171 protein-coding genes, 2 pseudogenes and 1 riboswitch (1 of these 174 running past the window's edge) are annotated in these 230,686 nt (G+C 34.9%); of the genes and pseudogenes, 95 read left to right on the forward strand and 78 right to left on the reverse strand.

Annotated features, from left to right (window positions below):
- The first annotated feature begins 32 nt into the window (after nt 1-32).
- The gene (locus QYS49_RS09685) at nt 33-1,322 is read left to right on the forward strand and encodes an aminopeptidase P family protein (RefSeq protein WP_308347024.1); all 1,290 of its coding nucleotides are present in this window, start codon (nt 33-35) and stop codon (nt 1,320-1,322) included.
- A 25-nt stretch (nt 1,323-1,347) separates the two neighbouring features.
- On the opposite strand, the gene QYS49_RS09690 is transcribed toward QYS49_RS09685, so the two are convergent.
- The 5 genes from QYS49_RS09690 to QYS49_RS09710 form a co-directional block, all read right to left on the reverse strand.
- Nucleotides 1,348-2,433 (reverse strand): hypothetical protein, encoded by a 1,086-nt coding sequence (locus QYS49_RS09690; RefSeq protein ID WP_308347025.1) that lies wholly within the window; start codon nt 2,431-2,433, stop codon nt 1,348-1,350.
- 28 nt (nt 2,434-2,461) lie between these two features.
- Nucleotides 2,462-3,145: a DUF6624 domain-containing protein gene (locus tag QYS49_RS09695; protein WP_308347026.1), complete on the reverse strand. Its 684-nt coding sequence runs from the start codon at nt 3,143-3,145 to the stop codon at nt 2,462-2,464.
- A 152-nt stretch (nt 3,146-3,297) separates the two neighbouring features.
- Complete coding sequence (locus tag QYS49_RS09700) at nt 3,298-3,990, reverse strand: cyclase family protein (protein WP_308347027.1); 693 nt, start codon at nt 3,988-3,990, stop codon at nt 3,298-3,300.
- Nucleotides 3,991-4,087: 97 nt separating this feature from the next.
- Nucleotides 4,088-4,612, reverse strand: a complete 525-nt coding sequence (locus QYS49_RS09705) for a hypothetical protein (RefSeq protein WP_308347028.1) — start codon at nt 4,610-4,612, stop codon at nt 4,088-4,090.
- A 12-nt stretch (nt 4,613-4,624) separates the two neighbouring features.
- Nucleotides 4,625-6,418 carry a fibronectin type III domain-containing protein gene (locus tag QYS49_RS09710; protein ID WP_308347029.1) on the reverse strand — a complete coding sequence of 598 codons (1,794 nt, stop codon included), beginning with the start codon at nt 6,416-6,418 and terminating at the stop codon, nt 4,625-4,627.
- Between the two features lie 431 nt (nt 6,419-6,849).
- On the opposite strand from QYS49_RS09710, the gene QYS49_RS09715 reads away from it, so the two are divergent.
- From QYS49_RS09715 to QYS49_RS09730, 4 genes are read left to right on the forward strand one after another with little or no spacing between them, the layout of a single operon-like run.
- Nucleotides 6,850-7,668, forward strand: a complete 819-nt coding sequence (locus tag QYS49_RS09715; RefSeq protein WP_308347030.1) for an alpha/beta hydrolase — start codon at nt 6,850-6,852, stop codon at nt 7,666-7,668.
- A gap of 57 nt (nt 7,669-7,725) precedes the next feature.
- Complete coding sequence (locus tag QYS49_RS09720) at nt 7,726-8,286, forward strand: DinB family protein (RefSeq protein WP_308347031.1); 561 nt, start codon at nt 7,726-7,728, stop codon at nt 8,284-8,286.
- On the forward strand, nt 8,286-8,708 hold the full coding sequence (locus QYS49_RS09725) for a RidA family protein (RefSeq protein WP_308347032.1): 423 nt from the start codon (nt 8,286-8,288) through the stop codon (nt 8,706-8,708). Before QYS49_RS09720 ends, QYS49_RS09725 begins: the two co-directional genes overlap by 1 nt.
- A gap of 60 nt (nt 8,709-8,768) precedes the next feature.
- On the forward strand, nt 8,769-11,135 hold the full coding sequence (locus QYS49_RS09730) for a TonB-dependent receptor (RefSeq protein WP_308347033.1): 2,367 nt from the start codon (nt 8,769-8,771) through the stop codon (nt 11,133-11,135).
- Nucleotides 11,136-11,199: 64 nt separating this feature from the next.
- Here the strand turns inward: QYS49_RS09730 and ald are convergent, their stop codons facing one another.
- Nucleotides 11,200-12,339, reverse strand: coding sequence for an alanine dehydrogenase (ald, locus tag QYS49_RS09735; RefSeq protein ID WP_308347035.1), 1,140 nt, complete (start codon nt 12,337-12,339; stop codon nt 11,200-11,202).
- A gap of 330 nt (nt 12,340-12,669) precedes the next feature.
- Here ald and QYS49_RS09740 point away from each other — a divergent pair, with 330 nt between their 5' ends.
- Nucleotides 12,670-15,084 (forward strand): alpha-ketoacid dehydrogenase subunit alpha/beta, encoded by a 2,415-nt coding sequence (locus QYS49_RS09740; RefSeq protein WP_308347037.1) that lies wholly within the window; start codon nt 12,670-12,672, stop codon nt 15,082-15,084.
- Nucleotides 15,085-15,143: 59 nt separating this feature from the next.
- Here the strand turns inward: QYS49_RS09740 and metF are convergent, their stop codons facing one another.
- The 3 genes from metF to metH form a co-directional block, all read right to left on the reverse strand.
- Nucleotides 15,144-16,097, reverse strand: a complete 954-nt coding sequence (metF, locus tag QYS49_RS09745; protein WP_308347039.1) for a methylenetetrahydrofolate reductase [NAD(P)H] — start codon at nt 16,095-16,097, stop codon at nt 15,144-15,146.
- 66 nt (nt 16,098-16,163) lie between these two features.
- On the reverse strand, nt 16,164-16,535 hold the full coding sequence (locus QYS49_RS09750; protein ID WP_308347040.1) for a four helix bundle protein: 372 nt from the start codon (nt 16,533-16,535) through the stop codon (nt 16,164-16,166).
- Between the two features lie 101 nt (nt 16,536-16,636).
- On the reverse strand, nt 16,637-20,722 hold the full coding sequence (gene metH, locus QYS49_RS09755) for a methionine synthase (protein ID WP_308347041.1): 4,086 nt from the start codon (nt 20,720-20,722) through the stop codon (nt 16,637-16,639).
- A 49-nt stretch (nt 20,723-20,771) separates the two neighbouring features.
- A riboswitch (SAM riboswitch) is annotated at nt 20,772-20,897 on the reverse strand.
- Nucleotides 20,898-21,270: 373 nt separating this feature from the next.
- Here metH and QYS49_RS09760 point away from each other — a divergent pair.
- From QYS49_RS09760 to QYS49_RS09810, 11 genes are all read left to right on the forward strand, one after another.
- Complete coding sequence (locus tag QYS49_RS09760) at nt 21,271-23,784, forward strand: T9SS type A sorting domain-containing protein (protein WP_308347042.1); 2,514 nt, start codon at nt 21,271-21,273, stop codon at nt 23,782-23,784.
- Nucleotides 23,785-23,872: 88 nt separating this feature from the next.
- Nucleotides 23,873-24,289, forward strand: coding sequence for a hypothetical protein (locus QYS49_RS09765; RefSeq protein ID WP_308347043.1), 417 nt, complete (start codon nt 23,873-23,875; stop codon nt 24,287-24,289).
- A 155-nt stretch (nt 24,290-24,444) separates the two neighbouring features.
- Nucleotides 24,445-25,263, forward strand: coding sequence for an AraC family transcriptional regulator (locus tag QYS49_RS09770; RefSeq protein WP_308347044.1), 819 nt, complete (start codon nt 24,445-24,447; stop codon nt 25,261-25,263).
- A gap of 64 nt (nt 25,264-25,327) precedes the next feature.
- Nucleotides 25,328-27,382 (forward strand): ATP-binding protein, encoded by a 2,055-nt coding sequence (locus tag QYS49_RS09775; protein ID WP_308347045.1) that lies wholly within the window; start codon nt 25,328-25,330, stop codon nt 27,380-27,382.
- Nucleotides 27,379-28,035, forward strand: coding sequence for a response regulator transcription factor (locus QYS49_RS09780; RefSeq protein WP_308347046.1), 657 nt, complete (start codon nt 27,379-27,381; stop codon nt 28,033-28,035). The genes QYS49_RS09775 and QYS49_RS09780 overlap by 4 nt, the downstream gene beginning before the upstream one ends.
- A gap of 126 nt (nt 28,036-28,161) precedes the next feature.
- Nucleotides 28,162-34,494 (forward strand): BspA family leucine-rich repeat surface protein, encoded by a 6,333-nt coding sequence (locus tag QYS49_RS09785; RefSeq protein ID WP_308347047.1) that lies wholly within the window; start codon nt 28,162-28,164, stop codon nt 34,492-34,494.
- Nucleotides 34,495-34,586: 92 nt separating this feature from the next.
- On the forward strand, nt 34,587-35,003 hold the full coding sequence (locus QYS49_RS09790; protein WP_308347048.1) for a hypothetical protein: 417 nt from the start codon (nt 34,587-34,589) through the stop codon (nt 35,001-35,003).
- A 318-nt stretch (nt 35,004-35,321) separates the two neighbouring features.
- Nucleotides 35,322-38,249, forward strand: a complete 2,928-nt coding sequence (locus tag QYS49_RS09795; protein ID WP_308347049.1) for a sensor histidine kinase — start codon at nt 35,322-35,324, stop codon at nt 38,247-38,249.
- A 12-nt stretch (nt 38,250-38,261) separates the two neighbouring features.
- Nucleotides 38,262-38,996, forward strand: a complete 735-nt coding sequence (locus QYS49_RS09800; protein ID WP_308347051.1) for a LytR/AlgR family response regulator transcription factor — start codon at nt 38,262-38,264, stop codon at nt 38,994-38,996.
- Between the two features lie 123 nt (nt 38,997-39,119).
- Nucleotides 39,120-44,231 (forward strand): InlB B-repeat-containing protein, encoded by a 5,112-nt coding sequence (locus tag QYS49_RS09805; RefSeq protein WP_308347052.1) that lies wholly within the window; start codon nt 39,120-39,122, stop codon nt 44,229-44,231.
- A gap of 96 nt (nt 44,232-44,327) precedes the next feature.
- The gene (locus QYS49_RS09810; RefSeq protein WP_308347053.1) at nt 44,328-44,747 is read left to right on the forward strand and encodes a hypothetical protein; all 420 of its coding nucleotides are present in this window, start codon (nt 44,328-44,330) and stop codon (nt 44,745-44,747) included.
- Between the two features lie 228 nt (nt 44,748-44,975).
- On the opposite strand, the gene QYS49_RS09815 is transcribed toward QYS49_RS09810, so the two are convergent.
- Nucleotides 44,976-45,692 carry a TIGR04283 family arsenosugar biosynthesis glycosyltransferase gene (locus QYS49_RS09815; protein WP_308347054.1) on the reverse strand — a complete coding sequence of 239 codons (717 nt, stop codon included), beginning with the start codon at nt 45,690-45,692 and terminating at the stop codon, nt 44,976-44,978.
- Between the two features lie 54 nt (nt 45,693-45,746).
- On the opposite strand from QYS49_RS09815, the gene QYS49_RS09820 reads away from it, so the two are divergent.
- Nucleotides 45,747-46,535 (forward strand): DUF547 domain-containing protein, encoded by a 789-nt coding sequence (locus QYS49_RS09820; protein ID WP_308347055.1) that lies wholly within the window; start codon nt 45,747-45,749, stop codon nt 46,533-46,535.
- Between the two features lie 495 nt (nt 46,536-47,030).
- The gene (locus QYS49_RS09825) at nt 47,031-49,037 is read left to right on the forward strand and encodes an OmpA family protein (RefSeq protein ID WP_308347056.1); all 2,007 of its coding nucleotides are present in this window, start codon (nt 47,031-47,033) and stop codon (nt 49,035-49,037) included.
- A gap of 119 nt (nt 49,038-49,156) precedes the next feature.
- On the opposite strand, the gene QYS49_RS09830 is transcribed toward QYS49_RS09825, so the two are convergent.
- The gene (locus QYS49_RS09830; RefSeq protein ID WP_308347057.1) at nt 49,157-50,293 is read right to left on the reverse strand and encodes a BamA/TamA family outer membrane protein; all 1,137 of its coding nucleotides are present in this window, start codon (nt 50,291-50,293) and stop codon (nt 49,157-49,159) included.
- Between the two features lie 151 nt (nt 50,294-50,444).
- Between QYS49_RS09830 and QYS49_RS09835 the strand changes: the two genes are divergently transcribed.
- The 6 genes from QYS49_RS09835 to QYS49_RS09860 all read left to right on the forward strand — a co-directional run bounded on the left by QYS49_RS09835 (nt 50,445) and on the right by QYS49_RS09860 (nt 60,044).
- Nucleotides 50,445-52,487: a tetratricopeptide repeat protein gene (locus QYS49_RS09835; protein ID WP_308347058.1), complete on the forward strand. Its 2,043-nt coding sequence runs from the start codon at nt 50,445-50,447 to the stop codon at nt 52,485-52,487.
- Nucleotides 52,488-52,641: 154 nt separating this feature from the next.
- Nucleotides 52,642-54,171: a glutamine-hydrolyzing GMP synthase gene (gene guaA, locus QYS49_RS09840; protein ID WP_308347059.1), complete on the forward strand. Its 1,530-nt coding sequence runs from the start codon at nt 52,642-52,644 to the stop codon at nt 54,169-54,171.
- A 45-nt stretch (nt 54,172-54,216) separates the two neighbouring features.
- Entirely contained in the window at nt 54,217-56,028 is a 1,812-nt protein-coding gene (locus QYS49_RS09845; RefSeq protein WP_308347060.1) for an ABC transporter substrate-binding protein, read from the forward strand.
- 126 nt (nt 56,029-56,154) lie between these two features.
- On the forward strand, nt 56,155-57,450 hold the full coding sequence (gene hemL / locus QYS49_RS09850) for a glutamate-1-semialdehyde 2,1-aminomutase (protein WP_372587662.1): 1,296 nt from the start codon (nt 56,155-56,157) through the stop codon (nt 57,448-57,450).
- A 124-nt stretch (nt 57,451-57,574) separates the two neighbouring features.
- Nucleotides 57,575-58,624: a hypothetical protein gene (locus QYS49_RS09855; RefSeq protein WP_308347061.1), complete on the forward strand. Its 1,050-nt coding sequence runs from the start codon at nt 57,575-57,577 to the stop codon at nt 58,622-58,624.
- Nucleotides 58,625-58,799: 175 nt separating this feature from the next.
- Nucleotides 58,800-60,044: a cation:proton antiporter gene (locus QYS49_RS09860; protein WP_308347062.1), complete on the forward strand. Its 1,245-nt coding sequence runs from the start codon at nt 58,800-58,802 to the stop codon at nt 60,042-60,044.
- A gap of 36 nt (nt 60,045-60,080) precedes the next feature.
- On the opposite strand, the gene QYS49_RS09865 is transcribed toward QYS49_RS09860, so the two are convergent.
- Nucleotides 60,081-60,653, reverse strand: coding sequence for a pentapeptide repeat-containing protein (locus QYS49_RS09865; protein ID WP_308347063.1), 573 nt, complete (start codon nt 60,651-60,653; stop codon nt 60,081-60,083).
- A gap of 239 nt (nt 60,654-60,892) precedes the next feature.
- Between QYS49_RS09865 and QYS49_RS09870 the strand changes: the two genes are divergently transcribed.
- From QYS49_RS09870 to QYS49_RS09965, 20 genes are all read left to right on the forward strand, one after another.
- Entirely contained in the window at nt 60,893-61,468 is a 576-nt protein-coding gene (locus tag QYS49_RS09870; RefSeq protein WP_308347064.1) for a YeeE/YedE family protein, read from the forward strand.
- 119 nt (nt 61,469-61,587) lie between these two features.
- Nucleotides 61,588-62,001, forward strand: coding sequence for a YeeE/YedE family protein (locus QYS49_RS09875; protein ID WP_308347065.1), 414 nt, complete (start codon nt 61,588-61,590; stop codon nt 61,999-62,001).
- 76 nt (nt 62,002-62,077) lie between these two features.
- Nucleotides 62,078-63,085: a c-type cytochrome gene (locus QYS49_RS09880; protein ID WP_308347066.1), complete on the forward strand. Its 1,008-nt coding sequence runs from the start codon at nt 62,078-62,080 to the stop codon at nt 63,083-63,085.
- Complete coding sequence (locus QYS49_RS09885) at nt 63,086-64,426, forward strand: OprD family outer membrane porin (RefSeq protein WP_308347067.1); 1,341 nt, start codon at nt 63,086-63,088, stop codon at nt 64,424-64,426.
- 754 nt (nt 64,427-65,180) lie between these two features.
- A complete protein-coding gene (locus tag QYS49_RS09890; RefSeq protein ID WP_308347068.1) occupies nt 65,181-66,470 on the forward strand; it encodes a c-type cytochrome in 1,290 nt (429 codons plus the stop codon).
- A gap of 33 nt (nt 66,471-66,503) precedes the next feature.
- On the forward strand, nt 66,504-69,605 hold the full coding sequence (locus QYS49_RS09895) for a TAT-variant-translocated molybdopterin oxidoreductase (RefSeq protein WP_308347069.1): 3,102 nt from the start codon (nt 66,504-66,506) through the stop codon (nt 69,603-69,605).
- An 18-nt stretch (nt 69,606-69,623) separates the two neighbouring features.
- Complete coding sequence (nrfD, locus tag QYS49_RS09900; RefSeq protein ID WP_308347070.1) at nt 69,624-70,997, forward strand: NrfD/PsrC family molybdoenzyme membrane anchor subunit; 1,374 nt, start codon at nt 69,624-69,626, stop codon at nt 70,995-70,997.
- A gap of 2 nt (nt 70,998-70,999) precedes the next feature.
- The gene (locus QYS49_RS09905) at nt 71,000-71,524 is read left to right on the forward strand and encodes a DUF3341 domain-containing protein (RefSeq protein WP_308347071.1); all 525 of its coding nucleotides are present in this window, start codon (nt 71,000-71,002) and stop codon (nt 71,522-71,524) included.
- 13 nt (nt 71,525-71,537) lie between these two features.
- Complete coding sequence (locus tag QYS49_RS09910) at nt 71,538-72,182, forward strand: c-type cytochrome (protein ID WP_372587663.1); 645 nt, start codon at nt 71,538-71,540, stop codon at nt 72,180-72,182.
- 25 nt (nt 72,183-72,207) lie between these two features.
- The gene (locus QYS49_RS09915; RefSeq protein WP_308347073.1) at nt 72,208-73,527 is read left to right on the forward strand and encodes a quinol:cytochrome C oxidoreductase; all 1,320 of its coding nucleotides are present in this window, start codon (nt 72,208-72,210) and stop codon (nt 73,525-73,527) included.
- A 24-nt stretch (nt 73,528-73,551) separates the two neighbouring features.
- A complete protein-coding gene (locus tag QYS49_RS09920; RefSeq protein ID WP_308347074.1) occupies nt 73,552-74,598 on the forward strand; it encodes a cytochrome c oxidase subunit II in 1,047 nt (348 codons plus the stop codon).
- An 18-nt stretch (nt 74,599-74,616) separates the two neighbouring features.
- A complete protein-coding gene (locus QYS49_RS09925; protein ID WP_308347075.1) occupies nt 74,617-76,485 on the forward strand; it encodes a cytochrome c oxidase subunit I in 1,869 nt (622 codons plus the stop codon).
- Entirely contained in the window at nt 76,466-77,566 is a 1,101-nt protein-coding gene (locus QYS49_RS09930) for a COX15/CtaA family protein (RefSeq protein WP_308347076.1), read from the forward strand. Before QYS49_RS09925 ends, QYS49_RS09930 begins: the two co-directional genes overlap by 20 nt.
- Complete coding sequence (gene cyoE, locus QYS49_RS09935; RefSeq protein ID WP_308347077.1) at nt 77,553-78,455, forward strand: heme o synthase; 903 nt, start codon at nt 77,553-77,555, stop codon at nt 78,453-78,455. The genes QYS49_RS09930 and cyoE overlap by 14 nt, the downstream gene beginning before the upstream one ends.
- Nucleotides 78,456-78,457: 2 nt before the next feature.
- A complete protein-coding gene (locus QYS49_RS09940; protein ID WP_308347078.1) occupies nt 78,458-79,048 on the forward strand; it encodes a cytochrome c oxidase subunit 3 in 591 nt (196 codons plus the stop codon).
- A 23-nt stretch (nt 79,049-79,071) separates the two neighbouring features.
- A complete protein-coding gene (locus QYS49_RS09945; RefSeq protein ID WP_308347079.1) occupies nt 79,072-79,818 on the forward strand; it encodes a cytochrome c oxidase subunit 3 in 747 nt (248 codons plus the stop codon).
- A gap of 112 nt (nt 79,819-79,930) precedes the next feature.
- Nucleotides 79,931-80,257, forward strand: a complete 327-nt coding sequence (locus tag QYS49_RS09950; protein ID WP_308347080.1) for a cytochrome C oxidase subunit IV family protein — start codon at nt 79,931-79,933, stop codon at nt 80,255-80,257.
- A gap of 62 nt (nt 80,258-80,319) precedes the next feature.
- A complete protein-coding gene (locus QYS49_RS09955; RefSeq protein ID WP_308347081.1) occupies nt 80,320-80,955 on the forward strand; it encodes a hypothetical protein in 636 nt (211 codons plus the stop codon).
- On the forward strand, nt 80,956-81,543 hold the full coding sequence (locus tag QYS49_RS09960) for a DUF420 domain-containing protein (RefSeq protein WP_308347082.1): 588 nt from the start codon (nt 80,956-80,958) through the stop codon (nt 81,541-81,543).
- 46 nt (nt 81,544-81,589) lie between these two features.
- The gene (locus tag QYS49_RS09965; RefSeq protein ID WP_308347083.1) at nt 81,590-81,859 is read left to right on the forward strand and encodes a CAMCR motif-containing small membrane protein; all 270 of its coding nucleotides are present in this window, start codon (nt 81,590-81,592) and stop codon (nt 81,857-81,859) included.
- 21 nt (nt 81,860-81,880) lie between these two features.
- Here the strand turns inward: QYS49_RS09965 and QYS49_RS09970 are convergent, their stop codons facing one another.
- Together QYS49_RS09970 and QYS49_RS09975 are read right to left on the reverse strand one after the other, a co-directional pair.
- A complete protein-coding gene (locus tag QYS49_RS09970; protein ID WP_308347084.1) occupies nt 81,881-83,689 on the reverse strand; it encodes a tetratricopeptide repeat-containing sensor histidine kinase in 1,809 nt (602 codons plus the stop codon).
- A 39-nt stretch (nt 83,690-83,728) separates the two neighbouring features.
- Entirely contained in the window at nt 83,729-83,872 is a 144-nt protein-coding gene (locus QYS49_RS09975; protein ID WP_308347085.1) for a hypothetical protein, read from the reverse strand.
- Between the two features lie 751 nt (nt 83,873-84,623).
- Here QYS49_RS09975 and QYS49_RS09980 point away from each other — a divergent pair.
- Nucleotides 84,624-85,616 carry a hypothetical protein gene (locus QYS49_RS09980; protein WP_308347086.1) on the forward strand — a complete coding sequence of 331 codons (993 nt, stop codon included), beginning with the start codon at nt 84,624-84,626 and terminating at the stop codon, nt 85,614-85,616.
- Nucleotides 85,617-85,673: 57 nt separating this feature from the next.
- On the opposite strand, the gene kbl is transcribed toward QYS49_RS09980, so the two are convergent.
- Complete coding sequence (gene kbl / locus QYS49_RS09985) at nt 85,674-86,861, reverse strand: glycine C-acetyltransferase (RefSeq protein ID WP_308351581.1); 1,188 nt, start codon at nt 86,859-86,861, stop codon at nt 85,674-85,676.
- A gap of 320 nt (nt 86,862-87,181) precedes the next feature.
- On the opposite strand from kbl, the gene QYS49_RS09990 reads away from it, so the two are divergent.
- Nucleotides 87,182-88,642 (forward strand): sensor histidine kinase, encoded by a 1,461-nt coding sequence (locus QYS49_RS09990; RefSeq protein ID WP_308347087.1) that lies wholly within the window; start codon nt 87,182-87,184, stop codon nt 88,640-88,642.
- A gap of 50 nt (nt 88,643-88,692) precedes the next feature.
- On the opposite strand, the gene QYS49_RS09995 is transcribed toward QYS49_RS09990, so the two are convergent.
- The 7 genes from QYS49_RS09995 to proS all read right to left on the reverse strand — a co-directional run bounded on the left by QYS49_RS09995 (nt 88,693) and on the right by proS (nt 95,593).
- The gene (locus QYS49_RS09995) at nt 88,693-89,289 is read right to left on the reverse strand and encodes an outer membrane beta-barrel protein (protein WP_308347088.1); all 597 of its coding nucleotides are present in this window, start codon (nt 89,287-89,289) and stop codon (nt 88,693-88,695) included.
- A 140-nt stretch (nt 89,290-89,429) separates the two neighbouring features.
- Nucleotides 89,430-90,437, reverse strand: a complete 1,008-nt coding sequence (locus tag QYS49_RS10000) for a DUF6588 family protein (protein WP_308347089.1) — start codon at nt 90,435-90,437, stop codon at nt 89,430-89,432.
- Nucleotides 90,438-90,510: 73 nt separating this feature from the next.
- Nucleotides 90,511-91,581 (reverse strand): glycosyltransferase, encoded by a 1,071-nt coding sequence (locus QYS49_RS10005; protein ID WP_308347090.1) that lies wholly within the window; start codon nt 91,579-91,581, stop codon nt 90,511-90,513.
- The gene (locus QYS49_RS10010) at nt 91,582-92,487 is read right to left on the reverse strand and encodes a PhzF family phenazine biosynthesis protein (RefSeq protein ID WP_308347091.1); all 906 of its coding nucleotides are present in this window, start codon (nt 92,485-92,487) and stop codon (nt 91,582-91,584) included.
- Nucleotides 92,488-92,612: 125 nt separating this feature from the next.
- Nucleotides 92,613-93,623 (reverse strand): flotillin-like protein FloA, encoded by a 1,011-nt coding sequence (floA, locus tag QYS49_RS10015; protein ID WP_308347092.1) that lies wholly within the window; start codon nt 93,621-93,623, stop codon nt 92,613-92,615.
- A 1-nt stretch (nt 93,624) separates the two neighbouring features.
- The gene (locus tag QYS49_RS10020; protein ID WP_308347093.1) at nt 93,625-94,086 is read right to left on the reverse strand and encodes an NfeD family protein; all 462 of its coding nucleotides are present in this window, start codon (nt 94,084-94,086) and stop codon (nt 93,625-93,627) included.
- 31 nt (nt 94,087-94,117) lie between these two features.
- Entirely contained in the window at nt 94,118-95,593 is a 1,476-nt protein-coding gene (gene proS / locus QYS49_RS10025; RefSeq protein WP_308347094.1) for a proline--tRNA ligase, read from the reverse strand.
- 125 nt (nt 95,594-95,718) lie between these two features.
- On the opposite strand from proS, the gene QYS49_RS10030 reads away from it, so the two are divergent.
- The gene (locus QYS49_RS10030; protein ID WP_308347095.1) at nt 95,719-97,158 is read left to right on the forward strand and encodes a hypothetical protein; all 1,440 of its coding nucleotides are present in this window, start codon (nt 95,719-95,721) and stop codon (nt 97,156-97,158) included.
- 236 nt (nt 97,159-97,394) lie between these two features.
- Nucleotides 97,395-98,924, forward strand: a complete 1,530-nt coding sequence (locus tag QYS49_RS10035) for an OmpP1/FadL family transporter (RefSeq protein ID WP_308347096.1) — start codon at nt 97,395-97,397, stop codon at nt 98,922-98,924.
- A 42-nt stretch (nt 98,925-98,966) separates the two neighbouring features.
- On the opposite strand, the gene QYS49_RS10040 is transcribed toward QYS49_RS10035, so the two are convergent.
- From QYS49_RS10040 to QYS49_RS10050, 3 genes are read right to left on the reverse strand one after another with little or no spacing between them, the layout of a single operon-like run.
- Nucleotides 98,967-99,467 carry a shikimate kinase gene (locus tag QYS49_RS10040; RefSeq protein WP_308347097.1) on the reverse strand — a complete coding sequence of 167 codons (501 nt, stop codon included), beginning with the start codon at nt 99,465-99,467 and terminating at the stop codon, nt 98,967-98,969.
- On the reverse strand, nt 99,467-100,561 hold the full coding sequence (locus QYS49_RS10045) for a BT_3928 family protein (RefSeq protein ID WP_308347098.1): 1,095 nt from the start codon (nt 100,559-100,561) through the stop codon (nt 99,467-99,469). Before QYS49_RS10045 ends, QYS49_RS10040 begins: the two co-directional genes overlap by 1 nt.
- Before the next feature lie 7 nt (nt 100,562-100,568).
- A complete protein-coding gene (locus QYS49_RS10050) occupies nt 100,569-101,114 on the reverse strand; it encodes a DUF1599 domain-containing protein (protein ID WP_308347099.1) in 546 nt (181 codons plus the stop codon).
- 36 nt (nt 101,115-101,150) lie between these two features.
- Between QYS49_RS10050 and folP the strand changes: the two genes are divergently transcribed.
- The 7 genes from folP (at nt 101,151) to QYS49_RS10085 (ending at nt 106,543) form a co-directional block, all read left to right on the forward strand.
- Nucleotides 101,151-102,008, forward strand: a complete 858-nt coding sequence (gene folP / locus QYS49_RS10055) for a dihydropteroate synthase (RefSeq protein WP_308347100.1) — start codon at nt 101,151-101,153, stop codon at nt 102,006-102,008.
- Complete coding sequence (gene cdaA / locus QYS49_RS10060) at nt 102,005-102,859, forward strand: diadenylate cyclase CdaA (RefSeq protein WP_308347101.1); 855 nt, start codon at nt 102,005-102,007, stop codon at nt 102,857-102,859. Before folP ends, cdaA begins: the two co-directional genes overlap by 4 nt.
- Before the next feature lie 256 nt (nt 102,860-103,115).
- A complete protein-coding gene (locus QYS49_RS10065) occupies nt 103,116-103,889 on the forward strand; it encodes an enoyl-CoA hydratase-related protein (RefSeq protein ID WP_308347102.1) in 774 nt (257 codons plus the stop codon).
- A gap of 5 nt (nt 103,890-103,894) precedes the next feature.
- Nucleotides 103,895-104,956, forward strand: a complete 1,062-nt coding sequence (locus QYS49_RS10070; RefSeq protein WP_308347103.1) for an aminotransferase class V-fold PLP-dependent enzyme — start codon at nt 103,895-103,897, stop codon at nt 104,954-104,956.
- Nucleotides 104,957-104,998: 42 nt separating this feature from the next.
- Nucleotides 104,999-105,562 carry a MarC family protein gene (locus QYS49_RS10075; protein ID WP_308347104.1) on the forward strand — a complete coding sequence of 188 codons (564 nt, stop codon included), beginning with the start codon at nt 104,999-105,001 and terminating at the stop codon, nt 105,560-105,562.
- Entirely contained in the window at nt 105,562-106,011 is a 450-nt protein-coding gene (gene rnhA, locus QYS49_RS10080) for a ribonuclease HI (RefSeq protein WP_308347105.1), read from the forward strand. Before QYS49_RS10075 ends, rnhA begins: the two co-directional genes overlap by 1 nt.
- 52 nt (nt 106,012-106,063) lie before the next feature.
- A complete protein-coding gene (locus tag QYS49_RS10085) occupies nt 106,064-106,543 on the forward strand; it encodes a hypothetical protein (RefSeq protein WP_308347106.1) in 480 nt (159 codons plus the stop codon).
- A gap of 13 nt (nt 106,544-106,556) precedes the next feature.
- Here QYS49_RS10085 and QYS49_RS10090 read toward each other — a convergent pair whose 3' ends face one another.
- Entirely contained in the window at nt 106,557-107,279 is a 723-nt protein-coding gene (locus QYS49_RS10090; protein ID WP_308347107.1) for a tetratricopeptide repeat protein, read from the reverse strand.
- A 1-nt stretch (nt 107,280) separates the two neighbouring features.
- Nucleotides 107,281-107,862: an RNA polymerase sigma factor gene (locus tag QYS49_RS10095; RefSeq protein WP_308347108.1), complete on the reverse strand. Its 582-nt coding sequence runs from the start codon at nt 107,860-107,862 to the stop codon at nt 107,281-107,283.
- 100 nt (nt 107,863-107,962) lie between these two features.
- Between QYS49_RS10095 and QYS49_RS10100 the strand changes: the two genes are divergently transcribed.
- From QYS49_RS10100 to QYS49_RS10115, 4 genes are all read left to right on the forward strand, one after another.
- The gene (locus QYS49_RS10100; protein WP_308347109.1) at nt 107,963-108,949 is read left to right on the forward strand and encodes a hypothetical protein; all 987 of its coding nucleotides are present in this window, start codon (nt 107,963-107,965) and stop codon (nt 108,947-108,949) included.
- 225 nt (nt 108,950-109,174) lie between these two features.
- A complete protein-coding gene (locus tag QYS49_RS10105; RefSeq protein ID WP_308347110.1) occupies nt 109,175-111,196 on the forward strand; it encodes a DUF7849 domain-containing protein in 2,022 nt (673 codons plus the stop codon).
- 48 nt (nt 111,197-111,244) lie between these two features.
- Nucleotides 111,245-113,809, forward strand: a complete 2,565-nt coding sequence (locus QYS49_RS10110; RefSeq protein ID WP_308347111.1) for a CHAT domain-containing protein — start codon at nt 111,245-111,247, stop codon at nt 113,807-113,809.
- On the forward strand, nt 113,809-114,522 hold the full coding sequence (locus tag QYS49_RS10115; RefSeq protein WP_308347112.1) for a tRNA1(Val) (adenine(37)-N6)-methyltransferase: 714 nt from the start codon (nt 113,809-113,811) through the stop codon (nt 114,520-114,522). Before QYS49_RS10110 ends, QYS49_RS10115 begins: the two co-directional genes overlap by 1 nt.
- Here the strand turns inward: QYS49_RS10115 and QYS49_RS10120 are convergent.
- Nucleotides 114,519-115,859, reverse strand: coding sequence for a saccharopine dehydrogenase family protein (locus QYS49_RS10120; RefSeq protein ID WP_308347113.1), 1,341 nt, complete (start codon nt 115,857-115,859; stop codon nt 114,519-114,521). The two genes, QYS49_RS10115 and QYS49_RS10120, sit on opposite strands and share 4 nt — an antisense overlap.
- Before the next feature lie 306 nt (nt 115,860-116,165).
- Here QYS49_RS10120 and QYS49_RS10125 point away from each other — a divergent pair, with 306 nt between their 5' ends.
- The 10 genes from QYS49_RS10125 to QYS49_RS10170 all read left to right on the forward strand — a co-directional run bounded on the left by QYS49_RS10125 (nt 116,166) and on the right by QYS49_RS10170 (nt 128,665).
- Nucleotides 116,166-116,996 carry a CheR family methyltransferase gene (locus QYS49_RS10125; RefSeq protein ID WP_308347114.1) on the forward strand — a complete coding sequence of 277 codons (831 nt, stop codon included), beginning with the start codon at nt 116,166-116,168 and terminating at the stop codon, nt 116,994-116,996.
- A gap of 22 nt (nt 116,997-117,018) precedes the next feature.
- Nucleotides 117,019-117,612 (forward strand): chemotaxis protein CheB, encoded by a 594-nt coding sequence (locus QYS49_RS10130; protein ID WP_308347115.1) that lies wholly within the window; start codon nt 117,019-117,021, stop codon nt 117,610-117,612.
- Nucleotides 117,613-117,968: 356 nt separating this feature from the next.
- Entirely contained in the window at nt 117,969-118,793 is an 825-nt protein-coding gene (locus QYS49_RS10135; RefSeq protein WP_308347116.1) for a GAF domain-containing protein, read from the forward strand.
- Nucleotides 118,794-118,821: 28 nt separating this feature from the next.
- The gene (locus tag QYS49_RS10140) at nt 118,822-122,271 is read left to right on the forward strand and encodes a PAS domain S-box protein (RefSeq protein WP_308347117.1); all 3,450 of its coding nucleotides are present in this window, start codon (nt 118,822-118,824) and stop codon (nt 122,269-122,271) included.
- A 93-nt stretch (nt 122,272-122,364) separates the two neighbouring features.
- Nucleotides 122,365-122,907: a SiaB family protein kinase gene (locus tag QYS49_RS10145; protein ID WP_308347118.1), complete on the forward strand. Its 543-nt coding sequence runs from the start codon at nt 122,365-122,367 to the stop codon at nt 122,905-122,907.
- Nucleotides 122,908-122,958: 51 nt separating this feature from the next.
- A complete protein-coding gene (locus QYS49_RS10150) occupies nt 122,959-123,321 on the forward strand; it encodes a DUF1987 domain-containing protein (protein ID WP_308347119.1) in 363 nt (120 codons plus the stop codon).
- Nucleotides 123,322-123,406: 85 nt separating this feature from the next.
- Nucleotides 123,407-126,493, forward strand: coding sequence for an ATP-binding cassette domain-containing protein (locus QYS49_RS10155; RefSeq protein WP_308347120.1), 3,087 nt, complete (start codon nt 123,407-123,409; stop codon nt 126,491-126,493).
- 133 nt (nt 126,494-126,626) lie between these two features.
- Nucleotides 126,627-127,529 carry a hypothetical protein gene (locus QYS49_RS10160; protein ID WP_308347121.1) on the forward strand — a complete coding sequence of 301 codons (903 nt, stop codon included), beginning with the start codon at nt 126,627-126,629 and terminating at the stop codon, nt 127,527-127,529.
- An 8-nt stretch (nt 127,530-127,537) separates the two neighbouring features.
- Complete coding sequence (locus QYS49_RS10165; protein WP_308347122.1) at nt 127,538-127,966, forward strand: hypothetical protein; 429 nt, start codon at nt 127,538-127,540, stop codon at nt 127,964-127,966.
- Between the two features lie 57 nt (nt 127,967-128,023).
- Entirely contained in the window at nt 128,024-128,665 is a 642-nt protein-coding gene (locus QYS49_RS10170; protein ID WP_308347123.1) for an alpha/beta hydrolase, read from the forward strand.
- On the opposite strand, the gene QYS49_RS10175 is transcribed toward QYS49_RS10170, so the two are convergent.
- Nucleotides 128,652-129,422: a polyprenol monophosphomannose synthase gene (locus QYS49_RS10175; RefSeq protein ID WP_308347124.1), complete on the reverse strand. Its 771-nt coding sequence runs from the start codon at nt 129,420-129,422 to the stop codon at nt 128,652-128,654. The genes QYS49_RS10170 and QYS49_RS10175 overlap by 14 nt on opposite strands.
- 68 nt (nt 129,423-129,490) lie before the next feature.
- Here QYS49_RS10175 and QYS49_RS10180 point away from each other — a divergent pair, with 68 nt between their 5' ends.
- Entirely contained in the window at nt 129,491-130,006 is a 516-nt protein-coding gene (locus QYS49_RS10180; RefSeq protein ID WP_308347125.1) for a D-glycero-alpha-D-manno-heptose-1,7-bisphosphate 7-phosphatase, read from the forward strand.
- On the opposite strand, the gene purB is transcribed toward QYS49_RS10180, so the two are convergent.
- On the reverse strand, nt 130,003-131,346 hold the full coding sequence (gene purB / locus QYS49_RS10185; RefSeq protein ID WP_308347126.1) for an adenylosuccinate lyase: 1,344 nt from the start codon (nt 131,344-131,346) through the stop codon (nt 130,003-130,005). The two genes, QYS49_RS10180 and purB, sit on opposite strands and share 4 nt — an antisense overlap.
- 70 nt (nt 131,347-131,416) lie before the next feature.
- Nucleotides 131,417-131,698, reverse strand: coding sequence for a DUF3817 domain-containing protein (locus QYS49_RS10190; protein WP_308347127.1), 282 nt, complete (start codon nt 131,696-131,698; stop codon nt 131,417-131,419).
- Nucleotides 131,699-131,841: 143 nt separating this feature from the next.
- On the opposite strand from QYS49_RS10190, the gene QYS49_RS10195 reads away from it, so the two are divergent.
- Complete coding sequence (locus tag QYS49_RS10195; protein WP_308347128.1) at nt 131,842-132,228, forward strand: DUF3127 domain-containing protein; 387 nt, start codon at nt 131,842-131,844, stop codon at nt 132,226-132,228.
- Between the two features lie 85 nt (nt 132,229-132,313).
- Here the strand turns inward: QYS49_RS10195 and QYS49_RS10200 are convergent, their stop codons facing one another.
- From QYS49_RS10200 to QYS49_RS10260, 14 genes and pseudogenes are all read right to left on the reverse strand, one after another.
- On the reverse strand, nt 132,314-133,246 hold the full coding sequence (locus QYS49_RS10200; RefSeq protein WP_308347129.1) for a D-2-hydroxyacid dehydrogenase: 933 nt from the start codon (nt 133,244-133,246) through the stop codon (nt 132,314-132,316).
- Nucleotides 133,247-133,255: 9 nt separating this feature from the next.
- Nucleotides 133,256-134,158: an RluA family pseudouridine synthase gene (locus QYS49_RS10205; protein ID WP_308347130.1), complete on the reverse strand. Its 903-nt coding sequence runs from the start codon at nt 134,156-134,158 to the stop codon at nt 133,256-133,258.
- A gap of 144 nt (nt 134,159-134,302) precedes the next feature.
- Nucleotides 134,303-135,424, reverse strand: a complete 1,122-nt coding sequence (gene lepB / locus QYS49_RS10210; protein ID WP_308347131.1) for a signal peptidase I — start codon at nt 135,422-135,424, stop codon at nt 134,303-134,305.
- 3 nt (nt 135,425-135,427) lie between these two features.
- Nucleotides 135,428-136,138, reverse strand: a complete 711-nt coding sequence (gene dapB / locus QYS49_RS10215; RefSeq protein WP_308347132.1) for a 4-hydroxy-tetrahydrodipicolinate reductase — start codon at nt 136,136-136,138, stop codon at nt 135,428-135,430.
- 101 nt (nt 136,139-136,239) lie between these two features.
- Nucleotides 136,240-136,635: pseudogene (locus tag QYS49_RS19050) on the reverse strand (DUF5683 domain-containing protein); the annotation flags it as partial.
- Nucleotides 136,636-136,647: 12 nt separating this feature from the next.
- On the reverse strand, nt 136,648-136,845 hold the full coding sequence (locus QYS49_RS10220; RefSeq protein WP_308347133.1) for a hypothetical protein: 198 nt from the start codon (nt 136,843-136,845) through the stop codon (nt 136,648-136,650).
- 1 nt (nt 136,846) lies between these two features.
- Nucleotides 136,847-137,761 carry a ParB/RepB/Spo0J family partition protein gene (locus QYS49_RS10225; protein WP_308347134.1) on the reverse strand — a complete coding sequence of 305 codons (915 nt, stop codon included), beginning with the start codon at nt 137,759-137,761 and terminating at the stop codon, nt 136,847-136,849.
- A 3-nt stretch (nt 137,762-137,764) separates the two neighbouring features.
- Nucleotides 137,765-138,538 carry a ParA family protein gene (locus QYS49_RS10230; RefSeq protein ID WP_308347135.1) on the reverse strand — a complete coding sequence of 258 codons (774 nt, stop codon included), beginning with the start codon at nt 138,536-138,538 and terminating at the stop codon, nt 137,765-137,767.
- 180 nt (nt 138,539-138,718) lie between these two features.
- Nucleotides 138,719-139,774: an NAD(P)H-dependent glycerol-3-phosphate dehydrogenase gene (locus tag QYS49_RS10235; protein WP_308347136.1), complete on the reverse strand. Its 1,056-nt coding sequence runs from the start codon at nt 139,772-139,774 to the stop codon at nt 138,719-138,721.
- Nucleotides 139,752-141,438, reverse strand: a pseudogene (locus QYS49_RS10240) (1-acyl-sn-glycerol-3-phosphate acyltransferase). Before QYS49_RS10240 ends, QYS49_RS10235 begins: the two are co-directional and overlap by 23 nt.
- A gap of 6 nt (nt 141,439-141,444) precedes the next feature.
- Nucleotides 141,445-142,602, reverse strand: coding sequence for a cystathionine gamma-synthase (locus tag QYS49_RS10245; RefSeq protein ID WP_308347137.1), 1,158 nt, complete (start codon nt 142,600-142,602; stop codon nt 141,445-141,447).
- Between the two features lie 36 nt (nt 142,603-142,638).
- Nucleotides 142,639-144,252 (reverse strand): mechanosensitive ion channel family protein, encoded by a 1,614-nt coding sequence (locus QYS49_RS10250; RefSeq protein WP_308347138.1) that lies wholly within the window; start codon nt 144,250-144,252, stop codon nt 142,639-142,641.
- 2 nt (nt 144,253-144,254) lie between these two features.
- The gene (locus QYS49_RS10255; RefSeq protein WP_308347139.1) at nt 144,255-146,996 is read right to left on the reverse strand and encodes a hypothetical protein; all 2,742 of its coding nucleotides are present in this window, start codon (nt 146,994-146,996) and stop codon (nt 144,255-144,257) included.
- 100 nt (nt 146,997-147,096) lie between these two features.
- Nucleotides 147,097-147,858: a DeoR/GlpR family DNA-binding transcription regulator gene (locus tag QYS49_RS10260; RefSeq protein WP_308347140.1), complete on the reverse strand. Its 762-nt coding sequence runs from the start codon at nt 147,856-147,858 to the stop codon at nt 147,097-147,099.
- A 134-nt stretch (nt 147,859-147,992) separates the two neighbouring features.
- On the opposite strand from QYS49_RS10260, the gene QYS49_RS10265 reads away from it, so the two are divergent.
- From QYS49_RS10265 to QYS49_RS10300, 8 genes are all read left to right on the forward strand, one after another.
- Nucleotides 147,993-149,558 carry a glycerol-3-phosphate dehydrogenase/oxidase gene (locus QYS49_RS10265; RefSeq protein ID WP_308347141.1) on the forward strand — a complete coding sequence of 522 codons (1,566 nt, stop codon included), beginning with the start codon at nt 147,993-147,995 and terminating at the stop codon, nt 149,556-149,558.
- Nucleotides 149,559-149,912: 354 nt separating this feature from the next.
- Nucleotides 149,913-151,412, forward strand: coding sequence for a glycerol kinase GlpK (glpK, locus tag QYS49_RS10270; protein ID WP_308347142.1), 1,500 nt, complete (start codon nt 149,913-149,915; stop codon nt 151,410-151,412).
- A 6-nt stretch (nt 151,413-151,418) separates the two neighbouring features.
- Nucleotides 151,419-152,150 carry an MIP/aquaporin family protein gene (locus tag QYS49_RS10275; protein WP_308347143.1) on the forward strand — a complete coding sequence of 244 codons (732 nt, stop codon included), beginning with the start codon at nt 151,419-151,421 and terminating at the stop codon, nt 152,148-152,150.
- A 13-nt stretch (nt 152,151-152,163) separates the two neighbouring features.
- Complete coding sequence (locus QYS49_RS10280; RefSeq protein WP_308347144.1) at nt 152,164-152,997, forward strand: alpha/beta hydrolase; 834 nt, start codon at nt 152,164-152,166, stop codon at nt 152,995-152,997.
- Between the two features lie 917 nt (nt 152,998-153,914).
- Nucleotides 153,915-154,634 (forward strand): hypothetical protein, encoded by a 720-nt coding sequence (locus tag QYS49_RS10285; RefSeq protein WP_308347145.1) that lies wholly within the window; start codon nt 153,915-153,917, stop codon nt 154,632-154,634.
- Between the two features lie 162 nt (nt 154,635-154,796).
- The gene (locus tag QYS49_RS10290; protein ID WP_308347146.1) at nt 154,797-154,961 is read left to right on the forward strand and encodes a hypothetical protein; all 165 of its coding nucleotides are present in this window, start codon (nt 154,797-154,799) and stop codon (nt 154,959-154,961) included.
- A 213-nt stretch (nt 154,962-155,174) separates the two neighbouring features.
- Nucleotides 155,175-155,585, forward strand: a complete 411-nt coding sequence (locus QYS49_RS10295; RefSeq protein WP_308347147.1) for a response regulator — start codon at nt 155,175-155,177, stop codon at nt 155,583-155,585.
- A 289-nt stretch (nt 155,586-155,874) separates the two neighbouring features.
- Nucleotides 155,875-156,510: a DUF998 domain-containing protein gene (locus QYS49_RS10300; RefSeq protein ID WP_308347148.1), complete on the forward strand. Its 636-nt coding sequence runs from the start codon at nt 155,875-155,877 to the stop codon at nt 156,508-156,510.
- Nucleotides 156,511-156,899: 389 nt separating this feature from the next.
- On the opposite strand, the gene QYS49_RS10305 is transcribed toward QYS49_RS10300, so the two are convergent.
- From QYS49_RS10305 to QYS49_RS10325, 5 genes are all read right to left on the reverse strand, one after another.
- The gene (locus QYS49_RS10305) at nt 156,900-158,075 is read right to left on the reverse strand and encodes an outer membrane protein assembly factor BamB family protein (RefSeq protein ID WP_308347149.1); all 1,176 of its coding nucleotides are present in this window, start codon (nt 158,073-158,075) and stop codon (nt 156,900-156,902) included.
- Between the two features lie 98 nt (nt 158,076-158,173).
- The gene (locus QYS49_RS10310; RefSeq protein WP_308347150.1) at nt 158,174-158,824 is read right to left on the reverse strand and encodes a Rossmann-fold NAD(P)-binding domain-containing protein; all 651 of its coding nucleotides are present in this window, start codon (nt 158,822-158,824) and stop codon (nt 158,174-158,176) included.
- A complete protein-coding gene (locus QYS49_RS10315; RefSeq protein ID WP_308347151.1) occupies nt 158,821-162,141 on the reverse strand; it encodes a hypothetical protein in 3,321 nt (1,106 codons plus the stop codon). The genes QYS49_RS10310 and QYS49_RS10315 overlap by 4 nt, the downstream gene beginning before the upstream one ends.
- Before the next feature lie 446 nt (nt 162,142-162,587).
- On the reverse strand, nt 162,588-163,124 hold the full coding sequence (locus QYS49_RS10320) for a ferritin (protein ID WP_308347152.1): 537 nt from the start codon (nt 163,122-163,124) through the stop codon (nt 162,588-162,590).
- Nucleotides 163,125-163,301: 177 nt separating this feature from the next.
- Complete coding sequence (locus QYS49_RS10325) at nt 163,302-165,575, reverse strand: aconitate hydratase (RefSeq protein ID WP_308347153.1); 2,274 nt, start codon at nt 165,573-165,575, stop codon at nt 163,302-163,304.
- Nucleotides 165,576-165,947: 372 nt separating this feature from the next.
- Here QYS49_RS10325 and QYS49_RS10330 point away from each other — a divergent pair, with 372 nt between their 5' ends.
- From QYS49_RS10330 to QYS49_RS10340, 3 genes are all read left to right on the forward strand, one after another.
- Nucleotides 165,948-166,313 (forward strand): hypothetical protein, encoded by a 366-nt coding sequence (locus QYS49_RS10330; RefSeq protein WP_308347154.1) that lies wholly within the window; start codon nt 165,948-165,950, stop codon nt 166,311-166,313.
- A 2-nt stretch (nt 166,314-166,315) separates the two neighbouring features.
- Nucleotides 166,316-178,603, forward strand: a complete 12,288-nt coding sequence (locus tag QYS49_RS10335; protein WP_308347155.1) for a T9SS type B sorting domain-containing protein — start codon at nt 166,316-166,318, stop codon at nt 178,601-178,603.
- 129 nt (nt 178,604-178,732) lie between these two features.
- Nucleotides 178,733-179,281, forward strand: a complete 549-nt coding sequence (locus tag QYS49_RS10340; protein ID WP_308347156.1) for a hypothetical protein — start codon at nt 178,733-178,735, stop codon at nt 179,279-179,281.
- Between the two features lie 154 nt (nt 179,282-179,435).
- Here the strand turns inward: QYS49_RS10340 and QYS49_RS10345 are convergent, their stop codons facing one another.
- The 6 genes from QYS49_RS10345 to QYS49_RS10370 all read right to left on the reverse strand — a co-directional run bounded on the left by QYS49_RS10345 (nt 179,436) and on the right by QYS49_RS10370 (nt 189,088).
- Nucleotides 179,436-180,503, reverse strand: coding sequence for a hypothetical protein (locus tag QYS49_RS10345; RefSeq protein ID WP_308347157.1), 1,068 nt, complete (start codon nt 180,501-180,503; stop codon nt 179,436-179,438).
- Between the two features lie 82 nt (nt 180,504-180,585).
- Nucleotides 180,586-182,088, reverse strand: coding sequence for an Ig-like domain-containing domain (locus tag QYS49_RS10350; RefSeq protein ID WP_308347158.1), 1,503 nt, complete (start codon nt 182,086-182,088; stop codon nt 180,586-180,588).
- Nucleotides 182,089-182,139: 51 nt separating this feature from the next.
- Nucleotides 182,140-183,618: an SLC13 family permease gene (locus tag QYS49_RS10355; RefSeq protein ID WP_308347159.1), complete on the reverse strand. Its 1,479-nt coding sequence runs from the start codon at nt 183,616-183,618 to the stop codon at nt 182,140-182,142.
- Nucleotides 183,608-184,378 carry a hypothetical protein gene (locus QYS49_RS10360; protein WP_308347160.1) on the reverse strand — a complete coding sequence of 257 codons (771 nt, stop codon included), beginning with the start codon at nt 184,376-184,378 and terminating at the stop codon, nt 183,608-183,610. The genes QYS49_RS10355 and QYS49_RS10360 overlap by 11 nt, the downstream gene beginning before the upstream one ends.
- 31 nt (nt 184,379-184,409) lie before the next feature.
- Complete coding sequence (locus QYS49_RS10365) at nt 184,410-185,825, reverse strand: SusD/RagB family nutrient-binding outer membrane lipoprotein (protein WP_308347161.1); 1,416 nt, start codon at nt 185,823-185,825, stop codon at nt 184,410-184,412.
- Between the two features lie 11 nt (nt 185,826-185,836).
- Nucleotides 185,837-189,088, reverse strand: coding sequence for a SusC/RagA family TonB-linked outer membrane protein (locus QYS49_RS10370; protein WP_308347162.1), 3,252 nt, complete (start codon nt 189,086-189,088; stop codon nt 185,837-185,839).
- A 212-nt stretch (nt 189,089-189,300) separates the two neighbouring features.
- Between QYS49_RS10370 and QYS49_RS10375 the strand changes: the two genes are divergently transcribed.
- The 4 genes from QYS49_RS10375 to creD all read left to right on the forward strand — a co-directional run bounded on the left by QYS49_RS10375 (nt 189,301) and on the right by creD (nt 192,878).
- Nucleotides 189,301-190,470: a hypothetical protein gene (locus tag QYS49_RS10375; RefSeq protein ID WP_308347163.1), complete on the forward strand. Its 1,170-nt coding sequence runs from the start codon at nt 189,301-189,303 to the stop codon at nt 190,468-190,470.
- A 76-nt stretch (nt 190,471-190,546) separates the two neighbouring features.
- The gene (locus QYS49_RS10380) at nt 190,547-191,164 is read left to right on the forward strand and encodes a hypothetical protein (protein WP_308347164.1); all 618 of its coding nucleotides are present in this window, start codon (nt 190,547-190,549) and stop codon (nt 191,162-191,164) included.
- Nucleotides 191,161-191,457 (forward strand): winged helix-turn-helix domain-containing protein, encoded by a 297-nt coding sequence (locus QYS49_RS10385; RefSeq protein ID WP_308347165.1) that lies wholly within the window; start codon nt 191,161-191,163, stop codon nt 191,455-191,457. The genes QYS49_RS10380 and QYS49_RS10385 overlap by 4 nt, the downstream gene beginning before the upstream one ends.
- A gap of 53 nt (nt 191,458-191,510) precedes the next feature.
- Nucleotides 191,511-192,878 carry a cell envelope integrity protein CreD gene (creD, locus tag QYS49_RS10390; protein WP_308347166.1) on the forward strand — a complete coding sequence of 456 codons (1,368 nt, stop codon included), beginning with the start codon at nt 191,511-191,513 and terminating at the stop codon, nt 192,876-192,878.
- A 122-nt stretch (nt 192,879-193,000) separates the two neighbouring features.
- Here the strand turns inward: creD and QYS49_RS10395 are convergent, their stop codons facing one another.
- From QYS49_RS10395 to QYS49_RS10435, 9 genes are all read right to left on the reverse strand, one after another.
- Nucleotides 193,001-193,846 (reverse strand): 1,4-dihydroxy-2-naphthoyl-CoA synthase, encoded by an 846-nt coding sequence (locus QYS49_RS10395; protein WP_308347167.1) that lies wholly within the window; start codon nt 193,844-193,846, stop codon nt 193,001-193,003.
- Between the two features lie 95 nt (nt 193,847-193,941).
- On the reverse strand, nt 193,942-195,624 hold the full coding sequence (gene menD / locus QYS49_RS10400; RefSeq protein WP_308347168.1) for a 2-succinyl-5-enolpyruvyl-6-hydroxy-3-cyclohexene-1-carboxylic-acid synthase: 1,683 nt from the start codon (nt 195,622-195,624) through the stop codon (nt 193,942-193,944).
- 14 nt (nt 195,625-195,638) lie between these two features.
- Nucleotides 195,639-196,460, reverse strand: a complete 822-nt coding sequence (locus QYS49_RS10405; protein ID WP_308347169.1) for a DUF3108 domain-containing protein — start codon at nt 196,458-196,460, stop codon at nt 195,639-195,641.
- Nucleotides 196,461-196,495: 35 nt separating this feature from the next.
- Nucleotides 196,496-197,206, reverse strand: coding sequence for a DUF7255 family protein (locus tag QYS49_RS10410; RefSeq protein WP_308347170.1), 711 nt, complete (start codon nt 197,204-197,206; stop codon nt 196,496-196,498).
- Nucleotides 197,207-197,275: 69 nt separating this feature from the next.
- A complete protein-coding gene (locus QYS49_RS10415; RefSeq protein WP_308347171.1) occupies nt 197,276-197,692 on the reverse strand; it encodes a response regulator in 417 nt (138 codons plus the stop codon).
- Nucleotides 197,689-198,870: a PAS domain-containing sensor histidine kinase gene (locus QYS49_RS10420; protein WP_308347172.1), complete on the reverse strand. Its 1,182-nt coding sequence runs from the start codon at nt 198,868-198,870 to the stop codon at nt 197,689-197,691. The genes QYS49_RS10415 and QYS49_RS10420 overlap by 4 nt, the downstream gene beginning before the upstream one ends.
- A 223-nt stretch (nt 198,871-199,093) precedes the next feature.
- Nucleotides 199,094-199,420 (reverse strand): DUF7255 family protein, encoded by a 327-nt coding sequence (locus QYS49_RS10425; protein ID WP_308347173.1) that lies wholly within the window; start codon nt 199,418-199,420, stop codon nt 199,094-199,096.
- 207 nt (nt 199,421-199,627) lie between these two features.
- Entirely contained in the window at nt 199,628-200,767 is a 1,140-nt protein-coding gene (locus tag QYS49_RS10430) for a PepSY-associated TM helix domain-containing protein (RefSeq protein ID WP_308347174.1), read from the reverse strand.
- Nucleotides 200,768-200,862: 95 nt separating this feature from the next.
- A complete protein-coding gene (locus QYS49_RS10435) occupies nt 200,863-203,238 on the reverse strand; it encodes a TonB-dependent siderophore receptor (protein WP_308347175.1) in 2,376 nt (791 codons plus the stop codon).
- A 257-nt stretch (nt 203,239-203,495) separates the two neighbouring features.
- Between QYS49_RS10435 and QYS49_RS10440 the strand changes: the two genes are divergently transcribed.
- Nucleotides 203,496-203,786 (forward strand): hypothetical protein, encoded by a 291-nt coding sequence (locus tag QYS49_RS10440; RefSeq protein ID WP_308347176.1) that lies wholly within the window; start codon nt 203,496-203,498, stop codon nt 203,784-203,786.
- 72 nt (nt 203,787-203,858) lie between these two features.
- Nucleotides 203,859-206,042 (forward strand): TonB-dependent receptor, encoded by a 2,184-nt coding sequence (locus QYS49_RS10445; protein ID WP_308347177.1) that lies wholly within the window; start codon nt 203,859-203,861, stop codon nt 206,040-206,042.
- 119 nt (nt 206,043-206,161) lie between these two features.
- Here QYS49_RS10445 and QYS49_RS10450 read toward each other — a convergent pair whose 3' ends face one another.
- A complete protein-coding gene (locus tag QYS49_RS10450; RefSeq protein WP_308347178.1) occupies nt 206,162-206,914 on the reverse strand; it encodes a carboxypeptidase-like regulatory domain-containing protein in 753 nt (250 codons plus the stop codon).
- A 197-nt stretch (nt 206,915-207,111) separates the two neighbouring features.
- Here QYS49_RS10450 and QYS49_RS10455 point away from each other — a divergent pair, with 197 nt between their 5' ends.
- Nucleotides 207,112-208,467, forward strand: a complete 1,356-nt coding sequence (locus QYS49_RS10455; protein WP_308347179.1) for an alanine/glycine:cation symporter family protein — start codon at nt 207,112-207,114, stop codon at nt 208,465-208,467.
- 11 nt (nt 208,468-208,478) lie between these two features.
- Here the strand turns inward: QYS49_RS10455 and QYS49_RS10460 are convergent, their stop codons facing one another.
- From QYS49_RS10460 to QYS49_RS10485, 6 genes are all read right to left on the reverse strand, one after another.
- Complete coding sequence (locus QYS49_RS10460) at nt 208,479-210,494, reverse strand: polysaccharide pyruvyl transferase family protein (RefSeq protein WP_308347180.1); 2,016 nt, start codon at nt 210,492-210,494, stop codon at nt 208,479-208,481.
- The gene (locus tag QYS49_RS10465; RefSeq protein ID WP_308347181.1) at nt 210,491-211,651 is read right to left on the reverse strand and encodes a cytidylyltransferase domain-containing protein; all 1,161 of its coding nucleotides are present in this window, start codon (nt 211,649-211,651) and stop codon (nt 210,491-210,493) included. Before QYS49_RS10465 ends, QYS49_RS10460 begins: the two co-directional genes overlap by 4 nt.
- Complete coding sequence (locus QYS49_RS10470; RefSeq protein ID WP_308347182.1) at nt 211,648-212,535, reverse strand: N-acetylneuraminate synthase family protein; 888 nt, start codon at nt 212,533-212,535, stop codon at nt 211,648-211,650. The genes QYS49_RS10465 and QYS49_RS10470 overlap by 4 nt, the downstream gene beginning before the upstream one ends.
- A 3-nt stretch (nt 212,536-212,538) precedes the next feature.
- Nucleotides 212,539-213,438 (reverse strand): hypothetical protein, encoded by a 900-nt coding sequence (locus tag QYS49_RS10475; RefSeq protein ID WP_308347183.1) that lies wholly within the window; start codon nt 213,436-213,438, stop codon nt 212,539-212,541.
- Nucleotides 213,439-213,442: 4 nt separating this feature from the next.
- Nucleotides 213,443-214,363, reverse strand: a complete 921-nt coding sequence (locus QYS49_RS10480; protein ID WP_308347184.1) for a glycosyltransferase — start codon at nt 214,361-214,363, stop codon at nt 213,443-213,445.
- A gap of 80 nt (nt 214,364-214,443) precedes the next feature.
- Complete coding sequence (locus QYS49_RS10485; protein WP_308347185.1) at nt 214,444-216,873, reverse strand: YfhO family protein; 2,430 nt, start codon at nt 216,871-216,873, stop codon at nt 214,444-214,446.
- Nucleotides 216,874-217,032: 159 nt separating this feature from the next.
- On the opposite strand from QYS49_RS10485, the gene QYS49_RS10490 reads away from it, so the two are divergent.
- A complete protein-coding gene (locus QYS49_RS10490) occupies nt 217,033-217,617 on the forward strand; it encodes a hypothetical protein (RefSeq protein ID WP_308347186.1) in 585 nt (194 codons plus the stop codon).
- A gap of 62 nt (nt 217,618-217,679) precedes the next feature.
- Here QYS49_RS10490 and QYS49_RS10495 read toward each other — a convergent pair whose 3' ends face one another.
- The 3 genes from QYS49_RS10495 to QYS49_RS10505 form a co-directional block, all read right to left on the reverse strand.
- Nucleotides 217,680-218,852: a PQQ-dependent sugar dehydrogenase gene (locus tag QYS49_RS10495; RefSeq protein WP_308347187.1), complete on the reverse strand. Its 1,173-nt coding sequence runs from the start codon at nt 218,850-218,852 to the stop codon at nt 217,680-217,682.
- 84 nt (nt 218,853-218,936) lie between these two features.
- Nucleotides 218,937-221,078 carry a methylmalonyl-CoA mutase gene (scpA, locus tag QYS49_RS10500; protein ID WP_308347188.1) on the reverse strand — a complete coding sequence of 714 codons (2,142 nt, stop codon included), beginning with the start codon at nt 221,076-221,078 and terminating at the stop codon, nt 218,937-218,939.
- The gene (locus tag QYS49_RS10505) at nt 221,075-222,880 is read right to left on the reverse strand and encodes a methylmalonyl-CoA mutase family protein (RefSeq protein WP_308347189.1); all 1,806 of its coding nucleotides are present in this window, start codon (nt 222,878-222,880) and stop codon (nt 221,075-221,077) included. The genes scpA and QYS49_RS10505 overlap by 4 nt, the downstream gene beginning before the upstream one ends.
- A gap of 317 nt (nt 222,881-223,197) precedes the next feature.
- On the opposite strand from QYS49_RS10505, the gene dnaA reads away from it, so the two are divergent.
- On the forward strand, nt 223,198-224,613 hold the full coding sequence (gene dnaA / locus QYS49_RS10510) for a chromosomal replication initiator protein DnaA (protein ID WP_308347190.1): 1,416 nt from the start codon (nt 223,198-223,200) through the stop codon (nt 224,611-224,613).
- A 144-nt stretch (nt 224,614-224,757) separates the two neighbouring features.
- Here the strand turns inward: dnaA and QYS49_RS10515 are convergent, their stop codons facing one another.
- The 3 genes from QYS49_RS10515 to QYS49_RS10525 form a co-directional block, all read right to left on the reverse strand.
- Nucleotides 224,758-226,155 (reverse strand): exonuclease domain-containing protein, encoded by a 1,398-nt coding sequence (locus QYS49_RS10515; RefSeq protein WP_308347191.1) that lies wholly within the window; start codon nt 226,153-226,155, stop codon nt 224,758-224,760.
- 150 nt (nt 226,156-226,305) lie between these two features.
- Nucleotides 226,306-227,466 carry a homogentisate 1,2-dioxygenase gene (locus QYS49_RS10520; RefSeq protein WP_308347192.1) on the reverse strand — a complete coding sequence of 387 codons (1,161 nt, stop codon included), beginning with the start codon at nt 227,464-227,466 and terminating at the stop codon, nt 226,306-226,308.
- A gap of 21 nt (nt 227,467-227,487) precedes the next feature.
- Nucleotides 227,488-229,113: a S41 family peptidase gene (locus QYS49_RS10525; RefSeq protein WP_308347193.1), complete on the reverse strand. Its 1,626-nt coding sequence runs from the start codon at nt 229,111-229,113 to the stop codon at nt 227,488-227,490.
- A 105-nt stretch (nt 229,114-229,218) separates the two neighbouring features.
- On the opposite strand from QYS49_RS10525, the gene QYS49_RS10530 reads away from it, so the two are divergent.
- The 3 genes in view from QYS49_RS10530 to def are tightly spaced (at most 3 nt apart) and all read left to right on the forward strand, a layout consistent with a single transcriptional unit that may run on beyond the window.
- Nucleotides 229,219-229,968: a hemerythrin domain-containing protein gene (locus tag QYS49_RS10530; RefSeq protein WP_308347194.1), complete on the forward strand. Its 750-nt coding sequence runs from the start codon at nt 229,219-229,221 to the stop codon at nt 229,966-229,968.
- A 2-nt stretch (nt 229,969-229,970) separates the two neighbouring features.
- Complete coding sequence (ruvX, locus tag QYS49_RS10535) at nt 229,971-230,384, forward strand: Holliday junction resolvase RuvX (protein ID WP_308347195.1); 414 nt, start codon at nt 229,971-229,973, stop codon at nt 230,382-230,384.
- 3 nt (nt 230,385-230,387) lie between these two features.
- Nucleotides 230,388-230,686: the 5' portion of a peptide deformylase gene (gene def / locus QYS49_RS10540; RefSeq protein WP_308347196.1), read on the forward strand. The gene runs 259 nt beyond the window's last position; the window shows 299 of its 558 coding nt (coding positions 1-299); the start codon lies at nt 230,388-230,390; the stop codon falls past the right edge of the window.

Here is a 230,686-nt window from a genome sequence, read left to right on the forward strand (position 1 = left end):
AAACGATTAATTTGAAATAAATAGTAATTTTTATGAGATACAAAACTTTAGATTCATCCCTTTATATAAAGAACCGCAAAAATTTCATGAAGCAAATGCCTGCTCGTTCTTTGGCAGTATTCAATTCCAATGATGTGATGCCTATGAATGCAGATGGCACCATGACTTTCTGGCAAAATAGTGATTTGTTTTATTTGACGGGTATTGATCAGGAAGAAAGTATTTTGGTTTTATTCCCTGATTTTGATAATGATGGCTGGAGAGAGATTTTATTTGTAACCGAAACCAATGAGCATATAGCCGTTTGGGAAGGGCATAAATACACCAAAGAAGAAGCTACTGCTGCATCAGGTATTCCTACCGTAATGTGGTTATCACAATTTGAAACTGTTTTCAATACCTTGATGGCGGAAGCTGAGCAAGTTTTCATCAACACCAATGAACACATTAGAAATGCTACTCCTGTTGAAACAAGAGATATGCGTTTTATCAAATGGTTACAAGATAGATATCCTGCTCATCAATATAGAAAAGCAGCTCCAATTTTGTATGATTTAAGAGCGATTAAAGATCCTCAGGAAATCACGCAAATGGAAAGGGCTTGTAAAATTACGGAAGATGCATTTAGAAGAAGCTTAAAATTTGTTAAGCCTGGTGTTAAGGAATACGAAGTGGAAGCAGAAGTTTTACATGAGTTCATAAGACAAGGTTCAAAAGGTTTTGCTTATACCCCGATTGTGGCTTCTGGTGCAAATGCTTGTGTTTTACATTATATTGAAAACAAGGATGTTTGTAAAGATGGTGAGTTACTATTGATGGATGTAGGAGCAGAGTATGGTAATTACAATGCGGATATGACTCGCGCAATTCCTGTTAACGGAAGGTATACCCAGCGTCAAAAAGATGTTTATAATGCTGTTTTAAGGGTAATGAAGGAATGTTATAAAATCTTAACACCTGGAAACAGAATTCCAGAATATCATAAAGAAGTTGGGAAGTTGATGGAAAGTGAGTTATTAGGCTTAGGCTTATTAGATAAAACTGATATCAAAAATCAAGATCCTACAAATCCTGCATATAAAAAGTATTTTATGCACGGCACTTCTCACCATATCGGATTGGATGTTCATGATGTTGGGAATATTTATAGAAAATTTGAGCCGGGCATGGTATTTACTATCGAGCCTGGAATTTATATCCAAAATGAGGGCTTAGGCATTCGTTTGGAAAATGATGTAGTCATCACTAAAGATGGTCATCATGACATGATGGGCAATATTCCGATTGAAATCGATGAGATTGAAGATATAATGAATAGCTAAAAAAAGGAAAGCGATGACTGAGAGGTCATCGCTTTTTTATTTTCATCTCTGGTGAGTAGCTTGTATAAATTGTTTCCATGCCTTTTGTCATTGCTTCATATTTTTCAAGCAATTCATCCTCTGGAATAAGAAAAGTAAAGTCTATGGTATTCATGTTTTGGGTTACACTAGAAAATATGAAGGGTAGCTTAGTTTTCTTCAAGAAGTGGAGTTTTTCTTTCCTTTCGGTTAAGGTAGTTGCGTACCATTTTTCTCTTAGTTCATTATGGGCTTTCACTTCTTCTGGACTTCCAGGATCTCTCATAATTTTTCTTTTAAGACTGTCTGGTAAAGCGTCATGCGTATAGACCCAGTATTGACTCAAATGCATATAATCTGCACTGTCACTTTCATCTTTTTGATAATAAATATATGTTACAGCTGCTTCAGGATCCATTCTACCAGCATCCACAGCATTTCTCATTAGATTCTTAAGGTTCATAATACTCTTATCTTTAGCTCTTCTCCGATTAACATGAATTAACACAATGTTGTGATCTTGACCATTCAAATTTTCTCGATATCCTAACTCTATTTGTGAAGGGAAGCCATATTGTTCTGTGAAAGTTAAGATTTGTTGAAGGTTAGATTTTTCGTTTTTATAAATAATCTCATCAAATTCATCATAGTGTGGACGGTATAATTGATCTTTTTTCATTATTCCAGCAAATTCAGCTCTTTGCACAAGATCATATGCAGGAACTTTATTATTTAAAAGATTATCCCACTGTTCCTGAGTCAAGAAAGTTCCTACGAATACAGATTTAGTCTTTTCGGCATTTTCAGAGTTGTTAATAATGATTTGTAGATACTTATCTCTTTCATTAGGCATATTGGCTAATTGACTTGCTAGCGCTGCATTGAACACATCCTTTCCGAAAGGCTTTTCAATTAGTGGGAATGCACTTTGGTAGAGATTGACTGCTTCTTTGTATTCTTCTCTCACAATCTGCATCTCGGCATCTTTTACTAATTCAAAATAGCGAGGGATGTTGATTTCTTGGGGTTGGTTGCAAGATGATATTGATAACAGTAAGGCTAAGATAAAAAATATTAAATAGCATGATTTCATTGGTTTTGAATTAGTATTAAAGATATTTTTATTGAGGAACTTGATAAACATATGGTTCAGTAACCCCTCTTTTTATCATGTTTTCTTTATTCATTTCAAAATGCATTTGGGACATCATGTTTAAGTATTCTTCAATAGGGGGTAATCCAACTTCAGCTCTCCTTTTATTGACATTCGCGCTATCTTCCAATGGCTTCGGTATTGCTTGACATTTTTCTGAAATGTAGGTGACTTGGGTGCCATAAATCTGTTTTTGTCCCGTATTAATTTTTACTCTATCTGTTAGCAATCCAAAATTTCTAGAATTTGCATTTTCTTTTTGAACTTGTTTTTCTAGTTCTAAGAGTACCTTTTTCTGAAACTCAGGATCAAAATCGCTATGTTGAACCATCAGCCAATATGCTTGTTCTGCTTTTTCCCCAACTAAATCATAGCCGGGATAACCATATTGTTTTAAAATTTCTTCTAGTCTAATTTTATGAGTTCTAAATATGCTATCTTTTTTTGTATCCCATTGATCAGGAGTTAAGTGGTCATATTCTTTTGGAGGTCGGGCGTTTTTTGCAGCAAGTTGATCAATTTCTTTTAGCGCAATCAGTTCATTAGACAATTCTTCATTGAAGCTGACTTTTTGCTCTTTGTCACTTTTCTTTTCAGAAGTACAATTGGACAATAATATTCCTAGTGAAATTATTAAAATTAATTTTCTCATTGATTAAAGGTTTAAATAGTTTGATTTTTAATGTGATTTATGAAGTATTTAATTAAGATTATTTTATAATAATCTACTAAGGTAAGGATTTAATAATTTACGCAAAGGGTTGTATTGATTTATTTCGGAAAACCTAAATTATATATAAGATACTATTCAAAAACAGCTACAGCCCTAACAGGAGAACCCGTTCCACCTCTTATTTTTAAAGGAAATGCGATAAATCGAAATCTTCCTCTTCCGATTAGTTGATGCAAATTGATCATGTTTTCATAATGCGTGAAGCCTAATTCACCACAAATATGATGTACTTCTTTATTGGAGACTTTTCTTACGCCTGGAGACATAGTTTCCACTCCAAAAGCTGAAATCTTTTGTTCTCCTAGCCAGCGAGCGGTTTCGGCAGAAATTCCAGGGCCATTTCCCCAATCTTTTTTATTGAAATGTTTTCTGTAATGATCAGTATAAAGTAGTACCGTATCACCTTTTTTTATTTCAATATTAGCTTTTTTACACGTCAATTCAACTTCATGAGGTTCTATTAATTCTGCTAGCTTTTTGTGAGAAAAATCTAAACAAATCCCTTCGGTATAAAACATAGACAAGGGCATTTTGTCTATAGATTGCCCTTCATATTGCTGTGCCATGTGATTAATGGCATCTACATGAGTGCCCGTATGTTCTCCTAACTCTAGTTTATGAACAGCCGGAGTTCGTTTTTCAGGATTTTGAATACCAGCCCATTCTTCATGCGAATTATGGATTTTCATTTTGACTTGTGGAAGATCTTTAAAAACAGGCATCCCCTCATAAATTTCTTGGCTTAGGTCGATGATTTCGGGCATTTTATTTTTTGAGCATATTTTATCAGCAAATTACTAAAAAAAAGTCTGCATAATGGTTATGCAGACTTTCCTGTGACTTTATATTCAAAAATGACTTCTAATAAAACTTATCTTCATAATTTGAGAATTCAAAGGCTCCATCACTTAAAGTATAAGTGACTGAAGGGTCTTGCTCTGAACTAACTTTTATAAAAAATTCACCTTTTATTATATCCTTGTTGACTGTAGTGTATTTTAACCAAAGGCTATCAATCACAGTATAGGCATACGATAAATTAGTAGGGTGCTCATCGTATTCATCATGATGCACAAATCTAATTCCAATATTATCTTCTTTACTATACTCGCCTTCGCCACGAAAAGAGTCGTCCAAATGAGCAATACTTAGATCATATTCTCTGTCTCCTTCAACACCACGAAGTCCATTTTGAGCCCTGAAAGCTGTTGATTGTGATTCTGGACTGCTTCCAATACTCACCGCATTTAAAACTATCGGGCCTTTGTTAACATCCGCACTGTCAAGTTCAAATGTGGTTAGTGCATAATAACTCTCTTTTTTTTCACAGGCTGAGATTGATAAAATTATTATAATTAATGATATTCCTAAGATTAAGTTTTTCATGATTTTTCTTGTTTAGTATGACTCTGTGAATTTGACATCTATTTCTCCTTTAGAATGGTTTCGTTCAGAAAAGGTATAAGTTTTCTCTGGGTCTTCCCAGTGATACATATAATTTGGATCCCATACTTCATCTTCAATATTACTAAATTTAATTGTGCCTGCCCAATCAGCAGTAACAGTTCCTTCTGCACTACCCCACTTCGTATCTTTAGTACCTGTTAATTTGACTTTTGCAGCTAGATTTAGTTCTGAATTACCTTCGCTAGCCTTATAATCGTATTCTACTATACCAAATACACATATGTAACCATCATCTTCGGCCTTCCATTGAAAAAACTTTTTATTTACTTCCGCTGTTACAATATCGTTATTATCACCAAATCCCCAATCGTTATAATTCGTTGTTTTAAATTCAAACTGTTCATCATAAGTACGTGTATCTGGATTGTTTTCGGATTGAAGCACTAAGTGAATACGCCAATCTAAATCTCCTAAGTACCATGGCTCTACTTTATTTTTATACTTAATATGGTCAAGAGTAAAAAATTTATCAGAGCTTCTCTTTGAGTAATAAGTACCAATTAATTTAGATGATTCTAGTCGCCCACATTGATTGAAAGCACTCAATTTAATATTAATGTGTTGACCAGAAGAATAACCTGTGATTGTTCCGCTTAAAGTATTGCCTGAGTTAATGGTTTTTCTTCTGCGATTTGCTTCTCCATCGGCCCAGTAATCTAAGTGATATCCTGAAGCATTATCCACTTTATTCCATTGCACCTCTATACCAGTAGGTTTAGGAGTTACAGCAGTTGCCATTGGAATTTCAGGTAAACAATGGTCGGTTGAAATACCTATAAAAGAAATGCCTTTGCAATTATAGGCTTCAATTTTATAGTAAGATACTGCATCATTTATTGAGGGCGAATAATTGAAGTAGGTAGATTCTGTATTTCCAATGAAACTATAGCTAGCTGTATAATCTGAATATTTATAAATTCTATACGATACTGCATTGCTTGCCGCAGTCCAATTTAATTGCAGGTAGTTTCCAGAAAGTGTCGCAGATCCAGATTCAATTTTCCCAGGTACACTTTCGTATTCGCATTCTATTGGGTCTAAAAGAATTGGTTCTTTTGTAATGCTTCTACTAGAAATTTCGGTTCTCAAAGCATCGTTTGTTTTTTGTCCTTTATAATCAAAATCATCTGGTACGCTTTCAGATTTTCTCAAGACTATAACAGGGTCCTGTGGTGGATCATTTGCATCTATTTTTATTTTTTTTCCTTGATTATCATAACCTTTTAAGAATTTTAATTCCTTTTCATCAAATTTGTTTGGAAGATAATAGACATTAGGTATTTGAGTATCTGGATTCCATTTGTCAAAATTGATTGGAATACTAATTGTTAAATTTGGATCATCTTTTTCAATTTGAGCTAAATCTTTATTAGGATTCTTTTTTGAAATCAACAATATGGATTCAACTTCCTCTTTAAATTGAAAATTTTCATTTTTATAATCTTCAAATATCTTTCGAAGATAGACATTAAAATCACCATCAATTTGCTTCTGTGCTTCTTCATATAGGTAATTTCTAAAATCACCATTATTCAAAGCTTCAGCTAAGTTTTTTGTTATTTTATTTCGGTTTTTATTATTGTTGTCTTCTTTATTGTAATATTCAAACTGATTAGATTTTATGTTTACGTTTTCGGTAAATTTATCGAATTCTTTATTTTCTTGACAAGAGATTGTTAGAACTATAAGAATTATTAATGTAGTGTTTTTTATTAATTGGTTCATTTTATAAAAAAAAAATGTATAGGTTTTACTTTGACTTATTTTAAAATTTCTATAAATGAATATCATGGGGGAGGACGGGGCATAAGGTTTTGGTTTTATTACTTTAAAAATGTTTGTTGATAAATGTAATATATATTAATTTTTATAAAGGTAATTTAATGTCGAAAAAAATCAAACTTTCAGTAAGTTTATTCTAAAGGTTATTGAAATTATTGCAAATAGGCACAAAGCCCTGAAATTGTCTGTAGTCAAACTACCTGTCTTTAAAAACGGAATTGCCAAAATAAAATTCTTGGCTTAGGTAGATGATTACGACACTATTGTTCAGATTTATTCAGGTTCAAATTATTTGAATAATATTTAAATATATTCTAGATTTAATAGTTTACTGTCAAAATAAAAGTCAATTTTCAATTAGACATAATTAACCCATGAGTAAATTCCTAATCCTTCTTTTCCTCCCATTAAACCTAATAGCCATTGACCCTGACAGGGAATATACTATGACTCCCGATTCCATTGGTTGGGAATATGAAGAATTAATAATTACTACAGAAGATGGTTATGATTTGAATACTTGGATTTATGCCGCTAATCCTGAAAACCAAAAAGATGAGGTTCTGATTTTGGCTTATCCTGACGCAGGAAATATGTCCTATTTCGTTTATCATGCTTCCATTATGGCAAATTTAGGATATACAGTGGTCACTTTTGACTATAGAGGATTTGGCAAAAGTTCTGATTTTAAAATCAAATCTGAATATTTGTTTCATACTGAGTTTTCCAATGATTTAAAAGCGATTGTAGATTTCACTGAAAGTAGATTTAAAGATCAAAAACTAGGTATTTGGGCGTTGTCAATGGGCACTATGGTCACCACTTATACTTTTGAAGATATTAAGGATAAAATAGATTTTCTGATTTACGATGCATTCGTTTATAATCCTGAAGATCATATCCGAAGAATAAAATCTCTAAAGGGAAATGAGACCTTTTCACCAATTAAATCTGATGAATATTTCTTAAAATGGAAAGCAATCGATATTCCCATTTTGCTTTTTGCAGGAACAGAGGATAAAGTCACTACAGCTCAGGATGCTAAATCAAATAGACATAAATTTACTGTAGAACCAGAAGTTAAAATTTATGATGGAGGGCATTTAATGGGATTTCAGCATGAAATTGAGACTGGTGGATTTGGTAAATGGTATTCGACCCAGATGGATGAGTTTATTCAAAGTAATTTATAAGGCAATGGAAACTACATAATTTCCCTAACCTTTCTCCCTGAAATCCGATAAGCAAATATGATTTGGCTAAAAGACGTAATTAAAGACTTAAAAGAAATAGAAGAAACTACTACCTATGAGTTTCAAGATTTAAGCGAAGAAGAGTTAGTTTGGAAACCTGCACCTGATAAATGGTCGATTGCGGAATGTCTGCAACATATCATCATTGCTAATTCAATTTATATAAAGGATATAGAAAAGCGACTGCAAAAAGCAGAAGTCAAAACCATCGAATACCCTATCAATTTCTCAATCACAGGAAAATTATTTCTATATGCAGTTGATCCAAAATATAAATGGAAAGTCCCTGCGCCTAAGATTTTCAAGCCTGTAAAAGAAAATAAAGTAGAGAAAGGTCATGAAACCCTTGAAGAATTTTTAAAATTGCAGGAAGAAATCATTGGTGTATCATTGAAAGCCTGTGCTTACGATCATCAGCATGTTCATACTTACAGTCCATTAAGTAAATTATTGAAATTCAATGTAGGCGAACAATTGTATATCATGATGCGGCATACTAAGCGGCATATCAATCAGGCAAAAAAAGTAAAAGAACAATTACCGAAAACAGTAGCATAATGGAAGATAATATCAGAAACTCAGATCGTGCACCATTACCCGTTGGCTTATATCCACATGCTCGAAAAGTGGGTGGTTTGCTATTTCTTTCAGGAGTTGGTCCCAGAAAAAAGGATAGTAAAAATATTCCAGGTGTGGAGCTGAATGATAAAGGAGAGATAGTTTCTTATGATATTGAAACTCAATGCAAATCAGTTTTTGAGAATGTTCGTATGATTTTAGAAGATTGTGGTAGCAGTTGGGATAAGTTAGTGGATGTGCAAGTCTTCCTTACTAATATGAAAGATGATTTTTCTACTTTTAATAAGGTGTATGCCGATTATTTCAAGGATATTCAGCCTTGCAGAACTACAGTGGAGATAAATGCCTTGCCAACACCCATAGCCATTGAATTAAAATGTGTGGCTGAGGTTTCTTCTTAAAATTTAAACTTTTATAGCTTTCAGCAGTTCAATTAAGTGTATCGACATTGAAAAAAACTAATGAAATACACTCTAATTTTATTCTTATCATTTCTTATTTTAAATCCAGTTTTTGCTCAAAATGCAATTGTAGAAGGAATAATTTCTGATCCTGATTCAGGTAAAGTAATTCCTTTTGCTCAAGTCGCATTTTATCAAAGTGATAGCCAATCGCCTGTTACAGGAGCTACTACTGATGAAAGCGGAAGTTTTAATATTTCAATTGAGCCTGGTGATTATAGAATGATAGTTTCATTTGTTGGGTACCAAGATTTTGAACAAAAAATTACCGTTCACGAAGGTGGTGTGAATTTGGGTGATATAGAACTTTCAGTTGAAGAGGAAATTATGGACGAAGTAGTAGTGGAAGGAAACGAAGTAAGACGACCTGTAATGACTACTATGGAAGGAATGGAAATTAAACCTGATGAAACAATAGCAAATGTAGGAGGTACGCTTTTAGATATTTTAAGAAATACGCCTTCCGTAAATGTATCAGATGACGGAAGTGTATCTTTAAGAGGTAGTGGAAGTACAAATGTGTTAATTGATGGAAGAAACTCAGCTTTAGCTACTGATTTAGAGCAAATTCCAGCAAGTGCAATTGAAACGGTAGAAATTATAAATAATCCCAATGCAAAATATGATGCATCTGCAGATGGTGGGGTAATTAATATCAAATTGAAAAGAGGTGAAGAGTTAGGGACTAATGCGCGAGCTGAATTGACAATGGGAACTCGAATGCGTACAAATGCCAGTGTGAATTTATCTCAAAGAACTGCTAGATATGCCATTTATGGAGGATACAGCTATAGAAAGTGGCCTAGAGTAGGAAGTAGGGAAACAGAAAGAAGAAGTACATTTAACGGAGAAAACGAATTATTTCGTCAAGAGCAAGAAGGTAGAAATGAAGACTCAGAACATACAGTTAACTATGGCGGAGATTATTTCTGGGGACAGAATAAATTAAGTATTGAAGGAGTATTTAATACTGAAGATGAAAGTGATTATGAGTCGAGCAAGGCTTTTATTCAAAATCTAGATAATGATGAATTTTCGACTAGATACGTGAGAAACAATAATGAAACAGAGCAGAATTACACTTATGATAATGCTTTAATATATGAAAGAGATTTTGATGATAAGGATAAATTTTTTAGAGCATTAGCTAGCGTTTCCATCAGAGATCAAGTTGAGAATCAAAAAATCGATATTTATAATAATACATTAGAAGATGAAGGAAGAGATCCTAATAGAATTGAGGGAAGTACAACGGATGAGTTTAGAAATACTTCTGTCATCCAATTAGATTATGCAACACCTGTTTTAGGTGGATTGATAGAAACTGGTTATAAGTCTATTTTTAGAAAATTTGATAACGATTATAAATATGGATTAGGGAATCCGCAATCAGAAAATTTTCAATCATACGACAGTATTAGTAATCGCTTTATTTATCAAGATCAGATACATGCCCTTTATGCTATATATTCTGACAGTATACCAAATTTCAATTATGCTGTTGGTTTAAGAGCCGAGCAAACATTACTGGAAAATGAATTGTTGAATGTGGAAAATTCATTAGTCGCAGTAGAAGACTTAAATAACAATCAACGTTATCTTGATTTCTTTCCAAGTGTGCAGTTAGCATATCACCTGAATGATCATCATATTTTAAAATCAACTTACTCCAGAAGGATAGATAGACCGAATGGATGGAGTTTAAATCCATTTCCAGATTTTGCAGATTCATTGAATGTGAGGGTAGGAGCGCCTAATCTTCAACCTGAATATATAAATTCTTTTGAATTGGGTCATATGTATCAAAAGGGAGGATTTACCTTGACTACTAATGCTTTTTATAGAAGAATCAATGGGCAGGTAGATTGGATTGTGAGGGTTGAAGATGGTATTTCCTATAGAGGCCCACAAAATTTAAATACTGCAGATTTATATGGAGTTGAATTTATAAATACTACTGAATTAGCAGACTGGTGGAATTTGAATGCCAGTTACTCAATATTTGAATCAAGAATTGATGGTACTAATTTAGATGAAAGCTTTACAAATAGAGGTTTATCTTGGTATGCTAAAGTTACCACAGATATCAGTTTGCCATTAGGTATAAACCTTCAATTTACTGGAAATTATTTTGCTCCTGAAATTGAGGCTCAAGGTAGAGATTTAGCTCGATATTATGTGGATGGAAGCTTGCAAAGATATTTCCTTAATAAGCAATTAAGCATAAGTGCTAGTTTCAGAGATTTATTTGATACTCGAAATTTCAGAGGAGAAAATTTTGGTCCTGAATTTGAGCAAACATTTACACGAAAAAGAGAAACTCAAATTATATTATTAACAGCTTCTTATAATTTAAAGGCTGATTAAGACTAAAAAAAAAGCCTTTTTGTAGTAATACAAAAAGGCTTTCTATTATTTGAATTAATAATTTTTAATCTTTTAATTTTCCCCAAACATCTCCCAAATATTTCTCAAATGGAACGTGCTCTAAATCGTAAGCTTCAGCAACAGCATCATAAACCACATCTCCTTTGATAACATTTAATCCTAAAGCTAATTCTCTATTTTCCTGACAAGCTTTTACCCATCCTTTGTTTGCTAATTGAATAGCATAAGGAAGTGTAGCATTTGTTAGTGCCAATGTAGAAGTATAAGGAACTGCTCCTGGCATGTTAGCTACACAGTAGTGTACTACATCATCAATAATATAAGTAGGATCTTCGTGAGTCGTAGGCTTACATGTTTCAATACATCCACCTTGATCCACAGCAACATCAACAAGTACCGTTCCTGGTCTCATTTCTTTTAACATATCACGAGTGATTAAGTGTGGTGCTTTTCCACCTGGAATTAAAACTGCTCCAATAATTAAATCAACTCTATGTAACATCTCGCGAATGTTGTATTCATTAGACATAAAAGTGTTAACATTTGCAGGCATTACATCATCCAAATAACGTAAACGTTGTAGGTTTACATCCATGATGGTAACATCAGCGCCCATACCGGCAGCCATTTTAGCAGCATTTGTTCCAACAACACCACCGCCCATAATCATAACTTTAGCAGGGCGAACACCAGGTACACCACCTAATAAAATTCCTCTTCCTTTTAATGGTTTTTCTAAGTATTTCGCACCTTCCTGAATAGACATTCTTCCCGCTACCTCAGACATTGGTACCAAAAGGGGTAAGCTTTTATCTGTTTTCTCCACAGTTTCATAAGCCAAACAGATTGACTTATTTTTGATCATTGCCTTGGTTAAACCTTCATAAGCGGCAAAGTGGAAGTAAGTAAATACCAATTGATCTTCTTTGATCAATTCATATTCCTCTTCTATAGGCTCTTTTACCTTCATAATCATCTCAGCTTTCGCATAAGTGCTTTGAATGTCAGGTAAAATTTGAGCACCTGATTCTACATAATCTTCATCCAAAAAACCACTTCCTTCTCCGGCAGTAGCCTGTACAAATACTTGGTGGCCTCTTTTGACCAACTCTTGTGTACCGGCCGGTGTCAAGGCGACACGGTTTTCGTTGTTTTTGATTTCTTTTGGTACCCCAATGATCATAACAAAATAATTTTAATGTTTCCTAATGGGGGCAAATATAAAGCAAACAATAGAAATTACAGACTTTGTGTATACTTTTTTAAGACACTTTATTTATTAATTTCAAAATCAGATTAATATTTTATTTTGAATCTTTATAGTTCGTTAATGTTTGGTGAAATATTATTTTGACAGAATGATAAAAGCCAAAAATATAAACTGACTTGTGCTTTCCAAACGCTTGTTAGGCTTAACTGTCAAATTAGGATTTGAAAGCCTCATCATTTTGGTTATTTTTGTTGAACTTACTTAAAAAGTGAGCTTGTATTTTCTCAATAAAACACAAAGCTGATGACAACCACCAAAAGCAATAAGAATAAAAAATCCTCTTTTTCTAAGGAGGAGGTCTTAAACGATTTTCGTTTAGGATGGGAGAGTAGGCATGCCAGTTTGATGGGGCGTAAAGAAGTTTTCATGGGTAAAGCTAAATTCGGGATTTTCGGTGACGGAAAAGAATTAGCACAATTAGCTATGGCTAAATCTTTCCAAAATGGAGATTTTAGGTCTGGTTATTACCGTGACCAAACTTTCATGTTTGCCATTGGTGAGTTAGGCATACAAGAATATTTTGCTCAGCTTTATGCTCATACAGACGTTAATGCCGATCCTGCTTCTGCTGGTCGATTAATGAATGGACACTTCGCCACTAGAATGTTGGATGAAGCAGGGAAATACACAAAATTGACAGAAAGCAAAAATAGCTCTTCTGATGTTTCACCAACGGCAGCACAAATGCCCAGATTGGTAGGATTAGCTTTTGCTTCAAAATTATTCAGAAATAATAAAGAATTAAATAAAAAGGAATTCGAACAGTATTCCATTAATGGAAATGAAGTGGCTTTCGGAACCATAGGAAATGCTTCCACTTCGGAAGGGATGTTCTATGAATCGATAAATGCTGCTGGGGTTTTACAAATTCCTATGTTGGTCTCTGTTTGGGATGATCATTATGGAATAAGTGTCCCGCAGGAATTCCATACCACTAAAAGTAGTATCTCTGAGGCTTTGGCCGGTTTCCAAAGAACAAAAGATAAAAAGGGATATGAAATCTTAACAGTTAAAGGTTGGGATTATGAAGCTTTGGTAGAGACCTATCAAAAGGCTGCAAAAATTTCCCGCGAAGAACATGTTCCATCTTTGGTGCATGTTTATGATATGACACAGCCGCAAGGTCACTCTACCTCAGGTTCTCATGAACGTTATAAGTCAAAAGAAAGATTGGAATGGGAAGCAGAATATGATTGCTTAAACCAATTCAGGAAATATATTCTTGACAATAAAATTGCTTCTGTAAAGGAATTAGATGAGATAGAGAATGAAGCTAAAAAGACAGCAAAGGATGCTAAAGATGCAGCTTGGAAAGCCTTTATAGGTGAAATTAAAGAGCAGCAGAAAGAAGCTTTAGGATTGTTGAAAGCTTTGGCAGAGGAATCTGACCAAAATGAGATTTCCGAAATTGCACAGGAGTTGAAATCAGCAATGAATCCATTAAGATTGGATAATATCAAAGCCGTTAAAAAGGCGTTACGATTGGTTATCAATCACCAAGGTGAAGCTAAGCAAAAGCTTATTAATTGGTTGAAAGCTGTAAATGAAGAAGGGCATGATCGCTATAGTTCTCATTTATATAGCGAATCAGATGAATCTGCTTTAAAGGTTGAGGTAATAAATCCAGAGTATTCTAATGATCCTAAAAAAGTAGATGGTAGAGAAGTATTGCAAGCTTGTTTTGATGCAGCACTAGCTCGTGATCAAAGGGTATTTGCTTTTGGTGAGGATGTTGGTAAAATTGGTGATGTAAACCAAGCCTTCGCAGGGTTGCAGGAAAAGTATGGTGATTTGCGGGTGATGGATACTGGTATTCGCGAATGTACCATCTTAGGTCAAGGAATAGGAACAGCCTTGAGAGGTTTAAGACCAATAGCCGAAATTCAATATTTAGATTATTTATTGTATGCCATTCAAATTATGTCAGATGATTTGGCATCTCTTCAATACAGAACTAAAGGTGGGCAGAAAGCGCCATTAATTATACGGACGAGAGGTCACCGTTTAGAAGGTGTTTGGCATTCAGGATCTCCTATGGGCATGATTTTAAATGCTATCAGAGGGATTTATGTATTGGTTCCAAGAAATATGACTCAGGCAGCAGGATTTTACAACACTATGTTGCAGTCCGATGATACGGCACTAATTATTGAATGCTTGAATGGCTATAGATTAAAAGAATCTTTACCAGAAAATGTTGGTGAGTTCACTGTTCCTTTAGGTCAGCCAGAAGTAATCAGAGAAGGAAGTGATGTAACTATTGTAACATATGGTTCTATGTGCAGAGTGGTAATGGATGCAGCTAATCAGTTAGCAGATCAGGGGATTTCTTGTGAAGTGATAGATGTACAGACTTTATTGCCATTTGATATTGATCACAGCATAGTAGAATCGGTTAAGAAAACAAATCGAGTAGTTTTTGCAGACGAAGATGTTCCAGGTGGCGCTACAGGTTTTATGATGCAAAAAGTATTGGAAGAGCAGAAAGCTTATAAATACTTGGATGCTCAACCAATTACGATTACTTCAAACGAGCACAGACCTGCTTACGCATCAGATGGAGATTATTTCAGTAAGCCACAAATAGAGGATGTTTTTGAAAGAATTTATGCCATGATGCATGAATTTGATCCGGAGCAGTTTCCTGCTTTGTATTGATATAAATAAGATAGAATCAACTTTTCCAAAATATTGAACTTTGGAAAAGTTGATTGTTTTTAAAATACCCCTTCTGCAATTCTATAAATTGGATCAGATTTCCCCATAGAATAATAATGTAGACATGGTGCACCAAATTCAATCAGTTCTTTTGACTGTTGAATGCACCATTCAATCCCAACTTCTTTTGCAGCTGCATTATCTTTGCATTTTTCAAGTTCATCCACCAAATCATCTGGCAAGTCCAAGTAAAAGGTTCTTGGCAAGGCAGACATTTGTTTTAACGAGGTAATTGGTTTTAATCCGGGTATGATAGGTACATTAATTCCTTCCGCTCTACAAAGCTTTACAAAATCGAAATATTTTTGGTTATCGAAAAACATCTGGGTCACCACATATTCTGCACCCTTTTCTACCTTCTGCTTCAAAATTTTCAGATCGGATTTCATACTCGGAGCTTCGAAATGCTTTTCAGGATATCCAGCAACACCTATGCAAAAATCAGTGGGTGTAGCAGACTGTAGCTCTTCGTCTATGTATTTTCCCTGGTTCATGTCCACTACCTGCTCCATCAATTCAATGGCATAAGCATGGCCATTAGGATCGGGAACAAATTTATTTTCCGATTTTATAGGATCACCTCGCAAAACTAAAACAGAATCAATTCCTAAGAAGTCAAGATCTATTAAAGCATTTTCTGTTTCTTCTTTACTAAATCCGCCACAAATAATGTGAGGGACTGTGTCAATGTCAAATCTATTTTTTATGGCTGCGCAAATTCCAACGGTACCTGGTCGCTTTCGAGTTGTGCGCTTTTCCAATAAGCCATTGCCTTTATCTCTATAAATATATTCCTCCCTGTGATAAGTAACATCGATAAAAGGAGGCTTGAATTCCATTAGTGGCTCAATATTTTCGAATAAAGCTTTTATATTTTGTCCTTTCAATGGAGGTAAAATCTCAAATGAGAAAACTGTTTTTTTTGCGTTATTTATGTGTTCAGTTACTTTCATGATTCAAGTTTTCAGGTTGTCGAGTTGGCAGGTTGTCAAGTTGCCATGCATTTCTAATATTGATTTTTAATTCGATTTAGATCTTAAATATTTAATTAGTGCTAAAAGTTGATAATGAAGTTTCTCGTTTTGTTGAATAAGATTATCAAGTTTAGATTCTGGGATATATTCCAAATCAGATCCTAAATAAAGCATACTTTTTACCTCTAAATTTGATGCAGTTGCTATATCTAAAAATCTTCGAAAATCTTTATTACTATATCTTCCAAAACCCTCAGCTATATTATTCATAATAGATATTGAAGCTCTTCTGATTTGGTCTTTGAATGCATAATCCTTATTTAATCCTTCATTTGTAGTTATATGATAAATCACTTTTGTAAACTCTCTGGCATCTTTCCAAACTTCTAAATCTTCGAATCTTTTTATTGTCGCCATTTCAAATTATTATTTTTTAATTCAAGTTTTTTTTAATTGAAACTAAATCAGATTAACTGAGAACTTGACAACTTGTAAACCTGCCAACTTGCCAACCTAATTTAGTAATTCAAATTAGGCTTCAACCATCTCTCTATTTCTTTGAAATCCTGCTTTTTGCGTTTGGCAATATCTTCCACCTGATCTTTCCCGATTTTGCCAAGTCCGAAATAGCGACTTTCAGGATGTCCGAAATAGAAACCGCTTACTGAGGCGGTTGGTAACATGGCTAAGTTTTCGGTCAGTGTTATTCCCGTTTTCTTTTCTACATCCAGTAGTTCAAATAAGGTGATTTTTTCTGTATGGTCAGGGCATCCTGGATAACCAGGAGCTGGTCTGATGCCTTTATATTGTTCCTTAATTAATCCTTCATTGTCTATTGTTTCATTTTCTGCATAGCCCCAATATTCAATCCTTACTTTTTTGTGTAATAACTCAGCAAAAGCTTCCGCTAAACGGTCTGCCAATGCTTTTGCCATGATGCTATTATAGTCATCATGATCGGCTTCATATTTTGATGTTAACTTATCAAGTCCAATTCCTGTGGTAACTGCAAAGCAACCCATATAATCAGTATAATTTGCTTCTGAAGGAGCCAAGAAGTCAGAAAAAGCATAATTAGGATTTTTCTCGCCCTTTTTATTTTGCTGACGAAGCGTATGGAACTCAGTCAACTTTTGGGTTTTATTTGCATCAGAAAACACTTCTATGCTGTCATGGTTTTTAGTATGCGCAGGAAAAAGTCCGAAAATGGCATTTGCGCACAGTAATTTATTATCAATGATTTCTTGCAACATTTGCTGTGCATCAGCAAAGAGTTTTCTAGCCTCAACACCTTTTTCAGCATCATCTAAAATTTTAGGATAGCGTCCTTTCATTTCCCATGTTTGGAAAAATGGAGTCCAGTCAATGTATTCAGCTATTTCCTTAAGGTCATAATCCTTTAAAACTTCACTACCAATTTTCTTTGGAGCATGCGGTTGATAGCTATCCCAATCAACTTGATATTTATTGGCACGGGCTTCATCTATGCTTACATAATTCTTGCTTTCACCTCTTCTGCTGTGTCCAGCTTTTGCCTCTGCATATTCCCTTTCTATTTCTTTATAAAACTCTTCTTTATCCTTCCCCAATAGTTTACCAGCAACTGTTACAGATCGAGAAGCATCATTCACATGAATGACAGGCCCAGTATAATTTGGCTTAATTTTTACTGCTGTATGAATTCGAGAAGTAGTAGCTCCACCAATCATAACAGGAGTTTTTAAGCCTCTTTTTTCCATTTCCTCTACTACATAAATCATTTCATCCAGAGAAGGCGTAATCAATCCACTCAGACCAATGATATCTACTTGGTGCTTTTCGGCTTCTTCCAGTATTTTCTGCAAAGGAACCATCACGCCTAAGTCGATTATTTCATAATTGTTGCAGGCTAAAACCACGCTCACTATATTTTTTCCGATGTCGTGAACATCGCCTTTTACAGTAGCCATTAGAATTTTTCCATTGCCAGCCCCCCCCGCCCCCAAAGGGGGAGCTTTGGTCAGTGCTTTTAAAATTTTCTCTAGGACAACATCTAACTGAGATATTACTTCAGCGTTGGTGAAGCGAATTACTTTGAATCCTTGTTCTTCTAACCATTTTGTTCTTTCTTCATCATTGGCTTTGTTTTCAGGTAATTGATGGATAAGTCCATCTACTTCAATTATTAGATTTTCTTTTAAGCAAATGAAATCAGCGATATAGCCACCAACGATATGTTGTCTTCTAAATTTATATCCTTCAAGTTGTTTTCCTTTTAATGCATCCCACAGGATTTCTTCAGCTTGAGTAGGATGATCATGCCTCATTTCTTTAGCAAAATCCTTCATCAAACCATATAGAATCGGGTCTGCAGTCTGCCAGTGCTGGGCTTGTTCCCCCTTTGGGGGGTAGGGGGCTTTCGGGGCTTGGGCTTTTTTCTCTGCTTCAATATAGGGGAGGAGGATAGCCACCGCCTTTTTCATCACCCTAGCACTTTTTACCACCTGTGGCAAAAACATTTTACCAGCACCGAATAAATCTCCTACTATATTCATTCCATCCATCAATGGACCTTCAATGACATCCAGCGGACGTTCAGCTTGAAGCCTGGATTCTTCAGTGTCTTCTTCTATATGTTCTGTAATTCCTTTAATTAAAGCATGTTCTAATCGCTTATTGACCGGTTGATTTCTCCATTCTTGCGTGGCTTTTTCAGCTTTTTCTCCAGGTTTTAAGTTTTCAGCATAAGACATTAATCGTTCGGTGGCATCCGGTCTGCGGTTGAAGAGCAAGTCTTCTACATAATCGAGTAATTCTTTATCAATCTCATCATAGACTTCTAACATCCCAGGATTGACTATTCCCATGTCTAGTCCGGCTTTGATGGCATGATAAAGGAAAGCAGAATGCATAGCTTCTCGGACTACATTATTTCCTCTGAAGGAAAAAGAGATGTTACTAACTCCGCCACTTGTTTTAGCATAGGGTAGATTTTCTTTTATCCATTTTATGGAATTGATATAGTCCACCGCATAATTATCATGCTCCTCCATCCCTGTTCCAATGGTCAAGATATTAGGATCGAATATGATATCCTCTGCTGGGAATTTTGCCTCATTGACCAATAAATCATAACATTTTTTACAGACTTCTATTTTTCTTTCAAAAGTATCAGCCTGACCTTTTTCGTCAAAAGCCATCACCACTACGGCTGCTCCATAGCTTTTTATTTTCTTAGCGGATGCAAGGAACGCTTCTTCTCCTTCTTTTAAGCTGATAGAATTGACAATACCTTTGCCTTGCAAGCATTTTAATCCAGCTTCAATTACCTCCCATTTGGACGAATCAATCATAAAAGGAAGTCGCGCAATATCAGGCTCTGAGGAAATTAGATTGACGAAATTAGGCAGTACGTTTACAGCATCCAACATACCATCATCCATATTGATATCGATAATTTGAGCACCGCCTTCAACTTGGTCAATGGCAATATCAACTGCCTCTTCAAATTTCTCTTCTCTTATTAAGCGAGCAAATTTCTTTGAGCCGGATACATTGGTTCTTTCCCCAATATTTACAAAATTGATTTCAGGAGTAACCGATAAAGGTTCTAAACCGCTCAATCGCATAATTTTCTTTTGAGAGGATATTTGATGTGGTTTAGATTTTGCAGCGTAATCTGCAATGGCTTTGATGTGTTCGGGTTGAGTACCGCAACAACCTCCAATGATATTGACCAATCCTTCATCAAAATAGCTTTTGATAATGCCGCTCATTTCTGAAGGGCTTTCATCATATTCCCCAAATTCATTGGGCAATCCCGCATTCGGGTGGCAGGAAATGGCTACATCTGAAATCCTAGCTAATTGCTGTAAATAGGTTTTGAGCTGGTCAGCCCCTAAAGCACAATTGAATCCCACACTTAGCAAAGGAAAATGACGGATACTATTCCAAAATGCTTCAACGGTTTGACCGGATAGTGTTCTGCCGCTGGCATCTGTAATAGTACCAGAAACCATCACCGGAATATTGATTCCTTTTTCTTCTTTCAATTCCTGTATAGCCATTAAAGCGGCTTTGCAGTTCAGTGTATCAAAAACAGTTTCAACTAGAAATATATCTACTCCACCAGCAGCTAAAGCCTCTGCTTGTTCTTTATAAGCTATTTTTAATTCATCAAAGGAAGTAGCTCTAAATCCTGGTCTGTTTACATCAGGAGACAGGGAAGCAGTTCTATTGGTAGGGCCTATAGAACCTGCAACAAATCTAGGCTTATCCGAATATTCCTCTGTTACCTCACGCGCAATTCTGGCAGATTGTTCATTGAGTTCCCAAACCAAATCTTGCATATCATAATCCGCCATGGCAATGGTAGTGCCACTGAAGGTATTGGTTTCAATGATATCCGCTCCAGCATCGAGATATGCCCTATGGATATCTTTTATAATTTGAGGTTGGGTTAAGGATAATAAGTCATTATTACCTTTTAAATCGGAAGGATAATCGGCAAAACGTTCTCCACGGTAGTCAGTTTCCGAGAGTTTATAGTTTTGAATCATAGTGCCCATTGCACCATCGAGTACTAAAATTTTATCTTGAAGAATTGATTTAGAAAATCGGCTCATTCTGAATATTTATGATTTTGCATCCAGAAAGTGCCATGAGAAAGGCTGCTTCTTATCTTTTCCTGACCATTAAAAGTTGTCAAGATGGGAGTTAGCACCGTTTCCTTTTGCAATTGCATTGGAAGGGTTGCTAAGACTTCAAAGGGCCCATTCCCTCAGTCTTTCTGGATAAGTGTTTCAAAGTAAAGCATAAAAACCGAAACGTTAAAATTAAAGTTCAAAAATTTATTTTTCGGTTTTAAATAATTCATCTGCCTTGAAGGCAAAATGATAACCATCTTGATTAAAAATAAAGACTAAAAATTCTTATAAATTTTAAAGAGCAAAATGTATAGTCAAATCATCGCTTCTTACCATTGTTTAAGTGAAAAAATGGATTAAAATTAGAAATTTAGTAGGTTTTTGGTTTTAAACCTTTACTAGTTTTTAATTACTTATAAAATGTATGTTTCAACATTTAATTACTTCCGTAATTACATTCGAATTACTTTTGATTAGACTGTTAAGCGATCTAGTTTTGCGATTTAATCAACTAAAAATTTTTATAAATGAGAAAACTCTATCTATTATTAATTTTAATTTCTTATAGCTTTTTAAGCTATAGTCAAAGTGAATGTTCAACTGCAGTTACCGCTACAGTAGGAACGAATACCCAAGCAGCTGCACCAGATGATAATTACTACTGGTATGAATTTACTATGCCTGAAAGTGGTGGTAAATTGACAATCGATTTACCTAATTCCAATGTTGTAGGATTATATTCTGGTTGTGATGGATATACTGAATACTTAACCTCATCCTATGGAAAGGTTATTTATTATGATGCAGAACCTAGCCAAATTATAAAAATTAGAATAAATGCAGGTAATGCAGAACCTTTTGATTGGACTTTAGATGTTTCTGAATTTCAAACAGGAGATATATGTGATTTAGCAGTTGAAGCTAATGAAGGGACGAATACTATGCCTGCAGAAGAAGGTAAGTATTACTGGTATACCTTTACTATGCCTGATTTAGATGATACACGTATTTATTTTGACTGGCCTTTTATGGTTGATGCAACTATATTTAAAGGAACTTGTGACAATTTAACAGATGAAAGTAATGTTACAGGTGGTTCAGGATTTTATACTACAGGCTATCAAGCAAATGAAGAACTTTTTATTAGACTAAACCTTAGTGGGGAAACTAATTTCGAATGGACTATAGAAGTAGAAGTTCCTGAAGTAGGTCAAGATTGTAGTATTGCTAATACAGCTGCATTAGGTACAAATTCACTTCCTGCTACTGAGATGCAAGACTATTGGTATAAGTATACAACTCCTGCTGATGTTGCAGGAAAGAAGTTACAAGCCAACTCGAGGACTGGTGTGGAAATGTCCGTTTATATAAGTAATTGCTATAATAGTAGCGTGTTACAGACAAGAGATAGTGCTGTTTTTGCATTAGAGCCAGAGCCTGAAACAGATTATTATTTTAGATTTAATAATTTAACCGGTGGAGACTTTGATTGGTCCTTGTTATTAACTGACCCTGTAGCGGGTGATATTTGTGCTGATCCTATAGTAGTAGAAGAAGGACAGTATCAAGCTGACTTTACTCCTCAGTGGTATAGTTTTACTGCTAATGAAGCAGGCACCTATGAAATATCATCTACTGTTGAGTCAAGTGACAAAGACACTATCCTTAAAATTTACGATAGTTGTGGAGGAGCAATTCGAGCAGAAAATGATGATGCCTCAAATTCTACTTATCAATCTGAAATTAGTTTAGAATTACAAGCTGAGGAAACAGTTTTAATTCTTTGGGAATCTGGACAATTTGAAACTGAAGATGGGTTTACTTGGAATGTTTACAATGCTGCAAGGCAACAAATCACATTCAGTAGTTTACCTGAAAAAACTTTTGGTGATGAAACTTTTGAATTAGAAGCGTCTTCATCTGCAGGTTTAGAAATAAGTTATACTTCAAGTAATTTGGAAGTGGCTACAATTGATGGAAATCTTGTTACCATTATTGGTGCAGGTGAATCTATTATTACGGCATCTCAGTCGGGTAATGCTGAATTCGAAGCGGCTATACCTGTTGAACAAACTTTAACTGTATATAAAGCTGATCAAGAAGTCACTATTTCAGAAATCTCGGATAAGTTTAGTAATGATGATCCTTTTGAAGTAGAAGCATCTACTACTAGTGGTTTAGACTTAACTTATGAAGTAAGTGGACCAGCAACTATTGAAGGTACTACTCTAACTTTAAATGGAACTCTTGGGACAGTAGAAGTGATAGTGAGCCAAGCAGGAAATAGTAATTACAACTCGGCATCTGCTACTATTAGTTTTGAAGTACTAGAAGATCCTTGTTTGGATTTCAATGCTTCTGCTTCTGTGACAAATGTTAGTTGTTCAGGATCTAAGGACGGAACAATTACTATTGAAACTACAGAAGGAACGGCACCTTTTAGCTACAGTTTAGCTGGAGCAGAAGCTGTTGAAACCAATATATTTACAGAATTGGCAGCAGGTGAGTACACTGTGGAAGTTACAGATATAAATGGATGTACAGCCAGTACCACCATTACTATTGACAGTCCAGATGCGCTAGAAATAGAGGCAGAAGTTGTGAATAGTAATAGCATTACTGGAAACGGAAGCATCAGTCTTACCGTGACTGGAGGAACTGGCGATTATAGCTATAGCTGGAATACAGATGCTTCCACATCATCTATTAATGAATTGGAAATAGGTGAGTATACAGTAATAGTTACGGATGAAAACGGATGTAGCCTAGAAGAAAGTTATACTGTTGGAGGTGTGACTTCAAACGATAAATCATTATCGAATGCTACGCTTATTTATCCTAATCCAGCAAAAGATATCTTGCAAATGGAGCATAATCAAAGTTCAAAAGAATTGAGTATTTATGATGCAAGAGGTAAATTATTGAAGCAAGTTTCTACAGAAGGAACTCAAACAGAAATAAATGTAAGTGAATTGCCTTCAGGTCTATATTTTATCCGAGCGGATAGAGATTCACAATTACATAGATTTGTAAAACAATAAAATTTTATAAAGGCAGTAATTAGTATGAAAACTAGTTATTGCCTTTATAGAAATATAATTCAAACTAAAACATAAATTAATATTTAAGATGAAGAATATAATTAAATGCGTTGTTTTGATTCCATTGGTGATGGTATTGATAAATTCATGTACTCCGAAAGATCCACCACCGAATGAAAAGATGCAAAATGAAATTATTGAAAGTTTACAAGGTAAATGGACAGCTACCGAAGTGAGGAAAGATCAAACAGTCATTTCAGATTTTTCAAATTTCAGTTTGACCATTTCGGATAAAAGCTATACAACTGATAATGGATCGCCAGTATGGCCAAGTAGCGGTACTTATGATTTTGAGAGTGCTGAAACGGAAGACGAGTTTGTTCGCCAGGATGGAAGGTTGTTTACCGCCTCAGTTAATAATTCTAGCTTGAAAATTACAATAGTTTACCAAGAAGAAACCGCCAGAGGTGAATATGGAACATATGAGTTTGTTTTGAGTCAATAAAATATAGGAGTAGCTAGCAATAGTCCAGCTTTAATAAGAACATTACATTAACCGTAAGTAGTATTGATTATTTCATGAGCCTCTGTAGTGATACAGAGGTTTTTTTTATTGGCCAAAAGAATTTAATTTGAGTGGTCAAAATCATCAAACGGTAAGTGGATTCAATCAATTTCAAAAGCATTCAATACGAAGAGCCTACAAAGGCTTTAAGTCCTTATGTAAAATTCTATTTGAGTTTATCTTTTGAAGCACCGGATTCTCCACTTTGGATTCCAGCCGATAGAAGGAATCAAATTTTGATTTTAAAACGAGGTAAAGTGAAATTGAATACGGAAATTTCAACTTACGAACAGGCAAAAATTAGCGTTAGGCATTGTTTTGATACTCCTCTAGAAGTCAGGTTTTCATCAGGAATGGTGGAAGTGATAGCGATTGAATTCACTCCTGTTGGATTACATTATTTGTTTGATTTTGACATGAAAAAAAATCTCAATCAGATAGTTAGGTACAAATCTTCTAATCATGATATTCACTTTGATGAGGTGAATCGTACAAATTTTAAATCCGCCTTAGATCGCGCCTTACTGATGCAATTAAGCAATAGTAAAAAGAAATATAGTACAGAAATATTAGCAGCCATACAGTTGGCCGAAAAAAGCAAAGGGAAATATGAAATTGCTGTAGTGCCCCAATCAGTTGGAATGCATCCTAAAACATTTTACAGATTTTTCAAAAAGTATACTGGACTTACTCCAAAAAGATATTTCAGTATAACCCAATTCGAATCAGCCATATTGGAAATTATCAAAAACCAAAGTGTTGATAGAATGGATTTGGTGACGAAATCGGGCTATTATGATCAATCACATTTAATAAAAGCAATTCAAAAATTTAGTGGAAGTACGCCAGATCAAATAAATAATCTGGACAGTAATTGGATACAATTTCTATTACAAAATAATTTATATCATTAATTGTCTATTTTTTACAATCAATTAGAAAAATTCTCTTGTATTTTAGAGCTTTCACTATAGTTAAATGAAAGCAATCAAAATCCTTTTTTTTCTTCTATTATCTTATTCTAGCATTTCTGCCCAAGGAAGTACTAAGGATAAAAATGAGCTGCTGTTGCTTAAACACTACGAAAACGAAGATTTTAATAAGGTAGTAAAGATAGCTGATTCACTTTTGCAGCTAGAAAATTTACCCAAACGTGCTAGAATTTATCAGATTAAAGCGGATGCGCTCTATTTCTTAAATGACGTAAACGCGTCCTTAGAAAGCTATTTGTTAGCAATTGAGCACCTTGCTGAAGCAGAGATTGATACAGTCTATCTCATAGAAAACTATAGTCACGCAGGCTTCTGCTATTTATATTTAGGCCAATATGTAGAAGCTTTACCCTATTATGAGAAAGCCCTTAAAATTTCACGAAGTGCAAATGATTCTACAGAGATATCTACCCAACTGTCTCATTTAGGGAATATTCATACGCATCTTAATAATTTTGAATTAGCTGAAGAGTATTTCCAGCGTTCATATGAAATCAACTTCAAATTGCAGGATTCTGTTGCTTTAGCTTATGACTTGGTTGACCTAGGAAGTCTTTTTTTCAGAATGGGCGAATTTAAAAAAGCAGTTATTTACTATAAGAATGGCTTAAAGGTCGAAAAAACGAGGGCAGATAATCACAATACGCTCATCCTTAGGTTAGGAAAATTAGCCGATGCCTACATGGAAACAGGTGCTATCGATAGTGCCGTTTTCTTTATTGAAAAAGCGACCAGACAGGCTATCAGTATAAACGACTCTTTGTCTTTACATAAAAACTGGTTGGTCAAAGGCAAAATATTATTGAAGCAGGAACGATTTGATTCAGCTCGTGAATTAGGGTACCGTTTACAGCAATACTTTGAAAGCGAAACCATAAATCAGTATGATGTTGAGGCCTTAATGATCGTTGCAAAGGCCAATTATTTAATGGGTAATACCAATGATGCAATCCGCCATCTAACCGAAGTTATTGGTAGACTTAAAACGAAGGATCACAAAGCTGCATTAAGTGAGATTTACCAATTACGTTCGGAAATATTTGAAACCATAGGACAAAATAAAAAAGCCATTGAGGATTTAAGGTTATATCTATCCTATACTGATTCGTTGAATTTGGAAAAAAGGCAAAATACCATTTTATCTTTATCCAAAATATATGATACGCGCAGCAAAGAGCAAAAAATAGAATTATTAGAAAATAAAACAGCCCTGCAAAAAGTACAGGCAGAGAATGAAAGAAGGTTTAGGCTAATTCTAATTTTGGCAGTATCGTTCTTACTCGCCCTGGCGATATTATTTTACGTCAGATATAGAGAAAAACAAAAAAATGCCACTTTGTTAACTGATAAAAACACTGCGCTAAGAGAGCTAAATACTACAAAGGATAAATTGTTTGCCATCATCTCGCATGATTTAAGAAACCCAGTTTCTGCATTCAGAAATATGACAGAGGCGCTTGTTGAGAATCAAAGCCACTTGGATAAAGCTAAAATCAGTCATTATTTAAAGAAAATGCAAACTAATGCGGCAGAGGTGGAAACACAGCTGAACGATCTTTTGGCATGGGCTTCTAAGGAAATTGGAAAAGAAAGGCTTGAATTGCAAGATTTAGCCGTAGAGCCGATGATTGAACAAGTATTTAGATTGCTGTCCCCATTGGCAGAAAATAAATCAATCCGATTAGAGTATAAATTGGAAGATGATTTTGTTATTCATACGCACCCTGAATTATTCAAGACCGTCATCAGAAATTTAATAAATAATGCGATTAAATTTACCGAGGAGGGAGGGGAAGTCAACTTATATGCTACTCGTAAAAATGGTGCTATTATATTTACTATCCACGACAATGGGATAGGAATTGGAAAAGAGCAACAAGGCATTTTGTTTTCAGATGAGAAAATGAAAGCGAATGAAAATAGCGGAATGGGAATGGGGCTATCACTTACCAAAGATATAATGGATCGTCTGAAAGGAGAAATTTTGGTAGAGAGTAAAGAAAACGTTGGTACAACCTTTACTTTAAAATTTGTAGCATGAATGAGAGTAACACCATCAAGGTCATTATTGTGGATGATCACGAGTTAGTGCGTGATGGCCTGGAATTAGGGCTTATGGGCCAGAATGGAATAGAAGTAATTGCTACAGCAGGTGATTATCGCGGACTTGAAAAAGAAATGTCAGAAAAAATACCGGATGTCATCTTGCTTGATATAGACCTACCGCAGAAGTCAGGAATTGAAATCACTAAATCGATAAAATCAAATAGTATAGCACCTAAAATTGTAATGATTACAGGCAATGATCAAATCAATTATTTAGAAATGGCCTTGCGTGCTGGGGCGAATGGTTTTGTTTCGAAAAGCAGTCGGAAAGAAATAGTAGTGGAAGCGATTCAACAGGTGATGAGAGAGAATATTTATATTGATTATAATCTATCACAAGACGTTTACCAAAGCTTAAAAAACAAACTGGATCTACATCAAGATGAGAAGGAGCTAAGCGAAAGGGAAATTGAAATATTGAAAGGCTTTGCTAATGGACTCACCTACCAACAGATTTCCGATGAACTCCACATTTCCAAAAAAACAGTGGAATCACACAAAGCCTTGATTTCTAAAAAGTTGAATACCAAAAATAATGCAGATTTAATAAAATATGCAATCAAAAAAGGCTTCGTAAAACTAGATTGATTTAGTAGCAGATTGCAGGGTAGTATTTTCCACTAAGGGTTTTTCTCCAAAATAATCAGGAATATTCCTTATATCATTTTTCTGAGATTTATTTGAACTTTGTTTTACACAAATCAGAAAATCGATATGAAAAACTTTCTACCTATTTTATTTTGCTTATTGAGCTTGTTGGCTTTCAAAGCTCAAGGCCAAAACGAATTTATTACTACTTGGCAAACAACTGATACAGAGATAACTATTCCTACTACAGGTTCTGGTTATAACTATGATATCAGCTGGATCAACCTTGATAATTCAGGTGTGGGAGATGGATCTGCTTCCGGTATAACAGGCGATTACACCATCACAGGTTTGACAAATGATGAAACTTACGAGATAGTAATCTCTGGTACTTTTCCTCGCATTTACTTCAATGGCGGAGTGGAAAAGGATAAAATCCTCACCGTCAAACAGTGGGGTATCATTCAGTGGAGTTCGATGGAGAGAGCATTTCAAGGCTGTACAAACTTCAATATTACAGCCACTGACGCTCCAGATTTGAGTACTGTTACCAGTATGCGTAGTATGTTCCAATCATGTACAAGTCTTGATGCAGACTTAAGCAGCTGGGACGTGTCTAATGTTGAGGATTTTCTTGCTACTTTTTCCAGTACTCAGAATTACAGTCAAGATCTAACTTCTTGGGTGGTTTCCAGTGCTACTAATATGGCTTTAATGTTTTCAAATTCAAACTTCAATGGGAGCTTATTTGGTTGGGATGTCTCTGGAGTAACAAATTTTAGTTCCATGTTTTCAGCTTCTAGCTTTAATAATTCATCTATCGTCTCATGGACTACAACAAGCGCTACCAAGATGGACTATATGTTTTCTGCTAATACCACTTTTAACCAAGACATTTCGGGATGGAATACTTCACTGGTAGAGAATATGTCACATATGTTTAATAATGCCTCCAGTTTTAATCAATCTCTAAATAGTTGGAATGTAAGTAATGTTACAGACATGTCACGCATGTTTGCTTTTGCTACTAGTTTTAACGGTGATATCTCCAGTTGGAATACCACCAAGGTGACGGATTTAAGCGGAATCTTTTATGGAGCAACAAATTTTAATCAATCTATAGCTTACAATTCAGGAACGAATGCCTGGAACACTTCTAATGTTACCGATTTATCAAATACTTTCCACGATGCTACTGCCTTTAATCAGGATATCTCCGGTTGGGATGTGAGTAAAGTTACAAGCTTCAGCAGTACTTTTGAAGACGCAACGTCCTTTAATCAAGATATTTCCGGTTGGGATGTGTCAAGCGTAACCTCAATGAACTACACCTTTAATGGAGCATCTTCATTTGACCAAAATCTTGGAAGCTGGGATATTAGTAATTTGTTCGGTTCAAACGGCATGTACCGTGCATTCTACGGTTCTGCTTTAAGCACTGAGAATTATGATAATACCTTAAATGGCTGGACTGATGGATCGATAACTCCCCCAGGGTATATAAACATGTATGTATATGGTTTGACTTATTGTGATGCTAGCGGAAGAGATATTTTACAGAATACCTATAATTGGAATTTCAGTGGAGACCAACAAAGTTGTACTCCAACAGCTATATCATTAACATCTAATTCTATAGATGAGAATAATGCAATTGGAACTCAAATTGGTGAATTAGTTGCAACTGATAGCGATGCCGGTGAAAACTTCACCTTCACTTTTGTAGCGGGTGCTGGAGATACAGATAATGCAAGTTTTACAATTGATAAGGGAGCAATATCTCAAAGGAGTTTCTTAAGAGCTGGAGAAGTATTTGATTTCCAAACGCAGTCATCTTACTCTGTTAGAATTCAAGTAGAGGATAAGGATGGTAATACCTATCAACAACAATTAAGTATCACTATAAATGATGTTGCAGAAATTAATCCAGCCACAGCTTTTATTACGACTTGGGAAACCACTTCACCAAGTGAAAGTATTACCATTCCCACCAACTCAAGCGAGACTTATAATTATGCTGTAGATTGGGGAGATGGGAATATTGAGTCTGGTCTTACAGGTGATGCATCGCACACCTATGCTAATGCAGGAACTTATACTGTAAGTATTTCTGGTGATTTCCCGAGAATATACTTTAGGAAAATTCAAGATGGGGTTGAAGATAAGATTTTCACTATTCAACAGTGGGGAGATATTGAGTGGACTTCAATGCATGAAGCTTTCCAGGGATGTTCCAATTTAAATATAACTGCTTCGGATTCACCGAATTTGTCTAATGTAACAGATATGAGTAGTATGTTTGTTTTTTGCTTTAGCCTTGATGCCGATATAGGAGACTGGGATGTTTCAAATGTTGAAAATATGAACAATCTCTTTTTTAGAGCGGAATCTTTTAATGCCGATATAAGTGGTTGGGATGTTTCTAATGTGACAGATATGAGCAGTATGTTTTCTTCAGCAGAAATATTTAACCAAAATATAGGTTCATGGCAAGTGGGGAATGTTGTCGACATGAACTCAATGTTTTCTAGAGCACACAGCTTTAATCAAAATATTGAAGGATGGGATGTGAGGCAAGTTACAGATATGAGCTTCATGTTTCTCGATGCTTTTGCCTTCAATCAGCCATTGAATGCTTGGGAAGTAATGAATGTAACGGACATGAGAAGCATGTTTAAGAAAGATGACTTCTTTGCTAGTGAATCTTCGAGCTTCAATCAGCCTTTAAATAGTTGGGATGTGAGTCAAGTTAGCGATATGAATTCTATGTTTTCGGGTGCTGCAGTTTTTGATCAAAACATTGACAACTGGCAGGTTCAAAATGTAACCGATATGAGCCAGATGTTTTATAAAGCAAGCGCTTTTAATCAGGATATTAGTACTTGGGACTTTTCCAATGTTACGAATATGGATCAGATGTTTCAGTCTGCTACTTCTTTCGATCAGGCAATAGGAAGTTGGGTTATTACTAATGTTGTCAGTATGGATGATATGTTAGTAGGCAGTGGATTATCAATAGCAAATTATGATGCCACTCTTCAAGATTGGGCTTCACAAACTGTTCAGTCTGATGTAATATTTGGAGCAAATTTTTTAAACTATTGCACTGCGGAAACCGCCAGAAATACGCTGATAAACACCTACAACTGGACTATATCTGATGACGGGCTTCAATGTCCTTCACAATCTGCCCCTTTCATAACCACTTGGCAAACAGATGACACGGAAATAACTATTCCGACCACTGGAACTGGCTATAATTATGATATCACCTGGACCAACCTGACTAACCCTGGTGTGGGAGACGGTTCTGCTACAAATCAAGCAGGAAATTATACTGTCACAGGCTTATCTAATGGAGATACTTATCAGTTGGAGATTAATGGAGATTTTCCAAGGATTCTTTTTAATGAAAACAGTCAAGTCCTAAAAATTCAATCAATAGAGCAATGGGGAGATATACAATGGACATCAATGTCTCGTGCATTCAGCGGCTGTTCGAATTTGGTTTCTAATGCTACTGATAATCCGGATCTTTCGGGAGTGTCAAACTTTAGCCAAATGTTTAAGGGCTGTACCAATTTTACAGGAGATTTATCTGGCTGGAATACTGGTAATGCCACTTTCATGAGTGAAATGTTTCGAGGCTGTGCTAATTTTAATAGTGACTTATCTGGCTGGGATGTAACCAATGTAACTGATATGAGCTCACTATTTTACGGAGCAGAATCATTCAATGGGGATGTATCAAATTGGAATGTATCAAATGTGAACAACATGTATGCTATATTCTTAAATGCCAGTATTTTCAATCAAGATATCTCCAATTGGGACGTTTCCAATGTCCAAGACTTTGGTAGTGCATTTAATTTTGCTGAAAACTTTAATCAAGACTTAAGTGGATGGAACACTTCTTCAGCCACTAACATGTCCGGAATGTTTAGAAGAGCGTTTGATTTTGACCAGGATTTGTCAGCATGGGATATTCGAAACGTCACCGACTTATCTCAAGTTTTTGAAAATTCTTCAATGTCTGTAGATAATTATGATCTCACAATTCAAGGCTGGGCTACACAATCAGTGCAATCTGGTGTTACGCTAGGTGCAGATGGGTTAGCTTATTGCAATAGTGAGGATGCCAGGAATAGTTTAATTAATAGCCCTAATAATTGGACTATAATTGGGGATGTCAAAGATTGTACTGGGGTGAATTCCATACCGACTGATATTAGTTTGAGTTCTTCAACTATAGATGAAGGTAATTCAGTAGGAGATCTTGTGGGTTTATTTACTACCACCGATGCAGATGCAGGTGATACGCATTCCTACTCACTAGTAGCTGGAGCAGGTGATACTGACAATGTCAGCTTTTCTATCACCGATGACCAACTAAAAGCAGCCGAAGCATTTGATTTTGAAACCAAATCAAGCTACTCTATTAGAGTTCAAACTGATGATGGAAATGGCAGTACTTTTGATAAAGAATTTTCTATCACTATCAATGATGTGGTAGAAAAGCAAGATCAAACAATCACATTTGAAGCATTAGCAGACAAAGAATATGGAGATGCTTCCTTTAGCTTAACCGCCTCATCGGATAGCGAGTTGGCGGTAAGTTTTGAAGTAGTAGAGGGACCAGTGAGTTTGACGGGAAATGAAGTGACCATCACAGGAGTTGGAACAGCCACGATCCGCGCCACGCAAGGAGGGAATGATGGTTTTAATCCAGCAGAGCCGGTGGATCAAAGCTTTGCTATTACAAAAGCAGGCTTAACGGTCATTGCCGAAGATAAGGTGATGAGCTATGGTGAAGCCCTTCCAGCTTTGACTTATGAGATAACAGGCTTTGTTTATAACGATGATGAAAATGACTTAAGCACGCCAGTTGAGATCAACACTACAGCCGATCAAAATAGTAATGCAGGCCCTTATGCCATCAATGTTTCAGGAGCCACAGCAGCGAATTATGATGTCAGCTTTGAAGCGGGAAGCCTAACCATCGAAAAAGCAGCGCAAGAAATTACCTTTGATGCGCTGTCAGATGTGGATATCGATCAAAGCACAGAGGTGAGCCTTTCGGCAACAGCGAGTTCTGACTTGGCGGTGAGCTTTGAAGTAGTAAGCGGTCCAGCTACTTTGGATGGAACTACCTTGAGTCTAAGCGGTACGGGAACGGTAACGGTTAGGGCTAGTCAGGAAGGCAATGATAACTACCAGGCAGCAGAACCGGTGTCACAATCATTTGATGTGTTCTCTACCGCAAAAGAGAATCAAAGCATCACATTTGAGGCCCTTCCTGAAAAAACATTTGGGGATGAGTCTTTCGAACTAAGTGCCACGGCAAGCTCAGGATTGACATTGAACTATAGCAGTTCAGACGAAACAGTAGCTACAATAGAGGGAGCAATGGTGACGATAGTGGGAGCAGGAACAACGATCATTACAGCTAGCCAAGCGGGGAATGAGGAGTATAACCCAGCGCCAGCCATCAGTCAGACCTTGGTGGTCAACAAGGCAGATCAGGAGATCACGATAGAAGCTATCTCTAACAAAGTCATCGAAGCAGCAGATTTTGAGGTGGTTGCTTCCACTACAAGCGGATTAGCATTGAGCTACGTGGTATTGTCAGGCCCAGCTACCCTCAACGGAAATATCGTCACGCTAAGCGGTGAAGTAGGAACAGTAGAAATAGAAGTAAGTCAGGCGGGCAATGAGAATTACTTAGCTGCTTCTGCGACCATTAGCTTTGAAGTGGTAGATAATCCATGTGAAGGATTTGGCGCCACGGCCACTGCACTACAAAACGTAAGCTGCAATGGCGATGCAAGCGGTAGCTTTGAAGTAAATACAAGCAATGGAACAGCACCTTTTACCTACACCCTAGGAAATGAAAACCAGGATAATGGACTATTTGAGAATATGACGGCAGGTAGTTATGAAATCATAGTAACCGATACCAATGGCTGCAGTGCTACTGCTACAGTTGAAATTAGCGAAGCAGAAGCTTTACAAGTAACGGCCGAGACCACGGATAGCAATAGTATTTTCGGAAATGGTAGTATCAGCCTGACAGTAATTGGAGGAACCGGAAACTATAGCTATGATTGGAGTACTGGAGCTACCACTGCAGACCTTACAGACTTAGGTATAGGAGAATATACAGTAACTATAACAGATGAGGCAGGATGTAGCATTGAAGACAGCTATACTATAGGTGGAGTAACGGCTAATAGCGATGCTTTTGAGCTTAACATTTACCCTAATCCGGTCATCAACCAAATTACTATATCGCACGGAGAGAAGGTGAATCAGATCAGTTTGATGGATGCAAAAGGAAAGATAATCCTAGAGCAGAAAGCAATTGGAAGAGAAACCGAGCTAGAGATGACAGGACTACCAGCAGGCATATATTTCATCCGTCTGGACGATGGTAATATGAAAAGAATAATAAAGGAGTAAGAGTAGAAAGAGCGCAATAGGAATTAAAACCCTATTTGCGCTCTTAAAATTCAACCTTAAACAAATCACTCAATACATAAAATAGAAAACAAATGAAGACATTTAGATATATAACACTAATTAGCTTGATAGCACTGACTTCCATGATCGGCTGCAAAAATGAGGTAACGATCACACCCACCGAACAAGCCCAACAGGATTTAGTAGAATCACTGCAAGGAACTTGGACGGCTCAGGAGGTAAGAAAAGAAAACACGGTAATTAGTGATTTCAATGACTTTAGCTTGACCATCACGGATAAAAGCTACAGCACTGAAAACGGATCACCGGTATGGCCAAGCAGTGGCACCTTTGACTTTGAGAGCATAGAGACAGAAAATGAATTTGTGAGGCAAGATGGGCGACTGTTTACGGCAACAGTCAATAACGGCACTGTAACAATCACCATCGTCTATCAAGAAGAAACCGGTAGAGGAGAATATGGCACCTATGAGTTTGTCATGGAATAAAGAAAATAGAAGAAGCTAGCAATAGCCCACGTTTAGGTAGGCCCTAAGTGTTGTTGAAAGATAGGGTAGTGGTTTTTTCATGAGCCTCTGTAGTGATACAGAGGCTTTTTTATTTTTCTTCTTTTGAATAGAAAGATGGAATAACAGCAAACTGAAATGAGGAGAGAAAAATGCCTGACAGTTTGAGGAAAATGAAACAGCTAGTTTAGCTGCCTTGTGCGATCAGCTTTTTTTGTGACTTGAAATTTAATATACATGAAGTTTTCTGTAAATATTATGATAAAGTAGCTAATTTACGGCCTCTATCTTGCAAAGTTCATGAGGCAATTTATCATATTTTATCTTTTTGTTGGTCTTTTGCAGCCCTCAATTGCACAGGATTACGTTACTCAGTCATTTTCGGATGTTTACGATTTTGATGTACGCACAATTTATGATGTGATGCAAGCAAGTGACGAGAAACTATGGATAGGCACTGATCAAGGGGTGTTTTCCTTCAATCAACGAGAAGTTAAACGATATGCAGATAGCCGTTATCAGTCAGAATTTTCAAATCTTAAAGAAGATCCAGATGGTAGGATCTGGTTACAAAATTTTAGCGGTCAAATATTCTTCATAAAAGAGGATTCGCTTCGCTTGTTTAAAGATTTATCACCATACACCAGAGATGGCTTAATCAGTCTTGATATCAGCCGGTACCCTATCATGTTAGTAAGTTCTGAATATGGAATTTTTAAGTTTAATATTGAGGAGGAGTCGGAATACCAAGCTTTTGCCTTTGAAAATCAAAAGTTAGTGCCACAAAATTTTGATGAGCTGAAGGTCTCACCAATTGAGAATATTATAGCTACACAAGAGACACTTTATTTTATACATAGCTCTACTATTTACAGCTTTAGGCAGGGTGAAGTTATTCCCATCTCACAAACCAGAATGCCTTCTAGATCGAAAGTTAAACTACTAAAGGTGGCGGATAAAATTTTTGGGGTGCAATTACTGGGAGAAGGAGAAGTTGTACTTTATCAGATAGATGGTGATAAGGTGACCGAAAGAGTTTATAGGGGTCTGAATGGTGTAGTGACACAATCACTGCAGTACTTTGAAGAGAAACAGCAGTACTGGTTAGGTTCGCAGAAAGGTTTTTATGTGTTTGATGAAAACCTTGATCTATTAGAGCCGAAAGCCTCATTGCAGCAATTGTATGTCACCTCAATTATTCAAGATGTGGAGGGTAATTATTTACTGAGTACGCTCAATGAAGGCCTACAGATCATTTATAGTTTGGATGTTCAGGTTTATAGAAAGGATAACAGCGGATTAAGGGTTGATAATATAGTAGATATAATAGCAGGTCCGGAAGGAACCGCCTTTATTTTAGACGAACAAAATAATTTATTCCAAATGTCAGAAGGTGAGCTTTTGCCTCAATTTTTATATCAATGTGAGGAAAGGGTCTCCTCATTGTTTTTTAATTATCCTGAGGCGGTTATTCATTTATTTCCTGCGAGTACTCAATATAATTTATTGCGGAATGGGCCTGAACCAAATATCCTTACAAATATAAAATCATTAAATACTTTTGATTCAACCAATCTAATCGTCTCTCAATCTGGTAGTGCAATATTGATTAGCAGTAGAAATTCAAAATTGAGAAACAACTTAAGACCCTATTTAAGTGATTCCACTGGAAAGCATTTTGAAACTGGAATTACTCAGTATGTTATTCGTCAAAAGCGCTCCATTTCTAATTTGATTGTCAATGAAGCGGAATTTTACGTTGCTTATTCTGATGCTTTATATCATTATAAGAATGGTGATCATGTCGAGATAAAGTATAACAATCAACCTATTGTAGCTATAGATTTACTTAAAGATGGAAGTAAGATTTGGATTGCCGGTACGGATGGCTCTCTATTTCTTATTGAGAAGGAAGGGGAAATTCAGAAGATAAATAGTTTTTCTATGGCGATTAAAAATTTAGACCTTTACAAAGACAAATTGTTCATAGTAGCTAGTAAGGCTGTTTATACCTATTTACACCAAACAGCTGAGTTAGAAAAGATTGATTATACAAATGGATTAATCACGAGTGAAATTCATAAAGGATTAATCTTTAATGATAAAATTTATCTGGCCACCTACGATGGCTTATTTTATTATCCTGCAAACTTCAAAAGAAAGTATAATGAACATAAACCATCCATCAATTTAGATGAGTTTAAGGTAAATGGGGCAACGTTCTCCCAGGGAGAGATAAGTGATCTCACACACCTGCAAAATAACTTACTGTTTAATTTTTCCACCTATGCTTTGCGTAGTCAAAAGAGCTTCCAGCTAGCCTATAAATTTGAACAAGATCAGGAGTGGCAATTTACAGATGGTCTTAGCTTAAGTTTTAATGCCCTACAACCAGGCGATTATGAATTGAGTTGTAAGATTGTAAATGAAGCTGGAATAAGCAGCAATTTTGTCGAAAAGATATCTTTCAGTATAGCTTTTCCCTTTTATCAACAGGCTTGGTTTTATTTTGCAATTTCTCTATTTTCAGTACTTATAGTAGGAGGTTTTTTAAATTATCGATACAAAGTGAAGCGAACTAATGCCATACTGCATGAGCGCTTAGCCATGTCAACACTATCGTCCATAAAGGCGCAGATGAATCCGCATTTTATTTTTAATGCAATAAATGCTGTGCAAAACTCTATTCTAAAAGGGGATAAAAATGCTTCCTATCGTTATTTGAATAAGTTATCGGTAATTCTAAGGAATATATTGATTCATTCTGAAAAGGATTTTATTGATGCTGAAGAAGAACTTAAGATGATAGAGTCTTACCTGGATCTTGAAGAATTACGTTTCAATGGAGATTTGAATTATCATATTGAGGGCAAAGAGGTCTTAAGTACTATTGAAATGCCTGCTATGATTATTCAGCCATTTGTTGAAAATTCCGTTAAACATGGCTTGTTACATAAAAAAGGTTCTAAAGAGATTAAAATAAGCTTTGAGCTACAAGAATACTTGATCTGCACCATCATCGATAATGGTATAGGAAGAGATGCTTCTGAACAAATAAAGAAAGAGCAAGGCCTAAATAAGAAAGCCTTTTCAACCTCATCCATTCAAAAAAGATTTGCAATACTTCGAGAGTATTACCAGCTAGATCTTGGCTTTACTTATGAAGATCTTGCAGTTAATGATCAAGCTGTAGGAACGAAGGTTGTGCTTAGAATTCCATTTAAATAATTAATTTGACACATGGTAAAAACATTAATTGTTGATGATGAATTGAAAGCCAGAGAAAATTTGGCTATTCTGCTGGAAGCTTATGAGCCTACAACTTTTGATATTACATATGCAGAAAATGCAGACGAAGCTAAAAGGCTTATTACTAAAAATAAGCCTGAATTACTTTTTCTGGATATTGAAATGCCAAATAAGAATGGATTTCAACTGATCAATGAACTTGAGGTAATAGACTTTCCCATAATTTTTGTTACTGCCTATGACCACTATGCAATTAAAGCCTTTGAGGTGTCTGCTTTTGATTACCTATTGAAACCACTTGATATTGAGAGACTATACCTTAGCTTAGGACGAGTATTGAATCTTAGTGATAAAAATACAGTCTTCAAGCGCTTAAAAGCACTTCAGGAGAATGAAGCTGAAGGTAAGATAACTAAGATTGCCATTCCAGAGAGAGGCGATTATATTCTTTTAGATACCAAAGAAATTATTTGTATTGAGGCGAATAGGGCATATGTTGAGATTTACACCGAAAAAAGTAAATATATCTATGCGAAGCCGCTTAAATATTTTGAAGATGTGCTCACTGAAAACAGCCAGTTTATAAGGGTGCATAGGTCATGGATTATAAACACCAACTTCGTAGAAAAATATTCTAAGAGAGATGCTGAGATCTTAATGAAGAATCAGCTGAAAATTTCAGTAAGTAGGTCCTACAAAGAAGAATTGTTAAGATCAATTCAATAAAATCATACAATAGTACAAAAAGTTGTCATTCGGAAACTAGTTCTGTCCATTGGGAAGGTTTAGATAATTATTGAATTAATAATATACATAATTGCGGCTATTATTAATCTTAATATTTAAACCATGAAAAAATATTTACTGATTTCATTATTAGCAATTTCGTTACAATCTTTTTCTCAAACTATTTTGTATGTAGATAAAGATGCAACAGGGTTAAATGATGGTACCTCTTGGTCAAATGCTTTTACTGACTTGCAAAGTGCATTAGCATTGGATGCTTCTGGTGATCAGATCTGGATAGCTGACGGAACCTATATCCCTGGCAGTTCGAGGGCATCATCATATCAATTTGATGCTTCAAATGTCACAATATATGGTGGATTTAATGGAACAGAATCTTCACTATCTGAACGTGATTTGCAGGCAAATAAAACTATTTTGTCTGGTGATTTACTTGATAATGATCTCGGTTTGTTTGCCACTGCATCAAACACAAAATGGGATAATGCTTATCATGTGGTTACGATAAACGCTAATGACGTTAGTATTGATGGAGTAGTTATTACCAAAGGCGTAGCAACTGGTGGGACAAGTTCTCAAAAAGTTGGGGCTGGTATATATGTTTTTGATAATTCCGCAGGCTTTGTAATTAGAAATTGTGAGTTTACGCTTAACACTTCTTATTCAGGTTCTGGTATAAGAGCTAATATTAACGCTAACACTACTGTAAAGATTGAAAACTCTAAGTTTAATAATAATATTGCAAACAATGGAGTGGGGATTTTTATTTTAAGTAAAGTCGGTAGAACAATAAATGTTGAAATTACAAACTGTTTATTTGAAAATAATTACATAAATGACCAAATCGCAGCTGGTGGATCTGGAACTGCGATTTATATTTCACCAAATGAGAACAACTCTACAATAAATACAAATATTAGCAATTGTACTTTTGCAAATAATTTTGAAAATACTAGCTCATCCATAGCAGAAAAAGCTGTTGTTAATGTGGGTAAAAGATTTGCAGATCCAAATTACGTCCATAATATTACCGTGAGCAATTCAATCTTTTATAATAATGTTGACGCCTCAGGTTCTATCGTTGGATCGATTGGAAGAGGGAATTTACAAGCTCCAAATAGTATTACAGTCTACAATTCTATAGATCAGGATGTTTTCACATATGTTAATCCTGCTAATTTATTTAATACCTTAAATTCAAACCCCTTATTTGCTGATATGGCAAATAATGTTTTCACTTTACAAACAGGCTCACCAGCAATTGATGCTGGAGATAACTCTAAAATACCAGCAGGTGTTACAACAGATTTGGAAGGTAATCAACGTATACTTAATTCTACGGTGGATATCGGAGCTTATGAATTCGATCCATCAGCAGTTGTTCAAAGAACACTAACTTTAAACGCAACGAATGGAAGTATTACGCCAGATGTTGCTCCAACAAACGGAACTTATGATAACGGAACTGTAGTGGAACTAACCGCAGTGCCAGATGCAGGATATCAATTTAATGGTTGGTCTGGCGATGCTTCAGGAACTTCCAATCCTATTTCTGTAACAATGGATGCTGATAAAACAGTAACAGCAAACTTTATTTTAATTCAAAGAACGCTGAGCTTAAACGCAACGAATGGAAGCATTACGCCAGATGTTGCTCCAACAAACGGAACTTATGATGACGGAACTGTAGTGGAATTAACCGCAGTGCCAGATGCAGGATTTGTATTTGATGGTTGGTCTGGCGATGCCTCAGGAACTACCAATCCTATTTCTGTTACGCTGGATGCTGATAAAACAGTAACAGCAACCTTTAGCCCCATACAGAGAACGCTAAGCTTAAACGCAACGAATGGAAGTATTACGCCAGATGTTGCTCCAACAAACGGAACTTATGATAACGGAACTGTAGTGGAACTAACCGCAGTGCCAGATGCAGGATATCAATTTAATGGTTGGTCTGGCGATGCTTCAGGAACTTCCAATCCTATTTCTGTAACAATGGATGCTGATAAAACAGTAACAGCAAACTTTATTTTAATTCAAAGAACGCTGAGCTTAAACGCAACGAATGGAAGCATTACGCCAGATGTTGCTCCAACAAACGGAACTTATGATGACGGAACTGTAGTGGAATTAACCGCAGTGCCAGATGCAGGATTTGTATTTGATGGTTGGTCTGGCGATGCCTCAGGAACTACCAATCCTATTTCTGTTACGCTGGATGCTGATAAAACAGTAACAGCAACCTTTAGCCCCATACAGAGAACGCTAAGCTTAAACGCAACCAATGGAAGTATTACGCCAGATGTTGCTCCAACAAACGGAACTTACGATAACGGAACTGTAGTGGAACTGACCGCAGTACCAGATGCAGGATTTGTATTTGATGGTTGGTCTGGCGATGCTTCAGGAACTACCAATCCTATTTCTGTAACAATGGATGCTGATAAAACAGTAACAGCAAACTTTAGCCCACTACAAAGAACGCTAAGCTTAAATGCAACCAATGGAAGCATTACGCCAGATGTTGCTCCAACAAACGGAACTTACGATAACGGAACTGTAGTGGAATTAACCGCAGTACCAGATGCAGGATATCAATTTGATGGTTGGTCTGGCGATGCAACAGGAACTACCAATCCTATTTCTGTAACAATGGATGCTGATAAAACAGTAACAGCAACCTTTAGCCCCATACAGCGAACGCTGAGCTTAAACGCAACGAATGGAAGTATTACGCCAGATGTTGCTCCAACAAATGGAACTTATGATAACGGTACTGTAGTGGAATTAACCGCAGTACCAAATGCAGGATATCAATTTGATGGTTGGTCTGGCGATGCAACAGGAACTACCAATCCTATTTCTGTAACAATGGATGCTGATAAAACAGTAACAGCAAACTTTAGCCCACTACAAAGAACGCTAAGCTTAAATGCAACCAATGGAAGCATTACGCCAGATGTTGCTCCAACAAATGGAACTTATGATAACGGAACTGTAGTGGAATTAACCGCAGTACCAGATGCAGGATATCAATTTGATGGTTGGTCTGGCGATGCCTCAGGAACTACAAATCCTATTTCTGTTACGCTGGATGCTGATAAAACAGTAACAGCAAACTTTAGCCCACTACAAAGAACGCTAAGCTTAAACGCAACCAATGGAAGCATTACGCCAGATGTTGCTCCAACAAATGGAACTTATGATAACGGAACTGTAGTGGAATTAACCGCAGTACCAGATGCAGGATATCAATTTGATGGTTGGTCTGGCGATGTAACAGGAACTACGAATCCTATTTCTGTAACAATGGATGCTGATAAAACAGTAACGGCAAACTTTATTTTAATTCAAAGAACGCTAAGCTTAAACGCAACGAATGGAAGTATTTCGCCAGATGTTGCTCCAACAAACGGAACTTATGATAACGGAACTGTAGTGGAACTAACCGCAGTGCCAGATGCAGGATATCAATTTGATAGTTGGTCTGGCGATGTAACAGGAACTACGAATCCTATTTCTGTAACAATGGATGCTAATAAAACAGTAACAGCAACCTTTAGCCCCATACAGAGAACGCTAAGCTTAAACGCAACGAATGGAAGTATTACGCCAGATGTTGCTCCAACAAACGGAACTTACGATAACGGAACTGTAATTGAACTAACCGCAGTACCAGATGCAGGATATCAATTTGATGGTTGGTCTGGCGATGTAACAGGAACTACGAATCCTATTTCTTTAACGCTGGATGCTGATAAAACAGTAACAGCAAACTTTAGCCCACTACAGAGAACGTTGAGCTTAAACGCAACGAATGGAAGTATTACGCCAGATGTTGCTCCAACAAACGGAACTTATGATAACGGAACTGTAATTGAACTAACCGCAGTACCAGATGCAGGATATCAATTTGATGGTTGGTCTGGCGATGCTTCAGGAACTACCAATCCTATTTCTGTAACAATGGATGCTGATAAAACAGTAACGGCATTGATTACACTAATAGATAATAGTCTAAGCCAGACGATTACTTTTGATGCGATCCCTGAAAAAACATTTGGAGATGAACCATTTGAACTTACGGCAACAGCCAGTTCAGGATTAGCAGTAAGTTTCAATAGCTCCAATGAATCAGTCGCTACTATAAACGGAACTACTGTAACTATAATCGGAGCAGGAATTACTATAATTACAGCCAGTCAAGCAGGAAATGATGAATATAGCGCAGCAGCTGCTGTCAGCCAAGAATTAGTAGTGAATAAAGCGGATCAAAGCATCACAATAGATGAAATATCCGATAAAGATGTTGAGGCAGCTGATTTTGAGGTAATAGCCACTACTACTAGCGGACTGGAACTTTTTTATAGTGTTTTATCAGGTCCTGCCACTGTCAGCGGTAATTTAATAAACTTGACAGGCGAGCCGGGAACAGTTGAAATAGAAGTGAGCCAAGCTGGAAATAACAATTACAATGCAGCATCTGCTACCACAACTTTTGAGGTAGTGGAAGATCCTTGCATCGGTTTCGAGGCAACTGCCACAGTCATTCAAAATGTAAGTTGCAATGGCGATGCAAGCGGGAGCTTTGAAGTAAATACAAGCAGTGGAACAGCACCTTTTACCTACACCATAGGAAATGAAAACCAGGATAACGGATTATTCGAGAATATGATGGCAGGAAGTTATGAAATCATAGTAACCGATGCCAATGGCTGCAGTGCTACTGCTACAGTTGAAATTAGCGAAGCAGAAGCTTTAGAAATTACTGCTGAGACCACAGACAGCAACAGTATTTTCGGAAATGGAAGTATCAGCCTGACAGTAAATGGTGGAACCGGAAACTATAGCTATGAGTGGAGCAATAGCGCAACAACAGCTAGCCTTACTGACTTAGGAATAGGGGAATACACAGTAACTGTAACTGATGAAGCAGGCTGTAGCATTACCGAAAGTTATTCGATAGGTGGAGTAACGGCCAATACAGAAGCCTTTGAATTTAATATTTACCCTAATCCGGTCATCAATCAAATTACTATATCGCACGGAGAGAAGGTGAACGAGATCAGTTTGATGGATGCAAAGGGAAAGATAATCCTAGAGCAAAAAGCAAGTGGAAAAGAAACTCTGCTAGAGATGACAGGGCTACCAGCAGGCATGTACTTCATCCGTCTGGACGATGGTAAGATGAAAAGAATAATTAAGGAGTAAGAGAGAGTAGAAAGAGTGCAATAGGAATTAAAACCCTACTTGCCCTCTTAAAATTCAACCTTAAACAAATCACTCAATACATAAAATAGAAAACAAATGAAGACATTTAGATATATAACACTAATTAGCTTGATAGCACTGACTTCCATGATCGGCTGCAAAAATGAGGTAACGATCACACCCACCGAACAAGCCCAACAAGATTTAGTAGAATCGCTGCAAGGAACTTGGACGGCTCAGGAGGTAAGAAAAGAAAACACGGTAATTAGTGATTTCAATGACTTTAGCTTGATCATCACGGATAAAAGCTATAGCACTGAAAACGGATCACCAGTATGGCCAAGCAGCGGCACCTTTGATTTTGAGAATATTGAAACGGAGAATGAGTTTGTTCGACAGGACGGCAGGTTGTTCACTGCATCTATCAATAATAGTAATTTAACCATTACGATAGTTTATCAAGAAGAAACGGCTAGAGGAGAGTACGGTACTTATGAATTTTTGATGAGCCAGTAATTAACAGCATTATCGAGGTCAGTATCGAAGGTCAGACCGGTTTCATAGCGTAGTCCATAAAATAGCGGAATCCGGTCTGACTATCGTCTGACCTAAGCCTTTCAAATCGATTTTGATCACAAACATTAAAAAAGCTAGCAATAGCCCACGTTTAGGTAGACCCTATGTATTTTTAATTAATAGGGTAGTGGTTTATTTTATGAACCTCTGTAGTGATACAGGGGCTTCTTATTCTTTAGGATGTTTTATCAACTGAAAATACTTTTCCTTTAAGATTTGCGGGTGATACCCTTTCATAAACATTCGATAAATTTTAAGATTGGCTATATTCACTTGCCAATAGCTGTTATATTCATATTTTCTGGCAGACACTAAAACTGATTTAGGGATGATACCGAACTTATATTTTTTCCATAGTCTTTTTATAAGTTCGAAATCCTCCATTACGACAAATTCCTCATTGAAGCCATTATTCTGATCAAAAACAGATTTTTTGATAAATAAAGTCTGGTCTCCACCTCTACACCAAAGCACTTTGAAACGGGTGAAAAATGAATTTACGGCTAAAAAAAGATCTCTGGAGTCAAATTTGAAACGGTAGCAACCAAAGTCATATCCTTTATTGATGAAATTAATAATATCCATTGCAAAAGTTTCAGGTGGCTTTGCGTCAGCGTGGACAAAATATAAAATATCAGAAGTTGCATATTTTGCCCCCTCGTTCATTTGATGCGCTCTAGATGCTTGTTTGCAGCAGATTACTTGAGCTCCAATATCTTTAGCAATTGCAGTGGTTTCATCTTCACTTTTAGCATCGCAAACTATGATTTCCGCTATGTGATTTTTTCCGTTTTGCGTTAAACATTGAAGTAATTCTCCAATGTTTTCAGCTTCATTGAGTGTCGGAATAATGACACTTATTTTATTATTGTAGCTTTCTGGCATCTGTAATTTAAAATAATGCGTAATTATGTTCACATAACTTACGAAATAACAATAATGAAAAGATTTAGCTCTATACTCTTTAGTATTTATTTACTATTTGTCGGATTTAATAGTTTTGGACTAAGTAAAATTGAAAAAGAACCCAATGAATTTGTGCGTTTAAGTATGAATTTAATAACAGCCATAAAGGACAATGCTGATTATCATAAATATGTAAATGAATATAAAGCCTTGCCATTAGATAAATTAGCAAAGTCATTAGATACAGATAATAAAACAAAAGCATTCTGGATCAATACTTATAATGCTTATGTGCAGATACTTTTAACGGAAGATCCTTCGCTTTTTGAAGATAGAGGGGCTTTTTTTAAGGGCGATTTAATTAATGTAGGAGGGGAGTTGTTAAGTTTAGATTTTATAGAACATGGTATTATTAGAGGCTCTGTCGTAAAATTATCCATGGGCTTTATGAAAGATCCCTTCGCAAGCAAATTAGAAAAGCAGTTTAGAGTGGAGGAAACAGACGGTAGAATTCATTTCGCTGTAAATTGTGGGGCTACTTCATGTCCTTATGTGGCAGTTTATAGTGCCTATGAATTGGACAAAGAGCTAGATCAAATTACCCAACAGTTTTTAAATAGAACCACTGATTATAATGAAAATGAAGATCAGGTTTATGTTACTAGGCTGTTTAGTTGGTTCAAAGGAGATTTTTCAGATCGAGGAGGTGTAATTGGATATTTAAATAAATATGATTGTATCCCTGAAGATGCTGATCCTGATGTGAATTATAAAGAATATGATTGGACCCTGGATTTAGGAAATTTCACAGAGTTGGAATAAGTATTTTTTTGTAGATAGTAAAGTTTAATAGTTTATGGTTAAAAAATCCCTCAATCAGGTTTTTGTTGGGATTTTTTAGTTCTGGCATGTTCCTATTTGGAGTAATATTATAAAAACAATGAACTCTTTTATCTTTAGTTTAAATTAATTTTATACTTTTAGAATAATTAAGTTACACTTAGTTGTGGATATTAGGGAACTAAATAGGGCCTGCTTAAAAAGTCTCAAGCACCTCATCTACTTCTCGGGCTAAAGCCTGCCGGCAGGCAGGCCTGCCAAAAATTTAAGCTTTATTTATAAGCTAGTTTATTGTAATACAACAGGCACACAAAATAATGTAACAAAGCAGGCTCATAAAAAGTACCCTTGGGTATTCTATCAGAAGTCAATTAATTTTTAAGACCATTATCTTACCTTTAAAATCGTAATTTTCACTAAATTCGACACTTAATGCTCATGCTATCAATTATATCAAAAGATTAATGAGGTCAAATTATGCTACGGTTAAAAGTTTTTTTGTTAATTATCATTTGTAGTTCGGCTCTTCATGCGCAAAATTTTAGAAAAAGTGTTAGAAAGGGCGATCAATACCTAAACGAAAATAACTATAGCAAAGCCATAAGTTATTATAAAAAGGCGTTGAAATATAAGCCTGGGAATGCGGATGCCACTTACGGCTTGGGGCTAGCCTACTTATTCGATTTTAAGAATGATGAGGCACTCAAACAGCTGACATTAGTGAGGCAACTCGATCCCAAAATTGGAATTAACATAGACTATTATTTAGGACAGGCTCATCAATACGATTATAATTTTGACGAGGCTATCAGGTATTACGATCTTTTCGGTGACAAAAAAAGGAAAAACCGTTATACAGCCGACTTAAAAATTGAAGAATGCCTAATAGCTGATTCTTTGTACAGTAATCCTAAGCCTGTGGTTGTTGAAAACCTGGGTCAAACGGTAAATTCAGGACAGCATGATTACACACCCGCCTTAATGGCTAACGGCAAAACACTTTATTTTACATCAAACAGAGCGGGTTCTACCGGAGGCAGGAAATTACAGGACGGTAGTTTTTATGAAGATATTTACAGCTCTTCCCTACAAGACGGGCAATGGAGCAAACCCCAAAAACTTGGCAGAAACTTAAACGGTGATTATCATGATGCTGTAGCTTCTATCTCTCCTGATGGGAAAAGGCTTTTTTTATATTCAGAGAAGGGCAATGGAGATATTTATTTTTCAAATTTTCAAGATTCAACATGGACATATCCTCAACCGCTTAGCAATAAGATCAACTCCATTTTTTGGGAAACATCAGTCTCAATAACTGCTGACGGTCAAACCTTATATTTCTCAAGCAACCGTCCGGGTGGTTACGGAGGCTTGGATATTTACAGAACTACGAAAGGAGAAGATGGCGAATGGGGTACTGCCCAAAACCTTGGGCCTTCCGTTAACACTGAAGCCGCTGAAGACGCACCGATGATACACCCAGATGGACATACCTTATATTTTAGTTCTTCTGGTCATCAAGGAATGGGTGGATATGACATCTATTATAGTAAAATAGAGGGTCAGGAGTTTTTGGCACCCGTTAATTTAGGGTGCCCGATCAATACGGTTTATGATGATAATTATTTTGTGATCTCTGCCGATCTTAAGCATGCATATTATGCTTCCAGAAAACCAGGTGGTTCGGGAATGGTAGATATCTATCATGTAGATATGGAAGAAAAAATAGAAATTAAAGAAATCGTCCAGTCCGAGCCTGAACCTGTATTAGTAGAAAATAATGAAATACCTTCTGAAAATGACAAAGAAGTTGAAGTAGAGATGACGGAGCCTGATACTAAAGCTGTGATTACTGTATTTAAAGGTAAAGTGCTTGATGCCAGCACGGGCTTACCAGTTGGTGCTGTAATTAAGATGGTTGATAACAAGAAAAGTACGTTGACTGCAGAAGCATTTTCTGATCCACAATCAGGTGAATTTGAATTGATTGTTACAGAAGGAGGTGATTTTGGTGTATCAACGAGTAAAAAAGGCTATCTATTTAATTCAATCAATTTTAGGCTACCCGAATTTTCTGAGTATCAGGAAATAGATGTTTCAATATTGCTGGATAGGGCAGAAGTAGGTACTAAAATGGTACTTAAGAATATTTTCTTCGATAGTGGTAGCTCTGATTTAAGAACTGAGTCGCTAGGTGAGCTTAAAGTGATTAAAGACCTTTTAATGAATTCACCTGAACTTAGAGTGCAGATCAATGGACATACTGATGATGTAGGAAATTCAGTTTACAATAAGTTGCTTTCTAAAAAAAGAGCTCAATCTGTGGTAGATTACCTGATTGCTAATGGTATTAATACCGAACGTTTAGAGGCTAAAGGCTTTGGAGAAGAAAAGCCCCTAGTATCAAATGATGATGAAATAGGAGGAAGAGAGATTAATAGAAGAACCGAAATAGAGATCTTAGGGGAAAGTCAAAATGGTTAACTTAAGGAATTTAACTTTAATTTGTAGGTTTTGAGTTGATTACAGCACTAATTTTTTTAAACATGAAATGAAATTCAGCTATAAAGTGTAATCTTAGAGTTAACAAAATCATTATTGCCTTAAAAAGCCTCATTAAAAGCAATATAGAACCCATTGCTATCTTTACCTACAGCATAATCAAGCCTCACATTAATGTGTTTTTTAGTATCGAAAGTGAATCTTAAACCTGCTCCTCCGGCATAATTCCATCGGTTCATGCCGTAATCACCCCAAGTTTCTGCTGTTTGTCCAACTGAACCAAATGCAGCTACTCCAATTCTCCAGAAAAGCTCTTGTCTCACTTCTAATTGTCCTAACAATAAATTATTGTCTTGGAAATAGCCTTGAAAATAACCTCGCATTTTTTTATTACCACCTAACTGAGCTAATCTGTTAAATGGAACATCACCAACATTCGACCATGAAAAAGCATTGGCGGCCAAAACGGTTTTTTCTGCAGGGGAATAATAATAAGCATAATCAAAAGAGATGGCGGTGTAATTATGAGTGCTCCCTGTGTATTGGTGGTTAAATTCAATAAAGCTTTCTAAATAATGTCCTTCCCTTGGGTAGTAAACTGCATCACGAGTGTCATAAATCATAGCAGGCCCTAATCCACTAGTTCTATTATATGTTCCACCAGAAAAGTCTTCTTGCTGGAAATCTCCTGAATTGTCCCATTCGATGATATCATAATTCTCAAACCAATAACGTCCACCGACAAATAAATTCGGAGCGGTTTCTTTTAATAAAAACACACGTACTCTTGGGAAACTAGCTCTATAAGTGGAATAAACATCTTGCTGACCATTATTACCTATTCCATAAAATGGATATGCATAATTATAGTAACCTAATTCCCCTATACTTCTCCATTTATTCTGATTCCAGAATATCTGGAAAGGTAGAAATATCAAGGTTTGTTGTTTGGTAGTATAGCCCGCTGCTAATTGGATTTGACTAGCGTTAATTGGTTTTTTTCTATTCGTAAAGAAATTGTATAAGATACTGGCACCATAAAATAAACCTGATTCTGGAGTATAATAAACTACTGGAAGCGGGAAGAGCGAGTTTTTATCAGTTTCATAGAGAGCAGTGTCTAAATCAACTGTTTTCTTATCAATATTATCCTGTGAAAATGTAAATTCTGGTGCAGTTATGCTAATAGTTAACACTGCTAAAAATAAAAATATAAAGTTTTTAAAGGATTGTTTCATGAATATTGAAAATGATAAAATTATATTTTGTAATCATTTAAATTATAGATTATTTTCAGTTCTGTTTTGATTGACATTATTCGATTCGAAATATAATGAGAAATTATGGAAGGAAGTAACTACTTTCTATTCATTAATTTTTTTAGCTAAGATGAAAAACAACTTATTATTCATACTTCTACTGGCTTTTTGCTATAAAATTTCTGCCCAAAATTCAGAAGTAGATAGTCTGTTAAATGTTGCAGAAAAAGGTAGTGATAGCACAAAAGTAGAGATTTACCTTGATTTAGCTGTTGCTTATCGAACCTTAGAAACCGATTTGGCATTAAAATATGCAAATGATGCATTAAAGATTGCGGAGAAAAATGGCAATTATTCAGGAAAAGCTGGTGCATTACATGTTTTGGGAGCCGTTTATACGGTGTTAGGAGACTACGAAAAAGCCATCTCAAATTTATTAGAGTCATTAAGGAATTATGAGTTGTTGGGAGATTCTAAAGGTGTAGCAAACTCATCAAATAGTCTGGGGATTTTATATTTCAATCAAGAAGATTATGCAAATGCAAAAAAATTCTACTCCAAAGCATTAGGATTAATTGATTCAGCCCAATACCCCATGAGTACCGCTGTTTATAGGCTCAATATTGGTGAAGTATATCAGGCTACAGATGAAAATCAAGACGCTTTAAAATTAGAAAAGGAAGCTTATGAAATCTTTTATCAGTTGAATGATATTAATGGGATGGCCTATGCTTTAGGTATTCAAGCGAAAGTGAACCATCAATTGGGAGATCAAGAAAAAGCAATAGAACTTACTAATAAGTCATTGGAATATTTGATTGAAAGCCAAGATTACTTGGGAGCAGTAGAGTATTTAAATTTCTTAGTTGAGATTTATTTGGCAAATGGTAATTTGAATTCTGCCGAAGAAAATGCCAATACTGCCTTAAAAATTGCACAGCAAGTCAATTCATTAAAATGGAAGATCAATTCATTCGAAAATCTTTCAAGAGTCTTTTTTCAAAAAGGAGCTTTTAAAACTGCTTATCAATATAAAGACTCAGCCTATATTTATGAAAATCAACTAATGGATGAGGAAAAGCAAAAACAGATTGCTAACCTTAGAATCATTTATGAATCAGAACAAAAAGAGCAGGAAAATGAAATCTTAAGAATAGATAAAGAACTCAAGCAAAAACAAATTACCCAACAACGCATTTTGAATGTGGCAATTGGAAGTGTGTTAGTAATTATAATCGTATTTGCCATTATTACTTTTCGAGCTAAAAATCAAAAGCAAAAGGCAAACAACCAATTGAAAATCCAAAACGAAGAAATTCGCCAACAAAGAGAGGAGATAGAAACGCAGGCAGAAAGGTTAAAGACCATTAATACTGATGTAATCCGAAAAAATCAGTTGATAGAAGAGAAAAATAAGAATATTACAGATAGTATTAATTATGCCAAACGGATTCAAACTGCTTTGCTCCCTTTTTCTCAACGAATTGGAAAGGAATTAGAGGATTTTTTCATTTTTTACAAGCCCAAAGATATTGTAAGCGGTGATTTCTACTGGTTTAGTGAATCCGAAGAAAAGGTAGTGGTAGCTGTTGCAGATTGCACAGGACATGGAATCCCTGGAGCTTTCATGAGTTTTATTGGTCATGATATGCTCAACCATATTGTGAATTTTAAAGGAGTATCCAAAGCTTCTGAAATACTTAAACAGCTTAAATTGAGCATTATTCATATTTTAAGGCAAGAAGAAAGCGATAATAGAGATGGTATGGATATCTCAGTTTGTGTGTGGGATAAAAAGAAAAATAAAGTGCATTTTTCAGGTGCTAATCATTCTTTAATTTACATTCAAAATAAGCAACTTCACCAATTAAAAGGTAATAAAACTACAGTAGGGCTTGATGAGAAGAAAAATATAAAAAATTTTGACACACATGAAATCAACTTAGTAGGAGATACTTGCTTTTACTTATTTTCCGATGGGTATGTAGATCAATTTGGAGGTGAGAAGGACAAGAAGTTTATGATTAAAAATTTTAGGGAGTTACTATCAAGTATTCATATGAAAAAGATGGAAACTCAAGGAATTATTATCAGAGAAACCATTGATGAATGGATGGAAGAAAGTGAACAAGTTGATGATATGTTGGTGTGGGGATTTAGGATTTTTTCTTAATTATTTGAATACATAAAAGTTGAAATCTGTGTTAATTATGGAAAATCGTGTTTTTAAAGCTGAAATATCATTTGTAACATCCTGAAAACAAGTTATTTAAAAGCTATCTTACTTTTTTCTATGCTTAACTGATTCATCCTATTATTTTTGCAGCATGACAGAGCAAATTATTATTCTTGATTTTGGGTCACAGTACACCCAACTCATTGCCCGAAGAGTGCGAGAACTCAATGTTTATTGTGAAATTCATCCGTTTTATGATGCACCAGAATTAACTCCTGATGTAAAAGGAGTGATTCTTTCTGGAAGCCCATGTTCCGTAAGAGATGAGGATTCTCCCAAAATTGATTTAACCAAATATAGAGGTAAAGTTCCCCTTTTAGGCGTTTGCTATGGAGCACAATATCTTGCCCAAAATAATGGGGGAGAAGTATTGCCTTCTGAAATAAGAGAATACGGTCGAGCTAAACTTACAAGTTTTGATCAGGATAATGATTTGCTAAAGAATTTAACTAAAGGCTCTCAGGTTTGGATGTCACATGGTGACACTATCAAAACCTTGCCTGAAGGATTTAAAATTATAGCCAGTACACCTTCTGTTGAAGTTGCCGCTTTTGAATTGGAAAATGAACCAACTTTCGGTATTCAATTTCATCCAGAAGTAACACATACTTTGGAAGGAAAACAATTATTAGAGAATTTCTTAGTGAAAATTTGCGGTTGTGCTCAAGATTGGACCTCCGAGATTTTTGCAGACATTACCATTGCCGAATTAAAAGAGCAGTTAGGTGATGATAAAGTGGTTTTAGGGCTTTCAGGAGGAGTAGATTCTTCAGTGGCTGCCATGCTAATTCATCATGCTATTGGAAAAAACCTTTACTGCATTTTTGTGGATAATGGCTTGCTCAGAAAGAATGAATTTGAGGAGGTATTAGAGTCCTATAAGCACATGGGACTGAATGTAAAAGGAGTTGATGCTAAAGATCAGTTTTATAAAGCCCTAGCTGGTATTTCAGACCCTGAAGGAAAGCGAAAAGCTATTGGTAGAACTTTTATTGAAGTATTCGACCAAGAAGCAAAAGCTATTAAAGATGTTAAATGGTTAGCGCAAGGAACAATTTATCCGGATATTATTGAATCTGTATCAGTGAAAGGGCCTTCAGCTACCATTAAATCTCATCATAATGTAGGTGGTTTACCAGAAAAAATGAATTTGAAAGTAGTAGAGCCACTTAAAACACTTTTTAAAGATGGAGTACGTTCAGTAGGAAGAGCATTAGAAATAGATCATAAGATTTTAGGGAGACATCCATTTCCTGGTCCTGGTTTAGCGATTAGGATACTAGGAGATGTAACACCTGAAAAAGTCCATATTATTCAGGAAGTGGACTCAATATTTATCGGAATGATGAAAGAAAGAGGGCTTTATGACCAAGTTTGGCAAGCCGGTTCTATTCTTTTACCAATTCAATCCGTTGGTGTAATGGGAGATGAAAGAACCTATGAAAGAGTAGTAGCGCTAAGAGCAGTAGCAAGTGTAGATGGAATGACTGCAGATTGGGTGCATTTACCTTATGAGTTTTTAAGTGATGTTTCAAATGAAATTATTAATAAGGTAAAAGGAGTGAATAGAGTGGTTTATGATATCAGTTCAAAACCACCAGCTACTATTGAATGGGAATAATTGAATAAAATACTAAAGCTTAAATAATATTTTAATAAATATACCATGCGATTTAGACCAATTGTCATTTTTGGAGTGATTTTAATTTTAAGTGTATTTCAACTGAATGCACAAACAAATTATCAGTCAGATTATCTGTCAGGTAAGAATTACTTTAAGGCTGGAGAATATCAAAGAGCACAGAATCATTTCCAAAAGCTATTGGACATAAATGAAAGCAATCCATTTTATCTATACGCTTCTTATTACTATGCTTTATCGGCATATGAAACGGGTGATGTTGAATCAGCAATGGAGATATTAAGAGGAATTCGCTCCACACATCCTGATTGGGATAAAATAGCGGAAGTGGAGGTTTGGTATGGGAAAATGTTATTAGAAGAGGGCGATTTATTTAAAGGTATAGAAGTTCTGAATGCAATAGAAGCGAAGGATGTAAAGCCTATAGCTGAAGATCTTGAAAAAAGTTTGTTGCTGAGCTATGATAGTATTCCACTATTGCAGAAGGCCATTGAATTAAATCCGTACGATAAAATTTTGGCTCAACATTTGGCTAATAAAATTAGTCGCCAACCATTGGTGGAAAGAAAAGTTGAGTTAATGGAGTTCTTAATAGATTCATTTGATTTAAATAGAAGTGGATTTGATTTTGTAGATGAAAGTGTTTCGCAAATGAAAGATACATACAGGGTAGGTGTAATGCTCCCTTTTATGGCTGATGGATTAAGCACTTCCAAAGGAAATAAAGGCAATCAGTTTATACTAGATATATATCAAGGTATTTCGGAGGCAGTTGCAGAGTTAAATAAAGAAAAAGAGCAAATACAACTGTTTGCATATGATACTCAGCAAGATAGCGCAGCAACGGCAGAGCTTTTAGAAAGTGGAGATTTAGAACAGATGGATTTGATTATCGGGCCATTATATCCAGATCCAGCTCAATTGGTCAGAGAGTATTCAGCTAAGAATCGAATTAATATGGTAAATCCTCTTTCAACTAATTCTGTAACTATTGGAACAAATCCTTATTCGTTTTTGATGAAATCGACTTCAGAAACTAGAGCTAAAATAGCAGCGAACTATGCTAAACAGAACTTTAAAAATAAGAATGCTACCATTTTTTATGGAGATAAGGAGCAAGATTCTGTTTTCGCTTATAATTATAAGGAATACTTAGAGGCGGACTCTTTTAATATTACCTGGATGGCAGCTGCACGAGATCCACTGGCAAGTACTGAGATTTTAAGGACTTTAACAGAAGTTTTCGATACTGATACGCTCAAAAATCAAAATAAGGTTTATATAAGTAATACAGTAAAAGTGAGGGTAGGAGAAGAAGATTCTTTGATTTTAAGCAGAGATACAATAGGTCATGTAATGGTAGCTTCATCAGATAATTTATTAGTATCTAATGTTTTAAGTGCTTTGGATACCAGAAGAGATAGTATTCCTGTGATCGGTTTTGATGATTGGTTAGAAATGAATCAAATTTCTTTTGATCAGCTACAGAGGATGAAAGTAATAATGGTAGGGCAAAATTATTTTGATTTCAGCTCACCTGAAGTAGCAGAATTTAAAGAAGATTATAGAAAAACATATAACAAATTGCCTTCACATTTTAGTTATGATGGATATGAAACTATGCGATATTTTGGCGAAAAACTTATAGAGTATGGGAATTACTATCAATACGGAATTTATAAAGAAGGATTTCAACCAGGGTATTTATACTTTGGATTTGATTATACCAATGCTAATGATAATCAAGTAGTTCCGATTACTACTATGGAGTCTTTAGAATTGAAAATGCTGAATTATGAGGAGGTAGATGAAATGCCTTCTGATTTTAAAGAATAGAATTAAATCATTATATAAAGATTTTCAGGTGATTATAAATAATTATTTAAAGTAATTACCAGATTATAAAACTCAAATGAGATAATTTGTGTGATTAAATTTTAGAATCAATTAAATTAAAAATACATGCTGGATAAGTCCAAAAGCAAAGAATTATTTAGAAAAGCGCAGAACTTTATACCTGGTGGAGTAAACTCCCCCGTAAGAGCATTTAAAGCTGTAGGCGGAGACCCAATTTTTGTGAAAAGTGCAAAAGGAGCCTATATGTATGATGAGGATGAAAATCGATATATAGACCTTATCAATTCTTGGGGACCAATGATTTTAGGACATGGAAATGAAGCTATTGAAGCTGCCGTGGCCGATGCTTTGAAAAATTCACTTTCCTTTGGTGCACCAACTGCTAAAGAAATTGAAATAGCAGAATTAATTACACATATGGTGCCTTCTATCGAAAAAGTTAGAATGGTGAATTCTGGTACAGAAGCCACTATGTCCGCTGTGAGACTTGCTCGAGGATTTACAGGAAGAGATAAAGTCTTGAAATTTGAAGGTTGTTATCATGGTCATGGCGATAGTTTTTTGATAGCAGCAGGAAGTGGTGCGGCCACAATGGGAACCCCTAACTCTCCTGGAGTAACTACAGGCACTGCCAAAGATACTTTAACAGCTCCTTTTAATGATTTGGAAGCTGTTAAAAAGATAGTAGAACAAAATAAAGGAGAAATTGCAGCACTAATTGTGGAGCCAGTTGCGGGAAATATGGGATGCGTCATCCCAAAAGAAGGATATCTTCAAGGATTGAGAGACATTTGCGACCAAGAAGAAATTGTCTTGATTTTTGATGAAGTAATGACGGGCTTTAGATTATCAAAAGCTGGTGCTCAAGGAATTTATGGAATTAAACCTGATATTACCACGCTTGGTAAAATTATAGGCGGAGGTATGCCAGTTGGTGCATACGGAGGTAGAAAGGAAATCATGGATTTTGTTTCTCCTCAAGGCCCAGTTTATCAAGCCGGAACCCTTTCAGGTAATCCAATTGCAATGTCAGCGGGATTGACAATGCTACATTACCTCAATGACCACGATGAAGTTTATGATCAAATAGCAGCATCTGGAAAATATTTAGCAAAGGAGATTGCTAAAGTGAATACTGCCTTAGGTAAAAACTATACAATCAATCAATTAGGATCAATGATCAGTGTTTTCTTTACAGATCAGCCAGTAGATAATTTTGATGGGACAAAAGCTTGTGATACAGAGATGTTTGGGAAGTACTTCCAAGGTATGCTAAATGAGGGGGTGTATTTACCGCCAGCACAATATGAATCTTGGTTTTTATCTACTTCACTTTCCGCAGAAGATTTGGATCATATCGTGAAATCACATGAAAAAGTTTTGAAAAACCTTTTAACATAAGTGGTTTCTGAAAAAATAATTGCTATTTTTCCTTAATTTAATAGGAATTTTTCTCAATTAGGGACTACATTTATTGTAGTCCTAATTTATTATTATATTTACAGCTGTAAAAAAAAGAATTATAGTGAAAATAGTAAGACTCGCACTCATCATAGCAATTTCGTATAGTTTTGTCTTTTCCTCGGAAGCACAATTTAGACGCAGATCGGAAAACAAGACCGTTACATATGAAGAAATGTATAATGATCCTTATGACATTAATAAGTTGTTCATAGGAATTACTCCAGCCTACGGTGATATACATGTAACTAATATAACAACGGGTTTTGGTGTAGATGCCACTTATTATTTAAATGATTTCATGCATTTTAAAGCTCATGCAAGAACTCCTTATTTTATAGGAAGCGATTTTGCTAGAAATTCTGCTGATAAAAATGGGGCAGACTCTCAATCAAGGTTTCGAACATTCTTTTTTGCAGAAGCAAGTGCATCCTATCACATTTGGGATAAAGAGCAAGAATCTCAAAGTAAGATACCGCTCTATTCTAAAAATTATGAAGGTGCTGAATGGGCAGCTAAAGTTCCACAGAGAGCAGATATTCCTAATAAACGTAGAGAAATATTGTTTGCTCGTTTAGGTGGTGTTTATTATCAAACTACATCAGAATTAAGTAGAGCAATTGCTGCGCAAGACGTAACGGTTAATCCAGTTGGAGCAACAGAAGAAACTGCTAATTCCCTTTCTGGAGAATCAGAAGAGGCAGTTTTTGGTAATGTACTAGGTGCAGGTGTTTCAGTTGGTGGTGGCTTTACTTGGATTAAAAACTTTGCTGCAAAACCGGATAAAACATACGAAGAGTTAGTGGATGATCATGTTTTTTCAACTTTTATGGATTTATTTATCTTTCCAATGGTAATTGCACAAAACTTTTATCATAAACCCGCTGGAGCTACTGATTTTATTCATTATAATGCTTCAACTATTAATACTTTCAAGTTTGGTGGGAGAATCGGAATTGATGGTCACTTTAATAGAACATTAGGATGGGGCTACGGTGCTGAAATAGGCTTAAGACCTGGCCTCGCCAAAAGAGGTTTTTATGGGATGTTAAAAATCACCTTTCCAATGTATGGTACCAAGCTTGATTATAGCGTAGAAGCTTTTGGTAGATAATTTATTCTGCCAATCTTTCTGAATTTAATCAGTTATTTATATCCTACTAATATTACTTTAGTAAATTGTTTTTGTACTTTTTCGATGAATGCTCAATTATTATCGAGGCATTATTCTTTTTAATTACTATTTTGACGCTATAAAAATTGTTAAACTAAATAATCATTAAAGAATAATGGGAGTCTTAGACCTTATCACGCTTTTAATCTTTTTAGCTGCAGTTTTCACTTTTATTAATGTTAATTATTTAAAATTACCATCTACCATTGGTTTGATGATAATTGCATTAGTCCTTTCGGTTTTAATTCTATTATCTGGTTATATATTTCCTGAGATTACTGATTTGGCAATTTCCATAGTCTCAGAGTTTGACTTTAAAGAAGTTCTCCTCGATGTGATGCTGAGTTTCTTATTATTTGCAGGGGCATTATCCATTAACGTTAAAAGTCTTAAAGAAGAACGCTGGCCAATATTAATTTTTGCTACTCTTGGAGTTCTGATTTCTACTTTTGTAGTAGGTTTTTTAATGTTCTATGTTTTTGCTTTTTTTGGCTACGAGATTGATTTAATTTATTGTTTGCTATTTGGGGCTTTAATTTCACCCACAGATCCTATAGCTGTTTTAGCTTTACTATCTGATGCAAAAGTGTCCAAAAAATTGGAAATTAAAATTGCGGGTGAATCATTATTCAATGATGGTATAGGTGTTGTTACTTTTTTAACAATTTTGGGCTTGGCGCAATCAGGCGTTGAAAATTTCAGCATAGGTAGCACATTAGGTCTATTTGGAGTAGAAGTAGGTGGAGGAATTTTATTAGGTGCTGTTTTTGGTTTCTTTGGTTTAAAGTTGCTAGAAATCATTGATAATGCGCATGTTGAATTAGAGGTGTTAGTCACTTTATCTTTAGTGATGGTATCTTATCGTGCGGCTGAATTTTTACATATTTCAGGCCCACTGGCAGTCGTTGTTTTAGGTTTATTTCTAAGTAAGGAAGGTCATTCTGCCGAAACTGAAAAAGCTACAGGAGATTATGTTTACAAATTCTGGCACTTAGTAGATGAAGCACTTAATGCAATTTTGTTTATATTAATAGGGCTTGAAATCATTGTCATATCTAAAGAGTACCATCCTGATTATTTCTTAATTGGATTGTGCGCTATTGTGGTTGTATTATTTGCACGCTTAGTCGGAGTGGGAATTCCCGTTAAGATCATGGAGCGGCTCAGGTCTTTCGAGAAAAATACCTTAGCCATTCTCACCTGGGGTGGTTTACGTGGAGGTATCTCAGTGGCATTGGCCTTATCAATACCAGATGATTTTGAAGCAAAAAATATAATTCTTTCGGCAACTTATTCTGTAGTAGTGTTCTCAATTCTTGTACAAGGATTAACGATTAAGAAATTAGTACCCAAGAAATAAAAGTGTTTATATTTTTTTAAAGTAGAGCATTCAATTTTAATGCTCTACTTTTATTTTATACTTACCTAAAAGACCAGGAAGTCCATCCAAAGTAAATTTTGCATTCTTTAGTTTATTCATTTCTGGATCAAAACTGTAATTATTGGCATTTCTGAAATCTGCTTTTTGTAAATCACAATTTTCAAAGATTGCTCCTGATAAATCTGAATGTTGAAATTGTGAATCACGGAGGTCACATTCTGCAAAATCCACTTCAATAAGTTTTGAATCGATAAATTTAGTTTTAGGTATTTGAAGTTGAAAAAACACAGAATGATTAAGTTGGCAGCCTTCAAAACTCAAGGATAATCCAAAAGTATTACAATCATCAAAATGAACTCCTAATATTTTGCAGTCTCTAAATTCAACGGTTTGTAAAGACGTATTATTCATTTTCACTGAACTTAAATTACAATCTTCAAATACACAATCCATAAACTTTAAGCTTGAAAGGTCGCAGTTTTGAAAATTACAATTTTTGAATAGACAAACTTCGTATTCAGCAATTTCAATTCCATCTCTAGAAAAATCTTTGTTGGTAAAGGTCTCTTCTGTTATAATTTTTTCCACTTTCTTAAGTTGCTTTGTTTTAGCTGCAAATTATGATTTTAATTTCTTTTAAAGGAAATAGGCCTTGCTTTTTGCAAGCCACATGACAATTGTCATCTATTTCGTAACTTTTGTTACGCCTCAATGAATGTTACTACACTAATTTTGTTTTATCAATTTGGGAAAATGATGGGATGCATTATTTGAACAACTTGTTAAATGAATGTTTAAATAAGATTAAAACTTAAAAGAAATATTTTATGAGTCAATTATTAGATTGGATAAGTCAACCATGGCCTTGGTATGTAGCAGGTCCTTTGATCGCAATGGTTATGTTCTCCATGTTGTTTTTTGGAAAATCATTCGGGCTTTCAGCCAATTTAAGAACGATGTGCTCCATTTTGGGTGCTGGGAAATCTTGCGATTTTTTTGATTTTAATTGGAGAGACCAAATGTGGAATTTGGTTTTTGCTGCAGGCTTAGTTTTAGGTGGATTAATTTCCTATTTATATTTAGGTTATGAACCCGCTGCCAATATTTCTGAAACTACTATTACTGAATTAAAAGCTTTTGGAATTGAAAATCCAGGTGAGAATGTAGTGCCTACTGAAATTTTTAATTGGGAAAACTTACTATCTGTACAAGGCATCATTTTTATGGTCTTGGGTGGTTTTTTGGTAGGTTTTGGAACTCGATATGCCGGTGGATGTACTTCAGGCCATGCCATTTCTGGCTTGAGTGATTTGCAACCAGCGTCACTTTTAGCAGTAGTAGGCTTCTTTATTGGAGGGCTAGTGATGACCTACTTTATTTTACCACATTTATTAGTAATGTGATTATTCTTAATTTTTAAAAAGAAAACGGTCAATGACCGACTTATTATTGAGGCTATATAGTTCAAATAATAAACTGTAGTCTCACAACGATAGTAATTTAATTTAATCAAATAAAATAGATGAAATTTTTAAGATATTTATTAATAGGGACTGTATTTGGGATTACGCTCGCAAAAGCGGAAGTGATTTCATGGTTTAGAATTTACGAAATGTTCAAGTTCCAATCGTTCCATATGTATGGCGTGATTGGCTCAGCTATAGTAGTGGGAATTATTGTCATTCAGCTAATTAAAAGGAAAAAGCTAAAATCAATAGATGGTGAGAGAATTATCATTGCTCCAAAGCAATTTAGTTGGTCAAGATATATAATCGGTGGTACAATATTCGGTTTAGGCTGGGCTATGACAGGCGCTTGCCCTGGGCCTATGTTCATTTTATTAGGTAATGGTGTAGGTGTAATCTTAGTGGTGATAGCATCTGCTGTTTTAGGAACTTACGTTTATGGTAAAATAAGGCATAAATTACCCCACTAAATTTTTTAGGGAGGCTTAAAATTTGACCTGAATTTAATTTAATTATTGGGAAATGGACTTTTTAAAATTAATCAAAATGACAACGGCAATATTGTCAGTCATTTTGGCTATTGTATCAATACTTTTCATTGCGGTTATTTTTATAGATGAAGCCCCGCAATGGTTGGGGGTTTCATCAAAAACTGATCAGTTATGGCATTTGCCTAATATTGAGACTGATTTACCAGATGGTAAAAAGGGGAAACAAGTGAAATTTGGTTATTTATTGGCGACCGAATCCCCAAAATGGATGGGGCCTCAAGTCATTAATAAAGATAAAAGGCTCTATTCTGGAAATAATTTGACTTGTCAAAATTGCCATCTGGAAGCTGGTACCAAAGCTGGTTCAGGATCATGGGTAGGAGTAACCAATAGATTTCCGCAGTTTAGAGGCAGGGAAAATAAAATTGGAACTATTGAAGAACGCATCAATGGCTGCATGGAACGAAGTATGAATGGAAAAGCTTTGCCAGAAGATTCAGAGCAAATGGAAGCATTGGTTGCTTATATGGAATGGCTCAGTGAAGATGTTCCTGAAGATACAGCTAGTTGGTATAAAGGATTCATAAGTGTAAAAATTCCTGCAGTAAAAGCGGATACCATTTTCGGGAAACAGGTTTACATTAACGAATGTCAGGTTTGCCATGGCGAAAATGGACAAGGAACTAAGTTGGCAGATGAACGAAAAGGTTACCAATATCCACCACTTTGGGGAGATGATTCCTTCAATCATGGTGCTGGGATGCATAGGGTTTTGACAGCAGCTCAATTTATAAAAGCTAATATGCCTCATCTGATTGCTACTAAAGAAAATCCAAAATTAACGGATGAAGAAGCCTTTCATGTGGCAGCATATATCAATAGTTTTAATAGACCTCAGAAAGCAGAAACGGAAAAGGATTTTCCAGATTTGAAATTAAAGCCTGTTTCAACAGCTTATGGTCCATGGGATGATCCGTTTCCTGCTGAACAGCATAAATTCGGACCATTTCAGCCTATAGTTCAATATTATGATAGTGTTTATCAAATCAAGAAAACCAAATAAATGAAGTTTACTTCTTTAGTTAGCATATTTATTCTAATCCCTTTATTTCTTGTCGCACAAGCGGATGATACGGAAAAGAAAAAAGGGAATTTAAGTGGTCAGTGGCGTAATTACTATATGCATTCATTTAATGAAGGTGATTTGCAAGATTGGTATGCAGTGGCTACCGGACTAAAATTAAAATATACTTACGATTTCAATAAAAATTGGCAAATCGGTGGGGCGGTTTATAGTAGCTGGAATACGGGCATAAGCAATGTAGAAAGCCTTGATTCTACAACTGGCAGGGAGAGCAGATATGTTGCGGGTAATTTTAACGTTCAAGACCTCTCTCAACGATTTATAGCTTATCCTGGAGAACTGTATGTTCAATACAAAACTGGAAATCATCAAGTGAAAGTGGGGAGGCAAGGATTCTTTTCCCCTTTTATGAATGGGCAAGATGGCAGAATGATTCCAACGCTTTTTGAAGGGGCTTTTTATAAATATGAAGAAAAAGATAAGTTGAAATTTCAACTGGGAGCCATAAATAGAATTGCCCCAAGAAGTTATAATGGGTTTGAAAATATTGGGCAGACTTTGGGTATTTATCCTGTAGGAAGAAATATAGATGGACAAGGCAGCGAATATAGAGAGAACTCCCAATCGGATTATGTTGCATTACTTAATACTGATTACCAATTCAAAAATTTAAAGATTGAGCTTTGGGATTATTATGTGGACAATATTTTTAATGTATTGTATGTAAAGCCAGCTTTTCAAGTTAAAAACTCAGGTTTATCTGTAGCTTTTGAATGGCTTTTACAAAATAGAGTAGGGGATGGTGGAAATACTGATCGGAGTTTAAGGTATGTTCAAAGTGAAATAGCTCAGATTTTTGGTGCTCAAATTTCTCATTCCATACCGAATGGGAAAATCAGTTTAGGGTATGATCACATAACAGGACAAGGAAGATTTTTATTTCCTAGAGAGTGGGGAAGAGAGTTTTTATTTAGTTTTCAGAAAAGAGAAAGGAGCGAAGGTTTTGGAGATAATCATGCAGTAGTGATGTACTATCATCAGAATTTAAACTTTTCAAACCAAAAACTAAGGTCTATTTTAAGTGTTGGACATCAATGGAGACCATCAGTAACAGAACCTACACTAAATAAATATGCTATCCCTAATTATATGCATATAAACTTAGATTTATACTATGACAATGCTAAATGGAATGGCCTTAAACCAGAATTATTATTGACCTATAAACAGGGCACAGGAGAATATCCAGATAATCCAGCTTTTATTCTGAATAAGGTTAATTTGTTTTTAATTAATGCAATAGTGAACTATAATTTTTAACCAATTTTGTGATAAAATTGACCTTATGAAATATTTTTTTGGGATATGTAATCCATAAACTAAATGTCAAAAGGTATAAGATGATTTTTACTCAATAGTAACCTGAGTTTAATAGAAGCTCCGTCATACCAGAAAATTAATACTTAAATTTCAAAAAGTATTAATTTTCCGGTATCTCCTTCAAAATGCTATATTAAGATTTGGGATAATTTTTTTTGAAAAATATAATCTCGATTCACCAGGACTGATATGACGCTTTGAAGATGTTTTGCTTGGATTTAAACTTAGGCTAGTAGGAAATATCTTAGAGATATTGGAGCTTATATAAGCTATTTCGGATAGATAGTTTTTACTTTTTGAGTTAAAACCTGTCCAGAAATTATCGGGATCAAATTTATGGGCCTTACCAGCAAGGATAAATTTATTAAGTTGTCTTGTTTCAAAATTATAAATTCAAACCAACTTCATTCTTTTCAATACTTAGCAGTGAATTCATTGCATTATTCCGCTAATTTCCTCTAAATGCAGAAAAGTTCAAACGCAATCCTATTTATAATTTTTCTAAATTAGTATTGTTTTCAGTTATTAAAATACTATAAAGACCTTAATTTCAGTTGATTAAGCCCTTTTTTATGAATTGGGATATAAAAATACCAAATTTGTATCCGAAATGTATTTGAAATAATGGCTTTGGGCAGTAGATTTGTACCCAATTAATAATTGGTGTTCCCAGATGCTAAATGAACAAATAAATATGTCCTTGAAAACGTATATTACTCGCTTATCTTTTATAGCATTCCTATTAGTGAGTTTTTTATCATTACCTAACAATGCTTTTGCACAAGATGGCGAATTGCCTACAAGTGAAGAGGCAATAGCCAATGGTGAAAAACTATTTAAAAATAATTGTGCTGTTTGTCACCAAGTCCAAAATAAAATGATTGGACCTGCTCTTAAAAACGTTTACGAAAGAAGAGAGTTGCCATGGTTATTGAATTTTATTAAAAATTCTCAAAAAGTAATCCAGGGTGGAGATGAATATGCTGTTAACCTTTATAATGAATATGGAAAGGCAGTAATGCCTAGCTTTGATTACTTCGCAGATGAAGAAATCAAAAGTATTTTAGGTTATATTAAATATCAAACTGAAAATCCACCTCAGGAAGCAACTGCTGATACAGGAGGAACTTCTACTGAAGCAGGAGCTGGTGGAGGAGGTATTCCATCAGAATATCTAACCCTTATCATTGTTGGTTTTGTGGTTGTTTTGATCTTGATCTTAATCGTTTTGGTTTTAATCGTAACGGTATTGACCAAATTCATCAATCAAAAAGAGGATATTGATGAGAGAGATAGAGAATTTGTAAATCAAAAATTAAATCTTAACAAATTGGTGAGAAGCAATGGCTTCTTATTCTTTGTGATTTTAATATTTACAGCCGTTGTCGCAAAAACAGTAATTGATGGTCTTTATACTGTAGGGGTTCAGCAAGGTTACCAGCCTACGCAGCCGATTGCTTTCTCTCACGAGATTCATGCGGGCCAGTATGAAATTGAATGTCAGTATTGCCATACAGGCGTAATGAATAGCAAAAGTGCTAACATCCCATCAGCTAACATCTGTATGAACTGCCATTCTTCAATAAAGAATGTTGGCGGAGAAAGCGGTTTTTCTCCTGAAATCAAAAAAATATATGACGCCTTAGGTTACGATGAAGAGTCTGGTGACTTTATTGGCGAAAATGAGAAGCCAATTGAATGGGTAAGGGTACATAACCTTCCTGATTTGGCTTATTTCAACCACTCTCAGCACGTGAATGTAGGCGAAATTGAATGTCAAACTTGTCATGGTCCTATTGAGGAAATGGCAGTAGTAAAACAATGGAGCACATTGACTATGGGATGGTGTATTAACTGTCACAGAGAGACTAAAGTAAATGCAAAAGGTAATGCATATTACGATCAATTAGTCGAGGCACATGATGGTGGCGACTTGAAAGTAGTAGATATAGGCGGTTTAGAATGTGCAAAGTGTCATTATTAATAAAAAATATTTAAGACTTCATTAATCATAGATATGAGTAATCAAAAAACATATTGGAAAGGAACTGAACAATTAACAAATGATCCTTCATTTGTTAAAAACGCAGAAAAGGAATTTCCTGAATACTTACCAATCAATGAGAATAAAGAGTCCAATGGAAGTACTTCCAGAAGGGATTTCTTGAAATTGATGGGGTTCGGTGTGGCTGCAGCATCCCTTGCTGCTTGTGAAGCACCTGTTAGAAAAGCAATCCCTTATTTAAATAAACCTGTTGATGTTGATCCAGGGATTCCTAACTATTATGCTTCTACTTATTCGGTAGGTGGCGATTATGCCAGCATTGTAGTGAAGACTCGTGAAGGAAGACCTATTAAAATTGAAGGAAACAAAAACTCTTCAATTACTCAAGGTGGTGTAAATGCACAAGTGGAGGCTTCAGTTCTTTCTTTATATGATCAAGAAAGATTAAGAGGTCCTCTAAAAGAAGGAAAAAGCACAGATTGGAAAACAATCGATAAAGAAGTTACAGAGCAACTTCAATCTATAAGTGATGCTGGAGGGCAAATAAGAATTGTATCCAATACAATCAACTCACCTTCTACTTTAAAAGCTATTCAAGAAATGGCTGATAAATATGGCAACACAAAGCATATAATGTATGATGCTGTTTCTCAGCATGGCATTTTAGCGGCTAATGATAAAATGTTCGGAGTGAAAGCAGTTCCTGCTTACGATTTCAGCAAAGCAAACACTATTGTAAGTTTTGGTGCTGACTTCTTAGGAACTTGGGTTTCTCCAATCGAACATACAAAACAATACAGTAAGACAAGAAAGGTAAATAGCGAGAACAAAAATATGTCTCGTCATTATCAATTTGAAGCTAACCTTTCATTAACGGGTTCAAATGCTGATTATAGAACACCAGTTAAACCTTCTCAAGAAGGATTAGCGGTAGCTGCTTTATATAATGAAGTAGCTAAAATGACTGGTAATTCTCCTATTAATACTAATAAAGTTGAGATAGCGAATATTGGCAAAGCGGCAAAAGATTTAGTTTCTAATAAAGGCAAATCTTTAGTTGTTGCAGGTTCGAATGATACGGATATTCAATTATTGGTTAATGGTATCAACTCCATGTTGAATAACTACGGAGCAACTGTTGACTTAAATCACCACTCTAATGCAAGAAAAGGTGATGATGCTGCATTTACTCAGTTTATAAATGATGCTAAAGCGGGAGTTGTTAAAGCAGTTATTTTCTATAATGCCAACCCTGCTTATGATTCAGGAATGGGAGAGGAGTTAAAAGCAGCTTTAGGAAAAGCTTCCTTAACAGTTTCTACTTCTGATAGAAAAGATGAAACGGCAGAACTAGTAAAATATGTAGCACCAGATCATCACTTCTTAGAATCATGGAATGATGCAGAGCCTAAGAAAGGTCAGTTGAGCTTAACTCAGCCAACTATTTCTCCTTTGTTCAAAACTCGTCAAGCTCAAGATAGCTTCTTGACTTGGACAGGAAACAAGCAAGAATATTATAATTTCCTTAGAAAGAATTGGGAAGACAAACACTTCAGTGGTCAAGAACCAACATTCGATATTTTCTGGGATAAGACTTTACATAATGGTGTTTTCACTTATAATGTAGAAAGCAGTGAATTATCCGCTCAAGATGTAGATTTATCTGCAAGCGCGAATAGAATTAACAAAAACTATAAATCAAACAATACTGGTTTAGAAGTAGCTTTCTATCAAAAAGTATCCATCGGAAATGGTTATCATGCCAACAACCCGTGGTTACAAGAATTACCAGATCCAATTTCAAAAGCCACTTGGGATAACTATGCTACTATCTCACAAAAAATGGCGAATGAGTTAGGAATCAAAATATTTGAAGGTAAAACTTCATTAATCAACTTGACTATCAACGGTCAAGCAATGGAAGTTCCAGCTTTAGTTCAGCCAGGACAAGCTAACGGAACTATAGGTTTAGCCCTAGGTTACGGAAGAAAAATGGCTGGTAAAGTGGCCAATGGTGTTGGATTTGATGTATATCCATTCTTAGGTCAGTTGAATGGAACTAAAACTTATGCTTTAACATCAGGTGTTAAAGTTGATGGAACTGCTGGAAGCTACCAATTGGCACAGACTCAAACGCACCAAACTTTCATGGGACGTGAGACTGTAATCCAGGAAGCTTTATTAGAGGATTACCAAAAGAAAGGCTGGGAAAGAGATTTCCAACCGCATATTGCAACTAGCAAAGGAAAAGTAAAGCCTTCCAAATTAACTCTTTGGAATGGCCACAAATACAATAACCATCATTGGGGATTAGCAATTGACTTGAACTCATGTACAGGTTGTGCAGCTTGTACAATTGCTTGTCAATCTGAAAATAATATCCCAGTTGTAGGTAAAGAGGAAGTAGTAATGAGAAGAGATATGCAGTGGATGCGTGTTGACCGTTACTACAGCTCAGATGCAGCTCCAGACGATACAAATGGATTGGAAAAAGCAGCCGAGAATCCTGAAGTTACTTTCCAACCAATGATGTGTCAGCATTGTAATAATGCACCTTGTGAAACTGTTTGTCCGGTTGCGGCCACGACTCACAGTTCAGAGGGATTAAACCAAATGACTTATAACAGATGTGTGGGTACAAGATATTGTGCAAACAACTGTCCTTATAAAGTAAGAAGATTCAACTGGTTCAAATACCATGACAATACCAAGTTTGATAAGAACATGGCCATGAATAATGACCTGGGTAAAATGGTATTGAATCCGGATGTAACGGTTCGTTCTCGTGGAGTTATGGAAAAATGCTCTATGTGTGTTCAAAGAATTCAAGCTGGTAAATTGAAAGCTAAAAAGGAGAAAAGACAATTAGAAGATAAAGATGTAAACACTGCATGTGCTTCAGCTTGTCCTTCTGATGCGATTGTTTTCGGAGACTTGAATAATCAAGACTCAGCTATTTCAAAATACTTGAAATTGAAAGAGAAAACGGATGAACCGATTAAAGAGGTGAATGAAGAACGCGCTTACCATGTATTGGAAGAGTTGCGAGTAGCACCTAATGTTTGGTATATGACCAAAATCAGAAATAAAGATAAAGTAAATACTAAGGCTTAATTTAATAACTGTAGCAATATGGAAGTCACTTCACCTGTAAGAGAAGTATTAGTAACAGGAAATAAAACTTATCATGATGTATCTCATGATATCTGTAGGCACGTAGAAGCCAAACCAAATCCAAAATGGTTGGCAGCTATGGCTATTTCTTTAGGAGCACTATTTATCGGAGGCTATGCATTAGCCATCACCCTTTGGGACGGTATCGGTATGTGGGGCTTAAATAAAACCGTAGGATGGGCTTGGGATATCACCAACTTCGTATGGTGGGTAGGTATCGGTCACGCAGGAACTTTGATTTCGGCTGTGTTGCTTTTATTCCGTCAGAAATGGAGAACATCCATTAACAGAGCGGCTGAAGCAATGACGATTTTTGCCGTTATCTGTGCCTTGTTATTCCCATTAATTCATACAGGAAGACCTTGGTTAAGTTTCTATTGGTTCGTTCCGATTCCAAATACTTGGGGTTCATTATGGGTTAACTTCCATTCTCCATTATTGTGGGATTTCTTTGCGATCTCAACTTACTTCACCGTTTCCTTAGTATTCTGGTATATTGGATTAATTCCTGATTTTGCTACAATCAGAGATAGAGCAACTAACAAAATTTCAAAAGGTATTTATGGTGCTTTAAGTTTCGGCTGGGATGGAGCTGCAAAAACATGGCAACGTTACGAAACCGTTTCATTGGTTTTAGCCGGTCTAGCTACTCCTTTAGTACTTTCAGTACACACCATTGTATCTATGGACTTTGCAACTTCGGTTATTCCAGGATGGCACACTACCATTTTCCCTCCTTATTTCGTTGCAGGAGCTATTTTCTCAGGATTTGCAATGGTACTAACCTTGATGTTGGTAACCAGAAAAGTATACAACCTTGAAGATTATATAACCATCAACCATATTGAATTGATGAACATTATCATCATGATTACAGGTTCAATTGTGGGTGTTGCTTACATAACTGAGTTATTCATGGCATGGTATTCAGGTGTTCAGTATGAACAATATGCTTTCTTAAACAGAGCAACAGGACCTTACTGGTGGGCATATTGGGCAATGATGACATGTAATGTGATTTCTCCTCAGTTATTCTGGTTCAAGAAAATTAGAACAAGTTTATGGGCTACTTTCATTTTATCTATTGTGGTAAACATTGGAATGTGGTTCGAAAGATTTGTAATTATTGTAACTTCTCTGCATAGAGATTATCTACCATCAAGTTGGGCAATGTTTAGCCCTACTATTTATGATATGGGGATCTACCTATTCAGTTTTGGTTTATTCTTTACACTGTTCTTCTCTTTTGCAAAATTCTTCCCAGTGATTAATATGGCAGAGGTAAAAGCAGTATTGAAATCTAGTTCAGGTGAAATCGAAAACAAAAAATAATTATGGAAAGCGGTAAAAACTTTATCGTAGGGATTTTTGATGACGAGTCAGTGCTTTTAAGCGCAGTCAAAAAAGTCCGTGGAAGCGATGTAAAAATTCATGAATGTTATACTCCTTATCCAGTGCATGGGTTGGATGATGAATTGGGCTATAAGCGCTCCAGAATTTCCATAGCAGCTTTTATGTTTGGAATCACGGGTACTTGCTTGGCTTTCCTTATGATGATATACATGATGGGGATTGATTGGCCAATGATTATTGGTGGTAAAGATTATGTTGCCATTCCTTCATTCGTACCAGTTGGTTTTGAGGTAACGGTTTTACTTTCTGCTTTAGGAATGGTAGGTACTTTCTTCGTGATTAGTAACCTTAAGCCATACGGAAAGCCAAGAATTTATGATATTCGAAGTACAGATGATAAGCATGTAATGGCAATTGATTTGGCTAAGAATAAAAAGTCTACAGACGAATTAAGTTCAATCTTGAAAGATTCAGGTGCTGTGGAAATAAATGAAAAGAAATTTTAAGTTGAATTATCAAATGATGAATACAAATAAAATATTTCAAATCTTATTTTTCGGCTTAGTTACAGTATTAGTTGTGGCATGTAAGCCAGGTAAAGATGATCCAGGAACGGAATACGCACCTAATATGTATCATGCCGTTTCATATGAGCCTTTAACACAGATTACTGAAAAGGATGCTGGTGCTTGGGTATCATCTGATGAGGATGAATATGGTGAGTATTACAACTCGAATCCTAACAATCCTTTCGGGATGACCATGAGAAAGCCAGCTGAAAATACAGTTCCTAGAAGTGAAAATGGAATGTTACCTTATAGATTACCAAAGGATAGCGTAGAATTAGCTGCTAGAACTTTAAAAAATCCTTTACCTGACAATGATAAAATATTAGAAGAGGGTAAAGTATTATATACAAAATATTGTACGCACTGTCACGGTGAAAATGGTGGTGGATCTATGGATGAAACAGCAAAAGTAGGTGCAGTTTACCAAGGTGTTCCGTCTTACAGTGCAGGTGCTACTTCTCAATTATCTGAAGGTCACATTTTTCACGTGATCACACATGGTATCAGAAGAATGGGAGCTCATGGTTCTCAGGTGCAGCAAGAAGACAGATGGAAAATTGTACGTTATGTACAAACTTTACAAAAACAAGATTAATATAACAGTTTTAAGATAATTTATCATGGCTGAAGAACAATTTCAATTTACTGCAAAAGCAAAAAAGAGACTCTCTATTTTAGCTGTTGTAGGTGTCGTTTTACTTATATTAGGTATTTTTTCTGCGAGCTCTAATTCCCATCATGCTGATGAAGCAAGTCATGGAGAAGGAACTGAACAAGTAGCAGAGAGTCATGGCGAGGAAGCACATGCTGGTGAAGAGCATGCGGCCGAAGAAGGACATGGTTACCATTGGTCAAAAAGAATATTTGCTAATCTGTGGATCAACAATATGTACTTTGTTGGTTTAGCTTTATTAGGCGTGTTCTTTGTAGCTATTCAATACGTTTCTCAAGCAGGTTGGTCAGCTGCCTTAATCAGAATTCCTATGTCATTTGGTAATTGGTTACCAATAGGAGGTATTTTGACATTGTTGATTTTTTGGTTTGGTGGTCATGATATATTCCACTGGACACATGAATATCTATATGATGTAAACGACCCACGATATGATGCTATCATTGCTGGAAAAGAGGGATATTTAAACACTCCATTCTTTTTGGTGAGAATGGTAATTTATTTTGTGGTGTGGTTCTTAATGTTCCGTTGGATTCGTAAAAAATCATTGGAAGAGGATTTAAATGGTAGTTCAAAATACTACTATAAATTAAGAGGGATCTCTGCAGGATTCATTGTTTTCTTTGCTGTTACATCTTCAACTTCAGCTTGGGATTGGATTTTATCTATCGATACTCACTGGTTCTCTACTATGTTCGGATGGTATGTATTCGCATCATGGTGGGTAACGGCTTTAGCTGCAATCACTTTAATTACTGTGATTTTGAAAGAGCAAGGATACTTGAAGATTGTGAATATTGGTGTTTTGCATGACTTAGGTAAATTCGTTTTTGCATTCTCAATTTTCTGGACTTATATCTGGTTTTCTCAGTTCATGTTGATCTACTATTCTAACATTCCAGAGGAGACTGTTTACTTTATTGAGAGACTTTCAAGTGATCATTATAGCATTGTATTTTTTGTTAATCTAATATTAAACTTTTTCTTTCCATTCTTGGTTTTCATGCCAAGAGATTCGAAAAGACATACAGTTTTCTTAAAAATCGTTACTATTATCGTTTTAATCGGTCATTGGTTTGATTTTTATTTAATGATTACTCCTGGTGTCTTGAAAGAAAATGGTGGATTCGGATTACTAGAAATAGGTATGGCAATGATTTTTGGAGTTGCATTCTTATTTGTAGCCCTAACAGGTTTATCGAAATATCCATTGGTGGCTAAAAATCATCCAATGATTAAAGAAGCAGAACATCATCACGTATTTTAATTTAATTAAGTAACAATAACATATATGTTCAATTTAGCTATAGGTTTAGGAGTAGTACTTTTATTAGCAATTTTGTTCTTGATCTTTAGAATTTCCTCTTTGATAAGTGTAGCAAAGGGAAATGCTGATAAGTTAGAATCAAGTTCTAATAAAATAAATGGTGCCATGTTCTTGGTCTTTTTAATAGGAGGTGGTTTCTTATTTTTCTGGTATTCATTTAAAGAATTCGATAATTATAATTTGCCAGTTGCATCGGAACATGGTTCGGAATATGAATTTTTGTTTTGGATAACAATGGCGGTTACGGGAGTTGTATTCGTTCTAACTCAAATCTTATTATTCTACTTCTCTTGGAAATATCAGTATAAGGAAGATTCAAAAGCACTTTTCTATCCAGAGAATAACAAGTTAGAAGTTATTTGGACATTTGTGCCAGCTGTTGTTTTAGCAATTTTGGTTTTCACAGGATGGAGAGTATGGACTGATATTACAGCACCAGCCCCTGAAAACACTAATAATATTGAAATTATGGGTTACCAATTTGCTTGGGGTGTTCGTTACCCAGGCCTAGATGGTGAATTAGGTGATTCTGATTACAGAGAGATTGATGCAACCAACAACTTTGGAATTGATTTTAATGACAAGGCTGCTTATGATGATTTCATTCCTCGTGAAATGCATATCCCAAAAGGAGAGCCTGTAACATTTAACATTAGAGCTAGAGACGTATTGCATAGTGTATTTGCGCCTCACTTTCGATTGAAAATGGATGCAGTTCCTGGTATGCCAACATCATTTACCTTCACGGCTACTAAAACTACTGAGGAAATGAGAGAGGAATTGAATGATCCTGAATTCAACTATGAAATAGCTTGTACTGAGGTTTGTGGTAGAGGACACTATTCTATGAAATTAACTTTGATAGTGGATGAACCTGAAGATTATAGAGCATGGTATGCAGAGCAGGAGTCATTCTTGAAAAGGAATCCTGAGTATTTGTCAAAAGTTCCAACTGAATTAAAAGAAGTTGCACTTTTGAAAACAGGAATTGAAAACAAAGAGTTAGACTAAAAAATAAATCATAAAGTTATGTCAACAGCGGCAGAAGTAAATATAGATCAAGATGTTCACCATGATGAGCATCATGATCACGAACAAAGCTTTATTTCAAAATATATTTTCACTACCGATCATAAAATGATTGGTAAGCAATTCCTAGTTACGGGTATAATGTGGGGATTGATTGGTGTTGGAATGTCTGTAATCTTCCGTTTGCAATTAGGATTTCCTGATATGCAATTAGAGTGGTTAAGACCTTTATTAGGAGGTTGGATTACCGAGACTGGTCAATTAGATCCTGAATTTTATCTTGCACTTGTTACGATGCATGGTACCATTATGGTATTTTTTGTATTAACAGCAGGACTTAGTGGTACTTTTAGTAATTACTTAATCCCACTACAAATTGGTGCTCGTGATATGGCTTCAGGATTTATGAACATGTTATCATACTGGTTCTTCTTTTTATCAAGTGTGGTAATGATGACTTCAATTTTTATAGAATCAGGTCCTGCAGCTGGTGGATGGGTTGTTTATCCGCCATTAAGTGCATTACCACAAGCTATTCAAGGTTCCGGTTTAGGAATGACTTTATGGCTAGTTGCAATGGTATTCTTCATCGTTTCAATGTTATTAGGTGGTATTAACTATATCACTACAGTAATTAACTTGAGAACTGAAGGAATGTCATTTTCTAGATTGCCATTAACAATCTGGGCTTTCTTCTTAACTGCAGTTATTGGATTATTATCTTTCCCAGTTTTATTTGCTGCAGCATTATTATTAGTATTTGATAGAAGTTTTGGTACTTCTTTCTATTTATCTGATATCTACATTGGTGGGGAGGCCTTGCCAAATATGGGTGGTAGTCCTATTCTATATCAGCATTTGTTCTGGTTCTTAGGTCACCCTGAAGTATATATTGTATTGTTGCCTGCTTTGGGTATCACATCAGAAGTTATTGCAACCAACTCAAGAAAACCAATATTTGGTTATAGAGCGATGATTGGTTCTATGTTAGGTATTACTGTTCTGTCATTCGTTGTGTGGGCTCACCACATGTTCGTTTCAGGATTAAATCCTTTCTTAGGTTCAGTTTTTATGTTCTTAACATTAATTATCGCTATTCCATCAGCGGTTAAAGTGTTTAACTACTTAACAACGCTATGGAAAGGTAATATCATTTTCACACCAGCTACATTGTTCTCAATTGGTTTGGTTTCATTCTTTATATCAGGTGGTTTAACAGGTATTTTCTTAGGAAACTCTGTTATTGATATTCAATTGCACGATACATATTTCGTGGTTGCTCACTTCCACTTAGTTATGGGTAGTTTATCAATCTTCGGATTGTTAGCAGGTGTTTATCACTGGTTCCCTAAGATGTTTGGAAGAATGATGGACGAAAAATTAGGTCATATTCACTTCTGGATGACATTTATTGGTGTTTATATGATTTTCTTCCCAATGCACTACATCGGGATTGCTGGTTTCCCAAGAAGATATTACTCATGGACTAACTTTGACGCTTTCAGTGCTTATACTGACTTGAATATGTTTGTGTCTATTGCAGCTTTTGTTACTGTTGCGGCTCAATTCCTATTCTTGTTCAATTTCTTCTATTCAATGTATAGAGGAAAGAGAGCGCCTCAAAACCCATGGAGATCAAATACTTTAGAGTGGACAGCTCCAATTGAGCCTGGTCATGGTAACTGGCCTGGAGAAATTCCTAAAGTGTACAGATGGCCTTATGATTATAGTAAGCCAGGTGCTAAAGAGGATTTTATTCCGCAGCATATTCCATTGTCGCAAACTCCTGAGTCTAATTTAGATCATGAAGTTGAATTAGCGAAAAAAGAAGTTGTTGATAAAACAGCTGATGCAAAATCAGACGCCTAATAAATCATTTAAAGTAAACAGCTATTATCGTAACTTAGTAACAGTTACGGTGGTAGCTGTTTATCTTTTGATACTTGCAGGCGGTATCGTGAGAAGTACTGGTTCAGGCATGGGATGTCCAGATTGGCCTAAATGTTTTGGTCAATGGGTTCCGCCAACTTCTACAGAAGAACTGCCAGAAAATTATCAAGATTTTTATGCAGAATATAGACATCAAAAGAATATAAGATTTGCCAAATATTTAGATGTTTTTGGCTATTCTGAAATTGGAAAAGCCATTTTGGAAGATGAATCAATAAAAGAAGAAGCTGAATTTAATGCTTCTAAAACTTGGACAGAATACGTAAATAGACTTTTAGGTGCTCTAGTTGGTTTTTTGATTATTCTTTGTGTTGTGGGTTCTATTAAATATATAAAGCAGTCTAAGGCAGTATTTGTATTGGCCTTTGCTTCTTTGGTGCTAGTATTGATTCAAGGATGGATAGGTTCAATTGTAGTTTCTACCAATCTACTTTCCTGGTTAATAACCATACATATGGTTTTAGCACTTGTGATTCTAGCAGTTTTAACTGCTTTATATTTTGTAGTACATCGCAAAACTGATAAAAGGCAATTAGTGATTCAAGAGCAAAAAAAGCTTACTTATGTTTTGGTAATAGCTATGCTCATGATATTGGTGCAAATTATTTTGGGTACTCAGGTGAGAGAATCTTTAGATATAGTAGCAAGTAGGTTAGGAGATGCTCTTAGAGGCAGTTGGATTGAAGATTTGGGTGTTGAGTTTTATATTCATCGCTCTTTTTCTATCGCAATTGCAATTATTCACCTATATCTTTTGTTCAAATTATTTAAGGCGAAAGATGAGTTGAAAGACATTTATCGAAATGTAAAAATCTTAATGAGTCTTATAATATTAGAGATTTTATCAGGTACTATTATGGCTTATTTTGCTATACCATTTTGGGCTCAACCAATTCATTTGGTTTTAGGTAGTATGATTTTTGGAGCACAATTTTATATATTTTTGCAAGTAGTTTATACTACTCAAAAGACAAATAAAAAGGAGTATGCAATATCCTAATTCACAAAATATATCCATTACGGACTTTGTATTAAGTTACGCAAAGAATCTATTCATATTATTGAAGCCTAGGTTAAGCTTTTTGGTAGCTTTTTCTTCAGCTTTTGGCTATGTATTAGGCTTTAGCGGAAGTGGAATAAATTATGCAGTTCTTGCTTTTCTTTCCTTAGGTGGTTTTTTAGTATCAGGTTCCGCAGTTACCATCAATCAAATCTTAGAGATAGAGTTAGATAAAAAAATGGACAGGACTAAAAACCGTCCATTGCCTACTGGTAAAATATCAATTCAAGAGGCTACAATTTATGCTGTTATAACTGGTCTTGCTGGCTTAGGATTATTATTAATTTTTACGAATGTCTTAACCACAATCCTATCATTAGTATCTTTGATTTTATATAGCTTTGTTTACACTCCCTTAAAAAGAGTAGGGCCAATTGCTGTTTTTGCGGGTGCTATCCCTGGAGCTTTGCCTCCATTATTAGGATGGGTTGCTGCAACCAATGGATTTAGTATAGAAGCATGGATTATCTTTGGTATTCAGTTCATTTGGCAATTCCCACATTTCTGGGCTATTGCTTGGGTTGCAGATGAAGATTATAAGAAAGCAGGCTTTAAATTATTACCTTCAGGAGGGAAAAAGGATTTGAATACAGCTATTCAAATTATGATTTATACTTTATTCTTAATTCCATTAGGTTTATTGCCTACCTTGTTTGGAATAACTGGAATTTATTCAGCCTTAGTGGCTACTATTTGTGGTGTTCTATTTTTAAGTCAGACCTTCTATTTAATGAAGGAATGCAGCAAAGAGGCAGCTTTGAAAATAATGTTTGGTTCTTTTTTATACTTGCCAATAGTACAAGTAGCTTATTTATTAGATAAAATTTAATTATGGAAACTTCTTTAAATAAAGAACAACAATTACAACCGAGTATTAAAATACTCTCCATGCATCCTCTAAAGTTTGCATTGTGGTTATTTATAGTCACTGTTGTGATGATTTTCGCAGCTCTTACCAGCGCTTATATTGTTCGTCAATCAGAAGGGAATTGGTTGATATTTGAATTACCTAATATCTTTTTATACAATACAATAATATTAGTTGCTAGTAGTGTAACCATGCATTTGGCTTATTTAGCGGCTAAGAAAGATAATTTTAAGCAATTAAAGCTTTTCATGATAATAACGGCAGTCTTATCTGTAGCTTTTTTTATTGGGCAATATGAAGCTTGGGGCGCTTTGGTAGATAGAGATGTTTATTTTGTGGGTAATCCTTCAGGCTCATTTTTATATGTAATTTCAGGATTACATGCATTTCATTTGATTTCAGGGCTGATATTTATTTTAATTATGTTATTTTCGGCTTTTAAATATAAGGTTCATTCTAAAAATATGGTAAAAATGGAAATGTGTACAACATATTGGCACTTTTTAGATGGACTTTGGGTATATTTATTTATATTTTTGTTGTTAAATCATTAATCCTATATTGAACAGTTAAATTTATGGCAACTATTGTAGAAATTGATACTACTACCACAAGCAAATGGGGAGGTGGAGTAGCCCCCATGAATGCTAGTTATGGAAAACTGATGATGTGGTTCTTCCTTTTATCGGATGCATTTTCATTCTCAGCTTTACTAATAACTTATGGTCTAATCCGCTATTCACATCCTGCTTATCAGGGGCCAACTTCTGAATTTACTTTTAGTACAGAATATTGGCCAATTCCTGAAATGGTTTTTGAAGCACTTCCATTCTTACATGGAGTTCATGCGCCTTTGATTTTCGTAGGGATCATGACTTTTATATTGATCTTGAGTAGTGTTACTATGGTATTAGCTGTTGAGGCTGGTCATAGAATGGACCGAAGAGCTGTAATCAAATGGATGCTTTGGACTATCATTGGAGGATTAACTTTCTTAGCTTGTCAGGCATGGGAGTGGAGTCACTTCATTCACGGAACTGCTGAGGGCACTGTTAACGCAATGGGTGAAACTATTTATGGAGCTAACCTTACGGAAAATCAATATGGGCCTCCATTATTTGCTTCCTTATTCTTTTTTATTACAGGTTTCCACGGATTCCACGTATTTAGTGGGGTAGTGATCAATTTCATTATATTCTTCAACGCAGTAGTGGGTACTTATGAAAAAAGAGGTCATTACGAAATGGTTGAGAAAACCGGACTTTATTGGCACTTTGTTGATTTGGTTTGGGTATTCGTATTTACACTTTTTTACTTGATTTAACTTTATTTAAATAGAGCCTATTAGGCAATTAAATAAGTATATTCTATTTCTATTTGATGTTGAATCAAATAGAAAGAATTTGCAAAAATAATTATTAGAATCCATATAAGATATGTCACACGAAGAAACTAATAACGTTCAGGTAATTCCTGAAGATAAGGAGAAGACCAAAAAGATTTGGAAAGTAGCAGCGATTTTGGCAATTGTAACCATTATAGAATTTATTTTTGCTTTTACTTTGCCAAGAGGTATCATTCTGGTATCTATTTTCTTAGGTTTAACAGTAGTAAAAGCATTTTATATAGTTGCTGAATTTATGCACTTAAAGCATGAACAGAAAGCGTTAATATGGTCTATAATGATACCTACTATACTGATTTTATGGTTAGTTGTAGCCTTGATGGTAGAAGGTACTGCTATATTTAACATCAGACATTAAATTATTTCATTTGATATTTTTAATAAATCAGGTTGGTCTAAATCAACCTGATTTTTTTGTTTATGAAGAAGTCAAAAATTTTAATTCTACTGTTTACACTTACTTTTCCAGTAATTCTTTACTTGTTTTTGCGATCTTATGGGCAAAATGAATTTGCATTGCCTGTGTTTTTTGAGAATGCAGAGAAAAAGTTTTGTAATGATTCAACAGTAAAGAGTAACTCTGTTCAAGTATTTAGCTTGAATTTACAAGATTCATTTAAGCTGGAAGATATTTATAATGCTGATTTTAAAATAATCCATTTTCCTAATCCTCAAGATTCAGAGATTCAAACATTGAAAAATGAGTTGAATAGAGTCTTTAATACTTTTGATGAGTTGTCTATTAATCTTTTAAGCTTTGAAGCAATCACAAATAAAATGGGTGAGATGAAAGTAAGCAAAGCATTTTTACCAGGCCAAAGATCTGAAACGTATCTTTATCCAACAGCTGAAAAAGATGTTTTTGTAAACTGTATTTATGCATTTCCAACTCAAGATTGGGAGGGGGAACATCCAACTGAGGAAATTATAGCTTTTGATCATACTTTGGTTTTATTAGATGAAGAAAATAGAATCAGGGGCTATTATGATGGTTATGAAACAAAAGAAGTAGACAGATTGATATTAGAAATAAGAGTTTTATTAAGTAATAGATAAATGGAATCAGTAAACGGTAAGCAAAAATCATATATTAAATTAATTTGGGTTTTATCCATTGCAATTCCTGTAGTTGTTGCAATTCTTATATTCGCACCCGAAAAAATACAAGGTGCTGGTGATTGGGTTTATATTCTCCCACATCTGAATGCTACTTTTAATTCTATCACAACTGTTGTATTATTATTAGGATTGTATTTTATCAAGCAAAAAAACATTAAGGCTCATAAGAGTATGATGTCTATTGCTTTTACTTTTGGGAGTCTTTTTTTAGTAAGTTATGTGATATATCATTCTACAGCTGATTCTACTATTTACGGAGATATAAATGGAAATGGAGTTTTAGATGATGCTGAAAAAACTAAAGATCTAATGTGGTGGAGAGGATTGTATGTAGGTATTTTATTACCACATATAATTTTAGCAGCGGTTGTGGTTCCATTTGTTCTTTTTGCATTCTATTATGCATTGACTGATAAAATAGAAAAGCATAAAAAAATAGTTAAGTGGACTTTTCCTATTTGGTTGATTGTTTCCATTTCTGGAGTTATAGTTTATCTAATGATTAGTCCATATTATCTAAACTGAACAGAACTCATTAAAATGTTTTGTGGTTCTATTTAAAATTGACTAGATGAAAAAGTTTCTATTATTATTTGCATTTATTATTCTTAATCTAAGTGAAACTGTAGCTCAATGTGCCATGTGCAGAGCCACAGTAGAGAACAACGTAAATAATGGCGAAATCGGAATTGCTAGTTCATTGAACTTCGGTATTCTTTATCTATTTGCAGCCCCGTATTTAGTGGCTATGGTGATTGGAATTTTATGGTATAGAAATAGCAAAAAGCAGAATAAAAAAATTGATCTAAAATCTATTTTATCTAGGAATAAGGTGGAGTAAGCAGTAGATGTTCAATTTACCTTAAGCTAGTTTTGATTGTTTACCCTCAGGTTCTTCGCTCTCATAGTCAGTTATCACTGGAATGCTCATTACTACATTTATACCGCCACCAGGCTTTGAATTAAAATATACTGCTCCATTTATAGTATTCACTCTTGCATAAATACTTCTCATTCCCATGCCGGAATCTACTACATTCTGAACATCAAATCCGATTCCATCATCTTCATAGAATACACTAATTTCATTTTCTGCTTGACTTATTTGTAAATTGATATTGTTTGCTTCAGCATGCTTTATAGTATTGTTGATTAATTCCAATATTACATGATAGATATTTCGCTCTACTTCAAGAGGTAATCTTTTTTGTAGGCCATAAATAGCTAAATCAGCGTTTATTCTTTCTGCTTCATTAATTGTTCTAATAGTGTCTTTAATGGCTGTTTCTAATCCAAATCTGCTTAATAGGTCAGTAGAAAGATTATGAGATATTTCTCTTGTTTCTTTTATAGCCTCATTTATATTTTCCATTACCTTTTCAGCGGCTATCTGTTTATCACTTGATTGAAACAGAAGCTTAATAGAAGATAATCTAGCCCCTAATTTATCATGAAGGTCACTGGCTATTCGGTTTCTTTCTTCCTCTTGTCCATGCATCATAGCGTTGAGTTCTTTTAATTCTTGCTCAGCTTTCATATTGGTGATTTCTTCATTTTTTAATCGCTTCAAATATTTTTGTTTCTGAATGAAGAACCAAATGGTTGATATTATTAATATAATCAATAAAATACTTAAGCTCAGGAATAGATTTTTCTGAAAATTTTCACGTTCGATGGCAATTTGTTGTGCCCGGATCTCTTCTTCTTTCCTTTCAGTTTCATATTTGGTTTCTAAATCTTTTATTTCCTCCATTTTTTCATTGTCATAAAGGGAATCTCTAAGATTATTGTATTTTTGAAATAGGAGAGAGGCTTCATCAACAGCTCCGACTCCCATTTTTGCTTTTACCATATTGGAGTAAAGATTCATTTCTCGATGTGGGTTTCCAACAGATTTAGATAACTCTAGACTTTTTACATAACTCGCATAGCTTTCTTTAAATTTTTCTTGTTTAAGGTAGATATTTCCTATTCCCATTAATGTAGTTGCTATTCCATCTTTATCTTGAAGTGCTTTTTTTATAATTAGTGAACTTTTATAATTGCTTAAAGCAGCATCTAGGTTTTCATTTTCTTCATATAACAAGCCAAGATTGTGATATAACTTAGAAATATTGGAAGAGTCATTGATTGCTTTAGATACTTTTAAAGCATTTAGATAATAATATACTGCTGAATCATAGTTGAATCGCACAAAATCTTTTGAAGAGTAAAGAACACCAATGTTTTGGCTAAGGATTCCTGCTCTTTTGCCTTCATTTTTGTTGGGTAATAAATCAAAAGCCTTTTGGTAATATTTTAAAGCTAATTCTTTACGGTCTGCCAAATAGTAATTTGCTAGATTGTTATAATTGCTAACTAAACCAAGTAAGTTTCCAACTTCTTGGTTAACTTCTATTGACTTATAATAGTATTTTAAGGCATTTTCCTTGTTATCTCTGTTTTCATAAATTAATCCAAGATAATTTAGTGAACTTCCAGTTAAGTTAGATATGTTTTGGGATTCTGCTTCGCTTGAAATGATCTTTTTAAAGATAGAAATAGAGGAGTCAATCTTATTCTCTTTTCTAAGTTCTTTCGCTTTTTCAAAAAGCTTTTCCAAAGATTTTTGAGCAAATATTGAATTGCTTATTGTTATAAAAAGTAAAAAAAAGATTAGTAACCTTTTCATATTTAAAGTTACTAATCAAATGTATAATTTAAAAATGTATTACTCTCCCATTTCACTAGTTTCAGCTTCAGTTTTTCCAGTCTCAGTAGTATCAAAATCTGGTTCTTCAATTAATTCACATGCTGAAAAAGTGAACATAGCGGCTATTATTAATACGAATTTGATTGTTTTTAAAGCTTTCATAATTTTTCTTTTTTGTTTTCCCTAATTATAATATACAATATTAGAATGTTTTAATTTGTTCTAAAACACCTATTTAGGGGTTTTTTATACTTAATTGAGGGTTACTTCAATACCTATTTGGTGGTTTTGACAGCTGCTTTCACTATTGATCCTTACTAAAATAAAGACTTATACTGGGCGTTTGGAATACTGAAAAGATACTCAAATTTGTTTATGAGCCCTTTTTAGTGGTTTTACAGTTTTATTTTTGACGTATGTCAAAATTGTATTATTCTAATGTAGTGGTGTTAAATACCCCCATTTGGGTATATTTTATACCCCCAAAAAAGTTTTATTTTACCCCTAAAATGGTGTTTTTTATTAAGATTTCCCTTCTTACCTTTGAAATGTCGCCAGTGAAATAATAATAAAAAACAACCAAGACTTTTTATATATAGGCGACATTACCTGACTAGGTCGGGACAGCTAAAATGAAAGTATAACTTCTCCCCTATTGTTGTTATTCAGTCATTGTCCCGTCTTAGCAGGTTTTTTTAATACCTTTCAAAATTGATATTCCAGAATGTGGGATATATTGAATATCATTCATGAATTAGGTTCTCATCTTGGTCAGTTTAATTAAATATTAATTATGGATAACTGCTGATTTATTTAACCCCTTTTGCTCATGAGTTTACCTAAAATAAATACTAGCCAAATTTTTGAATCCCGCTTGCAGATATTGCACGAACAAATGGATTCGATTCTCAAAATGCTTTTTAAGCTCGTAAAAGCAGATCAAGTCTTTTTATCATTATGGAATGAGGATTTTAATCAAGTTTATAATCAAAATAATGGTTTTTATCAATCTGAAAATTTGGATGGACAACAACTAAAGCAAAAATTTGAATCTTTACATTCAGATGTAATTTATGTTTCCAATGCACGGCTACACACTTTAATTCGTGATATTCAATTTTTTACTGAGAATGATAAAAATACTCATGTTTATCTTCTTCCTTTAATAGATGATAACGATAATAGAATAGGGGTCTTGGGATTAAATATGTCATCTGATCAAACTTATGATTTTGAATCGATAGTTCATCAAATTGAAAGCATTGGTCAACATATAACAGATCTTTATGATAAACTAATTAGTGAAAATACATTTTCTCAAATCCATCAAATTAATTTTGACCAATTGCCCGCAGCTTTCTTTAATTTTAGTATTGATAAAAATGCTGAATTATTGGATTACCAATTCAGTAAATATTTAATTAGGAATCATCCAGCTTTTCTAAATTATGCAGGTAATTCATCTGAAATGATAGAGCCACTTTTACAGATGGATTTGGTCTCCTTTACTAAAATGATAGTACGTTCAAAAAATGATCAAAGTATTGAATATGTTTATCCCTATTTGGTAAATGGACAAGAGAAAAAATATTTTCTAATCAAGCTACATGTGTCACTTTCGGAAACTGGAATATATCAATGCTTGGCTGTCATAAATGACATCAGTATTCACCGCACTTATTGTGCTACTTTAGATCAAATCTTATTTGATATCTCCCATGTAATGAGAAGACCAGTTGTAAGCATGAAAGGATTAACTAATCTGATTGACTTAAATCAATTTGATAGAGGAGAGCTTTATGATATTGCTGGAAAGATAAAAGTAGTTTCTGATGAAATGGAAGATTATATAAAGGCAATGTTTAAAATATATGAAGCTAAACAGGCAACTGAGTATAATTTGTGATTTGTAGAAACTGTAAATCCGTAGCAAATTTGTAATACTTGCTACGGATTTCTTTTTTTAGATAATATTAAGCTCCTTTCCAACACTTGTAAATGCTTCAATTGCCTTATCTAAATGCTCTTTTTCATGAGCAGCAGATAATTGAACTCTTATTCTTGCTTGTTCTTTAGGCACAACCGGAAAGAAAAAACCAATCACATAGATTCCTTCTTCTAAAAGTCTATCAGCAAATTTTTGAGATAATGCCGCGTCATAAACCATTATAGGAACAATAGCTGAATCTCCGTCTTTTATGTCAAAGCCAGCTTTCTTAATATTTTCCTTAAAGTAATTAACATTGTTTTCAAGCTTATCTCTTAATTCAGTTGAGCTGCTTAATAAATCAAATACCGCAATTGATGCGCCCACAATTGATGGAGCCAAGGAATTAGAGAATAAATAAGGTCTTGATTTTTGACGTAGCATATCAATGATTTCTTTTCTACCTGTTGTGAAACCACCCATTGCGCCACCTAAAGCTTTACCTAGCGTGCCCGTAATGATGTCGACTCTACCCATTACATCATTTAACTCATGAGTTCCTCTTCCAGTTTTTCCAATAAATCCTGTAGCATGGCAGTCATCAACCATGACCAAAGCATCATATTTATCAGCTAAATCACAAATTTTATCCAATTGAGCAACATAACCATCCATGGAAAATACGCCATCAGTAACTATGATTTTGCTTTTAGCATCCTTAGCTTTTTTCAATTGTTCTTCCAAATCAGCCATATCATTATTCTGATATCGATATCTAGCAGCTTTACAAAGCCTCACTCCATCTATGATAGAAGCATGATTTAACGAGTCAGAAATAATGGCATCTTCTGGCCCTAAAATAGGTTCAAATACACCACCATTGGCATCAAATGCTGCTGCATAAAGAATGGTGTCTTCCATTCCCAAGAATTTAGCTATCTTTTGTTCTAATTCTTTGTGTATATCCTGTGTGCCACAAATAAATCTAACGGAGGACATGCCGAATCCATGGCTATCTAATGTGTTTTTTGCAGCTTCTAATACCTTAGGATGAGAAGAAAGCCCTAAATAATTATTTGAACAGAAGTTTAATACTTCTTTTCCTGTATCAGTTTTAATGGAAGCTCCCTGCGGAGTAGTAATGATTCTTTCTTTTTTATAAAGACCGTCTTTTTCTAATTGTTTAAGTTCGCCTTGTAATTTTTCTTGAAGATTTCCGTACATAATTCCTGAAATTTTTTCTTTACGCAAAGATAAGCTTCATTACAAGAACCACCATTAATTTGTAGTAATTTCGACCTTAAATCCTAATAATTATATGTAGAAACATACTGTATTATTTGATCTCATTTTGAAATATAATTAAATTGGTAATTAGGGTAAATACTTATGATATTCAAAAATCAGTAAGTGAAAATACCTATAAAAATGACGTAAGTACTTGGAAAACAATAGATATTGGCCTTTTTTATTATTAGATCAATTGTAATATTTTAAAGCTATGCTGTTTTTCTTTTAAGTTTAACCCCTATAATTTTGTCTTTATGATTCAAAATTTTCAAAAAGACTTGAAGGAAAATCTAAAAAGATATGTATCCGTTGATAATAAGATGGAAGCGAACTTTGAAGCTTTTAAAGAATTTTTTGAGAATGGATATGATCCTATGTTCATTATTGACTTGGGATCAAATCAATTTCTTAATGTAAATCAGCAATTTGTAAAAAAACATTCAGAATTCCAGAATGCATTGGCATTATTTGAAGTTAGCATTGAAGAGACTTTCTTTATCGAAGGCGTACAGTTTGAGCAGAATGATAAAGTCTTTCTATTTAATCCTATTTTTCGTAATGAAGGAAAAGCCTTGATTCAAATATTAGAATTAACGCCACACGTAAATTCCCATAAACTATATAGTGAATTAACCAGCGATCATTTTTTTGAAGAATTATTAATTAATAAAGATTTATTAAATAAACTACCAAGTGGGATAGTACACACTAATAGAAATTTTGAATCACTTTGGTATAATGAAAAATTCAATTCCTTATTTGGTCGAGAGATTGAAAAGAATTTTAATTTTATTGATGCGATTTATGTGAAAAATATTTCTCAATTCTGGGATAAAATTGCAAAATTGAATGAAGAGGGCGGGCAAGTTTCATTTTCATTTGTAATTCATAATGTAAAGCAGTCTGATGAAATTTTTATTAATGCTACTGCCTTTCCTGTAGGCCATAGACATAGTTTGGAAGAAGGGTTTATCTTTATTTTAGAAGATAAAACTGAAAATTTGAATTTCTCTGAGGAAATAACAAAACAAAATTTGGCTTTAAATCAAATCAATCATGAGTTAGATAAATTTCTTTATAGCGTCTCACATAACATTAGAGGACCAATTGCATCTTTAGAAGGCTTGTTAAAAGTGATAGAAATTTCTGATGTGCAAACTGTAAATGAATTAAAATATCACTTAAGATTAAATTTGAGGCTGTTAAATAGTTTTGTAAGTGATATTAGTAATGTTGCCACTAATATCCATACCCATGTTAATTTTGAAAAGGTAAACCTGCGAGATGTTATTGAGCAAATGGTATTGTTTGTAAATGATATTTACGATTTAGATCCAAAAATTCATTTTGAAATACCCACAACTTATACTATTAAAACTGATGCGGACCGCTTAGGAATTATCATAAAATGTTTGCTTAAAAATTGTTTTCAATACAGAGATACTCGAAAGGAGCAACTTGAAATTCAAATTAAGGTGACCCAAAATGAGGACTTCCATTTGATTGAAATAACAGATAATGGAATTGGCATTTCTGAAAAGGTAAAGCCTTATATTTTTGATATGTTTTATAGAGGAACTGAACTATCAAGCGGAAATGGCATGGGACTCTACAATAGTCGTGAGATTTTGAAGAAGCTAGGAGGTACTATGAATATTGAAAGCAACCAAAGGGAATGGACTAAGGCAAAGATATATTTGCCAGTGAATGTTTGAAATAAAACCTCATGGGCTTTTTCCCAATGAGGTTTTATTCAGTAAATGAATTAATTGCCTATTATGTAGTAGAGACCAAAAGTTGGTGTAAACGTATTTGTACCAAAAGTGAATCCGTTAAATACAGTACTTGTATTTGCTCCAGCTGGTGTACTCGAATTTCTGCCAAAAGAGATTAAATTTAGTTCGAAATTAAATCCAACTTTTGATCCTGGTGTAAAAAGAATTCCAGGATTTACCCCGAAATTTAATGTAGAGGTGTCCTCAGTATCAGTTCTATCATTTCCATCTATAAAAGTTGAACCACCAAAACCAAATCCAAGACTTGCTGCTCCATAGAAGTGAACATTTTCACCCAAATCTATGTAATATCTAGCTTCAGGACCAAAAACGAAAGTATTTGTTCTAGTGTAAGTATCTTGACCTAAATTGTTTCTTTCGGTAACAAAACCTAAATTTCCACCAATTGAAATATTATCACTAATGAAATACTGTACATTGGGTAAGAGTCTTAACTCTTGTGTATTAAATCTTTCCAAACTTTGGAATTGAAGGCTACCTCCAATAAGCGTACTGCCAGTTCCAATTTGTGAATAAGCTTGTTGTACAGATAATAAGATAAATAAAACTAATAATTTACTTTTCATAATATGCTTTTTGTTAGTTGAACCACAATATTAACTCAATTTTCCCAAATTTATTATGAAATGTATGGTATCCCCATAAAAAGCAAAAAAACACAGACCAATGGCTTGATCTGTGCTATAAATATATTAATCTACTTTTTTTAACGAACATTTATACCAAATCCAACAGATAAAGTATTGTACTTTTGTATAGTGTAATCAACATTTAGAGCTAGTGCCCAAAGAAATTTTAATCTAAAACCAACTGTAAATCTTGGTCCACCACTACCATCAAAATCAAAACCTAGTGGATCTGTCAATTCAATGGTCTCTCCGTTTTCCTCAACTACATAAGTGCCATTTAATGCAAAATTTGATCTTACAATGTTCACTCCAACACCCGCATAAGGGGTGAAAAACAATAGTTTTTTCGATATTATTGCCTGAACTGTTGTTGCGCTTGCATTAAATTCTGCAAACTGACCTGCAGTCTCATCTATTTGATAAGTGGTAGATATATTATTATACCCAGCTAAAGCTGATAAATCAAAAGGTAATAATTTCATACCTGGAATCCATTGTTTGAAATCGTGCTTTACACCAAAACCAAATGATTGGAAACTGAAATCTCCAGCCGTTATTTCGGGTGTATATCGGATAATAAGGTCAGTGTTTTTTATGATACCAATCCCTAATTGGATTGTTGGTGTTGGAATAGCTAGTGGGCCGGGATAGTCTCCTAGTTGCTCTTCAATACCCGAAGGTGCCACAATTGTTTGAGTAGTACCGTTTATTAATAATTCTGTTGTTGTCTCTCCTCCGGCAAAAGTAGGTAAAGACGCACTTGTGGCTGGGCCATCTATTTGAAGAGTTGAATAATCTGATTCTAAAAATTCAAAAGATTTAGCTACATCTGGAATGGTCGCCAAGTTGACATTAAAGCTTAAATCAAAGCCCAAAGTCTTATGGGGCTTTGCTGTATTATACCATCCATTTGCAAGGCCATTCCCAATTGAATAAGCAACTGGATTCATGAATTCTTTTAGATATAGATTGGCATCAGCTGTACCCCCGTTTAGTACGTTTTCAAAATTTTGATTTTGAGCATTAAGATTATTATTCGCAATAATTGCGAAAATCGTTAAAATTATAGTAAATATTCTTTTCATAATGTTATGTTTTGGTAAGACATATAGATAAAAGTATTGAAATTTAATTGAAATTTTTGATTTATAGTAAAGCTCAGCCAAATAAACTTAAAAATGTGTTTTTATTGGATTGAACAGAGTAATAATCTTTTATATAGGATCTCCCTTTATTCCCTAAATCATTCCTAAGTTCAGGATTAGCCAAAAGTTTACTAATTCCTGCAATCCATTCTTTTTCAGTTTCTGCTAAAAATCCCGCCTGGCTTTCATTTATTATCTTTGTATTGACACCCACAGGGGAAGCCACTACTGGTTTTTTGATGGCCATGTATTGTAATAATTTAAAACCGCATTTACCCTGACTCCAAATATCATCGCTTAATGGCATAACCCCAATATTAATTTGGTTCAAATCTTCAATCTCACTTGATTTGTCCCATTGTATAAAACGCATACAATTGACAGCAAAATCAGGCTTTTGGTTGGAAATCACCAATAGTTCAAAATCATATTCCAAGGAAAGCTTATCTAAAACAGGGATGAGAGGTTTCAAATAGGGTAGGGTAGAATGCGTCCCTGTCCAGCCAATTGAAATTTTACGGGTGTTTGAATTTTTTAATTCTTTGTGATAATCAGTATCGATTGTGGTTGGGTTGAGCACTACTTGTTTGCTAAAATTTCTTGCAAATTGAGCTAAATATTCATTTCCACAACTTACTTTATAGCTCCATTTGCAAATGCTTTTGACTTTAGATTTCCATTTCATACTTGCTTTTAAGCTTCCTATTTCACTTGGATCTTCCAACCAAATAGCATCATCAAAATCATAGATTATCTTTTTTTTCCAAATAAAGCGAACTGCCCACTCAAAGAATGGTGGGCCAATTGGGCTAGCTTCTCTGTGGATAAATATAAACTCATAGGATTGGAGCTGAAATAATAATAGAAAGCGTTTGATGAACGATATCATGATCCAAAATAGTTTTTGAATACTATTTCCAGATTTATATAAAATATTCCATGCTTTTAAATTTAAGAAGGGGGCTAGTTGATATTTATAACCAGCTTTTTCTAGAATGGAGAGATATTGTTCAAATCTGAATCTTTGACTAGGCGCTTCATCAAAAGGGTAGGGGCAAACAAAAAATATTTTCTTAATTCCCATTTATTCTGGTATCCTGATTTCTCCACTTCCCATTTGAACACAAGAACCACCGACCATTACTTTAGAGATTCTTCCGTCTTCTTGCACAATTTTCATTTTCACTTGACTGGGCCGTCCTAATTCATAACCTTGTTCGCCAATTGATAGCTTACTTAAATCAACCATATTGTAATTATGTAAATAACACGCTAATGGCCCATGTGCACTACCCGTTGCAGGATCTTCTGCCACTCCAATATGAGGGGCAAACATTCTACTATGTGTTATATGCTCTTGGTTTTGAGTTTCCATGGTAAAAGCCATAACTCCTGTGATAAATATTTCATCCAATATTTCACTAAATAATTCATTATTTAATTTAAGCTTTTGAACGGATGCTAAAGTTCTGACTGGCACCATTAAAAAGGGATTCCCACAATTCACTATCCTACAAGGGAAATCTTCCTCAATTTCATCTTCTTCTATCGATAAAAGTGACGCAACTAGTTTTTTATCCTTAAAAGTCTGTTCAAATTTGGGAAGGGGTTGCTCCATCAGAATTTTAGAAATTTCATTTCCATTCTTTTCATATTGTACTTTCAGATTTCCAATATTTTGTTCTAAGAGCAATTCATTTTCCTTTTTAGGGCTAATTCCTTTCTCTTTCAAAAGATAGTATGCAGTTCCTATAGTTGGATGTCCTGCTGTTGGCAATTCCATTCCTGGAGTAAAAATCCTCATTTTGACATCAGCTTCTTCACTAGCTTTATGTAAAAATACTGATTCTGACAGGTTTAATTCTTTTGCGATTTTAAGCATTTGTTCAGCAGATAAGTCATCCGCATTATCAAAAATAGCTAATGGATTACCACCAAAAGGTTCTGAAGTAAACACATCTATCAATTGAAATTTAATTGTATTTGCCATGCCCGAAAATAAGAAAAAAGATTGAAGAAATGTAAATAGAGATTATTTAGAAATGGTTTTTATTTAAAAAAAAATGGCTCTACTTAATGAAAAGAAGAGCCATTTTATAATATTATATTTTGTTATTATTTATCATCATTTTTCTTTCCGCCACTTGGTTTTTTACCTGAGCTTGATCCTTTATCACTTCCTGATATAGAATCTCTCATATCAGTGTCGGCTTGAATATTTTGCATTCTGTAGTAATCCATAACTCCTAAATTACCACTTCTGAATGATTCTGCTATGGCTTGTGGAACTTGTGCTTCAGCTTCAATTACTTTTGCTCTAGCTTCTTGAGCTTTAGCTTTCATTTCTTGCTCTTCTGCAACAGCCATGGCTCTTCTTTCTTCTGCTTTTGCTTCTGCAACTTTCAAGTCTGCAGAGGCTTGATCTGTCTGTAGTTTAGCACCAATGTTTGCTCCTACATCCACATCTGCAATGTCGATTGATAAAATCTCAAAAGCAGTTCCAGCATCTAAGCCTCTCTGCAATACTAATTTTGAAATCTTATCAGGGTTTTCTAATACATTTTTATGAGATGCAGCTGAACCGATTGAGGTTACGATACCCTCTCCAACTCTTGCTAGAATTGTATCTTCTCCTGCACCACCTACTAATTGCTGGATGTTGGCTCTTACTGTTACTCTTGCAATAGCAATTAGCTGAATTCCATCTGCTGCAACTGCTGCAACTTTTGGAGTAGTGATTACTTTCGGATTAACTGAAATTTGAACCGCTTCAAAAACATCTCTACCTGCTAAGTCAATAGCAGTAGCTTGCTTAAATCCTAATGTGATGTTGGCTTTATCTGCTGAAATTAATGCTTTAATCACGTTGGGGACATTTCCACCTGCCAGATAGTGGGTTTCGAGTTCATTGGTGGTGACTTCTAAACCTGCTTTGGTAGCGGTAATCATGGATTCCACTATTATGCGTGGTGGAACTTTTCTGATTCGCATAAAAACAAGTTCGAACAAACCTACTTTTACACCTGAGAAAATTGCAGTAATCCACAAGTTGATCGGTACAAAATACAGGAATACGAAAAATAAGACTATTCCTGCTATTACAATAAAAATTAACGATGTATCCATATTATTTAATTGGTTCTACAAATATTCTTTTAGAATCTATTCTGGTTATTTTAACCTCTTGTCCTGCACCTATCCATTCCCCTTTGCTTCTGACTTCGTAAATCTTGCCAAAAATTTCGGCTTTTCCAATAGGTTTTAAATCAGAAACTGTTTTTCCTTTTTCACCTACTTGAAATGTGAAAATATCTTCATCATTCACTTTGCTTTGAATACTAGATTTCAAGGAAAATCTGTCCCATGATTTCGATTTGAAACTGTAGACAATTCCAACTATAGTTACCAAGACTGTTCCAGCTGTAGTCCAGTAACCTGCAGTATTTCCATAGTCATCAAATACAATGAAAATACCCACAATAGTGAGTAATAGACCGATCACACCAACGAAAGTTGTACCTGGAACGAAAATTAACTCAGCAATAATCAGCAAAAGACCTGCGAGAATAAGAAATATAATACCTATCATAGATTGAAAATATGATTAAAAATAGTTAAAATCAGTAAGCTTTTGCAAAAAGCACTCTTTTATTTGACGGTTTACCAGAATAAATACATTTTCCGCTTTCTTCTTCGGCATCCAGAGGAATACAACGGATAGTTGCTTTAGTTTCCTCTTTTATTTTATCCTCTGTTTCAGATGTTCCATCCCAATGAGCACTAATAAAACCTCCTGTTTTCTCTAGTTGAGACTTGAAATCTTCATAAGTATCGACTTTGAAAGTGTTTTCAGTTCTGAAGTCTTTAGCTTTTTTGTAGATGTTATCTTGAATTAATTCTAATGTATCCTCAATTACAGATTCAATTCCCTCAATATTTACAGTCTGCTTTTCTTTAGTATCTCTTCGAGCTAATTCTACTGTTCCGTTTTCTAAATCTCTAGGGCCAATAGCAATTCTCAATGGAACTCCTTTTAATTCCCATTCTGCAAATTTAAATCCAGGCTTATGAGTATCCCTATCATCAAATTTTACAGTAATCCTTTTCTTTTTTAATGATTTTTTAAGGTTTTCAGCTACTTCAGCAATTTTCTGTTGGTCTTCATCAGTCTTATAAATAGGGACAATTACAACCTGAATAGGCGCTAAGCGCGGAGGTAATACTAAGCCCTCATCATCAGAATGCGCCATCACTAATGCGCCCATCAATCTGGTGCTTACACCCCATGAAGTTCCCCAAACGTATTCTTGCTTTCCTTCTTTTGTGGCAAATTTCACATCAAAAGCTTTTGCAAAATTCTGCCCTAAAAAGTGAGAAGTTCCAGCTTGTAAAGCTTTCCCATCTTGCATTAAACCTTCAATACAATAGGTTTCCAATGCACCTGCAAATCTTTCACTTTCAGATTTCAAGCCTTTAATAACTGGTAGAGCCATGAATTCTTCAGCAAATTCCGCATATATATTAATCATGGTCTCAGTTTCTTCTATGGCCTCTTGTTTTGTAGCATGAGCGGTATGCCCTTCTTGCCATAAGAATTCCGCTGTTCTTAAAAATAAACGCGTTCTCATTTCCCAGCGCACTACATTAGCCCATTGATTGATCAATAATGGCAGATCACGATATGATTGCACCCAATTTCTATATGTATTCCATATAATAGTTTCAGAAGTAGGTCTCACTATAAGTTCTTCTTCCAATTTAGCATCTGGATCAACCACAATTCCTTTTCCATTCTCATCATTTTTCAATCGATAATGAGTAACTACTGCGCACTCTTTAGCGAATCCTTCCACATGGTCAGCTTCTTTGCTTAAATATGATTTTGGTATGAATAATGGGAAATAAGCATTCTGATGACCTGTTTCTTTAAACATATCATCTAATTCTCGCTGCATTTTCTCCCAAATGGAAAAGCCATATGGTTTAATGATCATGCAGCCTCTAACTGCGGAGTTCTCTGCTAAATCCGCTTTTTTTACTAATTCATTGTACCATAGTGAGTAATCATCACTTCTCTTTGGTAATACTTTTGCCATTTTATAAATTTTGGTATGAAGTTTGTGTCATTATTTATTGATTATTATCTCGATTGATTTTCATATATTGAAATCAATTTACAATAATAATCGTTGTAAAATTAGAAACTATAAATTATGTAGCCATGAAAACCTTAAGCTTTATATTATTAATTAGCATATTTTTTCTGCCGAAGGTCGGATTTGGACAATCTGATCTTAAAGTAGAAAATGATGACTTGTATTTTACTTCCGAAGATAGAAAGGAATTAAATAAAAAAATCGCCTTGGAAGAAAAGCGTAAGGCTGAGGAATTAAAAAAATCAGGCTACGCATATGATCAATTTGAATCATCTAATGAGAGTTTTAGTGATTTAAAGGATAGCGAAAAAGAACAAAATGCTAAATTGAATCAAGCACCTCCTGCTGCAGAGCAATCTGGAGACGAAGGATGGTATTATGATGAAAATGCTGCTAGAAATGGTCGCAATCCTCAAACTGGCGAAAGATTAGCCCAAACTCAAGTTTTTAATTACTATGGAGGAATGAATCCGATGATGTACGGAGGTGGGTATGGTTTTTATGACCCTTTCATGTTTAGACCTGGATTTAATGTTGGTTTTGGATTCAATTCTTGGGGAAGATCTTCTTGGTCAGTTGGTTTTGGTAGAGGATTTTATGATCCATTCTACGATCCATTCTTTGACCCTTATTGGGGAAATCCTTATGCATATAGAAGCCCATGGGGTAGACCATATTGGGGTTCAAGTTATGCTTGGGGTTACAACCGTGGATATAGAAATGGTTTTTATGATGGATATCATTCAGGATTATATAATAACTATTATATAACTGATAACCATAGTCATAGAAATACTAGAACTTATAGTAGTAGTCCAAGAATAAGCAGAAGTTCAACCCCTACAAGTAGAAATTCAAGGGTAGCTAATAATACCTCTAGAAACGCTAGAGAAACTTATAATACAAGTAGAAATGTAGGAACTGATAGAACTAGGGTTGTAAGTCAAACTTCTGATCGTTCAAGATATACTGCTTCAACGGGTGATAGAAGTAATTCAAGGACAGCTACTGCTAGGTCAAGAGGTGTAAGTGATAATTCATATAGCAGAACTTCAAGAACAGCCGCTTATGCTAGATCTACTTCAGATAATAATATTAGGTCTGCATCTTACTCTGGTGATAGAAGTAGAACAGTTAGAAATAATTCTTCTAATGTAACGAGATCAAGCAATACTCCGACAAGAAGCAGTAGCCAATATTATAATAGCTCTAGAACAAATAGATCTTCTTACTCATCAGGTAGAAGCTCATCTTTTGGAAATAGCTCTAGCGGAAGTAATTCTTCATACGGAAGATCATCGGGCTCAAGTAGAAGTAGTTCTTATGGAAGATCTTCTGGATCATCCAGTAGAAGCTCTTCATCAGTAGGTAGATCATCTTCTAGCTCAAGAAGCAGTAGTTCAGTAGGTAGGTCTTCTTCCTCCAGTAGCAGATCTTCAGGAAGCAGCTCAAGAAGTAGCGGTTCTTCTAGAAGTAGCTCTTCAAGAGGTGGAAGAGGTGGATGATAATATTTAAAAGCACCTAACCTTAGGTGCTTTTTTTATCTCTAATAATTAATTCATTCTTAAAAGTTTCCAAAGAAAATCTGTCAATTAAAATAGACACTATTAACTTTTTTTCGTTGAAATCGACACGGATCTAATAATTAATTTCTATTTGTATCCATAAAGGGATTCCTATATAGATGAGGTTATTAAAATCTTGAAAGATTCCATTTGACCACAAAATTAAATTCAATCATATGAAAACGCTCAAATATTCCTTCATAATATTTCTTGCTACTCTATGCTCTTATAATACAATAGCTCAAATTTCTCCTTATACTGCTGATGCTGTAAGATATAGTCAGACGGACGGAGGAGGAACAGCTAGATTTGTCGCATTAGGAGGAGCCAATGTTTCTCTAGGTGGTGATATTTCTTCAATATCAGGAAATCCAGCTGGCTTAGGTTTTTATAATAGGTCTTCTTGGGCTATTTCTCCTGTTTTGAGGATAGGTGATTTCAATGCAGAGTACCAAGGGGAAAGCTCTCAGAACATGGGAGGAAATATTCAAGTTCCGAACATGGGAATGGTTTTTCATAATAGATTTGAAGAATATGCTGGATCAAAATGGGTTTCAGGAACTTTTGGAATTGCAATAAATCAAAAGCAAAGTTATTATAATAATATTAATTATAGTGGAGAAGTTAATCCTGATCCTAATACAGGGATTCCAAATGATTTTATGGAATATATGCTTTCTCCATTTACTAATCAAGATGGAGAATTGAAGTTATATCAGTCTGAAGATGAATATACTCAAGATTTTCTTTCTAATCCTTATAGTGATTTAGCTAGTTATATTGATTTACTTGTAATTTTTGATGTAGAAGATGGAGATGGAAATCTCCTAGGGTATGAAGTTGATAGATATGATTTTAACGAATTAAGTAGCGCATCACAAAGAGAAAATATTAATACTTACAGCGGCCTAACAACTTTGGATTTATCCTACGGGGCTAATTATAATGATAAATTATTTCTTGGTGCAGGTCTTAATATACATTTCCTTAATTTCAGACAAGAGAAAACATTTACTGAAACGCCAGCCAATTCAATACTTAACCAATATGAAATAGATGAAGAAACCATTATTTCAGGTGCAGGACTGGGATTAACCTTAGGTGCAATTTATAAGCCAATTAATATGGTCAATATAGGTGTTTCATATTCTACTCCGACTATAATGACAATGAATGAAACACAAGATATTAGAATGCAGGCATTTTTTGTTGATGGTAGTCAGCCTGAAAGAGAATTATTGAATGAGGTTCCTGCTTATAGTTTTATGATACCACAAAAGGTGTCGGCTGGTGCAACCTTTTTCTTGTCTAAATATGGTTTCGCTACAACGGATATAGAATACGTTGATTATGAATCTGCTCGATTTAACAGTAGTAACGGTGCCTTTGGAGGTGATACGCCTGAAGTTGGGAGAGATCTTAAAAGCACTTTTAATATTCGTACAGGTTTAGAAGGTAGATTAGGTATTTTTAGAGCTAGGGTTGGTTATGCATATTATGATAATCCTTATAATACTGGTTTTCAACAAGGTAGAGATGCTATCAGTGGAGGAATAGGTATTTTGAAAAATGGATTTACAACAGATATAACTTATAGTTTAAGTCGATTTAATAATCCTAATTATTCACCATATGGAGGAGGGAGTGTTGTAGAATCTTCTTCTAACATCTCAAATTTTAGGCTTACTTTAGGGAGGAACTTTTAAATAGCACAAAATAGAAATGCTGAAATATTTACTTCAGCATTTCTATTTTAATCCTTTCAGTGAATTTTCATCCCACTTATTCAATTCTTTATTAGCCTCTTGATAGAAGGGGAGTCTTTTTTTGTATAATCTATTTAAAATTAGTTCAACATCATTTAAAGAATTGCATTCCGAGAACATCGGTCTTTTATTCCCGCCATTGGGTTTCCATATTCTTTTAGCCGTTTCTTTAATAGGAGGATTTAAGAAAATGCTAACTCCCTCTTCATTCATCAACTTTATATTATTATTAAAGCAGGGAGTTCCTCCACCAGTAGAGAGAATAAAGCCTTCGTAATTATCAATTAATTTGTTGAGATAGAAAGTTTCTAAGTTTCGAAAATGTTCTTCTCCTTCATTTTGAAATATTTCGTTAATGCTGAATCCTTCATTTGTTTCTATAACCTCATCTAGGTCAAAATAAAGAACTTTAATATTTTCAGCCCATAATTTTCCCCAGTAACTTTTTCCACTACCAGGTAAACCTAAAAGGAAATAACGCATTAATTTAATTTTTCTGTGATATCAATCGGATCAGGAACATCATTGAAATGCCATTTTGCTTTAATTGTACCATCTTCCACTAAAACAAGCCCAGGATTAGAACGAATGATAGTTTTTAAAACAGTTGCATCAGCATAATAGAAGTCCGTTTTCATGCCTCTTTCAGCTCTTATTTTGAGTACATCCTCTGCTGAGGAGGAAGTAAGTATTATAGGTTGAATATCAGGGCTAAGTCTTGAAAGAAGTCCATTTATGTCAATTAGTCCTTCCGTGTTTGCCTTTGAAATATCATAAGCTACAATCCATAATTTCTTCCCATTCATTACGGTTTCAGTTTTGTCACCTGATTCATTCCAAGTAGCAAAATCCGTTATTTTTGGTGTTGATGCATCAGGATTAGTTATTTCATGACCAGTTAAAGTATATCCTTCTTCTTCAGATTTATATTCATAAGACTTAATTTCCTCTCCATCTTTTTCAAAAGTATATTGAAATTTAGGGTTCTCCTTTGCCTTCATCGCATCAGGAATATTAGTACCTACTTTATAAGCTCTGAAATCAATTGGTGGTAAATGTCTTACCGCATATATACAAAGCAATAAACTTATGGCTGTTACACATACCACTATAATGTTTTTCGCGGCAAATGTACTTTCCTTGATTTTTCTAATGTTGAGATATAGGAAGCCTATTAATACAACTAAAATAACATCTTTAGTGAATGATTGCCAAGGGGTTAAGGTAATAGCATCTCCAAAGCATCCACAGTCAGTTACTTTATTGAAATAGGCTGTATAGAATGTGAGAAAAGTGAAGAAAACAATCATAATGCTGAGTAGATTCATCGTGTATCTAACTCTCCATCTGATAATTAATGCTACCCCTAATGTTACTTCTAGAACATTTAAAATAATTCCGATTACTAAAGCATAAGGCTCAAAAACAGAGAAAAAACCTGCGATATCGCCAGCAAAAACTGCAAAATATTCTTCTAACTTGATAGCGGTTCCTACAGGGTCAACAACTTTTACCAGTCCACTAAAGATGAATAAACCACCTACTATATACCGTACTATATCGATTATTACTTTCATATATAAATTACTTTTCTTCTTCAAGTTTGATTAAACAAAAAACAGCATAATTAATCATATCCTGATAATTGGCTTTTACAGGCTCGGATATGAGGGTTTTACCTTTATTATCTTCAATTTGTTTCACCCGATATAATTTCATCAAAATAATATCTGTAATAGAGCTTATTCTCATATCTCTCCAAGCCTCACCATAATCATGATTTTTATCCAATAATAACTGTAAAGTTTCATCTGCAACCTTCTCATATTTTGGCATTAAATCTTCCACAGGAATTTCTAAAGGAGCATTTTCAGAAAGAGATTCTTGGATTATGGCAATTATTGAATAGTTAATGATTCCAATAAATTCATTTCTGATGTCTTCTTCAATTTTTTGGGCACCTTTTTCTTGAATGGATCTAATCCGTTGAGCTTTAATGAGAATTTGGTCTGTAATGGAAGGTAATCTTAAGATTCTCCATGCAGTACCATAATCTTTGGTTTTCTTTTCAAAAACATCTTTACACAGCGCAATAACTTGCTTATATTCGCTTTCAGTTTGCGTCATCAACTTTACAGGGTTTTAAAATTTTATAGTAAAAAATTATTGGAAGCGAAAGATAAAGCATTTTCTCATAAAAAAACACTCCTTTCGAAAGGGAACTTAATCGATTTATCCTCTCCGAAGGTTATGGGCATTATTAATGCTACCCCAGATTCCTTTTACGATGGGGGCAAGAATGTAAATCTTGAGAAAGCTGTTTTGACAGCAACAAAAATGTTAGAAGATGGTGCGGATATAATTGATATCGGTGGATATTCTACTAAACCAAATGCCGAAGAGGTTTCTGTGGACGAAGAAGTCAAAAGGGTAATTCCACTAATTAAAACCTTAATCCATAAGTTTCCAGATATCGTAATTTCAATTGATACTTTTCGTTCAAAAGTTGCTGAAAAGGCTGTTGAAGCTGGGGCTTCCATTATAAATGACGTTTCCGGTGGGAATTTGGATAAGGAAATGTTTGAAACAGTGGCTAAATTGAAAGTGCCTTATATATTAATGCATATGAGAGGCACTCCTGCAACGATGCAAAAAATGACTGATTATAATCATTTAATAAAAGAAATCGTATTAGAATTAAGCCAGAAGCTAGAAATTCTTCGTTCCTTGCAAGTGAATGATGTCATTATTGATCCTGGCTTCGGATTTGCAAAAAGCTTGGCGCAGAATTATGAAATACTCAATAATTTGTCCTATTTTAAGCAATTAGAATGCCCTATTTTAGTAGGTGTATCGCGGAAATCCATGATTTACAAACTTTTAGATGTTGAGGCAGTTGATGCATTGAATGGAACAACCGCTTTAAATATGGTAGCTTTACTAAATGGAGGCCATATTTTAAGAGTTCATGATGTGAAGGAAGCAGTAGAAACAGTGAAAATTTATAACCAATTGACAACTTGATTTTAGGATTTACCATAGGGTTTTTAGAAGTAAGCTTAGTTGATATTTTAGATATTGGCTTGGTTAGCTTTTTACTTTTTCAAGTTTATAATTTGATGCGTGGTAGCGTAGCAGTCAGGATTTTTATTGGATTCCTTTCTCTCTATTTAATTTATTTAGTTGTTAGGGCAGCCGAAATGGAATTGCTTTCTGCTATTCTAGGTCAATTTATGGGAGTTGGTGTTATTGCTGTTCTTATTTTGTTCCAACAAGAAATTAGGAAATTCCTTTTGCTTTTAGGGAAAACCACTTCTCTTAATTCAGAAAATGGCTTTCTTTCTAATTTGCCATGGAAAAAGAAAAAGGCAGGAGAAGAATTAAATATTACACCTTTGATTGAAGCTTCCAAATCTTTGGGGGGAACCAATACAGGAGCTTTAATTGTGCTTTCGAAAGGATCTGAATTAAAATTTTATTCAGAGTCAGGTGATTTAATTGATGCCATAGTTTCCAAGCGATTATTGATGGCAATTTTTAATAAAACAAGTCCTTTGCATGATGGTGCTGTTATTATTCATAAAGGTAGAATAACTGCCGCAAGATGTGTATTACCTGTAACGGAAAAAGATGTTCCGGCTCAATTCGGTTTAAGGCATAGAGCAGCAATAGGAATGTCAGAAACCACTGATACCATAATCCTTATCGTTTCCGAAGAAACGGGTCAACTTTCTGTTGCGAGAAATGGGACTATCTATCACAATCTGTCAAATCAGGAAATTAGATCCAAAATCAATGATTACCTGACTGAAGAAAAAAAGAAAAAGCCTAAAGAAGAGAAAAATCCTGTCGCTGAAGAAGAAGTTTCGAAGTAAATATTCGAAGTAATTATTTTTTTTCAATTTATTTTATTGTTTTTATAGGTTTTAAATAACTGATATACAGGTAATTGTAATTATATTAAAAACTTTATAAAAAAATGATTGAGGGGAGGGGTTACTTTTTAAAGGCGAGCAGTATATACTATTACAAACACAAATTTTATTCATACACCTGTTTAACACGAAAAGCCTTCTTTGAAAAAAGAAGGTTTTTCTTTTTTATACTCTCCTGCTTTTTCATATTTACATTATGGAATTTATAAAAGTAAATACACAATATAAAAAGCATATAGCGCTCATCAATCTTAACAGACCTAAGGAATTGAATGCCTTGAATTTGCAGTTGATGAATGAATTGAAGGATACCTTAAAGGCGCTTGATGAAGACGATGATGTTAGAGTAATTATTCTGACAGGAAATGAAAAAGCTTTTGCAGCTGGAGCAGATATTAAGCAAATGGCTGGTAAAACAGCTATTGATATGCTCAATGTTGACCAGTTCAGTACCTGGGATCAAATCAAAAAAACAAAAAAACCATTGATTGCAGCCGTTTCTGGTTTTGCATTAGGCGGAGGTTGCGAGTTAGCTATGACTTGCGATATGATAGTAGCATCTGAATCTGCAAAGTTTGGCCAGCCTGAAATTAAAATTGGGGTAATGCCCGGTGCAGGTGGAACCCAAAGATTAACTAGAGCAATTGGTAAAGCTAAAGCGATGGAATTGGTCTTAACAGGTAATTTTATTAGCGCAGACGAAGCTTTGCATTATGGATTAGTCAATAAAGTGGTGCCTACTGAAATGTATTTGGAAGCAGCAGCTGAATTGGCAGAGCAGATCGCTCAAATGTCTCCTGTTGCGGCTAAATTAGCAAAGGAATCTGTCAATAGAGCTTTTGAAACGCATTTGGATGAAGGATTACATTTCGAACGTAAAAACTTCTATTTAACATTTGCTTCTGAAGACCAAACGGAAGGAATGAAAGCATTTGTAGAGAAAAGAAAGCCAGAGTTTACAGGTAAATAATTTCGATGCAATATAATTTCTATCCCGGCCCATCAAAGATATATCCACAAGTGGCGGGATATTTTCAGGAGGCTATGGAGTTAGGAATCTTGGAAAGGAATCATAGATCAAAAGCCTTTCAAGAATTATTCTCTACTACCAAAGGCCTTTTGAAATCTAAATTGAATATCCCTTTAGATTATGAGATTGTAATGGTTTCCTCTGCAACTGAATGTTGGGAAATCATTTCTCAATCTTTCATCCAAAATAAATCACAACATTTTTTCAATGGAGCTTTTGGTGAGAAGTGGTGCAATTATACCCAAAAAATTCTTCCAAAGGCTGAAGCAATATCATTTGGATTGAACGAAAACCCATCCCTTCAATCTGTTGAAAATGCAGAGTTATTAGCTTTCACACATAATGAAACCTCAAATGGAAGTGCAATATCTGAGCAATTTCAAAAGCAGCTTCGTACAAAATTTTCTAATAGTTTAATAGCTTATGATGCTACTTCCTCCATGGCGGGTTATGAATTGGATTGGGAAATGGGAGATATTTGGTATGCATCTGTTCAAAAATGTTTTGGCCTACCTGCAGGAATGGCATTGATGGTAGTAAGTCCTAAGGCTATAATGAGAGCTAAAGAAATTGATGAAAGTGATCATTATAATTCTTTTAATTTCATTTTAAAAAACGCATTAGATAATCAAACCCATCATACTCCTAATATTGCTAATATCTTTATGCTCAATAGATTGATGCGAAATGTTGAGAATATTTCAGCTATTCATCAAAACTTGAAGAAACGGAAGGAGCAATTTTTTAATGAGCTGTCAAAATTGGAAAAGTTATCTTCTATAATACAATTTAATGAGCTTCAATCAGATACTGTTTTTTGCTTAAGAGGTGAAAAAGATATTATCCGTAAATTAAAAGAAGAAGCTGAAAAAGAAGGGTTTATATTAGGCAATGGATACGGAGGATGGAAAGAGAATACCATCCGAATTGCCAATTTTCCTGCAATTCCAAATCAACATTACATCGACTTGATTAATTTCTTGTTACGTTTTGATAAAATGAATTGAAAGCTGATTTTCTTATCGTACTTTTGCGCAAAATTTTACGATATGCTCAATTTTAAAGAAATTATTTCCGTTTCTCTCATCCTGTTTTCAGTGATTGATATTTTAGGTTCCGTACCGATTGTAATTGACCTTAGAAAGAAACTAGGACATGTGCAATCAGGTAAAGCTACTATTGTAGCAGGTGTTATTATGATTGTTTTTCTCTTCTTGGGAGAGTCTATTCTGAAGCTTTTCGGAATTGATGTGGCATCTTTTGCCATTGCGGGTGCTATAGTGATGTTCTTAATCGGAATGGAAATGGTATTGGGTATTGTTTTATTTAAACATGAAGAAGCCTCTGCCAGTAGTGCTTCTATTATGCCGATAGCATTTCCTTTAATTGCAGGGGCTGGAACTATGACTACTTTAATTTCACTAAAGGCAGAGTATCAAACTTATAATATCATAATAGGAGTGGTAATTAACCTAATTTTGGTTTTTGTAGTTTTAAAAACCTGTGGTTGGCTTGAAAGAAAAATAGGACAAGCAGGATTTAGTATATTGCGAAAAGTATTTGGGATTATTTTATTAGCAATCTCTATTAAACTATTTAAAAACTTCTTTTAATGATTACCATTTATACAGACGGCTCAGCTTTAGGAAATCCTGGCCCTGGTGGCTATGGAGTAGTAATGCGTTTTGGAGACAAAAAGAAAGAAATTTCAGAAGGATATCGCAATACTACCAATAACAGAATGGAGTTGTTGGCAATTATAGTGGCTTTAAAAAGTTTAAAATCTAAAAAATATCCAGTTCATATCTACAGTGATTCAAAATATGTAATTGATTCTATTACAAAAGGTTGGCTCTCTGGTTGGGTTAAAAAAGGCTTTAAGGGGAAGAAAAATATTGACTTATGGAAGCAATATTTAGAAGTTTCAAAAGGTTATGATTTACACTTCCATTGGGTGAAAGGTCATGCAGGAAACTCTGATAATGAGCGCTGTGATCGTTTGGCGGTTGCTAAAGCAGAAAGTGGACCTCACCTTATTGACGAAGGATTCGAAAATAGATAAACGGATTCAACTTTGTTTCGTTAGTAGTGATTGTTGAATAAAATTTAGGTTTATGAAAAAATGGAAATTATTAATTTTAGTATTTGTGTTAATGGGTTCAACCTCCATTTTTGCACAGGATTATAAAACGGCCATTGGTGTAAGGGGAGGTTTTCCAACCGCTATTACGGTTAAACACTTTATCAGTAAAACTGATGCTTTAGAAGGTCTTGTGTCAGGATATAGAGGTGGTTTTGAATTTACGGGGCTTTATCAAAAGCATGCTAATGCATTTGATGTACCTTATCTGAATTGGTATTATGGAGCAGGTGCTCATATTGGAGTTTTTGATGAGACTATTGTTCGTCCAAATTATTATTTCGATGGCCGAGGTAGAGGCTTTACTGTTGGGGTAGATGGTATTTTAGGTTTGGAATATACTTTAACTGAAATTCCTTTTGTTATAGGTATTGACATGAAACCAACCTTTGATTTTGCACCCGAACCAGGCTTGTGGTTTGGTGGAGGAGTCTCATTTAGATTTTATTTTTAAGGAAATTAATTCTTTATAATTTTTCAAGAAGATTTTGAGCATCTTCATATCGGCTTGCAGAGGGATTTATTTTAGTTAAATACTCTTTGCAAGCCGTATAATTTTCCTCCTTTAATTCATTAAGTGCTGCATACCAAAGTGCTTCTTCACTATAAGCATTTTCTTTCTCAATAATTTTATCATACAATTCCTTAGCTCTATTAGCAGAATCTATTTCCATAAAGGCAATAGCTTGATATAAGCTAATGGATTGATTTTGATTATCTTCTTGAAGAATCTGACCAAATAATTTGATGGCCTCAGTATATTGCTCTTGATTAAATGCTTCTTCAGCTTGTACATAAATTTCTCCATCAGCACTTCTTTCTGTTAAATGGATAGTAGGGATTTGTGCAATTTCTTGGTATTGTGGCTTGGATATTTCACCTATTAGAAAATATAAACCAATTGCAATTATGATGGAAGCTGCTACCGCCATTTTCACCCATGCAAATTTAGTTTTCTTTCTAGTTGCAAAATAGTTATCAGAAATATCAGAAACTGTATTTTTAAACTGTTCTAGCTCCTTTTCATTTTTCTCTTTATTTTCTAAGTGTTGATTTAATGATTTATAAAGTTCGAAAGACTCTTTATAATCTTGATCTTGCTCTATTTTTTCCTCATGTACTCTCACCTTATCTGCTGGCAAATCACCTGCTAAGTATGCTTCAAATATTTGATAGTCCTGGTCTTGCATTTTAATATTTTTTAATTGAATTGTATTTTGGAGATGACTTAACTAATTCAGTTAATTTTCCAATACACAATGATTTCTTTTTTCTGGCGTAGGCATACGATATATCTAGTTTTTTGGCAACTTCTTCCATATAATTAATTTGAAAAGAAGTTTTTAATAAATCTTTACACTTATCAGAGAGTTTCTGAAACATTTCTTGAAACAACAATTCCTTTTCTTCATGAAGAGCTGTTTCTTCTGCCATTTCATATGCACTGTCGACTATAGATAAATGATCACTGTCAGTTGTTACCTGTTCTTTACTGTTTTTCTTTAATTCATTTAACCATTTCCTTTTACAGATAAGAAAAAAGTAAGCGTCAAATGGACAAGTAAGCGTTAAACCTTGATTTTGAGCTTGTTTAAAAATGGTGATTAAAACCTCTTGGATGATATCTGCTGCCTGAGATTCGTTGCCATTATTTTTACAAATATAATGAATGACTTTCTCAGAAAAGCTATCATAGATTTCTCTAATAACATTACTGTCATTATGCTTTATGCCATCCACATAATATTGGTCCGGATGTTTTTTTAAGGTCATACAATGGGTTTTTATACGAAAGTAAAAAAAATATATGAAAATGGGGTAACACCGGATAAGTACTGTTGATATAAGGGCGAATCTAAAAAAATAAATAATTATGAAAAATTTTAAAAACTTATTCGCAATCAGCCTTTTGGCAATGGTATTATTTTATGCATGCAATAATGACGATGGTGTAACTGAAGTCGTTCCTGATGAGATTATTGAAACGCCCAGTGCAGAGGAATTTCAGCAACTCCAAGCCACAGCAATTGATCGGATTAGACAGGAAGCGCAGTTTGAAGCAGAGGACGGAATTCAATTCGAGTCAGAAAAGGGAGTGAAATTAAGAATATATGAAGGGACATTAAAACTTAATGGTGAGGATGTGACAGGTCCAGTTGACTTGGAGTTTATTGAAATATTTGATGCAGGTAGTATGTTAACTACTAATAAGCCCACCATGGGTCTAAGAGAAGACGGAAGTAAAGCTTTATTAATCTCAGGAGGGGAATTTTATGTAAATGTGACTCAAAATGGTGAGCAATTAGAAATTTCAAATCATATGCAACTAGTAGTACCTACTGACTTAACTGGTGGTGCCGATCAAGATATGACCTTATGGACTGGTAGAATCGATGATAATGATAACCTTGCTTGGGATGAAGAAGGAGATGGACCTGATGGAGCAGGTAACTTGTTTGTAGAAGGTGATCAATATTTCAGTTTTCTTTCTGGCTTCGGTTGGACTAATGTTGATCGCTTTTACAATGATCCAAGACCGAAAACAACCTTAGAAGTAATAGTGCCTAATGGTTATCACATCCAAAACAGTTCAGTTTACTTGTATTATGATGGAGAACCTTATGCATTAGCTCAATTAGATACATTCAATGAAAGTGCTAATTCTTTCTCAGAGCACTATGGTGAAATTCCAATTGGATTGGAAATGCATGTGATTTTTGTATCAGAAGAAGACGGAGAATGGAAATATTCTATACAGCCTCAAACTGTTGAAGATGGTGATGTGTATACTTTTGAGGAAGATGATTTCATTACAGGCACTGAGAATGATGTATATGATGCAATAGATGACTTACCGTAATCATTAATTTTTAAGATGGCTTTGCAGTTTTATTGCAAAGCCATTTCATTTTAAAACAAAGATCATGTTTTTTAGAAAAAGAAGATTTAAATGGGTGTTTTTTCTGCTGATGCTGATGGTCATTTCTCTTGTGTTTTGTGATACTTATTTAATAGAGAAAAAATTCAGAATGATAGATAGCACATATGATTACATAAGTATTATTATTCGATAAATTATATTAATTTGTCGAATAATTTATTAATTTCAAGGTTGAATGTAACTACGCTTAGTCCGATGTATAAATTTACTTTCCTTTTTTTACTCTGTTCTCACCTTTGTTTGGCTCAACAAATAAACCAGAGTGATACTGTTGTTCGAGAAGCAAAAATTGAGTCCACCGTTTTAGGGAATAGTGTTAAATTTGGTGTGGATACTCCACCATTAATTCAGATCTCAGGTGCCCCTAAAGGGTATTACACTTTTTTCTGGGAATTCGGAGATGGAGAATTTAGCAAGGAAGAAAATCCTGAACACACTTTTGATAAAAGAGGAGATTATAATGTTAAACTTTGGGTGACCAATAATTATGATGCTGGTAAAACTCCTACTACCAGACCAGAGAAAGTGAAAATTGACTCAGTGAATTTAGAATCAAATACTTCAGCTTCACTTTTGGGAGAGAATAACATAATAGATTTTACTAAAAATCGAGAACCAATTCCAAATGAAGATTTAGTAGTAGTATTAACCTATAAAAATCCATATAATGAAATAATGGATGGTCGGCTATATTTTTTTTATAACGAATCAATATATAAGTCGGATAATTTTCAATTAACTGACATTAGAACTTATCATGGTGAATATCCGATAATTACAGAGGATAGAATCACAGATATTGATGCAAATCCATTCCAATCCATGCTAGCATCAAATGGAGATGGTTCTTTTAAAACTCCTTTCCTAATTCAAGACACTACAGATCAGGAGACCTTGCAAAAGAAGATTGAAGAATCTAAAAAGAAATTTAAAGAAATGAAGCAAATTGGATTTTCCGATTTCCAGCCAGGAGAGGAGAGAAATATATTCTTTCAATTAAGAACCACTCCTGAAATGCTGAAGGATACAAGTGCCATAATAAGCATTAGAAGTGTTTATATTCCAAATTCTAATTCTGCTAATCATAGTGTAAAGGAAATGGAAATGGAAATTGTAACTTCTCATGACCCCAATAAAATGACTACAAATGCCAATTTGATGGATTTTAGAAATCGAAATCAAAAGGATTTTAAGTATAAAATTCAGTTTCAGAACAATGGGGAAGGTCCTGCAAATACCGTCCGTTTGGAAACAGATATTCCTGAAATATTTGATCAAAAGGAAATTGAACTGCTAGATTTTTATCCTAAGTGTGAGATTTGCCCTGAAGTGGATGTTGCTTATAGTTGCCTCGATACTACCTTTTTGGAAAATAAGATCATTTTTACTTTTAAAAATATATACTTGCCAGGGAGTAATCAAAAAGGAGTGAATTCTTATGATTCTACCAAAGGATTTGTGAGTTATAAAATTCCATTAAAAGGTAAAATCAAGAAGCAAAAAACTCAAAGCCAAACGGCTATTTATTTTGATAAGAATGATCCTATTATCACAAATTATGCAACCACTCGTTTTACACCAGGACTTTCTGTTGGAATAAAAGCAGGTGTTATGCGAATTGCTAGTTTACAGAATTATCAAGAATGGTTTCTAGGTGCAACACTATCAAGTTATCAAGCATTCAAAGGCTATTTGCAATCCGAAGTTATGATTGGATCTAACAACTATACTAACAGTAAAACTTTTACCGAAAGAACCCAAAGAGATGAGTTTTTTACTGAGGTTTATGATTATGAGCAACAATCAGAATTTCAGAATTTGAGCTTTTATTTAGTACCTACATCTTATCGATATAACCTAACTGATTTTCTAGCGGTAGGAGCAGGACTACAAATTAAATGGGATATTCGCTCTAAAATTGAGAGAGAAACAACAGGGGAATATACAGAGGTTGTTGAGATTGAAGATTATGAACGTAGAGTTCCTGAAAGGGATACTTTTGAACAAGAAACGATAAGCAATACATTTACTAATTTCAATAGTGCAGCATTTTTAGATCTTAATGTTGGGAAAGTGAGGATTGGTCCAAGTGTTGGTATTCGTTACCATCTTTATTTTACAGCACCAACACATCAATGGCAGTTCTATGCTAGTTGGAAATTTTAAGGTTTTATGAAGTTTGAAGTGACTTGCAAACCATATTTAATTCTCTCAATGTCTGTTTTATTGGTTTTTGTATTGAATTATACTATAAATGCTCAAAATTTAAGTGATAGCATTTATCATGATTTGGATGAATTAGTTGCAGAATATCCTTCTTTAACCGCAATCAATACCTATCAATTAAAAATTGAGGAAAATTATTCAAATCTGAAATCAGATGAAGAGCGATTGGCATTGGTTATAATGCATTGCAATTTGGGCTATTATTTGAAAGAATATGAAAAACATTATGATGCTATTCAGCATTATCGAAAAGCATGGAGTCTTTATAATAATTATGATTTAGCTAATTATGATATCATAGAATATTGCCTGAAGCCTTTAGGGAATCTATTAACCATAACAGGAAACTTTGCGGATGCAGAAAATATCATTAGCCATTATATGAAGCTGGCCCAATCCAAAAAAAATGAGGAGGCTTATACTGCAGGAGTAATAAATTTATCGGTGGTTTACCATAATATTGGAAATTTTCATGATGCATTAAATTTGCTGGAGAATCATCTTGAAAATGGAAGAGTCTCTGAATCCCAAAAAGAACTGATACAAAATAATATAGCGACCAATTTATTGGCTCTGCAAATGAATGAAGAAGCTCAAAAGAAAATTGAGAGTCAAAAAGAAATATCTATTTCAAGCTTGAAAAATAAAACTCAATTATTGATTAAAGAGAATGAACTTACTGCTGCCAGAAGCATTTTTAAAGAGATTGAACTCCTTTTAATTGAAAAGGGGAGTCCTCGACAATTGGCTAAATTCTATGTGGAAAAATCCAGTTTTCATTATGCTCAATTAGAAAAAGATAGCGCTCTTGAAAATCTTAATGAGGCACTAAGTCTATTACTGCCGAATATTGAAAAGCAAGAAGTTCGGAAGAATAAACCCTTACTTTATCCGGAGAATACATTTATTGAAATTTTTGATGCTTATGCCCAATATTCAGAGGGATTAAACCGTAAACTCAGCTATTATGATTTAAGCTTCCATGTTGAGGATTTATTAATGGATAAAATAAATGATCCGCAATCACAATTGATTTTTCAGACTTCTAATAGAAAAAGGAGTGAAAAGTGTTTGCAATTATTATATCAGGAATTTCAAAAGTCAAAGAATGACGCTTTAATATGGAAGGCATTGAGTTATGCAGAACAAAATAAAGCTAGGGTTTTAAAAGGCTCTTTAAACAAGAAATCATTGATTGATGAATATCCGAATGATAGTTTGCTCCAATTTCAACAACATTTATTGAAGGAACAGCAATCACTGATAGGAAAGTTAGTTCGAAAACAATTTTCAAATCCTAATGATAGAGAATCAAAGTTGAACCAAGAATTCATTGATTTAAGCTTTAAAATTAGTGAAACACAAAATCTGATAAATGAGAAATACCCTCAATCTGATGTGAAAAATAAAATAAATTGCGATTCACTACAAAAGCAATTAAAAGCAGATGATGCACAATTGCTTTATTTTTTCTTCGGAGACAAAGATTTGTTTTCATTCCGAATTGATCATTCAATTATCAGTTGGAAGAAACATAGGATTGATAAAGGTTTTAAAGAAGATATGGCTCAATTTATTCGACTGTTTGAATCCCCATCTCTCATAAATAATGATATCCCTCATTTTGTACACCAATCATTTAAGTTTAGTCAGATATTAGGGAATGATATCGATGAGAAGCATAGAAACTTAATAATTGTTCCAGATGGTTTGCTGAGTTTCTTGCCTTTTGAAGCTTTAATCAGAGAAAAAATAGACCACAAGAATTTTAGTAATATGCCATTTTGGTTGAAGGAGAACACTTTTTCATATAATTTATCTTTAGAATTTTATCAGCAAAATCAAAAAGACATCAACTTGGAAAGCTTTTACGGAGCTTTTCCAATTTATAAGAACACTGATCGATATCTGAAGAGTTCTGAAAAAGAAGCGGAAATGCTACATAAAAAATTCAAAGGCAAAATTGATCAGAATGAAAATGCGACTAAAGCTAATTTTTTAGAAAATGCGGATCAATTTGATGTACTGCATTTATCAACCCATGCTTCAGGCGGTAGTTTTACTGTCCCTGCTTATATTGAATTTATAGATGATGTATTACTTTTACCAGAACTTTATGCCCAAAATTTGGAAGCAAGTTTGGTGGTTTTAAGTGCCTGCGAAACAGGAGTAGGGAAAATAATTAAGGGAGCAACGCCTATGAGCTTAGCAAGAGGTTTTCATTTTGCGGGAGTACAAAACATTTTAATGACTCAATGGAAAGTGAATGATTTTACTACTTTCAATTTGATGAATCATTTTTATGAGGATTTGCAAGGTAATCAATCACCTTCACTGGCTATTCAAAATGCTAAAACTGTATACTTAGAAGATAAAACTATTAGTAATTTGGAGAAATCACCCTATTATTGGGCTGGTTTTACCTATTATGGAAAACCAAGCACCGAAGATCAAAATGAATTTGAATTCAGATATTTTTTCATAATAGGATTGATAGTTATCATGATTTGGGTAGGTTTTTATTTAATAAGGAGAATTCAAAAACACTCATAATGTCCATATTTCAATTCAAAGAGTTCACTATTCAGCAGAAAAATAGTCCGGCTAAAATCACTACTGATGCAACGGTTTTTGCGGCTTCAGTTCAAATTCCATCAAATGTAAGATCCGTTTTGGAAGTGGGCACGGGTACTGGAGTTCTATCTTTAATGTTAGCTCAGCGATTTTCAGATATTAAAATTGACGCAGTAGAAATTAATCCAATTGCTTATGAAGAAGCCGATGAAAATTTCGAGAATTCAAAATATACGGATAGGTTAAAAGTTATTTTAGCAGATTTTAATGGATTTAAATCGGAGGGAAAATATGATTTGATTTTCTCAAACCCTCCTTTTTTTCAAAACAACCTGCAATCCCAAACTAATCATGGTAAAAACACGGCTTATCATACCAATCAATTGTCTTTTAAGTCCTTAGCGAAAGGATTAGATTTGAATTTAGCTGAGAAAGGAGAAGCTCATATTATGCTTCCCTTCTACGAAATGTCATTATTTGAAAAAGAAATGAAGACAATAGGATTTCGGTGCAATAAAAGCATTGAATTAAGACATCAAGCAGAAAGTAAAATAATCAGGCTTTTTAATGTATTTGATAGGGGAGAAGATAAACAAAATATAGATAAGCAAAAGATAATAGTGAGGGATGAAAATAATATTTTTCATCCCTCTTATATCAATTTAATGAAAGATTTTTTGACTATTTTTTAATTGTCAATTTCTCTTTCTCTTTCATTAAAGCTCACACCCATTCCTTGTAATTCCTTCAAGATCGGAGCATATATTTCTTCCTTAATAGGCACTTGAACTCCTCTTAATTTAATATTCTTGTTCAAAATGTTTTTCACAGCAATTCCTAAAGGCCAGCCAACTGTTTTTGACATAGCAGTTTCTTTCTGATCATCTCCAATAGAAACAATAGAGGAATCCAATTGATATTTTTTGCCTTCCAATTCATATTCAAATTGGTGCTGCATTACAATCATATCCTTATCATCAGGATCCAAGCTCATTTTTTCTTCCATTATGGCTTGCATTACCTGAGCAGGACTTCCTTCTGTGATTGGCACTTTCTTATCTTCAAATATTCCCATCCATTCCAGTCTTTTGAATACATCAGAATCTTTTTTGATATCAAGGCTTTCACATAGTTTATCTTCTACGGAAGTGGATTTGTCATATTTTAAAAAGGTATTAATAAAGTCTCTTTTTGACATTTCTTCTAGTCCTTCCATTTTGTAAGTGTCATCCGTAACGCCCAATTGCACGAAAACATCCCAAGCATCACAAAATCCAGCTTTTCGGAAAGTCCCTCTAATTAAAGTAGGAATATCTTCTATTCCATAAACCTTTCTATATGCTAAAGAATCTCTATTAGGATAACCTTCAAAGTCACCTAATTCTGCAACTTCAATGGTTTCATATCTGCTGAATAATTTATGGTAAGGGATGTATTTATATCTCCCATTTCTTATAAATCGAGCAGTTCCTTGTCCAGCCAAAACAACATTTCTTGGATTCCAAGTAAATTTATAGTGCCAAGGGTTATTATCACTTTCAGGTGAAACTAAGCCACCAGTATAGGATTTGAAAGAAGTTAACTTACCACCTTTTTTTCTGATATTGTTCATGGCTTCCATAGCAGTCATGTGGTCAATTCCAGGATCTAGCCCACACTCCATCAAAATTAAAGTGTTTTTACTTTTGGCTATGTCCGATAAATCATTTACCTCTGGACTGTTATAAGAAGCCGTCACCATATGTTTTCCCAAATCAACACATGCAGTGGCAACTTTTGGGTGAAAACGGGCAGGCAACATTGAAATCACTAAATCAGCTTTTGCTATTTCATCTTTAGTTTGGATTTCATTTAAAATATCGAATTGAATAAATGATGTATTTGGATGCCCTCCAGCCTTTTCTTCGGCAAGTTTAATATTGAAATCACCAATTTTGATATGCCACTCTTCTTTTTCAGCATTTTTTTTAAGGTAGTTAATTAATGAGGTTGCAGATCTGCCTGCACCTAATAATAAAATGTTTTGCATAGTTTTTTTAAGTTTCCAATGGGGCAAAGTTATTAATATGAAATGCACAAAAAACAGACAAGCAAAAAAAATTAGTCGAAAAACGTAATTTAAATAACAATTTGTAAGAACAGCTCTTTATTATTGCAGTTATAATTAAATAATCTTAATATTAAATGACATTTAAATATTTTAGATTTCTTCTTTAAATCATTTTTAGATTTTCCGAAAGATTAATATAAAACATACATACAGGATGTTTTTACGATTGATTTTTATTACTTGTAAGAAAAAAATGTTTTTAAGTAGAACTGATGCATAATCCACATGAATAGACAGGATATAGAAATATCGGATTTGAGGCGCATTACTGAATTGGTAAAGGAGCAATACAGATATGATTTTACCAATTATGCGATGTCCTCATTTCGAAGAAGGATACTTCGAATTATGGAACTCTATAAATTCGGGTCTGCTGATTTATTGATTAAAAGACTAAAAGATGATAAGTCTTTCTTTGATGAATTTATTGCAGAAATCACTGTGAATGTAACAGAAATGTTCCGTGATCCTCCTTTTTGGCGTGAATTAAGAGATAATGTAATTCCCAACATTTTACTGAATCATAATACCATTAGCATTTGGCATGCCGGCTGCTCCTCCGGTGAAGAGGTGTTTTCAATGGCTGTTTTACTTAAAGAAATGGGTATTTTGGATAAAGCCAAAATCATAGCTACTGATATTGACAAAGTTATTCTAGAAAAAGCCAAAAAAGGTCATTATTCCATGAAGAACATGGAATTGAACGAAAAAAACTATATCCGATTCGAAGGCAAGAATAATTTCAAAGATTACTTTAAAGAAGAAAATGGGAAAGCAGTAATGGATAAATCCTTGATCCAGAATGTGTCTTTCAGAGAGCATGATTTAGTACAAGGTGTAGTCTTTAATAAATTTGATTTGATCCTGTGTAGAAATGTGATGATCTATTTTAATCAAAACCTGCAAAATGAAGTGTTAAAAAAGCATCACGAAAGTTTATTCAAGTATGGTTATCTAGTGATAGGCTCCAAAGAATCTTTAATCTGGTGCGAAATTGCTAATAAGTTTATTGTAGTAAACAACGAAGAGAAAATTTATAAGAAAATTAAAGACTGAGGTCTGTACAAAATAGTACTCAATGGCTCGATTTAATCTTGATAATAAATATAAAGCGATCGTAATCGGAGGATCAGCGGGTAGTTTTCAGGGTATAACCCAAATTCTATCAGCAATTCCAGCCGATTTCAGCTTACCTATTATCCTGTGTTTACACAGATTAAAACATGTGCGCAATGGATTTGTGGAGGCATTGTCTATAAAAAGTATCAAACCTGTAGTTGAGCCTTATGATAAAGAAAATATTAAAAGAGGTAAAGTGTATTTAGCTCCAGCAAACTATCATCTTTCAATCGAACTTGGTAATTCAATTGCTCTTTCAACAGAAGAAATGTTCAATAATTCTAGGCCTTCAATTGATATTACTTTGGAAACTGCTGCTTATAATTATAGAGATAAATTAATAGGTATTTTATTGTCTGGGGCGAATAAGGATGGCGCATTGGGGATGAAAAGAATTAAGGATAGAAAAGGGCTGACAATCATCCAAGATCCTGAGGAATGTATGATAGATACAATGCCTACGGCTGCAAAAAATATAACGGAAATTGATTATACTTTAAAAGTGCAAGAGATTATCCAATTTTTGAAGGAATTGGATAAGTTGTATAAATGATTTTTAAATTATTGCCTGAAAAGCAATACAATTATATATATTTGATGTTGTTTGCTCTTTTGCAAGCTGACGATTTTTTGGAAATTAATTGACTTAAAATAGAGTATAATATGTGGTATTATTTATTTAATTAAATTTAGAAATTGACAGTTGTTCAAAATTTTTAATTAATTAGTGTAGTATTTTTTACCACGAAAGTATTTGTTTATGAAATTCATAAAATTCCATAAAACAACTTAAAAGTAGTTATTTATACATGAAATGAGGATAAATTTTAGACATCTTAATATACCAACCGAAGATGAATAAAATTTGTAGCGAATTCCATGAAGCAACTTTAATACAGTTATATACGCATGAAAGCATTATATAAAAATTTAGCACTCATTACCTCTTTGCTTTTTACATTAAGCATAATAGGACTGGCATATTATTTATTCATTTTCCCAGAACGGATTGCTAATGAAACCCATCTTATTAGTTTGATGGAAGTGCCAGAATTAAAGCCTGTTTTAGATGAGCTTTATATTTTAAGTGGAGTATCAATTCTATTAGGCTTTATTTCTATCTTATTACACCTTTTTAATAAGAACAATGATGATGAAAGTAATGTGGTGTATATAGAGAAATTCAAAGATAAAAAGGATTCTAAAGATGCAGCAAGTGAGCAAGGTAGTGATGGAGATGTAGATGAGGAATTACAAGAAATAAATAGTAAAATTAAAAAGGAACCAGATAATAAATTAAAGGCTGAGAAAATTTTATCTTATTTGGCAGACCAATTAGAAGCTAGCCAAGCAGCAATTTATTTGGCCGGTAAAAAGGATGATAAAAACGTTATTACACTCTTTGCTTCTTTTGCTTTTGTTTTACCTGAAAGCCAAACCGTATCCTATGAATTTGGTGAAGGCTTAGCAGGTCAAGTTGCAAAAGAACAAAAATTGATCAATATTTCAGATATTCCTGAAGGGTATATCAAAATACTATCTGGTTTAGGAGAATCAAATCCAGCACATCTTATATTGTGTCCGATTATGAAAGATAAAAAGCTGATAGGGGTGGCGGAAATTGCTTCTTTTAAAGCTTTCAATAAATCTCATGAAGTGTTGGTTGAAAAATCCTTGGCATTATTAGCTAATGACCTGGAAAAAGGGCAGCAAAAAGAGAAAAAAGAAAAATAGTTCATTTTTTAGTATCAAAGAATTCAATATGTTTAAAAACATAAAAATCGGGACTAAAATTACAGCAATATTACTTTTTGTAGTATTGGTAAGTGTAGTTACTGTAAGTTTTATTACCTACAACATGAACCGAGATTCAATTGAGAAATTGAATTTTGATAAGTTGATGTCTCATACATCTCAAAAAGCAGAAAAGATAGATAATCTTTTCAAAGGGATTCAAAATAATGCCAATCATATATCTGGATTATTATCCATCCAATCGGGCATCAGGAAGTATCAAGAAGAGGATACAACTGTTAATATGGATAGCTTGAAAACAGCTGTTTTATATGAAATTGAATCTGATTTGAGATCTTTTGTAGAAAATTATCCCATTCATGCTGTAATATTAACCAATTTGGATGGCGAGGTAATATTCAATTCTAACAATTCAATAGAAGCACTTTCAAAAGGAGATAATCTTAAAGCGTTAGATGAGGATTTCTATAATTTAGCTATTAATTCGGCCACATTCAATAAACCTGATGAATATGGTGAAGATGAATTAGTTCTGTACGGTATGCCTTTAATCGATGATTATAATAGCCCTGCGGGATTGTTGGTTTTGGTGAAAAATACAGAGCCCATCTATGAAATTGTAAAATCCAATCCAACGGGATTTAAATCTTATGAAAGTATATTAACAGCTCAGAGTGAAAATCAAGCTCTATTCCTTTCTCCTTTAAAACAAGTTGCAGATAGTCTGCAGCCATCAGCTGTAACTCTAAAAAATGAAACTTCCATTGGAGTTCAAAAGGCTGCTTTAGGTGAAAATGGTTTTGCCAAAGATGTTGATTATAATGGTCAAGAGGTTTTATCCGCTTGGACTAGTATTCCATCAGTAGGTTGGGGAATAGCTTCCAATGTGAGTGAGGAGGAAGTAAATGAACAATTGAACGGATTACTTAAGAAGTTTATATATACAGGATTAATAATTTTATTTCTTTCGCTCATCATTTCAATTATTTTTTCAAGGGTGTTATTGAACCCAATTCTTTCTTTAAAGGAAACATTAAAGTTATTAGGGAAAGGTATTTTGCCTAATAATGTGCCTAAAAAGTCTGATGATGAGATTGGGGATATGGCATTGATTTTAAATGGTTATGTTTCCTCTCTTAAAAACACAGCCAACTTCGCAAAACAAATTGGAGAGGGTGATTTTAAAGCCGATTTCAAACCTATTTCGGAAGAAGATACTTTAGGGAACTCATTAATTAATATGAGAAACTCCATCCAAGAAGCTGAAAAGCGAGATAAAGAAAGGAATTGGATTGTAACAGGTGTTGCTGAAATAGGGGAGATTCTCCGTAGCAATGATAGTTTGGAGGACTTAGGTGATGAGATTTTAAAATATGTTACCGAGAAAATAGATGCAATACAAGGAGCTTTTTACGTGTTGAACGATGATGACTCGGATAATTATTTCTTAGAAATGAAATCCAGTTATGCTTATAACAAAAAGAAATATTTAAAGGCTCAATTTAAATTTGCAGAAGGTTTAGTAGGCCAATCTGCAATTGAGCAAGATACCTTATTAAGAACGGAAATTCCTCATGACTATGTAAGTGTAACTTCTGGTCTTTTGGGTGATCAGCGACCAAGCTGTATTTTAATTGTTCCTTTAATTACAGATGAAAAAGTTTTTGGTGTTTTAGAATTTGCTGGGTTCCATAAATTTGACTCCAGTCAGGTTAAATTTGTAGAAGAAATCAGTTTGATTATTGCCAGAACGGTATTCAACATTAAGGTAAATGAAAGAACCCGTAAATTATTGGCAGAATCACAAACCATGAGTCAGGAGCTTCAAGAGCAGCAGGAAGTATTAAGACAGAATGCGGAGGAAATGGAAGCCACTCAAGAGGAGTTGAAGCGAACCAACCAACGATTAGAAGATCAAATAGAAGAAGTGAACCGCACACAGAAGCGTATGCAGTTATTGCTTGAAAATGCTTCTGAGGTTATTACTATTTATGAGAAAGATGGTATTGTTCGTTATATCTCACCTTCTGTAGAGAAGATTTTAGGTTACAGACAAGAAGATATCATAGATACTACAGAGCTGGATAAAGTACATCCAGATTCAAGAGATGAGGTTCATAAGCAATTCATGTATTTAGTGGATCACCCAGAGGATTCTATCACTATGCAACATCAATATTTAAATAGTGATGGTGAATATGTTTGGGTAGAAGTGACTGGATCAAATCAATTGGAAGATCCAGCTATTCAAGGAATTATATTCAATACAAGGGATATTACTGAAAGAAGACGTGCGGAACAAGAAGAGCGCATGAGAAGTAAAATGCAGGCCTTATCTGAAAACTCTATTGATTTGATTACTCGAATTGATAATGAAGGTAAGTTCTTCTATGTAAACCCAATGATTGAGCGATATACAGGTAAACGTCCTGATGAAGTAATTCAAAAAGGATTACATGAAGCCGACATTGAACCTAAAATAGTAGAAGCATGGGCTCAATTATTAGAGAAAGTTAGAGAGCAGAATGAAAAAGTTACTGAAGAGGTAGACTTCCCATCGGAATTGGGAGATAGGGTAATGCAAGTAAATGCAATCCCTGAATACGATGAAGAGAAGGTACTGGAATCTATTTTGGTTGTTTCTCATGATATTACGGATAGAAAATTAATTGAATTAGAAATTGCCAGTAAGAATAAGAAGATTACTGAGTCAATTAATTATGCTAAGCGTATTCAAGGTGCTATTCTTCCAAATAATCAAGTCATCAGACAAAAACTACCTGATTCATTTATTCTTTATAAAGCAAAAGATGTGGTAAGTGGTGATTTCCCTTGGTACATTGAGGTAGATGATGTTATTTACATTGCAGCTGTTGATTGTACAGGACATGGAGTGCCAGGAGCATTGATTTCCTTAATAGGGTATTTCTTATTGAATGATATCGTAAGGTCACAGAAAATTAGTGATCCAGGTGTGATTTTGGATAAATTGGACGCAGGTGTTACTTCAACTTTACGTCAAGATAGAGATGATTCTACCACTAAAGATGGAATGGATATCGCCTTCTGTAAAATTGACAAGAAGAATAATCAAATCGAATATTCAGGTGCTCACCGTCCATTATATTATTTACATGCAAACGGAGAGTTGGATGAAATAAAAGGTAATAAATTCCCAATTGGAGGAGGTATTTACAGAAATCAAACTAATTTTGATAACCATAAGATTAAATATAAATCAGGTGATTCAGTGTTTTTCTGTTCAGATGGATTTCCGGATCAATTTGGTGGCCCACAAAACAGAAAATTTGGGCCTAAGCGCTTAAGACAGACAATAGTCGACAATCATAGCAAATCTATGGACGAAATGCATATAATATTTGACGAAGCATGGGAAAACTGGAAGGCAGACTACAAACAAACAGACGATGTTCTATTAATTGGTATTAGATTTTAACTAGGAAAAGTTTAATTATAAATAAAATTATTTAATTTAAGGCTTGAAATGAATTGGGCTATATTTGAAACGGCTTATTAACCTAATAACAACATGAAGTATATATATGACCTACATAAAACCATGCTGTCAAGAAACCTTATTTTGGTTTATGAGGGGGAGTTTACCCAAGAGATAACCAAATCGGTTTTGGCAATGGCAGAACGAAACATGGATTCTATGGGTGAGGAGTCTAGCATCAAGAGGAAAGTTTTCAATGTGATGGTAGAATGCTTACAGAACATCGTGAAACATTCTGATGATTTTAACCCTTTATCTGCTAAGCGAAATGCCGCTATTTTTATAATAGGCAAGGAAGACGACCGCTATGTGGTAACAAGCGGTAATCCTGTTGATACTGAAGCAGCAAATGCTTTAAAAAAGAGATTAGATGAAATCAATGGTCTTGATAAAGATGGTTTGAAATCTATGTATAAGGATATCATCAAATCTAATAGCCTTTCTAATAAAGGAGGAGCTGGATTGGGTTTTGTAGATATGGCCCGAAAGTCAGGGCAAAAGCTTGAATACGATTTTGAAGATATGGGAGAAGGATTTCAATTTTTCTCACTCACTACAACAATCTTAAGATTCTAGATTTATTATTAATATAATTAACAGTTACAACTTTAAATTTTATAATATAACATGGAAATCATTAACCTAGAAGGCACAGAAGATACCCCGAAAATATTATTGGATAAAGGGAATGGGATTTTTGAAATCTCTGGAAGATCTTTGCCGGAAGATTCCGCGGAATTTTATCAACCAATTTTAGATTGGATTGCAGCATATGGTGAAGATCCTAATCCTGAAACTTTATTTACTTTTAAATTAGAATATTTTAATACAGCGTCCTCTAAATTAATTTTAGATGTATTGTCTGCATTGGAAGATATCGATGGCGTTTCTATCGATTGGTATTTTCATGAAGATGATGAAGATATGGAGGAAGCTGGTGAAGAATTTTCTGAACTAGTAGAAATTCCATTTGAATTTAAAACTTATTGATTAAATTCATCAGGATTAAATTTTTTTTAGGCCATGTTGCTATGGCCTTTTGTTTTTCTAAAATTTGCTATAACCGTCTTTTTATATGAGTGAAGAGATACTCAAAGCCTTAACTCAATTATTTGGAATTATTACCAAGCAGGATGGGGGAGCCACTGAAAAGGAAAGAAATTTCGTTATTGGTTTCTTCCAGCAAGAGCTTGATCAAGACTCTATTAAAGAGTATTTAGAGCTGTATGATAAATTAGTAGGGTGGGGAGAAGAACCTTCTGAGGAAGAAGACGGTAAAGCAAAAAAGAAAAAATTAACCTCAGTAAGAGATTCGGTTAGAACTCTTGCGATATGTAAAAAGATTAACAAAACACTTACCCAAAAGCAAAAAGTGGTCGTTTTGATCAAGCTTTTGGAGATGGTATCTGCCGATAAAAATTTCACACCACAAAGAATGGAAATCATTGATACGGTTTCCAATGTCTTTAACATCGTAAAAGATGAATTTAAGTTAATTGAAAGCTTTGTCATAAAAAGAGAATCTGATGATTTAGAACAATTTGACGATATTCTTTCTGTTAATAATGACACTCCTGCTGAAGATAGCTTGCATGTGCATGCTGATATAGATGGCGAAATACTTTTCTTAAATGTGAGAAGTGTGGACATGTATTTCGTAAAATATACGGGTACTGAAGAAATAAATCTGAATGGATTTATAATGAAAACAGATGGTGTATATCTGTTTTCTCATGGTAGTACAATCAAAACTCCAAAAGGTGCTGCTTTATATTATTCTGAATTAATTAGAAAATTCTTGTCTGATGGAGAGCAAGTTAACCTTTCCTTTAATGCAGAAGATATTGTATTACAATTTCCCAATGGCGAATTAGGATTAAGAAATGTAAATGTTTTCGAAGGACCAGGTGAACTAGTGGGTATAATGGGAGCTTCTGGTGCTGGAAAAACTACCTTATTAAATGTTCTTGCAGGAATTCAAGCACCGACATCAGGTCACATCAAAATTAATGGGCTTGATTTAAATGAAGATAAAGAAGAATTACAAGGTATTATAGGCTATGTTTCTCAAGATGACCTTTTGATTGAGGAACTAACAGTTTATCAAAACCTTTACTATAATGCAAAATTATGTTTTGCGAAAATGTCCGAAGAGGAAATCCATGAAAGAGTAATGGATACTTTGGAAAACCTTGGTTTAGAGGCAAGGAAAGATTTACGAGTAGGTGGTGTTTTAGATAAAACGATTTCGGGTGGACAAAGAAAGCGACTAAATATCGCACTTGAGTTGATCAGAGAACCAGCTGTTATGTTTGTTGATGAGCCAACTTCCGGATTATCATCTCGTGATTCTGAAAATGTAATCGATTTATTAAAAGAATTAACCTTAAAAGGGAAATTGATATTTGTGGTTATCCATCAACCCTCATCAGACATATATAAAATGTTTGATAAGATGATTATCATGGATACGGGTGGATACCAAATATTTTATGGACATCCAATTGAGGCGGTTACTTATTTTAAGAAAACTACCAACCAGGTTGATGCTGACAGAGGCGTTTGTCCTACTTGTGGTAATGTTAATCCTGAGCAAATATTTAATATAATTGAAGCTAAAGTTGTTGATGAATATGGTCAATTAACTAATAAGCGAAAAATTAACCCAAGTCAATGGAGAGATTTTTATCATGATAATTTTGACCATAAAAAGGTGAAAGATGAAAGTGAAGCACCTCCTTCAACATTATCAATACCCAATAAATTAAAACAAACTGTCATATTTACTATTAGGGACACGCTCTCTAAATTAAGTAATAAGCAGTATTTATTAATTAACTTATTAGAAGCTCCATTCTTAGCTTTATTATTAGCTTTTATCATTAAGTACAGAAGTGCACCTTCGGGAGATGATTATATCTTTAGATTTAATGATAACCTACCTGCATTCCTATTAATGAGTATTATTGTTGCGCTCTTTATGGGGCTAACAGTAAGTGCAGAAGAAATTATTAGAGATAGGAAAATTTTAAAAAGAGAATCCTTTCTAAATTTAAGTTGGAATAGCTATTTACTATCCAAAATAACCATACTATTCACATTGTCAGCTATACAGACATTTACTTATGTGGTGATAGGAGTGTTAGTATTGGAAATCAAGGATGCAACTTTTAGTATGTGGGCCATTTTATTCACAACATCTTGTTTTGCGAATGTTTTGGGGCTTAATGTGAGTTCTGCTTTCAAATCAGCGGTAACTGTTTACATTCTAATTCCTTTGCTGCTTATCCCACAAATGATATTAAGTGGGTTGTTATTTAGTTTTGATAAGTTAAATGACTTTATCAGCACAAAAGGAAAAGTACCTATTGTAGCAGATTTGATGACCTCACGTTGGGCTTATGAAGCTTTAACAGTGGATATGTTTAAAAATAATGGTTATCAGGAATATTTTTATGAAATTGAATCAGATGAAAAAACTGCTGATTTTAAGTCTTCATTTTTAACAAAGAAAATAAGAGAGAAATTAAGAGTAATTGAAAATAATTTGGATTCTAAAGAGCCGGTCGGAATTGAAGAAACTGAATATGCTACTAGGGTCATATATAATGCTTTAGAGAAAGAACCTTTTAAAGGGAATTTGGAAGGAGAAGATTTAGATAAGCTACTTGATCCTGAAACCATCAATCAAGAAAAGATAGGTAAGATAAGTACTTATGTTGATCAATTAAGAGATCATTATATAAATGAGTTCAACTTGGCTGTTAAAAAGAAGGAAACTTTGCAATTTCATTTAGAAAATGATTCTTCTTATCAGTTTAATTTAAATGAAGCGAAAGACTTATATTACAATGAAAGCTTAGCAGATTTAGTGAGAAATTTAACTGTTGAGGACAGGGTAATCGAATATAAAGGACAACTTATTCAACAAATTGATCCTGTTTTTAACAAGCCGATAGAGCCTGATAATCCGCTTAATTACCGTACCCATTTTTTCGCTCCTGAAAAGTATTTTGCCGGAGTCTATATAGATACGTTTTATTTTAATATACTTGTGATATGGTTTATGTCACTATTGCTATATGTGATGTTGTATTTTGAATTATTCAGAAGAGCATTAGGATTCTTTGGGAATATTAAATTGAAGAGAAAAGAATCTTAGCATTTATTTATTTTAATTCTTAGTTTGAGTTGAGTTTAGAATAATCTTTAGAATTAAATTTTATGGATTTTAAAATTGATAATTTGTATTAACTACTGGAATTTCTATTTTTGTTATGATAAAAAATATTTTTATGAAAAACATATTCCTGGGACTGGTTGTAATTGTAACCATTTCGGCCTGCGATTCAAAGAAAAAGCCTTCCGCAGATGAGATATCCGGTGTTTTGGATTCTGTTAAAATTGAAGAGCCCTCAATTTCTGAGGATGTTATATCTGATATTATTCAACAGATACCTTCTCCATTGGAAATATCTACTTTATTGAAAGAATCAGACACAAAGTATGATAAATCTTATTTAAATGATCCTGAAAAAATTTCTGATTACAACAGTAATTATAAAAAGGCATTAGCATTAGGTGTTTATGGAACTGATTTAGGTTATACCAATATTTATGAGCAAAATCAGGATGCCTTATTTTACTTAAATTCTATTAAGTCTTTGGCAGATGATTTAAGTATCGGTCAGTTTTTTGATATAGGTACAATAAAAAGATTAGCTACAAATAGTAAAAATCTTGATTCTCTATTATTGATTACTACTAAGAATTTTAACAACATCAATAATTACCTTCAAGAGCAGAAAAGATCTAATTTGAGTATTTTACTTTTATCTGGAGGTTGGTTAGAGGCTTTATACATAGTTTCTAGGGTTTCAGAGAAAAACCCAGATAACGAGCAATTAAAAGAAACAATAGCAGAACAGAAGATTATTATGGATAATGTTGTTTTATTGATGTCTTTTTATGTTGAAAGCGATCCTAATATTAAACAATTGTCCGGAAAGTTTACAAAGCTTCAGGAGGAATTTAATAAGATAGAAATAAAGACTGTTTATCGTGAACCAACCTATGAAGTAGTAGATGGCATGCTTGTTGTTAAGGATAATAGTACAAGTGAAATCATTATGGATGATGAGAATATTGAATCTATAAGAAATCAGGTTTACGAAATAAGAGAGAACATTATTAACTAAGAATTTATATGAAAAAGCTAATCTTTGCATTAGGAATTATTTTAGTGACGACATCAATTAGTCAATCATATGCTCAATGTAACACAGAAAAGCATATAGAAGCTTGTATTCCTAAATTACAATCAGGCTTCACTTTTTTGAAAAGTTATAATATAGATGGTCAAGGTGGAGCAAAAGACAAAGTGGAGTATTCTTATGTGTTTACAAAAGGAGCTACTTATCAAATAATGATTTGTAATGATGGTGAAGCAACTGATGGGATCGTATTAACATTATATGATTCAAGTAGAAAAAAAGTGGCCTCTACAAAATATGAGGGTTCTACTCTTTCTAGTATTGCTTTTCCATGTCAAGTAACTGGTATTTATTATATTACATTTACATTTGAAGGCAGTACCAATCATTGTGGCGGTAGTGTTCTCGGTTTCAAACGATAATCTAATTTTATAATCTAAATATTGTGAGCAGGCCAATTAGGTCTGCTTTTTTCATTTATGCGTAATACTGTTATCTTTCCTCACGAAGCTGTCTTTTATCAATCTGCTACAGTAACATCTCAAACAAAAGAAATTTGGTTTGTATTACATGGTTATGGTCAGCTCGCACAATATTTCATTCGTAAATTCAAAGCCATTTCCACTGATAATAGGGTGATTATTGCACCAGGAGGACTTTCACGTTTTTATTTAGATGGATTTTCAGGAAGAGTAGGGAGCACATGGATGACAAAAGAAGAAAGATTATTGGATATCGATAATTATATAAAATATCTTAATTCAGTAGCTGATGAGATTTTACAGGAGGCTTCAAATGACATCAAAATTACACTCTTGGGTTTTTCTCAAGGCTCGGCCACTGTTTGCAGATGGGTAGAAAAATTAACATTTCCATTTGATAGATTAATACTTCATTCTGGTGCTTTCCCTCCTGATATTGATTTTACTGGATTGGGAGATAAATTAAAAGCTAAAGAAGTTTTTATGTTGAGAGGAAATGAGGATGAATTTATCAATGAGGAAAGAAAAAAGGATCAGAGATCTTTAATTGAAAAGCTGAGTGTTGATGTGAAGGAAATAGAGTTTGAGGGAAAGCATGATATTCATATCGATTCCCTAAAACAAATTATTGGACACTAGCTTTCTGTGTTGAAACAGGATTATTTGCTTGCTTATATTTTTTAAACCAACTTCTTATTTTCAATTGGATAACCCCAATTATGGCTTCTTTAAAGATCTTTTTTGACATTTTTGAAGTCCCTTTGCTGCGGTCTGTAAAAATAATAGGCACTTCTTCAATTCCAAACCCATGTTTCCAGGCCTTGAATTTCATTTCAATTTGGAATGCATACCCGATGAATTTGATCTTATCTAGTTCAATAGTTTCTAAAACCGATCGATGATAGCAAATAAATCCAGCTGTGGCATCAAAAACTGGTAAGCCTGTAATGAAACGAACATACTTACTTGCCAAATAGGACATTAAAACCCTACCCATCGGCCAATTTACAACATTTACACCGGTTTTGTATCGAGAACCAATAGTGAGTTGAACATCTTCTTTTTGACATGATTTCAACATCTCTAGGAGATCTAATGGATTGTGAGAGAAATCAGCATCCATTTCAAAAATGTATTGGTAATTATGCTTTAAGGCATATTTAAAACCTTCAATATATGCAGTTCCTAAACCTAACTTGCCTGACCTTTCGATAATATGTAATTGTTCTTCATATTCATCTTGCAATGACCTTACAATTTCGGCTGTTCCATCTGGTGAATTATCATCAATGATGAGAATTTCAAATCTTGTAGACAATAGAAAAACAGCACGAATAATATCCTCTATATTTTCGCACTCATTATATGTTGGTATGATGACTAAATTCTCTTTCATAAATCCAAATGAACTTCAAAACTATAAAATCTTTTCAGATATTGCAGACCAATTAATAAAAGAATTTGATGCGATTACATAAATGTATTTTTTTAGACAGGGATGGTGTTTTAAATAGAGAAAGAGGAGAATATACATATAAACTCAGTGATTTTGAAATTTTATCTGGAGTGAAAGAAGGATTGGAGATTACGAAAAAATCAGGTTATTTATTAATTGTAATTACAAATCAAGCGGGTATAGCGAAAGGAATTTATAACACAGATGATGTTCTGAAATGTCATTCTTATCTGCAGGCCCATATAGGAGATTTAATAGATGATATTTATTTCTGCCCTCATCATCCTGTTACCACTGAATCATTGCTAAGAAAGCCTGATAGCCTTATGTTGGAGAAGGCTATAGCAAAGTGGGAGGTTGATACTGATAAATCTTATATGATTGGAGATTCTTTACGCGACATACAAGCTGCTGAGAAAGTTGGAGTAAAAGGAATTTTGGTAGGTGAGAAAGATTCGAATAATTCGACTGCACCCAAGGCTAAAAACCTTTTGGATGCAGTCAATAAATTCATTGTGAGTTAGATCCCCGTATAATTAAAAGGTGTGATATCTTTCAATTCATTTTTAATTGAATCCGATACTTCTAAACTATCGATGAATTCCGAAATTGTGTTCTGAGTAATCTTTTCATTCTTACGAGTCAAAGCTTTCAGTGCCTCATATGGTGCAGGATAAGCCTCTCTTCTTAAAACAGTTTGAATGGCTTCAGCCACCACTGCCCAATTTTCAGTCAAATCATGTTCAATAGCTGCTGGGTTTAATTCTAATTTCCCTAAGCCCTTTTTTAATGATTCAAAAGCAATTAATCCGTGTGCAAGTGGAACGCCAATATTTCGTAAAACTGTAGAGTCTGTTAAATCTCTTTGCAATCTTGAAATGGGGAGTTTTGCAGATAAATGCTCTAAAATAGCATTAGCAATTCCCAAATTGCCTTCTGCATTTTCGAAATCAATTGGATTTACTTTATGTGGCATCGCAGATGAGCCTACTTCATCTTTAGCTATTTTTTGTTTAAAGTAATTCATGCTTACATACTGCCAAACATCTTTACTTAAATCCATTAGAATAGTATTCAATCGTTTGAACGAATCAAACCGAGCGGCTAAATGATCGTAATGCTCAATTTGTGTAGTAGGTTCAGAACGCTTGAGTCCTAAATATTTTTCGCAGAAATTATTGCCAAATGCTCTCCAGTCAATATTAGGATAGGCAACATGATGAGCATTAAAATTACCAGTAGCACCACCAAATTTGGCAGCAAAAGGGATGTTGTTTTCTAATTTAAGCTGTTCCGCTAGTCGTACATCAAATACTGCAATTTCTTTACCTAATCTGGTTGGAGAAGCAGGCTGTCCATGTGTTTTAGCCAACATAGGGACATCTTTCCAATCATTGGCGTAACTACCAAGTATCTCTTTAATTTCGTTTAAAAAAGGTAAGTAAACCTTTTCTGTTGCATCTTTTAATAAAAGAGGGGTGGCCGTATTATTAATATCTTGAGATGTTAATCCAAAATGGATAAATTCTTTTTGAGCACCAATTCCTAAATCATCAAATTTTTGTTTTAGGAAATACTCTACTGCTTTTACATCATGATTAGTGGTCTTTTCAATCTTTTTAATCACCAAAGCATCTTCCTCATTGAAATTAGAAACTAGTTCCCTCATTTTAGGAAAAAGAGCATGATCAAATTCTTTAAGTTGTGGAAGCGGTAATTCACAAAGCGCAATGAAATATTCTACTTCAACATGTACTCTGTATTTAATTAATGCCCATTCTGAAAAATAGGGGGCAAGAGATTGAGTTTTATTTCTGTAGCGTCCGTCAATAGGAGCAATAGCACTTAAAGTAGTTAAATCCATGGGCTGTAAAATTTAAAGGTGCAAATATAAGGAATTTAAGCTTTTGGACTTAGTTATTGTGGAATAGTATTCAGCTTTCTAGCTTTCTAAACCATTTCCAATCAGCATAAAAAGTACCAAATGGAATTAAAGAAGCGGCTAGGGATAAAAGTGTAAGTTTCATGGTCCAATTTCTTTTGATTGCTATATATAGCACCAATCCACAAAAGCCAATAAATAAAACGCCATGCGCCATCCCTACATAATAATTAGGCTGTGGCATTTCCATCATATATTTCAATGGCATAGTAACACCAAGCAGTAAATAGGAAATACCTTCTAAAATGGCTAGAACTCTTAAATTTTTTATCATGATAATTTGTTGTAAATATTGGAATGCAAAGAAAGTACTGACTGTTTTGTAAACCAATATTTTTAGTGTTTAAAATCAGAAATTGATTAGGTGAGGGAAATTTATTTTAACATTTTTGTGCCTCAATTAACAAAATTACTTCAATGGAATTAAAAGGAAAAGTGGTAGATATTCTACCTGAGGAAAAAGGGCAAGGTAAAAACGGTGAATGGAGAAAGCAATCTTATATTTTCGAAACACAGGAGCAATATCCAAAGAAAGTTTGTGCTGAAGTTTGGGGAGATAAAATAGATGGTTTTAATATCAAGCAGGGAGAAGAACTAACAGCTAAAATTAATATTGATAGCAGGGAATTTAATGGTAAGTGGTATACCAATGTAAAAATATGGGCTGTAGATAGAGCTTCAGATGGAAATGTAGGGGGTATTCCAAATTCACAAAATGATAATATGCCACCACAATCATCAGGAAGTGCTAGCGGACCTCAAGAAACACCACCTCCAAGCGAGGATGATGAATTGCCTTTTTGATTCTGGAATCTTTCAGTAGTAAAAACCTGTCAGTTTTAAGCTAATAGATTGTTTAAAAATCTGACAGGTTTGATAATTTCAAGGCTTAGTATCCCTTTTCAGTATCGACCATTAATTTATGATCTTCCCCAGCTTTAATGGCCTCATATGCTAACTTAAAGCTTTGTTTTACATCTTCTAATAAAGTAATGCCCGAGATATGGGGAGTTACGATACACTTTGGATGTTCCCATAATGGGGAATCTTGTGGTAAAGGTTCTTCTTTAAAGACATCTAAAATCGCTTGTCGAATGTGTTTTTGGTCTAAAGCCTTAATTAAATCGTCTTCATTCACTGAAGTTCCTCTACCAATATTGAGAAAAAGAACGTTTTCAAGTTTTGAGAAGAAGTCTATATTGAATAGATTTTGAGTTTCTTTGGTTGCAGGAAGTGTGTTGATAATGATGGAATTAGCTTCAAGGTTTCCCATATCTAAATTATCAAAAGGTAAACACACATCAAAGAACTCTTTGTTTTTGCCATTAGTATTTACACCTACAATGTTTTTTACCATTGGTTGAAGTACTTGAGCTATGTCGGTGCTAATGTTTCCAGTTCCGAACAGGATTACGCTTTGCTTGGACAAAGACTTAGGAATTACTTGTTCCCAGGTTTTAGAGGCTTGGTTTATTTTGTATAAATCAGATTTATATAAATCTTGTAAGATATAGGTCAAGCAGTATTCCGACATTCTTTGCCCCATCTTTCCTTTAGTTTTTGTTAAGGTGCACTGCTCAGGAAGTTTTAATTTCATGAAGCTGTCGACACCCGCACCAAAGGAATGAATCCATTCTAAATGGTTAATATCCATTTTAAAGAGGAAATTGAACCCAGCTACATATTGTGCTTTTGGAAGTAACTTGGCTACATCTTCTTTGTCTTTTGCGAGCAAACAATTTAGCTCAGGATATTCTTTAGAGATGAAAGCTTGAAATCCTTCTGCTAGATGACCATATGTAAGAATATTTTTTTTAGGCATGATTTTGATTTAACCTTTTGCAACTAAATTTCGGAAATTAGAAGGAGGAACTAACTCAAACTTTAAATGTTCACCGCTAATTGGATGTTTAAGTTCCATTAAATTGGCGTGTAATGCAACTCTCGCCAACGGATTTTTCCTTGCTGTATATTTTTTATCTCCTGTAACTGGGTAACCAAAATGTGCCATTTGAACCCTAATTTGATTTTTAAAACCAGTTTCAAGCTTAAACTCAAGCATTGAATAGGCATTACTTTGTTTTAGCAATTTGAAATGTGTGATTGCAGAAGTTGCATTATTAGGAGTATCTACAATGAAAACTTCATTGTGTTTATTGCTTCTTAAATAATTTTTTAAGGTGTGTGATGTTTCTTTAACTTTTCCTTCTACAATAGCCACATATTTTCGGTCAATTATAAAATCTTCCCAATGATTCTGTAGTTGCTCTTGCAATTCTTTGCTTTTGGCAAATAATAATATTCCAGAAACCTCCCTTTCTAATCTGTGGATTATATAGACCTTATTTCTAGGATCAATGGCTTCCATATGCTCTTTTAATATCTGGACAGCATTTTTTGTTTTCTCCTTCAAAGAAGCAACGGAGAGTAAACCAGCTTCTTTTTCAATCGCAATCAAATGCTGATCTTCATAGATAATATTCAGCTTCTGAAGTTTGATTTTTTTTGATGGCTTCGCCCAATTGATCTGGATTTCATCTCCTTTTTTAAGTGGATGATTAAATTGGGTAATCACATCACCGTTGATTCTAATTTGCCCACCACCCATTACGGATTTCAATAAAGCTTTTTTCTTGTTTGGATATGCTGCAGAAAGGTGCTTTAATAATTCAGTGTCTTCCTCAATTATGTAGCTATTAAGCTCCTGATTAGATGGGCTTGATTTTTTGTTCATAACGTAAAATTCCGTATAAGAAATGACCTTTACAAGTCAAATATTTGAATATCAATTAAAAACCCTCTCAAATTAAATTTAAGAGGGTTTTTAAAATATTTGTTTTAAATTTTTATAGGTATTCTGTCTTTTGTGTCTTTTTATTTAATTAATTCCAGTAAATAAACGTTCCCATCTGATTTTATTAAAGAAGGATTCATTAGGATCCATACTCATCCAGATGAATAAAGCTTTACCCACCACGTGATCTTTAGGAACAAAACCCCAAAAACGGCTATCCCATGAGTTATGACGATTATCTCCCATCATAAAGAAATAATCTTGTGAAAAAGTATACTCAGCTACTTCTTTTCCATCTATATAAAGCTTATCATTTTTGATTTGAACGTCTTCTAAATGTTCATAGTAGCGAAGGACATCTCCATACATAAGTAAATTTTTATGATTGATTTTTATGGTTTGTCCTTCTTTAGGTACTTCTATAGGACCATAAAAATCTTTATTCCAACTGGTTTCTGGAGTCTTTGGGAAAGTAGCTGGGTCAACATCACTGCTGTCTGTACTTAATATTTTTCCATTTTTATAAGTAGGAGAGAAGATGATATCATTTACAAAAGGAAGTGATTTCATTTTTTCTATTTCCTTAGGTTCTGCATGAACCCTATAGCCATAGCCTGGCTCATATATTTTATCCCAAATATTATAATCCTCAAAAACTCTATCTCTTATGGTTTGATCAGTTTTAATGAAATAGCTAAATTGTATATCCTCCGGAACAAATGCTTTTTCATCATTGATATACAACTCTGCACTTTTGACTTGTAATTTATCACCAGGAAGCCCTACACATCTTTTAATATAATATTCTCTTAAATCAAGCGGATACTGTAATTCCTCAGGGTAATTGAAAACAACTGCATCGTTTCTTTTTACTTCACTAAAGCCAGGAAATCTGTATTGAGGCAATTGAATCCAATCTAAGTAAGCAGGGACATCTTCAGTTCCGTAAAATCTTCTATGTGTTAAAGGAAGTTGTAAGGGCGTTTTAGGTGTTCGGGGCCCGTAATGTAACTTACTTACAAATAGATAGTCACCCACTAATAAGGTGCCTTCCATTGATGGAGTAGGAATTACAAAAGCTTCCAAAGTAGCCCATCTGATTAAAGTAGCTGCTATTACGGCAAATACCAATGCATCTACCCATTCTCTAACTTTAGATTTTGGTTTAGCTGGTTTTTTCTTTTTATTGAAAAATGGAATATTCATTTTCTAAAGTTTTAAGAAGTCATCAATTTTTACTATTCCTTTTTGATCAGGAAGCCATTCAGCTACTAATACAGCACCTTGAACAAATCCATCTCTACTATAAGCTTCATGTTCAATACTGATCTGATCAACTTCTGATTTATACGTGATTTTATGAGTTCCAGGTATTTCGCCTAATCTTTCGGAAGCGATTGGGATTTCACCTTCTTCTGTTTTAGCTTCATTTTTCCAAGCACTATATTTATCATGCTCCTCAATAATGCCTTCAGCTAAGGTGATTGCTGTTCCACTAGGCGCATCTTTTTTATGCGTATGATGCACTTCTATCATGGAAGGTTTATATTGATTTTGTGGGCTGATTAATTTGGCTAAAAACTTATTCAATTTAAAAAATAGATTTACGCCTATTGAAAAGTTTGAAGCATAAAGAAAAGTACCATTATTCTTTTTACAGATTTCCTCAATTTCCGGCATTTTATCCAACCAACCTGTTGTGCCTGATAAGATAGGTAGATTATTCTCAAGGCAGAATTTAATATTATCAAAAGCGGAGTCAGGGTGGGTGAATTCTATTGCAACATCAGCTTGCTCGGCTAATGTTGGCATTAAAGTATCGTTAACATCAACGGTAGCCACTAAGCTATGCCCTCTTTTGATGGCAAATTCTTCAATGGCTTGCCCCATTTTTCCATGACCAATTAAAAGTATTTTCATGTGTATTTTATATCTTATTTTATTGTCACATGGAATCTTTGATTAAAAATTAAATTTGTTTGGATTTAATATTAGAAATTTAATTTTTAATGTCGATTTCATTATTTTAATCTAAAATTTAATGATAAGCCTGCATGCATATTGCTGTAAGGGCTGCTTTGAATGCTTGGTTTTATATTTAAACTCAAATCTTGATTAATATTGAACTCTCTTAGGTGAGCATCTACTGTAGCATCCACTATTTGAAGTACATAAAATAAACCTGATAGTATAATCCAATAATCCCGATCTCTTTTGTATCTTTCAATCAGCCTTTGAGTTCGATCTTCATCGAAACCTAAATTAGTAAAGTCTGTTATTTCATCATTATTTGTATCATCTCCATCTATAATATTAAAGTTAATATTCCTAAATAATAGATAGTTTTGATGATTAGTCTTGATTTGATAGGCCGCTAAAGCCCCTAAAGCATAAACAATTGGAATTTTCCAATATTTCTCATTATAAAACTAACCCATACCTGGAACTATAGCGGAATATAAAGTCGCTAACCTTGGTGAGTGAGTTGTGTCTTGCATTTGGAAAGTTTCAATCTTGCCATTTTCATCACCAAGTTTTAAAAAGGTGGAGTCTGTCGGTTGGATTTCCTGCCCATTTGAAACCAGGTTAAATGATACTAGAATGATGAGGGTTAAAAAAATTCGCATTTTATAATTCAACTGAAAGAATGTCTAAAATCCTGTTTAAATCATCCTTTGATAAAAACGGTATCTTAATTTCTCCTTTATTATTTTTGTCGATCTTCATCCCAATTTTTGTGCCAAAATGAGAAGATAGCTTGCTTTGAACTTGCTTAGCTTCATATGGCATTTCACTTTTAGCTGGCTTTTCCTTTTCACTAGATTCTCCACTAGTCAATTCTCTTACTAATGCTTCTACCTTTCTAACAGATAAGTCATCCTGTAAGATCCTTTTGAAAACATCCAATTGCTTATCCACATCATCAATATTGATAATGGCACGTGCATGTCCCATGCTAATTCGTTTGTCACGAATAGCTAATTGAATATCAGGTGGAAGTTTTAATAATCTTAAATAATTATTAACAGTAGTTCTGTTTTTACCAACACGATCCCCTAATTGTTCTTGCTTTAAATCACATTCAGTCAACAATCTTTGATAACTAAGCGCAATCTCAATAGAGTTTAGATTCTCTCTTTGGATGTTCTCAATCAATGCCATTTCTAGCATTTGCTGATCGTCCGCCATGCGGATATAAGCCGGAATGGATTTAAGACCTGCTAATTTGGAAGCCTGTGTTCTTCTTTCCCCTGAAATCAGTTGATAACTATCTTTGCTTAGCTTTCTAACTGTTATGGGTTGAATGATACCTTGAACCTTAATTGATTCTGCTAGCTCTTCTAAAGCTTGTTTATCAAAGTCAGTTCGAGGTTGAAAAGGATTCACCTCTATTTGTTCTAATGGAATTTCGTTAATAGAAGCCCCACTTGAGATGTCAGTAATATCTCTACTTTCTTTATTAGAAGATTTTTGGTCAGTGTTAGAATCTTCTAAAAGAGCGCCTAAGCCTCTTCCTAATGCTTTTCTTGGTTTCTTCGCCATCCGCTATTTTCCTAATCCGTTATTGTTAATAATTTCTTTTGCTAAATTTAAATAGCTAATTGCTCCTTTGCTTTCAGCATCGTGGGCAATAGCTGGTAATCCAAAACTTGGAGATTCGCTCAATTTAATATTCCTAGGAATCAAAGTTTCAAATACCATTTTACTAAAATGCTGTTTTACCTCATCCACCACTTGGTTTGATAGGTTTAAACGCACATCATACATGGTTAATAATATTCCTTCGATTTCCAATTCTTTGTTCAAACGTGTTTGGATAATCTTAATTGTATTGAGCAATTTACCTAATCCTTCCAATGCAAAATATTCGCACTGAACAGGTATGATAACTGAGTCAGCAGCTGTTAGGGCATTGATTGTGATCAATCCTAAAGAAGGAGAGCAATCAATAATTATGAAATCATATTTTTTACGCACTTTCTTAAGTGCAGTACGCATTCTTTCTTCTCGGTTTTTAATATTTACCATTTCAACTTCAGCTCCCACTAAGTTGATATGAGACGGTAAAATATGCAAGTAATCTAAATCAGTTTCCACTATGATGTCCTGAGCATCAACCTCATCCACCATACATTCGTATATGCTGTTTTCGATTTCTTTTGGGTTGTAACCTATTCCAGAAGTAGAATTGGCCTGTGGGTCGGCATCAACAATCAGCGTTTTATATTCTAAAGCAGCCAAACTTGCTGCAAGATTAATAGCTGATGTGGTTTTACCTACTCCTCCTTTTTGATTAGCAATTGCAATTACTTTACCCATATTTATTTAAATTTTAGCTTTAAAAAGTTAATCGGTAAGCTGATTTTTATTGCTTTGGCTTTTTCAAAATATTGAAGAATCGAGCAAGTTTCTATTTCAGCTTCCAAATTTTTTAGCGAACCACAAAGATAAAATTTTATATGAGAAATAGAATGGATTTTTAATTTGCTTTAGAAGGAATTATATAAAATCCACATCTACATTAAGCGGATATTTCATTAAATATTGTACAGCTTCTTCCATTGTAAGTCCTTCAAACAGCACTCTATGCAATATTTCAGTTATTGGGGCGCGAACCTTAAAACTTTCTGCAATTTTTTTAGCAATCATGATGGTATTTACTCCTTCCGCAACTTCTTGCATATCTCCCAAAATATCACCTAAGCTTTCGCCTTCAGCCAATCGTCTCCCAACGGTGAAGTTTCTACTTAAAGTAGAGTGGGAGGTAGCCATTAAATCGCCTATTCCTGCTAGTCCTATAAATGATCGAACATCTCCACCTAATGCTTTGCCTAAGTAAATCATTTCCGCCATTCCTCGGCTAATCAATAATGAGCGAGCATTTTCTCCTAAGCCTAATCCTGTTAATGCACCTGAAGCTATTGCTATTATATTTTTTAAAACTCCACAAAGTTCAATTCCTATTAAATCTGGATTTCCATACACTTGAAACCGATCACTTCGCAGTAATTGCTGTCCTAATTGGATTACTTCATTGAAAGGACTGGCCACTACTGTAGCTGCAGGCAATCCTTGAGCAATTTCTTTTGCCAAATTAGGCCCTGCAAGACATCCAACTCTCACCACAACGCTTTCATCCATGATAAGCTCACTCATAGTTTTAATATGATGTCTTTCAAGAACCTGCATATTATCCAATGTTTTGCCTTCAGGCAGATTTAGGTTTAAACCTTTTGTTCCATGGATTAAAATATGATAAGGATGAAGAAAGGGAGAAAGACTTTTCATCATCTCTCTAAAATTTGCTGAAGGAACCACTGGAAAAATGATATCGCAGGTTTTCGCTAATTGTTCCAAATCATCAATAGCTTTTATATTTTGATGAATTGGATAACTGTTCCATTCTCTTTTTTGGTTGATGCTCTCTAGTGCTTCAGGATTTCTGGCATAGAGTAACACTTTAGAATTTTCAGCTAAAAGATTAGCCACAGAAAGTCCGAAACTTCCAGCTCCTACAACACCTATCGGTTTTTCAAACATGTTTTTCGAGGCCATATCCGTCTAATCTGTTTCTGTAAAAATATAGAAGATTCATATCCATTGTGGTAATATTTCCATCTTCATTTTTAATCAAAGGTCTTTTGGAATGATACATTCCTAAATTTAATAAGCCATGTTTGATGACATTATCAATATTATCTTCCATATGTTCGGCTTGAGACATTCTACCTTCTTTAATCCTTTCTTCAATTTTGTTTTTTATTTTCTGACAAGCACTTCTAAATTCATTATAGGAAATCACCAAGTCTTCTTCTGGTAGTCGCAATAAAGAGAATAAATCAAGTTTTTTGTTTTTCTTATTAATAATTTCAAAGGCAACAAAAGCAATTAAGTGGCTTGAAAATACTCTAGCGATTTTGCTATATTGTTCCACAATCTTTTTGGAAAGCATTCTAGTGTATTCAGCCTCCCGCTGTTTATTTACCGTAATTTTATCTTGAAAAACGAAATAATCCTTGGGCTGAATCTCTCTTCCCTTGGAATCAAAACTTCTACCCTCATCATCTACTTTATTTCCCAAAATATCCATTGGTTCTCCTATGGAAACTGAAATGTCAGAGCCTTTTGTGAAGAATTTAAATAAAAATGTGATGATTTTATAAGAGGAAGAAAACTCGTCATTTTCTACATAATAGCGCTCTTGACCACGTTTCTCCAGGTATTGACGAATGAGGCTTGGAGCCTCTAAAACGAAGTGGTAATTCAAACTTGCTGGAACTATGAAAATCTTTTCAGCCTCATTTCCATACTCTTGGTAATTAGACCTTTGTGCTTCTATTGCGGTGCCTAAAAGTCCTAATTTCAGCTCTTTTTCAACTTTACCATCTCTGGAACGTGTTCCGCCAGGGAAAAATAAGCTTTGGCACCCTTTTTTCAAGGCTAAGGCAGAATAGGATTTTAGGGTCTCCAGATAAATCATATTCTTTTTTCGTCTATCCACTTTGTAGGCGCCTAAACTATTCATGAAATAAGATATGATACTGATGTTAAATAAATTAAGACCCGCACCATAAATCATTGGAGGCAAACCTAGTGTGTATATTACCCAACCAATCAAGATAGAATCTAGGTTGCTGGAATGAGTTGGTACCATAACTACAGTCCCTTTTTTGGCTAAAGTACGTAGTTTTTCAACTTCTCCATTAATCTGGATTTTATCATTCATGGTGAGTTCATTACTCCAAAAACCACCTAATTTTTTTATTCTCGCAGCATTTAATAATCTATTGAAACCAAAAGTTGCAACACTTCTTGCAAATCTATAATGGCTTGTATTAAAGTTTCCAGCAATTTCATAAGCATAGCGCTCAATTATGCTTCGAAGAATGTTGTTTGATTTGTCTTCATCTTTTGCTTTCTGTTGAGAAATTTCTAGGAGTTCATTCTTTTACTTTTCCCCAAAATTGATGTTCATCATCAGGGTCAACTTTCCATGGAGTCTGTCTAATTCTAGCTTTTTCCTTGTATAAAGTTGTTTCTAGCTCTTCAATTAGGGCTGTTTTATTTCGAGTATTACTCTTGATGCGCCCATAAGCTTCTTCTACTACTTCTTTTAGGAATTCTTTTTTATGACGACTCAATTGCACCACGGGCCATTCGCGAGGTCCTGGTAAAATTGGTTCATATTTTCTTTTGCTTCTGTAGCGCTTTAGCTTCATTTCAATTTATGATAATGCTTGCTTTAAATCTTGAATTAAATCCTCTAAATCTTCAACTCCAACGCTCAATCGAATTAGAGAATCGGATAGTCCTATTTTATCCCGCTCGGCTTTTGGTATGCTGGCATGCGTCATTGTTGCAGGATGTCCACTTAATGATTCAACTCCTCCCAATGATTCTGCTAAAGTAAACAGCTCAAATTTCTTTAAGATTTCTGTAGCTGCAGCTACAGAATTTTCTTTTAAACTAAAAGAAATCATTCCTCCGAAATCATGCATTTGCCTACTTGCAATATCATGATTTGGATGTGATTTAAATCCTGGCCAAAATACTTTGTCTACTTTAGGATGTGATTTTAAGAAGTTTGCTACTCCAGCTCCGTTTTCACAATGCCTTTGCATTCTGAGGTGTAAAGTTTTGATTCCTCTTAAAACTAAGAAACAGTCTTGCGGACCGGGTACAGCACCACTTGCTTTTTGAATAAATGCTAATTTTTCAGATAATTCTTTATTGTTTGTAGCCAATGCCCCCATAATTACATCCGAATGCCCGGCTATATATTTAGTTAAAGAATGCATGACTAGATCCGCACCTAAATCCAAAGGATTCTGCAAGTAAGGAGTAGAGAAAGTGTTATCAACACATAGTAACACATTGCTTTTCTTGGCAATATTTGCAGCGGTCTTTATGTCAATGATATTCATCATTGGGTTGGTAGGAGTTTCTACCCAAATCAATTTAGTTTTTTCTGTGATATGTTTTTCGATATTTGAAGCTTCTAACATATCAATGAAATGAAAATGAATGCCGAAGTCTTGAAATATTTGAGTGAAGATTCTGTAAGTTCCACCATAAAGGTCATTAGTGCTAATTACCTCATCACCCGGTTTTAATGTTTTGATAACAGCATCTATTGCAGCAAGTCCAGAGGCAAAGCAATGTCCATAATCTGCATTTTCCAAAGCCGCAATGCTTTTTTCTAAAGCTTCACGAGTGGGGTTTTGTGAACGACTGTAATCATAGCCTTTATGCTCTCCTGGAGATGATTGAACATAAGTAGAGGTCTGATAAATAGGAGTCATGATGGCTCCAGTTGCTGAGTCAGGCTCAACACCAGCATGTATGGCTTTGGTACCAAATCTGTACTTATTGGACTTACTCATAACTTTCTATTTTAATTATTGATTTAAAATTAGAATTTATTTTGGATTTGAAGGAGGGAACAAGTTTTTCAACTTTTCCGACACCTGATTTTTTTCTTGGTATTCAGGAGATAACGAGGGCTGCCCAGGGAAGTTTTCCATATGCAAAGTTTGCGTTGGGAAAGCAAAATTGATCCCTAGTTCCTTGGCTAATTTCATTATGCTCAACAATAATTCTTCTTTATATTTCAATTCTTCTCCCCAAGTTGGTACATCAAGAAAAACATAAAACATGATGTCTAGAGAATAGGCAGACATATTATTAAAATAGATATTGTAAAAATCTTTCCAGGTTTTTGGGTGGTCATCAACTATCTTCTTCAAGCCTTCAGTAAATGCTTCAATTAGATGTGGTGGAGTGTCATAAGTAATAGTAATAGTGGTGTAAAATCTTCTGTATTTTCTTAAACCATGATTATCCACCGCCATATCAGCTAACTTGCCATTTGGTACAGTAATCAATGAGTTTCTGAATGTCCTTACTCTTGTTGAACGAAAACCAACTTCCTCTACAGTTCCATCAATATCACCTGCAGTTACCCAATCGCCAATTTGAAATGGCTTGTCAAATAGAATCATTAATGAGCCAAAGAAATTTTTGATGGTATCTTGCGCTGCTAAAGCAAAAGCCAAACCACCAATTGAGATACCTGCAAGAAGGGCAGTAATATCAAATCTTAAATTGTTGAGGATATACAGGAAACCAATAATAATGACGAAGATTTTCAATACTCTCTTAAGGATAGGGACAATCTGGTCGTCCATTGTAGTTTCAGTTTGGGCAGCTTTCTTCATCATGTATTCGCCCAAAATATCCACTAATTTGTAAGCCATCATGGTACCAAAAAGCGGTAATAATGCCCTTAGCAATAAAATAAAATAATGATTGAAGGTAATAGGTAGCTGTAAGACAGGAATCATGATGATTAAAATTCCAACAATAATTAAGAGACTAAATGGTCTTGCTACGGGCATAATATAATCATGCGCAATATTTCCATAGCCTTTGTTTTTCAGTAATTGATAAATTAACCAATCAAAAAACCAGCTTAATATTTTATGAATTAGCACGCAAATAACAATTAAAATCAGAATGCTAATATATTGCCAGGTATGTAGTCCTAAGATTTTCTGAGCACCCATTTTGGGCAAAATATTCATTAATTTGTCAGTGCCGAATGGATAAACTTGTTGATGTAGTTCTTGTACCTTATTAATAGTCTTTTTACTGAAATACCATTTTTCATCACTTTTTTCAAGGTAAATTTGAGGGAATTCAAATTCAGATAAATAGTATCTTTTGAGGCCGGAGGAATCAGAGTAGTTTGGGTTTTCTGGAATTTCATCTATTTCGATCAAAACACCAGCCCCATCCAATACTTGCTTGAGCTGGGTAATGATTAACTCAGCATCTTTCCCTTTGAGGTATTCAGGATTTAGCGTTTTTGATGCAATTTGTGGATGAAAATCATCTTCCTGCAGGTTTTGTAGAAAGGTATTGACTGTTGCTTTTGGAGATGATAAACTATTGGGGGGTAAAGTATTAGCATCTTCATTTTGACTAAAAGAACTATAGGAAAAAAATATAAATAGTATTAAAAAATATCTCATTCTTAAATCTTAAATTTTAAAATACTGAAGGTGTTTTTATGACATTTATAGACATGAACTTCATTATCTTTGTTGTAATAAATCATGGCAATTTCGTCTATGCTTTCTATTGGTTGTTGATTTATTAATTGACCTTCATTAGTGTAAAGATAAGTAAAAGCTTGTTTTTTATCTGTTACGGCAATGATTTCCTTATTGGGAGCTAGTTCGTAATATTGGATTTCCATTTCTTCTTGGTTGATGTAATCCTTCTCGAACATCATTTCTCCAGATGGTTTCAATAAGCTCACCCTACTTAAGTCCTGTCTTGCTAGAATATAATTTCTTTCAGTTGCATTTTTAACAATTTTAAATAATGTCTCTTTATTCGGCATGTAAAGTTGTTCTTTATCTTTTATCTTCCCTGTGAAACTGATTTTAACTAAAGCACCACCGTTGGTAATGGTTACTAAATAGCTGGTTTCAAAGCTATTCCCAATTTCAAAGAATAAATTATTTGATAATCTGTCATTAATGTTAATGGGGAAATTAGGTTTCATTTCTCCATTTCTGCTCATAACTTTTACCGTTCCATTTTCTTGAAGTACCGCCATGAAATCCTTACTTCTTATTCTGATATGCTCTGGCATGGCAGCGATTTTATCTCTCATTTTTAATGGATCCCAATCACCTAGCATGTCACCATATTTGCTGGTTAAATAGATATCGCCATTTTCTTTTGCGATTAGTAAGCGGTATGTTTTACTTTTATCATAATCGATCACATTAAAGTATTGGTTTTCAATGTTTTCGTTTCCAAATGTTTTTGGGAAATACTCTAATGCAATCCCATTTCTATCTAAAAGAAATACCTTTTCTGTAGTGGCAAAAGCATATTGTAATTTATTGTTTTGATAGTAATCTATTTGGAATACATCTCCTATGATAGGAGCTCCCAATGGTTCTGTCCAAATGATATCACCATTAGTTGAAATTAAATGAAGATTGAAAGCCGAATCCTGCACTAAAGTTTCAAATAGTCCTGTATTATGGTTTTTGACCACATAAGGTTTACTGATGATAGGTGCATCTATTTTAACTTGCATAACGTCATCGAAATATTTCATTTCATTATTGACCTTATTGTCAGAATGTAAGATTTCTACATTGCTATAATATCGATTATTTTCATGACTGAACTGTATAGCTAGCATATCAAAATTCTTAATTGGGAATTCATTTTGCTTAAAGTTATTCCTCCATTTATCGTTCAGATTATTGAGCAGTAATGTCCATGCTTGTGGTAAATTTATAAAGACGTTTAAATTAGATTCTTGTAGTGTAGATTCAATAAACTGGTTTTCCTTTATGGATTTCCCCCATGTGTTTTCCGTTTCCATGTCTAAGATTAATTCCTTTAATGACTGGATATCATTACTGATAACCATTACATCATCAATGGATGTAAAGAAAGTATGTGAAAAGCCCTTGAAATTTTTACCTAATAAATAGTAAGGGAAATTTTCAATCACCAATTCTCTTATTTCATTCTCTGCATAGAATTCATAATACAAGGTATCCTGTTTTAGCTGAGCAGCCTCTTCAGCTAGTTTGTTGAATTTATTCAATCCCTCATTTTTGTCAGTCATTTTGATGAAAATGAGTTTTTTGTTTTCTGCTAAATTCTGATTACTATTTAATACAGCTTGCGCATTTTCACCAGCCATAAATTGATGAAATTCCCTGAAATCAGTATCATATTGCTCTGCAATATGATTTCTTTTTTGTCCGAATTCACTATCTAATTTGTCCCAAAACTTAAATTTCTCATCTTGAAAAGCTTTTGAATCATCAAATCTTTCGTGAAGGACAATGGCTGTTTTAGATGGGAAATAATTTTCTAAAGTAACATCACCACCCTGTTGATTACTGTATGTATTCAGATAACTAATGGAATCGTGAGGAAATGTGAAGCCGTTAAGATATAGATCGTCTCCATCTAAAAATAAATCAAGAAATGCGCCTTCAGAGAATTGAGAAAGAATATTAAATAGGGTAGACTGATTTGATTTAGTAAATGTTTTTACAATTTTGTCTAATCTATTGAAATTAACATATAGATTTCCTAAATCATCTTGAAAGTTGGCTATTTTAAAAACTTCTTCTATGCTTTCTTTAAAATTGTCCTCATCTTTTTCCAAGTTTCTTATTACATCCTCAACTAAAACAGGGGAGAAGCTCCCTACAAAATTCCCTCTTAAGAGTACGTAACTAAATCTTTTGTCCGAATTTTTACTTTTTAATTCGTAGATGGTGTTTTTGTTGTAAACTCTTTCAGATTTCTCAAAATCATCAAATTTTGATTCAATTTTTTTAATAATCTCAATCTGCTCAGTGTTTTTTAAGGTTTGATAAAATACAAAATCAAAATCATCATTGGCTATAATAGACATCCCAATCAGTAAATGATTATTCCTAAAAACATCATCCAACATCCCGCTATTTCCAGACAAACTATCTAAAGCTTCAAAATTTTGCTTTAAGGAAGAAAAATATTCAATTTTTAGTAAATCCTGCCAAATAGGATTTTCTTGTATGCTGTTCCATGAATCAACTAAGTTTTTATTTTCATAAACCAAAAAAGTATTTTCTGGCACTAATGACCATGCATCTAAACTTTTTTGTTTATCCCAATAGTAATAGATTCCGTATCCGCTTGCTAATATTAAGATGAACAGAAATAGTATAATGAAGATTCTTCTCAAAGGAGTTTTGGATTTTTATGTTGCTATGCAAATATAGGATTATTAATAACTATGGACGCATTTTTCAGCTAAATATATTGTGATGGCTGAAATGGTAGTTTTACACTAAAATCACTTCAATTCCTTTAGCTTCTAAAGTGCTAATAAATTGCTTGGAAGCACTTTTGTTTGTGATAATTTGATCAACATCCTCTAAATCACAAATTTTCCCAAATCCTTTCTGGCCAAACTTACTGGCATCTGCCAAAACAATCGTTTTCTGAACGGATTCAATCATTTTTGCATTCAAATGCGCCTCCATCATGTTGGAAGTTGTAAAGCCGTGCTCCAAGCTAATCCCATCCACGCTTAAGTACAATTTACTGCAGGCGAAACTTTGCATCATTTCTTCAGCATAATGACCTACAACAGAGGAACTGCCTTTCCTGACTACGCCTCCAAGCTGTACGATTTCTATATCCTTACAGTCTAATAAAGCCATGGTAACATTCATAGCAGAAGTCAAAACGGTAAGATTAGAGTTTCTAGGAATAGCTTGTGCAAAAGCTCCTACAGTAGTTCCTGAACCAATAATGATGGCTTCATGCATTTTTAAGGACTCAACTGCGGCTTTGGCGATGGCTTGTTTTTCCTCAACATTTACTAATTGCTTTTCATCTACTGGCTTTTCGTTTACATAAGGAGAGACCAAAGTAGCGCTTCCGTGAGAGCGATAAAGCAAGCCTTTATCTTCAAGAAGTTTTAAATCTTTTCGGATCGTTACCTTAGTGACTTCAAGTGCGTTACTTAATTCACTAACACTTACAAATCCTTCTTGTTGAAGTTGGTCTAATATGAATTTATGTCTTTCTGCAATAGTCATTTGGTTCAAAAATATAATTAAAAGTCATAAAAAGAAACTAAAAGTAAGTAAAAAGAAAGATAAAACAATCAAAATTCTTGTTAATGCTTTTGATATGTTTCTTTTAGTGTTATATTTGAACAAAACGAAACAAAATGAATAGGAAAGAAAACATAAAGCAAATTTCAGATACGAATAAAGTTTGGGATATTGCAGTGATAGGAGGTGGTTCTTCCGGACTTGGTGTTGCTTTAGATGCTGTTTCCAGAGGGCTGAGTGTTGCTTTGTTTGAAAAATCTGATTTCGCTAAGGGTACTAGCAGTCGAAGTACGAAGCTAGTGCATGGTGGAGTCCGATATTTAGCACAAGGAGATGTTTTCTTAGTTTTTGAGGCTTTAAAAGAAAGAGGGAGATTATTGAAAAATGCTCCTCATTTAGCCCATAATCAATCTTTTGTAATTCCTATATATACTTTTTTTGACCGCTTGAAATATACAGTTGGTTTAAAAATGTACGATTGGATGGCAGGTAAATTAAGTTTAGGAAAGTCTACTTTCATCTCAAAAGAAAAGACCATTAAGCGTTTGCCCACTATCAAGCAAGAAGGCTTAAAAGGAGGAGTGGTTTATCACGATGGGCAATTTGATGATGCTCGTCTGGCATTGAATATAGCACAAACTTGTGATGAAAAAGGAGTAGCTGTTTTAAATTATTTCAAAGTTAATCAGCTTAATAAAAATAGTGAAGGCAAAATCACTGGACTTTCTGTCAAAGACCAGTTTTCAAAAAATAGTTATGACATTAAAGCAAAGATGGTAGTGAATGCTACAGGGGTTTTTGCTGATAAAATATTGCAATTGGATAATCCTGAGGCGAAGAAAATGATTCGACCAAGCCAGGGAATTCATTTAGTTCTGGATCGCTCATTTTTATCAGGCGAGGATGCTCTTATGATCCCGGAAACAAGCGATGGGAGAGTTTTATTTGCTGTGCCTTGGCATGATAAAATTGTTGTGGGTACTACCGATACCATGCGAAAAAAACCAAAATTAGAACCTGCAGCATTAGAAAAAGAAATTGATTTTGTGTTAGCCACTGCTCAAGAATACCTGACCAAAAAACCCCAGAGAAGCGATGTGCTTTCTGTTTATGCGGGTTTAAGACCTTTGGCAGCTCCAACAGATGAAAGTGAAAAGACAAAAGAGATATCCCGAAGCCACAAAGTAATTGTATCTGATAGCAATTTAATAACACTTACAGGCGGAAAATGGACCACTTTCCGTAAAATGGGGGAGGATACAGTAGAGTATTTTTCAAAAATAACAGGTGAAAAACTAAAGGACAGTACCTCAGCTGATATTAAAATCCATGGCTATTCCATTGAAAAGCCAATCGATTATCTAGGCGTTTACGGTGCCGACAGAATAGCTATTAAAAAGTTGCAGGATGAAAATTCAGATTGGAATAAGCCTTTGCATCCAAAATATCCTTACACTCAAGCAGAAGTGATTTTTGCTTGTAGAAATGAAATGGCCATGAAAGTAGAGGATGTTTTAGCCAGAAGAATAAGAATACTCTTCCTAGATGCCCAAGCAAGTATGGATATGGCCTCAAAAGTGGCAGAGTTAATGGCAAAAGAATTAGGAAAAGAAGAAGCTTGGATTGAAGTGCAATTGAAAGATTTTAATAAATTGGCAATGCGTTATTTAATTGAATCTTGAATGAGTTTAGTTTAATATTAAGTAAGAATATTTTTTTAGGAGATTTGAGGCTTCTGGGATTATAACACCCCCCTTCGCCCCCCTCAAGGGGGGAGTTGCACGGAGTGACATTTTTTATTTTGTATATAGAAGTGTTGAAAATTGTTGTTAACTGTTGAAATAAATCTGTGAGACTGTCCCCTTGAGGGGACTTTAGGGGTGTTGTTAGATTAGGATGAAAGCAATTAAAAATAAGATTAAAAGTGTAAATTAATTATGTGTAAAAAAGTCAAAATATCTGCTTTATGGGAATATTTAAAGAGATGCTTTTTGAATTAATTATGGCTATTTTTTCACATTAAACTTCAATAAACTATGGAAAAACCTCAATATATTTTATCCCTCGATCAGGGTACCACAAGCTCAAGAGCAATTCTATTCAATGAAAAAGCCGAGATAGTAGCGGTAGCTCAAAAAGAATTTGAACAATTTTTCCCGCAATCAGGCTGGGTAGAACATGATGCCAATGAAATCTGGACATCCCAAGCCTCGGTTGCCACGGAAGCCATCACCAAAGCCAATATTACGCCCACTCAAATTGCAGGTATTGGGATAACCAATCAAAGAGAAACTACCATAGTTTGGGATAGAAATACCGGAAAACCCATCCATAAAGCCATTGTTTGGCAGGATAGAAGAACGGCCAACTATTGCAATGAATTAAAAAAGAAAGGCTTGTCTGAAAAAATCAATGATAAAACAGGCTTAATCATTGATGCTTATTTTTCAGCCACTAAAATTAAATGGATTTTAGATAATGTAGAAGGAGCAAGAGCAAAAGCCGAAAATGGGGAATTATGTTTTGGTACGGTCGACAGTTGGTTGGTTTACAAATTGACTTCTGGAAAACATCATTACACAGATATCACCAATGCAAGCCGAACCATGATTTTCAATATTCATGAGAAAAAGTGGGATAAAGAATTACTGGATTTGTTTGAGATCCCTGAATCCATGTTACCAGAAGTAAAGTCAAGCAGTGAAGTCTATTGCACTACAGCTGGGGATTTATTCTCTCATAAAATTCCTATTGCAGGTATAGCCGGTGATCAACAAGCTGCACTTTTCGGACAACTCTGCTCCGAAAAAGGAATGGCAAAAACTACCTATGGAACTGGTTGCTTTTTGGTGATGAATACTGGAGATGAACCGGTGAAATCCAATAATAAATTATTGACGACCGTGGCCTGGCAAATAGGGGACAAGGTACAATATGCTTTAGAGGGAAGTGTTTTTATTGGCGGTGCAGCAATTCAATGGCTCAGAGACGGTTTAGAGCTTTTCCGCAAAGCAAGTGAATCCGAAGCCTTGGCCACTTCCTTAAAAGATAATGAAGGCGTTTATTTTGTCCCAGCTTTAACTGGTTTAGGTGCGCCTTATTGGAATCAGGATGCAAGAGGTACATTTTTTGGGATTACAAGAGGAACTACAAAAGCACACATGGCACGGGCAGCTTTAGAAGCGATAGCCTATCAAGTAAATGATGTTTTGGCCGCCATGGAAAAGGATGCTGGACATAAAACACAAGAAATGAGAGTGGATGGTGGAGCTTCAGAGAATAATTTTTTGATGCAATTTCAGTCTGATTTAGTGGATTGCACCATTACTCGGCCTAAAATTACTGAAACTACTGCGGTAGGAGCAGCCTTTTTAGCAGGATTAGCCGTGGGCTATTGGAAAGATATGGATGCCCTGCAATCACTTTGGGAAGCCGAACAATCCTATAATCCTGAAATGGATAAAGAAGAAGTTAAAAAATTATTGCATTTTTGGCACAAGGCTGTTGATCGCAGTCAGGATTGGTTAGAATCATAAAAACAGATGAACTATTTTGTAGCAGAATTTTTAGGTACATTTTTATTAATATTGATGGGCTCTGGAGTGGTAGCCAATGTGGTTTTACCCAAAACTAAAGCAGCTGGTTCAGGATGGATGGTGATTACGACTGCCTGGGCTTTTGGAGTTTTTATAGCGGTGGTAGTAGCAGGACCTCATAGTGGAGCTCATATTAATCCAGCCGTAAGTTTAGCTTTGGCTTTAACCGGTGATTTCGCTTGGGATTTATTATGGATTTATATTCCAGCACAAATTTTAGGAGCTGCTTTTGGTTCTTTTTGTGCCTGGCTAATTTATCAAAGGCATTTTGAAGCTACAGATGATAAAGGCTTGTTATTTGCCCCATTCGCAACAGCTCCTGCCATACGAGATGCGAAAACCAATTTCATCTCTGAATTTATCGGAACTTTCGTGCTAATTATAGTTATTCTATTTTCTACCCCACCTCAATTGATGGATACAAATGGTACTCCGATTGGTTTGGGTGATTTAGGAGCATTACCTGTAGCCATTTTAGTATGGGTAATAGGTTTAGCTTTAGGCGGAACTACAGGCTATGCTATAAACCCAGCTCGTGATTTAGGTCCGCGAATAATGCATCAAATTTTGCCCATTAAAGGTAAAGGAGGGAGTGATTGGGCCTACAGTTGGATTCCAATTATTGGCCCTTTAAGCGGAGCAGCCTTTGCAGCATTTTTATACATGATTATAAAGTAATTTAGCAATTTCAATGGATAAGAAAATCTCACATTTCAAAACTTCAGATAATTTATCATTAGAAGTTCAAGAATATGTTCAATCAGATAATCCTGAGAAGATTGTTTTGATAGTGCATGGTCATGGAGAGCATGCCGGAAGATTTCAAGGAGTAGCGGAATATTTCAATGAAAAAGGGATTTCTGTTATTGCTTTAACTTTAAGAGGTCATGGTAATTCAGAAGGCAAAAAAGGACATGCCCCCAGTATGGAGCAGCTATTGACCGATATAGAATATTTTATTCGTTTTGTTAGAGTAGATTATTTAAATGCAGACTTATACCTCTATGGACATAGCATGGGAGGAAATATTATCTTGAATTATCTGGCTAAAGATCAATCAAATGAAATCACAGCAGGTATAGCGACTTCCCCTTGGATTAAATTGGCTTTTGAGCCACCAAAATGGAAAGTGAATTTAGGGAATTGGGTGGCAGATATTATTCCAAGTTTAATTCAACCTTCCGGTTTAAAAGCCGAGGATATTTCCAGTATAAAAGAGGAGGTCGAGAAATACGAAAGTGATCCCTTAATTCACAATAAAGTTTCAGCCAAATTATTTACTTCCATTACAAAAGGAGGGGAGTACCTGATTCATAATACCCATAAGTTTAAGCACAAAGTATTTTTAGCCCACGGACAGCAGGATAAAATCATTTCACATGATGCAACTGCTGAATTTGCTAAAGACAGCAATTTATTCACTTTCAAAAGTTACCCAAATTCAAAACACGAAATCCATCATGATGTAGATTTTGAAAATTTGATGGGGGATATATTGGGGTGGATGGATGATAAATCTCAATAGATTTTAAATCCTTTGGTGAAGTGAAAAAGAGTAAATTTTTGCACTTTAATTCTGGCAAAATCATTCATACTTTTTCCATTGATGAAAAAGTATGCCAGCCAGAGGCTGACCAGCTATTGGCTGGCAAAAAATCTAGGTAAAATGATGCTACTTCCCGCAAATGTCAACGCCTGCCCGCCATTTTACCCTCCGGCCCGCTTTTTCGCTTAAGGCGAAAGTTGGGGAGTTAGATATTAATAAACTCACCAAATAAATTCAACTTTATCAAACATTGCTCAAACTCCTTTTAGCTTGCTTCTAGATGATTTTTAATTATTCCACTAAAATAGATTGTTCTTTGAAACCTATGTTGTCCTAAGGTGAGAGACAAAGCAAATTCTTGATTGGTTATTGCACATTTTCAACAGAACTAACTCGACCACTTCCGAGGAACTCGGAAAAGCGGGAGGGAGGACAAAATAGCGGGCCAGTGGATGGATGTGGGATGAAGCATTATTTTGTCTTGATTTTTTCTTTCTTTTTGATCAAGCAAAAAGGAAAATAGAAAGATAGGAATATATCAGTCAAGAATAAGTAAAACTTCAAAATTACCATTTACCATCAAGGAATATTGTCTTAAAATAATAGCCTATGTCATTCCTGAAAGTCAGGAAGTGATTTTAAAATCACCATGTTTTTCGATTAACCATTATATTTTTAGGATGTGTTTTAAAATTAATCTGCTACATTTATTCTGCAAGTTCATCAGCAACCAAAACCTATAATTATTTAATTTTTTGGTTGAAATGGATGGTTTGGGTTATATAGTGAAAATAGGATTTTTGCTATATTTAGTTTTGGATTGTGACTTGTTACTATTGGATTGTTAGATAAAATTAGAGTAGATCACGACAACAAACAATTAAAAATAAAATGATATGAAAAATTCTACCTTACTATCACTGATTTTATTAGTTTTAACTTCATGTGGAACAAATCAAAACTCCGAGAAAAAAGTTGATTCGTTATCTGAAACTGAGAGATTAGAAATTATTTTTGAAGAGTTTAAGGCACTTCATAAAGAATTGCAGACTTTTAAAAGTTCTGCGGATTTTAAAACAAACGGATTCGGAGCAGGTGGTTCAAATAATGCATGGCTTGAAAAAGTACAAGAACTTAAAGATAATCCAGATTCAAAATTGCTTCTTAAAAAAGGAATTGTAGCTGGAGAATTGGAACAGCTTGGATTAGCTTATGCAAGTTCGAAAGGCCAAGAAACAGAAATAACAAAAACATTCACTAAGATTTTTGAAGAAGCTATAGATTCCAAATCTGTGGAGAAAGTAGAAACAAAAACAGGTAACGCAAATTACGATAAAATTAAATCAGAGTATGAATTGTTAGGAAAGTGGACAATAACAAATACCACAGTAAATCAAAGTTATGCATTTGAGATTTATAAAGAAGGAAATGAATACGTCAGTGTGATACCACAAGGTGATTTTAAAACCGAGATTCTTTCAAAAAAAGGAAATGACTATTACGTAAAGGGGAATAAATATGGAGAGTTTTACCGCATTGACTCTGATAGAAATATGAAACTTTTCGATAAAGATGGAGATTTGTCGAGTATGGGATATAAAGCGATTAAACGATAGATAATAATAACTTTACCTAACTCGGTTATAAACATCTTGGGTGAAGTGGTTATTCGAGCATCTTTTCAATCATCAACTTTCTATAACGGTGGATACGAAAGCGGCTCGCTTTCCCAAATGTTTCATAAAGTAAAACATTGGTTAAGATTAAAAAGAAATGACATGGCAACAGACATTAAAGGATTTGCAGATTCTGCAAAAGGGTTTACCAAAAGCCCTTTAGGAATAATTGCACTATTTATTGTATTAGTTTATGGGGTTGCAACACTTGCCGTGACATTCGGAAGTTCCTTAACCCAGCATTTCAGACCTCTTATTTTTTTTTAGTTTTTTTTCCGGTAATAGTTTTTATCGGATTTCTTTGGCTTGTTTCTAAACATCATGATAAGATTTATGGCCCCTCTGATTTCAAAAACGAAGAAAATTTTTTAAAAATGAAAATGTCGGCTGTAGCATCTATTGCAGCAGCAACAGCAAAACAACCAAATGGATCACAAAATAGCGAACTTGCTCAAGAACAGTTGAATTCAATTATTGAGCTTGTTTGTTTCAAAGACAAGTCCGCAAAAAACTGCTGAACAATCTGAAAAGTGGAAAAACAAGGTGCTTTGGGTTGATGATAGACCTGAAAACAATGTTTATGAAAGAAAGGCATTTGAATCACAAGGAATTGAATTCAGCCTTGCCCAGTCCACAAATGAAGCCATGGAAAATTTAAAGAATAACAAATACGCTGCAATCATTTCAGATATGGGTAGAAAAGAAGGCTCTCAAGAAGGATATGTTTTACTTGAAAAGCTTAGAAAATCAGGAAAACAGACCCCCTATTTCATATATGCATGTTCAAATTCCCATGAACATAAGATGATGGCACTTGAAAGAGGAGCTCAGGGAAGCACGAACAGTGCGCAAGAATTGTATGAAATGGTTATGAATCGAATTGCAAATTAATAAACTGTCCCCATTCCCATGCTCCGCATGCTGAAATACTAATTTATCCACTCCAATTTATATCATATTTAAAGAAAAATACCTACAAGGATAATCAATCAATAGGTATTGGTATTAATTCCACCGAAATTGACAGTGTTCAAGAAAGTTTGTAAGTGAAAATTCAGAGTATTAATAAATGTTTTTTTAACCATATTTTCAGCAAGAATAAATTTTTAAAAGCAGACTTATAAATCCTTCTATTTTCAAATCAATATATGAGGTAGTTTTAATATCTTAGTATAAGAATATGAAACTATATCTTCGAAAAATTTTACTTTCTTCCGGAATGCTGGCGGTTGTAATTTACCTTTTGCATATCCTGCTGGGTGGGTATTTGTGGAAAACATATAGTCACCTTCAACAGCCCATAAGTGATTTAACAGCAACAGGAGCACCAAATAGATCTTTATTGTTGCTGTTTACTAACACCTACGGTGTAATGGCTTTAATTTTTGCAGTCGCTTTTACTTTTTTTGAGGGGAGAAAGCGCCACAAATTAGTTTTTTGGGGTGGTGTTTCTTTTATTCTCCTACATGTTATTTCAATATCTTACAGCTTCTTTCCTCAGGATTTTCCTGGTGCAGAACCTACTTTCGCTGGAAGTATGCACCTTGTAGTAACTGTCCTGATTGTGCCATTCACCATTCTGACACCCCTGCTAATTGGTTTTGGACTTAAGAAAGAAAAAGAATGGAAGGCATTAGGTAACTTTTCTTTGATCTGCGGAATACTTATCATCATCTTCGGTGGATTGGCAGGATTCTTTTTCGCCAAAGGTCTTCCATACTTTGGTTTGGTAGAAAGGATAAATATCGGGACGCTACAAATCTGGACATTTGTTATGTCTTACAAATTAGTTAAATCAAAACATGAAGAGCATTAGTATATTTTGAGTTTTAATTTTTGTAATCATCCCGTTCCTGCAATATTGTGCACGGCAGTTTGAATAGCTAATATAAAAAAGTAAGATGTCATTTAAAATCTATTTTCTCGTTGTAAAATTTTAAATGCTTGGTAATACGGTCTTAATATATTGATTAAGTATAAACCATTAATTATCTAATATAGATATATTTTGCAAAATAACATACTTCTGAAATTTCTAATTTATGCTGATACCAATAAAACCACTAGTTTTTTTAAAAAAGAGAACAATAGCGTACAGAGGAGTATGGAGGAAAAGAGGAGAGCTCCAAACAGTAATTACTAGTACGCTTCTTTAAAAAGAATTCTAGATCAAATATCGTTAAGGCCACTTTCTTTACTAAAAAATTACTCGTCAATGATGCTTATGATTTCAAAACAATAAACATTATGCAAACTAGAACCCAACAAATACTTTTTATTATAAGGTCTTTCTAGAAATTGTATTTTTGACAGATCTAATTGGTTTTGATAATTATCATCGGTTGGAGGATACTTTTCAGAAGTAAATTGAGCATATTCAATTTTGTGCGTATGGCGGTTCAAAACAGTTATTACTCCAGCTAAACCCTCCTTCCCATTTTGTTCAAAAAATATATAATCATCTGTAAGGGTAATGTCTGAAACTATTTTCACATCATCAGATATCCAATAAACTTCCCCGGTGGTTTTACTAATGCAATATACATTCATAGGAGTACGGGCGAAGATACTATCATTTTCAAAGATCATCTGCATTGTGAAATCAGAATTATCTCTACCTTTTAGCCAAGTAGATTCTATTTGGCGTGTATTGAGGTTCACCACATTTAACCCAAAAGATTCAGCCCAGAGATAAAGCTTATCACCTTGCTTATTAAGCTCCCCATTTAAGGAAGATTCTCCTTCAGTAATAATTGGAAGGCTCCAAATCGTCTCCCCTGTGTTTTTATCCAATTGATAAAAAGTAGTGCGGGTAGTTAAATTGATCAAATTATCTTTGTATTCTTGAAAAGTATATACGGTCTCTGGAAATTCACTCTGCCATACCTCATTCTTGGTAAATGGATTGAATGCAAAGAGTTTGTTTTTATCCTCCAAATAGTAAATTACAGAGTCTTTTAAGAAATAGGGATAATCTCCATCACTGATAAAACCAAATTTTTTATACTTTCTTTTGGTAAGAAAATTTTTTCCTGTGAAAATATTTTTAATAACTAACTTATCCATCAGATCATATACTAACAGACTATCTGGCAACCTCGATTTAATAACTTGCTGATCTGAAGTAATAGAAAAAAATAATTGCTTGGACGATTTTAAATCCACTACAAAATCCATATTAAAATGATGGATAAGTAGGTCATTTTTAATTAATGGGTATTTTGAAAAATAATGTGAAAAATCATTTTTTTCGTAGGGATATTCCCATTTTGGTTTCAATACCTCATCCAAACTTTTATCTGCATAAATATTCGTGATCTCTTGTGACGTTCCCTGAAAATACAGAAATAAGATTAAAGCAATTGTAGTTGTATATTTCATTTGTTGCAAATATAATTTAACCGCAATTCTCATACCTAAGAAGAGAATTTTAAGGTTTAGCCTTATTGAAAGAAAAGACACTTTTATTTTAAGGTAGATTATTCTAAATATTCTAACATATTAAAATCTTTAATTGACATACCTTCTTGTACAGTGTAAATAATTTCATTTTCCATTTTTTCATCTTCTGTCCATGTTGCTGTTCTAGGAGCAAGCCAATCCTGTTCTTTTCTCAAAATAAAATCATTTTTATCTTCAGAAAACTCAAAAAATAGCTTTTTATATCCGGCAGCATCGGTGTAAAACTCTATTGAAAAACCACCTTCATAAAAGGTGGGGAGACCTCCATAATATTGGTAACTAAATTTAATCTCATTCAATAGGCTATCTTCTAAAATAACATCATTACTCTGACTTTGGATGTCAAAATATAATTGAGATAAATTACCATAAGTTTCAAAATGTGTGAAAGTACTATCTAATTCTTGAAAATAAATAGAATGAAAAATGGTGTCTCCATTACTAAGATCTTCTTTAAACCATTCAGCAACTTTATCAATTTTACCATCATTGTTAAGGTCTTTTTCATAAATATCTACTATATAAAAATCCTCAGGAATACAAATAACAGGTTCAAGCTTCTTGATATCAGATTTGGATTGTGTTTTTTGATAACATTTATCAGTATCTTGAGCTACAATACAGCTTGAATAGTTAAACAAAATAAAAATTAATAATATTGACCTCATTCTTTCTTAGGCTTACAATTGTTATACATTCCTTCTATCATTTCTTTAAATTTTTCCTTTCGGTCAGCTAATCCTACAGACCCTCCATTCACCAATTTTGTAACTGGACGAACACACTTATCATACTCATTTTCTGATGTGCATTCTGTATCCAATTTGGAAATTGAACCAAGTCGATTTATTATAAATGCGGATGCTGAAAGAACGGTAGCTTTAAGGCTATCTTTTACTTCATCTGGATTGCTAACCCAATCATAATTTGTACCAAAAAGACTATTGCATTTATCAGAGATAGCTTTATAATTAGCTTTTCCAGTCAATTGAATTGCCCCTCTACCTCTATATTTGTACCCATCTCCACTTGCCACATCTCCATTTCCGTGCCCAACCCCGTTTGAATAAACAAGATTTAGTAACCTTTTACCATTCGCTTTCTTTTGCGAGCTTGAAAGTATTTCCCTTTTAAATTCTCCTTCGTCATTTTTAGAAAATTCTGTCTTTATCGTTACTTTATTATTTTCCTTATTTCCCCAGTTGTATGTTTGATTACTTGAAGACTTATACTTTGAAACATCAGTTTCCGTGCCAACCATTTTCATATATAGTCTGATACTAGCATAATCAAGATAATCTTCTTCATCCCAAAAAGATTGTTTGTAAAAAACAGTTTTAGAATTAGAATTCCATTTCCATACTTCTAACATTCTTTCTAAACTATAATTAGTGCCTTCTGAAGTGGCTTTCATACCATTACTTTCATGAGCAATCTGAGAAAAAAAATGAGCCTGTCTATAACAAGTATTTAATTCAGCCTTCTCTACAGCAAGTTTAAAGTAATCATTGATTACAGTATTGTTTTTCACAGTACTACTACTAGGAAATAATTTTTTAAGCTTTTCATGTGTCATTTTTAAATCACGACCACAAACTTTACAGGCAAATTCATGATTTTGATGTCTTACCCAAAATTCATATTTAACCTCATCACTTTCATGAAGCTTATGGGTAATAGTATACTTTCCTTCTTTTACCGGCTTCAATATAAGAGTCCAAGTCTTGTTCGTAATAACCTCGTCATCTTCATCGGTAGAATATGATACTTTAGTAGTATCACCTTCTTCTTCTAATGATACTTTATAGCTAACCTCTTTAGTATCTTCAATCTTTGACCAAAAAGTAAGATTAAACTCAATCTGTGATGTATTTACAATGTAAACCTCATCTGTTTTTAATGTGTCTCCATCCACAGTGGCAACAAAACCTTCATAATTAACCTCTTCTTCTTCAATCAAAAACACACACATCATTTCTATAAGTTCATCCCATTCTTCATCCGATAATCCAGAAGCATAAGGTGGTTGGGTCCCACTTAATTTTGAGACAAAATTTTCAATTTTAGTTCTGCGTAAATCATCTTCCTGAATCAACTCAAGTAATGAATCAGGGTCTTCTATATATTCATTTATTTTAATTAGAATAGCATCTAATCTATCTATATCCTCTGGTAAACAATCAGGAAAGTCAGACAACCTATTTATAGTTGATTCATCCAAAGGTCCTTTTTCATAATTATCTATCCACAAGTTAATTTCTTCTTTATAATACACCAATACTTCCTTAATTAATTCTTCTTGGACAATTAGTGAATCTTGTGCATACTCTTCTCCACCAGTTTCCCCACCAGAATTATGAGGCCCACTCACCTCCCCATCATCACCCACCACCCAAACATTCCCTTCCTCATCCTCAATCACGATATCCCCATCTTCGTTTTCATCTGATGTTTCGGTATCAATTTCGGTGGTATTGCCTTCCGTGTCGGTGACGGTGATAGTGCCACCTTCTTCGTCATAAGCCACATCAGCTATTTCTCCATCTATATCAATATCGGTTTCGGGTAGGTCTTCAGTTTCTTCTTCCTCATCATTATTTTCTTCTCCGCCTTCTTCGCTGAGTTCATCTTCAGTGTCCAGGTCCAAAATAAATGGCCCGTTGGGGTTGAGGGTGCTTTCCACATTCCCGCCTATCAACTGCTTGTCGGTATTTACTTGGATATCATTCAACATTGCCTCCACTCTTGCTGAGTTGAAAAGCGGGACTTCTATCAAGCCCATGCCGTTGTATATATCGCCCGTTTTGATCACTTCCGTCAAGATGACCGAGAAGCCCGCTGCCGTTATCCGGTCGCCCGGGTTCAGTTGTGCAATGGGCTCCCTGTTTTCTATGATGGGGAGGTCAGGCTCTGCCCCGCAATCAAAGTCTTCTACATTCTGTTCTGGAGTAGAGAGTGTAAGAGTATTTTCAGCCGTACCTTCTATGGCGCCACAGCTAGGCAATACCCTGATATGGTATTCAGTATTGGCTTTGAGGTCATAGACTACCTGTGTTTCGATGTTGGTGCCGTAATTGATCCATTCCTCTGTTCCTGTCTCCCTTATCTGTGCTACATATTGGTTGTGGTTCCATCCTCCTTCCCAGCTAATCCGAATGCGATCAGTTCCTAAAGCTTCTGCTCCTAGATTGGTGATAGGAAGGCATTCGTCCCCATATTTAAACCAGCGCACTTCGCTCTTGCCCTGGTTTTTAAATAAGTCCCTGCCGTTGAGGTTAATGGCCTGCACTTGCCATGCATAACTCCTTCCGGGGATCAGCATGGCATCGTTCAAACCATAGAAGTAGCTGGTAGTCATGATGGTAGTTTCAAATAGTGGTTGGGTAGTCCGTGCTACTTCATTAGGATTCCTGCCTTCTGGCCAGATCTCCCAAAGCCTGAAAACATATTCTGTCTCAAAGGCACTGTTGGGCGAGGAAGTATGCCGGGGTGTCCACTGAAATTGTACTTGCTGTGGATCCTGTAATCGGAGTTTTTCTTCAAAGGGAAAGTTTAGCAAAGGAGGATCATTTAAGACCAGCCAGGCCATCGAAGTGCCAATATTGCTGACTCTATTATTTCTGTTATAATCCAGTACCTCGATCTTAAACTGGTAAAAGCCTTCAGGTAGTTTCTGAGTGGAAGCTAGTTGGTTGCGGTTGATGCCGCTGACTTCCATATTTTGGATATTGAGATAATTGCTCAAGTCCGTTTCATCTAATTTATAGGGGAGTCCAGGCTCAAGACGGATGGGGCCGGGGCTGTAACCTTGACGAGTTCTTAACCTTATACCTGCTCCTTCAATAGTAATTCTTAATTTAGCTTGGTAATTGGTTTGGGTAAAATCTTTTAATAATAATTGAATATTCCATTTACTTTGATTGGCATCGCTGTAGTCTGAGAGGTAGAGGCTGTAGGGTGGAATGAGGTTGGAGGTGACCTGCACAGGGTCGGCCGAGTTTTGTGTATATGCAGGGAAAGATAAAAGCCAAAATATGAATAGGCTAGCAATTTGCTTTGAAATGTAATTGGAGCACGAGCTGGAAGCTCGCGTAGGTGGATATGGTTTTGGTTGAAATAAAATTTCTGGGGATGTTTTGGTTCTTTTTACATATATTTTAAATCCAAAAGTATAGGTTTTGAAATAAAATCAAAAAAATATAATAGAAAAATAGGGTTGGAAGCTTGAAATTAATTGCGAAGAGCCTTTATTGTTTATATCGAGATGCAAAAACAGTTCGGGATTAGAGTAATTAACACACGCTATGTTGGTGCTAGCTTTTTTGGGGATCGCGAGCTGGAAAGATCGTGCTAGTTTTTATGGTAAAGTACTGGCTTAGTATTTAGTAAACCCGCAAGGTTTTCAAAACCTTGCGGGTTTAAAGTTGATTTTTACTCTTCTACAGTATCAATACCATGCAATTTTCCTAATTCAATATCGATATGCCATAAGCCCATTCCTTCTTCCCCAATGATATCGAATATCTCTAAGGCTCTTCTTGAGATAGTTTCTTCCTCTCTTTGCTCGGTTACAAACCATTGCAAGAAATTGAAAGTTGTAAAATCTTTAGTGCTGAAACAATGATCTACCAATTCGTGAATTGATTTGGTTACTTTAATTTCATGTTCTAAAATCAGCTCGAATACTTCTCTCAAACTGTTAAATTCATGTCTGATTTCACTAATGGCCGGTTGTCTAGCATGTCCACCAGCTTCATTGATATAGCTGAATAATTTTAGCATATGACCTCTTTCTTCATCTGAATGGTCATATAAAAATTTGGCTGAATTCACATAACCTTTGGTCTCGCACCAAGATGCCATGGATAAATAGTAGGCAGATGATTTGCCTTCCATTTCAATCTGCTCATTCAGTTTCTTTTCTGTTTCTTTAGCTAATGATCTATTCGGTGTAATTAAATCTTTCATAATTGTATTTTTTTTCTATTGTATGCATTATACATAATATTCTGCAATAAAGTTGGGCCTAATGTTAATCTGAAATTAGATTTCCTCTAAATATGGATTCAGTATAAATAATAGGGCGTAAAAAAAGGACTATCCATTGAATAGTCCTTTCATTTTTTAATCTAGAAATTTATAATATTATCCTCTAGCTTTCGCATCTTCTTTTATTTTATTCAATGCAGAACCTGCTTTAAACCATTCAATTTGAGCATCATTATAGGTGTGGTTTGCCTTTATAACATCTTTGCTACCATCTGCGTGAACAAATTCTATTTTAAGTGGCTTTTCTGGAGCAAACTGATCAAGGTCTAAGAAGTTAATAGTATCATCCTCCTGCACTTTATCATAATCAGCTTCATCTGCAAAAGTTAATCCTAACATCCCTTGCTTCTTTAAGTTGGTTTCGTGAATACGTGCAAATGATTTCACCAATACAGCTTTAACCCCTAAATGTCTAGGTTCCATAGCGGCATGTTCTCTTGAAGAACCTTCACCATAATTATGGTCACCCACTACTATAGTCGGAATTCCTTTTGCTTTGTACTCTCTCTGCGTTGCAGGAACAGCATCATATTCACCAGTTATCTGACTTTTCACTTTATTAGTTTCTTCATTGAAAGCATTTACAGCTCCAATTAAGCAGTTGTCAGAAATATTATCCAAGTGACCTCTGAATCTTAACCAAGGTCCAGCCATAGAGATATGGTCAGTGGTGCATTTACCTAATGCTTTGATAAGCAATTTAGCACCAGTGATGTTTTTTCCATCCCAAGCATCAAAACCTTCTAATAATTGTAATCTTTTAGAATCAGGAGCAACTTTTACTTCTACAGTGCTACCATCTTTTGCTGGAGCTTGATATCCATTATCTTCAACTGCAAAACCAGCATCAGGTAATTCCGCTCCAAATGGAGGATCTAATTTTACCTGTTCACCTTTTTCGTTGGTTAAGGTGTCAGTTAATGGATTGAATCCTAAATCACCACTAATCGCAATTGCCGCCACCATTTCTGGAGATGTTACAAATGCATGAGTGTTAGGGTTTCCATCCGCTCTTTTAGAAAAGTTTCTATTAAAAGAGTGAACGATTGTATTTTTCTCGCCTTTATCAGCACCAGTTCTTGACCATTGACCAATACAAGGTCCGCAAGCATTGGTGAAGATAGTAGCATCTAAATCTTCAAATATTTTCAGTAAACCGTCACGATCTGCAGTAAATCTAACTTGCTCAGAACCAGGGTTGATACCAAATTCTGATTTTGTTTTTAAGCCTTTGTCAACAGCTTGTTGTGCAATTGAGGAAGCTCTTGATAAATCTTCATAAGATGAATTGGTACAAGAACCAATCAATCCCCATTCAACTTTCGTTGGCCATCCGTTTTTCTCAGCTTCTGCTTTTAATTGAGAAATAGGAGTGGCTCTATCTGGAGTGAAAGGACCATTTACATGTGGCTCTAAAGTTGTTAAATCAATTTCGATTACTTGATCAAAATATTGCTCAGGATTTGCATAAACTTCATCATCTCCCGTTAAATGCTCACGTACTTCATTTGCAGCATCTGCAACATCATTTCTATCTGTAGATCTTAAATAACGCTCCATAGCATCATCATAACCGAAAGTAGAAGTAGTAGCACCGATTTCAGCACCCATATTACAAATCGTTCCTTTTCCAGTTGCAGAAAGTGATTGTGCACCAGGGCCAAAATATTCTACTATTGAACCAGTTCCACCTTTTACAGTTAAGATACCGGCAACTTTCAAGATAACATCTTTAGCGGAAGTCCAACCATTTAGTTTTCCAGTTAACTTCACACCGATTAATTTAGGAAATTTCAATTCCCAAGGCATTCCAGCCATAACATCTACCGCATCAGCACCACCAACACCAATAGCAACCATTCCTAAACCACCAGCATTAACAGTGTGAGAATCAGTTCCAATCATCATTCCACCAGGAAATGCATAATTTTCTAAAACTACTTGGTGAATAATCCCAGCACCCGGCTTCCAGAAGCCAATTCCATATTTATTAGAAACTGATTCCAAGAAATTAAAAACCTCTCCTGAAGCAGTTAATGAGCTTCTTAAATCTTCTTTTGCACCTTCTTTTGCTAAGATTAAGTGATCACAATGTACTGTAGAAGGGACAGCGGCTTGGTCTCTTCCAGCTTGCATAAATTGTAAAAGTGCCATTTGAGCAGTTGCATCTTGCATAGCTACTCGGTCCGGAGCAAAATCCACGTAAGATTTACCTCTCACAAATGAGTTTTTTGCCTTGCCATCCCATAAATGTGAATAAAGTATCTTCTCTGAAAGGGTTAAAGGTTTGTTGACTACCTGTCTTGCTGCAGCTATTTTTTCGCTCATTCCAGCATAAACAGCTTTTATCATGTCTATATCAAAAGCCATAGTATATTTTTATTTAAAATTCTCTGATTTTCTGCAAAGATACAAAATCAACACTTTTATCCTATGTGTAAACAAGGTTTATCCATATTTGTAAAAATTCTAATTATCGACATAATATACTGTTTGATAGAAAGTTAAGTAGTAGTAGTTAAAGTTTTACTTGTTTTTTATTGTTTAGAAAACTGAATCACTTATATTTGAAATGCTTTTAAATCCATTAAGGAAATTTGTTCCGTATGTATGTAAATTCAAAGAATTATTGTTTTCTTTCGATTAATTTATGATATATGTACCAAAAGACCTTAGATTTGTGGTTTATTAATTTTAATTACACTTATAATTGTATTTGTTTAGTTGATTTATATAAAAAGGATGAAATATTTTTTAGTTATTTTAATTAGTTTGTTTTTAATGAGTTATTCTAGCTTATCACAAAATTGTGTTGAGAAAATTTCTAATGTTAAATATTCATTTCATGAAAATAATTATGATTTATCGTTTGATATGAATAATTCATTCGATTATGAATTAAGCTTATATGATAAAAGTAAAAATGCTTTTTTGATTGATAATTCAAATTTCAGACCAGTTGAGGATTTAGAATCTTTGGTTATTGAATCTTCGGGATATTCTATTTCAATTAAATCAATTGACAATAAATATAAGAAGGAGAATTTAGCAATAATTATGTATCGGAAAGATAAGAGTTGCGAACCAGTAAAAGTTGACTTGCAATAATTATGAAATATATTTACACAATACTGTTAGGATTTATTTTGAGTATTTCATTGGTAAATGCTCAATGTCCAAATGATTCAAATACTGAAGCGACAATTGTTTCAACAGACGCATTATGTTTTGCTGCTGAAGATGGTACAATCTCTTTTGAATTAAAGGATGCATCTGATGTAAGCTTGGATCCTGTGAATTTTGATTTTGGTCTTTACGATGGTGGAGAGAATGACTGGGTCTATGATGATATTGGTGTTTCCCCAGGTGGTGATATTAATCCAGCTATTACTTTAAGTATATCTGGAACCGTTTTGACATTTTCAAATGTTCCTACTACTAAAGATGGTATTGGCTATACAATAGGGTCAAGAGATAATGGTATTTGTGGTATTACATTTCGTACCTATTCCAGTGGCTTTTCAGGAATAATTATTAATGAACCATCAGAGTTAACAGCATCAATTAATTTAATAACAGATGATTGTGATAATTCTAACTCTGGAGCAATTGATATTGATGTAACTGGAGGTACACCGGATGGAGGTGGTAATTATAATTATTCTTGGAGCAATGGTGCAACAACAGAGGATATATCAGGTCTTGATGATGGGACTTACTCTGTTACAGTTACTGATGATAATGGTTGTACTGCAGAATTAACTGGAATTGTTGTTGAAGCTGGACCAGACGCAGGAACAGCGGGCAGTGCAGATGCCTGTAATAATGATGCAGCCTTCAATTTATATAATGTATTGGGCGGCACGCCACAGTTAAGTGGAAGTTTTGCGGCAGCAATTGGGAATCCGGAAGCGGTAACGATTAGTCAGCCAGGAGATGGGAGTACCAGCACGGCCGATTTTGATGGAGTGGCAACAGGAACGTATGTGTTTACCTATACTGTAAGCTCAGCAGGATGTCCAGATGCGACAGCTGATGTCACCATTACAGTAAACCAGGCTCCGGATGCAGGATTAGCTGCGACAGTAGAAGCTTGCGAGGATGAAGGGGCTTTTGATTTATTTACTTCATTAGGAGGTACACCACAAGCTACGAATGGAGTATGGACCGAAGATGCGGGTAACCCAGCGACAAGTATATTAACACAATCAGGAGATGGAAGCACCGGAACTGCAGATTTAACGACTGCTATAGGTACTTACAACTTTACCTATACAGTAACAGCCCCAGGTTGTAGTCCATCTACAGCAATCTTAACAGTGAATGTAAGTGCGCTACCTGATGCAGGAACAGCGGGCAGTGCAGATGCCTGTAATAATGATGCAGCCTTCAATTTATATAATGTATTGGGCGGCACGCCACAGTTAAGTGGAAGTTTTGCGGCAGCAATTGGGAATCCGGAAGCGGTAACGATTAGTCAGCCAGGAGATGGGAGTACCAGCACGGCCGATTTTGATGGAGTGGCAACAGGAACGTATGTGTTTACCTATACTGTAAGCTCAGCAGGATGTCCAGATGCGACAGCTGATGTCACCATTACAGTAAACCAGGCTCCGGATGCAGGATTAGCTGCGACAGTAGAAGCTTGCGAGGATGAAGGGGCTTTTGATTTATTTACTTCATTAGGAGGTACACCACAAGCTACGAATGGAGTATGGACCGAAGATGCGGGTAACCCAGCGACAAGTATATTAACACAATCAGGAGATGGAAGCACCGGAACTGCAGATTTAACGACTGCTATAGGTACTTACAACTTTACCTATACAGTAACAGCCCCAGGTTGTAGTCCATCTACAGCAATCTTAACAGTGAATGTAAGTGCGCTACCTGATGCAGGAACAGCGGGCAGTGCAGATGCCTGTAATAATGATGCAGCCTTCAATTTATATAATGTATTGGGCGGCACGCCACAGTTAAGTGGAAGTTTTGCGGCAGCAATTGGGAATCCGGAAGCGGTAACGATTAGTCAGCCAGGAGATGGGAGTACCAGCACGGCCGATTTTGATGGAGTGGCAACAGGAACGTATGTGTTTACCTATACTGTAAGCTCAGCAGGATGTCCAGATGCGACAGCCGATGTCACCATTACAGTAAACCAGGCTCCGGATGCAGGATTAGCTGCGACAGTAGAAGCTTGCGAGGATGAGGGGGCTTTTGATTTATTTACTTCATTAGGAGGTACACCACAAGCTACGAATGGAGTATGGACCGAAGATGCGGGTAACCCAGCGACAAGTATATTAACACAATCAGGAGATGGAAGCACCGGAACTGCAGATTTAACGACTGCTATAGGTACTTACAACTTTACCTATACAGTAACAGCCCCAGGTTGTAGTCCATCTACAGCAATCTTAACAGTGAATGTAAGTGCGCTACCTGATGCAGGAACAGCGGGCAGTGCAGATGCCTGTAATAATGATGCAGCCTTCAATTTATATAATGTATTGGGCGGCACGCCACAGTTAAGTGGAAGTTTTGCGGCAGCAATTGGGAATCCGGAAGCGGTAACGATTAGTCAGCCAGGAGATGGGAGTACCAGCACGGCCGATTTTGATGGAGTGGCAACAGGAACGTATGTGTTTACCTATACTGTAAGCTCAGCAGGATGTCCAGATGCGACAGCTGATGTCACCATTACAGTAAACCAGGCTCCGGATGCAGGATTAGCTGCGACAGTAGAAGCTTGCGAGGATGAAGGGGCTTTTGATTTATTTACTTCATTAGGAGGTACACCACAAGCTACGAATGGAGTATGGACCGAAGATGCGGGTAACCCAGCGACAAGTATATTAACACAATCAGGAGATGGAAGCACCGGAACTGCAGATTTAACGACTGCTATAGGTACTTACAACTTTACCTATACAGTAACAGCCCCAGGTTGTAGTCCATCTACAGCAATCTTAACAGTGAATGTAAGTGCGCTACCTGATGCAGGAACAGCGGGCAGTGCAGATGCCTGTAATAATGATGCAGCCTTCAATTTATATAATGTATTGGGCGGCACGCCACAGTTAAGTGGAAGTTTTGCGGCAGCAATTGGGAATCCGGAAGCGGTAACGATTAGTCAGCCAGGAGATGGGAGTACCAGCACGGCCGATTTTGATGGAGTGGCAACAGGAACGTATGTGTTTACCTATACTGTAAGCTCAGCAGGATGTCCAGATGCGACAGCTGATGTCACCATTACAGTAAACCAGGCTCCGGATGCAGGATTAGCTGCGACAGTAGAAGCTTGCGAGGATGAAGGGGCTTTTGATTTATTTACTTCATTAGGAGGTACACCACAAGCTACGAATGGAGTATGGACCGAAGATGCGGGTAACCCAGCGACAAGTATATTAACACAATCAGGAGATGGAAGCACCGGAACTGCAGATTTAACGACTGCTATAGGTACTTACAACTTTACCTATACAGTAACAGCCCCAGGTTGTAGTCCATCTACAGCAATCTTAACAGTGAATGTAAGTGCGCTACCTGATGCAGGAACAGCGGGCAGTGCAGATGCCTGTAATAATGATGCAGCCTTCAATTTATATAATGTATTGGGCGGCACGCCACAGTTAAGTGGAAGTTTTGCGGCAGCAATTGGGAATCCGGAAGCGGTAACGATTAGTCAGCCAGGAGATGGGAGTACCAGCACGGCCGATTTTGATGGAGTGGCAACAGGAACGTATGTGTTTACCTATACTGTAAGCTCAGCAGGATGTCCAGATGCGACAGCTGATGTCACCATTACAGTAAACCAGGCTCCGGATGCAGGATTAGCTGCGACAGTAGAAGCTTGCGAGGATGAAGGGGCTTTTGATTTATTTACTTCATTAGGAGGTACACCACAAGCTACGAATGGAGTATGGACCGAAGATGCGGGTAACCCAGCGACAAGTATATTAACACAATCAGGAGATGGAAGCACCGGAACTGCAGATTTAACGACTGCTATAGGTACTTACAACTTTACCTATACAGTAACAGCCCCAGGTTGTAGTCCATCTACAGCAATCTTAACAGTGAATGTAAGTGCGCTACCTGATGCAGGAACAGCGGGCAGTGCAGATGCCTGTAATAATGATGCAGCCTTCAATTTATATAATGTATTGGGCGGCACGCCACAGTTAAGTGGAAGTTTTGCGGCAGCAATTGGGAATCCGGAAGCGGTAACGATTAGTCAGCCAGGAGATGGGAGTACCAGCACGGCCGATTTTGATGGAGTGGCAACAGGAACGTATGTGTTTACCTATACTGTAAGCTCAGCAGGATGTCCAGATGCGACAGCTGATGTCACCATTACAGTAAACCAGGCTCCGGATGCAGGATTAGCTGCGACAGTAGAAGCTTGCGAGGATGAAGGGGCTTTTGATTTATTTACTTCATTAGGAGGTACACCACAAGCTACGAATGGAGTATGGACCGAAGATGCGGGTAACCCAGCGACAAGTATATTAACACAATCAGGAGATGGAAGCACCGGAACTGCAGATTTAACGACTGCTATAGGTACTTACAACTTTACCTATACAGTAACAGCCCCAGGTTGTAGTCCATCTACAGCAATCTTAACAGTGAATGTAAGTGCGCTACCTGATGCAGGAACAGCGGGCAGTGCAGATGCCTGTAATAATGATGCAGCCTTCAATTTATATAATGTATTGGGCGGCACGCCACAGTTAAGTGGAAGTTTTGCGGCAGCAATTGGGAATCCGGAAGCGGTAACGATTAGTCAGCCAGGAGATGGGAGTACCAGCACGGCCGATTTTGATGGAGTGGCAACAGGAACGTATGTGTTTACCTATACTGTAAGCTCAGCAGGATGTCCAGATGCGACAGCCGATGTCACCATTACAGTAAACCAGGCTCCGGATGCAGGATTAGCTGCGACAGTAGAAGCTTGCGAGGATGAGGGGGCTTTTGATTTATTTACTTCATTAGGAGGTACACCACAAGCTACGAATGGAGTATGGACCGAAGATGCGGGTAACCCAGCGACAAGTATATTAACACAATCAGGAGATGGAAGCACCGGAACTGCAGATTTAACGACTGCTATAGGTACTTACAACTTTACCTATACAGTAACAGCCCCAGGTTGTAGTCCATCTACAGCAATCTTAACAGTGAATGTAAGTGCGCTACCTGATGCAGGAACAGCGGGCAGTGCAGATGCCTGTAATAATGATGCAGCCTTCAATTTATATAATGTATTGGGCGGCACGCCACAGTTAAGTGGAAGTTTTGCGGCAGCAATTGGGAATCCGGAAGCGGTAACGATTAGTCAGCCAGGAGATGGGAGTACCAGCACGGCCGATTTTGATGGAGTGGCAACAGGAACGTATGTGTTTACCTATACTGTAAGCTCAGCAGGATGTCCAGATGCGACAGCTGATGTCACCATTACAGTAAACCAGGCTCCGGATGCAGGATTAGCTGCGACAGTAGAAGCTTGCGAGGATGAAGGGGCTTTTGATTTATTTACTTCATTAGGAGGTACACCACAAGCTACGAATGGAGTATGGACCGAAGATGCGGGTAACCCAGCGACAAGTATATTAACACAATCAGGAGATGGAAGCACCGGAACTGCAGATTTAACGACTGCTATAGGTACTTACAACTTTACCTATACAGTAACAGCCCCAGGTTGTAGTCCATCTACAGCAATCTTAACAGTGAATGTAAGTGCGCTACCTGATGCAGGAACAGCGGGCAGTGCAGATGCCTGTAATAATGATGCAGCCTTCAATTTATATAATGTATTGGGCGGCACGCCACAGTTAAGTGGAAGTTTTGCGGCAGCAATTGGGAATCCGGAAGCGGTAACGATTAGCCAGCCAGGAGATGGGAGTACCAGCACGGCCGATTTTGATGGAGTGGCAACAGGAACGTATGTGTTTACCTATACTGTAAGCTCAGCAGGATGTCCAGATGCGACAGCCGATGTCACCATTACAGTAAACCAGGCTCCGGATGCAGGATTAGCTGCGACAGTAGAAGCTTGCGAGGATGAGGGGGCTTTTGATTTATTTACTTCATTAGGAGGTACACCACAAGCTACGAATGGAGTATGGACCGAAGATGCGGGTAACCCAGCGACAAGTATATTAACACAATCAGGAGATGGAAGCACCGGAACTGCAGATTTAACGACTGCTATAGGTACTTACAACTTTACCTATACAGTAACAGCCCCAGGTTGTAGTCCATCTACAGCAATCTTAACAGTGAATGTAAGTGCGCTACCTGATGCAGGAACAGCGGGCAGTGCAGATGCCTGTAATAATGATGCAGCCTTCAATTTATATAATGTATTGGGCGGCACGCCACAGTTAAGTGGAAGTTTTGCGGCAGCAATTGGGAATCCGGAAGCGGTAACGATTAGTCAGCCAGGAGATGGGAGTACCAGCACGGCCGATTTTGATGGAGTGGCAACAGGAACGTATGTGTTTACCTATACTGTAAGCTCAGCAGGATGTCCAGATGCGACAGCCGATGTAACTATAAATGTAAATTCCTTAACAGTCACATTAAATACAAATAACCCTACATCTGGTTGTGGATTAGCTGATGGATCACTTGATATAATTGCTAACAGCTCATTTGCAGGTGATACTTTTACTTTTGATTGGTCTAGTCCAAATGGATACAATAATATCATAACTGGTTCCGATGGAGATATATCTGGCCTTGAAAGCGGTGACTATACTGTAGTAGTTACATCAAATAATACGGGTTGTGAATTTACCGATACTTATACAGTTGCTGATCCCGTTCCATTTACAATCAATGTTCTATCTGTAAACGTACAATCGGAATGTGATGTAGATAATGGTGGAATTGATATTGAAGTAACTGGTGGAACAGGTCCATACAATTATTATATTGAAGATGTAAATGCAGGTACAGAGGTAAGCGGATCTAGATTAGATAATGATGCATCTAATACTTATTCTTATAATTTATTAGCTCCAGGTGACTATGAAGTATTTGTAGAAGAAGGGTCTTGCACGCAATCAGAATTATTTACGGTTGATCCGGTAGATAAAATCACTGCTACTATTGCAAATTTTGTTGAACCATCTTGTGGAGCAACTGATGGCAACATAGAATTAGATGTTACGGATGTTGGAAATGATTTTGACGTAACGATTGATGACGGTGTTAACCCGCCAAATACTATAACAGTAACTGCAACAACACCTACAACTGTGAATTTGACTAATTTAGGGCAAGGTAGTTATACTATTACAGTAACAGATAACACTACAAATTGTGATGTGGTATTAAATCAAGTTCTTAATGATAATGCGGCTTTCGATATTGATAATGGCGCAACTACAGTGACTAGCATTCAAACATGTGATGGAAATCAAGGTGCTATAGATGTAGTTATTACAGGAACATTATCTGGCACAGAATCTTATTCTTGGACTGGTCCTACTGGTTTTACTGATCCTAGTACAAAAGATCTTACTCTTTTGGAATTAGCTGGTGATTATCAACTTACTGTTGAGGATGCAGGTTGTACAGTAGTGAGTGATGTATTTACTATTACTGAACCAACTCCTCCAACTTCGGTTGCTGGACAAGATTCTACTATTTGTGAAAATGCTATTACACTTTATGCAGATGCTCTTGCAGCAGACCAAGTAGGTGAGTGGATATTGGTAAGTCAACCAACAACTGCTAGTGCTAATATTGTAAGTCCAAATGATCCAGCTTCAGATTTTGAAAATTTAATTGAAATTGGTGACTACACTTTAGCATGGTTACTAGAAAATACGGTAACTAGTTGCTCTGATACTGATACTATTGTAATCACTAGAAAAACAATCACTGTAGCTGATGCAGGTGCTGCTCAACAAGTATGTGGCACAACGGCTACTTTAGCAGCTAATGCAGCAGGTACCAATGAAACTGGTATATGGACTGTAGTAAGTGGTTCGGGCAATTTTGCTTCAGGTGAGGAGAATAATCCGGCTGCTGAAGTTACAGGATTATCAGCTGGGGATAATATTTTTGAATGGACTATTACAGATGATAATGCAATCTGTGATCCAACTTCAAATCAAGTAACCATTACAGCAGATCCTCTACCAACTGCTTATGCAGGAGAGGATGAGGCATTCTGTGATATTACTACAATTGACTTGAGCACATTAGATGGAGGTAATACCCCACCTCTAGCTGAAAATGGCACTATAGAGTGGACTACTTCTTCAACAGATGGTGGTTCATTTGATGATAATACAATTGAAACACCAGTTTATACATTTGGAACAGATGATATAGCAGATGGAACAGTTACTTTAACAATGACGGTAACTGGTACGGGTGCTTGCTCTGCAGAAGTTGTTTCTGATGAAGTGGTTTTAAACATAGCGAATTCACCTGTGATTGATCCTTTAGCAGATGCTGCTATTTGTTATGTAGATGTGAATAGCACTTTTGATGTGGATGCAACAGTATCTAATGAGGCCAGTATTTTATGGTCAAGCACTGGTACAGGTAGTTTTGATGATGAAACTTCAGCGTCTACATTCTATATTCCAAGTGCAGCAGATTCAACAGCAGGTACAGTTGATTTAACTATAACTGCTGAAGGTGCAGGTGCTTGTGGAAATGTAAGTGAAACTTTAACATTGACTATAAACTCATTAAGAGCAATTGGAAATGTATCTCCAACTTCAGCTTGTGGAGTAGATGATGGATCAATTAGTTTAACAATAGAAAGTAACACTTCGGGACCTTTTGGATTTGTATGGTCTGGCCCTGATAGTTTTGCTTCAACTGATCAAAATATATCAGGATTGGCGCCTGGTAATTATACTGTTCAAGTAACGGATGAAAGTGCGGGTTCTGATTGTATAGTTTCTGAAACTTTCAAAGTAGAAGATCCTGCGGCTTATTCTATAAGTAATTTGACTGAAACTCCACAAACAGAATGCGATGTTGAAAATGGAGGAGTTTCAATTGAAGTGATTGATGGAACTGGTCCTTTTAATTATTATATCACAGATAATGAATCGCCACAAAATGAGATTGCTGATTCAAGATCTGATAATGATGCTTCATTGACTTATTCCTTTAATGAGCTTGCTCCGGGAACTTACAATATTTATGTAGAAGAAGGTGCTTGTCAGCTTTCACAAGAATTCACCATTAACCCAGCCGATGCAATTACTGCTAGTGTGAATACTGTAAGCCCAGCAGACTGTAATGGTGGTACTAATGGCGCTATCGATATAGATATAGTTCCTGTTGGAAATCCTTATACTATAGAAGTATCAGATGTTAATGGAGTTATCAGTACAGATAACTTCACAGCTACTGATGTTACTTTTACTGCAAGTGGGTTATCTCAAGGAACATACACGATTACAATTACTGATGATGTTACAAATTGTGAAGTGGTTATTAACCAAATAGTAAATGAAAATGCTGCATTTACCATTGATAATTCAGTCATAACTGATATTGCGACTTGCGGTGGATCTGAAGGTGAAATTTCATTAGATATTTCAGGATTAAGTGGATCTGAATCCATTAGCTGGGCAGGTCCTAATAATTTCACAGCGTCAACTCAAAATATTAGCGGATTGTCTAATCCAGGTGATTATACAATCACGATTGAAGATAATGGTTGTACAGTAGAACAAATCTATTCTATAACCCAACCAGCAGAATGTGACTACGATTGCGAAGATTTCAAAGTTTCTCCAATCACGGAAGCAGCTACATGCTTAGGAGTGGATGATGGTAAACTTTTCTTCTTACTAAGAAATGTAAATGGAAGTTCGCCTGAATTGAATTTTGACATCAAGCAAGCTGGAGCAGATGACGCTTTATACAAAAGGTTTACTGTTGACAATATAGGTCAGGGATTGATTATTGAAATTGATTCATCATTTGCTACTGGTACTTATACTGTGGTAGCATCCGATCCGAATTTGGAATGTGTATCTGATACTTTTAATATTAATATTGGAACTAAGACAAATTTAACTGCTACAATTGATATTGAACAGCCAACTTGTACTATCTCAACGGGTTCTATTTCAGCAAATATTGCAGGAACTAATGATGAATTTGAATTCATCCTTTACTTTGAAGGAGATTCATTAACAGCTAATACTACTGGTGTATTTGCCGATTTGGAAGAAGGAGATTATGAGTTGGAATTTGATAACCAAAACACAAATGCTTGTGGCGTGGATAATCAAACTTTCACTATTGAAAATACAGCAGTTGTTGATCAAAGCGCAGTGGATATAAATATCACTAATCCTGAGTGTGGAGAAATATTTGGAACTATTTCAGCTAGCTTAAATAATTTACCAAGTAATTATGAATTCATCCTGGTAGATGAAAATGGAGATGAATTTGCTCGAAATGAAACAGGTATCTTTAATGAAGTACCAGAAGGCACTTATATTATCCAATTCGAGAATATGGTAGATCCAGGTGCTTGTCCGATTGCGGATAGAGGTGGAATTGTAATTGAAAATAATGGTTCATTTACGGCTGTGGCAAGTGATGTTGAGAATATAGTATGTCATGGAGATTCAGATGGATCAGCCGTAATTACATTGGAAGGTGTTTCAACTGGGTATTATTCTGTTGATAATGGAGTGATTTGGAATGAATTTACTTCAGGAAATAGAATTACAGGTCTACCAGAAGTGAATAATATATTGGTTAGTGATCAACCAGGTACTTCTGATTGTGAATTATCAGTTGCAGTTGGAATTGAATACTTAAGCGATCCGATTGAGTTGGATGGTGGTAGCCCCATAATAATTACAGAGGCAAGTTGTGATGAATCTGAGACAGATGGTGTAATTGAAATACCTGAAATTACAGGAGGGGTTGAGCCTTACTCTTTTGAAATTGATGGAAATGCTGTTGAATTAAATGAAAATCGACAAATAACGGGTTTAAATAAGTTAACCGAAGTATTTACCATAATTGATGATTCTGGATGTAGTAAAGATTTTCAAATTAATACGGATATAGCTCCAAATCAAATTAGTGCTAGAGTTGAGGAGATAAATGATGAGGGAAATAAATGTATTGAGGAGCCAGAAGGTATTAAAGTTAGGTTAACTGCATTTACCGTTAATAATATTCCAGGTCCATTTACTCTTATTCTAAATAGATCAGATGTAGAAGAAACTGTAGAGATACCTTTAAATTTAGATAATAATAATGGTAATCCTGAATTCTTTATAGGTCCTAATTATGATCTTAACTACACCTTTGAAAAAGGCCAGCAATACAATTGGACAATCCGTACTACAAATAGTCAGCAATCTTGTTCAACAGATGGAATTGTAAATATTCTAGATGGTGCAATTATTCCTACTTTTGAAATGGAAGGTATTGATGCTGCTTGTAATGATGGATCTGGCGCATTGCGATTGTTTAATATTCAAGGTGATATGGAGATTCCAGTTGAGTATCAAATATTTGAGGGAAATGCTTCCACTCCAACAGTAAGGATTAATGAAAATAATCTTCCGGTTACTGGAGAGTATATTATTGATCCTAATAATTATGGAGTAGCAATGGGATTTGTAAGCGGTGGTTACAATGTTAGAATTGTTCAGAGACCTAGCAGTTGTAATAATGACATTGTATCTGAAATTGAAAATGCACAAATTCAACAGCCAAGTGGTAACCTTGTAGTAGAATTAGTTCCTGAACCTAATTTACCTCCAGGAGTTGAAAGAGAGTTTCAGGATATGAATCCGAAGCCTACTTCAAGAAGAGATAAATCAGATGGTTCAATATCAGTAAGAATTTCTAATGAATCAGGTGCTGAAGCATATTATGCCTTATTATCCTTAGCAGATGATGGAAGAGTTAGTGGTGCAGCGCCTTATATCTTTAATACTGATACTGTTGAATTGATACCAAATGAAAGCTATACCTTCGAGAACTTATCGGCCGGTACTTATATTATTGAATATTTTGATAGTTTCGGTAGATGTACCCAACAATTAAGAATAGTTCAAGATAAAGATGGAGCAACGGATGGAATATATGTTGGGTTTGACGAAAGTCCATTCATTCCGAATGTATTTACTCCAAATAATGATCAGAAAAACGATTATTTTAAAATCTTAAATTTACCTGACAATGGAGCTAATTTAATTGTGACTAATAGAAATGGAACCATAGTTTATGAAAACGAGAATTATGGTCCTACAGATAGAGAATCTAACCTTTGGGATGGTGGAGATAGTCCTGATGGAATCTATTTCTATCGATTAGAAGTAAATGGTTCTGCTATTCAAACTGGTTGGGTCGAGATTCTAAGAGGTAGAAGGTAGATAACTTAATACTCTATTCATTAATATTTAATACCAGCTCATTTAGGGCTGGTTTTTTTTTATCCATATTCAGGAATTAAGAATTGTCAAGTACTAAAGAATTTAAGCTTTCGTTTCCTCTGCATGAAAATGAAACTCTCATTTATTTTAGTACTCATATGCTTTCAATTATCAGCTCAGAAATATGGTACTGCAGTTGGACTAAGAATTGGTGATGCTAGGTTTGGTCTAAGTGTTAAACAAAGAATTCTACTTCGGTTTTCAGCAGAGGCTATTACTGACGTTAAAGCTAATTCGTTTCAATTTGCAGTACTTCCTAAATATCATTTACCCATCACTGGTGAAGGGTTCAATTTGTTTTTTGGAGCAGGAATGCATGTAGGGAGCCTCAAAGAGTATGGAGCCACTTATGGTTATGATTTGATGGCAGGGATAGAATGGAAGATTCCTGCTCTTCCTATAGTGATTTCTGCAGATGTTAAACCGGCTTATCATATTAATCACGAAGACTGGTTTGAATTTCCAGCTTCGGTGTCTATTCATTATGCTATTACACGTGAGACAAAAGCTAAACGCAAAAAGGATAGAGAAAGAAGGAAAAAACGCAAGGAAAGGAGAGAGAGAAGAGAAGAACGAAAAGAAAAGCGTCAGGAATGGTGGGATGATTTTCGTAATTAATTTAGTATAAAAAAAACCTGTCTGGTTATAAAAATTATACCGCAAATTTCATCGAAATATTCATGATTATAATTTTTATAACCTAACAGGTTTAGTAATTCTTTTCCTATTAACTTGAATGATTAAGGAAAAGCTATTGAAAATCAACCTAAACTTAATCTTTAAAAATCCCTAGCATTAACTCTTTAAAGCTATTAGAGGTATACATGGAATTACCATTATGCCCAACGCCTTCTACCAATACCTTTTGGTGCTGATTTTCATCAGGGTAAAAGGTTTCCATAAACAAATACATATTCTCCCCTCTATTAAATCTATGCTCACCTAAAAGAACAGCTGCACAACTACTTGTATTTAATGTACCTGAGGTTTGGGTATCATTCGTACCTAATAAATATGTGATTTTTTTGTTTTTAAAACTTTCATTTAAGTCCTCTCTGTTTTTAGTGGCTATATATTCTATGGGTGATTCAAAGCCAAATGGCCATTCATTGTATTCCTCACAGCTTGTTGGGGTTGTGAAATTTTCAGTAGAAGGATTATATCTGACATCTTGAGGATAATAGAAGTATTGACTGTTGGCAACGATATATTCAATTGAGAAATCATATTGTGTCTCTATATCTGATGCTAGAGCATAGGTTTGGGTAAATAGAGCCCCAGAAGAATGACCTGTGATTATAATTTTTTCTAAAAAAGGGAATTGCTCTTTATTGGAAAGGATTTCAAATAATGAATCCATTATGGAATATGTACTTATTTTTACTGATACATTTCCAGATAGTGCTCCTGCACGCCAGTCATTGGGCCAAAATAATTCACCAGGACCAACTTGAGAATTATTTTTGAATTGAGGAGCTATGAGTAAAGTGCTATCAAGAAGTTCAGTTTGATTAAGAGCAGATGTCATATCGGTAAAATAATTATTTGCGTCTCTTTTCTGTCCATGAATGACAAAAACTGCTTGTTTGATATTCCCCCATATGGCTGTATCATTCATAATAGGATAATTTCTATAGAAATTAAATGTTGCTGCTCTTCCTTCTGCAGAAGTGATAGGAATACTTTCGAGGCAATTTACATCACCTGAGACGCAAGGATCTACTACCGTATATTGAATATCAGTTGTATCCGTTTCGTCATCATTTTCTGGGGTAACCTCTTCATTATTACAGGCATAAAACACTGCGCAAACAAATATTAGTAAGTAGATTTTTTTCATTATTTAGTTTTAAGTAAGAAAAGAGGACTTCAATAGAAGCCCCCCTTTCATTGGACACTTTTACTATTAAACAATTAAACTATTATTCATTTTCCCAAGCTAGTGTTGGCCAGCTTCCATCCGTACATGTCCATACACTAGTGAAATCAAATCCTGCTAAAGTAGCATTTGCATCACCACAATTTAGGTTTGCAATTTCAACTGCTGTACCCGCTTCTGTAATAGGTGACCCGCCATTATAAGTTAGGTTGATATTGCTGTCATAATACACTCCCTCTAAAGTGGCAGTTTCTTCTAATTGACCTACAACATAACCAGGATAGTCACTGGATGTATCTTCATCTGTTACAGTAACATTTCCAGTTCCATAAGTGTTTCTTAATACACCGTCCAATCTACCTATTATTGCTGATGCTCTATTTGGAGCTGTTACAGAGCCTGTAGCATAACTATTCTCTACTGTCCCGTCTATATTTACAGATCCGACTAAAGCACCTACTCTTGCAGAACCTGAAGTAACATTTCCTGTTGCAAAGGATTCTGTTACAATTGAAATAGTTGCGGAAGGATTTTCTCTATCTGCATCAGACATGATACCTATCAATCCACCTGCTCTAGATCTCTCTGGACTTACTGTAGCCGAAGAACTACTTTGATGCACGGTTCCAGACTCCATGTCTCCGATTAAGCCACCAGTTCTTGTATCACCTGAAACAAAACCTGAAGTATGGCATCTTGTTACAGTCCCTGTACGTAATTGACCAATTAATATCCCTGTTCCTTGTGTACCTGTAATACCCGTGTTAGTTGCCGCTACATTCATATTTGATAGATCACCTCCATCCACAACACCAAACAAGCCAACTTCATTTACACCATCTGCAACCAGGTTTGTGATTTCAACATTGGAAATAGTAAATCCATCACCATTGTAGGAACCAGTAAAAGGAAATTCCACAGAACCTAATGGCACCCAACCAGTCTCTCCACCTGCGCCTGTAAGGTCAATATCTGCAATTTGGATAAAGTGTGCATCCAGATACGAATTAATTAATTCTAAATCAGCAACATCTTCAATCCTGTATGGGTCTGCCTCTGTACCTTCACCACCACTGAATAATGTTGCATCTACAGTAGTGAACGAAATATCTATAGCTGTTCCCAATTCTCCACCTTCAGCACCAAGAACTCCAGAGGCTACCGTAATGTTATATTCTGTCAGATAATCCAATGGTTCAGAATTGGAAATTGTAACTGTAGTATTGCTCTCAGTAAAGCTTACATCTGTCGCTACATCTCCATCAGCTGAAGAGAATGATAAAGCACTGTTAAAAGCGTCTGTATCAAGACTATTCGAAAAAACCATTACGATCTCCAATTCTCTGGCGATATTTTCATCCCCATTTGATAAATCTTGATTGTTAGCAGTTAATGATAATAAATTAACAGGTTGAGGCTCAGCTGGCCCATTGTCATCCGGATCCTCTCCACACGAGGTCAAGATCATGCTGCATGCTAAAAATAGCACCATTGATAATTTCCTAAAGGAAATTTTTGAGTTGTTTAAAATGTTTACGTTCTCCATAGTACTCATATTTAAAATTAAAAGTTTAATTGAAAAATTATTGTTTAAGTCTTATTCCAGCCGCCATAGATCAGGAAATCTGGTTGGTATAATTTCCCACACTATTGGAAGTAAAAAATAAGTCATAAGTGTAATGATGATAATTGATATAATATTCATCCATAATCCTGTTCTTATCATATCTGGAATATGTAAATAACCAGAGCCAAACACCACAGCGTTTGGTGGTGTAGCAACAGGTAGCATAAATGCACATGATGCAGCTAGCGTAGCTGAAACCATTAACATATATGGATGTAAATTCATTGCTAAAGCTAAAGGGGCTAATATTGGCAATAACATTGCAGTAGTTGCAATATTTGAAGTCATTTCAGTTAAGAAATTAACGCTTGCTATTAGTATTAAAATTACTAGAATTAAAGTCATGCCCTCTATTAAAGACAGTTGACTTCCTATCCATAAAGCTAAGCCTGTGGTTTGAAAAGCTTGTGCTAATGCCATTCCACCCCCAAAAAGCATGATGATACCCCAAGGCATTTTTACGGCCTCCTTCCATGTAATAATAGGTTTTTTGGAATTACTTGAAGGAATTATAAAAAGTGAAATCCCAGCTGCCATTGCAATTATGGTATCGTCAATGTTTGCATTTAATTTTTGAAGTAAAAAAGATCGTGTTATCCAGCAAAATGTAGTAAGTACAAATACAATCAGTACATATTTTTCTTCTTTTGTAATTGGACCTAACTCATTTTTTAAACGATTTATTTCTTCTTTTCCACCTGGGAAACTTTCTCCTTTAAAGTTGAATGCATATTTAGTCATGTATTTCCAGCATAGAAATAATAATATCACCGATATGGGTGCGCCAAACATAAACCATTTTACAAATGAAATTTCTATTTGATAGGTTTCTGAGACAATTCCAGCAAATACTAAATTAGGCGGAGTACCTATTAGGGTACCTATTCCCCCAATTGAGGCACTATATGCAATAGAAAGCATTAAAGCTTTCCCGAAATCTTTATTTAATTTGTCGGAATTATGACTTCCACTTTTAAACTGGCTTACTATTGCCATTCCTATTGGTAGCATCATAACAGATGTGGCCGTATTCGAAATCCACATAGAGAGGAATGCGGTTGCTACCATAAAGCCCAGTATAATATTGGTCACATTAGTGCCTATTATTGAAATTATGTTTAAGGCTATTCTTCGGTGTAAATTCCATTTTTCAATCGCTATTGCTAACATGAAACCACCTATGTATAAGAAGATGTATTTATGACCAAAAGCAGCTGTTGTTGATGATATGTCTAATGCTCCTGTTAGTGGAAATAATACTATCACCAATAAAGCAGTAACAGCAATATGTACCGCTTCTGTTACCCACCAAATCGCAACCCAAGCAGTAACTGCGAGAACCTGAAATGCTTCAGGAGTCATATTTTCTGGCTTGTTTAACATTTGGATGATTATAAATGCTAAAGGACCTAATGCTTGAAAAAGATATTTTCTTTTTTTATCGCTCACTATCCTGTCTTTTTAAGTTAAAATTCTCCACAAATTGAAGTATGAACTGTGCATCATATTCCATTAAAATCGCCAAGTATATCTGTTGATTTTGATTGTCAAATGATTTTAGTCGCTCTGGAATATCTAATACAGACTTGGCTGACAACTTTTTGTAAAATAATGCAGCTGTTAAATATGAACCATATGGTGAGGGATGACTACCATCTGGATGGTATAACTCAAGCTCAGGTTTTAATTTTCTGGCTTCTGACCATGCAGAACCAACATCTAAAATTTCACTATCTGTTTCATTAGCTAGTTTGAAATAAGCTTTATTGATTCCTTCTTGCATTAATGGATTAGCCTCTCTAGCCCAGGTCACGTATAATAAGGGTTGAGCACCACTTTTTTTAACCAATGAAATTAACTTTTTACCATATTCGAAAAAATCATCTTGATTTTTGAAAGTGCTTAAACTATGGTTTTGAAGTACTACTATATCCCAATCTCCATTTTTAATAAGCTCTTGAGTTTTTAACTCTTTATCTCCTTCCCAATGTTGTTTCCAGTCTACTCCGCCACTAGTGGACTGTTGTGTGTAGATATCCTCTCCTTGAGATTTAGCCATTGCGCTTACCAATTGAGGTAAATTCCAAAAATAAGTATAGCTATTGCCTACAAATAGTACTCGCTTCTGATCATCTTGACTTTTCAGCAATTGAGACTGCGAAAAGAAAATTACCAGTAATGCTATGTAAAATTTCTTTATGTCTATCATGATTATGCTTGTTTAAGTATCAGATTCAGCTTTATTGATTAATAGGTGTTTTTTCAAAAAAGTCTGGAATAGGACTTGGAGTATTGTCATTCCTATCTATTTCTGATTGAGGATAAAGAAATCGTTGAGGTAATTCATCTCCAGTATTTGGTGGAACCTGCACTCTTAGGTTCTGCTCATCATAAGTTCTTCTGGTGTCGCTAAATGCTTCTATCTGACCAAAGAGGGTGATGTATCTTTCCTCTAAAATTTCTTTAAGTAAAGCATCATCCTGACTTAAATTATCAGTATTTGCAATTCCTCCTGATTGAAAATCATTTGTTACATAATCGTCATATACTAAACCATTACTGGTTTCATCAACATTATACAAATAACCTCCTGATCTCATGAATGTGCGAAATTCATTAAGATGAGAAAGCCCTGTGTTGAAATCGTTGGACCTAAGCCCCGTTTCTGCTAAAATGAGTAGGTTTTCTGCATAGCTAACCAGAGGAAATGGAGCTTCAGCTGACATATACCCATTAGTATTAACAGTAACCCCACTATTGTTGGTTCTAAAATAGTTGTTATAACGAGCCGTCTCATCAGTTTTGGCATTACCTCTGTAATCTCCACTTGATGGATTCATCATTCCTTCAAAAAAGTCCGATATTTTTATATCATTGGGTCTTGCAACCGCAAAGAATTGATTGTATAAGTTTGAGCCAGGTTGAGCTTGAACATGAGGTACCAACATAGAATTATCATTTGAGGATATCCCAATAGTAGCTGCCTGATAGGCTTCAGCATAATTTCCAGTGTGTAAATAGTATCGTGCTTTAAGCGTATAGGCTACTTCTACCCAAGGGTTTGCATCACCTTCGAAATAAAAATCTGTGTTGGAAACTAATCTACCTTCTCCACTTTGTAATTCAGTGATGGCATCATCCAATAAAGTTTGTAATTTTTTATAAACATCAGCTTGAGCATTAAAAGCTGGATTTTCAAATTCAATAAATCCAGCTTCATCAAATGGAATATCTCCATAAAGAGAAGTGGTTGTTCCGAACGACAATGCTTGAAGCACTTTTGATATTCCAGTAGCGATACCCGTTCTGTCTTCCTCAATGGCTAATTCTTCTGCTACTAAAGCATTTCTAATGGCGTGAACATAAGCATCATCCCATTGGCTATCAAAATCACCTGAGCTAACAATATATTCACTGAAGCCTAAATGTTGTCTATCAATACCCTCAAGATGACCACTAAAGATGTTAGCTTTTCTGGCAGTTTCACCTTCGTGAAGCATTATGGCGCCAACTTCAGCTCCTGTTAGTACAAAATTGTAAGGCGAGCTTGTTGGGCTATTTGGGTTTTCATTTAATCCTTCTACTAAACTTCCACATGAAGCCAGTAGTGATATGTAAAGAATTCCTATTATATATGTTTTTATAAAGCTTTTCATTTTCAAAAAATTTAGAAGTTTAATGTTACAGTAGCGATATATGATCTTGTGCCTGGGTTGTTAAAATAATCAATACCTCTGGCAATGCTTACACCTGTTAAATTAGTATCAGGATCATTCCCTATGTAATCAGTCCAAATGAATAAGTTTCGACCCGTTAGGGTAACATTTGCTGAATTTAGTTTTGTGATTTGTTTGAATTTATCGCTATTCAAAGTATAGCCTAAGGAGAGTTCTCTCAATCTTGTCCAGGAGCCGTCTACAACATATTGTTCATGTAAGCCTCCAAACCAATTTCCTATTGTTCTATAATAGTCTTCGGTTAATGCTACTTCACCTGCTCCAAAATCTTCTACATTGCCTCTGAATGTGGTGCCTATAGGAATAATGTTTCCGTTTATGTCTAGTAGATTTGATTCTGCTGTGACTTCATTTCCAGTTTCTTCATCCAATCCATAACCCACCATAACTCCTCTGGTAGCGTTGGTAACATCTCCACCTTGAAAGGTTTCAAACAATAAGTTTAGATTAAAATTCTTATATTGGAATCCAGAAACTATGGACCCTTGCCAGTCAGGATTAGGGTCACCAATTAATCCATCTTCTGGATCTAACTGAGGGAATCCATTAGCTGAAAGTGCTAGAGTTCCATCTTCATTTCTTCTATATCTACCTCCCCAAAATGCACCTAATGGTTGACCTTCTACAGCTCTTCCACTAATTTGAGCTGTACCTCCTAAATCTATGGATTCAACACCTTGTAAATCCAATACTTTATTTCTTATTCTGCTATAGATTAGATCAACTGACCAGCTAAAATCTTCACTTTGTAGAATTTGATAACCTAAATCTAATTCCACTCCTTTATTTTCTATTTCGCCTCCATTATCAAATATTCTTCTATATCCTCTAGATTGGGCTATTGGGAAATCCAATAAAACATCTTCAGTTCTATTATAGAAATAGGTTGCAGACAGCGATAATCGGTCTTGAAGAAATCTTAAATCTGTTCCTACTTCAAATTCTTTTTTTCGCTCTGGTCTTAACTGTGTATTTCCTACTGCTACACTAGGTACAAAAACACCATTTCCATAAAGTGCGGAATTAATACTTCCGCCAAATTGATCGGAATAAGTAGGAGAAACATATAAGTTAGATGTTTGGTATCTTGATGGTTGAACACCTACTTCTCCATATGCCAGCCTTAATTTACCAAAATTCAAAACAGAATTATCAAAAATATCTAGGCTGGTGAATTGCCATGCCAATGAGGTAGAAGGAAAAACAAAGGTATTATTTGCAGTATTACCAAATGTAGAAGCAGATTCTGCTCTTATTGTTCCTTTTAGGAAAAGCATTTCATAGGCTGCAAATTGAACTGAAGAGTAGACAGCAGCAGTTCTTTCGCTTCCAAAAGTACTACCTATAATTTGATTCTGAGGAACAGCATTATCAATATCTCTTAAACCATCGCTTACTCTTGCAAATTGTAAAAAGCTATTAATTGCAGTGCTATTGGTTGCACGCTTTTTATGGTTGAAATTAAATCCTACTAATAAGTTTCCATTAAAATCACCACCAAAATTTCTGGTGGCCTTTGCAATTAAATCTGAATTGAAAATGGTATTTGTGGCAATTTCGGATCCAAAATACCCTTCATCAAATTCCGGTCTTGCTGAGCCTGGAGTAAAGAATTCCTGGCGTTCTTCACTGTAATGATCAATCCCTGCTCTTGCAATTAAATCTAACCACACGGTGGGAGATACGGTTGCTTTAATCGTAGTCGTAAATCTATCTACCAAAGCTTCACTCTCTTGTTCATTAATAGTCCAAGCAGGATTATTAAAACCCGGATTGAAATTCTCACCTATTGAATTTCTGTAAGATCGATGTCGGTAAGAAACGGGTGCAGCATTTTCAGAAGCGTAGTAATCTCCGATGTAACCTCTATTATCAAAATCTATTGGTGTTCTGAGCAATCCTAAATACAAACCTGAAGCTGAAGCACCTTTTTGAATTCTTCTAGAGGAGGTTCTGGTATAATTAGCATTGGCATTTAATTGCAAGATTTCAGAGAAATTTTGCTCAGCATTAAATCGAACAGTTGATCTTCTGTAGTCAGAGTTGTTTTTTATAATTCCCTGTTGATCCATATCGCTCATGCTGAAATAAAATCTACCGGTTTCATTTCCACCACTCAAACTCACACTGTTTTCCCATGAGCTACCTTGTTGGAAAACATCATCAAAATTTGAATCTATGAAAGTTTCTCTCGAATTCTTGGAAGCAATCGGATAATAGGTTCGACCGTTTTCACCAACAAAAAAAGCACCTGAAGTATCGAATTCGTCTTCACCACCTGGTCTGTCAGCAATTTTATCTCCCCAAGTCACGGTTTCATTCTCTACGAAATTTCCATTTACTCCTTGTCCAAATTTGGTTTGAATAGGATAGCGAACATTTACTTCATCTAATGAATAGCTTGATCTTACTGAAATATTTAATTTCTCATTGTATTTACCGCTTTTGGTCGTAATATAAATCACTCCACCAACTGCCTGCGTACCCCAAAGTGCTGCCGCAGAGGCTCCCTTAAGAACTTGTATGTCGGCTATGTCATTTGGATTAATGTCATTCAATCTGGATTGTTGTACCACAGAGCGTTGTTCCCCTGAACCTCTTGAGTCATTACTAATAGGAACTCCATCTAATACAATAAGCGGTTGACCATCTCCATTTATAGTAGAGAGTCCTCTAATTTGAATAAAAGAACCAGAGCCAGGATCACCAGAGCTTCTGCTAATTCTAACTCCGGAAGCTTTACCCGCCATAGCATTTAGTAATGTTGTTTCTCCTGATCTAGTAACATTTTCTGTCTCTATCTTTGAGTTAGCATAACCCAACTCATCTTTATCCTCTTTAAAGCCCAAGGCAGTTACAACTACTTGATCCAATTCCTCTATGTCCATTTCCATTTTGACATTTAGAGTAGTTCTATTATTTACAGGCTTTCGTACTTTTTTAAAACCGGCATAGCTGAAAATTAAGACAGGAGAATCTTGAGTTAGTGTTATTTTATATTTCCCATCAATATTTGTAACTGTTCCGTTTGAAGTACCTTCCTCTAAAATCGTAACTCCAATTAGAGTTTCGCCATCTGAGTCCGTAACCACTCCACTTACAGTAGAATTATTTTGAGCATGGAGGAAATTTAACCCGATGGCTGTTAAAAAAATGATAAGTAAAAATTTAGTCGTTCCCATAATTATCTGATTATTATATTAATTAGATTTTTTTAAGCCACTTATTAAGTGAATATTTAGTATTTTAATGTTTCATAACACTTTACGTTAGGTAATTTTAATTTTGATTGTTTCGCTATGTTACAAATAATATTTTGAAAATATCAAAATTTAAAAAACTTTATGCTGTTTTAGTGAATTTTAACGAATTTTAACGAATAAAATATAGGGGGTTGGCAAATAATCAATCAATAGAATCTTTACATGATGAGTTCATAAAAAAGGTTGAGCAGCGGTTTGGAAAGTTTATGAATGAACAATTCAGGTTTCAAGAGGCAAGTAATTCAGAAGTAGCTAGAGAGTTAAATTATAGTGATGCACAGTTTTCTCGCCTAATACATCTTTCTGCATCTGAAGGTGAATATTTAAGAGCGATTCGCAATATTGATCGAATTCTCAACGAAATAAAACTTGAAAATCAAATTGAAAAGCTGAAGAATAAGGCACAAGGAGATGCAATTGGCAGGTTTTCAATTTTAAAACCCATTCTATTTATAGTTGTAGGCGGTATAATATCTATAATAGGCTATTTTATTATTTATAATCCATCTGGCAGCGATCAGGCAGAAAATGAGGTTCCTAAGGATTATACCTTGAAATGGAGTTTTGAATCTGCTTTTGTTAGTCCTTATACTAAATTAAGCCAATTACCAGAAGATTGTGATTTCCCATGTTATAAATATCAAGGTAAATGGGAATTGAAAAAACCTTATAAATTACCATTTTTTAGAGAACAGAATGGCTTTCATTATTTGGCAACTGAAGTCAATATGTATGCAAGATGTATGACAGAAGAGCAATCAGATGGTACTTTATTAGAAGGTTATGAATATCAAAAACATGAGATTTGGTACGATAAAAGAAAATTACCGATTGATTCATTTGTTAATTTAGATAATAGAAAAAAAATACTTCCTGAATATCAGAGCTTGGACTTTTCAAAGGATGAAAATTTCATAAAAATAGCTTATGTACATACCTTTTTTAAAAATGAGTTTAAAATTAATGAAGATACAATTGAAAGATCAGGGAAGGTTATAGGAAGAGATATAAAATTCATTCCAACCGAATCTCTTTTAAAATATTTGCCTTCAGAAGCTGAAATAGGAGATTTGACGAATCAAATTAACCGTATTGTTTTTAATAGGTTACAAGATTTTTCCAGACCAATTGATTGTGAAACCACCTTTGTTCCAAATCCTGATTTTCATAGAATTAGTGAAGGGGATGAGATTAGCTTTAACTGTACTTTAACAACAGGTAGAGTGCCTTTGAACTATGAAAAGACTTATGTCTTAATAGATCAATATATTGAGAATAGTTGCCAACCTGCGAGTCCTTGATTTTTTGATAATTATTTGCAATAATTCTTGTAATTTAATTATTTTTCAATGTACTTTGAAAAACAAAGTATAAAAGATGGATCAAGAAAAATATCTTCAAGACATAAAGGAAATTAGAGAGATGATGGATCGCTCAGGCCGTTTCATTTCACTTAGCGGAATTTCCGGGGTAGTAGCAGGTATAATTGCTTTAGTCTCTGCCTTTATCGCTTATCATTATATCTATTTGGATTCAGATTTTTATAGTTTTAAGGTAGTGTATTTATCTCCTGAAACCATTCAGGATATATTCCTACTGGCATTGGCTACTTTAGTTTTATCCATTGGCTCTGTAATCATTTTAACACATCAAACTACTAAGAAAAAGGGCCAAAAGCTTTTAAATAAACATGCTAAGCTGGTATTGGTAAATTTAGCAATTCCTTTAATTACAGGGGGTATTTTATGTGTCATTTTTATCATAAATGGTTATATAGGTGTAATTGCGCCTTTAACTTTAGTTTTTTATGGATTAGCATTGGTTAATGCGAGTAAATTCACTTTAGATGACATTAGAAGTCTTGGAATAGCTCAAATTATTTTAGGATTAATTGGACTGTATTTTATCGGTTATGGTTTAATCCTTTGGGCTGCTGGCTTTGGGATTTTGCACATTATTTACGGAATTAGAATGCGTTTGAAATACGGCTCGTGAAGGATATTTTAAATAAACTGGATAAGGCATTTGAAAATAAAGTGCGCTTGGGAATCATGTCTGCTCTTATGGTTAACGAACAAATGGACTTTATCTCTTTAAAAGATTTACTTGGGGTTACGGATGGTAATTTAGCCAGTCACCTTAAAAATCTTGAAAATAGAGAATACATAGGTTATGAAAAGGAATTTGTTGATCGTAAACCTAATACTACCTATAGGGCTACAGAATTAGGTAAAAAAGCTTTTAAAAATCATATAAATGCAATTGAAAAACTATTAAGTAACCGATAAAATTTTTTTAATTATATACTTTGAAATACAAAGTACTCTAAAAATAAATAAAAATGGAAAATCAAAACAACCTATTCGAGAAAATGAGCAATTGGCTGAAAAATTCAGTTATGTTAAAACTATTAACCATTACAATATTGATGTTGCTCTTACTCATACCCTCAGCAATGATTAATGATGTGATTAGGGAAAGACAAAGTCTACAACAAGAGGCAATAGCTGAGGTCAGCAGTAAATGGGCAAACAGTCAGGAGATCAACGGACCGATTTTGACCATCCCACTTTTATATGAACATGAAAAGGAAGGTAAAATGGTAGAAACTGTTGTTTATCATTATCTTTTACCGCAAAATTTGACCATTAACGGTAAGTTAAAGCCACAAAAATTAAATAGAGGAATCTATGATGTGGTGGTTTATGATTCTGATTTGAATGTTAACGGAACATTTAATATGAATATTAGCTTCGATGAAAATCACTTAAAAGAAATTCAGTACGAAAAAGCTTTTCTTACCATAGGCTTTTCAGACTTAAGAGGGATTGGAAATAATATCAATTTTAAATGGGGAGACGAAAGTCTAAAAGTAGAATCAGGTAGCAAAATCGCAGATTTAATTAGCTCAGGAATTACTATTTATCCTAAGAATATTGCTTCAAAAAATGACCTGAATATAGATTTTAATTTTTCAGTGGCTTTACAAGGGAGTCAGGATTTAACCTTTGTTCCGGTAGGAGGGACAACTCAAGTGAATTTGCAATCGGAATGGCCTTCACCGAGTTTTATGGGAAATTTTTTACCTAAAAACAGAGATATTAATGAAACTGGCTTTAATGCGGATTGGAATGTATTAGAATTGAATAGAAACTATCCTCAGAGCTGGTCGGGGAGGAGCATGAAAGATAAGATGGACGCCTCTGCTTTTGGAGTTAATCTACTGAATGAAGTAGATGATTATAAAAAGGCTCAGCGTTCAGCTAAATACTCAGTAATGACCATTGCACTGACCTTTTTGGTTTTCTTTTTGGTGGAAGTCATCAATAAGAAAAGAATTCATCCTTTTCAATATATTTTGGTTGGGCTAGCCTTATGTTTGTTTTACATCTTACTGGTTTCTATTTCAGAACATTCCAACTTTAATTTAGCTTATGCAATTTCCACTTTCGGTATAGTTGGAATGATCTCTTTTTATGCACTATACATTATCAAAGCCCGCAAACTGGTTATCATTCTTATTTTGACTTTGATTGGTATTTATGGATTTGTATATGTCACCCTTCAATTAGCTGACTATTCTCTTTTAATTGGAAGTATCGGATTAGCTGTGATCTTAGGTTTAACTATGTACTTCACTAGAAAGATTGATTGGTATAATTTACAAACAGCAAAACAGAATAAAATGGTTGAGGCTGAGGGGAATTAGTAATTATTTACCAGAGGCAACAGTAAAAATGACTAGCGATATGATAGCCATAGTGGTACAAAAAAGGTCTTGGAACAAATCCAAGACCTTTTAGTTAATTATATCATAATTCTATAATTTTCTTAATTACTCACCCTCTTAAACTTTTCAAAATCAGGTTTTCTTTTCTCTAAAAATGCATTCCTGCCTTCTTTGGCTTCTTCTGTCATATAGGCTAATCTAGTAGCTTCTCCTGCAAATACTTGTTGCCCCACCATACCATCATCAGTAGCATTGAAAGCAAATTTCAACATTCTGATGGATAGTGGTGATTTTCCTAATACTTCTTGAGCCCATTCGAAAGCGGTATCTTCCAGCTCAGCATGTGGAACTACAGCATTGACCATTCCCATGTCAAAAGCTTCCTGAGCAGAATAATTTCTACCTAAGAAGAAGATCTCTCTAGCTCTTTTTTGTCCGACCATTTTAGCTAAATAGGCTGATCCATAACCACCGTCAAAGCTGGTGACATCAGCATCAGTTTGTTTGAAGATCGCGTGTTCTTTACTAGCTAAAGTCATATCGCAAACTACATGCAAACTATGACCACCACCAACAGCCCAGCCTGGCACTACTGCTATCACCACTTTAGGCATGAAGCGAATCAATCTTTGCACTTCTAAGATGTTCAATCGGGCAACTCCATCATCCCCAACATATCCTTGTTCACCCCTGGCTTTTTGATCACCACCGCTGCAGAAGGCATATTTCCCATCTTTTGGTGAAGGTCCTTCGGCTGATAATAAAACCACACCTATGTCATCATCTTCGCGTGCATGCAATAAAGCATCGAAAAGTTCTGCAGTCGTTTTTGGGCGAAATGCATTGCGCACTTCTGGGCGGTTGAAAGCAATTCTAGCTACGTGATTAGCTTTTTTATAGGTAATGTCTGTATATTCTTTTACCGTTGTCCAGTTAATTTCATTCATGTGTATTTATTTAATTTTAAGTTGCCACATGGAATTCGCGATAAATATTCATCAGGCGGTTGGTTTAAATTCGCCCTCGAATATTTATGCTCATTTCATGATATCAATTTATTTTTAAAGTCTTCAAATAGTTGCTGGTTGTTTTTAGCGTCCGTTTTTATTTCCAATACTGCAGATTGCGGATATTTCAGAAATTTCTCCTTAATGGTTTCAAAACTCTCTGAATTATGAGCTGAAAAATGAGCGATGCCAAATTCACTGCATAAACTTTTAGCATCCAGCCTTTGCTCAGTCTCGAAAAATTCCTCTAATTCTGCTTGTTGATTTGGCCCTTTAATCATTCTGAAAATAGAGCCACCCTGATTATTAAGAAGGATAATTTTCAAATTCGAATAAGGATATTTATGCCAGAATGCATTTCTATCGTAGAAGAACGCTACATCACCAGTAATAAGAAAATGATTTTTATTTTTTTCAGTAACGGCATGACCAACAGCCGTACTAGTTGAACCATCAATTCCGCTTGTGCCTCTATTTGCCCAAATTTTTACTCCATCCTGCTTTATCCCTATAAAATTAGCATAGCGTACACTTAAGCTGTTTGCTAAATGTAGATGGCTGTTACTAGGTAATTTTTTTAGTAACTCATTCAATGCAGAGAATTCGCTAAAAGATTGAGTGCTTAGAAACTGATTCGTTTTAGTTTCTGCCTCTCTATTTTTATCCTTCCATAATTTTAAGAATTCAGCGGAAAAATTTGCATTCAAATGCTGTAAAAAGGAAATAGGCTCAGCTTCAATCTGTTTACTTAATGCCTGAAAAGGATCAGAAATAAAAGCATGATGATTACGCACATGCCATTGTGTTTTTATATTCTTTCGCAAAAATAATTTCAGGTTTTTGGAGATTATGCTTTTACCAAAACTGATAATCAAATCAGGAATTTCTTCCGCTTTGGAATGCTTTATCATGGACATGCAAATACTATCAGGTAAATGGATAGCATTCTTGAGTGAATGCCCATTTGAAATAACATCTGCAAAAATCGGTATATTTAGTTGCTGTGAAGTTTGATCAAGAGTACTTAAAAATTCTTCACTGTAATTGTCCTGCCCTAAAACAAAGGCAATTTTTTCTTTCTCTTTTAATGCTGTTTGAAGCTCATTGATTTGATTTTCATTCAGTCTTTTTTCTCCAGCAATATTTTCTATAATCTTAATGTCATGATCATACTGCCAGTTTTCATTCTTTTCAGGATAGAAAGGTTCGCGAAAAGGAATGTTGACATGCACAGGCCCTTTAACTCCCGTTTTACTTTCCAAAACAGCTTCATTGATGATTCTGTAAGTTTGCCATTGTGCATCAGCATGCGATAAATCGACCGCTATATTGAAACTCTTTTTGACATGCTTTCCATAGATATTTTCTTGTCTTATGGTTTGGCCGTCCCACTGATCGATCCATTCAGGTGGACGATCAGCTGTGATCACAACCAAAGGAATTTCTTGAAAATAGGCTTCAGCAATAGCGGGTGCATAATTGAGAGCAGCTGAACCTGAGGTACAAATTATCGCTACTGGCTTCCTGTCTGCTTGAGCGATTCCCATGCTAATGAAAGCAGCTGAACGTTCATCGCTTATGGAATAGCATTGAATTTTGGGATACCGCGCAAATGCTAAAGTCAAGGGAGCATTTCTGCTACCGGGAGAAATAATAGCTTTTTCAATTCCTTGCTGATGGCAAATCTCCGCTATATTATTTATTGTTTGCTGTTCCATATTCAGCCTGCAATTTAGGGATTGACAGGAGTAATTGCACCATATTTTAATCCTTTTGTGCTTTTTAGAAAGGCTTTTACCCATCCAACTTGGATTTTAGCCTGCACCTTTAGAGGTATTTTGTTTTTATCATCAGTTACCCAAACTGTCATGTCTTCGCCACCATCGAATATGGTGCCTTCTACTAATAAAGCACTGAATTTTATGGTGTTATAAACCTTTTCATCAGGCATTTCCAGTTTTTCTTTACCTAGATAGCGAACATAAAGATTATGAACTTTACCATCTACAATCAAATTGAAAGGAATTTTTTCTTCTGAACTATAATTCGTAAAATCTAGATTTCTGGCATAATAAATTGCTGATAGCACATCCCAGATACAATCTTCAAATGGTACATTTTTCTTTATCTTTTCCTTATCATCAGAATTGTAAACTTCGGCTTTTATAGTTTCCTTTTCTTTGTCAAACCAATATTTATTGTTGACTTTATAACTTCCTTCGCTAGTATTTCTATGAAAGTAAAGAGGTTTTAATTGCTCCTGCGTACCAATAGCATCAAAAGTATCACGCACTTTATAAACCCAATCCCATTTGGGCATGGAGCGACCATAGCCTTTGAACCAATATGCATCAAAACCTTCCCATTTGGCATCCTCCACGGAAAACATCACTTCTCCAGCATCTACCCATATTATGCCCCAATTATATTTGACATCATACCATATTTCCTCTCCCGCTTGATAAGCGGTGGATTGCTCAAGACATTGCCCTGATAAAAGTTTAGGGAAGGATAAAAAGAAAATTAAAAAGGAGGAAAACAGGTATTTGTTCATATAATCAATAAACGATTTAAAGGTAGATTGTTAATTTATTTGTCAATTATTTCCTCTTTATTTTTAGCGCCTGGAATTTCATATCCAATTTTACGACTCATCATTTGCTGAATGGATTGCTCTTGCTTCCTTAACTTTAAGGAATTGCCTAATAATTCAATTTTTCCAGCTGACATAAAGCTATCGTAGGGAGTTAATCTGAGAAATTTAATTTTATGCTGATGACAATACAAATCTAAACAGAAATTGGCAATGGCGTGCAATTTCCATCCAGAACTACCATTTCCTCCGAAATAGCCTGGTTCATCTGCTTTGCCTAATAATTTTTCTGAAATAGGATAAGTCCAAATTTCATTGGTTAAACCACCCTTGAAAGCTTCCTTTTCTTTAGAGCGACAATAAGTTCTCCATTTCTGTATATCAAAGTAGGATATGTCTTGATAAAAACTGTTTCGTAAAGTTTTGAGCCTGTAGCGGTTGAAATGATATTCAGGTTCAAAAAAGATATTGAAGTCCGTAGGCTGTAAGTTCAAAAGATGAAATGTAAATGAAAGATTCTTATTCAGGAGAGAATTTAATTCAATTTCCAGTTCTTCTCTTAATTCTAGAAAATTTTCCTCATTGGGATTATAGACTTGATCAAAGTTAATTTGAAGGGAAGTGAAATCGGACCGTAAATCAATTTTTTCCAAATAGCTTTGCAGCGCTTTAATGAAGGCGTTTTGTGTAATTGTTATATTGGGCATTGTACTTCTTTCTTCAATCTTGTTTTTTTATAAAGTCCCTATTATTCAGAACCTGACAAAATTAAATATTCAGATGTGATCTGGGAAATATTCTTTAAGAACTCTTTCTAATTTTTGTTCATCTAAAGGTTTGTTTTCATAATTTTGTATTTCCTGATGATTGTGGGCCTTTTCCTTATCGTCAGGATTAATTGAAGTAGTGAGCATTACTATAATTACTTTCGATTTCTGGTTTTCTTCTAGCTTTTTGTATTCTTCTAAAAATTCCCAACCATCCATCAAGGGCATGTTAATATCAAGGAAAATCAGATCAGGCTGTGGAAATTTTCCATTCCGCTTATTTGTCAGAAACTTGAGTGCCTCCAGGCCATTCTCAACAATTATTATTTCTTCTGCACAGCCTCTTTCCTCAATTATCATTTTATTTAAATAATTCGTAGCTTCATCATCATCTACCAATAATACATAATTTAGTTTTTTCTTCATAGGGTAAATTTTGGCATGCTAACGTGGAAGGTCGACCCATTGTTTAATTCAGATTCTACCCATATGTCTCCATCATGGATCTCCACTATTTTTCTACAATGAGCTAAACCTATACCGGTTCCTTCGAATTCTCTCTGATTATGAAGTCTTCTGTAAAGAGTGAAAATGGAATTGTAATGCTTTTTGTCGATACCTATGCCATTGTCTTTTATTTTAAAGATCCAGACCTTTTTTTCTTCTTGAGCAGAAATTTTGATGCGAGGAGTGCTGTCTTTTTGTTGATATTTGATACCATTCTTAATCAAATTTTGAAAGAGACTTTTCAGCTCCACTTTATACCCTCTTACAACTGGAAGCTTTTCCCATTTGATATCAATCTGCTTTTCTTCAATCAAGACTTTAAGATCTTCAACTATCAATTTCATCAGTTCATTACAGTCCACTTCTTCTTTTACACTATTTTTACCTATCTGGGCATATTTTAATAGGCCCTCGATCAGGGAGCTCATTCTTTTAGATGCCTTGCTTATAAATTCAATGAATTTATGTCCCTTGTCATCTAACTTGTTACTATATTTTTTTTCAAGTAACTGAACATAGCTCGTCACAGTTCTTAATGGCTCTTGCAAATCATGGCTAGCGACAAATGCAAATTGCTCGAGTTCTTCATTTTTTCTTTTCAGTTGTTTTACATTTTTCTCAACCTCTACTACTTGTTTCTTTAAAGCAGAATTATATTGGGCAATCCTTCTTTCATTATTTTTTTTCTCTGTGATATCATTAATGAATACATGAATGACAGGCTGACCCTCTAGAATATATTTGCAAGGAGTTACTTCAGCATCAAAAACAGATCCATCCTTTCTTGTAAATTGCGTCTCTGCATGATGCGCTTCTTCTTCCTCCATTTTTTGTAGTACTTCGCTGGAATGATCAATCTCATCAGGAGTATGAAGGTCAAATACTTTTTTTTGTAAAAATTCATTTTCAGGATATCCAAATTGCTTTACAGCACTCTTATTAACTTCAATGATGTTCATTTCCATATCATGGACAATGACCGGAATGAGAGAGAGGTTAAATATTTGCTTATATATATTTCCACTTTTATCTAGTAGCTGAAATCCATTTTTGTCCGAATTTTCGCCATCGATATGGTTTTTACTTTGGGTGTCCATTGCTATTAATAAGGTAATGCAAAAAATCTTTAATAAGAAAACAGTAAGTAGAAAGTTCAACCTTGTTTGGTCAAGAATACTTCTGATCACTAATGAAACTAGTATTTGCAGCAATTTTTTCTGATTGATTTAAATATACTGGATTTTTGAAAGAAAACAATATTGAATGTGGAAATTTCAATACTATAAGCTACTTCAACCAAGGATTTATCCAGTACATTATTTAGTAGAAATTCTTTTCATTTCTTAAACGCTTGTTAATTATTTTTCTAAGAATGTTGTAAAGCATGTAGTCTTTGATAAGTTCTCCATTTCCGTAGATTAAGAATTGGTCTTTTGAGTAAAAACTATTTCTCAAAGGTTTCAGTCGATACCGACTAAAATGATAATCAGGCTCAAAAAATAAGTGATATTGGCTATGTTGAAAATATAGCAACCAGTATGAAAACTTTAAATCCTTATCAAGGAAGTCATCCCAATGCACTTCCATTTTCTCAGCTAATTCATCGAAATATGAAATTTGTTGATGATACAGTTTTTTTAAAATCAATATTTAGCTCAGTAAAGTCGCTTCTGAGAGCTTTATTTTTCAATATAGTGCTGCAATGAGTTGATGTGCTTTTTTGGATAATTGATGTTGTTCTCAAATGGCAAAAAAATATTAAAAGATATGAAAGGGAACAGGCATAAAGATTATTTTTATGCCTGGCTTATTTCATGACCAGTAAAATAGTTCTACATAATTTTCTTAACCTGTTTAAGCCAGCTGCCTGTTTTCAATTCGTTTTTTCCTCTTCTTTTTAAACTTTCTTCCATACCACAACAAGAAACCTGTTATCGGTAAAGAAGCAACGGTTAAACTAGCTAGAAATGCAATTATTTTTCCTGGGAGCCCCGCAATAGCTCCAATATGCGTGTCGTAATTCATTCGTATTAATTTATCTGGAATATTGGCTTGATCATATTTACCATAATAAGTGCCAGATGGGATCTCTTCAAAAGTGTTTTGATCGAAAAACACGAAGTCAGAATTATAGAATACTCCATTTTCATTAGAAATCTCCACATAAATGGCTGACGAATCTGAATGAGGAAGATGAATTTCATAGTCCATAGCATTTGGATATTCAATTTGTAGTTTTTGTAATAGGTTGTCTATAGATTTAAGCCCATCAGGAGATTCACGTTTGGAACCTTCGGGAATTAGGAAAGTAGCTTCTTTCTCACCGCCCATCGCCCGGTAAACGGCTTTATTTACGATGGGGAAAGCCATTATTAACCCAGTTAGAATGAAAATCAATGCGAATATGCTCACATAGAAACCAAAAATGCTATGGAGATCAAAATTTTTCCTTTTCCACTTAGTTGTGGATTTCCAATCAAATTTGAATCGTTGCTTTTTATTCTTTTTATTTCTTGGCCACCAAAGGTAAATTCCACTCATCACTAACAGTAAAAATAGAACCGTTGACCATTTTACAATTTGAGTTCCGATCGCTTCTGGCAACCATAGATGTATGTGGCCATCCAATACAAAAGCAAAGAAGCCGGTTAAATGGTTTTCAGTTTTAAGAATAGTGCCTTGAGTAGGGTGGATAAATACAGAGCTATAAAAAAGTGGATCTGCTTGGTAAAATATGGCTTCAATGGGCTCTGATGTGTCATCATAGAGAATGCCATGTATTAATTTATTGGGATATACAGAATGTGCAATTGCCTTTGCTTCAGTAATGCTTAGGAACTCATCATTCGAATTTTCAATAATGAGTTCTTCTTGGGTGATGACTTTTATTTCCTCTCTAAAAACCCACAGGCATCCCGTAATGGCAACTATAAATACAACAAGGCCTGATCCTAAGCCTAGAATGAGATGAATTTTATTTGTTATTTTCTTCATTTATTTTCTTTCCATTGTGAAGAAACCAATAGCCCGGGAATAATCCTGGGCTATTGATTTAGAGTTACTGACTACTTTTAAGAGTGTGCAAGAAATCAGAACTTGAAATTTAAACTCAAGGAATAATTCCTTAAGTTTTGGGGTGTTACGGTTGACCAACCTGAATAGTAGCGCTGATCTGTAATATTATTTGCTTTTAAAATGATATCGTATTGAAATGTAGAATAAGATAATGAAGCATTAAATACTTGGTAAGCTGGTAAAACGAAAGTACCAGTAGTGGCTCTATTCAAAGTTAAATGCTCGCTTGCTCCATTACCTCCAAAGCCAACTCCCACTCCTTTAAAAGTACCACTAGGAATGCTATAACTTGCCCAGAAGTTGAATACTTCAGAAGGTCCTGCTTCTTCCGGTCTCAAGCCCAGATATCCAGAAGTCTCATAATCTTTTGTTACTTCGCTGTCATTATTGCTGTATCCAGCAATCAAATTTAAACCAGCAATTGGGTTTGCAGTAAGACTTACTTCATATCCTTGGCTGACTACTTCACCACCCTGGATAGAATTATTGACATTTTCCGGATCAGTCATTAGTCTATTGGCTACCGTAATGTGGTAGTAACTTGCAGTTGCGCTCAATCTGTTATTGAAGAAATTGGATTTAATTCCCCCTTCATACTGATTCGCATTTTCAGGATCAAAACTTTTCAATCGAGGATTAGAGCCATCCGCATCAGCAACTTGCTGAGGAGCTTGATTTACAAATCCATTCATATAATTTCCAAAAACAGAAAGTTTTTCATTAAGAATTTGATATACCAAACCGAATTTTGGAGAAACGGCATATTGTTCTTCTATAGGTTCTGCACTGTAAATAGAAGGTTTGCCCGAGAATCGATCTAGCCTAACACTAGTCATGGCAGATAGGGAAGGAGTGATGTTGATGACATCTGAAATATAAGCGCTCATCACTTCATTGGTGGCTTCATTAATGCCCGCAAAGTTTTCTTCCAAAAATGCGTTTGTTCCTGCTGTTGTTAATACGCCAGTATCCTCTTGCGTTTGAATATTGACCGTACCATTTTGCACATAGCCAGAGCTGTTATCCCTAAGAATTGAATTGTAATAATCTAGACCAATAACGATTCTATTTCTTAAACCTGCTATTTTGAAATCCCCAAGGAAATTTTGCTGGATGTCAGTAGTATTCGTTTCACTATTTCGTTTTGAGATGTATCGGGCAAAATTTTCACCATCCGTTAAATCCCATAGATAATGATAAAAGCCATTTGCCTTTGTATTACTTCTTGAAATAACCGTTTGAGAAGTCCAGTTATCAGAAATCTCATATAACGCTTGCGCTTGCAACCCAAAAGAAGGGTTTTTTATAGTTAAATCATTTGAAGTAAAAGATCTGGTGTAAGCATCTTCAAAGTCACTAATATTGTCGTATGAAAGCTCAGCATTTCTATTTAAAAACAGCATTGGAGCATTAGCGCTTTCTGAAGATAGAAATTCAGTATTTACCAAGAAGGTTAATTTATCAGAAGGCTTAAATTTAAATGATGGTGCTATAAAAAGCGATTCACTAAAACCGGCATCTTGAAAAGAGTTCTGTTTGTTGTAAGCCATATTGACCCTAGCAAAAGATTGATCAGTGATTTTGGAATTCACATCAGCAGCAATTCTGTTTAACCCATTGCTACCCGTTATGTAATTGATTGATCCACCGAAGGATTCATAGGGCTGTTTGGTAGTGATATTGATCATGCCTCCATAAGAAATGACAGGACTGCCAAAAAGTGTCCCTGAAGGACCTTTGATAATATCGATGGATTCTACATTGGCAGGATCAAGTCCGGCATTATTGATGGCTGGCATTCCATTTACTAAAGTAGGTTGCACGGAGAATCCCCTCATCGAATAGAATTCAGCACCATCTCCGCCTCTTCCGGTAGATTCCCATAATCGGGTAACACCAGTTGCATTTTTCAAGGCATCATTCATATTGGTAACTACCTGTTCTTTCAATATGGTTTTTGGAATGGAATTATATACCTGTGGATTTTCGATATCTTTTAAAGGCAATTTTGAAACTATAAAACTACTGTCTTTATGGAATTTATTCTTTTGAGTATAGCTAACGGTAATTTCATCCAGTTGTAGCGCATCATCTTTCAATGTGAAATTGATGTTTAAGTTTTCATTTTCTTTAATTTGAATTTTTCTCTCAGCAGATTGATAGCCTACAAAAGAGCAAATTAATGTATATCTCCCAGGTGAAATATTTGAAATTATATACTGACCATTTTGCTCAGAAACTGCTCCTGTGTTTTTTTCCTTCAAGGCAACATTTACAAATTCTATTGGGCTTCCATCTGTGTTTGTAACAGTCCCTGTGATTTTGCTCTGTTGTGCAAAAGCGGATTGCATGCCGATTAATAAAAGTATCGGGAGTAAATATTTCTTCATTTTTTATATATATTTAGATTGATTAAAAATAACAATGCAAACATATACACTATTTATAATCAATCCAAATAAAAATAATTTATAGGTTTTATAAATTTGATTGATGAAAATGATGAGTCATTACGTTGATTATTTTATAGCTGATTTTAGATTTGGCTCAATAAGCTTTAAGCTTTACGAGAAAATGAGTTATTTTTGTATTTACTACAAAAGGAATAAAATCTACTTTGAAGCGCATTTGTTCATTTATACTCATTATGATTGTTTTATCCAGCTCACTTGCATTTTGTTGTGAGGAGGAAGAGCTTTGTGAAGTTGATGAATTGATTGCTTGTGACAATGAGAAACCCAAGAGCCACCAAGAGGATTTTCCATGTTCACCCTTTTTTGATTGTGGTAATTGTACAGGAAATATTATAATAAATACTCCTCTGATTGCACTTAATGGTCATTTGAAAAAATCAAATGTCTATTCTCCTTTTCTTGAAACCTATCTGAAAAAAGAAGCTCGTTTTAGGCTTTTGAAGCCACCGATGCAGCTATCATAAATAGAATTCAATCTCATTTTACTTCTAGGTAATATGATTCAATTAATATATTTATTATAATCTGTATTCGATATGCTTAATAGAATAATTTTTGCTTGTGCTTTGCTATTGACAATCAATAGCATTGATCTACAAGCTCAATACCAATTTACCGCTTTAGTTTTGGACGAAGAAAGCGAAGAACCATTAATAGGAGCCACTATTCATAACAAAAAATTAGGATTAGGAGCTGTGACCGATACCACTGGAAAAGCTATTATAGATAATATCCCTGAAGGAAAACATCAATTCCAAATTAGCTATGTCGGCTATGAAACATTGTCATTTGAATTGGATTTTCCTTCCAAAGAAGCCTCAGAATTACTAACGTTTAAACTCCATCATAAGCATGGCGAGATGGAAGAGGTTACTATCAGTTCTACTAGATCAAGCAGAACCATTGATAATATCCCTACTCGAGTAGAATTTATTGCTGGTGGGGAACTTACTGAGAAAGGAAATATGAAACCGGGCGATATTAGAATGCTACTAAATGAGAGTACCGGTATTAGAACTCAGCAAACCTCTGCCACCAGCTATAACTCTAGTATTAGAATTCAAGGATTGGATGGGAAATACACACAGTTATTACGTGATGGTTTACCACTTTTTTCTGGTTATTCGGGTAGCTTGAGTTTAATGCAAATAGCACCATTGGATTTAAAGCAAGTTGAGGTTATTAAAGGTTCCAACTCAACATTGTATGGTGGAGGTGCCATTGCTGGGTTAGTGAATTTAATTTCCAAAGACCCTAAAAGTAAACCTGAGTTAAGTATGATGTTTAATGGAACATCAGCCTTAGGATTGGATGTTAGTAGTTTTTATGCCAATAGAAATGAGAAAATAGGAACCACTATTTTTGCTTCCTATAACAAAGGTACTGCCTATGACCCAGCAGGTATAGGTTTAACGGCAATACCGAAATTTGATCGTTTTACGCTTAATCCTAAACTTTTTATTTATCCTAGAGAGGAAACTACAATAGAAATTGGTTTAAATATGGTGAAAGAGGAGCGATTGGGAGGAAACATGGATTTTATTAATGGAGAGGATGTCAACAATCCATATTATGAATTAAATGAAACGGATCGTGTCTCAAGTCAGATTTTAATTGATCATTCTTTTGAAGATAATTTTAAAGCTTCCTTTAAGAATAGTATAAGTTATTTTGATAGAGGAATAGAAATTCCAGATTATAATTTTTCAGGACTTCAGTTTTCTTCATTTAGTGAGTTAAACTTCAACTACGTCATGGAAAATTCCGAATGGATTGGTGGATTAAATTTATGGACTGATAATTTTGATCAAAATCTGGATAGTATGGCATTTAACCATAGTTTTCAGGAATATACAACTGGTATATTTTTGCAAAACACTTATGATTTCTCTGAAAATATTGCAGTCGAGAGTGGTTTAAGATTGGATTATAACAATCAATATGGATTATTTCCTTTGCCAAGATTGTCGCTTATGTACACTCCAACAAACAGTCTTACATTTCGAATGGGAGGTGGTTTAGGGTATAAAACGCCAACAGTATTTTCAGAAGAAGCAGAGACGCTGCAGTTTCAAAGTGTGAGACCACTGAATAGGTCTGAATTATCAGCTGAGCGTTCTTATGGAGCAAATTTTGATATTAATTATAGCTACAGCTTTACAGAAAAGTTATCATTAACATCAAATGCTTTGTTTTTCTATACCCAAATTGAGAATCCATTGAATCTAGTTCAGGTTCAAAATCAATTTGAATTTAACCAATCTGCAGGATTTATTGATTCTAAGGGAATAGAATTAAACTTGAAATGGGGTTATGAAGATTTTAAACTTTTCACAGGCTATACTTTTGCAGATGTGAATGAAACTTTAAATAATTCCACTGAACAGATGCCATTGGTAGCAAAACACCGATTAAACAATGTGTTGATGTACGAAAAGCATGGAAATTTCTGGTTGGGATTAGAAGCATACTATTTCAGTCCACAAAAGCTAAATGATGGCGAAATAGGGCAGTCCTATTGGATTTTTGGTTTAATGTCTGAAAAGAGATTTAGCGAAATGTTTTCTGTGTTTCTAAACTTTGAGAATTTTACAGATACTAGACAAACTGCTTTTGACACTGTGTATAGAGGGAATATAGAAAATCCACAGTTTAGAGATATTTACGCTCCTGTTGATGGTTTTGTGATTAATGGAGGGATTAAATTGAATTTGCTATAAGTTGAGTAGGGAGTATTCTGATCTTTGATTAGTTTAGAATGCTCTCTCAACTTGAATGCACATTCTAGGCTTTACGGTAGCTTAGCTTTTCTAGATATAGTTGATCTTTAAAATTACAATTATTTAAAAGGTTTCGTAAACCAGTTCCAAACCCGCTTGTGCAAGGGAGGTTTTTCATAAATATAAAACACACTAAGCTCACTTTCATCTGGTGAGAGCATGACATTTAATTCTTGCCTTTTATTCTGAATCCTTACGTTTTTTGATGCATATCCAATAAACTTAAAGGTAACTGTTACTGAATCTTGGTATGCAATTTCTTGTGGGATCTCGATAGAATAATTACCATCATTATCAGTAGAAGTCATAGTACTTGTACCCTTAATTATAACATTGATACCAGGAATACCAAGTGTGTCTTCTCCCAAAACCTTGACTTGTCCTGTTACAATGGATGAGTCCTGTTTTACATGCTTTTTATTTCTGCTAAAAGTTCTGTTTAAATTGTCAGATTTGTATTTATACAGGGATTCAATTTTCTCCTTTGGAGCTATTATATTAGCTGCAGTTTCAGGAGTTATTAATATTGAAATCAGGCCGAGAATGGAAGATTTAAATAGACTTTTCTTTTTCGGTCTTTTATCAAAACTTATGGATGAACGTAGTTGTTTCTTTGAATATAAGCCACAAACATTTCCTTCACTAATTGCATGTATGTGAGCAATTTCAGTTTTATTTTTATTTCTGAAATCGTGAATAACATTTGAGCAATTTGTACACAACTTTCCTTGAGGATGATTGGGCATTTCATTCCAGTACTGATTACAAGCTTTTAATTTAGATAAGTTAAGATTTTGATTATTTTCAATCATTGTAGGAAAGCCTTTTTCCTAAACTACTACATTTTTAACAAATTTTAAAGTATTTACCAAAATGGATATTTATACTATGAATTGATCAGTATTTTGAAATTGGGGAAAGGCTACTTTAGTCGTTAATATTTAATCTACAATTCTATCCCAAATACTCATTTCTTTATTACTTTAGCGATCCATATATTCTAAAATAGATGTCTTTAAAAGAAATATTAGTAAGTTTTGGTAATGCAATGTGGGGTACGCCTCTTTTATTATTGTTAATGGGAGGAGGTCTCTTTTTCCTTTTGTATTCGCGTTTTCTTCCTTTTCGCTATTTAAAACATGCGATTCAAATTCTCAGAGGGAAATATGATAAAGATCAAAGCGAAGGAGATATAAACCATTACCAAGCACTTTCTACGGCATTAGCAGCAACTGTTGGGATGGGAAATATCAGTGGTGTGGCTGTAGCTATAACCATGGGAGGTCCTGGTGCTATATTTTGGATGTGGGTGAGTGCGTTTGTAGGAATGGCTACTAAATTTTTCACTTGTACTTTAGCTGTTATGTACAGAGGGAAAGATTCACTGGGACACTTACAGGGTGGTCCAATGTATGTGATTCGTGAAGGATTGGGTAAAAAATGGCAGCCATTGGCTATTTTATTTTGTGTGGCAGGTATGTTTGGAACCATTCCAAGTTTCCAGTCCAATCAATTAACAGCTGCAATCGGAGAGGGGCTGTTATTACCTATGGGAATTGAACTCACATTTGCTATAAAATTAACCATTGGATTCATTTTAGCTATTATAGTGGCTATGGTGATTTTGGGTGGAATTAAAAGAATAGGAACTGTAGCTGGAAGAATGGTTCCAATGATGGTTGGGATTTATGTAGTAGCTGTAATTGCTATATTGGTTTTGAATTATGAATTAGTACCCCAATATTTAAAACTGATTTTTGTAGATGCTTTTACTGCCAATTCAGTATTAGGTGGAGCTGTAGGAGCCATAGTGGTGGCAGGAGCAAGAAGAGCTGCTTTTTCTAATGAAGCAGGAATCGGGACAGCACCCATGGCACATGGAGCAGCTAAAACCAATGAACCTGTTCGTGAAGGTTTGGTCGCCATGATGGGGCCTGCTATTGATACTATTATCGTTTGTACCATGACGGCTTTAGCTATCTTAATTACTGGAATTTGGCAAGATCATACGGAAGGCATAAGTGGAGTAACCTTAACTATCAAGGCTTTTGATGATTCCCTTTGGGGAGGTAGGTATTTATTGGTTTTAGCTTTATTTATATTTGCTATAACTTCTCTTTTTAGCTATTCCTATTACGGAGGAAAATGCTTTTCCTATTTGTTTGGAGCCCAGCATGTCCGGTGGTACCAGTATTTTTACATCGGAATGGTAATCTGGGGTTCTGTGGCTTCTCTGGGCGCTGTAATCGGTTTGATTGATGGAATGTACGCCTTGATGGCATTCCCTACTATGATTTCGGCATTTATACTGGCACCTAAAGTGATGAAAGCAGCAAAGGTTTATTTTGCTAAGGATGATTTGTGATCTGATTAAATTTACTTTTTCAGTATCTGTTCTATATTGGTTTGTGTGATTGAATAGAAATTAAGTTGTTTTTGATAAAAGAGATCTGAATAGTAGTCCTCTTTTTTTACTAATAAATCAACAGAATTTATGATTCTATCTTTTATACTTGAAAAATCTACTTTAAGATCAACCGATAATTCAGGTGTTCCGAGGTCATCCATGAAAAACTTCATTTTGTTATGGGTAGAAAGTGTAATGATTTTACAATTTAAACCAAATGGTATCATTTGAGCATGGCCTCTCATACCCATCACGATCTCCATTTCATTATAAAATTGATACACTTCATTAGGAGTCATAAACTGAAGTACATGCGATTGGTAAGAGACTTTATGCTTATCTAATAAAATCCGGAATTTATTATCTTCTTGCAAATGGCCTGTAAGTTGAATTTTATAGCCCATTTTTTCTAACTTCTTTAAGGCAAGTGCAACTTGATCCAACACTTCATAAATATTTGCACCAAACCTTTTTTCATATCTATCGAAAGCCATATTTATTGCAATATTTTTCGATTTCTTTTTATTAGGAAGCTTTGGGTTAAGTTGCCTGATAATAGTGGTGGTACAGGGCTGAAACACTATTTTATCTTTTAAATCAACATCTATTAAATTTTTAACAGCTTCAATGCTACCTGAATTTCGAAGTCCTATAAATTTAGCTTTCCTAACAATGGCATTTAAATTATTGATAAATAAGTCATTTGGTTTTTGTCCTGGGAAATAATTATAACCGACTGCAAATAAGGAGATTGGGACTGAAATCTTTTCAAGTAAATCAAGGCTAATAGGCCATTGCCAACCACTTTTATCATTTTTATTGGTATCAGGTAGAAATAAGCCACCACCTCCAATGATTATATGTTCAGTTCTATTATAATGTTCAATGCTTTTTTCAGTAACATCTTCTGTTACTTTGTTTAATTGCCATTGAATAGATTCTTTTTGATTAAAAGTATCTCTTACAGTTTTAGATAGAACAGTATCTCCGGCATTTTCCCAGCCTCTAAAGTAGGTTAAATGCTGAAATAACTTTTTCCCACCCTTATTCTTTTCTTTTCTTACGTAATTTAATTCTTTTAAAGCATACTTTCCAAAATAGCTAGCTTTTTGAATATAATCGTTTTTTTCTGTAAACAGTCGAAATCCAAACTCTTTTAGGTCTATATTTTTCTTAACTTTTAAGGAAGGGGTGATTTTAATTAAATTTTTAACTAATGCTGCTTTTCTTTTATACTTATTAAAGGCAGTTTTATTGAATTCGGATTTCTCATTTTTAGCTACTACAAAAAGGGCAGCACCATAATACCCAATTTTTTCCACTTTGAAATATTGTGAAAATAATTGATAAACACTGGCTGCATTAAAATATTGTAAGTGTGGTTCCCAATAAGTTCTTTTTAAATCGCCCCAGGAAAAAATTTCCATTGATGGAAATTCATGTAAAATGGTGGCTCCTTCATTCGCTACATTTTTCAGTCGTTTCAAAAAATCATGCGGATCGGGCACATGTTCAATTACATGGAATGAACAAATGAAATCAAACTTTTGAGAAGTTTGATAGTCTTCCAGCATGACTCCATGTTGAGAGAATCCATATTGATGTTGGGAAAAATCTGCAAAAGTTTTATCTGGTTCCACCCCTTCAACCTCGGCTCCATTTAATTTCAAAATATGTAAAAATGAACCAATTGAGCTGCCAATCTCAAGAGCTGAATTCATTGTTTCAGGAAAGTACTCTTTGTAGAAATCAAATCTTTTGAGGGCTCTTTTATCAAGCTCCTTGATTTTCATTGCAGAAGGTATGGCGCTATCTCTAAATTTTTCAGAAAATTCACCACTCGTATATATATCAGTTTCTTTTTCAGGAATCTGCTCGATGTGATTACATACTTTACATTTCTTAAAGGAAAGTGAAAAATCATCTCTGGTAATATGCTTGAAAACCTTGATGTTTTTGCTTCCGCAAATGCTACAAGTACTCATATGAATTGCTTTAAAATATGTTCATCCACGAATTCACGGAATGCACCGTTTCCGCCAGATTTTTGGAGTTTAATTATATTAGGAATAGCCTTTATCTTTGAGACGGAATTTGCAGGACATGCTGCTAATCCTACTGCTTTTAATACTTCCTCATCATTGATGTCATCACCAATGTAGGCTATTTCCTCTGCTTTAATATCTGTTTCTTGAATAATTGATTGTAATTGAGAAATTTTATCTTTTATACCATGGAATTGAAAGTCTACTTTAAGTTTCTGAGCTCTTTTTCTATTCAAGGAAACATCTTCGGCTGTCATGATACCTGTTTTTATTCCATTGTTTCTAAGAAGTTCAAAACCCTTTCCATCATAAGTAGAAAATTTCTTTAGTTCATCTCCATTTTCAGAATAATACATTCCTGCATCGGTAAGCACCCCATCTACATCTGACAAAACCAGCTTAATAGGGCTTTTATCCTTTTGAGATATATTGCCATATTTCAAGATAAGCTCTTCAGCAATTTGCCAATCCCAGGGTTCATCCAATTCCAATTGGGTATATTCAGGCATTTCATAAATACCTATTTTACCTGAAAGTCGATTTTTATTTTTAATTATGTTCCCAACAGAATTGATATAAAAAGCACCATTTTCAATTAAATTTCCTTCAAAATCCTGCCTTCTCGGACGATTTGTGTAATCATAATTAATAGGCTGTCCATTTTCATCCCAAAAAAATCTTTTTATTCTCGCGCAAGTCAGTAAGGAGTCGAAATCACCTTTTTCATATAATTTCAGGGCCTCATCAAAATTTGTTGAACTAGTAAAAGGAGAAGTGGCCTGTACCAGAATAAATATGTCATTATTTTTAAGCGTGGCTTCCTTAATATACTCCAACATTACACTTTCAGTAGAAGATTGATCAGCTGCATTTTCTTTTTTTCTACTATAAACATTTACTTTAGAAAATTCGAAAGAGTTCACTACGGATTCAATTTCTTCACTATCTGTAGCAATTACCACTTCATCTACTAATAAGCTTTCCTGCAATGCCTTCGTTACGTAATAAACAAGGGGTTTACCATTAAGTAATTTAATGTTTTTTAAAGGAATTGATTTGCTTCCTCCTCTTACCGGTATAAAAGCTATTTTTTTCAATTCCTAAATTTTAATTTATTGCGTTGAACTTCTTCTATTGGTAGAATCTCAGTTGGTTTATAGGTCAATGATTTATATGCAGCATGTAAATCTCTCACTAATTTTTTCATTCCTGTAGGTTCAAGTGAAGCCGCATGATCTGTCCCTTTCCAGGTTCTATCTTTTGTAAAATGTCTTTCAATCCACATACCCCCTAAAGTATAGGCTGCAATATCAACTGCAATACCTAAATGATGTCCTGAAAATCCTATTTCAGCAACTCTATCCCCAAATGTTTCATAAATTCTATTGATTTCCAGCATGCATATATCCTCAAAAGGAACAGGATAACCTGAGGTGCAATCATAAATGACTAATCGGTTTTTTGCCTGATCAGTTTCTTCAAAGAAAGACACTATTTCTTCTTCCTCTTTATGATTTGTCATCCCAAAGGATATGTGCACTTGACCTTTGTATTCATCCCTTAATACTTTTAATAAATCAAAATAATTATTACATGCTGAAGGTACCTTAATGTAATCTGGCTTTAAGGAAATAATTTCTTTTGCTGATGTAACATCCCAAACTGAAGTAGCATACCCGACACCAATTTTCTCACAGTATTTTTTCAGTTCAGCATGCTGCTCAACGGAAAACTCTAAATATTCTCTATGGGCACCATAAGTTTCGCCATAAGAATTGGCTGGATTAGGGTGTGGTGCTTCATATTGATCTTTAGATAATAATTCTTTATTGTTTCTTTTTTGAAATTTGGCGTAATCAGCTTTGCATTCTTTAGCCAAATCAATCAATTCTTTTGCAATTTCAAAGTTGCCTTTATGATTGCAGCCTATTTCCGCAACAGTTTTAGGCGCTTTATATTTAAAATTAAATCCTTTGTTCATTTCTTATATTTTTTTCAAATAATTTTCAATGTTTCTTCTCTCAAAAGCATCAATAAATGAGTCTTCCGTTCCATTATAAATCTTCACATTCATGCTATTTGCATATTCCTTGATAATAAAATAGCCATAAAAGGCTAAAGTAAATTTACTTAATACCTCATAAAGATTTCTGCTTCCTTTTCCTCTCTTATCTAAAGGCTTTGCTTTTGATGTATCTTTATCATAAAAATGTTTTTGATTTAGTAGCACTTCATTATTTTGAGTTACTGTTAAATCTCTTAGCCAAGTATGTCCAACCCCTAACAATAAAATATCCTTTACATTTGGCTGAAGGCACAAACTTAAACAAGGAATCATAACATTATGGGGCCTTGGCATTCCTATTTGATTTCTATAGCAAAGATAATTAAAGCTTTTTATACCTTCCACTGCATTATTGTTGTAATATTTAATTTTTATATGTGGATTTCCCTTAAGGTGATTTTGCCACCTCTTGTATTTCCTTGCTTCAAATGGTATAAATAAAAAAAAATCCCATTCCGTTTTTTCAGCAATATTCTTAAATAATTTATTGCTGTTATCAACAAATTCTTGATCAATATCATCTAGCCATAAATTAGGAGCACCTGTAACATAAAAATTAGGTTTTATAATTTCAAATTGATCAGTAGAAGGGAAGTGGTTAACACAAATCACTTCTGTTTGATTTGGTATTTTGTCTATTTCTTTGAGCTCATGAACTAATGACGGGCCATTACCCAATACAATGAAATGTTTTTTAGTAGTGAAATCATTAATTTTTGCACCTTTTTTTCTTACTAAAATTATAATTTTAAGAATAGAGAAAGCAGTGAGAAATATATTTTCAATGGCAATTTGGATTGACGTTTTAAAAATATTCATATGGTTAAACTATTCTTTTTTTTAGCATTCCTTTTAGAACCCAAAATCTAAATTTAATCAACACCGAAGCGGCAGAAAACCTACCTTTGAACAAATATATAAAGAACAAGAGTATTGTAGCAGAAATTTTAATTAACTCACTAAGTATTTTATTAATCCATTTGGTTGTCCCAGCTCTTTTTAGTCTTTTTATTTCACTACTACCAACACCTATTCCCAAACCTTTTATGTATTCCATTGTCAATCTTTTTTCCGGTATGATATGATCAACTTTTACATTTGGTACATAATGAATTATTTCTTTATGTTTTTTGAGCCTTAAGAACAGTTCCTTTTCTTCTCCTCCTTCTAGTACATCTCCTCGTCTACCCAAATCGGTATTGAAAAGGCCATACTTTTTAAAAACGGTTGATCGGAAGGCCATATTGGCTCCGATAGGAAATTTGGTACCTTTAAATTTTTTAGGTGAGTTTCCCATATCTAAAGCAGCAACTAAAGTTAAAAGATATTTTGACATCCATTTTGGTTCCTCTGCTTCATAAACCGGTGAAATTTTACCTCCGATAGCGCTCACGTCCTGATTTTCATCAAAATAGGATTTTATTTCCTTGATGAAATTATATTCTACAAAGGCATCATCATCAATAAAACTTAATACTTCTCCTTTTGCCTCTTTAATGCCCCTGTTTCGGCCAAAAGTTAACCCTTGATTCATTTCGCAAAAGTAATGAGCATTCAAATCAGGATTACTATTTATAAATTCATGAGCAATTGTTGCCGTATTATCAGTACTGTTATTATCTATAATTAAGACCTCATAATCTGCTTTTTCAGCCGACTGCTCAGCTAAATGGTTCAAACATTCTGGTAAATATTCTTGTCGATTATAGGTGCAAACTATTACGGATGTCAAGTTTGTTTTCATCTGATTAAATTTTGCCTCGAATTATTTTCTTTGGTAGAAAATTTAATCCTTGCTCTTTGTGTCCTCAAATAATAAGTCGGTCATTGACCGTCAGGTTTAGAAATAAATGAATAAACAATTCCTCCGATGACTACTATAATCAAAATAATTGAACTTATCATCATTATGGTATTTCCAGTATAATAAGCTGCTGGTTTAAATTCAAAACGGATTTCGTGCTGGCCTGCAGGAATTTCTAATGCTCTCAGTACATAGTTTGCCTGTAAAATTTCAGCTTCTTTTCCATCTATATAAGCTTTCCAGCCTTTTGGATAGTAGATTTCTGAAAATAAGGCCAAACCTGATTGGGTATTATCAGATTGATATACCAATTCATTAGGAGCATAGCTTTTCAGGTTGATATTTCCTTCTGATAAATCACCTTGAGGAATATCAAATCGAGTTTGATTGATAACAGCTGTTTCATTCGGATTGATTTGTCCTAAAGTTTCAATTTCTTCATCAGGATTTTTCACTGGTTGTATATTTTCTACAAACCAAGCATTTCCAAAGCTATTATTGTTTTGAATGACTTGTCCAGCTTGATTTCCAAACTTTATATACTTGGTATTAAGCATGTTCAATACTCCAAACTCACTTAAATCTGTGCTTCCACTTCTTAATTTTTCAATTAAAGCATTCATTTCTTGTTGAATGTGAAGGTTGATTAAATCCTGGTAGCGTCTCATTTTTGCACCATGGTAGCCTCCAATACTGGAATGATAGTAAGATGTTTTAGCCTCATTGAATGGGTTATTCAGGTTTAAAACTCTGTAATGTCCATCATCCTGTAAAATTCTTTGATGAGCTTCAGTTTTTTGAAAGAAATTTCTTTTAACATTTTTCTGGAAATTTTCATCATTCAAATAACGTTTGCCTAATGGAATAAAATCAATTAATAAGGCAGCAATAAATAATCCGATTGCTAAATTTTGTTTTAGCTTTCCAGCTTTCCAGAAGTAAAGAATACCTCCACCTAAAATAATAAAGAAGAAGGAACGAAAAGCATCTGTCCTGAACATAGAAGCACGCTGTTCACGGATCAGATCTACTGGCCATCCCTGATCTGCCAATTGAGCATCCACAGCTCCTCTAAATTGCATTATATAAGATGTTATTACTAATACTAAACAAAGACCAGCAGTTATGCTTATTGCAGTTATTAGTTTCTTTTTGCTATCCTTCCAATCCGATTCAATCAATTTTTTAACACCTAAGAACCCTAATAATGGCATTGTTAGGAAAGGAATGGCAACTGTCATGGAAACAGATCTGAATTTATTGTAGCCCGGGAAATAATCGAACATAAAGTAATTAAATAATTCAAAGTTTTTACCCCAGGATAAAACAATACCTAAAATGGAGGCAGTAATTAACCACCATTTTTCAGGCCCTTTAACAAGAATTATTCCCAAAATAAATAGAAAAATAACGATAGCACCCATATAATAAGGGCCACTAGTAAATGGCTGATCTCCCCAATAAGTAGGAACATTTTTGACTATTGATCTAACTTGTCCGCTTCCTACACCTCTTTGTTTTAATCCTTCTGCTAAATCAGAGCTCATGGAAAGTTCTTCTTGGCTAGCCCCTCCATAAAAATTAGGGATTAGAAAAGTGAAAGGTTCCCAAATACCATTACTCCAAGCAAAGGCATAATCCCTGTCCAAACCACCAGATGATTCTGTATTTGAAGTTAATTCAGCTGGCCCTCTTATAGAATATTGACCATATTCATAAGCCGTCCAAACCTTTCCGATATTGGTACTAACACCTAGTAATACAGCTAAAATCAATACGCCAATAGCTTTAAAGAAATCAGGGAGTGTTTTATTTCTAAAAGCACTGATTAATTGAAAAAGCCCGAAAACCAATACGATTAATAATAAGTAGTAAGTGATTTGTAAATGATTGGAACGAATTTCCATCGCCATTGCTAGGGAAGTGAGTATAAAAGCCCATAAATATTGTTTTTTAAAGGCTAAAATTATTCCACCTAAAACAGCAGGCATCAAACTAATGGCAGCCACCTTCCAAATATGTCCTGCTTCAACTGAAATCAAGAAAAATGTATTTAAACCATAGGCTATTCCTCCTCCAATTGCCAAATAAGGATTGACTCTGAAGACCATTAGGAGGATATAAAAACTTAACATGGCCACGAATGTATGGCTAGCCGGACTTGGTAACCATAAGCTGACAGCTTTATAAATATAATAAGTTAATTCACCTGACCATTGAACATTTATTAAATAGGCAGGCATTCCACTAAACATACTATTGGTCCATAAGGCTTCTTCACCTGTCTCAGCTCTATAATCAATTATTTCTTGATTAGCACCTGCACCTTGCAAAATATCATTCTGATTGAGCCCTTTGTTTTCCATCAAAATGGGCCAATACATAATTAAATTGATGAGTATAAATAAGACTACAGCAACTATATGAGGAGTTATATTTTTAAAGTTCATATTTTGATGGTTTTTGGAAATACAATAATAGTTATTTCTTTATCCTGTGCCAAGATGAAAGGATTGAAAGCGGTGAAATTACCTTCTATTATGTCTTATTTAGAGAATAAAATCTAATTAACTAAATTGTATTAGAATTTTAAACTAAAGAATAAAATTATGAAACCACTTTTTCTAATCCCGATTTTTATTTTTAGCCTCATTTCATGTCAGGCTCAGATCCCTGATAAAGAAGGACAAATTGCAGCTGCTGTTCAAGCCGCACCACCCGAAAAACAGGAAGGAGCCACTGTTTATGGATTTGATGAAGATGGCAATAAGGTGCTATTGCGAGAAGGGACTAATGAACAAATATGCATAGCTGATGATCCCAACAAAGAAGGCTTTAGTGTAGCTTGTTATCATAAAGATTTACATCCTTTTATGAAAAGAGGAGATGAATTGAGAGCGGAAGGCAAAAGACCGGATGCTATTTTTGACATAAGAGAGGAAGAAGCAAAATCTGGTAAATTGAAAATGCCCGAAAATCCAACTACTCTTCATGTTTTATCCGGAAAAGAAGGAAAATACAATCCTGAAACAGGCAAAGTTGAAAATGCTAATTTAAGATATGTGGTTTACATTCCTTTTGCCACAGCAGAATCTACAGGCTTGCCAATCAGACCTTTAGTACCTGGAGGAGCTTGGATTATGAATCCTGGAACACATAGAGCTCATATTATGATTACACCTCCGAAGGATTAATAAAACAAAAAAGGTTGAGCTTCTAAAACTCAACCTTTTTCAATTCTTTTAGATTAAAAATTCTATCCTTTATAAGTTACCTTATAAATTAATCCGGCTAAATCATCAGAGATTAGCATTTCACCTTTAGCATTTAAAATTACATCTACAGGTCTTCCCCAAGCATCTTGTTCCTCATCGTTTAACCAGCCGTCAATGAACGTGTCATAAGATGGTTTTCCATCGGTTGTATTACTAACCATTTGTATTCTATAACCAATTTTCTTAGAGCGATTCCAACTTCCATGCTCAGCTATAAATATTTGATTTTTATATTTTGAAGGAAATAAATCAGCAGTATAGAATTTGATACCTAAAGGTGCAACATGCGGACCAAGCTTTCTATATGGCTTTTTGAATTCATCGCAATCTCTTAAATCACCAAATTCAGGGTCGGGAATATCTCCTCCATGGCAAAATGGATATCCAAAATGCTGTCCTTTTTCAGTGGCTACATTTAACTCACAAGGAGGAACATCATCGCCCATCATATCTCTTCCATTATCAGTGAAGTATAAATCCTGAGTTTCTGGATGCCAAGTGAACCCCACTGTGTTTCTGATTCCTTCAGCATAAATTTCCATATCAGTTCCATCAGGATTCATGCGAGTAATACTTGCATAAATGGGCTTGTCAGGATTATTACAAATATTACAAGGAGCTCCAACCGGTACATATAATTTTCCATCAGGACCAAAAGCAATATATTTCCATCCATGGTGCTTATCAGTTGGGTATTCGTCATAAACCACTTCATATTCAGGATTCTCTAAATTATTTTCAATATCAGAAAACTTTAAGATACGGTTAACCTCAGCAACATATAAGTCACCGTCTTTAAAAGCGACTCCATTTGGCATATTCAGGCTGTCAGCTAAAATATATTTTTTATCTGCTGTGCCGTCACCATCTGAATCTTTCACGGCATAAACTTTATCCGCAGCTCTGTTTCCAACAAATAAAGTTCCGCTTTCGGATAATGCCATTGAACGGGCATTTTCTACTTCTGCATAAATAGAAATTTCAAATCCTTCGGGAAGATTTAAAGTGGAAAGTAGGCTGTCTCTAGCAATTTTAGTTGAATCAGAAGTTTGAGTTTTTGCTTCCGTTTCAGTTTTCTTTTCCTCAGTTTTACCACCACAGGCAACGATTATTGCCATGACAATAATGGGAAATATTAATTTTAAGTGTTTCATATATTTTTTTTAGTAATCCATTTTTTTTAAAAAGTAATATCATTCTAAATCATCAACTTGAAATGTAATGGTTTGTTGAAGATTTTAACTAATCTCCTCATCCTCCTTCATCAATTTCTCCAAAATCTGAGTTGCAGCTTTAGCTATATTGGTTCCTGGGCCAAAAACAGCACTTACTCCAGCCTCATACAAGAAATCATAATCTTTAGGCGGAATTACACCACCCGCAATCACCATAATATCTTCTCTGCCAATCCTTTTTAATTCATTGATCAATTTAGGGATTAGCATTTTATGTCCAGCTGCTAAACTTGATGCGCCTACTATATGAACATCATTTTCCGCTGCTTGCATAGCTGATTCTTCAGGAGTTTGGAAAAGCGGTCCGATGTCCACATCAAAGCCTAAATCAGCAAAGCTGGTGGCTATTACTTTAGCGCCTCTATCGTGACCATCTTGTCCCATTTTGGCAATCAAAATTCTAGGTCTTCTACCTTCTAATTCCGCAAAATCATTCGCTAATTTCTGTGCTTTTTTGAAGTCCTCACTATTGCCTGCTTCACCTGAATAAACTCCTTGAATGGAGCGAATGGTTGCTTTATGCCTTCCAAATGATTTTTCCATAGCATCTGAGATTTCACCTAATGTAGCTCTTTTTCGAGCAGCTTCTACTGCAAACTCCAATAAATTGCCTTTTCCTGACTTGGCACATTCTGCCAAATTTTCTAAGGCAGTTTGCACTTCTGAGTCGTTTCTATCAGCCTTAAGTTTTTCCAGTCGCTTAACCTGTGATTTTAAAACTGCTGTATTATCTACCTCACGCAATTCAATATCACTTTCTTCATCCGTCTGATAGCGGTTTATGCCCACTATAACTTCTCTGCCGGAATCAATTCCTGCTTGTTTTCTGGCAGAAGCCTCTTCAATTCTCATTTTCGGAAGTCCTGATTCAATGGCTTTGGTCATTCCGCCCATTTCTTCTACTTCCTCAATCAATTTCCAAGCTTTTTTCACTAGCTGGTCTGTCAGGAATTCCACATAATAGGAGCCGCCCCAAGGATCAACTGTCTTGGTGATTCGTGTTTCATTCTGTAGGAATAATTGCGTGTTTCGTGCTATTCTAGCTGAGAAATCTGTAGGCAATGCAATGGCTTCATCCAATGCATTGGTGTGCAAAGATTGAGTATGTCCTAAAACTGCTGCTTTTGCTTCAATATAAGTTCTGGCAACATTATTATAGGGGTCTTGCTCTGTTAAGCTGTAGCCTGAAGTTTGGCTATGTGTTCTCAAAGCTAAAGATTTCGGGTTTTCAGGATTAAATTGTTTAACAATTTTTGCCCAAAGCAATCTACCGGCTCTCATTTTGGCGATTTCCATAAAATGGTTCATACCAATTGCCCAGAAAAAGGATAGGCGAGGGGCAAATTTATCAATGGTTAATCCTGATTTTAATCCTGCTCTAATGTATTCCAATCCATCTGCTAAAGTATAAGCTAATTCCAAATCTGCTGTGGCACCTGCTTCATGCATGTGATAACCACTTATGCTGATGGAATTAAATTTCGGCATATTTTTACTGGTATATTCGAAAATATCTGAAATAATTCGAACAGATGGGGTAGGAGGGTAGATATAAGTATTCCTCACCATAAATTCCTTCAAAATGTCATTTTGAATGGTACCTGATAGTTGCTCGGGTTTAACGCCTTGTTCCTCAGCAGCCACTATATAAAATGCCATGATGGGGATTACCGCACCGTTCATGGTCATAGAAACAGACATTTTATCCAAAGGAATTTGGTCGAATAGCAGTTTCATATCCAAAATGCTGTCAATGGCTACTCCTGCTTTTCCTACATCTCCTTCAACTCTAGGATGATCAGAATCATAACCTCTATGTGTGGCTAAATCAAAAGCAACGGATAATCCCTTTTGTCCTGCTGCTAAATTCTTTCTATAAAATGCATTGGACTCCTCAGCAGTGGAAAATCCAGCATATTGGCGAATTGTCCAAGGTCTTTGCACATACATAGTGCTGTAAGGACCTCTTAAATACGGAGCTTTTCCTGCAATAAAGCCTATATGTTCAGCGCCTTCAATAGTGGAGGCATCAATTACAGGAGGAACCACTATGCTTTCCGCAGTTTTCCATTCTGGTCTTGAATGTGCTTTACTTTCGGCTTTATCTAAGTTTATGTTCTTTATTTTCGAAAAATCAGGTCTCATAGTAATTCTATTCCTAAATCTTTTAATAATCGGTCTAAAAATCTTTTGGTATCCACTTTTCGGTTGATACATCCATATAAGCCAGCTTTTTGCAATTCCTCTTCATTTGGTTCTTGTCCGGCTATCAATAGAATTCCTTTATGTTTAGAAGCATACTTTTCTAAATTTTCAGGAGTTTCGGCATAACATAAAACAGTTATGGTTGCATTCTGATCAAGTTTAATATTTTCATCTAACTTATCAGTAAATTCCTCAGAGGAAATACCAATTCCTGCTATTCCTAAAAAGCTGTAAGCAAAATCTGATTTAGCTTTGCTGATCGGGTCAGTTCCTAATAAAATGATTTGAGCCATTGGTCTGGCTTTTTCGCCTTTTTCCTCTACCAATTTCTCTATTCTATATCTCATGTGCTCAATAGTGGCAGTCAGTCTTTTAGCTTCCAGGCTTTTCCCACTTTCTTCGGTATCTAAATAAGCACTGATTTTTTCACCTATCAATTGGTAGGTGTTGGCGCCTATCATTAAGTCTTTTCTAGCCCATAAATTTTGTTCGGCTTTGCCGGCATCGGTATCAATAATCTGATGCACATTCCCGTTATCATAATGATGATTATAGGAGCCATCTTCTTCGAATTCAGTAAAGATTCTCCAGGCAGAAGTTGAAATCTCATGTATGATGTTTTCTATGTAGTAGCTGCCTTTAGTTGGGTCAGTCACCTTATTTAAGTGAGATTCTTCTTTTAATATATTGGAAACATTTAAAGCAATTCTTTTGAAAGTTTTGCTTGCGGTCTTACCGGCTGCTTCATCATGTGGTTGTACCCATAAGCTATTACATCCGCCTAAAACAGCAGCCATGGCTTCATTGGTGTTACGCAAAAGATTTACATTGAAATCAAGTGCTGATTTAGTTCTGAAACTGGTATTACAATGAATAAATAGATCATCAGGATTTACGTTGCTATCGTAAGCTTCAGCAATTTTCAATAGATTGAATTTTAAAGCTTTTAGCTTAGCAATTTCAAAAAAGAAATGACTGCCTATCGCAAGTGAAAAAACCGTGGATTTCAGAATTTGATTAAGCTCCAGTTTTAAATCGGTTAATTTATCAAAAAACTCAACCGCTTTTGAAAGCAATAAACCTGATTCATTGGTAATATTTGCTCCTGAATTATGAAACAAATTGCTACTCATACATAATGGTTTGAAGTCAGGGTATTCATCTGCATGGCGAATTAATTCAGCAATACTTTCAAAATCATGATCATTTATCCCGATAATTCCTGCATCTCTGCATTCGATAATATCACAATGATAAAAACCACTTATTTTATGGCTATCAATATCGTGAGCACTGATGAAATTTAAATATTGTGAAATTAAGGAATAAAAAGGTTCCCTGGATTCAAATGAAATCATGCAGTATTCAGGCTGAATTTCATTTAATAGTGTATCCAGATTTATATCAGCTTTATCAATTACAAAAATAATTCCTTCAGCCCCACCGTTTAAAGCTTCCAAAGCAGATTGATTGGCTTCTTTTTCATTATTCACCGCCACTTTGGCCTGGTTTGCCCAATATCGAGGTGATAAAGCCTCATTTATCTTTTGTATTGGGTTTTGGATATTTATTTCCGAATGCTCAGCCGTATCTTTATGATAAAAAGGCTGAATCGAAATTCCTTCAGGCGTTTTGCTGATCAGGTTTTCAAAGGGTTTGTCTTTTAATTCCTTTATGATTTGATTCTTCCAATCTATGGCAGAACTTTTTTCAAAATCTTTAAATAATTTAGTTTCGCTCATTTCCAATATTGTCGTTTCAATGTTTAAAGTTAATACATTTCCTGCTATACTTAAATGTTAAATTTATAAAAGGTAAATGTTATCTTAATTCTTGCCATATTGCACGGATTTAAACAATTGAGGGAAAAGGTATTAAATAATAAAATGTAATTTTTTAAAGAATTTTCAGTCAATTTATAAACATAAATTGACTGAATTGTATTTAATGGCTTGTCAAGTAAAATTGCATTTTTTTCTTCCCTATTTTTTTATCATTTTTGTCAGCCCTGATACAAAATCAGGAGTTCAAATAAACAATCCGTCAAGTATTAGTGTGAATGGTTAAAGACTGTCAATCAGTATGGAATAATTGTCTTCACTCCATAAAGGAGGGAGTAGGAGAGCAGAGTTTTAATACTTGGTTTTCTCCTATTGATCCTATTAAGCTTGAAAATAACGTTTTAACGATTCAAGTGCCAAGCCAGTTCTTTTATGAGTGGTTAGAGGAGCACTATGTCCATATTTTACGGAAAGTCATTCACCAAGAACTTGGACCCGAAGGTAGATTAGAATACTCTGTTATTGTGGATAAAGGAAATGAGAAGTACAAACCATTTACCATTAATCTACCTAATAATAATAAATCCAATAAGCCTAAGGAACAACCAAGAGAAGAACCTCTCAATCCATTCGCTTTAAATGGTGTGGATTTAAGTCAGCAAAACTCTCAGCTTAATCCCAATTATACTTTCGATACTTTCATAGAAGGCGATTGTAACCGTTTGGCTAGATCAGCGGGTTATGCTGTGGCTAAAAAACCAGGTATTACTTCTTTCAACCCATTGATGATTTATGGTGGGGTAGGATTGGGAAAAACCCATTTGGTACAAGCCATTGGAAATGAAATTAAAGATACTTTAAATGGTAAATTCGTTTTGTATGTTTCTTCCGAGAAATTTACCAACCAATTTATCGATGCCTTAAGAAATAATAAAATTCAGGATTTTTCTAATTACTACTTACACATTGATGCATTAATCATTGATGATGTTCAGTTTTTGGGTGGTAAAGAGAGAACCCAGGAAATATTTTTTCATATTTTCAACCATTTACATCAGAATGGTAAGCAAATCATCATGACTTCTGATCGTCCGCCTAGGGATTTGAAAGGATTGGAAGATAGATTGCTTTCTCGTTTTAAATGGGGGTTAACAGCAGATTTACAACAGCCAGATTTGGAAACCAGAATAGCCATTATCCAGAATAAAATGGAAAGCGATGGTATTCATATTCCAGAAGATGTGATTGAATATTTAGCTTATTCCGTAGATACCAATATCAGAGAGTTAGAAGGGGTATTGATTTCATTGATTGCCCATGCTTCTTTAAATCGCAAGGAAATTGATTTAGAATTGGCTAAGCAGACTTTGAAAAATATTGTACACGATATTGAGTCTGAAGTAGGTATAGATTTCATTCAAAAAACCATTGCTGAACATTTCGCAGTGAAAATTGATGATTTGAAAGCCAAAACTAGAAAGAAAGAAATCGTAATTGCCCGTCAGGTTTCAATGTATTTCTGCAAGGAACACACCAACCATTCTTTAAAATCAATAGGTTACCATTTCGGAGGAAGAGATCATTCCACTGTTATTCATGCAGTGCAATCAGTAAATGATATGATGCAAGTGGATAAACGCTTCAGAGAAGAAATGGAAGAGCTGAAGAAGAGGTTTAAAATGAAGAAGGTTTAGTACAGCTCTCTAATTTGCCAGTTGGCGGGGGAATAGTTCTCATAGATTTAAATTAGTAGAAAATATAAATTTAATTGTTATTTTTTGTGTCTGACGGTTGGAATCGTCTGACGCATAAAATAAAGCGTTTTAATCCAGCGTATTTTAAGCAGACTCCTTCCTCTTCAAAAATACTTCCTTCTTAATTTTCTTATAATGCTTAGTAGCATGCTCACTGCTCAATATCTTATAGATTTCAGGATGGTCAGGATATTGAATCAAGTAGTTTCTGAATTCTTCCCAATGCTCAATAGTATCTTCCTGAGTGTAAAAACCAAAGCCTTTGTAGAATCCTTCTTCTACTAATACAAAAGCAGATTCATTGATATTTCTACCATCTCCAATTAAGATGTAATCACTTTTTTCTGCTTGGCAATAGTCAATAAAAGCTTGAATTTTTTCATTGTGCTGAGAGACCGATTCTTCACCAGCGCAAGCACCTTCGCAAAGACTTAAGCTATAATCAAAGCAAGCTCCAGGACTAGATTGGATGCCGGCAAACTTTGGACAGATTTTCAATTTTTTGCTGACTTCATTTAAGAAGCTAAAACCTGAAGCATGATTGGGAAAGCGCATCAAACTTTGCATTCCGGTTTGTTTTCTGCCTAATTGTAATCTTTTATAGCCTTGTCTGTCTTCATAGAGGTAAATAGAATAGCCAGGGCTATTATTTTTCTGTGCTCGGTTATATCGAGGCCAGTTTTTTCTGATTTCATGTGATTCGTGCAAGAGAGCAATCAGTTCATTGCCGGTCAAATAATAATCTACATGATGAATTTGACTTTGAAAAGCTTGTTTGGCTACCTCCAATTTACTCCCGCCAAAGTGATTACTTATCCGCTTTTTAATGTTTTTAGCCTTACCTACATAAATGATTTGACTTTTCTGATTGAGGAAATAATAAACGCCTGGCGATTCAGGCAAAGCTTCAAATACAGTTCTCTCCAGATTTTCGGGAATATTGACAACGGAAGCATTTTTCTTCAATGATTTTTCAATGATTTCATCTCCATCATGCTGAACCAATTGCGTGAAAAGCTCAGCTGTGGCTATGGCATCACCAAAGGCTCTGTGTCTGTCATTTATTTTGATGCCTCTATTTTCACAAATATTTCCTAAGCTGTAGCTTTTCAATCCTGGAAATATTTTTCTACTTAAACGGACAGTACAGAGCTTTTTCAATTTCAACTCATATCCCAAATCTTGAAAAGCAGCTTTAACAAAGGAGTAGTCAAAATTTACACTATGTGCAACAAAAATATTTCCTTCTAGTAACTCATGAATGGTTTTAGCTTCCTCATAAAATTTAGGTGCTTCTGCCACCATTTGGTCGTTTATGCCATGAATAGCAGATAGTTGTGGAGGAATATGGCGCTCAGGATTGATTAAGGATTGATATTCTTTGACCACTTTTTCACCATCATGTATAATAATGGCGATTTCGCAAATTCTGTTTCGGGCTGCATAACCTCCTGTGGTTTCTATATCAACTATGGCGTACATTAAATGGATTCCTAAATGATTTTTTCTTGTTCAATAAAAATAGGTAAAAAAATAGAACACAAATCAATAGTTTCGGTTCCATCAGAACAAAAAAACCTTGTAGGTTTTAATAAATCCTACAAGGTTCAGCACTAATTCGTTTATCAGAAATTACTCCGTCCAACTCATTGGATATTTCTTATCCATAAAGTCCTTTCCTTCTTCAGTTACATAAAGCGGTCTGAAAGTATCCAACATTACGGCCAGTTCTTCAGTTTCTTTGGCTCCAATACTTTTTTCAACTGTACCGGGATGTGGTCCGTGAGGAAGTCCGCCAGGATGTAGTGTGAAAGAGCCTCTATCGATTCCTTTTCTGCTCATAAAGTTTCCTTCCACATAATATAATACTTCATCAGAATCGATATTACTGTGGTTATAAGGTGCAGGGATAGCGTCTGGATGATAATCAAATAACCTTGGTACAAAAGAACAAATCACGTAACCCGCAGCCTGGAAGGTTTGATGTACGGGAGGTGGCTGATGTATTCTACCTGTAATTGGCTCGAAATCATGAATGGATAATGTATAAGGATATAAAAATCCATCCCAGCCCACTAAATCAAAAGGACTGTGATCATAAACATAATGATGGATATAGCCTCCTTTTTTGATTTTCACATGATAATCTCCCTTGGTTTCTTCTGTGATCAACTCTTGTGGAGGGTGAATATCACGCTCACAATATGGAGAGTGTTCTAATAGTTGACCTAAATCATTCCTGTAACGGCTTACTGTTTCAACTGGACTTGCCGATTCTATTACTAGATATCGGATTTCGCTTGTATCCCATTCTAATTTATAAATGGTGGTTCTTGGAATGACCACATAATCACCCGCTTGAATTTTCAGCTTTCCGAATTGGGAATACATATAGCCACTTCCATCATGGATGAATAATAATTCATCCGCCTCTGCATTTTTATAGTAATAATCCATGCTTTGGCGGCTCGGCATACAAAGCGCCATGGAAACATCATCATTCATCAACAACACTTTTCGGCTATCAAGAAAATCACTCCCTGTATTTTTAACACCTGATGTATTCAAGTGAACTTGCTGAAGAGTTAAATCTTTATCAGCCTTAGTTCCATACGGTACGGATTTTTTAATCTCCTTTACTCTTGTTGGAGGATTGATGTGGTACAGATTCGAATAAATGCCCGAAAACCCCAAAGAACTGACCAATTCTTCTGCATACAAACTTCCGTCTGGTTGTCTGAATTGAGTGTGTCTTTTAGGTGGTATATTTCCTTTTCTTACGTAAAATGCCATAATGATATAAGTTCTAAAAAATTATTTCTTAGCCAATGATTCAGCTCTATCAAAAAGTTTAAGTGCTTCAAGGAAGACTTCATTCTGCTGATTAAAGATAGGGTAGAAGCCCTCATTATTCCAAATATTTCTAGCGATGTAAGCCTTGCTATATAGTTTTATTAATTCTTTGGATTTATTAAAGCCTTCTTCATTATACTCAACATTGTTAGATTTAGCCAAGCTGGTTAATTCATTTAACATTTTATCTGTTACCTGAAAGTTGTTGATAAATCCTTCTATTCCCATGTTCTCCAACATTTTTTTGTTCTTTTCATAATAAGAGAAAGTGTATTGTCTCAAAGTATTGCTCAAGAACAGTCTATTCAAATAAGTTGAAGTTTGAGCAGTATCCAAGGGTACAAAATAGTCAGGCATAATTCCTCCCCCTCCATAAACTATTCTTCCATTTGAGGTGGTGTATTTCAATGAGTCATCAAATTGTATGCTGTCGGCAACAAAATATTCACCGTGCTCATAGCGAGAATTCATATCTTCTCTATATTCGTTAGGGTTTTCTCCAAAAGGTTTTTGAATTGATCTTCCTGAAGGAGTGTAATATCTGGAAATAGTTAATCGCAATTCAGAACCGTCTTTTAACGGAACTGGCATTTGTACTAATCCTTTTCCGAATGACCTTCTTCCAACTATTAAACCTCTGTCATTATCTTGAATGGCACCAGAGACAATTTCAGATGCTGATGCGCTTCCCTCATTAATCAAGACAATCAAAGGGTTGTCTTCAAATTTCCCTTCTTTTATTGCTCTGGCTTCAGAATTGTATCTTTTCTCTTTCCCTTTGGTATAAACAATCATGGCATTATCTTTCAAGAATTCATCTGCCATGCTGATCGCTTTATCCATGTAACCACCTGGGTTATCCTGTAAATCCAATATTAATTTTTTCAAGCCTTGTTCTTCCAATTTATTTAAGGCTTCCATAAATTCATTATAAGTAGTAGCAGAAAAACGGCTTACTTTAATATATCCGATTTCATCATCTACCATATAACTCACATCCACAGAATATTGAGGAATTTTATCTCTAATAATTGTGTATTCAACTGGCTCTTCCAAGCCAGATCTCATAATTTTCAATTTTACCTCACTACCTTTTTCGCCTCTCAGGTTTTCATGTACTTGCCTGTTGGTCAATCCAGTCCCTGCTATGTTTTTACCATCTACAGCAATAATTTTATCACCAGATTGTAAGCCAGCCGTTTCGGATGGCCCTCCACTTAAAGGAGCTACTACATAAAGTGTATCATTAAAAATATTAAATTCAATCCCAATCCCTTCAAAATTTCCTTTTAAATCAGCAGAAACCATTTCCAAATCTTTAGCTGGAATGTAGGAGGTATGTGGATCTAATTCTTTAAGAATTCCTTCAATGGCGCTATTCACCAATTTATCAGTATCTACCTCTTCCACATAGTTTTGATCAACCTGCAAAAGAATTTCTTTTATTCTTGTAATTCCCTCTAAAACAGTATCTTTATTGGAAGAAGGATTCGCCATAGTGGCACCAATCAATATACCTGCAGCCAAAGTCGAGAAAATGATGATGGGCAGTTTGATTTGAAATGAACTATTTTTATTATTATTCACGTTTAAAGATTTTTATTTTAACAAATAACGCAACAATTTAACAAATCGTTGGATTGAAAAGCTTTAAAATTCAATTACCTTTGTAAAATACCTAAATTAGTTAAAGTGGAATACTCTCAAAAGAAAATAAAAGAATTAGTTGCGGAAAATTACGTTTTTGCATCCGTTCTCTATTATTTAGGTATAGAATATTATGAATTCGAAGAGGATTCTTTGGAAAAAGTATGTGAAGCAAAGAATGTTGATCTAAATTATTTGATTTCCGAATTTGAAAAAATAAATCAAAATGAAGAAATAGGAAATATTAGATTATTGTCTTTTCCAATTGATTTGGTGATTACTTATCTTAAGCATGCTCACTTTATTTTTATAAAAAAAGACTTACCTTTTTTAGTGAAGTTGGTCAATAAGTTGAATAGTGTATCTCCAAATTTGGCATCGGTAGAGAGAGAAATTAAAGATGTATTTCCTTTGTTTGTGGAAGATTTTGTGCATCATATATACGAGGAAGAAGATACGCTTTTCAATTATATTTCACAATTGAAAGCCATAGAGGATAAAAAGAAAAACCCATCTACTTTTTTTTATAAGTACCCCAATTTCAATATGCAGAAATTTGCCATTGATCATGAAGTGCATGATGATGAAATGAAAGGGATTCGATTTTTGATGGATCAATATCCTGTAAATCAAGAGTCTCCATTGAATGTTAAGGTACTATTTTCAGAATTGGAACGCTTTGAAGAAAAACTTAAAGTGCATGCTAAAGTTGAAAATGAAGTACTTTTCCCAAAAGCCTTAATGTTAGAAAAATCAGTTAGAAAGAAATTCGATTCTCTTATTCGACTTAATTAATAATGCCCAGAATTTTAGCAATAGATTATGGTACCAAAAGAGTTGGATTGGCAGTAACAGACCCTTTGAAAATCATTGCCTCACCTTTAGAAATGGTACATTCCAAAGATTTAATACAGTTTTTAACTAATTATTTCACAAAAGAAGAAGTAGAAGCTGTGGTTTGTGGTTATCCTACCAATGAAGAAGGAGAAGCTACTGATGCCACCCGTCATGTAGATGCATTTATTAATCTATTTAAGAAGAAATTCCCAACAATGCCCTTACATTTGCAAGATGAAAGCTTCAGTTCGCAAGAAGCTATGCAAGCCATGATTCATTCCGGGTCAAATAGGAAACAAAGAAATAAGAAATCAGGTAATATAGATAAAATTAGTGCGGCAATTATTTTACAACAATTTTTAGAAGAGAATTAAATTATGATATATCCTATAGTAGCTTATGGGCACCATGTTCTTAAAACAAAAGGAAAAGATATTGAGAAGGGTGAGATAGAGGTAAAAACATTGGTGGATGATATGTTTGAAACCATGTATAATGCAAATGGCGTTGGGCTAGCGGCTCCTCAAATTGGAAAAGGTTTAAGATTATTTGTGATCGATACTGACCCAATAGATGATGAGGAAGATCAGCCTAAAGTGAAGCAGGCTTTTATCAACCCACAAATTTTGGATGAAGATGGGGAGGAGTGGGCTTTTGAAGAAGGCTGTTTGAGTAT

Source organism: Marivirga salinae, assembly GCF_030503855.1.
GTDB lineage: Bacteria > Bacteroidota > Bacteroidia > Cytophagales > Cyclobacteriaceae > Marivirga > Marivirga salinarum.

Excerpts from the sequence above, each read along its gene's own strand:
- QYS49_RS09915 (WP_308347073.1), top strand. The coding sequence starts at position 72,208 with ATGGCTGAAGAACAATTTCAATTTACTGCAAAAGCAAAAAAGAGACTC.
- QYS49_RS10265 (WP_308347141.1), top strand. The coding sequence starts at position 147,993 with ATGAATAGGAAAGAAAACATAAAGCAAATTTCAGATACGAATAAAGTT.
- QYS49_RS09980 (WP_308347086.1), top strand. The coding sequence starts at position 84,624 with ATGCTTTTTAAGCTCGTAAAAGCAGATCAAGTCTTTTTATCATTATGG.
- QYS49_RS09830 (WP_308347057.1), bottom strand. The coding sequence starts at position 50,293 with ATGAAACAATCCTTTAAAAACTTTATATTTTTATTTTTAGCAGTGTTA.
- QYS49_RS10350 (WP_308347158.1), bottom strand. The coding sequence starts at position 182,088 with ATGGAGAACGTAAACATTTTAAACAACTCAAAAATTTCCTTTAGGAAA.
- QYS49_RS10310 (WP_308347150.1), bottom strand. The coding sequence starts at position 158,824 with ATGAGGTCAATATTATTAATTTTTATTTTGTTTAACTATTCAAGCTGT.
- QYS49_RS09975 (WP_308347085.1), bottom strand. The coding sequence starts at position 83,872 with ATGAAAGCTTTAAAAACAATCAAATTCGTATTAATAATAGCCGCTATG.
- QYS49_RS10035 (WP_308347096.1), top strand. The coding sequence starts at position 97,395 with ATGAAAACGCTCAAATATTCCTTCATAATATTTCTTGCTACTCTATGC.
- QYS49_RS10170 (WP_308347123.1), top strand. The coding sequence starts at position 128,024 with ATGCGTAATACTGTTATCTTTCCTCACGAAGCTGTCTTTTATCAATCT.
- QYS49_RS10475 (WP_308347183.1), bottom strand. The coding sequence starts at position 213,438 with ATGAATATTTTTAAAACGTCAATCCAAATTGCCATTGAAAATATATTT.
- QYS49_RS10410 (WP_308347170.1), bottom strand. The coding sequence starts at position 197,206 with ATGCCCAATATAACAATTACACAAAACGCCTTCATTAAAGCGCTGCAA.
- QYS49_RS10100 (WP_308347109.1), top strand. The coding sequence starts at position 107,963 with ATGAAAAATTTTAAAAACTTATTCGCAATCAGCCTTTTGGCAATGGTA.
- QYS49_RS09750 (WP_308347040.1), bottom strand. The coding sequence starts at position 16,535 with ATGGCGACAATAAAAAGATTCGAAGATTTAGAAGTTTGGAAAGATGCC.
- QYS49_RS10245 (WP_308347137.1), bottom strand. The coding sequence starts at position 142,602 with ATGAGTAAGTCCAATAAGTACAGATTTGGTACCAAAGCCATACATGCT.
- QYS49_RS10225 (WP_308347134.1), bottom strand. The coding sequence starts at position 137,761 with ATGGCGAAGAAACCAAGAAAAGCATTAGGAAGAGGCTTAGGCGCTCTT.
- QYS49_RS10090 (WP_308347107.1), bottom strand. The coding sequence starts at position 107,279 with ATGCAAGACCAGGACTATCAAATATTTGAAGCATACTTAGCAGGTGAT.
- QYS49_RS10490 (WP_308347186.1), top strand. The coding sequence starts at position 217,033 with ATGAAACCACTTTTTCTAATCCCGATTTTTATTTTTAGCCTCATTTCA.
- QYS49_RS10150 (WP_308347119.1), top strand. The coding sequence starts at position 122,959 with ATGGAAATCATTAACCTAGAAGGCACAGAAGATACCCCGAAAATATTA.
- QYS49_RS10205 (WP_308347130.1), bottom strand. The coding sequence starts at position 134,158 with ATGAACAAAAAATCAAGCCCATCTAATCAGGAGCTTAATAGCTACATA.
- cyoE (WP_308347077.1), top strand. The coding sequence starts at position 77,553 with ATGCAATATCCTAATTCACAAAATATATCCATTACGGACTTTGTATTA.
- QYS49_RS10085 (WP_308347106.1), top strand. The coding sequence starts at position 106,064 with ATGAAAAAATGGAAATTATTAATTTTAGTATTTGTGTTAATGGGTTCA.
- metH (WP_308347041.1), bottom strand. The coding sequence starts at position 20,722 with ATGAGCCGATTTTCTAAATCAATTCTTCAAGATAAAATTTTAGTACTC.
- QYS49_RS10505 (WP_308347189.1), bottom strand. The coding sequence starts at position 222,880 with ATGAGCGAAACTAAATTATTTAAAGATTTTGAAAAAAGTTCTGCCATA.
- QYS49_RS10430 (WP_308347174.1), bottom strand. The coding sequence starts at position 200,767 with ATGAAGAAAATAACAAATAAAATTCATCTCATTCTAGGCTTAGGATCA.
- dnaA (WP_308347190.1), top strand. The coding sequence starts at position 223,198 with ATGGTTAAAGACTGTCAATCAGTATGGAATAATTGTCTTCACTCCATA.
- QYS49_RS09685 (WP_308347024.1), top strand. The coding sequence starts at position 33 with ATGAGATACAAAACTTTAGATTCATCCCTTTATATAAAGAACCGCAAA.
- QYS49_RS09740 (WP_308347037.1), top strand. The coding sequence starts at position 12,670 with ATGACAACCACCAAAAGCAATAAGAATAAAAAATCCTCTTTTTCTAAG.
- QYS49_RS09990 (WP_308347087.1), top strand. The coding sequence starts at position 87,182 with ATGATTCAAAATTTTCAAAAAGACTTGAAGGAAAATCTAAAAAGATAT.
- QYS49_RS09920 (WP_308347074.1), top strand. The coding sequence starts at position 73,552 with ATGTTCAATTTAGCTATAGGTTTAGGAGTAGTACTTTTATTAGCAATT.
- QYS49_RS10000 (WP_308347089.1), bottom strand. The coding sequence starts at position 90,437 with ATGAAAAGAATATTTACTATAATTTTAACGATTTTCGCAATTATTGCG.
- QYS49_RS09930 (WP_308347076.1), top strand. The coding sequence starts at position 76,466 with ATGCAAAATCAGACGCCTAATAAATCATTTAAAGTAAACAGCTATTAT.
- QYS49_RS10415 (WP_308347171.1), bottom strand. The coding sequence starts at position 197,692 with ATGAAGAAAAAACTAAATTATGTATTATTGGTAGATGATGATGAAGCT.
- menD (WP_308347168.1), bottom strand. The coding sequence starts at position 195,624 with ATGGAACAGCAAACAATAAATAATATAGCGGAGATTTGCCATCAGCAA.
- QYS49_RS10095 (WP_308347108.1), bottom strand. The coding sequence starts at position 107,862 with ATGACCTTAAAAAAACATCCGGACCAATATTATGTGGATGGCATAAAG.
- QYS49_RS10070 (WP_308347103.1), top strand. The coding sequence starts at position 103,895 with ATGCAATATAATTTCTATCCCGGCCCATCAAAGATATATCCACAAGTG.
- lepB (WP_308347131.1), bottom strand. The coding sequence starts at position 135,424 with ATGAATATTCCATTTTTCAATAAAAAGAAAAAACCAGCTAAACCAAAA.
- QYS49_RS10440 (WP_308347176.1), top strand. The coding sequence starts at position 203,496 with ATGATTGTTTTATCCAGCTCACTTGCATTTTGTTGTGAGGAGGAAGAG.
- QYS49_RS10160 (WP_308347121.1), top strand. The coding sequence starts at position 126,627 with ATGAAAAACATATTCCTGGGACTGGTTGTAATTGTAACCATTTCGGCC.
- QYS49_RS09845 (WP_308347060.1), top strand. The coding sequence starts at position 54,217 with ATGCGATTTAGACCAATTGTCATTTTTGGAGTGATTTTAATTTTAAGT.
- purB (WP_308347126.1), bottom strand. The coding sequence starts at position 131,346 with ATGGATTTAACTACTTTAAGTGCTATTGCTCCTATTGACGGACGCTAC.
- QYS49_RS10405 (WP_308347169.1), bottom strand. The coding sequence starts at position 196,460 with ATGAACAAATACCTGTTTTCCTCCTTTTTAATTTTCTTTTTATCCTTC.
- QYS49_RS10370 (WP_308347162.1), bottom strand. The coding sequence starts at position 189,088 with ATGGGAACGACTAAATTTTTACTTATCATTTTTTTAACAGCCATCGGG.
- QYS49_RS09765 (WP_308347043.1), top strand. The coding sequence starts at position 23,873 with ATGAAGAATATAATTAAATGCGTTGTTTTGATTCCATTGGTGATGGTA.
- QYS49_RS10230 (WP_308347135.1), bottom strand. The coding sequence starts at position 138,538 with ATGGGTAAAGTAATTGCAATTGCTAATCAAAAAGGAGGAGTAGGTAAA.
- QYS49_RS09780 (WP_308347046.1), top strand. The coding sequence starts at position 27,379 with ATGAATGAGAGTAACACCATCAAGGTCATTATTGTGGATGATCACGAG.
- QYS49_RS10485 (WP_308347185.1), bottom strand. The coding sequence starts at position 216,873 with ATGAACTTTAAAAATATAACTCCTCATATAGTTGCTGTAGTCTTATTT.
- QYS49_RS09965 (WP_308347083.1), top strand. The coding sequence starts at position 81,590 with ATGAAAAAGTTTCTATTATTATTTGCATTTATTATTCTTAATCTAAGT.
- QYS49_RS10495 (WP_308347187.1), bottom strand. The coding sequence starts at position 218,852 with ATGAAACACTTAAAATTAATATTTCCCATTATTGTCATGGCAATAATC.
- QYS49_RS10470 (WP_308347182.1), bottom strand. The coding sequence starts at position 212,535 with ATGAACAAAGGATTTAATTTTAAATATAAAGCGCCTAAAACTGTTGCG.
- QYS49_RS10040 (WP_308347097.1), bottom strand. The coding sequence starts at position 99,467 with ATGCGTTATTTCCTTTTAGGTTTACCTGGTAGTGGAAAAAGTTACTGG.
- QYS49_RS10435 (WP_308347175.1), bottom strand. The coding sequence starts at position 203,238 with ATGAAGAAATATTTACTCCCGATACTTTTATTAATCGGCATGCAATCC.
- nrfD (WP_308347070.1), top strand. The coding sequence starts at position 69,624 with ATGGAAGTCACTTCACCTGTAAGAGAAGTATTAGTAACAGGAAATAAA.
- QYS49_RS10130 (WP_308347115.1), top strand. The coding sequence starts at position 117,019 with ATGGCTCGATTTAATCTTGATAATAAATATAAAGCGATCGTAATCGGA.
- QYS49_RS09890 (WP_308347068.1), top strand. The coding sequence starts at position 65,181 with ATGTCCTTGAAAACGTATATTACTCGCTTATCTTTTATAGCATTCCTA.
- QYS49_RS10200 (WP_308347129.1), bottom strand. The coding sequence starts at position 133,246 with ATGCCTAAAAAAAATATTCTTACATATGGTCATCTAGCAGAAGGATTT.
- QYS49_RS09795 (WP_308347049.1), top strand. The coding sequence starts at position 35,322 with ATGAGGCAATTTATCATATTTTATCTTTTTGTTGGTCTTTTGCAGCCC.
- QYS49_RS10030 (WP_308347095.1), top strand. The coding sequence starts at position 95,719 with ATGAAAACCTTAAGCTTTATATTATTAATTAGCATATTTTTTCTGCCG.
- QYS49_RS09785 (WP_308347047.1), top strand. The coding sequence starts at position 28,162 with ATGAAAAACTTTCTACCTATTTTATTTTGCTTATTGAGCTTGTTGGCT.
- QYS49_RS10165 (WP_308347122.1), top strand. The coding sequence starts at position 127,538 with ATGAAAAAGCTAATCTTTGCATTAGGAATTATTTTAGTGACGACATCA.
- QYS49_RS09995 (WP_308347088.1), bottom strand. The coding sequence starts at position 89,289 with ATGAAAAGTAAATTATTAGTTTTATTTATCTTATTATCTGTACAACAA.
- metF (WP_308347039.1), bottom strand. The coding sequence starts at position 16,097 with ATGAAAGTAACTGAACACATAAATAACGCAAAAAAAACAGTTTTCTCA.
- QYS49_RS10065 (WP_308347102.1), top strand. The coding sequence starts at position 103,116 with ATGGAATTTATAAAAGTAAATACACAATATAAAAAGCATATAGCGCTC.
- QYS49_RS10280 (WP_308347144.1), top strand. The coding sequence starts at position 152,164 with ATGGATAAGAAAATCTCACATTTCAAAACTTCAGATAATTTATCATTA.
- QYS49_RS09885 (WP_308347067.1), top strand. The coding sequence starts at position 63,086 with ATGAAGTTTACTTCTTTAGTTAGCATATTTATTCTAATCCCTTTATTT.
- QYS49_RS09825 (WP_308347056.1), top strand. The coding sequence starts at position 47,031 with ATGCTACGGTTAAAAGTTTTTTTGTTAATTATCATTTGTAGTTCGGCT.
- QYS49_RS09940 (WP_308347078.1), top strand. The coding sequence starts at position 78,458 with ATGGAAACTTCTTTAAATAAAGAACAACAATTACAACCGAGTATTAAA.
- QYS49_RS09860 (WP_308347062.1), top strand. The coding sequence starts at position 58,800 with ATGGGAGTCTTAGACCTTATCACGCTTTTAATCTTTTTAGCTGCAGTT.
- QYS49_RS10330 (WP_308347154.1), top strand. The coding sequence starts at position 165,948 with ATGAAATATTTTTTAGTTATTTTAATTAGTTTGTTTTTAATGAGTTAT.
- QYS49_RS10180 (WP_308347125.1), top strand. The coding sequence starts at position 129,491 with ATGCGATTACATAAATGTATTTTTTTAGACAGGGATGGTGTTTTAAAT.
- QYS49_RS10250 (WP_308347138.1), bottom strand. The coding sequence starts at position 144,252 with ATGAGATATTTTTTAATACTATTTATATTTTTTTCCTATAGTTCTTTT.
- QYS49_RS09710 (WP_308347029.1), bottom strand. The coding sequence starts at position 6,418 with ATGAACCAATTAATAAAAAACACTACATTAATAATTCTTATAGTTCTA.
- QYS49_RS09970 (WP_308347084.1), bottom strand. The coding sequence starts at position 83,689 with ATGAAAAGGTTACTAATCTTTTTTTTACTTTTTATAACAATAAGCAAT.
- QYS49_RS09700 (WP_308347027.1), bottom strand. The coding sequence starts at position 3,990 with ATGCCCGAAATCATCGACCTAAGCCAAGAAATTTATGAGGGGATGCCT.
- QYS49_RS10275 (WP_308347143.1), top strand. The coding sequence starts at position 151,419 with ATGAACTATTTTGTAGCAGAATTTTTAGGTACATTTTTATTAATATTG.
- QYS49_RS10045 (WP_308347098.1), bottom strand. The coding sequence starts at position 100,561 with ATGAAAGTAATAATCGATATAGTACGGTATATAGTAGGTGGTTTATTC.
- QYS49_RS09715 (WP_308347030.1), top strand. The coding sequence starts at position 6,850 with ATGAGTAAATTCCTAATCCTTCTTTTCCTCCCATTAAACCTAATAGCC.
- floA (WP_308347092.1), bottom strand. The coding sequence starts at position 93,623 with ATGGATACATCGTTAATTTTTATTGTAATAGCAGGAATAGTCTTATTT.
- QYS49_RS10175 (WP_308347124.1), bottom strand. The coding sequence starts at position 129,422 with ATGAAAGAGAATTTAGTCATCATACCAACATATAATGAGTGCGAAAAT.
- proS (WP_308347094.1), bottom strand. The coding sequence starts at position 95,593 with ATGGCAAAAGTATTACCAAAGAGAAGTGATGATTACTCACTATGGTAC.
- QYS49_RS09760 (WP_308347042.1), top strand. The coding sequence starts at position 21,271 with ATGAGAAAACTCTATCTATTATTAATTTTAATTTCTTATAGCTTTTTA.
- QYS49_RS10520 (WP_308347192.1), bottom strand. The coding sequence starts at position 227,466 with ATGGCATTTTACGTAAGAAAAGGAAATATACCACCTAAAAGACACACT.
- QYS49_RS10420 (WP_308347172.1), bottom strand. The coding sequence starts at position 198,870 with ATGGACACCCAAAGTAAAAACCATATCGATGGCGAAAATTCGGACAAA.
- QYS49_RS09725 (WP_308347032.1), top strand. The coding sequence starts at position 8,286 with ATGGAAGATAATATCAGAAACTCAGATCGTGCACCATTACCCGTTGGC.
- QYS49_RS10365 (WP_308347161.1), bottom strand. The coding sequence starts at position 185,825 with ATGAAAAGCTTTATAAAAACATATATAATAGGAATTCTTTACATATCA.
- QYS49_RS10320 (WP_308347152.1), bottom strand. The coding sequence starts at position 163,124 with ATGAAAGATTTAATTACACCGAATAGATCATTAGCTAAAGAAACAGAA.
- QYS49_RS10345 (WP_308347157.1), bottom strand. The coding sequence starts at position 180,503 with ATGAAAAAAATCTACTTACTAATATTTGTTTGCGCAGTGTTTTATGCC.
- QYS49_RS10235 (WP_308347136.1), bottom strand. The coding sequence starts at position 139,774 with ATGGCCTCGAAAAACATGTTTGAAAAACCGATAGGTGTTGTAGGAGCT.
- QYS49_RS09800 (WP_308347051.1), top strand. The coding sequence starts at position 38,262 with ATGGTAAAAACATTAATTGTTGATGATGAATTGAAAGCCAGAGAAAAT.
- QYS49_RS10450 (WP_308347178.1), bottom strand. The coding sequence starts at position 206,914 with ATGATTGAAAATAATCAAAATCTTAACTTATCTAAATTAAAAGCTTGT.
- QYS49_RS09945 (WP_308347079.1), top strand. The coding sequence starts at position 79,072 with ATGGCAACTATTGTAGAAATTGATACTACTACCACAAGCAAATGGGGA.
- QYS49_RS09820 (WP_308347055.1), top strand. The coding sequence starts at position 45,747 with ATGAAAAGATTTAGCTCTATACTCTTTAGTATTTATTTACTATTTGTC.
- QYS49_RS09835 (WP_308347058.1), top strand. The coding sequence starts at position 50,445 with ATGAAAAACAACTTATTATTCATACTTCTACTGGCTTTTTGCTATAAA.
- QYS49_RS09810 (WP_308347053.1), top strand. The coding sequence starts at position 44,328 with ATGAAGACATTTAGATATATAACACTAATTAGCTTGATAGCACTGACT.
- QYS49_RS10300 (WP_308347148.1), top strand. The coding sequence starts at position 155,875 with ATGAAACTATATCTTCGAAAAATTTTACTTTCTTCCGGAATGCTGGCG.
- QYS49_RS09875 (WP_308347065.1), top strand. The coding sequence starts at position 61,588 with ATGAAATTTTTAAGATATTTATTAATAGGGACTGTATTTGGGATTACG.
- QYS49_RS10010 (WP_308347091.1), bottom strand. The coding sequence starts at position 92,487 with ATGGCAAATACAATTAAATTTCAATTGATAGATGTGTTTACTTCAGAA.
- QYS49_RS09960 (WP_308347082.1), top strand. The coding sequence starts at position 80,956 with ATGGAATCAGTAAACGGTAAGCAAAAATCATATATTAAATTAATTTGG.
- QYS49_RS10515 (WP_308347191.1), bottom strand. The coding sequence starts at position 226,155 with ATGTACGCCATAGTTGATATAGAAACCACAGGAGGTTATGCAGCCCGA.
- QYS49_RS10220 (WP_308347133.1), bottom strand. The coding sequence starts at position 136,845 with ATGCGAATTTTTTTAACCCTCATCATTCTAGTATCATTTAACCTGGTT.
- QYS49_RS10145 (WP_308347118.1), top strand. The coding sequence starts at position 122,365 with ATGAAGTATATATATGACCTACATAAAACCATGCTGTCAAGAAACCTT.
- QYS49_RS09720 (WP_308347031.1), top strand. The coding sequence starts at position 7,726 with ATGATTTGGCTAAAAGACGTAATTAAAGACTTAAAAGAAATAGAAGAA.
- QYS49_RS09695 (WP_308347026.1), bottom strand. The coding sequence starts at position 3,145 with ATGAGAAAATTAATTTTAATAATTTCACTAGGAATATTATTGTCCAAT.
- QYS49_RS10260 (WP_308347140.1), bottom strand. The coding sequence starts at position 147,858 with ATGACTATTGCAGAAAGACATAAATTCATATTAGACCAACTTCAACAA.
- QYS49_RS10445 (WP_308347177.1), top strand. The coding sequence starts at position 203,859 with ATGCTTAATAGAATAATTTTTGCTTGTGCTTTGCTATTGACAATCAAT.
- QYS49_RS10285 (WP_308347145.1), top strand. The coding sequence starts at position 153,915 with ATGAAAAATTCTACCTTACTATCACTGATTTTATTAGTTTTAACTTCA.
- QYS49_RS10380 (WP_308347164.1), top strand. The coding sequence starts at position 190,547 with ATGGATCAAGAAAAATATCTTCAAGACATAAAGGAAATTAGAGAGATG.
- QYS49_RS10325 (WP_308347153.1), bottom strand. The coding sequence starts at position 165,575 with ATGGCTTTTGATATAGACATGATAAAAGCTGTTTATGCTGGAATGAGC.
- guaA (WP_308347059.1), top strand. The coding sequence starts at position 52,642 with ATGACAGAGCAAATTATTATTCTTGATTTTGGGTCACAGTACACCCAA.
- QYS49_RS09870 (WP_308347064.1), top strand. The coding sequence starts at position 60,893 with ATGAGTCAATTATTAGATTGGATAAGTCAACCATGGCCTTGGTATGTA.
- rnhA (WP_308347105.1), top strand. The coding sequence starts at position 105,562 with ATGATTACCATTTATACAGACGGCTCAGCTTTAGGAAATCCTGGCCCT.
- QYS49_RS10120 (WP_308347113.1), bottom strand. The coding sequence starts at position 115,859 with ATGCAAAACATTTTATTATTAGGTGCAGGCAGATCTGCAACCTCATTA.
- QYS49_RS10305 (WP_308347149.1), bottom strand. The coding sequence starts at position 158,075 with ATGAAATATACAACTACAATTGCTTTAATCTTATTTCTGTATTTTCAG.
- QYS49_RS09955 (WP_308347081.1), top strand. The coding sequence starts at position 80,320 with ATGAAGAAGTCAAAAATTTTAATTCTACTGTTTACACTTACTTTTCCA.
- QYS49_RS09950 (WP_308347080.1), top strand. The coding sequence starts at position 79,931 with ATGTCACACGAAGAAACTAATAACGTTCAGGTAATTCCTGAAGATAAG.
- QYS49_RS10020 (WP_308347093.1), bottom strand. The coding sequence starts at position 94,086 with ATGATAGGTATTATATTTCTTATTCTCGCAGGTCTTTTGCTGATTATT.
- dapB (WP_308347132.1), bottom strand. The coding sequence starts at position 136,138 with ATGAAAATACTTTTAATTGGTCATGGAAAAATGGGGCAAGCCATTGAA.
- QYS49_RS09895 (WP_308347069.1), top strand. The coding sequence starts at position 66,504 with ATGAGTAATCAAAAAACATATTGGAAAGGAACTGAACAATTAACAAAT.
- QYS49_RS10005 (WP_308347090.1), bottom strand. The coding sequence starts at position 91,581 with ATGGGAATTAAGAAAATATTTTTTGTTTGCCCCTACCCTTTTGATGAA.
- QYS49_RS10460 (WP_308347180.1), bottom strand. The coding sequence starts at position 210,494 with ATGAGTACTTGTAGCATTTGCGGAAGCAAAAACATCAAGGTTTTCAAG.
- QYS49_RS09880 (WP_308347066.1), top strand. The coding sequence starts at position 62,078 with ATGACAACGGCAATATTGTCAGTCATTTTGGCTATTGTATCAATACTT.
- QYS49_RS09730 (WP_308347033.1), top strand. The coding sequence starts at position 8,769 with ATGAAATACACTCTAATTTTATTCTTATCATTTCTTATTTTAAATCCA.
- QYS49_RS09815 (WP_308347054.1), bottom strand. The coding sequence starts at position 45,692 with ATGCCAGAAAGCTACAATAATAAAATAAGTGTCATTATTCCGACACTC.
- ald (WP_308347035.1), bottom strand. The coding sequence starts at position 12,339 with ATGATCATTGGGGTACCAAAAGAAATCAAAAACAACGAAAACCGTGTC.
- QYS49_RS10340 (WP_308347156.1), top strand. The coding sequence starts at position 178,733 with ATGAAACTCTCATTTATTTTAGTACTCATATGCTTTCAATTATCAGCT.
- QYS49_RS10395 (WP_308347167.1), bottom strand. The coding sequence starts at position 193,846 with ATGAATGAAATTAACTGGACAACGGTAAAAGAATATACAGACATTACC.
- QYS49_RS10190 (WP_308347127.1), bottom strand. The coding sequence starts at position 131,698 with ATGATAAAAAATTTAAGAGTTCTAGCCATTTTAGAAGGTATTTCCTAT.
- QYS49_RS10195 (WP_308347128.1), top strand. The coding sequence starts at position 131,842 with ATGGAATTAAAAGGAAAAGTGGTAGATATTCTACCTGAGGAAAAAGGG.
- scpA (WP_308347188.1), bottom strand. The coding sequence starts at position 221,078 with ATGAGACCTGATTTTTCGAAAATAAAGAACATAAACTTAGATAAAGCC.
- QYS49_RS10125 (WP_308347114.1), top strand. The coding sequence starts at position 116,166 with ATGAATAGACAGGATATAGAAATATCGGATTTGAGGCGCATTACTGAA.
- QYS49_RS09775 (WP_308347045.1), top strand. The coding sequence starts at position 25,328 with ATGAAAGCAATCAAAATCCTTTTTTTTCTTCTATTATCTTATTCTAGC.
- QYS49_RS10335 (WP_308347155.1), top strand. The coding sequence starts at position 166,316 with ATGAAATATATTTACACAATACTGTTAGGATTTATTTTGAGTATTTCA.
- QYS49_RS10290 (WP_308347146.1), top strand. The coding sequence starts at position 154,797 with ATGGCAACAGACATTAAAGGATTTGCAGATTCTGCAAAAGGGTTTACC.
- QYS49_RS09790 (WP_308347048.1), top strand. The coding sequence starts at position 34,587 with ATGAAGACATTTAGATATATAACACTAATTAGCTTGATAGCACTGACT.
- ruvX (WP_308347195.1), top strand. The coding sequence starts at position 229,971 with ATGCCCAGAATTTTAGCAATAGATTATGGTACCAAAAGAGTTGGATTG.
- QYS49_RS10140 (WP_308347117.1), top strand. The coding sequence starts at position 118,822 with ATGTTTAAAAACATAAAAATCGGGACTAAAATTACAGCAATATTACTT.
- QYS49_RS09690 (WP_308347025.1), bottom strand. The coding sequence starts at position 2,433 with ATGAAATCATGCTATTTAATATTTTTTATCTTAGCCTTACTGTTATCA.
- glpK (WP_308347142.1), top strand. The coding sequence starts at position 149,913 with ATGGAAAAACCTCAATATATTTTATCCCTCGATCAGGGTACCACAAGC.
- QYS49_RS10110 (WP_308347111.1), top strand. The coding sequence starts at position 111,245 with ATGTCTGTTTTATTGGTTTTTGTATTGAATTATACTATAAATGCTCAA.
- QYS49_RS09905 (WP_308347071.1), top strand. The coding sequence starts at position 71,000 with ATGGAAAGCGGTAAAAACTTTATCGTAGGGATTTTTGATGACGAGTCA.
- QYS49_RS10135 (WP_308347116.1), top strand. The coding sequence starts at position 117,969 with ATGAAAGCATTATATAAAAATTTAGCACTCATTACCTCTTTGCTTTTT.
- QYS49_RS10360 (WP_308347160.1), bottom strand. The coding sequence starts at position 184,378 with ATGATAGACATAAAGAAATTTTACATAGCATTACTGGTAATTTTCTTT.
- QYS49_RS09705 (WP_308347028.1), bottom strand. The coding sequence starts at position 4,612 with ATGAAAAACTTAATCTTAGGAATATCATTAATTATAATAATTTTATCA.
- QYS49_RS10075 (WP_308347104.1), top strand. The coding sequence starts at position 104,999 with ATGCTCAATTTTAAAGAAATTATTTCCGTTTCTCTCATCCTGTTTTCA.
- QYS49_RS09910 (WP_372587663.1), top strand. The coding sequence starts at position 71,538 with ATGATGAATACAAATAAAATATTTCAAATCTTATTTTTCGGCTTAGTT.
- creD (WP_308347166.1), top strand. The coding sequence starts at position 191,511 with ATGGAAAATCAAAACAACCTATTCGAGAAAATGAGCAATTGGCTGAAA.
- kbl (WP_308351581.1), bottom strand. The coding sequence starts at position 86,861 with ATGTACGGAAATCTTCAAGAAAAATTACAAGGCGAACTTAAACAATTA.
- QYS49_RS10480 (WP_308347184.1), bottom strand. The coding sequence starts at position 214,363 with ATGAAAACAAACTTGACATCCGTAATAGTTTGCACCTATAATCGACAA.
- QYS49_RS10115 (WP_308347112.1), top strand. The coding sequence starts at position 113,809 with ATGTCCATATTTCAATTCAAAGAGTTCACTATTCAGCAGAAAAATAGT.
- QYS49_RS10455 (WP_308347179.1), top strand. The coding sequence starts at position 207,112 with ATGTCTTTAAAAGAAATATTAGTAAGTTTTGGTAATGCAATGTGGGGT.
- QYS49_RS09805 (WP_308347052.1), top strand. The coding sequence starts at position 39,120 with ATGAAAAAATATTTACTGATTTCATTATTAGCAATTTCGTTACAATCT.
- hemL (WP_372587662.1), top strand. The coding sequence starts at position 56,155 with ATGCTGGATAAGTCCAAAAGCAAAGAATTATTTAGAAAAGCGCAGAAC.
- QYS49_RS10155 (WP_308347120.1), top strand. The coding sequence starts at position 123,407 with ATGAGTGAAGAGATACTCAAAGCCTTAACTCAATTATTTGGAATTATT.
- QYS49_RS09925 (WP_308347075.1), top strand. The coding sequence starts at position 74,617 with ATGTCAACAGCGGCAGAAGTAAATATAGATCAAGATGTTCACCATGAT.